Source organism: Roseobacter sp. OBYS 0001, assembly GCF_019654895.1.
GTDB lineage: Bacteria > Pseudomonadota > Alphaproteobacteria > Rhodobacterales > Rhodobacteraceae > Roseobacter > Roseobacter litoralis.
This window is the reverse complement of the sequence record NZ_BPES01000006.1, coordinates 1-207,432: the sequence shown is the minus strand read 5'-3', so window position 1 is coordinate 207,432 and position 207,432 is coordinate 1. Positions and strand designations below refer to the sequence as shown.

Genomic DNA, 207,432 nt, shown 5'->3' with positions numbered 1-207,432 from the left:
CTGCCCAGCCGCAACCGCAACCGCCGCACGCGTTCTCATCATAGTCAAACTCTCCTTCTAATTCGCAGGAACAGAAAGCGCAAAGCCTTGGATGTCAAGGCAGGCGCGGTGGTTTCAGTGACTCGCGTTGAATGAATTCAGTCGCGAAGGTCGTGGAAGACAGATCAGTCTCCCCGGCAATCTTGGCCAATAGGAATTGCGCTGCCGCGCGACCCATTTCGATCTGGGGCACACGCACCGTTGTCAGCGCCGGTGTGACCACACGCGCCAGCCCCACATCGTCAAAGCCAACGAAAGACATCTCATCCGGTAGCGACATGCCAATCTCACGTGCGCGCATCATCGCACCGGCGGCCAGCGCATCATTCGCACATAAAACCACGGTCGGCTTTTCCGCCTGCGCCATGATCTGATCAAACGCTGCAGCAGCATCGTCGATCAAATAGGGTGCTTCGACCTCATGGGTGATACGCGCGCCATCGCCAAATCGCGCCACAGCGGCATAGACACCATCGCGTCGCGCCTTGGCACGATCGTTGCTGGCCGTCTGGCCACTGATGACAGCGATACGCCGATGCCCAAGGCGCATTGCACGTTCTGCTGCGTCACCCGCCGCTGTCGCGTTATCAAACCCCGCGAAAAACTGCCCCTCACGGCTGACGTTACACCACGAGACCACATGCGCCACTCTTCGTTTGTCGATAAAATCCCACGTCTTGTCGGGCCGGTCATTCCCGATCAGCATCAGCCCATCGGCCCCCTGCCCGACCAGTGATTTAATCTGGCGGAATTCCTGTTCAGAGTCGAACCCCGTCGTTGCAACCAGCAGAGTGACACCATCAACCGCCAGAGCCTCCTGAAAAGCCTGAAGGCCGCTTGCAAACATCGCGTTGGCCATCGAAGGGATTACGGCACCAACAGTGTTCGTTCGGCTTGACGCGAGCGCACGACCGCCAAAGTTTGGCGTATATCCAAGAGTTTCAATCGCCTTTTCAATCTTCTCCCGTGTACTTGCTGCAACTTTGTCAGGATCGTTCAACGCCCGCGAAATGCTCGCAGTCGAGACCCCGGCCATTTTGGCCACATCTTCCAGAGTGGGTGCTGTAGATTTGACCATCTCACCATCGCCTGACGCTTAGGGTCCAGAGTACGGACCTGGTTGATGTAAGCGCTTGCATTGGGCCATGCAAGCGCTTACACATCTGCATACCAAGGGATTCTATTGGTGGGCAACCCCAACATTGATCCACCAAACATATGTGACACGCTGGAGGCGCGAAATGGCTCGTGAATATCTGAAAAAAGCTGAAAAGACCGCGATGACAGATGCGGGGGACGTGCGCGAGACCGTTCAGAATATTCTGAGCGACATAGAGGCCGGCGGAGATGCCGCGGCGATGCGCTATGCTGAAAAGTTCGATAAATACACCGGCAATGTCATCCTGACCGCAGAAGAGATCGACGCCGCCAGCGCCAAGGTCAGCCAGAAACTGAAAGACGATATCGCGTTTGCACATGACAACGTGCGCCGCTTCGCTGAGGTGCAAAAATCCACGATGAAGGATGTGGAACTTGAAATCGTTCCCGGGTTAATCGCTGGCCAAAAGGCCATCCCCGTGCGGGCTGCCGGATGCTATGTTCCCGGCGGGCGTTACAGCCACATTGCAAGTGCGATCATGACCGTCACCACCGCAAAGGTCGCAGGCTGCCAGCATATCACCGCATGTTCGCCGCCGCGACCCGATGTCGGGATCAATCCCGCGATCGTCTATGCCGCCAACCTCTGCGGTGCCGACAAAATCCTGTCCATGGGTGGGGTTCAGGGGGTCGCCGCCATGACCTTTGGCCTCTTTGATTTGCCAAAAGCGGATATTCTGGTCGGTCCGGGCAACCAGTTTGTCGCCGAAGCCAAGCGCATTTTGTTTGGCCGTGTCGGCATTGATATGATTGCAGGGCCAACCGACAGTCTTGTGCTGGCAGATGCCTCTGCCGACCCCTTCATGGTCGCGACAGATCTCGTCAGCCAGGCAGAGCACGGATATAACTCTCCGGTTTGGCTCGTAACAGATACCCGTGCGTTGGCTGAAAAGGTCATGGAATTGGTACCGGGTCTTATCGACGACCTGCCAGAACTGAACCGGGATAACGCGTTTGCCGCATGGCGTGACTATGCCGAGGTGATCGTCTGTGCCAACCGCGAGGAAATGGCCGACTGCTCAGACGATTACGCCCCCGAACACCTGACTGTACAGGCCGAAGACCTGCCGTGGTGGCTGGACCGGCTGCAGTGCTACGGCTCGCTCTTTCTGGGCGAAGAGACAACCGTTTCATTTGGTGACAAGGCATCCGGGACCAACCACGTGCTGCCCACATCGCGATCCGCAAAATACACTGGCGGTTTGTCAGTGCATAAGTACATGAAAATCGTAACTTGGCAGCGCTCCACCCGGGATGGCGCGCGCCCGGTGGCCGAAGCCACGGCGCGGATTTCTCGTCTGGAGGGGATGGAAGGGCACGCGCGCGCCGCGGATGCGCGTCTGCACAAGTACTTTCCGAACGAGAACTTTGACCTCTCAGCAGTGGATTAATTCAGGTGAGCGCGCTCTTTGATGTCAGCGGCAAGGTGGTCTGCGTGACAGGTGCCAGCAGTGGTTTGGGCCGACAAGCCGCCACGATGCTGGCACAGGCAGGCGCCAAAGTCGTCGGCGTCGCGCGTCGCGCAAAGGAATTGGACGCCTGGCATCGTGAGACAGAGGGGCAGACCGCCTGCGTCATAGCCGATCTGGCAGACAGGGATGCCTTGAAAGATGTGGCCACAAAGGTCGGTGTACCATTTGGCGCGGTGGATATCCTGATCAATGCCGCTGGAATCAATACACGTCAGCATGCAGATGAGGTGACCGATGCAGGGTGGGATGTGACCCTGAACCTCAATCTTGCGGCACCCTTTTTTCTCGCCCAAGCGCTTGTCCCAGCGATGAGACAAAACGGGTGGGGCCGGATCATCAATTTCGCCTCTCTGCAATCGCAGCGTGCCTTTCCCAATGGTATCAGCTATGGCGCGTCCAAAGGCGGGGTGGAACAGATGACCCGCGCCATGGCCGAGGCATGGTCAGGCCACGGCATCACCGCGAACGCCGTGGCACCCGGTTTTTTCCGCACGGAACTGACGGGGCCGGTATTTGCCAATCCCGAACTGGCGCAGCGCAACGCGGATCAGACCTGCATCGGACGCAACGGCGAACCTGTCGACCTTGATGGTCCGCTGATGTTTTTCTGCGCGCCCGCGTCTGACTATGTAACCGGCCAGACCCTTTTCGTTGACGGAGGTTTTACAGCAAAATGAAGGCATTAGTCTATACTGACATTGCGCAATTGACCTATCAGGACCGCCCTTTGCCAACCCCCAACGCGGACGAACATCTGGTGCGCATCGAGGCATCGGGGATTTGCGGGTCGGACATGCATGCCTTTCTCGGTCATGATGAACGCCGCCCTGCCCCACTGACACTTGGACACGAAGCAGCCGGTGTCGTGGTTGGCGGACCGATGGACGGGCGACGCGTCACCCTCAATCCGTTGGTCACCTGCCTGTCCTGCGACGATTGCAACGCAGGCCGCGAGAACCTTTGCACCAACCGGCAGATCATATCCATGCTGCCACGCGAGGGCGCTTTCGCAGAATACGTCTGCGTGCCCGAGCGTAATCTTGTGACGGTGCCAGATCACGTCGACCTTGAAAAAGCAGCATTGGCCGAACCTATCGCCTGTGGTTGGCACGCCGCCCGGCTCACGCGTGCTGTCGTGGGCAGCGACCTTACGGATACGCGGTGCGCAGTGATCGGCGGGGGCGCAATCGGCGTTGGCGCTGCCTTGGCGCTTGCAGCACAGGGCGCGCGGGATATCACGGTGATTGAGCCGAATGAGCTGCGCCGCGCGCGTCTTGCTGATGTTGCAGGTTTTGAGGTTTGCGCGCCGGATGAACCTGCCGCGCCCGAAGCGGGCAGCGTTGACCTTGTGATTGACGGTGTGGGCTATGCGGCCACCCGTGCTGCTGCCTGTATGATGGCCCGTCCGGGCGGGGTGATCGGGCATATCGGCCTCGGGAGCGGTGAAGGCGGTCTTGATGTGCGCCGGATGACTTTGCAGGAAATCACCTTTATTGGTACATACACCTATACGGCGCAGGATTTCCGCGACACGGCTGAGGCCATTTTCGACGGGCGGCTCGGGCCTCTTGACTGGATCGAGACACGCCCCTTGGCGCGGGGTCAAAGCGCGTTTAACGATATACGCAACGGTAAGGTCGCATCGCCCAAAATCGTCCTGATCCCCGAACACGCCGACTAACCCGCCGCCTGCAACCGAAAAAGGACACACCATGTACAAGAAGATCATCGTCTGCCTCGCTCTTGACCACGGAATAAGCGAAACCGCGCTGGCCAAGGCGAAACTGCTGCTGGATGACGGCGGCGAAATCATTGCACTGCATGTCCACGAGTTGCCATCGGGCACCACGAACGCCTATGTCACCGACGATATCGTGGAACGTGAACGGGCGAATGCTGAAAAACGGCTGTTGGAACGCGTGCAGGGTATTCCCAGCGCCAAGGCTGTCTTGATCAACGGCCATACCGGCCGGTCGATCGCGCAATATGCAAAGGAACAAAACGCCGATTGCATCATTCTGGGGTCTCATAAACCGGGGTTGAGCGATTTCTTTCTCGGCTCTACTGCGGCGAGGATTGTACAGCAGGCGCATTGCTCTGTCGTTGTGCTGCGCTGAACTGGCTCCTGCCTTTCTAAAAAATACGACTTTCACTTCAATCTGAATTCGAGGAGGCCACATACGTGTCCATCAGTTCCAAAATTGTGGACGATTTCATCGCAGAAGGCGTTGAATTCATTACCACAGTTCCGTGCAAACAGCTTGCCGGCGTCATCGACGAAGTCGAGGCACGACCCGAAATCCACCACGTCCCGTCCAATAAGGAAGACGAAGGCATGGGGTTGTGCGCGGGGGCTTTCATGGGGGGCAAGAAACCTGCCATCATCATGCAGAACACCGCGATTGGGGTCACGATCAACACGCTGGCCACGCTGACGCAATACTACCGGATGCCGCTGCCCATGTTGATCTCCTATCGGGGCGAGTTGCGCGAACCCGTGGCCTGTCAGGTCGAGATGGCGGTGCACACCAAGGCGCTGTTGAACCAGATGCTGATCCCCACGTTCCACTTCCATAAGGAATCCGATGCAGCCGAACTGCCTGAGATTCTGAAATACACATTCATGTGCAACAAACCTGTGGCGATCCTGACGGATGCGTCCTTCTGGGGAGGCTATGGCGACCAATGATCCGTTCTGAAATCCTGCGCGAAATCGCGCCCATCCTTCGGGATCACCTCGTTGTCTGCAACATCGGTCTGCCCAGCCAGGAACTGCATATGATCGACGACCAGCCGACCAATTTCTACATGCTCGGCACCATGGGTTTGTCGTCTTCCATCGGGCTTGGCCTTGCCATGGCACAGGACAAAACCGTGATCTCCATTGACGGGGACGGCTCTGTTCTGACCAATATGGGCACTCTGCCTACTATCGCCAACAACGTCGCGGACAACTATATCCTGATGATCATCGACAATGGATCTTACGGTTCCACCGGGGATCAACCGACTTACGCGGGCAAGAAAACGTCGCTGGCGGCAGTGGCATCGGCCTGTGGCTGTGAAAACGTGATCGAGTGTCAGGACAAAGACACCGGCGAGGTTCTGCAAAAAGCCATCGACAGCAAGCAGATGACGATCATCGTCGTGAAATGCGACAGCGGCAACATCAAACTGCCTGTGATCACCATGGACCCGGTCGTTATTCGCGACCGCTTCATGAAGGCGGTTCAGGCCTGATCTGATGGGAGCGACCATCCACAGCTATGACGACGCCCGCCGCATCGCGCGGCGGCGTCTGCCTTGGATGGTCTTTGACTACATTGACGGGGCGGCGGGCAATGGCGTGGCCGAAGCGCGCAACCTCGCCGCCCTGCGAGACGTCGAATTGCAGCCGCGCGTGCTGCGCAACGTTGCGCGTCGCGACATCGGTGTGCAGGTGTTTGAGCACGCGGGCCAAGCTCCCTTTGGCATCAGCCCGATGGGCATGTGCAATCTGTCAGGTCCCGGCGCAGATGTGATGCTGGCGCGCATTGCTGCGAAACATCAGGTGCCTGTCGGTGTCTCGACCGTTGCGTCCACCTCACTGGAAACGATGATCGAAGAGGCGCAGGGACACGCCTGGTTTCAGCTCTACTTTTCCGGGGATGGCAGCGGCACGGCCAAACTGGTGGAGCGTGCCAAAACCGCCGGATACAAAACGCTGATCATGACGCTGGATGTGCCCGAAGTGGGGCGACGTCCGCGCGAATTGCGGCGTGGGTTCAAGATGCCGTTCAGGATCGGTCCGATGCAATTCATCGACTTTGCCCTGCATCCACGCTGGTCCCTCTCCAGCCTCATGGCAGGCGCGCCCGATCTGGCAAACTTCCAGACACCGGAGTTTACCTTTGATCGCACCGAAAGCCGCGCAGCCGCAGATTGGGATTTCCTCAAGCGCCTGCGCGACAGTTGGGATGGCCATCTGGTGGCCAAGGGTGTGACGGATGTTGACGATGCCTTGCAGCTGAAAGCGCAGGGCGTTGATGCCATTCAGGTCTCAACCCATGGCGGGCGCCAGCTTGACAGCGCGCCGCCCCCCATTCTTGCGCTCAAACGAATACGCGACGCGATCGGCCCGCAGTACCCCCTGTTTTATGACACCGGGATGCGGTCGGGTGAGGACGTCGTCAAAGCCTATCAAATGGGCGCCGATTTTGTCTTCTTTGGGCGCGGGATGCAATTTGCGATTGCGGCGGGCGGGCGCGATGGGCTTGAACAATATTGGAACCTGCTGGCGGATGAGACCAGCCTCACCCTAGCCCAGATGGGCTTGACCACCCTGCCCAATCGGAGCGACGTCACCCGTTAGCCAAATGTGGATGACTGCTAAAACTTGTCACTCTGCACGCCTATTTTGGTCCGGCCTGACCACCATGCGTTCAAACAGCTACTTGCGGATCGTAAGGGCGCTCCAAGGACAGCGTCTGCTTGAGCCGTTTCCATGTCGCCTCTTCAAACCGGTCGGGCCACACGACACCCAGTTCTGCGGCTTGTCGCCGGGCGCGCGGCAGAAAAGCACCAGCATAGGCAAGATGCGCCGCGATCATGCCCTCACGGGTGGGCAAAGGCGGCGGCAGCGAGATCAGAAGCTCTTGCTGAGCATCCGTCAACAGCCGATTGAGATGCAGGATGCCGCCACGGTGGGGCGCGTTGGTTTCTTCCACTAGCAAATCAACCAGTAACTGCCTGAGGTGATAGACGCCCAAGACACCGTTGATATATTCCTTGCGACCCTCAGCCAAAGGCAAAAGCCCGAGTATTCTAATAAAATCCTCCACCTGACGCAGGAATTTATCCGGGTCTCGCACCCTCGAAGGCGCTTGCGGCGTCAATTGATCGTATAGTCGCTCGGGATCGAAAACGACCTTCAGTGTGTTCTGATAATGCGAAGCCAGCTGCTCAGGCTTGAGAATGATCAGGTCAATGCGCATCCAGTCTTCGGTGATCGCATTGATGAGAACGGGTATGTTCTTGCGATCCCACCACAAAACAATCGTTCCGGTCTGCGACACCGCTTCGCGCCATGCGGCGGCAATCGCATCTGTTGCGCCATTCTCGCACACCAAAACGAAGTCCAGATCGCTATAGGCATCGGCCATGCCGTTCCCGTGACTGCCACTTAGAAACAGGGCTTGAACCTCCGGCACGTCCTGCAGGGCTGCTGCGATGGTGTTGATCTTCGAATTGTCTGACATTGGGGTGCACCTTTTCTGGGACCCAACGGTTTTACCACTGGAAACAATCATTGCCAAATCGCCCCTGCCCTGTCAGATGCAGCCCGCTAGCGAATAATCCACTGCGTCGCGGTATCCTCCTGCCATCCTGTCTGATGCAAAAGGGGCGTGTCTGACTCCGTTTCTGCATACCCCAGGCACAGGTATCCGGTCAGCGACCACTCTGGCGGGACGCCCAATGTGGCGCACACATCATCCGGATCAAGGATCGACACCCAACCGACGCCAATATTCTCGGCCCGTGCCGCCAGCCACAATGTGTGGATCGCCATCGCGGTTGAATAGGACAACATCTCCGGCATGCTTTGCCGCCCCAAGCCTTTGCCCTCTTCCGGTGCGGTATCGGTAAACACAGCCAGATGAACGGGTGCATCGCGCAGCCCTGCCAGTTTCAGCGCCAGATAGGCCTGCTGATCGCTGCCGGAGTAAAGCTGCGCGGCCTCGGCATTGCTCGCTTCGAAATTCGCGATGATCCGGGCGCGCAAGGCAATGTCTTCGATCTGAAGAATACGCCAGGGGCGCGAATTTCCGACCGATGGCGCGCTGTCCATGCTGGCGCGCAGGCGTCCCAGCACCTCCGGCGCGACGGGATCGTTGCGAAAATGCCGGACATCACGACGCCACGTCAGGATATCCTGCAACGCTTGTCGATGTGTCTGTGTCAGTTTCACCGCTTGCCCTTTTCTGGCATCCTATCAAATCAACCTGTCCGCAAAAGGCATTTCACAGCCTCATCCGTCGCCTTTGCGCAGCAAATACGTATCCATGATCCAGCCATGATCCGCGCGGGCCTTGGCGCGTTTTTCCACGATCTGCGTGCCGACAGCGCGCAGACGCCCCTTGATGGTTATCTGTTCGGGCATGCCCAGAAAAGCCCCCCACCAGATCATGAGGTCCGGATCATCCAGCGCCATGAAACTGCATTTACCATCCAGCATCACAACGGCAGTCTCTGCATTGCCCGGCAGGCCATGGGTGCGCAGTTGCTGGCCCGTGGTGACGCAGACCGATCCATCGATGGTGTTGAAGGGGATGGCGTGTGCGGCCGTCAAAGCCTGCAAAGCCGTGACCCCCGGCACAACCCGGATCGTCGGGCGCGGCGACAGGCGCTCGGCAATGCGCAGGGTGCTGTCGTATAATCCGGGATCGCCCCAGACCAACAGGGCAACCGGACCTGTGATTTCTGTTTCTGCCAAAGCGCCCTGCCACGCCAGCGCGATCTGATCATGCCACAGCGCCACACGTTCCTGATAGGGCAGTGTTTCATCGCGCACCGGCATCTCGAACGGCACGACCTTTGCCTGCGCGCCTGCTGCTTCGATGATTTTCAGACGCACCGTGGCGAGGTCATCCTTGCCCGCCCCTTTGCGCGGCAAGAGGATCACGGCTGCGTCGCGGATCGCCTGCCGGCCTTCCAGCGTGATATGCGACATCGCGCCGGTGCCAATCCCGATAAGCCACAGATCAGAGATCATAGCGCGCGCTACCCTTCTGCCAGAGGTCCATAGAAAATCAGCGCCGGTTTTGATCCGACCTCTGACGTCAATGCGGCAACCAGTGCCGCAACGGTGGTTCGGGTGATTGTCTGCTCCTGCGTGCCTACCGCCTCGGCGAGGATCGCAGGCGTTTCGGGGGGCAGACCCCGCGCCATCAGGGCCTGCGCCAGTCTTGGAAAGGTCCGTTTGCCCATAAAGACGACCGTGCAGGCGGTTTTATCGGCAAGTGCTGTGAGGTCCAGATCATCCGGCAAATCCCCCGATGCGTCATGCCCTGTCACAAACTGGACACGACGCGCGGTGAACCGGCGTGTCAGCGGGATGCCGCAGGCAGCAGCAGCGGCAATGGCGGATGGCACGCCGGGAATGATCTCGTATTCAATGCCGGCGGCGCGCAGCGCCACGAGTTCTTCTTCGAGGCGGCCAAACAGACCGCTGTCGCCCGATTTCAGCCGCACGATACGCCCGCCTGCCTCGGCGTATTCGACCAGCAAACGGCTGACGTGCTGTTGACGGGGTGACGGGCGGCCCGCCCGTTTACCCACACCCACCAGATCGGCGCCCTGCCTGGCATGGGTCAAAATCGGGCCAGAGGATAAATCATCAAACAGAACGGCATCCGCGCGCTTGAGCCGGTCCACCGCCTTGAGGGTCAGCAACTCCGGATCGCCCGGCCCGGAGCCGACGAAAGAGACAAAACCGCTCATGCTGCCTCTGGCGTAATGAGGTGAAAAAATGTCCCCGTCACATTGCCGCGCAACGACCCGGTTTCAGGCACCGGGTTGCCATCGGCATCGAACACATCCGCCAGCGCCGCATCCGGTTGCTCCAGAATGGTCGAATAATGAAACTCATGCCCGCGCAGCGCCTGACCGGTGGCAAAACCGGGCATCGCCGCCCCCAGAACGGCACGACGATAGCCAAGGTGGAATTTCCTTTTCTCATAAGAGGTCACAAGGCCAAGCAACCCGGCCATCGCATGGGTGTTGCCCTCCTTGTCGATCAATGCGGTGCCAAGCGCCATGTATCCACCGCATTCCCCATGTACCGGGCGCGTCTCTGCATGGGCGCGCAAACCAGCGAGAAATTGCGACGCCGCAGCCAATTGCCCTGCGTGCAATTCCGGATACCCGCCGGGCAACCATACCAGATCAGCGCTCGTATCAGGTGCCTCATCGGCCAGCGGCGAAAACGGTAGGATCTCGGCCCCCGCAGCGCGCCAGCCCTTCAGCAGATGCGGGTAGGTGAACGAAAAGGCGGCATCTTGCGCAAGCGCAATGCGCTGTGCGGGCGGGCGCGGCAGCCCGCCGCCTGATTTCTGCACAGCACCCGCCGCCGCCGCACGGATCGCCGACAGATCGACATGCGCACGCAGGAATTCGGCATATCCCGCAATCGCGGTTTCCAGATCGGGATGTTCAACCGCCTGAATAAGGCCAAGGTGACGTTCCGGCAGGCTCAGATCTCCCCGGCGGGGCAAAACGCCCAAAACCGGGATGCCAGCCTTGTCCATGCCAAGGCGCGCAAGCCGTTCGTGACGCGGGCTGGCCACGCGGTTCAGGATCACGCCCGCAAAGGGCAAATCCGGCGCATAGGCTTTGAACCCCAGTGCCGTGGCCGCCGCCGATTGCGCCTGACCGCCCACATCGACGACCAAAATCACCGGCCAGCCCATCCGCATCGCCGTCTCCGCGCTGGAGCCAAAGCCGGTCTGGCCTTTTGTGGCGACCCCATCATACAGCCCCATGGACCCCTCCGCGATACAGATATCCGCGTCCATCATCTCAGCCGCGATCCCATTCAGCAGCGCGGGGTCCATCGCCCAGGTATCAAGGTTGAACGAGGGCCGCCCGCTGGCTGCACGGTGAAACGCCGGATCAATGTAATCAGGCCCGGATTTATAGGGCTGCACCGTCAATCCGTCATCACGCAAGGCGCGCAACAGGCCCAGCATCACGGTTGTTTTCCCCGTCCCCGAGGAGGGCGCGGAAATCAGCAGGCCGGGGGGTACGTCAGTCATCGCCATGTCTCCATCCCGACCACGGGCTTTGTGCCGATTGTGGTCTGTAACGTCTGTCATAATCAGCGGCGTATAACCGGCTTTCCGCGAAATCCTCACCGCCGATGGCCGGGCCGACCAAAATCAAGGCGGTGCGTGAAATGTCCGGATCAAGCTGGGCCTGCACCGTGGCGAGCGTGGCGCGCAACACACGTTCATCGGGCCAACTCGCGCGAAAAACCACAGCGACCGGGCACGCCGCACCATAATGCGGGGTCAGTTCCTCAACCACTTTGGCAAGGTTCCCGATCGACAGATGCAGCGCCAGCGTGGCCCCTGTCGCACCAAAATTCGCCAGCGTCTCACGTTCTGGCATGGACGACGCCCGGCCCTGCGTTCGGGTCAGAACCAGTGATTGGGACAGCCCCGGCAGCGTCAACTCCTGCCCCAGACTTGCGGCGGCGGCGGCAAAAGACGGCACGCCCGGCGTCACGCTAAAGGGGATATCCAGCGCCTTGAGACGTCGCAATTGTTCGCCCATGGCAGACCAAAGCGACAAATCCCCCGAATGCAACCGCGCCACATCCTGCCCGGCGGCATGGGCATCAGCAATCTCAGCGATGATCGCATCAAGGTCCAAGGGTGCCGTGTTAATGATCCGCGTCCCCGGCGGGCAATGGTCCAACACAGCCTCAGGCACGAGCGACCCCGCATATAGGCACACCGGGCAGGCGGCGATCAGATCCCGCCCGCGCAGCGTCAGCAAATCCGCGGCACCCGGGCCTGCACCGATGAAATGAACCGTCATGCGCCCTCTCCTATCGCCAGTGCACAAGTTGCCTTGCCATCGGATGATTTGACGCGCGGTGCAAGCAGTTTCGCGCCCGGCCCGGCTGCGGCAAGGGCTGCGGCCTCGGCTACCGATCCGGTGCCCCGCGCCGCCTGTGACACCGCCGATTGCGTTTGCGTCACCTGTTTGCGCAAGGCCGGTGCGGACACAGCGATGATGGGCAAAGACATGTCAGCGGCGAGGGTCCGAAACCCCTTGGCACACGTTTTGTCGTCTATGGTTGCGATTGCATCAACGGTGGTTTGTGACCCTGTTTCAGACAGCGCATCCCTGAGGCTGGCCGCTGTTGCTGCGGATTGGAACCCAAAACCTGCCACGATCATAGCACGCCGCTCCACTGCACGAGGGGATAGGATGGCTTCCACGCGGTTTTGGCACCCAACGGTTGCGCGGTCGACACATCAATACGCAACAACTCACCCCCCTTGCGCGCATGCGTTTCCGCCAGCAGGCGTTCAGCCTCGAGCGTGACGGCGTTGGCGACAATGCGCGTTCCGGCGGGCAATAGTCCCACCAGCGCATCCATCATTTCCGCACTTATTCCGCCCCCGATGAACACCGCATCAGGGCTTGGCAACCCGGTCAGCACATCGGGCGCCTCTCCGTGGACAACCCGCAAACGATCCACCCCAAGCGCCGCTGCGTTGTGTTCAATCAGCCGCACGCGATCTGCGCGCGGCTCAACCGAAATGGCGCGGCACGCCCGGTGCGCCAGCAGCCATTCGATGCCGATGGACCCAGACCCGCCACCGATGTCCCACAGCAACTCCCCCGGTTTCGGTGCGAGGGACGACAGGGTTACGGCCCGCACCGGGCGTTTGGTCATCACGCCGTCGGTTTCGAAGATTGCATCCGGCAGACCAGCAGCGACGGGCAGCACTGCCCCGGCGCCCTTGGGCTTGAGCGCCACGCAGACCGGATGCTGAAATGCGCGGGGCTGCACGTCGTCGGCACGCAGTGACGTGCATTTTTCACGCGGCCCGCCAAGCGCCTCCATCACGGTCAGCTCGCTTTCGCCAAACCCTTCGCCTTGCAGGTATTGCGCAAGCGCGTGCACGGCATCCCCATCGCGCAACAAGACCACAAGCTGAAGATGTGGTGCAAGAAAGGGACGAAGCCGCGTCAATGGAGCCGCATGCAAGCCAAGACAGATCGTCTGATCAATCGCCCAGCCCATATGGCTCGCCGCCCGCGAAAAAGTGGATGGCGCGGGCAGGCATCGCCACTCGCCCGCCTCAAATTCACGCGCAATCACGGAGCCTGCGCCGAACCAGAACGGATCACCCGACGCCAGAACCACGACCTTTTGCCCCCGCAGGGATGCCAAAAGCCCTATCCCGTCAGAAAACGGCACAGGCCATTCGATCAGCCTGGCAGTGGTCTCGGCGAGCAATGACAAATGCCGCCGCGGCGCCATGATCACCTCGGCAGCGGCAAGGGCCTTATGGCTTGCAGGGGGCAGGCCATCCGGTCCATCTTCGCCCAGACCGATGATGGTGATCCAAGGGGCTTTAGTCATGACGCCAAACCTGCTGATACTCGGCGGCACGACCGAGGCCACGGCGCTGGCCAATGCGCTGGCTAAAGCTGGGGTCAAAGGCACCGTGTCTTTTGCGGGGCGCGTGGAACGACCGATCCGCCAACCCTTGCCGCAGCGTGTCGGCGGTTTTGGTGGCGCAGAAGGTCTTGCGCGTTACATGCGGGCGGAAAAGATCACCCATCTGGTCGATGCAACCCATCCGTTCGCCGCGCAGATGAGCCGCAATGCGGTCGCGGCCTCTGCGCAGGCCGAGGTGCCGATGATCGCCCTGACCCGTCCCAAATGGGACCCCGAACCGCAGGACAAATGGCAGCATGTTGCGGATATCGCGGGGGCCGTTGCGGCGCTTGAGCGCGCGCCGCTGCGGGTGATGCTGGCGGTGGGGCGCATGCATCTGGCCGATTTCGCGCCCAACCCGCAGCATTTTTATCTGTTGCGGCTGGTGGATCCGCCCAAGGCGGCGCTGCCCCTGCCCGACGCACAGGTGATTGTCGCGCGTGGCCCATTTACCGAACCCGACGACCGGGCTTTGATGCAGGAGCACAGGGTCGACATCGTCGTGTCGAAAAATGCCGGCGGCAGCGGCGCCTATGCCAAGATCGCCGCCGCGCGCGCGCTTGGGCTGCCGGTCATCATGATCGACCGCCCGTCTGTGCCGGAGCGGCACGAGGTCGCGACCCCCGCTGACGTGCTGGCCTGGCTCAGCCATCAGGAGACCGACCGCGGGGTATAAACGATGGGATCGCCCGCCCGTTCAATCAGCCGCGTCTGGGATGAACCGACCAACACCACGGTGCGCATATCCGCCATTTCAGGCGTCGCCTCGGCAAGCCGCACCACATCGATCTTCTGCTCGGGCGTGGAAACCGCGCGGGCAAAAATCAGCAACCGCTCAGGTGCGCACCCCTCGCGCAGAACATCGAGGACACGGGCAAAACCATCGGGGCGCGCTTTGGAGCGTGGATTGTAAAAACCCATTGCAAAATCAGCCTCCACCGCCAGTCGCAGCCGCTTTTCGATCAGATCCCATGGTTTCAGGTTATCGCTCAGGTTGATCGCGCAAAAGTCATGACCAAGCGGCGCACCCGCCGCCGCCGATGCGGCGAGCATGGCGGTGATGCCAGGCAAAACCCGCACATCCAACGCGCGCCACGTCGCATCGCCCGCTTCAAGGGCTTCGAAAACAGCCGAGGCCATCGCAAAGACACCTGGATCACCAGAGCTGACCACCACCACACGGCGGCCATCGGCAGCCATCTGCAAAGCGTGGCGCGCGCGATCCAGTTCCACCCGGTTGTCGCTTTCGTGCAAGGTCAAACCGGCGCGCGGCGCAATGCGGCGCACATAGGGAATGTAGCCGACGATATCTGTGGCCTGCGCGATTGCCGCCATCACTTCAGGGGTAATGCAGCTCTCCCGACCCGGTCCAAGACCCGCGATGATGACCCAGCCGCTCACGGCCTGCGGCCCTGTCCATGCACGATGATGATTGAAAAATAGGGCAGCGTTTCCGCGTCGAACTCGGCCAGAGGGCAGATTTCCTGCCCCTCCATGCTGGCGTATTTCACAAGGATCGCGCGCTCCGCCTTGCCCGCCGCCGCCAGTGCCCGGCGCACCTTGGGCAGGTTGCGCCCGATTTTCATAACGACCAATGCATCGGCCTGTGTCATCGCATTGGTTAACGTCTCTTCGTCCAGCGTCCCCATGACGGTCGACAGGATGTCATCGCCCCATGTGATCGGCGCGCCACTCGCTGTCCAGGCGGCAGACATGCCAGTGATGGCCGGAATGACTTCGATCGGCAGACTGTCTTTCAAACGCGTGTAAACATGCATGAAAGAGCCATAAAAGAACGGGTCCCCCTCGCACAGCACCACAACGTCTTCGCCCGCTTGCACAAGCGTTTGCAGATGCGCGGTGCAGTCGGTGTAAAAGGCCGAAAGTGCCGCATTGTAGCGCGGATCAGACAGCGGGATCTCGGTCGTGACGGGGTATTCCATCGCAAAGGGCACCACATCATCGCGCAACATCCCATCTACAATGGTGCGCGCGCGACCGGCCCGGCCTTTCTTACGGAAGTAGGCAATGTTGCGGGTCTCGCGCACGAGACGATCTGATTTGACGCTCATCAGCTCCCGATCACCGGGACCCAAACCGACGCCATATAAAACGCCGGTCATTCCGCGCGGCTCGCGATGGCATTGATGGCGGCGACGGTGATGGCGCTGCCGCCCAGACGACCCTCGACAATGATCGATGGCACCGGGTTCGCCGCCCATAACGCGTCTTTGCTCTCTCTTGCGCCGACAAACCCGACGGGGCAGCCGATGATCGCCGCAGGCCGTGGGCAGTCCGGATCTTCGAGCATCTCCAGCAGGTGAAACAGCGCGGTTGGCGCATTGCCGATCGCCACAACCGCGCCCTCCAGACGGTCCCGCCAAAGCTCAAGCGCTGCAGCCGAACGCGTTGTGCCAAGTCTTGCGGCCATGTCCGGCACCCGGGCATCCCGCAGGGTGCAGATCACATCGTTATCGGCGGGCAGGCGTTTGCGTGTCACCCCTTCGCTCACCATATAGGCATCGCAAAAAATCGGCGCACCCCGCATCAACGCATCCCGCGCCGCTGCGACCATGCCGGGGGCAACTTTCACATGCTCTTCCAAGCCCACCAAACCTGCAGCGTGGATCATGCGCACGACGACTTGCTCTTCGTCGGGTGCAAAACGCTCCAACGCCGCTTCGGCACGAATGGTTGCGAAGCTTTCCAGATAGATGGCCGCCCCATCTTTTTCATATTGGTAAGGCATGGCTACTGTGTCAGTTCCTTGAAAACGTCATCTATGGACAATCCGCGCGCAAACGGCTCATCCCATGCAGCGCCATGCCTGACAAGATCGAATTTACCGTCCGCACCGACCAGAGTGACATCCGCAGGCCCGGCATGCGCGCAGCCCTTCGCGCAGCCCGACACATGCAGGCTTTGTCCCTTGGGCATGCGGGTGGCAAGTGCCTCAGCCAAGGCACGGGTTTCGGTTTCGCCCTGTTCACAAAGCGGCGCACCGGGGCAGGCATGGACATTCAGGATATGCGCACCGGGTTTCGTAACGAAACTGTCGGTGACGACCTTTGAGGCCCCTTCGAGCAGGAACAGCCGCCACGGCGTGCAGCGCAGCCCTGCGACTGCGTCATCCGCGAACAAACCGATCAACCCGCGTGCATCCACCGCCCCGAAACCCGCACCCAAAAGGTATCCCTCAGGGCAAGGACCCGGTTGCGGTGTCGTGCCAGTGCGACGCGGCGCATGGCCCTGAAAACCGTCCGGCAGCGCGTTTCTTTCCAAGTGGCGGCGCATGCGGCCTGTCTGATCACCGCCGCTGTCGACAAACCACTGCGCAAGATCAGCAAGCGCGGACAGTGCCGTGTCCGGGCTGATTTCCATACCCGTCACGGCACCATCCGCGCGCAGAATCAAAGCTGTTTGTGCGCCACGTTCGAACCTGAAATCACCCGAGGCCAAAGACAAAAGCGGCTGCGCACCTGTATCAAAGACAATCCCCATTTTGGCGGGCAAGTCCGGCAAAGCCCGCAAGCCTGCCACGATCCTTGGATACAGGTTTTCGGTGAGGCCATCCTGCCCCCAGAAAGGCGTCGTAAGGATGTTCCTGCGCGCCTCATCCTCTGCTGTGGCATCCAAAAGGCCCGCATCCATAAGCGCTTCCAGTAGTGCACCGTGCCGGTCCTCATCCACGCCCCTGATCTGGAGGTTGCCCCGCGAGGTCAGATCAATCACGCCATTGCCATAGCCGATCGCGAGTTCGGCCAGCCTGCAGGCTTGGGTGCGATCCAGACGGCTCATCTGAGGACGCACGCGCACAACCAGCCCGTCGCCCGAGGCCATCGGGCGATGCGCGCCCGGGCACCATCCCTTGACGCGGGGGGCCTTGGCAGACGCAGCGCGGTTCATTCCGCCGCCTCCAGCGACGCAAGGATCGAATTACGCCGCGATTTCCACAGACCCGCCGCGTGCAGCGCTGCAAACCGGTCCCGCATGGCGGCCAACGCCGCAGGGTTCGCATCTGCAAGAAAGGCCGTGACATCCGCATCGCCCAAAGTGGCATCAAAATAGAGATCGAACAGATGCCCCGGCACCACATCGGCAAGCTGGGCAAAGGCAGCCATGTTTTCCAGTGTCGTAGCGATTTCCGCCGCCCCGCGAAAGCCATGCCGCTGCATGCCCGCAATCCAATCCGGTTGCGTGGCGCGCGCATGAACCACGCGGGCGATCTCTTCGGTCAGGGTGCGGGTGCGCGGGTTTTCGAAATCGGTCGCATCCATATGGTAAAGTGCTGCGCTCCCACCGGTGACTGATTTGGCGGCGGCGAACCCTGCCTCATGGGTGGCGTAGTCTTCGGCCAGCAGCACATCGGTTTCCGGCAAGTCCTGAAAGTGCAGGAACGCAGTCGCCTTGCTGACCCGCGCCTTGATACCAGCGGCGTCTTGCTGCACTTTATCCCCGTCGAGCGCCCAGCTTGAGGCGGCCAGCCAGGCTTCCCCTGCCGCCAGTTTGGCTGCCTCGGAATAATCACCGATATGGGCCCCCATGGCGACGCCGAAACTGCCCGGTGCCGGGCCGAAAACGCGCGTGGTGTCAGCCCCTGCGTAGGGGTTCCAGTCGGGCGCTTCATCGCGGGCGGCCAAGGCGCGCACCGCTTGCGAAAACAGCGCTGTAAGTGTTGGGAACACGTCGCGAAACAGCCCCGACACGCGTAAGGTCACATCCACGCGCGGGCGGTCCAATTTAGTGATCGGCAGCACCTCGATACCTGACACACGCTCGGACCCTTCATCCCAGACCGGGCGCACACCCAGCAGGCAAAGCGCCATCGCGAACTCCTCGCCCGCCGTGCGCATGGTGGCCGACCCCCAGAGATCCACGATCAGACTGCGCGGCCAGTCGCCTTCGTCCTGCAGATGTCGGCGCACGAACTCATCCGCCAGCCTGCGCCCCTGTTCGTAAGCCGCCCGCGTCGGAACGGAGCGTTGGTCTATGGTATAAAGGTTGCGCCCGGTGGGCAGCACATCAAGCCGCCCCCGGTAGGGCGATCCGGACGGGCCGCCCGCGATGCGTTTGCCATCCAGCGCCGCCAAGAGGGCTGCACTCTCGCATCGCGCGGAAAGGCTCGCATCAAAAGTGGTATCCACCTGCGGCGCGCGGCCCCAGATATGCAAACCATCCCCGAACTGGCTGTCCTTGATGTCACAGACAAAGCGGTCGATGCGCGTGATGGCCTCCGCCGCGCAGGACACGCCGTCCAACCCCAATTCATGTTCCACACCCAGCGCCTGCGCCTCATCACGGATATTCTCCTGCAACAGATCGCGGCGGCGCGGATCAAGCCCGTCCGCATTGGAAAATTCATCCAGCAAAGCTTCAAGCCGTACCAGCCGCAGCGGCGTCGCAGTGGGGCGCAGGGGCGGCGGAATATGCCCCAGCGTCACAGCCCCGATGCGGCGCTTGGCTTGTGCCGCCTCGCCGGGATCATTCACGATAAAGGGGTAAATCACCGGCGTCGCCCCGGTCAGCGCATCCGGCCAGCATGCGTTGGACAGGGCGACCGACTTGCCCGGCAACCATTCCAGCGTGCCATGCGCCCCGATGTGAACGATGGCATCCACCTGCGTGCGCAGCCACAGATAGAACGCCACATATTCATGGCGCGGGACACGCGACAGGTCGTGGTATTCTTCATCGCGTTTCTGCGGTGTGCCACGCTCTGGTTGTAGCGCGATCCAGACATTGCCACGCCGCACGGCCGGCATCGCAATCGCGACACCTTCAGGCGGATCGTCCCATGCTACCGTGAGATCGTCGCGCAGGCTCTGTGGCAGATTGGCCAGCAGCGCCTGATAGTCACGCGCATCGAGCAGTTGGTCGGCGCTCTCAAAATCCTGCGCGGTAACGTGTCCGTCGGTCGCGTAGCCCGCACCTGCCAAATCCTCAAGGATCGCGGAGGCAGAGCCAAGCGCGTCCATCCCCACAGCATGCGCGAGGTTCCACTCGCGCCCCGGGTAGGTGGACATCACCAATGCTATGCGGCGTTCACTGGCGGGTTTGGACGCCAAATGGACCCAAGCCGCCACCCGATCCGCGATTGCCATGATCCGCTCAGCGTGGGGGCGGTGCACAAAGCGCGAATATTGCAAATCCGCGTCCCTCTTTTGCGGCTCCTTGAAAGAGGCGACACCGGCGAACAGCCGTCCATCAACTTCTGGCAGCACCACATGCATGGCCAGATCAGCAGGGGACAACCCGCGTTCTGCTTCGGCCCATGCCGCCTGCCGCGAGGTGGCCAGCGCCATCTGGAAAACCGGCACGTCACCTGCGTCCAGCGGCGAGGCGCCGCGCGTGCCCTGTCCGGAAAATGACGTCGCATTGACGATTGCAACGGGGCTGAGATGGGCCACCTGACGGGTTAACCATTCCGCGGCACCCGAAGCCTTGAGTGACGGTGCAAACAGCCCCATCACGGCAAACCCATTGGCGCGCAGCGCGGCAAAGACCTGTTCAATCGGTGCCAGATCGGCGGCCACCAGAAACGAGCGGTAAAAGACGACCAGCACCAGCGGGTCCGTGGCCTCCTTGGCCAGAACCGGACAGGTCACACCATGTTCCGGTGTCCAGCCCCCGACCGAGGGCAACGTCTTGGCCCCGCGCACAGGCCCTGCATAAAGCCCCGAGGCCAGCGCCATCTGCGCCAGTGCCGCCTGCCATGCAACCACACCACCGGTATCACAAAGCTTTTGCAACTGACGCAATGTGGACACCGGCAAGGTCGAGACCGCATCAAGGCGCGTATCCGTGCGCCCGTCCGCAGGCAGCACGGCCAGCGCAATGCCCTTGGCCCGCGCCAGAGCCTCGATCTGCTGCAGGCCATAGGGCCAGTAGGGCACACCGCCAATCAGCCGAATAAGAATACCCTTTGCGCTGCACAGCGTTTGTTCGACATAGGTATCGACCGACAGCGGGTGTTTCAGCGCCGTGATATTGGCCAGTCGCAAGCCGGGCAGCCGGCCCTCGGGCCCGCCCCCCTTGCGCCACGCCTCCGCCAAAGCACCGAGGTCTGAATCAGACAGGCTGAGCACAACCAGATCGGCGGGCGTCTGCCCCAGATCGGTTGGCGTTTCCGTCTCTTCCAGACCATGGCTTTCGCGAAAGACGACATGCATGGCAGGTTACTCGGCAGCCGCAGGGACAGGGACCAACACGGATTGCACCGCCTCATAGCTCACGTCATCATGTTCAGCGATCACGACCAACCGGCCCCGGCGCGGTTCATTCTCCGCCCAAGGGCGGTCAAACTGATGGCGCACGCGCGCGCCCACCGCCTGCACCAAGAGCCGCATAGGTTTACCGACAACGGAGGCATAGCCTTTGACGCGCAGGATATTCTGCTCCTTGGCCAGGACCTCGATGCGGGCAACCAGTTCGGCCGGATCGGACACTTCGGGAATCTCCACCACGATGGATTCAAAATCGTCATGTTCGTGATCATCATGCCCATCATGATGCGAGGGGCGCGCGTCCATATCGTCTTCGGCGGCGGCCTCCAGCCCCAGAATGACGCGCGGATCAATCAGCCCTTCAGCAACCTCAATCACCGGGATCGGGCGCGGGCTGCGCGCGGCGATTTCCTCTTTGGCTTTGGCCACGCCTTCGGCACCGGCCAGATCGGGCTTGGTCAGCAGGATAATATCCGCGCAGGAAATCTGGTCTTCAAAGACCTCGGACAAGGGCGTGTCATGATCAAGGCTTTCATCCGCAAGGCGCTGCGCGTCCACCGCCGCCACATTCGACGCAAAGCGGCCCGCGGCCACAGCCTCGGCATCGGCCAGCGCAATGACGCCATCCACCGTGATTTTCGAACGGATATCCGGCCAGTCAAACGCCTTGAGCAGCGGTTTCGGCAGGGCAAGGCCAGAGGTTTCAATCACGATGTGCTCCGGACGCGGCTCCAACGCCATGAGCGCTTCGATGGTCGGGATGAAATCATCCGCGACTGTGCAGCAGATGCAGCCGTTCGCAAGTTCCATGATGTTTTCTGCCGGGCAATCCGGGATCGCACAGCCTTTGAGGATTTCACCATCCACGCCCACATCGCCAAATTCATTCACCACAACCGCCAGACGTTTGCCGCCGGGGTTCTGAATGAGGTGCGAAATCAGCGTGGTTTTCCCGGAGCCGAGAAACCCGGTGATCACCGTGACGGGAAGTTTTGCAAGATCAGCCATTGTTGTCCTCCAGCGGCGGTATGCGCGCGATACAGTTACGTTTGAAATGTTCCGGGCGGGTGCGCCACGGGATCAGACCATCACTGGTCTCATGATAAAGGGCGGCCCCCTCTATCAGCGTGTCCAGATGCGACGCCTCATGCAGGTTTCCGTACAGATAGGTCCATTTGGCCCCGCCCCCCCGCAGCGCGACGGAACACCCGGAATCGCAGTTTTGCAAACATTCCACCGCCCGCAGTTCCAGCCCCTCGGGCAGACCGCGCGATTGCAATTCATCAAACAAGCGCTGGCCCGGACGTTCGCCGTCGTCGGTGACGTCGGTGCCGCGTTTGCATTTGATGCACACCAGTATCTCTGTGCGCTCACCCATGGGGGCGGCCAGTGCAGGTTACATCATTGTCCGTTAAAACAGCATGTGCCGTCATCATATCATTCCTTTCCGGAGCACCCCGCCCGGTCTTATGTTGCGTTTGTGATGGCAGGTCTCCTGGCTCGCGGGTCACCGCGCCTCTTTTGCCTTCCCAACCCGTCTTTCGGTCAGTGGCGTGCGACAGAGGCACTCTTCGCTTACAGTTGCGGGGGCAGCCACGGCATTTCACCGCGTTCCCTTTTATGTCCCGGCCTGAACCGGAACAACCATCGTGCCCTGCATTTTCCAGCGATGGCGTGGGAAGTCAATGGCGCACCGCCTTGTCCGGCGATTATCGCTTTCTGATTGGCCAACTGGCGGTAGAGTACGCGTGTTTCACCACGCCACAGGGTGCCGCCAGATACCCGCGTGACAGCGGATAACGAGGCTGCAACTATAACCATCAGAAAACACGCCGGTGTTCAGACCGCCGGCCCCACATTCGGAGGCCATGTGCCAAACACACTGACAAGCCGCGCGGATCGGATGCACATGCGCGTTTCGTATCGCGCAATCGTCGCTTTGTTCCGCCGGGTCGCCGCCACATGAGCGGTATCCTCACATTAAACACCGGCTCGTCATCGCTGAAATTCGGGCTTTACCGGGATGCGCCGGAACCCCAGATGCTGCTCTACGGTCAAGTCGATGAAATTGGCGACAACGCACGATTGATCCTGAACACCAGCGGGGAAAAAACCAAACAGAAGGTATCGGCCCCCACGCCCGCTGCCGCGCTGGATCATGTTATCAAGGCGCTGGCACCGCATATAACCGGGTTGCCCATCCACGGGGTGGGCCACAGGATTGTGCATGGCGGCACGGATTTTACGAAACCCACGCTGCTGACCGGCGATGTAATGGCGGCGCTTGCCCGGTTCAACCCGCTCGCACCGCTCCATCAGCCCCATAACCTGGCCGGGGTTGAAGCGGCGCGCGCGGCCTTTCCGGATTCTGTTCAGATCGGGTGTTTTGACACGGCGTTTCACCGGGGCCATCCGTGGGTCAATGACACCTTTGCCCTGCCGCGCGCCTTTTATGACGAAGGTGTGCGGCGCTACGGGTTTCACGGGGTCAGCTATGAATACATCACTGGGGTCATCAAAACCACCTACCCCGACCTGCACAAAGGGCGGCTGGTGATTGCGCATCTGGGCAACGGGGCGTCTATGTGTGCGATTACCAACGGAAAAAGCGTCGGGTCCACCATGGGATTTTCGGCATTGGATGGTTTGCCCATGGGCACCCGCTGCGGCCAGATCGACCCCGGTGTGGTGCTGTATCTGCTCACGCAAAAGGGCATGGCCCCCCTTGAAGTGATGGAAATGCTCTATTCCAAAAGCGGGCTGTTGGGCCTGTCGGGGATCACCAGCGATATGCGCGAACTTCTGGCCTCGGATGATCCGCAGGCGCGCGAAGCAATCGACTACTACGTATTCCGCGCCCGGCGCGAAATCGGGGCGCTGACGGCGGTGCTGGGGGGGATTGATGCGCTGATCTTCTGCGGGGGCATCGGTGAAAACGCAGCCCCTATCCGCAGCCGCATCGTTGAGGGGCTGGAGTACCTGAACATTACGGTTGACCCGAAGCAAAACCAGCGCAATGCGCGCGATATCGGCACGGGATCAACACGCGTGATGGTCATCCCGACGGATGAGGAACGCATCATCGCGCGCGCGGTTCATGCGGCAATATCATAGGGCATGACGCCTTGGGCCGGATCAATCACAACACGGGGCCGATGGTGGCGATGACATTGTGCCAGATGCGTTCGTGTCGGGGCCATCCGCGCACCGCTTCAAGCAGCACAGGATCGGATTGCGCGATATACCCGGCCTGCCTGTCACAGACCGCTTGCGTGATGCGGGCGTCCTGCAAAAGCACGTTGTTTTCATAGTTCAGATCGAAACTGCGCAAATCCAGATTGGAGGAGCCGATCAGCGTCACTTTATCGTCTATTGTCAGCGTCTTGGCATGGAGCAGCCCCGCTTTGAACTCGTGGATATGACACCCGGATGACAGCAGCCTGCGATAATAGCTGCGGCTGGCGGCGGCGACAATCCAGCTGTCATTCTTTTGCGGAAAGATCAGCGTTACACGCACGCCGCGATGGGCCGCCGCACAGAGCGCATCCAAAACCGTCGCATCCGGCACGAAATAAGGTGTGGTCAGCGTTATCGTGCTCTGCGCGCAGTTGAAAAGGCTGGAAAACAACTGCGGTGTTGCGCCGTTGCGTTCTGTCGGGCCATCCCCGATTGCATGGGCCGGGAAGCCGGGGGAACGACACTCGACCTTCAAGGCACCGGGATCGAATGCTTCGCCGGTGGCCTGCATCCAATCGCTGATGAACAGCAATTGGTTCTGCGCAACCACGGGCCCCTGAAAGCGCAGCATGATGTCCACCCATGGCCCAAACCGGGCCTTTGGCAGAAACTCCGGATCGGCACAGTTGCGGCTGCCACAATAGGTGATGTCGCCGTCAATGACGGTGATCTTGCGGTGGTTGCGCAAATCTATCCGGCTGGTCAGCAGCGTGAGGATGGGGCGGTTGAGCGGCAGTGTCACGGCGACCTGAACGCCTGCCTCTTTCATCTGCGTCCACAGCGGCGATCTGATCAGCGCGCGCGATCCCAGCCCGTCGGCCATGGCACGACATGTCACCCCGCGTGAGGCCGCGCGCATTAAGGCTTGCGCCACCTCAGTGCCGGTGCCGTCCGTCAGCCAGATGTAATACAGCACATGTACGTGGCTTTGGGCGCGATCAATATCGGCGATCATGGCGGCATTGGTGGCGCGTTCATCCGCCATCAGTTCCGCCTGATTACCTGCCATGGGAAAGAACCCGTTGATGGAACTCGCGTAGCGGAATGCGGATTGGTAATAGGGGTCGATCAGGGCCTCGCAGCCCCCCGCGTCGCCAAAGATCACACCCGCCTGTGGTCGTATTTCATCAAAAACCTGTTTGTGCCGCTTTTCCGCGTGATGGCCGAGGTCAACCTCACCAAACAGAAAGTAAAGCCCGCTGCCAACATAAGGGACAACGGCGAGAATGATAAACCACGCCAGCCGCGCAGGCGGCGACAGGTCATCGCGCAACAGAATGCGCACCGTGAAAGCAGTAACGACCATAAAGTGCGCCAGCAAAAGCAAGGTCATGGCTCGGCCTTTGTGAAATCCACGGTGATCACAATTGGTAGGTGATCTGACGCGCGTACCGCAAGTGTAGACTTGTGCACATTCGAAGACACAACGCGCAGACCGGGGCCAAGCACAAACAGATCAAGCGCCGCTCTGGGTCGGGCCGCGTGAAAGCTCAGACCCGGTGAGACGATCTGCGCATCTGAGCCAAAATCAAGCCGCTTGAGGTTCCATTCGTTGAAATCCCCGGCAAGTATCACAGGATGGGTTTGACCCTGCAAAACCTGCCTGAGCACATCAACCTGTTTGCGCCGCGTCCCCGGTGTCAGGCCAAGGTGCACGCCGATAATCTCAACGCACGGGTCAGCGATCTGCACAGAGACAGCCCCGCGCGGATCAATCGACGGCAGATCAATGCGGCGCGCGGCGTGGCTGTCATAGCGGGATCGCAACAGTATCGCGTTGCCGTGCCACCCGTGGCTGAGCGCGCGGATGGAAAAGTCAGGCAACAGATAACCCAGTTCACTTTCCAACCGTTCGATCGGCAGCACCCCTGCCCGCGTGCCGGTTCTGCGGTCAGCCTCTTGTAAAACAACAACATCTGCGTCGATCTCAAGCAGAACTTCCGCGACCCGCTCCGGGTCACGCCGCCAGTCGAGACCAACAGCCTTTCGAATGTTGTAGCTTGCAATTTTCACAGTTTGGACTTCGGTTTCACTGTAAACTCGGTTCCTTCGCCGCCAGTCACTAAAAAACGTTGCCCGTATGAGCCCGCAGATACCGTCCGCAGCATCAGGCTAACCCGGGAAGCACGGCCTTGACCCCCGCAACAATCATTTCGACCGCAATGGCCAGCAAGATCATTCCCATGAGCCGTGTCATAATCACACGCATCGTTTCGCTGAGAACCTTACCGAAAAAGGATGCAAAAAAGAGCACAACGAACAATAAGGTCAGGATAACGCCGACGATCCCACCAAGGGCGAGCATGGTATTAAGGCCCGTCGTGTGTCCGGCATAAATGATCAGTGTGGCGATGGTGCCCGGCCCGACAATCACCGGAAATGTGATCGGGTAAAACGCAAGCCCGGTTAAGTCTTGCATATGGTCTTGTTCTTGTTCCGTGCCCTGATGGGATGTCACGCTGTTGCCGTTCAACATCGACCAGGCGATATGTGACAGCACGATGCCCCCGGCGATGCGAAACTCATCAATGGTAATGCCAAAAAATCCGATGATCTGTTGGCCCGCAATCAGGATGACAGTGCACATAACGGCTGAAAAAACCGTGACTTTCACAGCAAGTGTGCGCTGCTGTGCGACGGTAAAGCCCGCCGTAAGCGCAAGAAATATCGGCAGGTTCACAAAGGGGTTCATGATGGCAAACAGCGCACCGAAAACTTTGATCAGTTCGGGATAGTCCATAAATCACCCTTGGCTTTCGGTCCCCGCGCAGCAGGTCTCTCGTCTGGAAACAACAGTGACCGTGCCCCGCTCACATGCAAAACGCACACCTTGCACATGTTTTGCAAAACACCGTCGAGGCGCAGTCCGTTATGTCCAGTATCTGGCAAAAGCACCTTTTGAGGCACCATAGTTTTTGCCGAATGCTTCGGGCGCGTCGCAAAAGGCAACGACATGGCGTTCTACTTTTGCGGATTCAAGCGCTGCAACAGTCTCGCGCACAGCGGCGCGGGGGCTGCGATCATAGGCCGTCACCAAAACATGTGCATTCAAATGCGCCGCAATTCTGGAAGCATCCGGCACGCTGAGAACGGGCGGGGTGTCAAAGATGATGATTTCATACCTCTGGCGCAGCGCTTCGATCAATTGCGAGAACCGCTCCACCTCCAGAAGGTCGGCCGGATTGACCTGTGACTGACCGCTTGGCAGCAAGTCAAATCCGGAGGATTGCGTTATAATCGCATCCGAAGGATCGACCTCTCCGGCGATGACCTCATGCAGGCCGGGTTGATCGGGGGTAATTCCAAGACTTTTGGACAAAGTGCCCGAGCGCATGTCCCCGTCAACAACGATCACGCTGCGGTCAATCTTTGAAAAGCTATGCGCCAGCGCTTGCGTGACCAACGATTTACCTTCACTCGGCAGCGACGAGAAAACACCGGCAACAAGCGGCCCGGTTGCGTCCGCGCTTGACACAAGCCGGTGGCGCAAGGCGCGTATACCATCAAGGAAGGGCGACGCCTCTTTAGAGGACAAATCCAGCGTTCCAGGTAGGTTTTTACCCCCTTTGCCACCGTGCGCCGAGGGCAGCTGAACGACACAATCGCTGCCCGTGATTTCCGCCAGCTCGGAGACGCGGCGCACGCGGTCGTTGGCGGCTTCGCGCACCAACACATGCGCGATGCCGATAAAGAGACCCAGAACAGCCGCGATGGCCACCATGCGACGACGCCCCTGGGCATCCGTACGCAAGGGCGCTTCGGCCGTGGCGAGAACCTGCGCACCGGCGTCCCGCAATCCGGTTTGGATCGACAACTCCTTGAGACGGGCCAGTGAGCTTTCATAGACCTGCGACGTGGTTTCAACCTCTACCTCCAACTGCCGCAGACCGACCATGAAGGCGTTGGCTTCGGCAATCCGTTCCTCAATGGCATCAAGTCCATTGCGCAGCGCCGTGTTCAACTGTTCGAACCTTGAGCGCTCTGTCTGCAACGCGCCGAGCAGCGTCTCAACGTCCTGCGCAAGGGTGTCCGCACCAATGGCCCGACCCAAATTGGTCCGCTCCATGCGCAAGAGTGTTTCGTTTTGATCAAGCGCATCCCGCACCGCTTGGAAATCGCTCGCAGATGTGGCGTTCAGCACTGCAAGTGCGGTGTCCAGTTCATCCAGCGACGCCTGTGTGCTCTCCAGCCTTGACCGGACGTTCACGGTTTCGCCCGCCAGATCGTTGGCGGATTCCATCGCGGAACTGGTGGCACCCGCACTATAATCCTGCAAAAGCGCCTGATCAGCCTCCAGACGCAAGCGCAGTTCGTTGACCCGCGTTCTGAGGGCACCGGCAGCGCGTTCCGTTTCGCTTTGCCCACGTTCCAGTTGGTAATCGAGATAGGCATCGAGATAGGCATTTGCGATGGCTGCAGATTTTTCCGGTACGGTCGTCGTTGCACGCAGCACGATCACATTTGTTCCCGGCAAAATGCTGACTTGCGTGATCGAGGCCAGCCAGTCCAAAGCGAACTGACGCACGATGCTGTCGGGGTAAATCTCTGCCTCAGGATCGTCTTCGAGGATCGCGATATTCGGGTTCACCTCGGGGTCATTGGTCAAATCCAACCGCTCGATCACCTGAAGCGCTAGGCTGCGCGACCCCAGAATGGTCAATGCGTTTACGATCGCCCCCTGCGTCACCTCGATGTCGCCGGCACTGTCAAATTCGACGATCTCCAGATTCCCGCGCGCCAGAAGCATCTGCGCCTCGGCGGTATAGGTATCGGGCGATCGCAACACCAAAATCGCAGTCAGCAACGTCAGGATGAAAGCCGGTAGCAAAATACGCAGCTTGTTACACCACAAAAGTCGCCACAACGCCACGATCCCAACCGGAGAATCATCTTGGTCGGGCTGTTCAGGGAAGGTGTTTCTGGGCGTATAATGCATCTGGATTACTCAATCATCACTTTGTATTGCCATGCCGACAATTTCATACCGGCGTCCGCTGGCCCCGTATGAAGCCAAAAATTATCTGCCGCGTTAATAAGGCTGTTTGTTAGGGCATGAAAGAGCAAATGGCTTTTCCGTCCAATTGGGCGTCAAATGCACGTGAGAAGAGAGAAAGACGCTCAGGTTATCGGCATTATTAACCTATTGGGCGCGAATCTGCTTGCCATTGCTTGCGCCGTGCAGGCGTTAAGATGTAAGCCCTGTGGGACACCACGCAAAGACTGACGGATAGGCATTGTGCGATGACGCTACCCAATTATTTTTACGGCGGCCCACCAAAAGCAGGCTCTTCCTGGATTTACAGTCTCTTGGCCGCGCACCCCGAGGTTTTTGTTCCAGACGGGAAATACGTGCAGTTTTTTACGGATTTCTATGATCGCGGGATCGACTGGTACGAACAGCTTTATGATCAGGCAACGCCCGAGCAGACGGCACGATGTGATCTGACCACGGACTACCTTTTTGTTCCCGAAGCAGCAGAGCGGCTTGCAAAACACATTCCAGATGCGCGGGTTTTCTTTTCGTTGCGCAACCCGGCAGAGCGCGACTGGTCTGCGTATCAGCATCTGTTGCGCACAGGACAGGCCCGCGGTTCGCTTGAGCAGGAGGCCGATACCGCGCACCGCCTTTTGTCGACCTGCAGTGCGTATTCCGACGCGATTGAACGATCCTGGCGGCTGTTTGGCAAAGAAAACACGCATATCCTGTGGTTTGACGACATCAAATCGAACCCTCAGGCGGCGGCAGATTCGTTGCATGATTTCATGGGCGTGTCCCGCCGGTTGATTGACGCGGATGACGAGGGGGCCAAGAATGTGGCCCGCGCGGCGCGTAACCCCTATGTGAACGGTATGCTGAAGCAAGGTGCCGTCGCATTACGTGCGGCTGGCCTGAGCAAAGTGCTTGGCAAACTCAAGGACAGCGCGCTGGTCGACAAGGTCCTCTTTAGCAAAGACCGGGTTCCAAAGCTGCGCGATACCCCTGATGCGCTTGCTTTTCTGACCGAGAGGCATGCCGCTGAAATCGACCGGCTCGAGACACTGTTGTCGCGCGATCTGTCCACATGGCGAGGGCGTCCGTGACAACGCGCGCGCGGACGAACAGCGTATCTGACGCTTTGGGCGCACTGAGTTGGCGCGTTTATATCTTTGCTGTTCTTCTGAGCTTTTTCGTCGTTGTCGAACCTGCACCAACGGATTTGGTGTTCATGATTGCGGTGGCAATCTTTTGCTTTTCGCGACCTGTCACCACAAATTTTCTGAGCGGGTCCGCGTTGCTTGGCGTGTATTTATACCTCGCGTTTTCCGTTCTATCGCTCATCTTTGTGGAATTCGTTTTTGTGTTTGCCGTGCGGGCCGTCGCAATTGAATTCTACATGATTGGGCTTTTCGTCATGACCGCCTATTTCGTGAAAACAAGAGGCGATCAGGCTTTTGCAACCATTCTGGGCGCGATGGCGATCGGCGGTATTCTTGCGTCATTCGTGACGCTTGTGGCGTTGTTAGACCTCATTCCCAACAGCGAAATTCTGTTTCGCGGTGAAGGCGCAAGGAACCGGGTCAAAGCGACCTTCAAAGATCCGAACGTGTTTGGGCCCTTCTTGGTGCCGGGCTTCTTGTTTTTGGCTTGGGTCGTGGTGGAATCAGCCCGTTTTCGCCTGTTGGCGCTCGGGGCGATGGGTCTGGTGACCATTTCGCTGATCGCGACTTTCTCGCGGGGTGCATGGGTTCATGCGTTTATCTCGCTGTCGGTCTTCAGCCTTGCTCTGCTGATCTACCGCCCCACTGCGCGCGCGATGTTCACGGCCATCGTCTGGTTTGCCATTATCGCCTGCTGCATCGGTTTGCTGTTTCTTGATCAGATCACAACACGCCTCGCGGATTCCTTTTTCGCGCAGCGCCTGTCCCTGCAAAGCTATGACACATCGCGCTTTGGCTATGTCGCAGATGCGGCCCGACAAATCTGGGAGCATCCGCTGGGCATCGGGCCGTTTCAGGCGCGTTATGTTTATGGGTATCTGCCGCATAACACTTTTGTTGCCTTTGCCATGCACAATGGCCTCTTGGCCTGTCTGGGCCTGATCCTGATTTATGGCTCGGCAATGGCCCGGTGCATCATCAAAGTCGTCAATCAGCAGCCCGGCTGGACAAAATATGCACTGGTCTTTTCGGTTCTGCTGGGGCTTGTGGTGCTGATGCAGGTTGTGGGCGCTATCCACTGGCGGCACATGTATCTGGTCTGCGGGCTGGCCTTCGGGACTTATACAACAGACACACTACTGGTGGCCTCAAACAAGCTGAGCAGGCGTAAAGGCGTTGCGCGTCGCCGAAACTGGCAGCCTGCTGAATGACCACGATCAAGACCGGGGCCCTAAAAAGATGAAAAAACTCATGCTCGGCAGCGTTTTGTCCGCCGGTCTGAAAGTCGCAAGCGCCGGACTGACATTCCTGATGTTCATGCTGCTTGCCCGCGTTTTGGGCGCGGAAGAATATGGGTTGTTTGCCTCAATGTTCGCGCTTGGAACGATTGGCGCGATCACGGCACTCTTTGGACAACACACGCTCAGCATCAAAACGCTGTCTGCACTTGGCGACGGTCCTGAACGCGCAGCGGACCGGCGCTTTGCCCTTCGACGCAGTTTTCAGATCACGCTGGTTGGCGCCGTACTCGTGATCGGCGCGATCCTGGGGGCAGGCATGGCTGCCCCGGTGTTGGGTTTTGACGTTAATCCCGTCTACCTGATCGGAGCCTGCGCGCTGGTCATCCCTTTTGCGCTGGCCGAACTGGTGTCGCATCAATACCGCGGCTTTGGCAGTATTCTCTGGGCGCTGGCGCCGCGCGACGTGTTGTGGCGCGCAATCGTCCTTTTGGCCTGTCTGGGTGCGGCCAGTCTGCCGTTTGTGTTCCGGGATGCGTTTACAGCGATGATTGGCATTTCGCTGGTGTTGATGGCCCTCGTCGTCGTGCAGCTTATCGCGATGCTGATCCGCTATCGCGACCAGTTTGCGGCCCAACCGGGTGCTCAGGTCACCGCCACCATGCCGTGGGGCGTGTCGGCGTGGATGTGGGTCGCATCGCTCGGCACAATGGGCGCGAGCCTCAATCTGTCCGCCGCCGCGCTGTTTTTGCCCCCCGATCAGATCGGGGCCTATTTCGCGGCCCAGAAAACATCGCAGCTTTTGCAATTGCCCATCATCGCGATCAACATTGCGGCGACACCTGTTTTCGCCCGGCTTCACAGCCAAAACGATATCAGCGGTCTGTGCGACGTGGGCCGAAAACTTGCGATGCTGATCGCGGGGCCACTGGCCATCGGGGCCGCCATTCTGATCTTTTTCGCGCCTGATCTATTGTCCCTCTTTGATCCAAGCTTTGCCGCTGCGGCGCTCGCGTTGAGTATTCTGGCGGGCAGCTACCTCTTGATCGGGCTGGGTGGGCCGACCCGACCCCTGATGTTGATGAGCAATGGGGAACGTCCCGTGGTGCGCATGACCCTGATATCCGAGGCGGTGGGCCTGATGCTTATTCCTATACTGGTGCCTGCGTTCGGGATTGTTGGTGCCGCGCTGGCCGCACTGGTTGTGCGTGTGCTGTTCACCCTTCAAACCGTTGCATGGTGTCGCACCAAGCTCGGCGTTGATACATCCATCCTATCTTTGTTGCCCGGCGGCAGGCAGACGGGTTAAAAAGCGCCTAGTCCATCGCATAGCCGTAGCGGCGCGCCGCTGGCCCACAAATCAGCTGTGCCAATCTTTGGTCGGTCTGCGAGATGTCATCGCGCCACGAAGTGTTGGGATCAAGCGTGATCTCCCCCACAACAAACCGCGACGGGTTGCCGCTGATGGAATGCTGGGCATGCACAAGTGCTGCACGACCATTCCCAACCCCGGTTTTGTCCGACACCGCCTCAAACAACGGTGCTGCACCGGACAACAGCGACTCTTGCCAGTTTTCGGTAAAATCCTCGAAGCGTATCCGGAAATACATGTCGGGTGCCAATTGCGCAAACCGCTCGCATTCGGCATTCACCACCGCCCATTGCAAGAGTGAGCGTGTGGAAGAATATCGCGGAAACAACTGCCCCTCCGGCGCGTCCTGGCGCTGTTTCGTTTTTTTCCACGAATGCAAAACAGCACGCGGGTCGCGAACCAAATGCAGGAAGGCGACATCAAAGGAACGTTTCGGGTAAAGCAGGTTTAGCGCGTAAAACGGGCTTTTGGACGCATCAATCAGTACCCGACTTTGGCTTTTTTCAAAAGCCGCAGAATAAAGCGCCATCAAAAGGTCAAGGTCGGTTGCACTGCGCTCATAATACGTCTGACGAGACCGGTCATTGTGCAGCCCGGGAAACTGACGGCGTCGCGCCCCACTGCCGACAGAGCGCACCAAGGCCCGCGCCCGGTCCGGGCCGATGGCGTTCAGCGTTTCTGTGCCAAACGGAAGTCTCGCCCAGAAGGCACATTCTGAAAACGCGCGTTCGCAGCCACAGATGCCATTATCGATGACACCACGGTCCCAAAGATAGCGCACCTCGCCCATGGATGCGGATGCGGGCATGGACCCGAGAATATTCGCCATGACGGAGCTGCCACTGCGGCCCCACCCCAATATATAAACCGCCAGGGGGCGCGGCTGTTGTGTGAACCCAATCGGTGAAGCGCTAGACATCGGCAGCCCGTATTCCAGCCGCTGCATTTGCGACATGCCGCGCAAGCGGAAATTGGCAAAAAGTAATGGTCATAAAAAGAGCAACCAGAAAATTCTTGCACCTAGCAGTGGTGGAGGGAGCCCATTGGGTCAAGCCCTCGAGGCAAAATCGTCCGAATGTCGCCAATACTCTGCCGTCAAATCATACTATTTTGAAGACAATGCGGTTCTGGGTATATTTCACGCGCCGCACACTCTGGACAAAACTCGTGAAACCGGGGCAGTGTCTGCTCGTCAAGTGAAAGGGTAAAACGATGTGCTTAAATCGGGTCGGTGTTTGTTATGGGTAAGTCTTTGACGCATATTCTGGGACGTGCGGCGGGCACCTTCGCACTTGGGCTGGTCTGCGCATTTGCAACGGGTGCGGTGGCTGAACCTTATCGGCTCGCGCCCGGTGATCGTATTTTGGTCCAGATCATCGAGTTGGATAACCATTCCTACATCGGAACAGTCGACACAGCGGGCGAAATTCGCCTGCCCTATTTGGGCACACATCTCGCTGCGAACAAAACGCTTGATGAGTTGTCGCAGGATATTTCGCTGGCTGTGGCAGGCCGGCAAATCCGTTCTGTCCAGAACGGCATATCCTCGGTGATCGTACTGGATGAACAGGACATTTTCCTTGATATCGACACCTACCGTCCCGTGACGGTGGTCGGGGCCGTTGCTGCACCGGGCCGCGTTCCTTTTGAACCGGGCCTGAACGTGCGTGCCGCCATCGGTTCGGCCGGGGGTAACGCCCTGGCGGGACAGACAGAACGCGTTGACCAACTGGCGAACTTCCGCACCCGGCAGGCCGAGTTGCGCGAGACCGAAGCCTGGCTTGCGGCCGAACTCTGGCGCATCGACGTCATGCTGTCCGGTGCGGACAGTGACGCCCCGATTGATGAAGAATTCCAGATTATCGTTGACCGTCTCGACAGCCGCGATGTTGAGAACTTTCGGCGGATGATTGATGGCGCACGCGCGCAGCTGGACCGGGAACGCGAAGACAACGCAGCACGCATCGTTCTGACCAAGAAACGCACGGAGTTTCTTGAAACCGCGCTGTCGCAGTTTCAAACAGCATCAGAGATCGAAGAAGAAAGGCTTCAGGATGTTCTGCAGCTTTCGAACCGTGGGCTGACCACCGTCAACTCTCTCGATAATGCACGCGAGGGGGCGCTTAACGCCTCGTCACGCTTGCTGACAACACAAGCCGACCTCGCCGCCGCAGAGAGCGAACTACAGTCCCTGATGATTGAAAAACAGGGGCTGGACGCCGATTTCGTTCAAGCATTGATGGATGAGAAAGCCAAGTTTGAGCGCGACTACGACGAAGCGCGCGCGCGCCTGACCAGTCTCAATCGTGAATTGGCGCTCGGCACCTTCACCGTTGAACAGGACGACTCCACAGAGCTTACGTTCATCCTGCACCGTCAAAACGGGGCGAGCGAGACAAGCACAGAAGTCACGCCGGACACGCTCTTGCGCCCCGGCGACGTTGTTGAAGTGATCTTTACCTACAACTGAAAATAACGCGTCAGGATGGGCAGTTCAGCGCGGGTTGCAGGTCGCCATTGTCTTGCACCTCGGCACCGATTTTGTTCCAGACATCCCCACCGGATGACAGGATGATGTTACGCTCGACTTTGACGTCTTGTGCGAAATCTCCGATACCGCCCAGCCGCACCGCGTCCCGTTTGACGCCGCAAATGCAGTTCTCGGCTATGGTGATATTGCTGAACTTACCGATCCCGGCGTCGTCCTTGTGGCGATAGACCATGATGCCGAAACCATTGCTGTCAAAGACAAGGTTATCGACCACCTGAATGCGATCAAGGTTCGGATGGAGCGGATCACGCCCCGATTCTCTCGCCAGAACGATCCCGTTCTGGACGCCAAATACGGCGTTGCGCCGCACGTCAATATTCGCGACTGTCCGGCTGCCTGAGTCAATATAAATGCCGTGCCGATCGATCCCATGCATAACATTGTCCGTGATCGACCCGTTGATCGCCCCTGCCTTGGCGTCAATCCCATACTGGCGTGTATCGAATATGTAATTGTTTCGGATCACAAACCCATCCACGCCGCCGCCTAGGGAAATAGCTTCATTCACGCCTTTGGGGAAATTCGTGTTGGTCATCCTGTTGCCCTGAACCAGCACATCGAACAAACGGTATTCATCGACCTTGGTGACATAGCGCATGACGATTCCGCCGACATAGATCGCAGAGTTACCGGTCGTATCAATGTCGTTGTTGAGAATACGGATGTCGCGCTCTCCTTCATCGGTGCCTTCGACAAAAATCCCATCGCGGGCGGCATTCTGCAGACGGAAACCTGAGACGGTAATATGGCTTGCACCGCGGATTTCGATTAACCCCCGTGTTTCTCTGCCCGTCCCATCGATCACGGCGCGCTCTGCGCCATCCGTTTGCGCCGCAATGATAATCGGGGCCGACGGCGTACCCGACGTACGCATCACGACAGGTCGGTAGTTTCCCGGCTGCACAACGATTTTGTCCCCGGGGCGCGCATTGTTCAATGCAACCTGCAACTGTTGCAACGGACGTGCTTGGGACCCGTCCCCTCCGCGCGCAGCACGATCGGACACAAAGACCAGCCGGTCAGGGTTTTCTTCGATGACCGGAACACTCTGCAGAGCCAATAGATGCTGCGCCATGGCAGGCGTGCTCAGGCCCTTGTTTGCCAGCATTTCCAGTGCACCAACACACCAGCCCCCAGCCTGATTTGACGCCTGAACAGGCGACGCAAAGCTGGCTGCTAACGCCAACAGCGCAAAAATCAGATGACGACTGCCCTTGAAAATGGCGCTCATTTTGACACGCTTCATAGTTTATTCATTCCATTTTGACCCAGATCATCTCAATCACCCCGCTTTTGTCCATATTGCTACGAACTTATAGATATAAAACCGCATCTGGGCACTGGAAGCCATCGCGTCACAGACTTATCAATAGAAATGAGCCGTTTTTTCTGGCAAACGTAGCCGAACCCTAGGAATTGTAAGCACCCAATGAATTCCAGCCTCAATACAGCGGAAATGCGCCTGCATGTCGCCTTTGCTAAAATCGGCTTTACGCAAGATGAACAGCGGGCGGCCGAATCGCTCGCACGGCAAGTCACCGACTGGGACAGCTTTGTGGCGACAGCCATGCGCAACTTCAGCCTGCCCAACATGCGGATGCACCTTGGCCGCATGAACCCTGATTGCGTACCGCAAAAGGTGCATGACGAACTAAAAACTGCTGCCAATGCATCTGCTATCCGGAACATGTTGCTCGTTTCTGCCCAGCATCAATTCAAGGAAAAATGCCTTGATCCGCTTGGTGCGGAGGCGTTGTTTTTCAAAGGCATCAGTCTTGTAAGTCAGTATTACCCGGATCTTGGATTGCGACCTTGCCGAGATATAGACGTTCTGGTGCGCCCCGAAACGCTGCGCCCTATCGTGCTTACCGCGATTGAAGCCGGATATCAGTTTGTCGTGCCGGGCCAAGCGGAGCATCCGTTGACTGAACCTTCCGAGATTGACGCGGCCCTTCATTACCGCAACGATGCCAGCCTTTTGACGCCTGAAGGCATGGCGATTGATCTGCAGGTCAAGCTGGATAAATACTCCGGAATCTTCGCGCGCGAGGATGTCTTTGCGCAGGCTATACCCGCCGTGCTGGGTGGCAAAGAGTTCATGACAATGCCGCCTGCATTTCTGTTCAATTACCTGTGCCACCACCATGCCCGGCATGTCTGGTCCCGGCTGCACTGGCTGAGCGATATTGATGCGCTGGTCAATTCACCTGATTTTGACGTTGATGAGGCCGTGGCACTGGCAGACAAGCTAAATCAGCGCGGCACGGTTGAGGCCAGCCTTGAAATGCAGCGGCTCATGTCACCCGAGCAATCATGGGATGACGCGCCGGAATTGTGGCGGGGTTTCAAATTTCTGGAACTCAGCCTGCGTAATTTGTCTGGTGATCTCGACCTCGAAAAACGTATCGGTTTCAACATGAAGGGCGGGGAGTTCATGTTCGACTGGCAGGCGGATGCCAGCCTCATTCGCAGAGCGCGCCTACGTCACTCGCTCCAAGTCTGGCAGCCGACGATCCGCCAATACACACGGTTTCCACTGCCACGCGGTTTACGCTGGCTCTATGTTTTCCCTCGTTTTATTCACCTGATGGAACGAACCCGTGACCGCGGCGGCAAAAAAGCGGACTGATCAAAGCGCGCATCACGGGCAGCATATTTACACTGGGCTCGCGCATCGCGCAGCGCCGTCACGACCAAACAGAAACTTTTCAAGGACATCAGATACCATGACGCAGCCGCTTAGAATTGCGCTTGTTCTGGAAACCTCTGGCGGCGGGTCCGGGCGCCACGCGCTTGATCTTGCCGAGGGGCTCGCCCAGTCTGGCCATGATGTCACGGTGATCTGGTCAGCCGTACGGGCGCAGGACGACTTTCGCTCAAGGCTGTTGGCCATGGAGGGGGTAAGCAACCTGCCACTGGCCATGCACCGCGCGGTTGGATTGGCAGATGCAAGCAGTCTGCGCGCACTCAAATCACTGCTGCGGATACAAGGGCCATTTGATATTATACATGGCCACAGCTCCAAGGCCGGCGCATTGATACGCTTGCTGCCACGCAGTATCCCCGGGGCGAAGATTTACACGCCACATGCGTTTCGCACGATGGACCCGGACATGGGCGGGCGGGCCAGACGCATCTATGGCACCATCGAACGGGTGCTGGCCCCGCGTGGTGATCAAATCATCACCGTGAGCACGGCGGAATATGAACACGCCATCGGACTTGGCATCAAAGCGCAGAAACTGACCACCGTGGTGAATGGTGCAGCCCTGCCCGATGATGCCGACCGCGCAGCAGCACGCGCCTTTATGGGGCTTGCGCCGGATGACGTGGCGGTCGGATTCATCGGCCGGCTGGATGCGCAAAAAGCACCGCTGCGTTTCGTCGAGGCGGTCACACTGGCAGCACAGCACGCCCCGAAACTGCGGGGGCTTGTGATTGGGGATGGATCATTGCGCCAGGCCGCTGAAGAGATGAATACCGCCAACGCCATTCGGTTTTTGGGATGGCAAAATGGACCTGCCCTGTTTCCCGGCCTGGATGTGTTCTGCATGACCAGCCATTACGAAGCGATGCCCTACACCCTGCTTGAGGCCCTGCATGCCGGGGTGCCGATAGTGACCACTGCCGTTGGCGGCGTCGAAGAAACCGTCGTTGAGGGCGCAAACGGTTTTGTGCTGCCAACTGATAGCGGTGCATCCGAAATTGCCGAGCGGTTGGTCACACTCGCGACAGATACCGAATTACGCCACGCCTTTGGCGCCGAGGCGCAACAGATGGCTTTGTACCGCACGGTGCAGGCCATGGTCCAAGATACCATACGCGTATATCAGGCGGCCAGCACGCAAGGCTGACAACGACATGCGGTGGCGCACTTGTCATTGAGTGGCTGCGCGCAGGCTGAAAGACGCCCCCTGCGCTAGTAAAGCCCCACAATGCCCGACGCTGTCGTGCCTGTTTGATGCACAACCGTGCAGCGGATCGGGTAGATCATGCCGGGCTGAACTGATGTGAGGTTAACCGTTTGACCATGCGCCATTGTAACCGTCAGGTTGCCTTCTGTTCCCACGTAAACCGCGCGCGTCACGTGTGACAGGGGTGTGCCATCATCTGGCGCAATCTCAAAAGCCCCAAAAGCAGGTGCATTCAGGCCGGGGCTATGGTGTTTGAAAGGATCAGACATTTTCACTCACTTTGTTTGGGAAGATTGACGGTTTGAGCGTGACCTTATGCCCCCAGATGTCCTTGCAAATTGAAAACCCACCGAACGCCTGATTAGGAAATCCGTGCAGGGCGCGTTGTTTTCGCGCGCGCCAATTTTCCGAGCGCTTGGTTTCTTTGCCGCACGACGCCATGATTCTCAGGAAAGTCGCCTTTGTGAATGCAGTCTACTTCCGACAGAGGGATCGGCGGTCAAAAGGTGGGATCGACGAACTGCTCAATGGTCTGGGTCAGATCGTCCAACCGGGACAAGTCCGCGGGCACCAACAGTTCAAATACGGGCGCTTGAGACACAACCGCACCACAGCGTTTAAGGTGACTGATCAGGTGGTTCTGCCCCAATCGGGTTTCACCGTAGCGGGCCATGAAGGTATACCGCAACACCGTTTCAAGCGCCTTATGCGGTGGCAACCGAACGGCCTGCGGCGCGCTCACGTCGTCACTTCTGCGCAACATGAACAGGCTGCCCAATGGGACTGCCGCCTCGGCAATCGGCGTTGCCATGCGCTTTTGTACTTTGGGCAATGACGGATGGATAAGCCTGTCACTCGCCTCATCGCCCAAACCGAGCGCTTCGATCGAGTCTGGCCAGAGTTTCATGCTGGAAAACCCGGGCTGGACCGTCAGCGTCTCATCTTCGGACAGGGTCCGGCCCACGGCCACCAGATCATCCGTGATCGGCACATGCCCGCGCGCTACCAATGCGGCGCTGGTCGTCGATTTCCCGGCCCCCTTATCCCCCAAAAAGAGCGCTGCATGACCTTGCACCGACACAGCACTCGCGTGCAGGCACAAAACGCCACGCCGCTCCAGCACCAGAGACATGACGAGGCCCAGAAGAGCCTGCGACACCAAATGATCTGACACACCGTCCTGAGGGTCAATTCGGACCGTCGACGGGTCGTCGATGCAAAACGCACCAACCGCGTTCCAATTCATATACTGCTTGTCGGGCTGAATATCGAAATAGGGGTCGATTTCCGGTGGGCGCGACGGGCGCAGACCCGTTGTGCGGAGCACGCGCACCACATCACTGCCCGCAACAGGGTCAACCGGTTCCAGCACATCACACAGAAAATCCGACGCAAGCGTGAGTCCAAACACAGCGTAATAGTGAGGTTCCATCAAATCAATATCCCTTTAGCCTGTGCGTCACACCACCCCTTAAGCCCTTTAATCCAATAGCTTAGAACAGCCAGTCGCCACAACGCTCGAATTGCAGCCACGTCTGTGACTTCACGCACAATTACTTGTTTGCGCAATTGCTCAGCGGCATCAACACTGACGAAATCGCTCATTGGCTCGAAAAAGCTGACTTCTTTGTCACTGTAAAAATTGCGCACCACATCAAAAATTTCGTCTCCAAATTCCGCTTTATCTGCCCGTGTTCGGATACTCTCGGGCAGAATATCACGCATCGCTTCACGCAGAATCCACCTGCTGCGGCCATCGCGCAGTTTCATTTCAGCGGGAAAGGCAAGGCACAGCGAAATAACACGACGGTCGAAAAACGGGTATCTGGGCAACACCTCGGCAGCAGTGGCGGAGCGGTGAAAAACTTCAAACGCCTGCGCCATCAAAGGGGCATTCAGTGCCCTTAAATGCGTCAGGCTTTCGGCTCGATTGAAATCCGCCTTGGTTTTCAAAAGCGGGTCGGGTGCATATCTCTCAGTTGCGGCAATTCTTTCCTGCAGATCCGACGTGATCAGCGAGATTGGCGTTCCTGACCATCCGGATATCGACGAACGCTTTGTCTGATAGCGCGCCAGCTTGAGGAACAGCCTGCGCAGCGGGTTTCTTGGTCCCATTCCGCTATAGTGGGCAATATGGCTGGAAAAAAGGGCGAGAAACGGGAGACTATGGACCTTCGCCGCACCGCGTGCTTCGCGATAAAGCAGCGAGAATTTTCGATGTGTCGCCAGCTCGACCAAACGACCGTAGCCATGCGAAATGACCTCATCCCCGCCGTGCCCATCGATCACGGCGCTTAATCCCAAGGCACGTGCATGGGGATAGATTTGCCGTGCTTTGGGCAGGCCCGGTGCCAGAAACAAATCCATCTGTTCATCAAGGACCGTGGCAAGGTCATCCAGCGGCGGCGCACCCGCAATCGCTATTTTGTGCGGGATGCTCCCGAATGTCTCATTCGCCGCATCGATATAGCGCGTTTCGTCATACGCCTTGTCTGCGCCATAAACAAAGGACACCGTTTGCACAGGAGCGCCCGACTGTTTTGCGGCAAGCCCGGCAAGTGCCGAGGAATCCAATCCCCCGCTCAGCATCGCGCCAACGCTCCCTTCGGGGCGCATACATGCAAGGGTCGCCGCTTGCAGCGCGTCACGCAATTGCTCGGCGCAATCTGTGCTCACGGTTTCTTGCGGTATCTCCAGTTTCCAATACCGCCGGGGCGACACGGTTTGGTTTGCAGGATCAAGCTTATGTGCCGGCGGTAGCCGCAGCACAGCATCAAAGGCTGTCCTGTCAAAATCAACTTCATCGCCCTTGATGAAATCCGCAATCCGAACAGCATCGGCGCTTAATGCGACACCAGACAAATGCAGACATGCGCGCAGATCCGACGCACATGTCACCGCGCCATCCGAGACCGTATAATAAAGCGGGTAAACGCCCAAGTGGTCTCGGTATGCCTCAAAACGACCTGTTTCCTTGTGGATGAAAACAAGTGAAAACGAACCGTAAACGGTGTGTATGAAATCCTGACCCTTGGCCAAGCGCAAATCGAGCAGCAGTTCCAGATCAGACTTTTCAGCAGCCTGCTGTGGGGACATATCAAGCTGATGAGTGACGCCATCACGGTCCTGCAGAAACGCGAGGCCACATGCACCCCAGTCCGCAGCCTCACAGTACCCTGCATCCCCTGTCGTGGCACCATCGACACCAGCCATGGGCTGCGTCAGACGCCATCCCTGATCCTGCAGGCGCGCCAGACGCGCAGGCTCAACCGGAGGAGCGGACGCGGATCCAGCAAGGGGTATCCGCAAGACAAACGAATGCATCATAAAGAGACGGGGGGACGCACGGGCGTCGGCAAATCAAGGATCTTGTTAAAATCCAGCACTGTGCCTTCATTTCCTTCGAGAACAACCTGCGCATTCCAACTCAGCCATGCATGCGCTTTCAGAGTCGTTTCATCCTCTTTCTTGAGACCCATTGTGATTGTCGACGGTATGCCCTTCCATGACAGGATCGCCTGACAGGAAATCGTCTGCGTCAGGCAGCTGGCATCCGGGATAAATCGAGAAATCTGAGACACGGCATGCGTCACACGCGCCACCGTCGCCCGCCGCGCCATCTGCGGATCATCCGGACACGGGCGCACGAGGGCCGTCCGGATACGTTGATACCGCGTGACCCAAAGACCGACGCGTACCACCAGAACAATCAGCAGACTTAAACTATAAATCCCTGCCCAACGAATAGCGCGCATGTATCACTCGGCCTCATTCGGCACGACCTTGACCACATTCGCCTCAACCATCTGGCCCACAAGGGATTCGATGTCTGCTCTGCATTGATCATCCGTCACATCGAATTTTTCTGTCACAATCTGAACCATCTCATTCAAAGATTTAGGTTCGGACAGGCCCAGCCACAAGGCCGACGCAGTGGCATTCATCGTAAAATACGTATTGGTTTGAAGATGCAGCAACGCTCTGTCCCCACCAATATCGCAATCAACAACGTCAGATTGCGCGACATAACACTTTTCAGATACCATAAGGTCGATCCACTTTAATTCTATTTGGTGTACGACACCGGAAACGCAGTATGCGTAAAGATTGCTTGAAACGGTGATCACGTAAACCACAAAAAGTTATGGGAAAACGTCGCTTTGGCAATAGTACAAAAAAATGCCGGAGACCGGTTTACCCGGACTCCGGCGGAGTTAACTTAGACTGACGCCAAAATAGCGTCGAACCTGCCGATTAGGACAGTGTCAAGTCTGCGAATGGCGTGCCAGCTGGGAACGCTGCGTCAAGGGAGGAACCTGTGGAACCACCTTTTGTTACAGCTTCAACTTTGCCATGCGAGCGCAGTACAGGCGCTTCGTATACAGCTTTAGTCATGACTTCTCCTTCAAATATTAACCAGAAATAGTTAACGCGTATTAACTATATCGGTCTTCTAGGGGAATTCTCAAGTTTTATTATAAGGCTTTAACGCTTTTTCGCCTATAAACTGCGCCATGCTTAATATTTAGGACATGGATTCTAGCTCCGGTAGCCACGTCCCTGCCTTTCAAACATTTCAGCATACCGCCCGTTTTGGCCAATAAGTTGCGCATGCGTGCCTTCTTCGACAATTTTTCCGTTGTCTAACACGTATGTATAGTCTGCTTGCCGGATCGTGGACAGCCTGTGGCTGATCACCAAAGCACCGCGCCCCTCGAGCTTATCGCGGAAGCCGTCAAACAGTTCTGCCTCCGCATTTGGATCAATTGCACTGGTCGGTTCGTCCAGAATGATGAATTTCGATTCGGGAAACATCGCCCGCGAGAGCGCAATTTTCTGCCACTGCCCGCCAGACAGCTCAACACCGCCATCAAACATGCGCGACAGCACCGTATCATACCCATGCGGCAAATCCTCGAGAACCTCATGCGCACCCGTCAATCGCGCCACATCAAGCAGACGCGCGTCGTTGCCGTCCCGGCCCAAATCGGCCAGTCGAATGTTGTCCCGTCCCGTGTAGGCAAATTGAACGAAATCCTGGAAAATGACACTGAATTGCTTGCGATATGCGACCGGGTCAAAGTCCTGAACATCCAACCCGTCATAGGTCACATTGCCTTCCTGAGGGTCGTAAAGACGGCACAAGAGTTTGATCAGCGTTGTTTTACCGGACCCATTACCACCCACAAGCGCAGTAAACTGCCCCGGCCGGATGCGCAGCGATACATCTTCCAAAGCCGGTTTCTCTGACGTCGGATAAGAGAAAGTCACATGCTCAAGGGCAACGCCTTGTTTCACTTCCGCAGGCAGTGGTTTGGGAACCTCACCGGTCGCCATCACAGGCTTAAGATCGAGGAATACGAACAGTTGATTCAGAAACAGCTGATCATCATAGAGCCGGGACAGGCTCATCACAAAATCCCGACCCGCGGTTTCTGCGCGCACCAGCAACAGGACCACCATGATCAGGTCCGAAAGCTCCGCCTGACCTGTGGAAAAACGGTAGAGGATGAAAGCGGCAGAGGCAAAGACGACGAGCGTTCCCACGACTGAGACGAGGCTTTCCGCGATGGATTTGCGGCGCTCAATCGCAAGGTAGTCTTTGCGCACCACCTTGCGGATTTTCATGTATTGGGCGCGCAGATACGCGCCAATATCCCACAACCGGATTTCTTTGGCGAAGGGTTGTGACGTCATCAGCCAGTCTGCATAGGATGCGTGGCGCTCTTTTTGCACAAGTCGGCGCTGGAGTAAAAACCGCTGCCGCGTGAAACGCACCTGCACCACCAACATTAACCCGACAGCAATCAGGCTGATGGGCAACAACCGCCATTCCACAATGAACAACACGACAGCAATGCCCGCGAGCATCATGCCACCCCGAAACACATTCAGCGCATTTGCGATGACCTGTGCGGGGCGTTGTGCACCTGCCTGTCGCGCCCGCTCAAGACTGTCATAATAAAGCGCACTGTCGTAAAAGCTGAGATCAGCGGCCACAGCGCGTTCCTGAATGGCCCGGTTCACATAGTCGCTGACAACAAATCCTTGTGCCGCGCGAAAGTAATTTGCCACCGAATGCATGATACGGCCCGCCAGAAACAGGCCCAAGACGATTGAAATCGCCGCAAGCACGCGCCCCATATCGACACCATCACTCGCGCTTGCAGACTGGGTAATATCGTCAACGGCGAGTTTGACAGCCAATAGCGCGCCGAGCGCCAGCATGATTTCGAGCAGGGCAGCAATAAAAACGAAGATACCAAGCCGCTTGCTGCTGTATTTCAATAGCGCAATGACTTTGCGCCACAAGGAAAAGTAGCGTTCGATCTTTCCGGTAATAGAGGGGGTTTTGGCCGACATCTTGTTGTACCTTTCGACGGTCTGTTTAAGACCGTCGATCACGCAATACCACAGTCAAATTCTTGGGTGTCGCGTTAAGAACTACAATGTCATGATCGATTGTTGATGCACGGACGCATATGCGTTCGCCCGTTAGCCTATCGTCCAGTCGCGCCCACAACGGACAGGCCAGTCTTTGCAATAAGGCGCAGGTCCGTAAGCAACGAAATGTCTTTCGCATATTCGACGTCGAAGTTCACACGCTCATCATAGGTGACGTCGTTGCGTCCGGAAACCTGCCATAGTCCTGTAATGCCAGGTGTCATCGACAGATAGACCGGACGGTGCGTTCCATATTTGTGCAACTCAACACGGACGATGGGCCGGGGTCCGACGAAACTCATCTCTCCGCGGATGACGTTCCATATCTGAGGCAGTTCGTCCAAGCTCGTCTTGCGCAAGAAGCGGCCAAGACGGGTAATGCGGGGATCGTCATCCAGCTTGTGATCTCTGGACCATTCCTCGGCTGCGGCAGGGTTTGCCTTCAGATGCTCACGCAGCTTTTCTTCTGCATCCACAACCATGGTGCGCAGTTTCCAGCACCTGAATACTTTACCATTGCGTCCCACACGTCTGTGTCCAAAAAACCCGCTGCCACCATCGCGCTTCGTCATCAGCCATAAAACAGCGATCAAAGGAAACAACACCGGAATGATAGCCAGAGCCAAGACCAAATCGAAAACGCGCTTGCCAGCGATTTTATACGGAGCAAAACCGTCAGAGGTTTCTTCACAGTGCTCAAGCTTTTCTACTTCAGCGGGGTGGAACATCGCCATAATCACTCTCTCCTTAAACATCTATTTAAAGAACTTAACTAATCCTTAACCTTTTCTCGGCCAATTTTAAGTTAAACGGAAGCAAAAAATTGCCTAATCTCAAAAAAGGTCGACTTCCCGCATAGGTAGTGGTTAATTTGTTGGCGTTCTGGTCAATTGCTTTCACCCGAATGGTCCCCGCGACCCATGAACCCTTTGGTTTCAACAATTTCAGGATGGTTTTAGCCGGTGCGATTCGGTAAAAATAATGCGGCCGAACTCTGTGTCAGACAGTGCTATCAGCGCTTCAAAGCCAGAGACATGCGCAGTCGGCTTGTCAGAGTTAACAAAGGTAACTTGCTTGATCACGACAGTCGTTCGACGACGATCTTGCGCATTTTCGCAAACAGTAAAGCGCTTAGCCAGTTCAAAGGGGGCGCAAAACGCTGACTCGCAAACTGCCAGCTCCAAAGGAATTTCCACACCCGCAAACTTGTTCACCCTAGTTAGTAGTTTTTGCAATCACAGGAAAATTGTGGCTATTCTGGTAAGAGGCATACCAATTTGAAAGTGCCGCTCCCACCGGCACAGAAATAGAAAGCGCCTCGACCGTGAATATAGAAAAAGTTAATCACGATATGGTTGTTAAACTCTCCCAAGACCCGCATGGCACCCGCGATGGTGAACGTGAAAAAGTTCTCGAAGTGGCCATTGGCCGTGAGGTGCGCGGCTATCGCAAGCAGCAAGGTATCACCGTTGCCGAGTTATCCGCCCTGACCGGGATCTCCATCGGGATGCTCTCCAAGATTGAAAACGGCAATACGTCACCCTCGCTGACAACGCTCCAGACGCTTGCCAATGCCCTGTCGGTTCCGCTGACCAGCTTTTTCCGCCGGTTCGAGGAAAGCCGTCTCGCCGTGCACACCCGCGCAGGCGAAGGCGTTGAGATTGACCGCGAGGGCACCCGCGCCAATCACCAGTATAAATTGCTTGGTCACATCGGCTCCAATGCGTCCGGCGTCATGGTAGAACCCTACCTGATCACGCTCACGGCTGAATCTGACGTTTTCCCAACGTTCATGCACGGCGGCATCGAAACCATCTATATGCTTGAGGGCGAGGTCGATTATCGTCACGGCGACGACGTGCACCCTCTTAAACCCGGCGATACGCTATTTTTCGACGCGGACGCCCCGCATGGCCCGGATAAGCTGGTCAAATTACCGGCCCGTTATCTGGCCGTCATCAGCTACCCCCAAAACACGTAAACCGTAAGACCAAGCGCCGCCGTTACTTTTGCAACGGTGGCTCTGTGTCCAGTTCCGGCCAGATGCCCAAGGACGTGGGCAGGCCATCGTCAAACTCTGACAGGTAATCGAGCATCAGGGGCCGGTTGTCGATAAAGCCTTTGTAGGTCGCAAGTTCGTCGGGCAGATCACGGATCACGCGGTGCAAACGCCGGCCCCATTTGGGAACGGTCATCAGGTCCTGAAAACTGCACAGATAGCACCGGATCGGAAACACCAGCGCGTTGGAGCGCGGCAGCCTGAAGAACGTTTGCAATTCAACGCGTAAATGCTGCTTTGCGCCTATATTTTCCGGCGTCAGCGTCGTTTTCTGAATGCCCCATTTGTGGTAGTTTTCCGGCGATGTATCCAGCAGCGGGTTGACCGTCATCGTCCAGTTCAGGCGACGCGCAGGCGCGCCTTGCTGAATGTTCAGAAGGAATTTCAGCGCCCTGACGAAAATCCCTTTTTCATGGGCCAGCGGCACCGGTGCGTGCCACTCGAAAAAGTTCATGCCGATGTCGAAGTCAAGGCTCCAATCCGCTTGCGTCGTCACCATCCCCGCATCCATCCAGAGATTGTCATCGCGTTGATCCAAAACGCAATAATCGCCCTGCGCCTGCCGGGTGATGTATTCCATGGGACCGTAGGGCAGCGTTGTTTCATCCATGAATGTAAAGCTGTCATCGATGCCCAAGGGCTTGTTAACCCACCGCCACTTGTCACCATCGCGGTGCAGTTCGAACAACTCCGGATAGTCTTCCGATTTCGACACCATAATCAGTTCAAGCAAGTCCCAGCCCGCCAAAGTCATATGAGGCAGCGACTGACAGCGCAGCGGGTCATCGGCCAGCACTTTTGCACGGTCGCGCATCTCTGAGACGTAATGTTCATCCACATCGAAGCGTTTTTCATAAACACTGTCTGCAGGTCCGCCGCGATGCTGTTCCATGTTCACCGCATACATGTAGCTGTCTTTGTCAAATGGGAACGGAAAACGCTTTATGGCCCGTTCCGAATTGTGGAACGAGTAGTCATCGCGAAAAGTTTCGTCGTTGAATTGAATGGTCATTCCGGGCCTCCTCAGCGGTCCAGCACGAGGGTCTTGCCCTCAAATCGCGATACACAGGGCATGATCTTTTCACCGCTGCTATGTTCATCGTCATCCAGCCAGTGATCGCGGTGGATAAAGTTCCCAGCATAATCAATCACGCGGGTCTCGCACATGCCGCAGGCACCGCCGCGACACAGGTAAGGTGCATCCACGCCTGCCCGTTCGATGGCTTCAAGCAGGCTTTCCTGCTCACCGACCTGAATAACCTTGTTCGATATCGCCAGTTTGACCTCAAACGGTTTTCCGGGCTGTGGGGCCAGAAACTCTTCGTAGTGGACCGCCTCACGGGGCCACCCCAGAGCTTCGGCCTGTCCGCGCACCCATTCGATCATCCCCTTGGGGCCACAGACGTAGATATGCGTGCCCAGCGGTTGGCCATCCAGCAGGTTTTCCAGATCAATGACCTGATCCTGATCGTCGTAATAGACATGCACGTCATTGGGGTGCGTTGATGTGAGTTCGTCCACATAGGACCCCAGCGCCTTGGAACGGCAGGCGTAATGCAACTCCCAAGCCCCATGCGCCCGGTCCAGTTGTTTAATCTGTGCAAGAAACGGCGTGATCCCGATGCCACCTGCGATCATCAGATGCTTTTTGGCCCTCAGATCAAGGCTGAACAGGTTCACCGGGTTTGAGATCACCATCTCATCCCCCACTTCGACCTTTTGATGCATGAACAGCGATCCGCCCCGCCCCTCGTCATCTCGTCTGACGGAAATGGTATAGGCCGTCTGATCAAACGGATCAGACATCAGCGAATAAGGGTTCAGCCGCGTGATGTCGCCATCCTGCATCTCAACCACCGTATGCGCACCACCGGAAAAGGTCGGCAGCAATCCACCCGCGACCGGCTCAAAGCGGAACCTTGTCACGAGGGCGTTCAGCGGGGTTTTTTCGGTTACGCGAACGACAATCTTCTCTGCGCCACTCATTGGTAGATCGCCTTTGGCTCAGGGACGTTGCCCGGGTCTTCCGCGTCGATACACACGCCCTGATAGGCGGCCAGCCTGCGCGAATAGTGGTCGCGCACAAACAGGTTCAGCCCACAATGAGAACAGACAAAGGGATCGGTCTCAACGTCCTCGGTTATACCTTTACAATGCACGCACTGCATGCGCCGGGCAACAGACCCACGATGTTCGGTCTGGATGGCCGTATGCGGAATACCAGCCTGCATGGCCTCGTTCTGGGCCTGCCCCATCAATCCTTCAGTGCCCGCGAGATAAAGTTGCAGGCCCATATGGGCATCCTGCAACACGCGGCGGATGCGCGACACGGAGGCTTCGTAAGACGGCCCCTCGTAGAACTGCGCAGGCTCAAGCGCGCGCAGTTTTTCTGCATACGCCGTGCCTCGCGCGATAAAAATGATATGAGTTTTTGCCATCAATTCGGGTGTGGCGACGTCGATAATGGCTTGTGCCCCTTCCGCATCAGCGATCATCAGGTGCTGCTTGCCAGGGCGCGCCTGCAATGTGCCATAGATCGGGCGGCTGCGAATGGATGGTGGAAATTCAAACTTCGACATGATGTCCTCTCGGCAGAAACGGGCGCGCGATAACGCGCACCCGACAACGCTTAGCCTTTGGCTGAGCGGATTTTCTTTTCTTTGTCGTAGAACGGCATTTCTTCTGTCACGCAGGCGATTTCCGTTCCATCCCCATTGCGCACGGTCAGGCTGACACCCGGCGTCGCGCAGTCTTTGGGCATGCGTGCAATCCCGACGTTATGACTGTTCAAATCAGAATACATGCCAAAGGTGACCACGCCAACTTTCTCACCATCTTTGAGCAGGTCCGCCCCCTCATCCGCGGGCGTTGTCCCCTCCAGACGCACGCCGTAGATCTTGAAGCGTTCCTTGCCTTCAAGCGCATAGTGGTTTTCAGCGCCGATGAACCCGGTCTTGCCGGGCGATACTGTGAACTCAAGCCCCAGCTCCCAGATCGTATCGCCACAAGGCTCATCATCAAAGGGATAGGTCTCAGAATTGTCGCCGGGATAGAACAGGAGGTAGGATTCGGTCCGCAACAGATCAAGCGTGGAGAACTGCACAGGCTGGATGCCCATGCTGGCACCCTCGGACAAAATATTGTCCCAGACATGCACCACATCCTTGGCCCGCACGAAAATCTCATATCCGCGTTCACCGGTATAGCCCGTGCGCGAAATCATCACGTCGCGGCCAAAGAGCCGCGTGTGTGTGATCCCAAAATAGGCAAGGTCGCGGATTCCGTCGATATGTTGCGCCAGAAAGTCGACGGCCACAGGCCCCTGCAACGAGATGTCATGCAAATCATCGTCGAAAAGCACTGCAACATTCTTGCCCGCCGCGACGCTGGTCAATTGTTCCATTCCCGTGCCGGTTCCATGCACAACAAGCCATTGATTGACGTTGAGGTGATAGATGACACAGTCGTCGATGAATTTGCCTTCGCTGTTGAGAATGGCAGCATAAGTTGACCGGCCCGGCGCGATTTTCTCGACGTTCCGGGTCGTGACACGGTCAATGACATAGGCCGCATCAGGCCCGACAAGATGCACCTTCTTGAGGCCCGACACATCCATAAGCCCGGCTTTGGTCCGGATCGCTTCGTAATCCGCTTTGGCACGCTCGGGGCTGTGGTCATAGAACCACGCCGTGCCCATCCCGTTCCAGTCTTCCAATTCTCCGCCAATCGCCGCGTGACGATGTGCGAGCGCGGATTGCCTCCATAGAATGGCCATGGTTTTCTCCCTGTTCATGCGAGTCTTTTCTTGGCCGCATTCAGCCTCAGCTTGTTTTAAAAAGCAACAACCGTGTGCAAATTATTTTCCTGTCAGGCAAGAAAATGCAGGAAGCCGCTTGATACAGCGGCTTCCTGACGTGGCATTCAGTTTACTTGTCGAACTTTTTCGTTTTCTGCGTTTCGGTCCGCTGGCCAATCACCAGCACACCAACGCAAATCACGATTGCAACAAAGGTGGACAACCCCGGCAACGACGTGCCCCATCCCATAAACATCGCGCCATCAACGACACTCCAAGAGGCTTCTTCGTATGGAAACATTTCTTTTCCTTTCAGTTGGGTGTTGAGCTTATTCGGCAGGTGTCACGGGGGCGTCCACGCCCCATTCAGGATACCCGGCAGCGGGCACTTTGACGAGGTCCATGCCTGCTCGCTCGGCCCCTTCGCGGATACGCAGCATTCCGAACATCTTGAGGATGAAGGAAATGACGTACCCAGGGACAAATCCAAGCAGGAAGAATACCACGGCGCCCACGATCTGCCCCATCAGGCTGATTGTCGGCACCTCACCGGCAGCCCCTTGCAGCGAAGGATATCCTGCCCCGAATATACCCAACAAAATCAGGCCATAGAGGCCGATTGTTCCATGCACCGTGACTGCCCCGACGGCATCGTCGATGCCGCGCCGTTCCAACCAATCCGCACAGGGCTTAAGAATCACCCCAGCAGAGAATGCGATTATGAAGGCAATCGCCGGGAAATAAATATCCAGCCCCGATGCGGTCGAGATAATACCCGCCAGCGCACCCGACATCATCCAGAACGGATCGCGGGTGAACAACCATGCGCCAATGATACCACCAGATATCGCCATCAATATATTGAAGGACAAAGCCGACAAGGTCACCGGCGTGCCGTAGATCGTCGCGGGTTTATCTCCAAACCAGCTCCAGGCTTCGCCGGGCACGATCACGCAGGCCATCAAAAAGCCCCAGAACCCCACAATGATCAGCATCAGACCCGTCACTGTCAGCGGCATGTTATGCCCCGGAATATGATTGGCCGAACCGTCTTTGTTGAACTTGCCGATGCGCGGACCAAGATTGATCAGAACACCAAGTGCAAAGAACCCAGCCACCGCATGGACCAACCCAGCAGCACCAAAATCATGTACGCCAAACTGCGTGACCAACCAGCCATCCGCGTGCCAGCCCCAGGCTGCCGCAACGACCCAAGCAAAACTACCCAGCACAACGGCTAAGATGATGAATCCAACGGTCTGGATGCGTTCGATGACAGCGCCCGACATGATGGACGCCGTGGTTGCCGCGAAAAGTGCAAAAGCGCCAAAAAATACGCCCGACGCCTGATCAGCGACATTCGGACCCATATATTGCGCACTCTCACCCCAGCCCCATGCAATAGAATTTGCGTATTCAACGCCTGAAATACCTGCAGGCCCCGGCGCACCCGGCAATCCGGTTGGAAATCCCCAATATACCCACCAGCCGAAAAAGTAGAATGTCGGGATCATGAACGCAAAGGCGAGCAGGTTTTTAACACCCGAACTCAACACGTTCTTCAGGCGCGACGCGCCCATTTCATATGCCAGAAAGCCAACATGGATGATGATCATCAAGGGGATTGTCAGGTAGTAGAAGGTTTCCGCAAACATGCGATTGGTCGTTTGCCCACTCCCCTGAAGGGCCGCAATCTGGGCCGTTAATTCTGCAATTTGTTCTTCCACGATTTGCTCCCGTGTAGCTGTTGGTTCTCATACGCTGTCATGTGCAAGCTGCAGCGCTGATCAAAATGAAACATGAGAAGCGCGCTAAGGCGACTCTTTTTTCACACGTGTGAAAAAAAGTTTCCTGCCTGTTGAGTGGTCAAAGTTTTGATGCTAGCGTTTGAGTCGGACATTAAAATCACCTCAAGGGAGGCCCCGGCCATGTGCGGGATCGTAGGACTTTTTCTGAAAGACAAAGCGCTTGAACCTCAGCTGGGCGATATGCTGACGGATATGCTCATCACCATGACGGACCGCGGTCCAGACAGTGCCGGCATCGCAATTTACGGTGATGAAACAAAAGGAAAGGCCAAACTGACCGTACAGTCCAGCACGCCGGATCTGGACTTTGCCAAGCTGGATGAGGACCTGCAAAAGCACCTCGGCAGCATGGTGGAAATGAGCATCAAAGACACCCATGCAGTTCTGCGCCTTGATACGGTGGCCGCCGCCAAAGCACGTGTGGTGCTGCGCGACATTCGGCCAAGTGTAAAAGTCATGGGACATGGCGAAACGCTCGAAATATACAAGGAAGTCGGTCTGCCTAAAAATGTGGCAGAACGGTTCGAACTGCGCAAAATGAGCGGCTCGCACGGTATTGGCCATACCCGCATGGCGACAGAATCAGCCGTCACAACGATGGGTGCGCATCCGTTCAACACCGGTGTTGATCAATGCCTTGTGCACAACGGGTCCTTGTCCAACCACAATTCGCTGCGGCGCAAACTGCGTCGGCTTGGGGTGCACATCGAGACGGAGAACGACACCGAAGTTGGTGCGGCCTATCTGACTTGGAAAATGCAAACCGGTTCAACACTTGGCGAAGCATTGCAAAGCTCGCTGGATGATCTGGACGGCTTTTTCACCTTCGTTGTGGGCACAAAGGACGGGTTCGGCGTTGTACGCGACCCGATCGCCTGCAAACCCGCCGTGATGGCCGAAACGGATCAATACGTCGCGTTCGGCTCTGAATACCGCGCACTTGTGAACCTTCCCGGTATTGAAAACGCCCGCGTCTGGGAACCAGAACCCGCCACTGTGTATTTCTGGAGCCATGGCGCAGCCCCCACCGCAACTGAAAAGGCGGCTTGATCATGCAAACATTTGACTTGGAGGCGCAGGGTCTGCGCGAACTCAACTCAACACTACATGCGCAGTCCAAGGACACCAACCAAACCGTCTGGGAGATCGTGAACCCCAAGGGCAGCCATGCAATAGCCGTGGGTCTTGACGCGCCCATCGAGGTCAACATCAAAGGATCGACCGGCTATTACTGTGCCGGCATGAACAAGCAGGCGACTGTAAACGTCCATGGATCCGCCGGTCCGGGTGTCGCTGAAAACATGATGTCCGGCACAGTCTTTATTGACGGGGACGCGTCGCAATACGCGGGCGCAACCGGCAATGGCGGCACGTTGGTCATCAAAGGCAATGCCTCCTCCCGCTGCGGGATATCCATGAAGGGCATTGATATCATCGTACATGGCAACATTGGACATATGTCTGCATTCATGGCGCAATCGGGCAATCTGGTCGTTTGCGGCGACGCTGGCGAAGCGCTTGGCGACTCGCTTTATGAGGCAAGGCTGTTCGTGCGCGGATCGGTAAAATCCCTTGGTGCCGATTGCATCGAGAAAGAGATGCGACCCGAACATCTGGAGCTGCTTACCGAACTGCTGGAACGGGGCCAATGCGATGCCAAGGCGTCAGAGTTCAAGCGCTACGGGTCCGCCCGCCAACTGTATAATTTCAACATCGACAATGCGTACTAGGGGACTGAGATGAAAGATGATGCCAATGGTGCACCGCGCACGACCCCAATCCAATCCGCTACGTTTTCAAACCCTATAAACGCTGAGATCAGACGCGCGGCGGCCACGGGAATTTATGACATTCGGGGCGGCGGTGCCAAGCGGAAGGTGCCACATTTCGATGATTTGCTCTTTCTGGGGGCTTCGATCTCGCGCTATCCGCTCGAAGGATATCGCGAGAAATGCGAGACCTCGGTCACTTTGGGCACCCGGTTTGCAAAGAACCCGATCCAGTTGGACATCCCCGTCACCATTGCGGGCATGTCTTTTGGCGCTTTGTCCGGCCCCGCCAAAGAAGCACTGGGCCGCGGCGCAACGCTTGCGGGCACCTCGACCACAACCGGCGATGGTGGCATGACCGAAGAAGAGCGCGGACATTCCAAAAAACTGGTCTATCAGTATTTGCCATCCCGCTACGGCATGAACCCAGACGATCTGCGCCGCTGTGATGCGATCGAAATCGTCGTAGGGCAAGGGGCCAAGCCCGGCGGTGGCGGCATGCTTCTGGGTCAGAAAATCTCGGACCGGGTTGCTGAAATGCGCAATCTGCCCAAGGGCATCGATCAACGCTCTGCCTGCCGCCATCCGGACTGGACAGGGCCGGATGATCTTGAGATCAAGATCCTCGAGTTGCGTGAAATTACGAACTGGGAAAAACCCATCTATATCAAGATCGGTGGCGCGCGCCCCTATTTCGATACGACACTGGCGATCAAAGCCGGGGCGGATGTGGTCGTTTTGGACGGGATGCAGGGCGGCACAGCGGCGACGCAGGACGTGTTCATTGAACATGTCGGGCAACCAATCCTTGCCTGTATCCGCGAGGCCGTGCGCGCGCTGCAGGATCTTGACATGCACCGCGAAGTTCAACTGATTGTATCGGGCGGCATTCGGACCGGCGCAGACGTGGCCAAGGCGATGGCGCTGGGTGCGGATGCCGTGGCCATCGGGACAGCGGCACTAATTGCGCTGGGAGACAACGACCCCAAGTGGGAGGCGGAGTACAATGCCCTTGGCACCACGGCAGGTGCCTATGACGACTGGCATGAGGGCCAGGACCCTGCGGGGATCACCACGCAAGACCCCGAGTTGATGAAGCGCTTTGATCCGCTGGAAGGCGGGCGAAGACTGAACAACTACCTCAAGGTAATGACACTGGAAGCACAGACCATTGCACGTGCATGTGGCAAAAACCATTTGCACAACCTTGAACCCGAAGATCTTTGTGCATTGACGATGGAAGCTGCCGCCATGGCGAAAATTCCATTGGCAGGCACGGACTGGTACCCGGGGAAACCCGGCACGAGCTATTAAAAAATAAGGGCGCGGCCATTGGCACGCGCCCGTTTTACGACTGATAGGGACAAACACATGACAACTGATCTGGCGGCCTTTGCAAAAGAAAAAGGCGTTAAGTACTTTATGATCTCTTTCACCGACCTGTTTGGTGGGCAGAGGGCCAAGCTGGTCCCCGCGCAAGCCATCGCGGATATGCAGGAAGACGGTGCCGGGTTTGCCGGGTTTGCGACATGGTTGGACATGACGCCGGCCCATCCGGACATGTTGGCCGTGCCTGACCCGTCCTCCGTGATCCAGCTGCCTTGGAAACCGGAAGTCGCATGGGTTGCTGCAAACTGCGTGATGGAAGGGCAGGAAGTCGCCCAAGCGCCGCGCAACGTGCTGCGCCGCTTGGTGGACGAAGCTGCAGATGAAGGTCTTCATGTCAAGACCGGCATCGAAGCGGAGTTTTTCCTGCTAACCCCTGATGGCAGTCAGATCAGTGATGAATTCGATACCGCCGCAAAACCCTGTTACGATCAACAGGCCGTCATGCGTCGCTATGATGTGGTGCGTGAAATCTGTGATTACATGCTGGATATGGGCTGGGGCCCGTATCAGAACGACCACGAAGACGCCAACGGCCAGTTTGAGATGAACTGGGACTTTGACGATGCATTGCAGACCGCCGACAAGCATTCATTCTTCAAGTTCATGACGAAATCCGTGGCTGAAAAGCACGGCCTGCGCGCCACCTTCATGCCAAAGCCGATCGAAGGTCTGACCGGCAACGGGTGTCACGCGCATATTTCAGTCTGGGATGCCCCCGGAGCCGCATCGAAAGTGAATGTTTTCGCTGGCGAAGGCGAAGGACAGACCGGCGAGGTTGGCCTGTCCGAGCGCGGCAAGCACTTCCTTGGCGGGATCATGAAACACGCCTCAGCACTTGCAGCCATCACCAACCCGACGGTGAACAGCTACAAACGCATAAACGCCCCCCGCACGACTTCCGGGGCCACATGGGCGCCCAATACTGTGACGTGGACGGGCAACAACCGCACACATATGGTCCGCGTGCCCGGGCCGGGCCGCTTTGAATTGCGCCTGCCGGACGGGGCGGCAAACCCTTATCTGTTGCAAGCGATTATCATTGCCGCAGGCCTGTCAGGCATCCGCTCCAAGGCGGACCCCGGCAAGCGCCATGACATTGATATGTATGCCGAGGGTCACAAGGTGCGCGGTGCGCCCAAATTACCTCTGAACATGCTGGATGCGCTACGCGCTTATGACAAGGATAAGGGCCTCAAAGCAGCAATGGGAGCCGAATTCTCGGCAGCGTACCTGAAATTGAAAACGCAAGAGTGGCATGATTTCACGTCGTATTTCAGCGGATGGGAAAAAGAAAACACGTTGGATATCTGAGCTAAGAAAGAGGCCTGCGCGCCTTAAGCCCTCACATCTACTCAGTACTGCAGGAGACACTAAATGACAAAACGAGTTGCAATCATAGGTGCCGGCCCATCCGGTTTGGCACAACTGCGCGCCTTTCAGTCGGCCAAGGAAAAAGGCGCGGACATCCCCGAAGTTGTCTGTTTCGAAAAGCAGTCCAACTGGGGGGGATTGTGGAACTACACCTGGCGCACAGGTCTGGATCAATACGGCGAACCCGTACATGGATCGATGTATCGGTATCTGTGGTCCAATGGCCCCAAAGAAGGTCTGGAATTTGCGGATTACTCGTTCGAAGAACACTTCGGCAAACAGATCGCAAGCTATCCGCCCCGCGCCGTGCTCTTTGACTACATCGAAGGCCGCGTGAAAAAGGCCGGTGTGCGTGACTTGATCCGGTTTGAAACGGCGGTCCGCAGTGTTGAAGAAACGGACGACGGCAAGTTCACGGTCAAGGTAAAAGACCTGCCCGGTGACAATGAATACGAAGAGGTATTTGATTACGTCGTCTGCGCATCGGGGCATTTCTCGACACCCAATGTGCCGGAGTTCGAGGGCTTTGATTCGTTTAAGGGCCGCGTGTTGCATGCACATGATTTCCGTGATGCGCTGGAATTCAAAGACATGGACCTTCTGCTGATCGGCACCTCCTATTCCGCCGAAGACATCGGGTCCCAATGCTGGAAATACGGCGCAAAATCCATCACGGTCAGTCATCGTACCGCCGCCATGGGATATGACTGGCCCGATAACTGGGCAGAAGTGCCTTTGCTTCTCAAGGTTGACGGCAACACTGCGCATTTTAAGGATGGCACATCCCGCAAGGTTGACGCCATCATCCTGTGTACCGGCTACCAGCACCACTTCCCTTTCATGGCCGACAACCTCTGCCTGCGCACGGCGAACCGGCTGGCGACGGCGAACCTGTACAAGGGTGTCGCATGGATTGATAATCCGAACCTCTTTTACCTCGGGATGCAGGACCAGTGGTTCACCTTCAACATGTTCGACGCGCAGGCGTGGTGGGCGCGTGATGTGCTGCTCGGCCGGATCGCCCTGCCCGACCGCGCCACGATGCTTGCCGATGTCGAAGAACGCGTGGCCCGTGAGGATGCCGGAGAAGATGACTATGATGCCATCTGGTATCAGGGTGATTACGTCAAGGAACTGATCGCGGAAACGGATTATCCAAGTTTTGATCTGGAAGGGGCCTGTCAGGCCTTCAAGGAATGGAAGGGTCACAAAAAGAAGAACATCATGACGTTCCGTGACAACGGGTATAAATCTGTGATCACAGGGACCATGGCCCCCAAGCATCACACGCCGTGGAAAGACGCGCTGGACGACAGTCTTGAGGTCTATCTACAGAACTGATGCACGTTCTTGTCTTGCAGCAAACCGCCGCCGGTCATTCGGCGGCGGTCGCGTTTCATCTGACCTGACACGCATAAAACAGCGCAGCTAAGGCGCGCCAGAGATACGCAAGAACACGATGGTTTGCTGCAAAGCGGCTTTGTCCTTGAGCGATACATCGACGATCTTGCCCGCAACCGTGAAACGGCGCAAATCGTAGGTATCGGGGTGGTTGACCGTATTTTCCTTGGAGTACACTTGCGCATTGGCACAATCAGCGACCCGCTGAACCACAGCGTCAAAGCTCTGCGTGCTTGCGGCGGATCGGTAAGGAAACGACCAATAGCAGTGGCTTGACACAGCCCCGGAAAGCGCACGCGACGTGGCACAAACAGCGCCGGATGCCATACCTGACGCCTCAAACAGGGACATGTCACCCTGTTGCGACGGGTCGTATTTCTCCAGTTCGGTGCAGAAATCGCCCGCCAAGGACGCGCTACCAGCTGACGTCAGCGCAAACAGCCAGAGCACAACGTAGAGTCGACGGTTTCGCCTGAGGCACATTCGATTGATCAGAGGGTACATGCTATTCGCGTACCATCTGGTTTCCTTCTTCGACACGAAAAAGCGTTGGCGGCGTTGATTTGCTGACCCAGTAAAAATCGCCGTCCCACTCCATCACGAACCAGCCTTCCCAGTCCGCATCGTCTGGCCAGATGCTTTGAAATTCGTCACGCTCTGCGTCGACGCGCCATTTTCCATAGAGGGACGCCGTATCTGGCTGTGCATAAACGGTTTTTCCCTCTTTGCCGAAAAACTGAACGTAATCAGCGCCATCCCATTGGCCAAAGACCGTGTTCCCTGACAACAGCGCCTCGATTTCGTAGGCTTTCAGCTTGACCGCTTGGGCCAGCGCCGGAAGCGCACACAGCAGCATGACCGCCACGCAGGACACGGTTTTGACGGCCCTCATGCCCCCGGCACCTTTCCATCGTTCACCAACAGCAAAGCGACCTTTCGCAAAGTGGTGCGCAGCCGCTCCGTTTTGGGACCCAAATGGCCCAGATCGCTCAAGGTTCGGTCCATCACAGTGAGCCACAATTCCGCATCCTCCAGCAGAATGGGCACATGCGCGTGGATCTCGCGCACGTTCATATGGCGGTGTTTCTCAAGGTAATATTGCCGCCCGCCCATGAAGCCGGACAGGAAATTGAACTGCTCTTCGCGGGTATGTTCCAGACCGTGTCCGTCCATATGCAACGCCAGCAGACGCGCCGCCTCAGGTTCGGTTTCGACGAGATCATAAAAATGGGTCACCAGCTCACTCAACCCGGGCTCTCCACCGATTTGATCGAGCATGGTTTGTGTCATGAGCGGGGGCGTTCCTTGGCAGGGTCATAAGCGGCGACGGTCGGTGCGATAACAGCGGGCAGACGTTTTTGGTGACCATCAAGTTTGCCCACTTCCAATACCGTGCCCACATCGGCGTGTGCCACGTCAACACGCGCCAACGCGATGTTTTTGCCCAACAGCGGGGACCGCATGGACGACGTCACCTCGCCCACCTGCGCGCGGCCAACATGCAGGCAGTCGCCATGTCCCACATCCACGTTGCTGTCTATTTCAAGGCCCACCAGCTTGCGCATCGGGTTTTCCTTGCGCCGCAGCAGCGCGTCGCGGCCAATGAAATCGTCCGTCTTTGACTTCAACGGCACCGTAAACCCGACGCCCGCTTCAAAAGGATCGGTCTGGTCGGAAAAGTCATAACCCGCAAAGATCAGACCCGCTTCGATGCGCACCATATCCAAGGCTTCCAGCCCCATGGGTTTGATCCCATGCGCCTGCCCGGCCTCCCAAATGGCGTCGAAAATCTCTGCGCAATCCTTGGGGTGGCACATGACCTCATACCCTAATTCGCCCGTATAGCCGGTCCGCGAGATAACGAAAGGCGTGCCCGATTCATCATTAAGCCGCGCCGGTGAAAACCGGAACCATCCAAGCTGGTCGAACTCCGGGTTATGCGGTGCGGTCCAGACAAGCTTGCGCAGCAGGTCGCGACTTTCAGGACCCTGAACCGCCACATTGTGAAGCTGATCTGTGGATGAGCGAATTAGAACTTTCAGGCCCAGTTTTTCCGCCTGTTCCCTGATCCATTCCCCGCCATAATCGTTTCCGCCGATCCAGCGGAAATTGTCTTTGCCCAACCGGAACACCGTTCCGTCGTCGATCATGCCACCGTGTTCATAGCACATCGCGGTGTAAACGACGCCGCCCACGGCCAATGTCTTCATGTTTCGGGTGAAAATATACTGGCATAGCGCTTCGGCGTCAGGCCCTGTGATTTCGAATTTTCGCAACGGGCTGAGGTCCATGATCACGCATTTTTCGCGGCAGGCGTGGTATTCCTCGATCGGCCCGGTCTCGGCGTAACAACTGGCCAGCCAATAGCCGTTGTATTCAATAAAGTTGCGCGTGTGCTTGGCAAAGCTCTCGTGAAATCCGGTTTGTTTTGTCATTTTGGGCTCTGCTTCAGGGGTGGGACGGTACGCAACAGCGCGTTGAAAGGTCTCTTTTCCAGAGTAGGTGCGCACGTGAATATCAGTTGGGTTCCACCCGTTTGCAGCGGATGTGTCATCCGGACAGGCAGATGAAACGCAGACGATATCGGTCAGAGCGCGCAGCAGGACATAGTCACCCGGACGCGACCACGGTTCGTCCGAGTACATCACCCCATGCTCATCCAGAAAGGTGTTGAAAAAGAAGTTGATCGCCATCCACCCGGGACGGCCCGTCACATTGAACTTTTCCAACGCACCATTGAAATTGTCAGAGCAGTTTACGTGGCCGGGATAGCCGATGTCATCGTAGTATTTCGCCGAACAGGCCAATGCAAAGGCATCATGGCGACCGCAGGTGTCCTGCACGACCTCGACCAGCGGCAGCATCTCCTGATCGTAGTATTTTGCGTGCAGACCGGGCATCGGATAGGCATGCCCCATCAGCGTGCGCGTGGTCGTCACATCCAATGCGTGCTCGATCCCCTTGTCGAGTTTACGGGCCGAAAAACACTCGAAATCAGTGCATTGCCGGCCATCCACATCAATGATCTGGATGTAGTCGCCCGCTTTGACAAAATACGCCTCTGCGGTCTGGGTATGGACACGAATATCGTCAATCGGATCGGCAAGCGGGTCCGGCGCCTCAAAACTGGCGTGTCGTTTGATCACCGCGCGTTTGACCATGACCGTGATCGGCGTGGTTGTATTCTGACGCTCTGCGTCCATGGGCAACCCCGGTGCAGCAACAATCAGGCTGCCATCCCGTTCCACGCGCAGGCTTTCTTGTGATCCGGCGGGCGTGTCGCTCGCAAATATCTGCACCGCAGGCGCATCGGACAAGTCAATACCGCGCGCATCAAGCCCCATCCGCAATCCGCGCAAGGATTGATCACTGCTGAGCAACAATCGGCGCAGCCCTTCGGCCTGTGCATTGCCCGGAGCGTTCAGGATCGTCGGGTCGATCTTGCCACCTTTTCCAGCCGCAACAACTTCGCAGATCTGCGCACCTTCGTCATTGATCAGTGTAATCGCATCGCCTGCGAATACCGGGATCAAAACGGCACCCATACCCTCCACCACGTATCTTTCGGTGCCGGGCGGCAAGGTAAACTGCGACGGCAGGTAGATTTTGCTGGGTGAAGGCGGCCCGGGACGCACGTTGGCATATATTTCGTCAAGCATATCGCATCATGTCCCAGCTATTAATTTGCACGACCGGAATAAAAATTTATTTTTAAGAATAAGCATGCGTCGGTTTTCACTGCAAGTATTTTAACGCACCTGCCTCTCTTTTAGCGGGATCAGGGGTATAGTCTGACGACGATTGTCAGCGTGGCATGGGCTTCCGCCCCCGTACCATCGCCACAGGTTTGGCATTATGATTGCAACAGTCGCGTGGTTCTGCGGTCAAATCCGCACTGCTTGCGGCATAACACAACCATCAACAATAGTCAGATCACGCCAATTCGCTCAGCTGATATTGCGCCTTGGCCAACCATTCCGGGGAAATCTCCACACCCCATCCGGGTCTGTCCGTGATACGCGCATGCCCGTCTTCGATGCCATAGGGCGTTTCAACGAACAGCCCCTCTTGCCAAGGGTAATAATCAGGCCCTTCGATTGAAAACTCCAGATACTTCCCGGCATTCGGAATGGCGCGCAGCAGATGCATCGTGAACAAGGTCACCATCGACCAATTCGCGCAATGCGGCGTTACGGGCAGGCCGGCAGCTTTTGCCATCTGAACGACCCTCAGCGTGCGGCAGATGCCCCCGAGATACAGGATGTCGGGCTGAACGATATCCACGGCCCGCATGTCGATCATGCGCTGCCAAGTCGGTAGATCACAGTCCTGTTCCCCCCCGGTCACGTCAATGTCCAAAGCTTCAGTGACCTGTTTTGTCTGCGCGAGTTCCCAATAGGGGCAGGGTTCCTCAAAGTGGCAAAAGCCATGGTCCTGCAACATATGGCCAACCTCAATGGCGCGGTCCGGCGTGTAGCAGCTATTGGCGTCGATCAATAAATCCACGTCATCGCCCAGTTCGCGGCGCATGGTCGGAATGATCTCTTCGGTGCGACCGGGCCATTCATCGCGGTTGCGCCCGACCTCTGCACCGGCACGCATTTTAAAGGCGGTGAACCCTTGCGTATCCCGCAACATTTTCAAGCGGTCCGCTTCCTCGCTGGGCGTGATATCGCGCTTCATCGAGGACGCATAGGCGCGGATCAACCCCGGCGTGCCACCCAGCAATTCAGCAACGGGTTTACCCTCTTGTTTGCCGCGCAAGTCCCAGATTGCGGTGTCTACACCTGCCATGGCACGGCGCAGGTAAGAGCCGGGAAACTTGTGCTCGCGCTCTGTCACGATGTCGAGCAGATCATCCAGATCCGTGATGTCCTGACCCAGCATCCAGGGCGCGACCTGCCGGTGCAAAACCGTACAGGTGATGTCAGAGTGATAGGTCGATACCTGCCCCCATCCTTGCGCCCCGTCCTGCGTCGTGACGCGCACAAAGCCCACGGCCTCAGTGGTAAAGGTCTCAATCGATTTCAGCTTCATGTGAAGTCCTTTCAGGGCTTGGCATCGGCAAGAATAAGGTCGGATGCTCTCTCACCGACCATGATCGCGGGGGCATTTGTGTTTCCGGTCGGGATGGTTGGAAAGATGGAGGCATCTGCCACCCTGAGGCCTTCTATTCCGTGCACCTTCAGCCTCGCGTCAACCACGGAAACGGCGGGGTCCATCCCCATCCGACAGGTCGCGCAGGGATGAAAAACTGTCCACGATTTTTCCCGGATATAGGCAGCGATGTCTTCGTCGCGCGTGCACCTGACGCCGGGGAGAAGTTCACTTTCGATTACCGCCTGCATCGCCGGGGTCGCAGCGATCTCGCGGATCAATTTGATCCCTGCCAGCATCAGCGCGCGATCCTCCGCTGTGTCCAGATAGTTAGGGTATATCAACGGAGCCGCCATCGGGTCAGGCGATTGAATCTGCAAATGCCCGACACTTGTCGGCTTGCACGGGTTGAACCCCATCAAAAAGCCGGGAAACGGGTCCGGGCTCATCAGAGGGCGCACGCCAACGGGAGCGCGCGCGTAGCTGAGCGGCGAGAAATAGAGCTGCAGATCAGGCCCCGGTGATGTGTCGAACAGGCGCATGAACCCACCCCCCTGATTGAGGCTGAGCGAGAGCGGCCCTTTGCGTTTCAGCGCGTATTGCAAAGCCGCCCTGATCTTGCCCGGCAGGGGGCGCAGCTGCTGATTAAGGCTCGGCACACGGGCGCGGTAAAGATGATCAATACCCAGATGATCCTGAAGGTTCTGCCCCACTGCCGGCGCGTCCTGCACGATTTCTACCCCTTGCGCCTGCAACACGGCACCCGGACCAATCCCCGACAGTTGCAGAACCTGCGGTGAGCCGATGGCACCCCCTGACAGAATAACTTCGGCGCGCGCCTTGACGGATCTGACCTGACCCTTGTGCCGGTATTCGACCCCGACCGCCCGCTTGCCTTCAAACAAAACGCGCGTGACATGGGCACGGGTGCGAATTTCCAAATTCGCGCGCTTTCTCGCAGGCATCAGATAACTGCGCGCGGCGGAGGCGCGCAGTCCCCCTTTGGTATTGATCTGATAGCAACTCGCACCCTCCATCTCGCCCGCGTTATAGTCGCGGTTTGGGGGGATACCCGCCTGCTCAGCGCCGCGCAGATAGGCATGGGTCAGCGGGTGCACTTCGCCCCAAACGTCATGCACCGCCAGAGGTCCAGCCGTACCGCGCGCCGGATGTGCCGGGCCGTCCCAGTCTTCCATACGCTGAAACAAAGGGGCCACATCATCCCACCCCCAGCCCGGCGCGACCGCCTCCCATTCGGCATAATCGCGCGGGTGTCCGCGCACATAGACCATCGCGTTGATGGAACTGGACCCGCCCAGCACCTTGCCACGCGGCCAATAGGATCGCTGATCTTTAAGCCCGGCATTTGGTTCGGTGGTGTATTTCCAATTGACCCGCGCATCATGGTAAATCTTGCCATAGCCGATGGGCATTTGAATCCAGAGGTTTCTGTCGGTTCCCCCCGCCTCCAGCAGCAGCACGGTATATCTGCCGCTTTGCGTCAGGCGGTTGGCAAGGACCGAACCTGCTGACCCCGCACCGACGATGACATAGTCCACCGCTTCCAAACTACTTATCCGACGGGTTGCGCCCAAAGACCTGCGCAAGGATCATCATCAGCGAGGTAATGATGATCATGATCGTTGAGATCGCGGCAATCGTCGGGTCGATCTGATCACGCAGCGCGTTGAACATATTGCGCGTCAGGGTCGGGTTATCCCCGCCCGAAATGAACATTGCCACCACCACCTCATCAAAGGATGTCAGGAACGCCAAAAGCGCTGCCGTCACAATGGCAAAGCGGATTTGCGGGACGGTGATGGTCAAAAACGCCTTCCACCGTGGCGCCCCAAGGCTGCGCGCGGCAAGCTCCTGATTCATGTCATAGCTCTTGAGCGCGGAGCCCGTGACAATCACAACAAGTGGCAGGGCCAGCACGCTATGCGCCAGAACAAGACCGGTAAGGGAATAGAGCAGATTGACCTGAACAAAGACATAAAACGCGCCAATTGCCACCAGAACAACCGGCACCATCATGGGGGTGATCAGCATCAGATAGGCCAGCCGCACAAAACGCACGTGCGAATTGTGCAACCCATAGGCCGCAACCACCCCGACCGGCGTCGCCACCAGCATGGTCAGAACCGCGGCCTTGAGCGATGTGGCCGTGGCCTGCATCCATTCAGGTGAGCCGAAATAGTTGCGATACCAGCGCAAGGACCATGTTTCAGGCGGGAATTCAAGATATTGGGATTCCGAGAACGACATCGGGATGACGATCAGCGTCGGTGCCACCAAAAGCAGCATCACGACGGCGGCAAACACATAAAGCCACAGGCGCTGGCCGTGGGTGACCTGAGTCTCAGACGCGGGGCTATTCAACCACTTCAGCATCAGTGCCCGCCCCCTGTCATCTTGCCCAGATTGACAAAGCGCGAGGCCAGCCAAAGGATGCCAACCGTCAGCACCAGCAGCACCACACCCAGCGCGCTTGCTGCGCCCCAATTCACGAACAGCTCAATATTGGACACGATCTTCATCGACACCATGATCACCTTGCCACCGCCAAGAACGGCTGGGGTCACAAAAAACCCAAGGCACAGGACAAAGACCATCAACGATCCGGCCAAAAGCCCCGGGATCGACAGCGGAAAAAACACCGTCCAGAACGCGCGGCGTGGGCTGGCACCAAGGTTGGACGCGGCCTTGAGGTAGTCGTGATCGATCGCCTTCATCGCGTTGTAGACGGGCAGGATCAGGAAAGGCAGCATGATATGCACCATTCCGATCAGGGTGCCCGTCATATTGTGCACCATCTTGATCGGCTCGTCCCAGAGCCCCAGCGAAATGGCCCATTGGTTGACCAGCCCCTGCTTTTGCAAAAGCACCAGCCATGCGTATGTCCGCACCAATAGGGATGTCCAGAAGGGCACCAGCACCGTGATCAGGGCAAGGTTTGCCCAGCGGTTTGGCAGTTGTGACATGAAATAGGCCAGAGGATAGCCGATCAGAATGCACAACCCCGTGGTCAGCAGACTAACCTGAAAGGTCGTCACGAAAATCCTCGAATAGGATTTTCGTTTGATCATGCGTTCGTAGTTTTCCAGCGAGAACTGCCCGTCCGCCCCGATGAAGGAGACATAGAACAGCCACCCCACCGGAATGACCAGAACAACCAGCACCATCAACAGCGCAGGCGAACTGAGGCCAAAGAGTTTCAGCCGCTCCAGCGCGCCATCGCGCCGCAAGCCTTCGCTTTGGTGAGGATCAAGGGACGCGTCAGTCATCGGCGCTGATCAACACAGTATCGGCCGCCTCAAGCGACAGAGCGACCGGATCACCAACGCTGGGTAGATGCGCAACGATATCCCCGCGAATGCCGCCCCGCAGGCTTATCTCGGTGCCGTCAGAAAGCCTTGCATACATCAGATAGCTGTCGCCTTGGTAGACGACATTGGACACAGTGGCCTGAAAGACATTCGCGGTCCCGGACGCCGCACCAAGGCGCAGCCGTTCCGGGCGGATCATCAACAGCAGCGGCCCGGCTGGTGGCACATCGCCCGCGTATTTCAGCGCCATACCGGCACAAGTGATCTGATCGCCCCGCCGGTCCACCGGCAAAAAGGTGGAATCGCCAATGAAATCGGCGACAAACCGGTTCGCCGGAAAATCATAGAGCTGTCTTGGCGTGGCCAGTTGCATGATCTTGCCATGGTTGACGACTGCGATACGGTCCGACATCGTCAGCGCTTCCCGCTGATCATGGGTCACATAGACCGTCGTCATGCCCAGCTTTTCGTGCAGGCTGCGCAATTCGATCTGCATCTGATCGCGCAGTTTTTTATCCAGCGCAGACAGGGGTTCGTCCATCAACAGGATGCGCGGCTCAAACACGATTGAACGCGCCAGTGCGACGCGCTGTTTTTGCCCGCCCGACAATTGGTCGATCCGACGCTCACCGAAGCCGCCCAATTGCACCGTCTCCAAGGCCTCTTCGACGCGCCGCACGATTTCAGTCGCCGGTGTTTTGCGCAACTTGAGCGGATAGCCCACATTCCCGGCCACGGTCATATGCGGAAACAGCGCGTAGTTCTGAAATACCATTCCCACACCACGCAGATGCGGGGCGGTGCGGATGACCTCTTCGTCCCCGAATTTCAGACTGCCGCTGTCAGGACGTGTAAACCCAGCCAGAACCATCAACAGCGTGGTTTTCCCGGAACCAGATGGTCCCAGCAGGGTCAGGAATTCGCCGCTTTTGACATCGAGCGATACGTCGTCCAACGCATACACCGATCCGTAACTTTTGGTCACATTCCGGACCGTGATGGGCAGTGCGTTGGTCAAAATCTATTCCTTAATTCAAGCTGCGGGCCGCCAAACGGCCCGCAGGTCATAGTCTGCGCTGCTCTGATCACTCAGTCAGCATTTCCTGATACATCTCATCCGCGATGGTTTCCCACTTTGCGTACCATTCCAACGAAACCGGCAGCTGCATCGCGGCGTTTTCAGGCGACGATGGCAGGCCTGCCGCCATTTCCGCCGTGATCACACCGGTGTCATAGGCGGCTTTGTTGGTTGGGCCGTAGGTGATGTAAGTGGGCAGGTCGTCCTGATACTCAGGCTTTGATATCTCGGCGAGGAATTCCATCGCCACATCCTTGTTGGGCGCACCAAGCGGGATCGCAAAACAATCGTAATCCAACAGCGCCTGATTGAAGCTGTACTTGACCTGCGCGCCGTCTTTTGCCGCATTGTCAAAACGCCCGTTCCAGCCGGTGCTCATGTCGACCTCACCGTCTTTCATAAGCTGCGCCTGTTGTGCGCCGGACGACCAGAACACGTCAATTTCGGGTTTCAGCTCGCGGATCTTGTCCAATGCGCGTTCGATCCCTTCTTCGGAATCGAGCTCGGCATAAACATCCTCAGGTGCCACGCCCAGCGCCATCATGGCAGGCTCAAGCGCCCCTGCCACCCGGTTGCGATAGGCGCGCTTTCCGGGGAATTTATCAACATCCCAGAAATCAGCCCAGCTTTGCGGGCCGTCATCGCCATAGGTTGCCGTGTTCCAAGCGTAGACGGTAGAAAACACGTCACCGCCAACGCAGTAATCCGTGTAAAGGCCCTCGTAGAAAGTTGAGACATCAATGACGCTGTAATCCAGCTTTTCCAAAAGCCCCTCCGCAGCAGCGCGCGCCGCAGACCCGGACCCGCTGGCCACAATATCTAGGGACACGGCACCAGACGAGACCTGCAGGCGGACGTCAGACATCCCTCCATAGGTTTCCTGTTTCACGACGATGCCCGTGTTGGCTGCCGCCGGTTCAAAGAGCGCTTTGCTTTGCGCCTCCTGATATGATCCGCCCCATGACGCGACTGTGACGGTCTTTTCTTGTGCATAGGCCGTCGAACTCAGCAGCGCCGCTGCCAGTGTTAAACCAAGTGTTCTTTTCATGATTTTCCTCCTTGTTGTTTTCACGCGCCCGTTTGGGGGCACCTTGTTGGTTTTGTTTTTTCAGGCGGTTCAGCATCATAGCCGCCCAGATGTCTCAGTCACGATGATGCGGCAGCACGTTCGCTCTCAATCCGGTCCTGTCTGCGGTACCATGCAACGGTCGCGGGCAAAAACCATGGGTTTCCGGTGTAAAACGGGCGCGTCGGGTGGGTCAGCCCGTCAAAGGCAGTGGTGCCTTCCGGTCTGCCCAAGACCTTTTGGCCCATTCGCTTGCCCAGATAGCTGGCCATTGAAACGCCAGCTCCGCAGTAGCCCATCGCATAATGCACGCCCTCGTGAACGCCGGTATGGGCAAGTTCGTCAAAAGTATATGCAACCTGCCCGCTCCACGAATGGGTGATGGCATAGGGCGCAAGCTGCGGAAAAATTTGACACATATCCGCAAACAGCTTTGGACCGCTGATCGCTGTATCAGCCTCATTGGCCGATACACGTCCCCCAAATAGCACGCGCGTTCCATCTGGTGACGGACGATAGTAATAGACGACTTTGCGCGTGTCGCTGGCAATCCGGGACGTTGGGAAAAGCTCACACACAAGGGCCTTGGGTAAAGGTTCTGTTGCGATCACATAGCTGCCTATTGGAATGACGCGGCGCTGCAACCATGGCGTCACACCGCCCGTATAGCCATTGGTCGCAACGATCACGTCGCGCGCGCGCACCTGCCCCTTGGCGGTCGAGAGCAGAAAACCAACAGCGTCTCGCTTGATGACCGTCACCGCACAGTGGCCAACGACATGCACCCCAGCCAATTGCGCCAATGTCAGCAAACCGCGATGGTATTTCGCCGGGTTGATCGACGCATGACGCGGAAAGACCACGCCGCCATGATAGGTGTCTGATCCAAGCTCGCTGCGTTGTTCGTGACGGGGCACGGCAAAGGCTTCGATCCCTTCTGCCCGGCTCAGGGTTTCTGCACCGCGCGCGATCTCTTCATAATGCGCAGGCGTATGTGCGGCGTGATACCTGCCGCTGCGCAGAAAATCACATTCGAGCCCTTCGGAGGGAACAAAGTCACCGATCCATTCAAGCGCGGCTTCCCCCTCCTTGCGGATCGCGCGCGCGCGGGTTGCCCCATATTTGGCCGTCAGCTTTTCGAGGGACGGTTTGATACTGGTGCTGATCTGGCCCCCGTTTCGGGTGCTACACCCCCAGCCGGGTTCTTGCGCATCCAACACCATTGTCTTGCGCCCGGCCCGTGCGGTTTCGATCGCAGCATGCATGCCTGTATACCCGGAACCGACAATGGCAACATCGACATCCTCCAGCGGAACACTCGGTAATTCAGGCAGCGCAGGCACGTCGTCCAGCCAGAATGAACTGTCCTTGCACTCCTTTCCAAACACCTCGATCACCGCCATCCTACGTTCCCCCAAACGCCTGATTACCCTCGCCAATCGTGTTCCAGAGTATATCCGAGCGCTTTGGAAAGGGGCCTGTCTGTTGACGTTAGAAACAAGAAGGGATTAAATCAATTTAAATTCAGTTATCACAGTATTCGATTCACTTATGCAAAAAGCGACCGAATGGGCACGATGAAACTTCGGCACATGGAAGTGTTTAGCGCTCTGATTGACGCCGGCTCCGTGTCCCGCGCGGCAGAAAAGCTCAATCTAACGCAGCCCGCGGTCAGCATCGCGCTCAGCAATTTCGAGGCAGAACTGGGGTTTCGCCTGTTTCACCGCGAACGTGGTTTTTTCACACCGACGACAGAAGCCATGCTGCTGCACGAAGAAGTCACGAAAGGTCTGCAAGCGATTTCGCTCGTGAAGCAACGCGCAGCGGGCATTCTTTCAGGTCAAACCGGGCACATCAGTATCGCCACGAACGGTGTGCTTGCTTTCAACTTTCTGCCCCGGGTGTTGGCATCCTTCCAACGCGACCATCCCAATATAAAGACGGATATAAAGGTTCATTCCTCACGCCAGATCGCCTCTTGGGTTGCGGGTCATCAAATCGACATCGGGCTGATCGACCTGCCCGTGCCGGTGGCCGGCCTGCATGCCGAGATCTTCAATTTCGAATGCGTCTGCGCGGTTCACAAAGACGACCCGCTGGCCGCACTTGAGACGATACACCCGACGTCTCTTGCCGGGCGGTCCGTGGTCAGCATTACCGGCGATCATCAGATTGACCGCCAACTTGAGACGCTTCTGGCTGATACCAACACCCTTATCTCAAGCAACGCGACGGCCTATTATTTCGCGATCGCACGTAAACTTGTGGCAGCCGGTGACTACGTCGCCATTCTGGACCCGATAAACGGCAAGGCGGATTTGCAGGACGACGTCGTCTGGCGTCCTTTTGTGCCCCGTATTGATAATGACCTCGCCGTGATCACCGCAAAGGGGCTGCCGCTTGGCCGCACGGTTCTTGAAATGCATACACGTATCCGCACAGCCCTCAAGCAGCTGGCCCTATGACGCGTGCCGGCGCATCCAAAAGGGTCATTTCTGACCACTTGACCAACTTCATGCAGGCGGCATCTGCCGAGGTGAAGCAACATGACACGGAGATTGCACGGCGCATGAGTGCCGCACTGTCCGCTGATCAATCGCAACCACCCGTATTAGCCCCCGCAAGAGTACCGGCCTGTCACATATTGCCAAAACTTATGTCAGCCCCCGAAACCGACCTGATGTCACTGTTGGCTGAATGCAGTGACACCTTGCACTGGCGCGAGGCGGGGTTTGGAAAACTACCCGCCCAAGCGGTGCAGAAACTGGCAGTCACCGAATTGATTGGGCCGGACGCATTGTTCCCGAACCCCGACATACGTATCGGCCTTTTGATACAGGGGGACGGCTTTCATTATCCCAAACACCATCACGCCGCAGAGGAGCTGTACCTGATCCTGAAAGGCACCGCCTTCTGGAGCGTCGAGAATAAAGCGCACACCCCCCGGGCACCCGGTGGCTTTGTGCATCACAAATCGCACCAGCCACATTCCATCGTGACGGTTGATGAACCCATGCTGGCCCTTTGGGGGTGGGTTGGTGATGTCGACGGGTCTTCGTACTCCGTCTGAAAGATCACTGCCGAGGGCCGTCCGGGGACAAGCTGCACCCTGTCACATAGATTTCCGCGATCCAGCTATCTCTGCCACGTTGGACGCCCTGTCCGCGCCGCGCCGCCACGCAGATGGGGCCACCCCGGTTACACGGCGAAACTCTCGATTAAAGTTGGACTTGGTGTTGAACCCGCTCTCCAGCATCGCGTCGGTGACGGATGATCCGGCTTCGATCAGATGACAAGCGTGCCGGATGCGCCAGGCGTTCACATAGCGGGAAACATTGGACCCTGTCGCGCGATTGACCGCCGCAGACAGGCGTTTTTCCGGCAGATGCAGCCGCCGCGCGAGGCGTGTCAGGTTGAGGTTAGGATCCAGATGCAAAGGCTCACGCGACAAAAAGCTTTCGAGGCGCGCGAGGATTTCGTCATCCTCAGCGATAGATTCGTGCGAGGGCGCAGCGCGGGCCTCATGTTCATCGTTCTCCGCACCAGATGCCGCCGGGCTGCAGCTGAGCAATCCCAGCAACAGCAGCGCAAGCGATGACGAGGCGGTGATCATCCAGCCCGTCCAGCTGTCGTTACCGGTCATGAAAGCCAGCGCGATCAGAACATCGCTGAGGGCCGAGCCAATCAGTGCCCAGCCCAGCACTTTCCAGATCATGCCGGGCGTCTCTCCGGCTTCAAGGCGTGCCAGCGGCATGTCGGAAAACATGCTAATGCGCCACAGGATTGCTGCCCCATAAGCCACGAAGATCACGGGAACGACAGCGTCCAACGTCTCGGGCGCAAATACGCGACAGAACAGCGCAAAGGCCGGGGCCACCGCATGCAGGGACAGTTTGCGCAATGACAGGCGGCGGACCAGAGCATCCTGAAACGTAATCCAAGCCAGTGGCGGGATCGCCGCAGCAGTTACCGGCAGGACCGGGCGCAGCCATTCCACGTTATACCCGCCGACCAGCGCCACGAGAAAGGATTGCACGGCACAGGCGGCCATAAAGAAAACCAGCACCTTCCTGCCCCCGGATAGGAACGTACGCCCGGCGAGATAAGCGAGCACAAGGGCCACGAAGGCAGGTATCGGCAACATCGGCATACCCCCCCTTCTATCCGAAATCCGGATCGTGGCGACCTCTATCCCGGATATAGGACGCGGCTTGGGCGCTATCTGGCGCATCAGGGCAACAACGTTCATCAACGGAGGTTCCCATGAAACGTATTGCTCTCTTGTCGCTTCTATCCTTGTCACACGCATGTGCCGCCGCGGCAGATATGCTGCCCGGATATGACCGGTTCGATCTGTCCACAGCCCATCGCGCCACCGCAGTCGCGGCGTCAATCTGGTATCCGGCGGCCAATCCGACCTACCGGGCCCCCGTCGGCGACGGCCCGATTTTCGAGCCGAGCTTTGCCTTTGTCGGCGCTGCGGTTGCGGATAGCCAACACCCGCTTGTCCTGCTGTCCCACGGGTCGGGCGGCAATGCGCAAACATTGGGCTGGCTGGCAAGCGGTCTGGTGGATCGCAGCGCGATGGTGCTTGCGGTCAATCATCCCGGCTCCACCAGTGGCGACAGTTCACCGCGCCGCTCGGTCGATCTTGAAGCGCGGGCGTCCGATCTGTCGGCGGCACTGGACATGATCCTTGCGGACCCTGCCTTCGCGCGCCATGTCGACCGGGACAGGATCAGCACCGTTGGGTTCTCGCTTGGGGGTGCGACATCGCTTGGGCTGGCCGGGGTGCGATTCATCGGCGCACAACAGGATGAAAACTGCGCAACAGGTCCTGATGCCGCCGATTGCACATTTTTCCAGCTTGGGGGTGTGCGGTTTGCCGACTATCCCGGCTTTGACGCGGACACCCGCGATGAGCGCATCAGCCGCGCCGTGATCATCGACCCGGGGTTTGGTGGTTCCGCGGATCCCGCAAGTCTGAACACCGCCCTGCCCGGTATCACGCTGATCAATCTTGGCGATGCAGATCGTCTGGGCGCTGCCGATGTGGGACCAGAGGGAAATAACCTCGCCAATCGGTTGCCAGATGCCCGCTATGTCGAGATTGCCCCGGCCAATCATTTCACCTTTCTGAGCACCTGCAAACCCGGGGCGACAGGCATGCTGGAAGAAGAGGGAGAAGACCCGATCTGCTCTGACCCGGCAGGGACTGATCGTAAAGCAACCCATGCGCGTTTGATTGACGCTGTTGCGACCGGGCTTGGACTATAGTCAAGCGACTTCAGGTGTATTCCGCGCCCGTCGGCGCGTGACGCCGGAGGGTCTTTTGAAGAGGGCGGGCGGGGTCCAGCCCTGTTGCGCTTTTTCGTCGAACGGCAGGCGACTGCACCGAACGGTGCCGGGCGCGAACACTCGCAACCGGTCCGCTGCTGCCGGAACGAGGCCGAAAACCCCTACCAAAGATGCATCAACGCGGCACTGAAATGATTTTGACCATTTCAACTATGCCGTTAACATTCACCTACGCCGCCCATCTTTCACCGGGGGGCGATCAAGGGAGGACCATGAATGAACGACCGTATGCGTTTTGGAATTTTTCTGGCACCGTTTCACAAGCCGGGTATCAATCCGACATTGGCACTGGAGCAAGACCTCGAACTGGTGCAATGGCTGGATCGATGCGACTATGACGAAGTCTGGTTTGGCGAACACCATTCCGCCGGATCCGAGATTTCCGCCAGCCCTGAAATAATGATCGCCAGTGCTGCGCCACGTACGCGCCGGATCAAACTGGGCACCGGCGTTGTCTCCGTCAGCTATCACAACCCGCTATGGGTCGCAGAAAAGATCGTGCAACTGGATCACCTGACCCGCGGCCGTGTCATGCTGGGCCTTGGGCCCGGCTCCTTGCCGACCGACGCCGCCATGATCGGCCTGAGCCAGAAGGACACCCGTGGTTTGCTGGCAGATGGGCTGGACATCATCACGCGTCTGTTGCGCTCTGACGAACCGGTGAATTTTGAGAACGATCGCTGGACGTTGAAAGATGCGCGTCTGCACCTGCGTCCCTATTCCAACTTTGATCTGGCCACTGCCGCCGTTGCCTCACCGACTGGGCCAAAACTGGCCGGAAAGTATGGGACCGGTTTGATTTCCATCGGCGCGACAACGGCCGCCGGATTTGATGCCCTCGCCCTGCATTGGGACGTGATCGAGGAAGAGGCGCGACACCATAAGCAACAGGTAGACCGCTCAAAATGGCGGCTTGTCGGCCTGTGTCATATCGCGGAAACTGCCGAACAGGCGCGCCGCGATGTGGAATACGGGATTGAACACTGGTTCAATTACTTTCAGGAAATCGCCGCCTTCCCGCAGATGTCCATGCCGGGCCAGAACGCCAAGGAGATGATTGATTTCATCAATGACAGCGGGTTCGGCGCAATCGGCACGCCAGAGATGTGCAAGGCGCAAATCGACCGGTTGTGGAAGCAATCTAATGGCGGGTTTGGCGCTTATCTGATGCTCGCGCACAATTGGGCGAATTTTGATGCCACGCGCAAAAGCTACGAGTTGATCGCCCGTGAAGTCTTCCCGCACTTTCAGGGCCAGCATCTGTCCACAATGAATGCCGCCGTGCGGGCCCAAAAGATGCGCCCCGAACTGGCAGCGGTTCATGCCAAAGCTGTCGAAACCGCGCAGGAGATTTATTCGGCGGAGAAAGACAGCCGCGGCGCAAAAGCAGCCGAACCGGCGGAATAAAATCCAAGGCTGCCGCATGTCAGCATGCGGCAGCCCAAGGCCCGCCTAGAGCGTCCGACGAAATACCTGAAACATCAAGTATCACGTAACGCGTTGAAATCCTTGATTTCAGGCAGCGTTACGTGGTTCAGGTTTTTCGCATGACGCTTTAATAGGTCGCGCGCCCGCCGGACAGATCGAATACGCCGGCAGTCGTGAAACTGTTTTCCCGCGACGCAAGCCAAGCGATCATTTCGGCGGCCTCAGTGACTTCAAGAAACCGTGCGCGCGGGATTTTCGACAGCATGTAGTCAATATGCTCTTGGCTCATCTGGTCAAATATACGGGTGCGCGCAGCCGCAGGTGTGACGCAGTTCACTGCGATATCAAGGTCTGCCAGCTCTTTACCGAGCGATTTGGTAAAACCGATCACACCAGCTTTTGACGCTGAATAGGCGGAGGCATTGGGGTTCCCCTCCTTGCCTGCGACCGACGCAATATTGACAATCCGCCCGTATTTCGCGTCCCGCATGGAGGGTACAACCGCTTTGTTGACGTGGAATGTACCCAGCAGGTTGATCGCCACGATCTTGGCGAATTCTTCCACCGGATAATCTTCGACCGTTGCATTCATCCCCGCGACGCCAGCGGAATTAACCACGATATCAATGCGCCCTGCAGTGGCCAGTGTTGCATCGCGCGCCGCGCACACACTATCCCAACTGGAGATATCGACGCCGATGGCAGCGCTGTCGCCACCCAACTCAGAGGCCGCCTGACTGGCCAGCGCTTGATCCGCATCCCAAATGATGATCCGCGCGCCTCTCTTCAGCAATACCTCACAGACTGCGCGGCCAATTCCCTGCGCGCCACCGGTGATAACAGCAACCTGTCCTGAAAAATCCATCATGCCGCGTCCCATCCTTCTCTGATACAGCGATAGCCATCGCGATAATATGCCTCGGGGCTTTCCGCAAAATCACGCCATACACGCGTTGCCGCCGCGAGTTCGGGCAAGCCGCGCCCAAAGGCTTCGATCGTCAGCCAACGATCATAGCCCGACGCCTTGATCGCCGCGAACGTCTCGGCAAAGGGGATATGCCCACGCCCCGGCACGCCGCGATCGTTCTCGGAAATATGCACATGTACGATATTGTCGGCATTGCGCGTAAACGCATCAATCGGGTCACGCTCTTCCAGATTGGCGTGGAAGGTGTCGTACATCGTCTTGATCGCGGGGTGATCTACCGATGTGGTATAGGCGCACAGATCGTCCATCGTATTGGCAAAATAGGTCTCAAACCGGTTCACCGCTTCCAGTGCGATTGTGACGCCATTGGCGCTGGCATGATCACCGACCTGTCGGTGGACCTCGCGCGCCCGGTCAAATTCTGCCTCTGTCGGTCCCGCGCCAGTGAAATGCCCCAGCGTCTGGTGCAAAGGCCCCCCAATCGCATCCGCCCCCAGCGCCGCCGTGCAATCAACGCACCACTTGAGGTAGTCCACAGCCGCCTTGCGCGCCTGAGCATCGTCGCTGAGCGGGTTCATCTCCAGCGTTGGCACAACCGAAATTCCGGTGCGTCCCAGCCCCAGATCATCCAGCATCTTACCGGTTTCGGCGTAGTCGTCAGGCGTTCCTGAAAAGATGGGGATTTCCACCCCGTCATAGCCGGTTTTCTTGATATCAGCGAGAAGCGCCCTGTGCTCCTGCCCCACCGAGGTTGTCCAAAGCAACATGCAGAATCCAATTTTCACAACGCGTCTCCCCCCTAAGGATGCCCAGTCCTGAGGGTTATACTGCGTAAATGAGGAATATCCAAAGCTATTTATGATGAGCGCACGTCAGAAAATTGAATACTTTTACTCAGAGTTATGCCAGCATGGCAATCGAACAACAAAACCGGGGAGGGTACCATGGGAACTCAAGCATATCCCAAGCTGCACAATGCGATGTGGCCGGGACTGGTGGGCAAAGGCGACGAAGAGCCGCCGATCAGTCTGGACAGAATGCTAGACTTGACGCAAGCCGCCGAGGTCGATGGCGTAAAGTTTGACGGGGTCGACCTGTTTCTTGCCGATCCGCATACGCCGATTGATGCCGATGAGGATACCATCAAGGCGCTTGCGGATAATGTCGGCGGTCGGGGGCTGAAAATCGGCTCTGCCGTGGCGCCCGTCTGGCCGCCCGTCGGGGGCGGATCGGCCATGGATGAGGGCGAGGGCCGTCAGGCGTTTCTGAACGCTGTGCGCCAGTCTTGCCGGATCATGGGTCGGTTGCGTGACCTTGGCGTGCGAGACAGTGGCGTCATTCGCGTGGATACCGCAACGGATGTGGCAAGCTGGGCCGAGGACCCGGCGGGCAACACAGCGAAAATGGCCGAGACGATGCGTCAGGCTTGTGACATTGCCGCCGACCACGGCGAAAAGCTCGCCGCTGAAGGGGAAATCTGCTGGGGTGGCATGCACAGTTGGAAACACATGCTGGACCTTCTGGAAGCGGTGGATCGCCCCGGGACATTCGGGTTTCAGGCAGATCTTGCGCACACGATGCTTTATGCTCTGGGCTACAATGCTCCGGAACACCGGCTGCTGCCGGAAGGGTATGATTGGAAGGACCCTGCCGAACTGGACGTCGCGCTGAAAACAATCACGGACGCGCTCAGACCCTGGACGATTGACTTTCACGTCGCCCAGAACGACGGCACCGTGCATGGCAGCGGCAGCCACGACAAAACGGGCCGGCACTGTCTGGCAACGGACCCGAATGGCAGGCTCGATATCGTCAAACACGCGGGGTTCTGGCTGAACAACGCGGATGGAACACCAACCAAGGCGATGCAGCACATCTGCTGGGACGGGTGTATGTTCCCCAATGCGGTTCTGAACGATCAACAGACATGGAACGATATACTGGCCGCCATGATCAAGGTGCGCGACGCCCATGGCTGGCAGGCATAAGGAGGCAGATATGACAAAACCCAAACTCAGAATTGGCATGGTCGGCTATGGATTTATGGGCCGCACACATTCCAACGCTTTCCTGACCGCCCCGCGTTTCTTTGATCTGCCGCGTCAGCCAGAACTGACAGCTATTTGCGCACGCGACCGTGACCGCGCCGAAGCCTTCGCTCAGAACTGGGGCTACGGCTCGGTTGAGACGGACTGGAAGGACCTCGTCGCGCGCGATGACATTGACCTGATTGACATCGCGGCACCCAACAACATGCATCAGGAGATCGCAATCGCCGCCGCTGAGGCTGGTAAAATGGTGATGTGTGAAAAGCCACTGGGCCGGACCGCCGCTGAAAGCCAAAAGATGGTGGATGCGGTCGAAAAGGCAGGTGTCGCCAATATGGTCTGGTATAACTACCGCCGTATTCCTGCCGTGACGCTGGCCAAGCAAATGATCGACAACGGTGATCTGGGCCGGATTTTCCATTATCGCGCCAAGTTCCTGCAGGACTGGACGATTTCCGAAGACCTGCCGCAGGGGGGTGAAGGGCTCTGGCGGCTCGATAAATCCGTGGCGGGCAGCGGTGTGACGGGGGATCTGCTGGCGCATTGCATTGATACGGCGATGTGGCTGAACGGGGGGATCGACAGCGTGACTGCCATGACGGAAACCTTCGTCAAAGAGCGCGAACACACCCTGACGGGCAAGGTCGAACCGGTTGGCATTGATGACGCCTGCGCCTTTATGGGGCGGTTCGCCAATGGATCGCTGGCGACCTTTGAATCGACACGCTACGCGCGTGGTCACAAAGCGCTCTATACGCTTGAGATCAACGGCGAACACGGCTCTTTGTTCTGGGATCTGCATGATCTGCACCGGCTTGAGTATTTTGACCACCGCGACGACGGGCGGACGAGGGGATGGCGTTCGGTACATGTGACCGATGGTGATCACCCTTACATGGACAAATGGTGGGTGCCCGGCCTGTCCATCGGCTATGATGAAAGTTTCACGCATCAGGCGGCGGATTTCATCATGGGTCTTGATGGGACGCCCGCCGCACCAACCTTTGCCGACGCGCTGAAGACCGACAAGGTGACAGATGCCGTTCTCAAATCTGCCGACAGCGGACGGTGGGAAGCGGCAAGCTGATCTGAGGCCTGAGCCGACCCGCGCCTTTGAGCCGATCGCGCGGGTCGACCGCGCCCATTGGCGCGCTATTTCTTTCGAAAGGACGACTTCGAAAGGGGATGAAATGCGCGGAATACGAGGATTGGCATGGGCGGTATTGCTTGCCGTGGGACTAGGCGCGACGGCCGCTGCAGATGACATGGTTCTCGAAGACTTCGGCGACGGCGCGTCGAAACGCTGGCAATATGCGGCGGATACAGTCATGGGCGGTGTCTCTGACGGTGCTGCCGTCGTGGCCGTGATCGATGGGCAGCCCGGCATCCGGTTGACCGGCACGGTCAGCACGGAGTTCAACGGTGGCTTTATTCAGGTACGCCGCCTGCTGCGCGATGGCCTGCCCGCAGAAACCGCCGGGATTGAGCTGGATGTGCGCGGGAACGACCAGCGCTATTATATCTTCATCAGAACGTCCGAGATGAGCAGGCCATGGTACTATTACGGCGAAAGCTTCGAAGCCGGCACCGCATGGCAAAAGGTTCAACTATCGCTGGACAGTTTTGAGCGCTCTCACGCACATCTGAGCGAGAGAATTGACCCCGAAGAAATCATCAGCATCGCCGTTGTCGCCTTTGGCCGCGATCATGAAGCGGATATTTCGGTGCGGCGCATCACGCTCTTTTGAGGCGTGCGCAACAATAGATGCTCAGGCCGCGCGCCATGCGGCCATCGCGGCCTCGGTCTGCGCGCGATCAATGATCCCGGCGTCCGACCCAAGGCCCGATGCGACAAGCGACGCAGCCGCCGTGCCCAGATGCCCGCACTCTAGCAGCGAGCGATCATCCGCCAGCCCGGCAATGAAGCCCGCCGTATAGGCATCGCCACATCCGGTCGTATCGATCACGTCGATATCATAGACCGGCACATGCACGCGATCGTTTCCCAGCGCGATCATCGACCCATCGCCCCCCATGGTCAGCACGCAGCACTTGACCCCCCGGCTTTGGAAAAAGGCGATGTTTTCCTCAACGCCACTGACACCAGAGAGGATTTCCGCCTCTTCGATGGAGGGGATGAAATAGTCGATATGCGGCAGCAACGGCTCGACAAATTGCCATGTATCAGGCCCGGCACCGACCAGATCCCATGTGGTGACGCAGCCTGCCTTCTGGGCGGCCTGCAACAAGCGGCGCGACGGCTCCCCATCCATCTTGGCCAGAAGCCCGGTACCGCCAAGATGCAGAAACCGGCAATTCAACACCTCTGACAGTTGATCCGGTGATACATCAAAATGATCGGACGCGCCCCGGCAATGCAGGGCCGGTCGTTCGCCATTGGCACGCACATTCAGAATCGTGGCTGAGGTTTCAACCCCCTCAAGCTGCTGCATCAGACGGCAATCAATCCCTGCCCGCGCCATATGGCTCATTACGAAATCGGCCTTTTCGTCATCACCGACGGCTCCGACCGCCTGACAGTTCAGACCCAGCTTGGCCAGATCGACCACAGTCCCGCCAGCGGTCCCGGCGACGGTCAGGCGTATCTCGTCAATAAACTCGACGTTGCCCCCTTCGGGGATGCTTTCGACCGGACGCCCGAGAATATCGAGGATATAGAGCCCGACCACAGAGACATCAAAGCGGCCGCTCATCTCAGCGATCCCAGATATTCAACGTAAAGGAAAGCCGTGCCAATCCCCAGCGCCGCCGCGACGCCCAGCACGATCATCACGATTATAAACACATTCAGGAGTTTGCGCGCCGGGACCCCTTCCCGGCAAAATGGTACAAGATTGAACACGAGCGCACCAATCACCACGGTCACGCAGCCGATGGAAAACAGTGTCAGTGAAAACGGTTGAAAGATCGCCAGAATGGACAGAACGCACAAACCGATGATGAGACGTTCAGCAAGTTTTGCCTGTGATGCGGTCATTTTGTCCTCAATAGTTGTTCGTCTTCGGTGAAGATATGCGTCATTTTGGGCGGGAACTTTGTATGCACATGGTCCCCTTCCGCGAGTGGCACGCGCCAATCCGTTACAAGCCGCAGATCATGGTGCCCGTCCTTGAGGTGCACCAGCGTTTCTGCCCCCATCGGTTCGACCATATCAATCTTTGTCGACAGGCCATCCGCTGAGGATTCGCGGCTGATTTCAAGGTTGCGGGGGCGGATGCCGAGGGTCACCTTGGCCCCGCGCGCAAGCTCCTCAACACGGCGATCCACCTCAATGATCATGCTTTGATTTCCCTCAACCGCGAATTCTGCAACCCCGTCTCCTTTGAGGTCGGTCAGCGTCGCAGGCAGCAGGTTCATTTGCGGTGTGCCGATAAACCCGGCGACAAACAGATTGCTTGGCCGCTGAAACACATTGTGCGGTGTGTCCACCTGTTCGATCCTGCCATCGCGCATTACCGCAATCCGGTCGGCCATGGTCAGCGCTTCGAGCTGGTCATGGGTCACGATGACGGTTGGGCGGCTGAGGTCCTGCAACACCTCCTTTATCTCGCCGCGCATTTCCTCGCGCAGTTGCACATCGAGCCGGGACAGCGGCTCATCAAACAAAAAACACGTGGGATCACGTATGATGGAGCGCCCCACCGCGACCCGTTGCTTTTCCCCTTCGGCAAGCTGCCCCGGTCTGCGGCCCAGAATACTGCCCAGTTGCAGGGTATCGGAGATCTTTTGCACGCGCTTGTCGATTTCGGATTTCGACATCTTTTCCGCATGCAAAGGAAACGCGAGGTTTTCCGCAACCGTCAGGCTGGGATAGAGCGCGTAGAACTGGAACGACATCGCGACGTTGCGGTCCCGCGGCGCGAGTTCATTGACCCGTTTGCCCTGCAGGACAACGTCGCCTTCGGTCGCGTATTCCAACCCTGCAATCATGCGCAGGGTTGTTGTTTTCCCGCAGCCAGATGGACCAAGCAGGCACAAGACCTCACCATCGCCCACATCGAAATCAACCGAATCCACGGCCGTTAAAGCACCAAACCGTTTGGTGAGACTTTTCAGTTCAATCGTCATTTTTTCACCGTTCCGAAAGTCACACCGCGCAAAAGCTGGTTTTGAAGCAGGAAAGTGACGAAAAAGATGGGGAGCAGGAACAAGGTCACAATGGCTGCGAGCAAGCCGTAATCAACGCCGACCTCACCGCCCAGTGTCCGCGCCATTGCGACCGGCACGGTTCGGGTCTCAACCCCTGTCAACAGCAGCGCAAAGAGGAATTCATTCCACGTCAGGATCAGGCCAAAGACGAATGTCGCCGCCAGCCCGGCCAGAATCTGCGGGATGCAAAAGCGGAAGAAAACCCGGCTTTCGCTCGCACCGTCCATACGGGCGGCATCCTCGATTTCCGGGTTCAACTCATCAAAGAAGCTTTTCACCAGCCAGACCGAGAACGGGATGTTAAAGGCGGTATAGAGCAGGATGATCCCCCAATAGCTGCCCGCGAGACCAGAGAGGCGGAACATCAGGAAGATCGGAATGATGACCACGATGGGCGGCATCATCCGTGTCGTCAGGATGATAAATAGATAGGTGTCATTGCCTTTCAGCGGATAACGGCTGAAGGCATAGGCCGCCAATGTCCCCACGATCAGCGCGAGCCCCACGGAAGTCCCCGCGATAAAGATCGAATTGAAGAAATAGAGCGCCATATCAGTGGCCTGACTGGACCCGGTCGTGATCGACGACCGGTAAAACACCGACACGAAATTATCCATCGTCGGCGTAAAGAACAGTTTGGGCGGCACCGCCAGCGCATCTGTCCGCGTTTTGAAGGCGGTCAGGATAATCCAGAGGACCGGCGAAAAATAGACCAGCCCGACAAGGGTGGTGATCAAGGTGTACCCCCAGCCCGCCTTGCCAATCTCACGATATCTACGGGCCATTAGCCGACCTCCTCTGCGCGTCGATTGACGGTATAAAGATAAAGGTTTGTCATCACGACAACGATGAACAGCACGATATAGGCCAGCGCAGACGACTGGCTGGTCTGAAAGAACTGAAAGGCCGTGCGATAGAGGTACACCGCGATGGTCTCGGTCGAACTCCCCGGCCCGCCTTCGGTGATGATGTAGACGATATCAAACAGCTTGAACGTCTCAATCGTGCGAAACAGAACCGCCAGCAACAGCAGGCTTTTGATATAGGGAAAGGTGATGGTCCAGAACCTGCGCCACGCACTGGCGCGGTCAATCTCGGCCGCCTCATAAAGGTATTTCGGCACGCTGACGAGACCGGCAAGAACCAGGAGCATCACAAAGGGCGACCACATCCAGGCATCCGCGATGACGATCCCGGCGATGGCCCCCGCAGGGCTGCCCATGACCACGAACCTGTCTTCGGAAAAATTACTGAGCAGGTAGCTCACGATGCCGAATGTCGGTTCGTAAAACAGTTTGAAAAACACACCAACGGACACGAAAGACAGCATCATCGGCGTCAGGACGAGCATCAGCACGATCCGCCGCATGGGGAACGCCTTGGCGAACATCAGCGCCAGAAGAAACCCGACGATGAGTTGCAGCAGGACAGACGACCCGACGATAATGGCCGTGGTCTGAAACCTTTCCCAGACTTTTTCGTCTGTCAGCACGCGTTCATAGTTTGACAGACCGCGAAACGTCGGCACCCTGAGCGAGCTTGCTTTATAGTTGAAAAAGCTCAGCCCGAACGACCAGAGCAACGGGAAAATATTCATCACGAACAGGATCGTGATTGCAGGCGTGACCAAAAGCGCACCACGTCTTTTTGGATCTAACAGCCAGGCGCCGAAACCGCCCTTACCGTTTGCTGCATCTGCCATGTACTACTGCCTCACAAGGATTGCGTAAAAAACCAGAGCCCGGGATCAATCCCGGGCTCCGAGAGTATCAGGTCATTCGATCATGCCGATGTCTTCCAGCAATTCCTGCTGGAATTCAGCCACCGAATCGAGCGCTTCCTTGGCCGAAATCTGCCCGGTGATCGCCTTGTCGAATTCTTCCTGCTGCTGTGTCAGCATTTCGAAGAACTCAGGGATGTGCCAGACGTCTTTCTGCCAATCGATCATCTCGACATGCGCACGGTTCCATGGGCGTAGTTCGTTGTACTGTGGATCCGCCATGACGCTCATGCGCCCGGACTGACCACCGTTTTTGACCGCTTCCAATTGGGTTTCGGGGCTCAGCCACCACTTCACAACGTTCAGCGACTCTTCGACGATCTGATCGCTATTCCACGTTGTCAGGACAAACGGCTGACCACCGATGTTACCCGTCCGGTCGATTGATCCATCGTCCTTACGTGTGCCCGGCGCAGGTGCAAAGGCAGATTTGTCATGTACCTTGGATGCATTGGGGTCGAGAATAGGCTCACCGAGACCAACCCAGTCGATAATCGCACCGACCTTGCCCTGCATGTACAGATCCTGGATCACAAAGATATCCATCTGCCCGGTCTGCGCAACCGGCGGCATGTACTGCAAATAGGACAGGTATTCGTCAAACGCGGAAACCGCGACATCCGAATTCACGACACCTTCGGCTTGCGCCTCGGGGGCTTTTGTTTCGTCCCAGATATCGCCACCCTGCTGCCAGATAAACGCGTTGATCTGCATGGTGGAGAAGTCGTAGCCTTTGCCAGCCTGATAGGCGATGCCATAGAAATCATCGTCCAGCGTTTCACCGGCGAGCATTTCGCCTTTCTTACGCTGGAAGAACTCACCGACCTGACCCCATTTCGTCCAGTCCGTATCCTGCCAGTCCTCATAGGTGCAGGGCAGGTTTGTGCCATACTTGGCCTCAAAATCCGCCATTTCCCCTTCGTGACAGAAGATATCTTCGCGATAGTAGGTCACATAGGTATCGGGGAACTGCGGGAAACCGTAGTAATTGACGCCCGGTGCCGGTACTTCGCCCGCCTCTTCCAGTTGCGCACGGGTTCTGTGCGGATAGGTCGAATAAGCCGACACAAGCGCCGGGTGAAGATCCTGCATGATGGCCGTCAGTTCCGGGTCCGCTTTGATCCGGTCCGTCAGGTTCAGATAGTACCCGCCCTCGACGAAAGCACCAAGCCACTGGCTGTCCGTCACGATCATCTGGTACTTCTGTTCACCCGACGTCAGCGACGCTGCAACCCGTTCGTAAAAGCTGGGCCATGGGATGAAATCAATCTCCAGTTTTACATTGGCACCCGACGGCGACGTATAGGTCTGATCCGCATATTCCTGCATGAACCTCGTCGGTGGCCAGTCAGGTGCTGCCATCGTGATCGTGATGTCTTCCGCAAGAGCCGGGGCTCCGCTCAATCCTGCGGCCAGGGTTGTCGCCCCCAGTAATCCGCCCATTAAAGTACGCATTCTTCTTCCTCCACTAGTTGTCAAATTTTGAGTTTTTATTGCTCTGCTCACCTTTTCTTTTGCTTTTTATCCACTGCCCAAACGCCGCCCGCTGCCCCGATCAAAGAAGTGCAGATCAGAGGGGTCAAAGGCAACTTCGATCTCGTCACCCACCGAATACTGCGCCGCAACCTCTTCGCGCAGAACCATTTTCAGGCCCACGTCCTGCACCGCCACGTCAAAGATTGTTACATCCCCCAGTGGTTCAGTCAGATGAATTTTGGCCGGGAACCGCGCCCGTGCCGCCGTGCCCCCTTCGGCCAGAACAATGTCCTGCGGACGCAGCCCAACGGCAATATCCTGACCCGACAGAACACTGCGCGCATGCACGGGTGCTTTCAGAAACGACAGTTGGACCTGCCCGTCATCCGGGGTCGCCGCGGACAGGATATTGATCGGCGGGGACCCAACCATCCGCGCCACATAGAGGTCATTCGGCATGCTATAGAGATCACGCGGTGTGCCAATCGCCACCACGCGGCCGTTCTCGATCACACCAACCCGTTCGCCCATAGTCAGCGCTTCAAGCTGGTCCGGTGTCGCATAAACCATCGTCATGCCCAATTCGCGGTGCAGGCGTTTGAACTCCGCGCGCATCTCATGGCGCAGCTTTGCATCCAGATTGGTCAGCGGCTCATCCAGCAGCAAAAGCCTTGGGCGACGCACGATGGCACGTCCAATGGCAACACGCTGCTGCTCCCCACCGGAAAGGGTCGTGGTCTTGCGCTTGAGCGTATGCGACACCCGCAACAATTCAGCAATTTCGCCGACACGCTTTTTGATATCGTCACTGGCAACCCCGTCGCGGCGCAAAGGATGGGCCAGATTTGCCTCAACGGTCATATGCGGGTAGAGCGCAAACGTCTGGAAAATCATGGACATCCCACGGTTTTGCACCGGCGAACGGGTGACATCCTGACCGTCAAAGCGGACTTCGCCCTCTTTCAGCTCTTCGAGCCCGGATATTGCGCGCAGCGTTGTCGTCTTACCCGATGACGATGGCCCCAGCAGGCAGAAAAACTCACCATCGGCGACGTCGAACGTCATGTCTTCAAGGGCGACAACGCTGCCAAACTCGCGCCGCAGGTTTTTTACTTTTAGCTCAGACAAGGTGGCATGCCCCCCCGTGTTCCCTGCACTGCTTGGCTGCCTACCCCGGACGCCTTGCGGCCCATGGCCTTGGTTTGCACCATATGTCTCATCACGAAATCCCCAACATGCGCTTGTTCGCATCCTCATCCGTACCGCCATCCGCAAAGTCATCAAACGCACGCTCAGTCACGCGGATGATGTGATCAGAAACGAATTGAGCGCCTTCGCGCGCGCCATCTTCCGGATGCTTCAGGCAACATTCCCATTCGACCACGGCCCAGCCATCAAACCCGTTTGCCGCCATTTTCGAAAAGACCGCGTTGAAATCCACCTGTCCGTCGCCAAGACTGCGGAAACGCCCCGCACGGTTGACCCAGCTTTGGAATCCGGAATAGACACCCTGCCGACCGGTCGGGTTGAATTCCGCATCCTTGACGTGAAACATGCGTATACGGTCTTTGTAGATGTCGATATTATCAAGGTAATCAAGGCACTGCAGCACGTAGTGCGACGGATCATACAGCATGCAGGCGCGGTCATGATTGCCCGTCCTCTCCAGAAACATCTCGTAGGTGACGCCGTCCATCAGGTCTTCGCCCGGATGGATTTCATAACACACATCGACACCGCAATCTTCTGCATGATCCAGCAACGGCATCCAGCGTTTGGCCAACTCATCAAAGGCGGTTTCGACCAAACCCGCAGGACGCTGCGGCCAAGGGTACATGTAGGGCCAGGCCAATGCGCCGGAAAAGGTCGCATGCGCGCCTATGCCGAGGTTTTTCGATGCGCTCAGCGCTTTTTTAACCTGATCGACGGCCCATGCCTGACGTTTTGCGGGGTTGCCACGCACATGGGGCGCCGCGAATCCGTCAAAGGCGTCATCATAGGCCGGATGCACGGCCACCAACTGCCCCTGCAGGTGCGTCGACAACTCGGTGATCTCAATGCCATTGTCCGCAGCAACACCCTTGATCTCATCGCAATAGGTCTCGGACTCCGCCGCCTTATCAAGGTCAAACAATCGACCATCCCAGCTTGGGATCTGCACGCCTTTGTACCCGCAATCCGCAGCCCATTTCGTGATCGCATCCCAGCTGTCAAACGGTGCCTCATCGCCCGCAAACTGCGCCAGAAACAACGCTGGCCCTTTGATCGTTTTCATTCCCCTGTACCCCTTCACCAATTCCAGACTTACGGAAGATTATCCCGCATGAAGATTTCAATTCTGATCCGTTCCTGATTTTCATTGATTGGCCCGTTGTCCGTGAGGGCTTTGAGCACGCGCACTGCGCTGCGAACCTCATGACCCGGATCCTGCACCAAGACGGCGTCGACTGTACCAGATAGCAACGCATCCCGTGTATGCTCGGAAAGCTCGGTCGTGACGGCCCGGATATCGGTCTTTGCGCTCTCGATTGCTTCGATCACGCCACGGGTGCCGCCGCCCAGACTGTACAATCCGACAATATTCGAATTTGCAGCCAGCAGCTTTGAAAGCTTTTCCTCGACCAAACCCGCAAGCTCTTCGCCTTCGATCCAAGGCAGCACATTCAGGTGTGGACATTCAGCGCGCATGACCTGTTCGAATCCCATGCGTCTCTCAACGTGATCGCGCAATATCCCGGAACCCGCAATGACAGCCACATCGCCCGACGGCGCGCAGATGAACCTGTTCAGCAGGCTTGCGGCGACTCGTCCTGCGGCCACATTGTCTATGCCGATAAACCGATCGCGGCGCGAATTCGGGATGTCAGAAATAAACGTGACAACGCGAACACCCCGATTTCGAAGCTTGTTTATCGCATCACGCACGATCTGGCTTTCGACAGCCACAAGCGCCAGACCATCGCCGACATCATCCCCCAGCGCGTCAATGGCACGCACGACGGCCTCCGGGTTCAACGGGGGAACAGTGACCGCGCGGATATCAATCCGGCTCTTGGATGCGTCACTTCTGGCCGCCTCCACTTCGTTCAGCAGGTCATTGAAAAACGTGGTCTCACCCGCCGGGAGAATGAAGGTGAACCGATAGTCTTTGCCCCGCGCAAGATCGGCGGCGGCCTGATTGCGCACAAAACGCAACTGATCCATCGCAGAGTGCACTTTTTCAATCGTGCTCTCGCTGACGCCTTTGCGCTCGTTGAGCACACGATCAACGGTGGCGACGCTTACGCCAGCCGCTTTCGCAACGTCTTGTGCCGTCACCCGGTTCATGTTGACTCCCTCTGGTCAAAAGGTTGATGTAGTTCATGATGTACGTCAACCAAAAATGAGATAAATCACATCATCCATGAAAGGCTCGTGCTTATGCTTATCGGAATTGACCCTGTTTTGACCCCGGACCTTTTGCGCCATCTCGGGGCAATGGGCCACGGAGATCAACTCGTGATTGCAGATGCGAATTTCCCGGCCGAGGCCTGTGCAAATCGTATTGAACGTCTGGCCGGGGCCAGCGCGACCGAGGCGCTGCGCGCGATCCTGTCCATCATGCCGCTCGACACATATGTGGACGCCCCGGCCCGGTCGATGCAGGTGGTGGGTGACCCGGCGGCTGTCCCGGATATCGTGGCAGAGTTTCAGCGCATCATTGATGACGTGGCCGATCACCCCGCACAGATACAATCCGTGGAACGGCATGAATTCTACCGGGAGGCCAAAAAGACCTACTGCGTTGTTCAAACGTCAGAAAACCGCTTTTACGGCAATATCATCCTGTCCAAAGGCGCCATTGCACCAAGCTGAAGGCCCGGCGACATACTGCTAGGATTTTTTCAGATCGGCCAGCACCTGTGCCCAGGCCTGCAGCATGACCGCAGCGGATTCAGCGCCGGGATCAATGTGCCCACGCGACCTTTCCCCCAGCTTTTTGGACCGCCCCCTGTTACTGAGCATCTGTTTTGTCTCAACGGCGCCGGCTGACGCCGCTTGTGCTGCCGCGACAGCACAGTCCGCCACGGCGGAACTTTCGCGCAGCTTCGCTTTGGCTGCCGCTGCGGCGGGACCCCATGCATCGACCATCGTTTTGTCGCCGGGCTGCGCGCCACCACGTGCAACGATTCCATCAGACAGGCCCTGTACCCAAGCCACATAGCTGGCCGCATCCAGATTGAGCCGGTCAGCGACCGCTGCCCCCGCCGTTTGAAAGGCACTCCCGTATAGGGGGCCCGCCGAGGCGCCAACCGCTTCAAGGAAGGCATCCGCCATGTCCTCACACATTGCGGATATCGTCGCAGGCCGGTCTGGCGCGTTCAGCTGGGCCATGACAGCCTTCCAGCCGATTTCCATCGTCAGCCCATGATCACCATCCCCGATTGCCCCATCAAGTGCGCTGAGCCGGTCCCGTTCCCGGTAAATAGCCTGCGCCGATGCTTCCATCATGGTGTGAAAAACACCCGGTGTAATCGGCCCGTCGGATTTCAGATCATCAAGCGCAACAGTCATGCGCCCGCGCTGCTTTGATCTGCTTTGCATCTCACGCGCAGGGTGCGCCGCGGGCGCAGCAGCCGCGCCAACGCGCAAGGCGGGCGTATCACAGGGATGATCCAGCCAGCTTTGCAGATCGCCGTCCAGCTTCATGATGGTGATCGACGCCCCTTCCATGTCGAGCGAGGTGCAGTATTCGCCAACCCAGCTTGCGTGAATATCGACCGAACGCTCTGCCATGATCTGCGCAACCCGGTTGTGCAGAATATAAAGCTCCAGCAGACTGGTGGACCCGAGACCATTCACCAGAACTGCAACCCGGTCCTGCGCGCGCAGGTCCAGTTCCTGCAGGATCGGGGCCAGCAACCGGTCCGTAACCGCATCTGCCGTTTCCGCCGGGGCACGCTCGATGCCCGGCTCGCCGTGAATGCCCATGCCGATTTCCATCTCACCCGGCGGCAGTTCGAAATTGGCCTGCCCGGTCTGCGGCATCGTGCAGGGACCAAGTGCCACGCCCATGGTTCGCGTCGCATCATTGGCCCGCTTGGCCGCCGCTTCGACCGCCTCCATGTCCAAGCCGAGGTCTGCGGCGGCCCCCGCAACCTTAAAGACGAAAAAATCGCCCGCGATGCCGCGTCTTTCCTCGATATTATCAAGCGGCGCAGACGCGATGTCATCTGTCACCACGAACGAGCGCGCAGTGATCCCTTCCTTGGCCATGCCCTCTGCGGCCATGCCAAAATTCATCACATCACCGGTGTAATTCCCGTAGAGGAACAACACGCCCGCACCGCCGTCCGCCGCAAACCCGGCATCCATGATCTGTGACGGCGATGGTGAGGCAAAGATATTTCCCAAGGGTGCCGCATCGGCCAGCCCATGCCCCACATAGCCTGCAAACGCCGGTTCGTGCCCTGATCCACCGCCCACTACAATCCCGACCTTACCATGGCGCGGCCCGTTCTTTGCAACGATGGCGCGCCCTGTGTCCCCGCTTACGAACAGGTGGTCTGGGTGCGCGGAAACCATACCCGCGATCAACTCTTCGATCAGGTTGTCGGGATGGTTGATCAGTTTTCTACGTTGGACCGACACGTCAGCTGCTCCTCATGTTCTTGAAACGCAAAGCTGCTACATATGGCGACGCAAAGTCAAACATCATTCCCGTTGCACGTCGACGCTGAACGGCAGGGCCGACCGAAGGCATCACCATTTCGCGTGTGCCTTCCCGTCGCGCCGCGCGCGCGCAAAATTGACAGGCCATAGCCGGTCGTTTTGCCAAACCGGGCACAGGTCACTTCGCCCGTGACCGCCGCCCGCTAGTCCCCAAGACCCAGCATTTTTTTCTGATCCGACGCCCATTTCATGATGGTAAGGTCGAATGTCAGCGCCATGAGCGACACACAAATCCCAAGCACAAAGTTCTTGCCCATATCAGTGCCTGCAAGCGTCCGCTGCAATTCCTGCCCCAGATCCTGCGTGCCGATAAAGGCCGCGATGATCACCATAAAGAAAGCGAACATGATGGCTTGATTGAACCCGACGGCCATGGTCGGCAAGGCAAGCGGAAGCTGCACTTTCCACAGTTTTTGCCTGCGTGTAGCGCCCGCCATATCAGCGGCTTCAATCATCTCTTCGGGAACAGATCGAAGCCCTTCGATTGTGTAACGCGTCAATGGCACCATCGCAAAAATCAGGATGGAGAACACGATCGCGACGTCAGTGATCCCAAACAGCATGATAGCCGGGATCAGGTAGACAAAGCTCGGGAAGGTTTGCGCCGTGTCGCATACCAGCAAAATGCGATTTGACCACTTCTCCGTGCGTGCGGCCCATATTCCCAAAGGCAAACCGAACATCATCGCCAAGGTGACCGCCGAAATAACCGAGTAAAGCGTAATGACCGAACGGTCCCACCACCCCGACAAGGCAACCAGTGAAAAGAAAATTCCCGCTAGAACTGCTTGCTTTTTGCCGCCGAGCCACAGCGCAAAGGCAACAATGATTAATATGAAAGCAGGTGTCGGGATCGACAAAAGGAAATTCCGGAACGGTATCAGCACCTGAACATTCAAAAATGAACGTAAGAACCCTGTAGTGGTCTTTACGATATTGATGTCGAGGAAGCCTTTGATCAGAACATCGATCTCCCTGCCCTGACTGAAGTTCTGTCTGCGCCCGATGGTTGATGCCACTTCCACAAACTGTGAAACGATGATGAAAAAGACGAACAGTCCGACTCCAATCAATGCGATCAAGTGGCGTTTCCACCAAGCTGTGCCTTTTTCGAAATGGACGGGCTGTTTGGCGACCCAGGCTTTGGACATACGGTCCAGCATGACAGCAAGCAGCACGATCGTAACACCGATTTCAAACGAGCGGCCCAGCTTGAAACTGCCCATCATCGCCAGCAGCTTGGCCCCCAATCCTGGCATGCCGATAAACGCGGTCAGCACCACCATCGCCAGACACAGCATGATAACCTGATTGACACCCACCAGAATTTCCCGGCGCGCGGAGGGCAGATAGACGTGGCGCAAAAGCTGCCATCGGCTGCATCCGCTCATCTCCCCAGCCTCAACGACCTCTGCCGGAACTTTTTGCAGGCCCAAGGTCGTCATCAAGATCATCGGTGGGATCGCATAGATTGTGGTCGCAACGGCGCCCGCTGTCGGGCCAACTTTGAAAAAGATCACGGCGGGCAGCAGATACGTAAAGAACGGCAACGTCTGCAACACCGACAAAACGGGTTTGAGTGCGCGATTGAACCATGGTTTACGCCAGGCAAGGATGCCCAGCGAAAGGCCAATGACAAAGGCCAGCGGGGCGGCAACAACCAGCACGGACATGGTTTCCATGGCGATGGTCCACTGACCGATCAACGCCGTCCAGATGAACGTACCCGCCCCCAGCAGTGCCATCCGCCAGCCGCCCAGGTAATAGCCAACGACCGCCGCAACTGCTGCCACGGATGTCCATGGAATGGGCCCGATGTTGGGCCACCTTCGTTTTCCAAACAGCAGGTTGGCGGTGGCATCGAGTATCCACTCCAACCCCTCGGTCAGTGTCCGCGTCAGAACAAGCAGCCCAAGGTCATCTTTGACAAAATTGAAAATAGCATCAAGCCAGACCGCAAAGGGAGGCACCAATACTTCGGGCAGGCGAAACAGCACTGACGGCAACAGCCCAGCGTATTGGGCCAGCGTCAAAACCGCCGCGACCGCGACGAAAACAACGGCCAGTCGGCTGGTCGACATCCCATCACGCGCCTGAATGCCCTGAACTTCACCGCTCTGTGCGATATCGGCCATCAGGTGGCCTCCAGCAGGATATCCAGCCCGTCCTGACGGCGAAGGCCGCCAATGGCCACGCCATCGCGCTGGACGGGGATAATGGCGCGTGTGTCCTGCACCAGCAGTTTCGCAAGATCCTTGACAGACGCGGTTGCATCGACCGGTTCACCGTCGCCCATGGCATCGGTTTGCGCCAGTGCGCCCGCCTGAACCACCCGCGCGCGATCAATATCTTCGGTGAATTTGCGCACATATTCGGTCGCCGGGTGCAGCACGATCTGATCAGGCGTGTCGCATTGTTCGACCGCACCGTCCTTCATGATCGCAATACGGTCGGCCAGCCGAAGTGCTTCGTCAAAATCGTGGGTGATGAACACGATTGTCTTGCCCAGCATCGCCTGCAGGCGCAGGAATTCGTCCTGCATCTCGCGCCGTATCAGAGGGTCAAGGGCCGAAAACGGCTCGTCCAGAAACCAGATGTCAGGCTCAATCGCCAAAGATCGTGCAATGCCAACACGCTGCTGTTGTCCGCCCGATAGTTCGCGCGGGAAATATTCTTCTCGCCCCTCAAGCCCGACCAGTTTCACAACTTCCAAGGCGCGTTTACGGCGTTCGTGTTTATCCTGCCCGCGCATCTCAAGTGGGAAAGCGACATTTTCCAGAACAGTACGATGCGGCAACAACCCAAAGCTCTGAAAAACCATGCCCATCTTGTTGCGGCGCAGATCGATCAGCTCCTTCTCCGAGAGCTTCATGATGTCCTGACCCTCAACCTCGATGACGCCGCCCGTAATGTCGTGCAGGCGTGAGAAACACCGCACGAGCGTCGATTTTCCGGACCCCGACAGCCCCATGATGACCAGCATTTCACCGCGGGCCACGTCTATGGAAACGTCCTTTACCCCTGCAATGTAGCCATCCGCCCTTATATCATCAAAGCTATGGGATTCAGGCAGTTGAGCGAGATACTTTTTCGGGTCTGCGCCAAAAATCTTCCAAACGTTTTTGCAGGAAATAACGGGGGCATCAGTCATGTTTTGGGTCTTCCTTTGTACAGGATACCTATTCGGGTCGCGAACACCCGACCAAAGGTTCATTTGGCCGGGTGTCAGTTTTGTCTGTGTCAGTTTGGGTTAGGAATTGCCCAACCACGGCTGCCAGACATCCGGGTTTTCTTCCAACCAGATTTCTGCGGCCTCTTCGGGCTCATAATCGTCAACATCGACCAGCTTGGCCATTTGAGCGATCTGCGCGTTGGTGAATGAAATTTTGGTCAACGTGCTATAGGCTGCTGGCCATTTTTCCTGCATGCCATCCCATGCCGCTTTCTTCATATATCCCTTGGCAGGATTGCCGCAGTCATAAAGCGCATTGGGATTGGGGCCAACGCTTGGGTCTTTGTCACATCCATCGACCCATTCCGGGAATTCCACGAACTCACCGGGCCAGACCGCTTCGGCAAAGTTCGGCGTCCAGTTGAAGACGACGATTGGGCGCTTGTCAGCCTCAGCGGCCCCGATTTCAGCCCAGAGCGCGGCAGCCGACCCTGCGTTGACCACGACAAAATCCATTTCCAGCGCTTCAACCCGTTCCTGACCGTGCTTGAGCCAGTCCACGGGACCATCCAGGTAGCGGCCCTTGTCACCCGTCTCAGGCGTGGCGAATATCTCTGCGCACTCGTTCAGCGCTTCCCAGCTGGGCAGACCGGGGCATGCGTCTTTGGTCCACATCGGATACCACCAGTCTTCGCGCGTCACCGCATTATGATCGCCCGCATCATGCAATCCGCCTTTTTCCAGTGCGGCACGGAAGGACGCGCCAAAGGCCCCTTCCCAGACTTCCATTTCCAGCGTGACGTCACCAAGTCGCACCGACTCGTAAACCGCTTGGCTGTCAGTGGTCACAAACTCGACATTGTTGCCCATTTCTTCAAAAATCTGGCCCACGACATGTGACATGACGATCTGTGATGACCAGTTGTGGATAGGGATCACAATTGGATCGCTGCTGTCTTCGGCAAAGGCTGCGAGTGGCATACAGGCCAGAATACCTGTTGCCAGAGCAGTTGTAAGTCTTTTCATGTTAGTCTCCCGGTTGGTAAAGCTATGTTAAGCATTATTTTCAGAACGCGCCGCATGTGCAGCCCCGCAGAGCATCGGCGAATCTTTACCCGCGGCTCGTCAGCATTCCATTGGCGTCAGTGTTGCAGGATTTTCCTATCAATCAAGTTTTTTTCTCAACAGGCGTGATGAATTGCAACTTAAGATTGCAAAATGGACGGTAACATTGAGTTTTTTTCCGGATACACCTGATTCATGGAGCCGTACCTAACAGAAAAGCGACCCTCGCGGGCGCAATGCACAATTCTTGAACACTGCCCGGCTGTCGACGACATGCCACGTGCCGAAAAATTGCGCGGGCTTTCAGGGCCGACGGCCCGCACCAGTGCCGGAACGTCAAGGTCATGACCTAACTGCCTGTGGGTCCGTATTGGCGGCAAAGTGGGATTATGCGGCGTGCTATGGTGCGTCGTGATCAAAGACTGAGCCGGGGTCACGCCGCTCTGGTAGTGTGCTGTTCATAATGCGAATACACTCAAACACGGTTGGCGACGGCCCCCACACCACCCGCACGCCGATGTAATGCCTGAACTGCCAGAGGATATGATGCTGTCCAACCTGCCCTTTACACTGCCTGCTCTCAGAAAGAGCTTACGCTCAGGGCGTCACACCGCAACAGGTCATTGACGAGGTTTTCAGACGGCTGACTGCGGTTGCAGATCCGGGTATCTTCCGTCTCTCGCCGGGAGAAGAACACGCTATATGCTAAGGCGCGGGCACTGGGTTCTTTTGCCCCCAACCTTCCCCTTTGGGGCATCCCTTTTGCGGCAAAGGACAACAGTGACGTCGCGGGCCTTAAGACAACAGCGGGCTGTCCAGTCTACGCCTACACCCCGGAAAAAGACGCATTCGTCGTCGCAAAAATGCGCCATGCCAGCGCGTTGGTGATCGGGAAAACCAACCTTGACCAATTCGCAACCGGTCTGGTGGGCATGCGCACTTCACACGGCGCGCAACGCCATTGATCCTGCACTTGTTCCGGGCGGGTCATCCGCTGGTTCAGCCGCTGTTACAAGTCACGGCATCGTGACGTTTGCGCTTGGAACAGATACCGCCGGATCAGGGCCGTGCACCTGCCGCACTGAACAACATCGTCGGTTTGAAACCAACGCTGGGCGCGCTTTCCGCGACGGGCGTCGTGCCGGCCTGCCGATACGGTGTCTATTTTCGCCCTGACAACGGATGACGCCAATGATGTTTTGTCGGTCGCGCGCGGCCATGATCCGCAAGATGCATATTCCAAACACGTGCCCCCTGCATCCTTGCATTCTGCCCCCAATGGTCTGCGCATCGGCGTGCCGAGCATTCCCACTTTTTACACAACAGACCACCTGCTGGTTGCTTCGATAACGCCAAATTCTAAGCTCTGAACCTACACCAACTTTGTGAACCTTCTGGACATTTGTGGTATTGCCGTCCCCACCTCACCGCGCAGCGATGGCCGAGACGGCACCGTGATGATCTTGGCCCACGCAGGCCGGGGCGTGCTTGCTGCCGCTGTGGCACGTGAATTTGAAAAAGGGTGCCAGCGCTGCATCGGCGCCACCAAACACCTGCTTCAAGCCCCAGCACCCCTGCCCGGTGAGGACCTCCGGCAAACCTGAGATGCAAGGCCGCATTAATCGACCGGAAGCTTGTCGCGCTGCGTGCTACACGCAGTGTCCGGGCAAATCGTTTTTGATGGCCTCAATCAAGGCAACATAGGGTTCAGGTGGTGCAATCTGACCGGTAACCCACTGGTACAAGTCATGGTCGTTTTCATTGAGCATGGCATCATAATGGGTCAAGCCCGCGTCATCCATACCCTCCAACTGTCGCTCGGCAAAATGCTGCAGGATCAGGTCCATCTCTTTGATCCCGCGCCGCATGGATCGCATTTTCAGCCGTTTGATACGATGTTCATGCAGTTCGATCATCGACACCGTCCCGCAACGCAAGGCGCAGTTTCTTTTCCAGACGCCCCATCTGTTCCACCCGTGCCATCATATCGGTCCGCAATTCGCGCATCTCGTTCAGAACTTCGCTCGCTGAGGCCGGCAAAGTCCGTTCCTCCATCGGCGCGTCGAGCCCTTCGCCCTGCCCGTTGATCAGCCACATCATGGACACATTCAACAAGCCCGCCATCATCGACAAGCGGTTCGCGCGCGGCTCGCTCAGGTCATTTTCCCACGACCGCAAAGTTGCGACACGCACGCCCAGACGCCGCGCGAGTTCCGCCTGCGTCATTTCAGATGTTTCGCGGGCTGCCGCCAATCTGTCCCCGAAAGTCGCTGTTTCCGGCCCGTACCAGTCTTTAAAATCGTCCATTTTGTATTCTCCTGCGCGCTATCGCGCTTGATCGGAAGCCTGCCGCCCCCTAAGAACGCCTGAGTTGTATCAAACCGAGGCCCCCATGGAATTCCTGTCTACGACGCTCGCACGCGTCAAACCGTCTCCGACGATTGCTGTTACCACCAAAGCGGCCGAACTGAAGGCCGCGGGCCGCGATATCATCGGCCTTGGCGCGGGCGAGCCTGATTTTGACACACCGCAGAACATCAAAGACGCCGCGGTGGCAGCCATAACAGCCGGGAAAACAAAATACACGGCTGTTGACGGCATTCCTGAGCTGAAACAGGCCATCTGCGACAAATTGCAACGTGATAATGGCCTCAGCTACACCCCTTCACAGGTCAGTGTCGGCACCGGGGGCAAACAAATCCTTTATAATGCGCTGATGGCCACGCTGAACGAAGGCGACGAGGTCGTGATCCCTGCACCCTATTGGGTCAGCTATCCCGATATGGTGCTGCTGGCGGGCGGTGAACCCGTCATCGCTGAAGCCTCGCTGCAAACCGGGTTCAAGCTGACAGCGGATCAGCTTGAGGCGGTGATAACGGATAAAACCAAATGGCTGATCTTTAACTCGCCCTCAAACCCGACTGGCGCGGGCTACACTTGGGAGGAACTCAAGGCGCTGACGGATGTGTTGATGCGTCACCCGCATGTCTGGGTGTTGACCGACGATATGTATGAGCACCTCGTCTATGACGATTTCAAATTCTGCACCCCGGCGCAGGTCGAACCGCGCCTTTATGACCGCACGCTGACGGTGAACGGGGTCTCCAAGGCCTATGCCATGACGGGCTGGCGGATCGGCTACGCCGCAGGGCCGGAGCAGTTGATCAGCGCCATGCGCAAGGTACAGTCGCAATCCACCTCCAACCCCTGCTCGGTCAGCCAGTGGGCTGCGGTGGAGGCGCTGAACGGTACGCAGGATTTCATCGCGCCCAACAATGAGATGTTCGCGCGCCGCCGCGATCTGGTGGTGAAAATGCTGAACGAGGCCGAAGGAATCCGCTGCCCGGTGCCCGATGGCGCGTTTTATGTCTACCCGTCGATTGCAGGTCTGATCGGCAAAACCTCGGCCGCGGGCACATTGATCGACACGGATGAAGCCTTTGCTACGGCGCTCCTCGAAGAAACCGGCGTGGCGGTGGTCTTTGGCGCGGCCTTTGGCCTCTCGCCGAACTTCCGGGTCAGCTATGCGACCTCGGATGCGGCCCTGACCGAAGCCTGCAGTCGCATTCAGACATTCTGCGCAAAGCTCAAGTGAACACGATCAGGCGGCGGCGCGAAAGTGCCCCGCCACGGCAACCGCTGGGGGCAGCGCACGCATCGTGGTGTTGATCCGTGAATGATGTGCCAGCGCGGTGCTACGCGCGCCCATGATCTGTCAGGTGTTGAACAGGAAATGAAGTACGTCGCCATCCTTGACGACATAGGCCTTGCCCTCGGCGCGCATTTTGCCCGCCTCTTTCGCCGCAGACTCGCCACCAAGTGAGACGAAATCATCATAGGCGATGGTTTCGGCGCGGATGAAGCCCTTTTCGAAATCTCCGTGAATGACACCCGCCGCTTTCGGGGCCGTCGTGCCTTGCGGAATGGTCCAGGCGCGCGCCTCTTTGGGACCCACGGTGAAATAGGTTTCAAGGTGCAAAAGCTCATATCCGGCTTGGATCAAACGGTCCAACCCCGCCTCTGACAGACCCATTTCATCAAGGAACATCTCTGCCTCATCAGGTTCCAACTGGCTGATTTCTTCCTCGATCTGGGCCGAAATCACCACATGGGAATTGCCCTGCGCCGCCGCCATCTCAGCCACCTTGGCTGAGTGCGCATTGCCCGTCGCGGCCTCGGCCTCGCCCACGTTGCACACAAAAAGAACGGGTTTGCTGGTTAGCAGTTGCAGCATGTTCCACGCTTTGCGGTCCTCGGCATCCACGTCAATGACACGGGCCGGGCGGCCATCCTCCAAAGCGCTCTTCGCAGCCTCCATCAGGCGTTGCTGCTGCACGGCTTCCTTGTCGCCACCACGCACTTTGCGAATGATATTCTGCAAGCGTTTTTCGATGCTCTCAAGATCTGCCAGCATCAACTCGGTCTCAATGGTTTCCGCATCCGCAACCGGATCGACGCGCCCTTCGACGTGGGTGACATCGCCATCCTCAAAGCACCGCAGTACGTGCGCAATCGAGTCCACTTCGCGAATGTTGGCCAGAAACTGGTTGCCAAGGCCCTCGCCTTTGGACGCGCCTTTGACCAGACCCGCAATGTCCACAAAGGTCATCCGCGTCGGAATGATCTGTTTCGATTTGGCAATATCGGCCAATTTGTCGAGCCGCGCATCCGGCACGGCAACCTCACCCACATTGGGTTCAATCGTGCAAAACGGAAAATTCGCAGCCTGCGCCGCCGCCGTACGTGTCAGCGCGTTGAAAAGTGTGGATTTGCCGACATTCGGCAGACCCACAATGCCCATTTTGAAACCCATGTTCGCGTCCTCTGATCAATCGCGCTTCACCTAGAGCGATTGTGCGTCCGACACAAGGTCTTGCGGTCAGAACCGCTGCCTGCGGTCTTCGCGCGCATGAAAGATCAACGCCCAAGCCAGAATGATGAACATCGGATGGGTCAGCCCGCCTGAAAAGATCAACGCGGGTATCCAGATCACGAAAACGATGATCGCCAGTATCGGGCGACCCGTCAGCAAAATGGAAAGCGGAGGTAAAAGAATGGCAAGGATATAGTTCATGACGTCAAGGTAATGGCATCTGTTTCGGTTTTCGAGGGGAAATATCTTCCAAACCTCTCCCTCCGGCCAAGACCGTGCATGTGCGGCCTTTGATGCATTGATTTCCCCGGCAGTTTTAGGCATGTGAAGCGGAACTGCTGAAAGGTGCCGCCATGACCCGTATTGACGAAAAATTCGCCCAACTTGCCAAAGACGGCAAAAAAGCCTTTGTGGCTTACGTAATGGCTGGCGATCCGAACTATGAGACGTCGTTGGAAATCGTCAAAGGGTTGCCTGCGGCGGGTGTGGATGTGATCGAACTGGGCCTGCCCTTTACCGATCCGATGGCGGACGGGCCGACGATCCAACTGGCCGGTCAGCGCGCGCTTGAAGCTGGAATGACGCTGCAAAAGACGCTGAATCTCGCCCGCGCTTTTCGCGAAGACGACCAGACAACCCCCATCGTCATGATGGGCTACTACAACCCGATCTACAGCCGCGGCGTTGACAGTTTTCTGGCCGAGGCCAAGGACGCAGGCATTGATGGTCTGATCGTGGTGGACCTTCCCCCTGAGGAAGACAGCGAATTGTGTCTGCCCGCGCAAGCCGCTGGTCTGAATTTCATCCGCCTCGCAACGCCCACCACCGATGAAAAACGGCTGCCGCGTGTTCTGCAAAACACCTCCGGTTTTGTCTACTACGTGTCGATCACAGGCATCACCGGCGCTGCCGAAGCGCAAGCGGTCGATGTCGGCCCGGAAGTAGCGCGGATCAAATCCGCCGCCGCCCTGCCCGTTATCGTCGGTTTCGGCGTGAACACCCCTGAAAAATCCAAAGCCATCGCAGAGGTGGCCGACGGCGTGGTCGTGGGATCAGCCATTGTCGGAAAAATCGGCGCAGGCGACAGCGTTTCGGATGTTCTGACCTTCGTCAAAACTCTGTCCGACGGCGCCCACAGCGTGTGATTAAAACCTACCGGATCGCGACCAAGGCCTTTGCCGGGACCTTCCCGGTCGCGATCACAATTAGCGTCATACTGGCACTCGCGAAACAGTTCCTGCCCGACACATCTCTGGCAGGATCTCTGATCGCTTTCGCTCTCGTCGCTTTTTACGCGCACCGCGCCATCCTGCTGGGTGAAACGCATAGCTGGCGGGGTTCATTCAGGAAGCCACCACAGAGCACGCCAGCTGTGAAACTGGGGCCGTTCTTATGGCGTATGTTTATCTGGTGGGGATTATGCGCAGGGATCTGGATTGGTCTCTATTTTGCTCAAAAATCTCTCGTCTTTGCGTCGAGTGACGCAATCACATCGGATCAAGCAACGGGCCTTGTCATTGTCTCCCTTGCTTTGACCGTTGTGTTCGCCCTACCGTTTCTGGCCGCCTTTGGGAGCATGCTTCCGGCGGCGGCAATCGGGGGAACCGCGGACGTGAGCGCTGCATGGCGTCGCGGTCGTCGGCGCTTCTGGCCGACGCTGGGGCGTTTGTGGGGCGGGAATGTGCTGTTTTACGCACTAGGCAGCGGCTTACTGCTTTGGCTGGTACCGGAAACGGGGAACCCGGGCATCGACGCGGCCTTGCAAATCCCATTCGAACTTGTCGGCATTTTCGCGATTTACCTGACCGCCGCCGCCCTCAGTCTTGCCTATACGGAAACTGAGGGCGAAGACCCGCGCGCGCCGGGTCAGACGGGAACCGCACCTGATCTCTCCTGATCGCGGCAGGCCCGGCGAAGACCCAAAGCGTTAAGCGATTGATCTTTGCAAGCCCGATTGGTAACGAAATGTGACCAATACGAGGGGACACCATGCCGACGATCACCACCATACAAGACCTGAAAGACCTGCACGAACGGCGTGTGCCCCGGATGTTCTACGACTACGCGGAAAGCGGCAGTTGGACGGAACAGACGTTCCATGAAAACACCACTGATTTTGAGAAAATCCGCCTCAGGCAGCGGGTTGCCGTGGATATGACCGGGCGCAGCACCGCGGGCCAGATGATTGGCGAGGATGTCTCCATGCCGGTGGCTCTGGCGCCGGTCGGCTCAACCGGTATGCAGCATGCGGATGGCGAAATCCTCGCAGCACAAGCCGCTGAAGCCTTTGACGTGCCCTTCACGCTGTCAACGATGTCGATCTGTTCCATTGAGGATGTCGCCGCCAACACCAGCAAACCGTTTTGGTTCCAGCTTTATGCAATGAAGGACAAACGCTTTGTGGAGCGGGTCATCCAGCGTGCCAAGGACGCGAAATGCTCGGCGCTGGTTCTGACGCTTGATCTGCAAATCCTCGGGCAGCGCCACAAGGACATCAAGAACGGGCTGAGCATTCCGATCAGACCGACCGTGCCGAACCTGATCGACCTGGCAACGAAATGGCGCTGGATCGCGGCCATGGCGAAAACCAAGCGCCGCCAGTTCGGCAACATCGTGGGCCATATTGATGGCATCAGCGACATGTCGTCTCTGTCGATCTGGGCTGCCGAAAGCTTTGATCCCAAACTGAACTGGGACGAGGTCAAGGAGATCAAGAAAATGTGGGGCGGGCCGCTGATCCTCAAGGGTATTCTGGACGCTGAGGACGCCAAGATGGCGCTCAATGTCGGTGCGGATGCAATCATCGTGTCAAACCACGGCGGGCGACAACTGGATGGGGCGCTGTCGTCGATCCGGGCGCTTCCGGCGATTCTGGACGCGGTTGGCGACAAGGTCGAGGTGCATATGGATGGCGGCATCCGCTCTGGTCAGGACGTGTTGAAAGCCTTGGCGCTGGGGGCAAAGGGCACCTACATCGGCCGCGCCTTTGTGCACGGGCTGGGGGCGATGGGTGGTCCCGGCGTCACCAAGGCGTTGGAGATTATCCACAAGGAACTGGACACCACCATGGCGCTGTGTGGGGAGACCAATGTCGCTGACCTTGGGCGGCATAACCTTTTGGTCCCAAAGGATTTCGAGGGGCAGTGGCAGTCGCCTTAAAACGCCGATGACCTGCAGGGGGCCTCAGGCATCCCTGACCGGGTGTGCGGCGGCACTGCGCCCCAGGGCGGGCAAGAGCACGAGTGCCGTGACCACCATGATGCAGGCCACGAGGATGAACCCCGCCCGCAGCCCGAAGGCCTCCGAGGTGAACCCCATCAAGGGCGGTCCAAAGAAATAGGCCCCGTACCCCATGACGGACACGCGGCTGATCGCGTCGAGCCGCGCCTCGGGGGCCACCGTTCTGCCGATCAGCGCGAGGGCAAGGGGGGCGATGACCGACACCCCCAGCCCCGCCAGACCAAAGCCCAGATAGGCAATCATCAGGGACGGCGCGACACCGGCAACGCACAGCCCAAAAGCCGAAACCAGCGCCGCGATGCCCATCAGTTTGAGTTCAGGCATATGATGCGACATGAAATGCCCCGCTAGGCGACCAACCCCCATGGTCAGCCCAAGAATGGCAGGGCCCAACGCCCCCTCTGACGGATCGCCCCCCAGCGTGCGTTCAAGATGCAGCGCGGACCACCCTTCGGCGCTGGCTTCGACCAGAAAGGCCACCAGCACCACAAAACCGCCCAAAACGGTCAACAGACGCGCCACGGATACCGACGCCCGTGCAGCAGCGGCGGGAACCGGTCGGGGCTTTGACGCCGGTTCGACCATGATCCATGCCAGAGCGATCGTCACACCGCACAGCAGCGCGAATATCTCAAACGGCGTCCAGTGCAATTCGCGAAACGCCCCGGTCGCCATCGCCGCAGCCCCATAAGCAAAGGAATAGATCGCATGATTGAGGTTCATCAGGGGTCGGCCTGACACCTCTTCGGCTTCGGCAATGCGTACGTTTGCAAGGACATCGACAACACCAGCGGCGATGGAGGCGACGACCATCATGAGGGTAAACAGTATCCATTCGGTTGCCACCCCCGCGCCCAGCATCCCGACGGCAACCAGCACTGACGCACAGGACAAAGCCCATCGCCCCGCAACGCGATCCGCAAATGGGGCCAGCCACATCGCGGTCACGGCGGCCAAAGACGCCACCAAAAGCAAAGCACCATAGGCCCCGTCAGAGGCATCAATGGCCGCCTTGATTACAGGCATCTGCGCAAAAAACGCTGCCCAGGCCGCGGCCATCAGAGCGAACCCCGTCAGCGGTCTGCGCGATAACCAGAGGTCATGCAAAAATCCCATGCTTTTCCCTGACACGCCGCTGCAATTGCAACAAGCCGCCTTTGCGCAAAAACCGCTTTCCATGACAGATAATCCGGTCTATACGCGCGACTTCACGTGGGGCTACAGCCTTGGAGGAGCCCCACCCTTATATATTGGAGAGTATCAATGGCTGGAGAAATTCCGGATCTTGTCGCTCAGGAACGGACGGGGACAGGCAAGGGCGCCGCTCGTCAGGCACGCCGCGACGGCATGGTTCCTGGTATCGTTTTTGGTGGTGATGTCGACCCTTTACCGATCAACATTCCGTTTAACGTGCTGATCAAAAAGCTGCGTGAAGGGCGTTTCAAATCGACCCTTTTCAACATGAAAGTCGAAGGTCACGACGACGTGCGTGTGATCTGCCGCGACGTGCAACGTCATGTGGTCAAAGACTTGCCAACGCACATCGATTTCATGCGTCTTAAGCGTACAACTCAGATCAACCTGTTTATTGCAGTCGAAGTAGACGGCGAAGAAGAGGCACCGGGTCTGAAAAAAGGCGGCGTGTTGACGTTGATCCGACCAGAGGTCGAATTGATCGTGACCGCAGGCGACATTCCTGATCACATCACGATCGACATCTCCGAGATGGAGATTGGCGACAACATCACGATTTCTTCGGTGAACCTCCCCGAAGGTGCCAAGCCGACGATTGACCGTGATTTTGTGATTGCTCAGCTTTCCGCACCTGCGGGTCTTGTGTCATCTGATGACGAAGACGAAGAGGACGGCGCAGAAGAAGCTGTCGAGACAACAGAAGAGTAAGTCGCCTTTCAATGCGACAACCGATGCGGGGCCCTTTGCGGCCCCGTATTTCGTTTCGGGACATGCTCGGCTATGCTGCATCGTAATATGGAGGAAACCGTCGCGTGAAACTGATCGTTGGGTTGGGCAATCCGGGCCCCAAATACGCCGGACACAGGCATAACATCGGATTTATGGCGTTGGACCGCATCGCAGCGGACCACGGGTTTACTGCGTGGAAGGACAAACATCAGGGCAGTATCAGCGAGGGGCGCTTTGGCAGTGACCGCGCGATCCTGCTGAAACCGCTGACGTTTATGAACAACTCTGGCCAGTCCGTTCAGGCGGCGATGCGCTTTTACAAACTTGAACCGGAGGATGTGATTGTTCTGCATGATGAGATCGATCTTGCGCCGGGCAAAGTGAAACACAAGGTTGGTGGCGGGCATGCAGGTCACAACGGGCTGCGTTCGATCCATGCGCATATCGGGCCTGAATACGCGCGCGTCCGGCTGGGCGTTGGACATCCGGGACACAAAGACCGCGTACCCGGCTATGTATTGCATGATTTTGCCAAAGCGGATCAGGATTGGCTGGATGATGTCCTGCGCGGTGTCAGCGATGGTGCGCCCTTTCTTGCCGCCACAGAGGCTGCAAAATTCAGTAACGCGGTTGCGCTGCGCGTGTCGCCGCCCCGCTCCGGCACCGGACAAAAGGGCAAGGACAAACCACCCGCGCCCACAAAACAGCAGGCGACAAAAACCAAGGCAGAGCCCGAACCCGATACGCGTTCTGCACTGCAAAAGCTGATGGAACGCTTCAGGTGATGCTGCAGGAGGCGTTCCGCGATCAGGCAATCAGTTGCACGCGTCTTGGCTCTCCTTTTATGGGGCAACTGTTGGGCATTCTGGCGGATTACTGGCCCGCCAACAGCCGATTGGGTCAGTATTTTGCGACCTTCAGCGGGGATATTGGCCCATCGGGTGCCTCCCTGCCGCTGCGCATTGCGGGCGGCTTGCATGCGCTGGTGCTGAGTGACCTCGCACCTGCGCTGACGCGGGTCTATCCCCCGAACCAGAGCGAAGATGCGCTGTTGCGTGACACGGTTCTGGAAGCGCTGCATACCCACGAGGTCTTTCTGCTCGATTGGGTGCAAAGCCCGCCGCAAACCAATGAGGTGCGTCGCTCCGCTGCGCTGATGCCCGGCGCGGCGGTAGCTGCGACGTATTTTGATCTGCCGGTCTACCTGTCCGAGCTCGGCGCGAGTGCGGGGCTGAACCTCATGTGGGACCACTTTGATGTGGCGCTGCCGGAGGGGAGTTTCGGCGTGCAAGCGCCCGCACTTACCCTAAGTCCGGATTGGAACGGGCCGATGCCCCCGCAACGCTTGCCGAGGATTGCGCAACGGGCAGGCGTTGACCTCAACCCGCTCGACCCCAGCGACCCTGCGGACCTGCTACGTCTGACCGCATTTCTATGGCCCGACCAACCTGAGCGGCTGGCCTTGACCAAAGCAGCCGCCTCTGTTGCCTGCACAGAGATTGAGCGCAGTGATGCCATCGACTGGCTGGAACACCGTCTGACGAACGCGCCAGACCAGCACATGCACCTGATCCAGCACACCGTCGCTTGGCAATACTTCCCCAGCGACGCGCAGACCCGCGGCCGCGCCCTGATCGAAGCGGCAGGTGCACGGGCCACACAAACGCGGCCCCTTGCCTGGCTTTCACTGGAAACCGATGGCGACACGAAAGGTGCATTGGGGGCTGCGCTAACACTCAGGCTATGGCCGGGCGACAAAACGCTGCACCTTGGGCGCGCAGATTTTCATGGCCGATGGGTCAAATGGGCTGGCATGACCTGATGCGCCGCTTTGGAAAATGGCTGGGGCGCATCTTGCTGGCCGCCTTCTGCGCGGCACTCGTCATAGGCCTTTGGAAAGGCGAGGAAATCAAACGCCTCATGGCGGTCAACAGCCTGTTTGAGCCAGACCGCATCGTCCGGAATTTCAGCACGATGGATGCAGCATTTCTGCATGTACCTGTGGGGAACACGCAGACGCCGCCCTCTGCCCTGCCCGCTGGCCCGAAAATGACCCTGCCCGATGGCACAGCGGCATGGCTCGCCGCGCGCAAGGTCACATCACTGGTGGTGCTGAGCAACGGGCAGTTGGTCCATGAAAGCTATCACCTCGGCACCAAACCAGAAGACAGGCGCATCAGCTGGTCGCTGGCCAAAAGTTATATCTCGGCCCTGACCGGCATCGTTTTGGCGCAAGGATCCATCGCGTCGCTCGATGATCCGGTGACGCGCTATGCGCCGCGCCTGAAAGGCGGCGCCTACGACGGTGCCACGGTGCGCAACGTGCTTAACATGGCAACCGGCATCAGTTTTGACGAAGACTACACCGACTACGATGCTGACATTAATCGCATGGGGCGTGTGTTGGCCTTGGGCGGGTTGATGGATGATTTTGCCGCAGGCCTCACCGAAACCTTCACGACCCCCGGCAGTGACTGGCAATATGTGTCGATTGACACGCATGTGCTGGGCATGGTCATCCGCGGTGCAACGGGGCGATCCTTGGTCGACTTGATGGGCGCGCATATCATCACGCCGCTGGGTCTGGAAAGCACGCCCTTTTATCTGACGGATGGCGCGGGCGTGGCATTTGCTTTGGGCGGGTTGAACATGATGACCCGCGACTATGCGCGCTTTGGTCAGATGATGGCACAGCATGGACGCTGGAACGAACAGCAAATCGTCCCGAAAGACTGGGTGATCGCGTCAACCACCGCCTCTGCGCCAACCGGTCCAGATGAATACGGCTATGGCTATCAATGGTGGATGCCGCACGACGCAAGGCCCCGTGAATACATGGGACGTGGCATTTATGGCCAATACCTCTACATCAATGAGGAACGCGGCGTGGTGATCGCGCTGACGGCGGCGGATGGCGAGTTTCGCAACGCAGATGTGCAGCGGCAGAACATCGCGCTGTTTCGTGAGATAGCCGATCGTGTGCAAGGAGATGCAAATGGAAAAAGATGATAGCATCAACGTATTGGGCGAGCCGCTCGTGATCTGTGGCACCGACCCGGTCACGGGTTTCTTTCGCGACGGGTATTGCAATACCTGTGCTGCCGATCAGGGCAGCCACACCGTCTGCGCCGTGATGACGGCGGAGTTTCTGGCGTTCTCCAAATACCTCGGCAACGATCTGAGCACACCGCGCCCCGAGTACGGATTTGTCGGTCTCAACCCCGGTGATACATGGTGCCTCTGTGCGAGCCGGTTTTTACAAGCCCACGCTGAGGGCTGCGCACCACAGGTCAGTCTGGAGGCGACGCACAAAAGGGCGCTGGAAATCGTACCGCTGGACGTGCTGGAGAAATATGCGTCGGCATAGTCTCTTGCTTACGTCCCAAATCCGAGCTTTGGACATCGGCTTTTTTGCGTTCGTGTTTCGCTATCAATTGGACAGTTGGCAATGTGGTGTTAGCCTGACCATACCACGACGCTCCAAGTAGGACTTAAGATGAAAAACAAATTTATTGCAGCAGCTGCACTGGCTTTTTTAACGTCAAATCCCGTTGCTGCTGAACCGACGAACTATGGGAAACAAACCGCGTTTGGTACTGTCAGCGGGGTCGAAATGAGCAAAAAAGCGAAAACTGCCTACCGACAATTTCGGGGCGAAGCTAATTATTTCGGTGCGATGTACACAAACATGACCACAGATTTGTCATATTGGGTCTGGGGGCTGCACAACCTGTCGGACGCGCGTCAAGCCGCTAGAGCCGATTGTGAACTAGGCTCTGGTGGAAAAGGCAATTGCACACTTGCAGCCTTGTCTTATCCAAGGGGCACATCTCCAAACGACGATTTTTCCAATGGGTTAAGCCAAGAGGGGAGCAAGGATTTCGAGACGGAATACAAAGGTCAACAAAAAGCTGGCAAGTACGGCGCATTCGCCATATCCCGCGTCGGGAGCTGGGGCTACAGTTGGAGCTTCGATGAACGTTCTGAGGCGCTCGCAACCGCTTTGCTCCAATGCGAGGCCTCAACTAAGGGTGTTCTTGCAGACCTGAACGCCAAACAGCGCGACTGGGCAAGACGTAACGGCTATGTTGAATGCAAGGTTGTCGACATATTTGAAGGACGTTAAGCAAATTCGCCCATCTCGAACCCCAGCGCTTTGGCGACGGTAAAGATATCCTTGTCGCCACGCCCGCACATGTTCATGCAGATGATGTGATCCGACGGCAATTCAGGTGCGATTTTCATCACATGGGCCAGTGCATGACTGGGTTCCAGCGCGGGAATAATACCTTCCAGTTCGCAGCATAATTGGAACGCCTCAAGCGCTTCGACATCTGTGATCGACACATATTGCGCGCGCCCGATGTCATGCAGCCATGCATGTTCCGGCCCGATCCCCGGATAATCGAGGCCCGCTGAAATTGAGAACCCTTCGAGGATCTGACCGTCGTCATCCTGCAACAGATACGTCCGGTTGCCATGCAGCACGCCGGGTCGCCCGCCTGTCAGCGATGCGCAATGCTCCATCTTGGCATTTACACCTTTGCCGCCTGCTTCGACGCCAATGATGCCAACCTCCTTGTCGTCCAGAAACGGATAGAACAGACCCATGGCGTTCGACCCACCGCCAATCGCCGCGATCAATGTATCCGGGAACCGGCCTTCGGCGGCAGTCATTTGCTCACGCACTTCCTTGCCGATGATCGCTTGGAAATCCCGCACCATGGCGGGGTAAGGGTGCGGGCCGGCAACAGTGCCAATGCAATAGAACGTGTCGCGGACATTGGTCACCCAGTCGCGCAAGGCGTCGTTCATCGCATCCTTCAATGTGCCCCGACCCGAGGTCACGGGGACAACCTCGGCCCCCAGAAGTCGCATGCGGAACACATTCGGGGCCTGACGCTCAACGTCATGTGCGCCCATATACACGATGCATTTGAGACCGAATTTTGCGCAAACTGTCGCTGTCGCCACACCGTGCTGACCCGCGCCCGTTTCCGCAATGATCCGCGTTTTGCCCATGCGGCGCGCCAGAATGATCTGGCCCAGCACGTTGTTGATCTTATGGGCGCCTGTGTGATTCAACTCATCACGTTTCATATAGACTTTGGCACCACCCAGATGCTCCGTCAGGCGTTCAGCATAATAAAGCGGGCTGGGACGGCCGACATAATGCGTCCAGAGGTCATGCATTTCAGCCCAGAAGCTGTCATCCGTCTTGGCGTTTTCGTATTGCTCTTCCAACTCGAGAATCAGCGGCATCAGCGTTTCTGAGACAAAACGCCCCCCGAAATCACCGAAACGCCCGTTTTCATCCGGACCCGTCATGAAAGAATTGAAAAGATCATTGGCCATGATACGCACCTTTGTTCGCAGAACTGGCCTTCTGACTATCGTGCGCGACGCCGGTAAACAAGGCGTTTTGCCCGGTGTTTACAAGCGACCCGTTACTTAGGGCGTGCCCGTATAAAAGGGCGTGGTCGGCGTGGTGCTATCGGCGATACTGCCGGTTCGGGAGGAGGTTTCAGACAGATGGAGCGTACTGCCGGCCCCGGCACGACCCACATCTGTCTTTGTCCCGGCAATAACGCCAATAGCGGTCACAGCAACAGAGGCAAAAGCGACGATAAGGACAAATTTCACTTTTCTATTCCACAAATCTGCAATTCAGATCTACGGATGATCTGCTGCTAACACTTTCTTAACAAAGTGCCAGCGGCAGGTCTGTGAAGTGGGTCACAGAAGGGAGGGAATGCTCTGTTTGTTGGCCGCCTTGACGAAAGCGTCGAAAAGCCGCGCGTCTTTTGTCCCCGGCTGGCTTTCCACGCCCGAAGACACATCAACCTGCCGCGCGCGGGTTAGCCGAACCGCATCCGCGACGTTTTCAGCCGTCAACCCCCCGGCCAGCATCCAGGGCCGGGTCCAGTATTTCCGGTCCGCCAACAACTGCCAGTCAAAGGCCAGACCGTTGCCGCCCGGCAGATCGGCGCCTTTCGGGGGTTTGGCGTCGATCAACAGTTGATCCGCCACCGCACTGTATTGATCAATTGCGGGCAGATCGCTGGCATCAGAAACGCCCAAAGCTTTCATCACCGGCAGACCATAACGCGTCTTGACCTGCGACACCCGCTCAGGCGTTTCGCTCCCATGAAGCTGAAGCATATCTAGAGGAACCTGCGCCGTCAGCGCATCCAGAAACGCATCATCCGCATTTACTGTCAGGGCGACCTTCGCCACACCGGTGGGTGTGTCAACGGCCAAGGCACGCGCCTGCTCAAAACTCACATTGCGTGGTGATTTCGCGAAAAACACAAAGCCAACATAAGCGACGCCTGATTTCGCCGCCGCCGCAACATCAGCGGCGGAGGATAAGCCGCAAATCTTGACTGAGACGCTGTTTTTCATACGCTCGTTTGATCACGCCAAAGGGGGCACTGCAAGGGCTTCAGCTGGCCTCTTCCAGCAGGGCGATCACTTCGTCCTTGCCTTCGTGTTTCTCGCCCTTGAGCCGTTTTACTTCACGTTGCAGCCTGCGCATTTCGCGGGCTTGTCGCGCTGCTTCTGCGCGTTGCGCATATTCACGCATCCACTCCCAAACAAACCCAACAAACAGGCCCACGATGATCCCACCAAAGATGATGATGAACAACGGCAGTTCAATCTGCGGATTCACCGCAAACCATCCCGCCACTTCATTCGGGATCAATTGGATAGAAACATAGCCACGGTTCGCCACAGCAATAGCGATCAAGGCGATGCCGAAAACGGCGATCAGAGCATATTTGATATAACGCATCACGATTTCCCGTTAAGCCGGTCTCGAAGAAGTTTGCCGGTCTTGAAAAACGGTACATGTTTTTCTTCTACATGCACCGTCTCGCCGGTACGTGGATTACGTCCAACGCGCGCATCCCGTTTCTTAACTGAAAAAGCACCGAACCCGCGCAACTCGACCCGGTCGCCGCGGGCCATGGCATCGGTCACTTCCTCGAATATCGTATTTACAATCCGCTCCACATCTCTTTGGTACAAATGCGGATTTTCGTCAGCTATCTTTTGGATCAGCTCAGAACGGATCATAGCAACACCCCCCGGGATTATGTGTAGCGCTTTCGTGCGCATTGGCTAAACTATAGAAAGTTTCTGAGGCCACGGAAAGTCAGCCTGTGCGACGGTGGGCGGTTTTTTGTCACTGAAGGCCCTGTATTCGCGTCGTTTTTCGCCGCAATCACTATTGGTCATGCGATAATGGGTCCGGGCGGGTGCATTGCTGCAGCGCAGCTAATGGAATGATTCGATCTGAGGAGCCAAGGCAAACACTCTGTTTTCAGGCGATCCGCACTGTATTGGACGTCGCGGGTAAGATCATCACATCCGACCAAAAGACGCCCCTGTTTTCCGGGACCTTCGCCATTGGCAAACCCCCACTGGATCGTAAAAGCCCGTTTTGAGTAGCAGCACGCGTGGCTGTTTATGAAAAAGGCCCCGGCGGTGTTTCCCCCGGGGCCCTTTTATCATCAACCCTGAAACGTATTATTTCAGGATCTTAAGTCATGATGTGGAAACGACTATTTGTCGTCGTCGCCTTTCAATGCTGCACCAAGGATATCACCCAAGGACGCGCCGGAGTCGGACGAACCATACTGCTGCACGGCCTCTTTCTCTTCCGCGATTTCGCGCGCTTTGATGGAGACACCCAAGCGACGCGATTTTGCGTCGACATTGGTGATCCGCACGTCGACCTTGTCACCGACCGAGAAACGCTCTGGGCGCTGCTCTGCACGGTCACGGCTGAGATCGGAGCGGCGGATGAAGGATTTCATTCCCTCGTATTCCACTTCGACACCACCGTCTTCGATGGCCGTTACGGTCACGGTCACGATGGAACCACGCTTCACGCCGCCCACGGCTTCGGCGAATTTATCACCACCGACGCCTTTGATCGACAGAGAGATACGCTCTTTCTCGACATCCACTTCGGAGACAACGGCATGCACCATGTCGCCTTTGCGGTAGTTCTGGATCGCGTCTTCGCCACGTTCGTCCCAGGACAGATCCGACAGGTGAACCATGCCGTCGATGTCGCCGTCGAGACCAACAAACAGACCGAATTCGGTAATGTTTTTGACTTCGCCTTCGACTTCTGTGCCCTCGGGATGTGTTTCTGCGAACACTTCCCATGGGTTGCGCATGGTCTGCTTGAGGCCAAGGGAAACACGGCGCTTCGCACCGTCGATTTCCAGAACCATGACTTCGACCTCTTGGGACGTTGACACGATTTTGCCCGGATGCACGTTCTTCTTGGTCCAGGACATCTCGGAGACGTGCACCAGACCTTCAACACCGGCTTCAAGCTCAACAAAGGCACCGTAATCGGTGATGTTGGTCACGCGACCTGTGTGTGTGGATTCCAGCGGGTATTTCGCGGCCACCAGATCCCATGGATCTTCCTGCAACTGCTTCATGCCGAGGCTGATGCGGTGTGTCTCTTTGTTGATCTTGATGACCTGCACCTTGATCGTCTCACCGATGGTGAGGATCTCGGAGGGGTGGTTCACACGGCGCCATGCCATGTCGGTCACGTGCAACAAGCCGTCTACGCCACCAAGGTCCACAAAGGCACCGTATTCGGTGATGTTCTTGACCACACCATCAACTGTCTGACCTTCGGTAAGGTTACCGATGACTTCGGCGCGCTGTTCGGCACGGGATTCTTCGAGTATCGCGCGACGCGATACAACGATGTTGCCCCGGCGACGGTCCATTTTCAGAACCTGGAACGGCTGCTTGAGACCCATCAACGGTCCTGCATCACGCACGGGACGCACGTCAACCTGAGAGCCGGGCAGGAACGCCACAGCACCACCAAGATCGACCGTAAAGCCACCTTTGACGCGGCCAAAGATTGCGCCTTCGACGCGCTCTTCGCTGGCGTAGGCTTTTTCCAGACGGTCCCATGCTTCTTCGCGACGGGCCATTTCGCGGGAAATAACCGCTTCGCCTTTGGAGCTTTCGACCTGACGGAGGAAGACTTCCACTTCATCGCCAACAGCGATTTTGGGGGCTTCACCGGGGTCTGCGAATTCTTTGAGTTCGACGCGGCCTTCCATCTTGTAGCCTACGTCGATAATGGCTTGGCCCGCTTCAATCGCGATAACCTTACCTTTGACAACCGATCCCTCTTCGGGGGTGTCCATTTCGAAGCTTTCTTCTAAGAGTGCTTCAAACTCATCCATCAGATTTGCCATGTGGCGTCGTTTTCCTAACTTGGTTTGTTTCTGGCCGTGCGGTTGTCTCCGCCGGTCTTTGACGATTTTGCACTGACGGATCGGGCCTTGCACTGAAACAAACGAAGGGCCGGTGATCACCGACCCTGCCTATTTTCCTCAGATGCGTGGCTTTAACGCCCCGTCAATGCGCCGCTCTTAGCGTGGTTTGGTCGCGGTATCAAGACATGTGATGACGCGTGCCGCAAATCGGCAGAACACCGTCAGGCCGCATGATGCGTCCCGTTTATCGCGGACGACGTGAGCGGGCGCGTGATCAAAGCTCTTGACCGCGTTTTTTCAGCTCATCCAACAACTCTTGATAAATGCCACTGGAATCACCGCCGCCAAAGACAGACGCGCCGCCGGAATAACTCTGTCCATAAGTCAGGGCGACACTGACCGTCTGCGCCAATCCGGAAATGAGCTGATCCCGCTCCAGAGGTGACAGGGGATGGATGAAAACGCCCCATAACCGGCCCTGTGCCACAGCATATCGCGCATCAAGTGCTGAATCGAAATTGGCCTGCATCAGGCGTAAAAGCTCTGCCTGCTCCAACGCATCGGCAGAGCGGATCGGCACCATGGCCCGCATACGATCCGCACGCGGGTCCGCGATCACAATGACCGGGATGTCCTGAATGGTGAATTCAAACGTCGGACCACGCTGCGATACCTCAGGGTCAAGGGCCGCGATGATGCCCGCCATCCGTTCCATCGTCATCGGCCCTTCGGGCGTGGGTAAGTCTTGCCCGCGCGCCATTGTCGACATCACAAGCAGGACGGTGAGTAGAGCAATCCGTATCATTCCAAACCCTCACAAATCTATGTGGTGAAATGATAGCGCCCCAAAGCCATGTTGACCAAGCACCCTTTAGTGAACGGCTTGTAACTCATGGCCATTGCCGGGTTCATGGATGCAGATCAAGGGGGGCTTGCCACGTGAGGCGTCAGGCGCGTCGGTCTTTAATTGCGCGGATTGCTGCAGCGACCGCCGCTTCAATATCCAAGGTAGAGGTGTCAATCGTCACCGCGTCGGCGGCGGGTTTCAAAGGGGCCTCGGCGCGGTCCCGGTCACGGGCGTCGCGTTCCAGCACATCCGCCAGAACCTGTTCAAAACTGATCGCCGCGCCTGCCCCGACAAGTTCATCAAAGCGGCGGCGCGCGCGCACATCAGCACTGGCCGTCACGAAAATCTTGGCCTCTGCGTCCGGGCAGATCACCGTGCCAATATCACGCCCATCCAGAACCGCGCCCCCTGCCCGTCTGGCAAAGCTGCGCTGGAAATCAAGCAGAGCCGCGCGCACCTCGGGGATGACAGCAACGCGGCTGGCGGATTGCGCGACTTCCGGGCTGCGCAGGTTCGAGCCCTCCAGCATGTCAGCGGAAAGTCGTTGCGCTGCCTGCAGCGGCTCCATCCCCAAAAGCACCTGCGCCCCGACCGCCCGGTAGAGCAATCCCGTATCCAGATGGCGAAACCCGAAATGCGCAGCGACCGCCTTTGAAATCGTGCCCTTGCCCGCAGCGGCGGGTCCGTCGATGGCAATGGTAAAGGCCGCGTCCGACATCGCGCCCCTAGCCGTCTTCGCGCTGAATGCGGGCACCCAATTGCGCCATCAAGGGTTCAAAAATCGGAAAGGACGTCGCGATAGGCCCGGCATCATCGACCTTGACCCGCTTTTGCGTGGCCATGCCCAAAACGAGGAATGACATAGCGATCCGGTGATCAAGGAAGCTTGCGCAGGTCGCCCCACCAGCAACATTCCCATGGCCCTGTCCCGTGACAATCCACCAATCGGGGCCATCCTCAACAGCCACGCCGTTGGCACGCAGACCACTGGCCATGGCATCAATACGGTCACTTTCCTTGACACGCAGTTCCTTGACGCCGCGCATGACCGTATCGCCGCGCGCAAAACTCGCCACAACAGACAGCACGGGATATTCATCAATCATGCTGGCCGCGCGCGCCGGTGGCACCTCGATGCCCGTCAGGTCCGGTGAAAACCGCGCGCGCAGATCGGCCACCGGTTCGCCGCCTTCAACGCGTTCATTTTCATACGTGAGATCCGCCCCCATTTCACGCAGCGTTGTGAACAGCCCGGCGCGCGTCGGGTTCAACCCGATCCCCGGCACCAGAACATCCGACCCGGGCACAATCAACGCTGCACAGACCGGAAACGCCGCAGAGGAGGGATCGCGCGGCACGTCAATCTTTTGGGGTTTCAATTCGGGTTGGCCTGTCAGGGTAATCACCCGGCCTTCGTCCGTGTCCTCAACCGAAATCTCGGCCCCGAAACCCGCCAGCATGCGTTCCGTGTGATCGCGCGTCGCCTCGGCCTCGATGACAACTGTCTGTCCCGGCGCATTGAGACCAGCGAGCAAGACCGCCGATTTCACCTGCGCAGACGGCACCGGCACGGTGTAAGTCACCGGCACGGGGTCAGCAGCGCCAACCAAGGTCATCGGCAAACGCCCGCCCTGTCTGCCGTGGGACTGCGCCCCGAACAGCGCCAGCGGGTCCGTAACCCGCGCCATCGGTCGCCCGTTCAGCGAGGCATCGCCGGTAAATGTCGCGCTGATCGGGGATGTGGCCATGGCCCCCATGATCAATCGCACACCGGTGCCTGAATTGCCGCAGTCAATCACGCCATCGGGTTCGGCAAACCCGCCCACACCGACCCCATACACGGACCATTCACCACCGCCATGATCGGTGACCGTGGCCCCAAAGGCCCGCATGGCCTTGGCGGTATCGAGCACATCCTGCCCCTCAAGAAGGCCGGAAATCCGTGTCTCACCCACGCTCAGCGCACCCAGGATCAACGATCGGTGCGAAATGGATTTATCACCGGGGACACGGGCCTCACCCGTCAGAGGCCCGCAGGCGCTGGATGTCATTGGAATGGGAGCGCCGTGGCTGGACATGATGCATCTCGGTATTGAACAGAACTGCCGCTGGATTAGCGGCAAGGCGCTGCTGCGTCCAGCCCATTCGGGTCTCGGGCGGCCTACTCCCTGATAAAGGTCAGGTAGTGCGGCGTGCGCCCTTCGCGCAGCGCTTTTTGTTCATAACGCGTGGAAATCCAGTCGGGCCAAGGCCTGCGCCAATCATCTGGAGAGTTAGCCAGCCACTTGAACCCATGCTGCGGCACTTCCTGCAGGGTTTGCCGGACGTAGTCTTCGATGTCCGTGGCCACGCGAAAGACCGAGCCGGGCTTGAGCGCCCGCGCGAGGGGTTCGAGGTGTTCTGCCGTGACAAACCGACGCCGATGGTGGCGCGCTTTTGGCCATGGATCGGGATAAAGCAGAAAGGCCCGGTCGATGGACGCTGCAGGCAATACATCCATCAGATCACGGGCATCGCCCGCGTGGACCGCGAGGTTTTCAACACCTGCGCGACGGATCTTACCCAGCAACATCGCAACACCGTTGATGTAGGGCTCCGCGCCGATGATGCCGACGTCAGGGTTTTGGGCGGCTTGGTGCACGAGATGCTCGCCCCCGCCAAAGCCGACTTCCAGCCAGACAGGCTTGCCCTCAAACAGGGCGGGCAAATCTAGGGGCCTGCGATCCGGGTTTTCCTCCCAGCCCACAGGTCCGGGCGAGAGAGCCGCGAGGTCCTCATCAAGGTATCGCTTCTGCGCCGCCTTGAGCGACTTGCCCTTGAGGCGGCCATAGAAATTTCGATGTGGGCGTTTTTCTGTGCTCATAGCTGCCCCTTACAGCGTCCGACGAAATATCAGACACATCGCATATCGCTTACCGCGTTGAAATCTCTGATTTCAGGCAGCAGTGGGTTTTTCCGGCTTTTTGCATGACGCTTTAACGAGCCATCAAAACCGCTGCAACACGCGAGCGGGCAGAAGTTGGTCGATACTCTACAGCCGGACGACTTGCTAAGATGGAGCGTTCGACGTTTCACGGATCTCCGGCAGAGACTTATTCCCTGCCTCGGGCAGTGTGATTTATCGTCAAACCGGCGGGCCATATGCGCATGTTTTCGGCATACGGCCCGGCAAAGTTACTCTGTTACAGCGCCGATTTCAGCACTTCTGTCAGGTCAGTTTTTTCCCAGCTGAAACCGCCGTCTGCATCAGGTGCGCGGCCAAAATGACCATATGCCGCCGTCCGCTCATAGATCGGTTTGTTCAGATGCAAATGTTCACGAATGCCGCGCGGGGTCAGGTCCATGACCTGCCCGATCGCGCGTTCGATCTCTTCTTCGTCCACTTCGCCGGTGCCGAAGGTGTCGCAGTAGATCGACAGCGGCTTGGAGACGCCAATCGCATAACTGAGCTGGATCGTACATTTGTCGGCAAGCCCTGCCGCAACCACGTTCTTGGCCAGATAGCGCGCCACATAGGCGGCCGAGCGGTCCACTTTTGTCGGATCCTTCCCTGAGAAGGCACCCCCACCGTGCGGGGCGGCCCCGCCATAGGTGTCCACGATGATCTTGCGCCCTGTCAGTCCGGCATCGCCATCCGGCCCGCCAATCACAAAAGTGCCGGTCGGGTTCACCCACCATTCCGTATCGCCTGTGATCCAACCATCGGGGAGGACTTCGCGAATATAGGGTTCAACGATTGCGCGGATATCGTCGGACGTCTGGCTTTCATCGGCATGCTGCGTCGACAAGACGATAGAGGTCACTCCAACCGGCTTGCCGTCTTCATAGCGCACCGAAAGCTGGCTCTTGGCGTCGGGGCGCAGGGTTGGTTCGGTCCCGTCCTTGCGCACCTCAGCAAGGCGGCGCAACACCGCATGTGCGTAGTGGATCGGCGCTGGCATAAGTTCCGGCGTTTCGTTGGAGGCATAGCCGAACATGATACCCTGATCGCCGGCACCTTCGTCTTTGCCTTTCGCGGCATCGACCCCCTGCGCGATATGCGCGGATTGTTCATGCAGCAGGTTTGTCACCTGACATGTGGCATGGTGAAACTTGTCCTGCTCATAGCCGATATCCTTGATACAGGCGCGCGCGATTTCCTCGATACGGTCCATGTATTCGTGCAGCTTGTCTTTATCCGACAATCCCACCTCACCCCCAATGACCACGCGGTTCGTGGTGGCAAAGGTTTCGGCCGCCACACGCGCTTCGGGTTCTTCAGCAATGAAAGCGTCGAGAACTGCATCCGAAATCCGGTCGCAGAGTTTGTCCGGATGTCCTTCTGAAACGGACTCCGAGGTGAAAACATAATTTTTGCGGGACATTTATCGCTCCAATCGCCAATGAAGAACCACGTCAGGAAGCCGTTGTGGTTCGCTGCAACTGCTTACGGTCGCGCTATGCCAAGGTCAATCGCTATATGACCACCGTACGGTGGTCTGTCGCAGGCAGAGCAACACGAGGCTGACAAGCAAAAATACAGACATCGGAACGTCGCCAAAGCGGCTGTAAAGCGTCGCAGGATCAGGGCGTGGCAACGGCGCGTCTATAAAACCGGCCTGCCCCAGCGGCAGACTGGAAATGATCCGCCCGGCCGGGTCAATCATGGCGGAAATCCCTGTATTGGCCGCGCGCATCAGCGGCAAACCCTGCTCAATCGCGCGCATGCGGGCCTGTGCCAAGTGTTGTTGGGGCCCCGCGTATTGTCCGAACCACGCGTCATTTGTGATCTGTAACAGGAAATCAGGGCGCGCGGGCGCCGCGTTCACACCATGGGCAAAAACAGCCTCGTAACAGATGAGAGGCAGCGCAGTACCCAAGGGACCAAAATCCAACAGTTCAGGACCGGGGCCGCTGCTGAAAATGCCAGCCTGTGCCACAAGGGCGGATAACCCAAGACGGTTCGCAAGGCCCGCAAAGGGCATATATTCGCCAAAGGGCACGAGGTGGTGTTTGTCATAAATCGCTTGCGGCGCGCCCTCAGGACCTATCACGGCAAGCGCGTTTCGCAGGGTGCCCCCTTCCGCCCGCAAAGTCCCCAAAACGACCGGAACACCGTTACCCGCCCGCCCGATTTCGACAAGCGCCGGACCCGCCGTTTCCAAACGCCACGGAATTGCCGTTTCCGGCCAAACGATCAGATCAGGCACTTGGTCCGCCGTCTGCGCTGGGGCAGCGGTCAACGCGAGCTGTCGTTGAAAGAAGACCTCGGCCAAGTCGGGCTGCCATTTGAGATGCTGCTCCGCATTGGGCTGGATAAGACGCACCCAATTGCCGCTCAGCTCCGCCATCGGGCGCATCAGAGGCGCATAGAGTGACGACAAAACAGCGACAAAAACGAGGCCTTGCCCCACTTTCAAGATGCGACCACCCGCCAAGGAAAGCACCCATGCAGAAAGCAGAAGCGCAAAGGTCGCTGCATGTGGCCCACCCCACGCAAGAAGCTGCGACAGCGGGCCGTTGATGGCGACCTGCGCCGGGCTGGCCCACGGAAACCCCGTAAAGACATATGCCCGTGCGATTTCAGCGGCGGTCCAAGTCAGCACCAAGCCGAACGTCGCGTGCGACACAAATCGGGCAGCCCAGAACGCCAGCGCCCAGAATAGTGCCAGCCCGAGGCTGAGCAAACCGACCGCAAACGGCGCCATCCACCCGTGGCGCGCAGCATCGACCTGAAAGGGTTCGACAATCCAGATGAGAGCGAGTGCAAAATAGCCGCAGCCAAAAGCCAAGCCAACGACTGCCGCCGCGCGCCGGTCAGCCTGGGCGCGCCACAGACAAAACGCGCCGGCCAAAGCGATCACAAGGGCAGCGGGCTGATCATAAGGGGCTTGCCCGAAAGCGCCAATGACACCCAGAAAACCCGAAAGTAGAATTTGCGCAGACCACGGCAGCTTTGCCAGCCCGGCGAATTCCGAACGCCCCGACGTGGCTGTCACGTTGTTTGAGCCGCCGTGCGCACGCGCAGCCTTTTGATGCGGCGCGGGTCTGCGTCGATCACCTCGAATTCCGGGCCATCGGGGTGCACCACGACTTCACCCCGCGCAGGCACGCGCCCCGACAGCATGAAGACCAAGCCGCCCAGCGTATCAATTTCTTCTTCATCGACCTCTTCATGCGCGGTCAGGGAGGTGCCGATTTCGGCCTCGAAATCCTCTAGTGGGGTCTTTGCCAAAGCCAGATAACAACCCGGCTTTTCTTCGGTGAAATACACGTCCTCATCCACGTCGTGTTCATCTTCGATTTCGCCGATCACCTGCTCGATCAAATCCTCGATGGTGACAAGCCCGTCCACACCGCCATATTCATCAATCACCAGCGCCATATGCCGACGTTCCGCCTGCATTTTGGTCAATAAAACACCAATCGTCATAGACGGCGGCACGTAAAGCAGCGGACGCAGCATCGCACGCAGATCAAAGCTCTTTGAGCCGCCGTTGAACCCATGGTTCAGCGCAACATCTTTCAGGTGCAAAAAACCGATGGGCGTGTCCAGCGTGCCATCATAGACTGGCAAACGCGTCGAACCGCTCTCTTTAAAAACAGCGATGGCTTCGTCCAGAGTAGATGTCGCCGGTATGGCCGTAATATCAGCCTTGGGGATTGCCACATCCTCCACCCGCATGCGCCGCAGGTTCATCATGCCATGCGTTTGCAGGCTTTCTGAATGATTTTCAGCCGGAGCCTCGACCAAATCGCCCTCTGAGGGGCTTAATGCGCCAATAACGCGGCTGAAGAATCCTGCTTGTTTTGCAGGTTCATCGTCTGGTGGAGGGGTGTTTTGTTCACGCGCGCTCAGCGCTGCGTCAGATGATCCGTCGTTGTCGCCCATTGGGTCCTGTTCTGAATTAAAGGCGGATAGTGCCGCCCGTTAAACCATATATGGGTCATCCAAACCCATTTTGCCAAGTATTTTAGCCTCGACACCCTGCATTAGCTTGGCATCAGGGTCACGAATATGGTCGTACCCCAATAAGTGTAATGTTCCATGAACGATCAAATGCGTCACATGGTCTGCCAACGGCTTGCGCAGATCAGTCGCTTCGCGCAGGCATGTCTCATAGGCGATGGCCACATCCCCCAATGCCAACACGCCGGTTAAATCCGCAGTCGGCGGTGCGGGCACGGCACCAGCAATCACCGGCGCCAGATCAACGGCAGGCCAGCTCAGCACATTGGTCGCAGTTGTTTTTTCACGAAAATCAGCGTTCAGAAGTGTGATGCGCGCATCGTCACAGGCGAGATACGAAACCTCCGCAGCTTCCAGATCAAGGTTCAGGGTGACGGATGTCGCGCGCAGCGCCTCAAGTACCAGCACATCAAGGTCCAAGGCGCTCCAGCGGTCATCTTCGATCAATACGTCAATATCCATGCGCCATTCCCTGACCCCATTGGCAAAACGCGTGTTTCACGCCTTGGGGGTTGGATCAGCCTCATAGGCTTCGATGATCGCAGCCACCAGCGGATGGCGCACAACGTCTTTTGAGGTGAAATAGTTGAAACTGATCTTGGGGATCGCCTTCAGCAGGCGTTCCGCATCCGCCAACCCCGAGGCCGTCCCGCGCGGCAAGTCAATCTGCGTGCGGTCCCCGGTAATCACCATACGCGACCCCTCACCAAGACGCGTCAGGAACATCTTCATCTGCATGGTGGTCGCATTTTGCGCCTCATCCAGCACCACAAAGGCATTCGACAGCGTCCGCCCGCGCATGAAGGCAAGCGGCGCAATCTCGATCTGCTTTTCCTCGATCAGCCGCGCCAGCTGCTTACCCGGCAGAAAATCGCCCAACGCATCGTAAAGCGGCTGCATATAGGGGTCGACCTTGTCTTTCATGTCACCGGGCAGAAAGCCCAACCGTTCCCCCGCCTCAACAGCAGGACGTGACAGGATGATTTTATCCACCTGCCCCGATAAAAACATCGACACCCCAACGGCCACGGCAAGATATGTCTTGCCCGTACCCGCCGGGCCAATGCCAAAGGCCAGTTCGTTCTCGAAAAGCGATTGAACATATGCTTTTTGCGCGTCCGTACGCGGCTCAACACGTTTCTTGCGGGTCTGGATCTCAATGCGGTTGCCGATGGGCATTTCCAGCTGATCCCCATCTTCAGGCACCGCAACCTCTTCAAAGGGGCCCATGCGCAACTCACGATCGACATCACCCGCTTCGACCGCGCGACCGCTTTCCAGCCGCGTGTAAAGCGCGTGCAGAACGCGAATCGCATCGGTAGAGGCATCATGGCTGCCGACGACAGCCAGTTGATTGCCACGCCGCACGATCTGAACGCCCAACGCCTTTTCCACCTGCGCGAGGTTTGCGTCATACGGCCCGCACAGGTCGATCAGCAGGCGATTATCGGGGAATTCAACTGTGCCACCGGGTGCGGCGGTCAAAACATCAGTCGCGCTTGGGTCACTGGGCGGCAATAGCTGCTCCTAACGGGGTACGAGTCGGCACGACGGTGCCAATTCCTTGAGACCAACGCAAGCGCTGCCTGTACGATTATCCGGCAAAGCCACACAAAAATGTTGATTGAGGTCAGCTAAGCGCCACCGCAGCTAGCGAGTTGCGTTTCGCCTCGACAATGCGAACCGGTAAAATGTCACCGATGCGCGCATTGCATTGATCCACGTGCACCGCATGCAGGTATTCGGATTTGCCCACCATCTGCCCGTCAAAGCGGCCGGGCTTTTCAATCAAAACGCTGACATCACGCCCCACCATCGACTGCTGGATGTCCTGCTGCTGGCGCGTAATCAGCGCCTGAATGCGCTGCAACCGCTCATCCGCCTCATCAGGGTCGACCTGCGCGCGCTCTGCGGCGGGCGTGCCGGGCCGTGTGGAGTATTTGAATGAATAGGCATAGCCATAATTTACCGCCTCGATCAGATCGAGCGTGGCTTGAAAATCCGCTTCTGTTTCCTCAGGGAAACCAACAATAAAATCCCCGGACAGCAGGATATCGGGCCGTCCGGCGCGAATACTTTCGATGAGGCGCAGATAGCTGTCGGCGGTGTGACTGCGGTTCATGCGTTTGAGGATTCGATCAGACCCCGATTGCACCGGCAGGTGCAGATAGGGCATCAGCTTCGGGCAATCGCGGTGTGCTTCGATCAGATCATCCCGCATGTCGTTGGGGTGCGAGGTGGTAAAACGGATGCGCTCCAACCCGTCGATATCATTGAGCGCCCAGATCAATTGCGCCAGCGTTTGTTCGTTCCCGTCTGCACCCGCGCCATGATAGGCATTCACATTCTGCCCCAGCAGGGTGATTTCGCGCACGCCACGCTCTACCAGATCGCGCGCCTCGTCCAAAACGCGCGTGACGGGTCGACTGACCTCCGCACCCCGCGTGTAGGGCACAACGCAAAAGGCGCAGAATTTGTCGCAGCCTTCCTGAACGGTCAAAAATGCCGAGGGCGCGCGCCGCGCTTTGGGGCGCGCCTTGAGCTCTTCGAATTTGTCCTCGGGTGGAAAGTCGGTGTCGAGCGCCTTGTGACCTTCGCGCAGGCGCGCTTCCATCTGTGGCAAGCGATGATAGGACTGCGGCCCCACAACCAGATCAACCGCCGGCTGGCGGCGCATGATCTCTTCCCCTTCGGCCTGTGCCACACATCCGGCCACACCGATCTTCAGGTCAGGATTATCTGCTTTGAGCGATTTGAGGCGCCCCAGTTCCGAATACACCTTTTCTGCGGCCTTTTCACGGATGTGGCAGGTGTTGAGCAGAATCATATCCGCATCTTCCGCGGTCTTTGTCTCAACATACCCTTCAGCGACCAGCGCCTCGGACATGCGCTCGCTGTCATAGACATTCATCTGACAGCCGTATGTCTTTATGAAAAGCTTCTTGGGCGCAGTCATGGCAGGGATCCGATCAGTGGGGTGTTGCGCGGCTGGATACCAGTCTCTGCGAAAGCTTGCAATGCAACTCGCTTGTCTCAACGTCACGCGATTTGATGGCACACCTTTGGTCCGCTCGACCTGCGCGCCGCATTAGTCTTGTCTGCGCGGCAAAAGCCCGGAACTGCGGCAGGATGGGGCGTCAGGGTTTGCGACGCAGACGGATAACCACATCGACAGAGGCGATCTCCGCCCCCTCAGGGGCATCGGGCAGTTGCGCGATCACGAGGTCTTCTGACGGGGCATCTGTCAGGGTTGCATCATCTTCCCAATAAAAATGCGGATGATCATGCGTGTTGGTGTCAAAATAGCTTTTTGACCCATCCACGGTGACTTCCTGCACCAGACCCACATCACAAAAGGCCCGCAGGGTGTTATAGACTGTTGCCAAAGAAACTGCCTCGCCCTGCGACTTGGCCGCGTCAAACAGGCTTTCAGCCGTCACGTGACGGTCCTGACCATCGCCGATCAGCAATGCCGCCAGCGTCACGCGCTGGCGCGTCGGGCGCAGACCAGCGGTTGCCAGCCATTGTGCTCCGGTATCATGTTGCGCGTCGTTCATGAGTGCCTCTTTGTACGAACCTCTTCTATATAAAGGGCTTTGCGAATGATTTTCAATTGGAAAGACACCCCCGCCGTTCAGGAAAACCACGGGTGTCGCATATAAACATGCCGCATCCGCACTCTTGCAGGACCCGCAAACACGATGCTAGAGGGGGTCGACCCTTAGAGACGCCGAGCAGGAGACGCGCCAGTATGGCCCAATACCCGACCAGTTTCGACAAAGAAGCCCTGTTAAAATGCGCCCGCGGCGAGCTTTTTGGCCCCGGCAACGCACAATTGCCCGAACCACCCATGCTGATGATGGACCGCATCACGGACATCTCTGAAGATGCGGGTGCGAACGGAAAAGGACATGTTGTCGCAGAATTCGATATCACTCCTGATTTATGGTTTTTCGACTGCCATTTCCCCGGCAACCCGATCATGCCCGGGTGCCTTGGCCTTGACGGGCTGTGGCAACTGACCGGTTTCAATCTGGGCTGGCGCGGTTGGCAGGGGCGCGGTTATGCCCTTGGTGTCGGCGAGGTAAAGCTCACCGGAATGGTGCGCCCGGATCGCAAGATGCTGACCTATTACGTGGATTTCACCAAGGCGATCCAGTCCCGGCGCTTGACAATGGGCGTGGCCAATGGCCGTGTGGAAGCAGATGGGGAAACCATCTACCAGGTTACAGATATGAAGGTTGCGCTCTCCGAGAGTTGAGGCAGAGCCGCTATTAATAAAGGAGTGCGCCATGCGCCGTGTCGTCGTGACAGGTCTGGGCATCGTCTCATCCATCGGAAACAACGCAGAAGAAGTTCTGACCTCTCTCAAGGCGGGCACCAGTGGCATTACCGCAAGCCCTGAGATGAGCGAGCATGGCTTTCGCAGCCAGATCGCCGGGACGCTCAAGATTGATGTGACCGAACACATCGACAAACGCACGCTGCGTTTCATGGGACCCGGTGCTGCCTATGCCTATATCGCCATGGCGCAGGCCATCGCGGATGCCGGGCTGGACGAAGACACCGTGTCCAACCCGCGCACGGGGCTGGTGGCCGGATCAGGTGGCCCCTCCACCAGCGCGATGCTGACGGCGCATAATGTCGTCGCCAAAACCGGCGCTACAAAACGCATCGGTCCCTTTGCCGTCCCAAAGTGCATGTCCTCGACCGTAAGCGCAAACCTCAGCACCGCGTTCAAGATCAAGGGCGTAAACTATTCGATTACGTCAGCCTGTTCGACCTCGCTGCATTGTATCGGCAACGCGGCTGAGCAGATCATGCTCGGCAAGCAGGACGTGATGTTCGCAGGCGGCGGCGAGGAACTCGACTGGACCCTGTCCTGCCTCTTTGACGCGATGGGCGCGATGAGCAGCAAATATAACGACACGCCTGAACAGGCCAGCCGTGCCTTTGACGCCAACCGCGACGGGTTTGTGATTTCGGGCGGTGGCGGCATTGTGGTGCTTGAAGAACTCGACCACGCCTTGGCACGCGGTGCTACGATCTACGCCGAAGTCACGGGCTATGCGGCAACCTCCGACGGGCACGACATGGTCGCTCCTTCCGGGGAGGGCGGCGAGCGCGCGATGCGTTTGGCACTAAGCACACTGCCCGAGGGGCGCAAGGTCGGCTATATCAACGCGCATGGAACCTCTACGCCAGTGGGTGACGTCGGCGAGATTGAAGCGGTCCGCCGTGTCTTCGGCACAGGCACCACCCCGCCGGTCAGTTCAACCAAATCCATGACGGGTCACGCACAGGGTGCCGCCGGCGCGTTGGAGGCCATCTTCAGCCTGCTGATGCTCAAACATGACTTCATGACCAGATCGATCAACGTAGAGACACTGGATCCCGCGCTGACGCCCGAGGAAATCGTACTGGAACGTGTCGACAACGCCGGGCTTGATTCCGTCATGACCAATTCGTTCGGGTTTGGCGGCACCAACGGGTCGATGATCCTGTCGAAATATCTGGGATAGGAGAAAATCATGTCAGGTCTTTTGGCAGGAAAACGCGGGCTGGTCATGGGCGTCGCGAACGAGCGTTCGATCGCATGGGGCATCGCAAGATCGATGGCGGCTGCCGGTGCGGATATGGCCTTCACCTATCAGGGCGACGCCTTTGGATCGCGCCTTGCCCCGCTCGCGGCCTCTGTCGGGTCGGACTTCATGGTCGATGTGGACGTCACAGACGACGCATCCTTGGACAACGCCTTCGAACAACTGTCGGCGCGCTGGCCGACAATGGACTTTCTGGTGCACGCCATCGCATTTTCGGACAAATCCGAACTGACGGGCCGTTTTCTCAACACCAGTCGTGAGAATTTCAAACAGACGATGGACATCAGCGCCTATTCGTTTCTGGAGGTGGCACGTCGCGCGCACCCCCTTATGGTCGAAAATGGCGGTACGTTGATGACGCTGACCTATCAGGGCAGCAATACCGTTGTGCCCAACTATAACGTCATGGGTGTGGCAAAGGCCGCGTTGGAAAGTGCCACACGGTATCTGGCGAACGACCTTGGCCCCGAAGGCATCCGCGTGAATGCGATCTCTCCCGGCCCAATGAAAACCCTTGCCGGGGCGGCCATTGGCGGTGCGCGAAAGACCTATAAACACACCGACCAAAACGCCCCTCTGCGCTCAAACGCGACGTTGGACGCGGTGGGCGGCACGGCTGTCTATCTCGCGTCAGATGCTGGTGCCTGCACCACCGGCGAAATCATACACGTTGATGGTGGGTATCATATCCTCGGGATGCCACAGGGCGAGAACCTGTAAACGCTCATGCCGCGGCACAGCCGTACCTGACGTACACGCGCGATGTTTTGCCTGTCCCTATTGGCCCAAAAATGCGCCTGAAAACGCATGAACAAGAGTTTATTGCATGCCGCAGTTACCCGACCTCGCGCTAAGTCCCGTTTGCGCGCTTATCGTGGGCGTGATCCGGCACGTCTGATGCCTCCGCGCCTGTGGTTGGCGTTACACCCGTGCGGTGGTGTCCGGCATGCGTTGCCTGCGCAGATCCGGCCTGCGCTGTCAGATCCAGCTCCATCAGACGGTCTGTTTCCCAGACCTGTATGGCATCGGCGACCTTAGCGGGCATCACAGCCGACCGGGTATCCGCCGCGGCATCAACTTTCTGCTCAGACATCAGCGCAACCTTGTAAATCACAAAGACTGCAGCAATCGTGAGCAAACATCCCCCGACCCAGGCACAAACGAAGGCCATCAACCACCCAGTACCACTGACCTTGAGGGCAGCCAGCAGGCCGACAGTGAGGGCAATGTCCAAAAAGATAACCTGTAGCGCGTTCATAACAGGAGCATCGCTCGTTCGGGAGGTTTCGTAATCCATAAGAATTTCTCCTTCAGGAACGCAAAAAAGGCCCTAGTTAAACGCTACACTCCGTCTCATTATGGTTAGATGCACCCCGCATTTCGTTCAAGTGACTACAGAATTCATAATTAACACTTTGTCAGCGGTATGCGGGATATCAATTCATGCCGCATCTATGCGCATCAACTCGATATCAAACGTCAGGTCTTCGCCCGCGAGCGGATGATTGGCATCCAATGTCACCGTCGCGTCATCGACCTCAACCACGCGCACCGGCATTGACTGGCCATCCGGCGTCTGCATTTCCAGTGTCGTCCCTATGTCCAGTGGCAAATCCGGCGGAATGCCTTCGCGCGGAACAGCCTGCCGCATTTCAGCTTTCAAGGGACCGTAAGCCTGATCGCAGGCAATTTCGACTTTCTTCTTGTCGCCCACGCTCATGCCCGGCAAGGCCACATCAAGGCCGGGTATGATCTGGCCTGACCCGACAATGAATTCCAATGGGTCGCGGCCATCTGAACTGTCAAACGTGCTGCCATCCAACAGCGTGCCAGTATAATGAATAGCGACTGTATCGCCCGTCTTGACGTGGGTCATTTCGTCTCCAGTGTTCTGTGTGGGGGTGTGTGGCGAAGGCCGCGTATCTGCGCAGGTTCTTCTGTGTCGCCCCCACATTGAACATCTCTTTGAGATCAGTAAACCCGAAAACCAGTCCTTTTCGCCCTTTTACAAAGCGGCGGCCCGTGACACTCTGCACCGGGATAGCGGTAAAGGAATGTGCAGATGGCCATTAAGACATGTGTTTTTGATGCCTACGGCACACTTTTCGATGTCGCTGCAGCCGCGCGACAGGCGGCCTCTGAACCTGATTTCAATCATATCGCCGACAGTTGGCCGGTTCTGGCTGAAAACTGGCGGCAGAAACAATTGCAGTACACATGGCTGCGCGCTGTTGTCGGGGCACATGATGACTTTTGGACCATCACCCAAGAAGGACTGGACTGGGCCTTGGAAAAATCCGGGCATGCGCAGGATACAGCATTGCGCGAACGCCTGTTGGCGCTCTACTGGGAACTACAGAGCTATCCCGAAGTACCGCTGATGTTGGCCACGCTGAAAGAGGCGGGGCTGAACACAGCAATCCTGTCCAACGGCTCGCCCGACATGCTTGCCGGTGCGGTTCAGTCAGCAGGTATCGAAACCTTTCTTGACGACACTTTGTCGGTTGAATCAGTAGGCGTGTTCAAACCGGATGCGCGGGTCTACGATCTGGTGCTCAAGCGGTTTGGCGGCGATCTTGATGAGGTTCTTTTTGTCTCGTCCAATGGCTGGGACGCCGCATGTGCCTCAGGCTACGGGTTTCAAACCGCATGGGTCAACCGCGCGAACGACCCTGTAGACAGGTTGCCGTGGCGCCCGGAACATGTGTTGGATGATTTGCAGAAAATCCCCAAAATTGCAGGTATATGATGCCGAAGTTCACAACCTCAGACGGGCTTTCCCTCTATTACACGGACGACGGAGACGGCTTGCCGATCCTTTGTTTGTCGGGGCTGACACGCACGTCAAAGGATTTTTCCTACGTGACACCGCACCTCGGTGGGACGCGGTTGATCAAACTTGATTACCGGGGACGGGGCAATTCGGATTGGGACACAAACTGGGCGAATTACAACCTCTTGATTGAAGCCCGCGACGTGATTGAATTGCTCGACCATCTGGCGTTGGATCGCGTGGCGATCCTGGGGACGTCGCGCGGCGGACTATTGGCAATGGGTCTGGCCTTCGGCGCAAAGGAACGGCTCTTGGGCGCGGCGCTGAATGACATCGGCCCGGTGATTGAGCCAAAAGGACTTGATAACATCATGGGCTATATCGGACGGGCCCCCAAAGCGGTCAGCCACCTGACCGCTGCGCGTCTGCTTGAGCAGAACATGACCGGGTTTTCGGACGTTCCTTTGACCCGGTGGATGGAAGAGGCGATCAAACACTATACCCGCAGCGGCAGCGGTTTGGACATTACCTATGATCCAAAGCTGCGCGACGCGGTGGAATTGCAGGGGGCACAGGCGACACCCGACCTTTGGCCTTATTTCGATGCATTGTCTGGCCTGCCGCTGGCATGTATTCGCGGCGAAAATTCCGATCTGTTTTCGCATGAAACCCTGAAAGAGATGAAAAACCGTCGCCCGGACATGATTTCAGCCACAGTGATCGGACGGGGACATGTGCCGTTTCTTGATGAGCCGGAATCGGTTGCGGCACTGCAAACATGGGTTGAGGCGCTCAAGTGAACATCGACGCAATTCGGGCCGCAAATCAAAGACTAGAAGGACATGTGCGGCGCACGCCGTTGCTGTCCTCACCCAATATCGACGCAATCGCAGGACGTCGTGTTTTGGTCAAGGCCGAGTGCTTGCAACAAACCGGCAGCTTCAAATACCGTGGCGCGCTGTCCGCGATTTCGGCCCTTGATGCGCATGCGCGCAAACGGGGCATTATCGCCTATTCGAGCGGCAATCACGCGCAGGGCATCGCCTTGGCAGCCCGGCAATTTGGCGCCCCTGCGGTCATTATTATGCCACAGGACGCACCGCGCACGAAGATTGAGAACACGAAACTGCTCGGTGCGGAGATCGTTCTGTATGACCGCGTTGCAGGCGAAGACCGGGACGCCATCGGTGCTGCGTTGTCAGAGGAGCGTGATCTCACCCTGATCAAGCCTTTTGACAACCCGCAAGTGATCGCAGGTCAGGGCACCGCCGGGCTGGAGATCGCAGCACAGGCGACAGCGCTGGGGGTGGACACAGCCGAAGTGATCGTCTGCTGCGGTGGTGGAGGATTTGCCTCCGGCATTGCGCTGGCGCTGGAGGCGGACGCCCCGGGCTACCGCGTGCGCCCGGCAGAACCTGCCGATTTCGATGATATGGCGCGGTCTCTCGTTGCGGGTGAGCGTTTAAGCAACGCGAAAACTTCCGGCAGTATTTGCGACGCCATCATCTCTCCCACACCGGGCGTTCTGACCTTTCCCATCCTGCAAAAACTGGCAGGCCCCGGGATTGTCGTGACAGATGACGAAGCACTGCACGCCATGGCCTTGGCGTTTGCGCACCTCAAGGTCGTGGCCGAACCCGGTGGTGCCGTTGCACTGGCATCGGCCTTGTTTCACGCCTCAGAAATTGACGGCGACACAGTGATCGTCACGATCTCAGGCGGCAATGTCGATGCTGATGTTTTTCAAATGGCCTTAAGCCAATATGGTGACCTCTCGTGACCGACCTGCGCATTTTGACCCGCCTGACGGGGTGCTGCGTATGAAAATGGCGCGGCTTGGTGATATTTCAGTGCATTACCGGGTGGATGGGCCCGACGATGGGCCACCGGTTGTCTTTGCCAATTCGCTGGGCACAGATATGCGGCTTTGGGATCCCATTCTGCCGCTTTTACCAAACGGCTTGCGCATCATCCGCTACGACAAACGGGGCCATGGGCTGACGAGTTGCCCGCCGGGTCGGTATGCGATGGGTGCGCTTGTCAAAGACGCTGAAAACCTGCTGGATCATTTGCAAGTTACGAACTGCGTTTTCGTAGGGCTGTCGATTGGCGGGATGATCGCGCAGGGCCTTGCGGTCAAACGGCTCGACCTGATGCGTGCCATGGTCCTGTCTAACACCGCTGCGAAAATCGGCACGCCAGAGTTGTGGGATGCACGGATCGCAGATGTTGAAAGCGGGGGCATCGAAAAACTTGCGGATGCCGTGATGGAGCGGTGGTTTTCAGCCCCCTTCCGCGCGCAGCCCGAACTTGCGCTTTGGCGCAACATGCTGACACGGCAGGAAGCCGAAGGGTATATCGGATGTTCAGCCGCCATTTCAGGGACCGATTTTTACACGCCCACCAGCGGGCTGCGTCTGCCGACGCTGGGCATCGCCGGGTCCGAGGATGGCTCAACGCCCCCTGACCTCGTGCGCGAGACGACAGACCTGATCCCGGGCAGTCAGTTTCACCTGATCAGAAAGGCCGGACACCTGCCTTGCGTTGAACAACCCGAGGAATTCGCGCGCGTCCTGACGGGTTTTTTGCAGCAGGTCGGTCATACTGCGGGGCCGGATGGCTGATATCTTGCTGATCCACGGGTCTTGTCACGGGGCGTGGTGCTGGGACAAATTAATCCCCCACCTCAGCGCCAAGGGTCACACTGCACGCGCCATCGACCTGCCAAGCCACGGCGATGATAAAACAGCTGTGGAAGCGGTCACCCTTGATCATTATGCCCGTGCCATTGCCGAGAACTGCGCGGATCACACGACGCTTGTTGGCCACTCGATGGGGGGCTATGCAATCGCAGCAGCGGCAGAGCGCATTCCGGAACAGATCGCGCAGCTGATCTATCTATGTGCCTATGTCCCGCAAAACGGCATGACCCTTGCCCAGATGCGCAAGAAAGCGCCCCGCCAGCCTCTCCTGCCCGCTGTTCGCATGGCACCAGATGGGTTGAGCTTTACAATCGACCCTGAGATGGCCCCCGACATCTTTTATCACGACTGCACGCAGGGTGACGTCGAATTTGCCCTGTCTCGGCTCTGTCCTCAGGCGGTTGCACCGACGAATGTGTCTTTGGCTGACATGTCGGCCGTTGAAAAACTACCCCGCTGCTACATTCGCTGTATGGATGACCGCACCATTCCACCCGAGTTTCAGGTGACCATGACCCAAGACTGGCCCGCTATCTCTGTGCGCCAAATGAACTGCGGACATTCTCCATTTTTTTCAGACCCTGAAACTCTCGCCACCCATATTGATAAGGCGATCCGAGGATAACCGATGGCCGCAAGCGTTTTTGACAGCCCCCTTTACAGTAAACTCTTTCCCGTCGGTGAGACGGGCCGCCTGTTTTCAGACACCGCCGCGATCCGCGCGATGCTGCTGGTTGAAGGCGCATTGGCCAAAGCACAGGGCACATTAGGCATCATCCCCGAAACAAGCGCGGCCGCCATTCATCGCGCCTCGCTTGAAATTCAGATTGACCCCGGCGCGCTGGCCACATCCACAGGGCAGAACGGCGTGTGCGTCCCCGGTCTGGTGGATGCTTTTCGCGCTGAGATGAACGCACCCGAACATGCGCAATTCGTCCATTGGGGGGCCACATCGCAGGACATCATCGACACAGCACTGATGTTGCGCTTGCGTCAGGCCTTGGCGCTTGCGGAAAGTGACCTGCAGGCGTTGTTGTCCCGGCTGGCGGGCGCCGCAGAAAAACATGGCATGACACCCATGGCCGCCCGGACATATGGGCAGATCGCCACCCCCACAACCTGGGGGGCTGTCGTCTCGCAATGGGGCATGCCACTGGCCGACGCGCTCAGCGCCTTGCCCCGGCTGCGCCAATCGAGCCTTTTCGTATCGCTCTCTGGCGCGGCTGGCACATCCGCCGCACTGGGCACGCAGGCCCCTGAACTACGCCGTGCGCTGGCAGAGGGGCTGGGGCTGCAGGATTCTGAAAGATCGTGGCATACTGATCGCACGCCCCTGTTGCGGATCAGCGACTGGCTGGGGCACGTATCTGCCATACTAGGCAGTATGGGAAGCTGTCTGAACGGGCTGGCCGCCAGTGGGATTGACGAGGTTCGTTTTGACAACCCCGGTACGTCCTCCACCATGCCGCAAAAGCAAAACCCGATTGACGCCACATCGCTTGTGGCCCTTGCCAACCAGTCATCGGCCTTGCGCGCGGGCATGACCTCCGCCGCGCAGCATCAACACCAACGCGACGGCACCGCATGGTTTACCGAGTGGATGCTGTTGCCACAGATCGTCCTGACGACCGCATCAGCCTTGCAGATCGCCACAAGGCTGGCGGGCGAAATGCAGCCAAACGTAGCGCAGATGCAGGCGGGTTTGGAAACCGGCAACGGGCTGATCCACGCCGAAGCGCTGAGTTTTGCCTTAAGCAAAGACATGCCTCGACCTGCGGCGCAGGCGGCCACCAAAGCGCTTTGTGCCCAAGCAGTGGCCGAGGGCACGTCCCTGCCCGCCTTGGCACTTGCGGCTTACCCGGACTTGCCGCCAAGCCTCTTTCAAAGTCAGCTTCAGCTTGGTCAGGCCGCTACTGAGGCGCGGGCTTTCGTCACGCGCGTCAGAGGCATTGGTAAGTGAAACCCGCCGTCGTTTTCATTCTCATCACAATGATGATTGATGCGATGGGCATCGGGCTGATCATCCCCGTTATGCCCGATCTGTTCCAAGAGGTTGGCGCGGGTGATCTTGGCACGGCAGCCCTCTGGGGCGGGATATTGGCCACTGCATTTGCGGTCATGCAGTTCTTCTTTGGGCCTGTGATCGGCGGGCTGTCTGATCGCTTTGGACGCAGGCCTGTACTGCTGTTGTCACTGGTTGTGATGATGCTGGATTACCTTGTAATGGCGCTGGCCGGCAGCATCTGGCTGTTGCTGATCGGGCGCATGATCGGCGGGGTGACGGCTGCAACGCAGGCAACGGCGAACGCCTATATGGCGGACATTTCTGCCCCCGAAGACCGCGCCGCAAATTTCGGCCTGATCGGTGCTGCCTTTGGCGTCGGCTTTGTGCTTGGCCCGTTGATTGGCGGCCTGCTGGCAGAATTCGGGACCCGCGCGCCGTTTTATGCCGCCGCCGCCTGCGCCGGGCTGAATGCGATTTTCGGCTATTTCGTGCTCAAGGAGACACTGCCCGCCAGCAAACGGCGCCCTTTCGAGTGGCGACGCGCCAACCCTTTCGGCAGTTTTCGCCACCTCAGCAAGCTGCACGCGCTGGGGCCTTTCCTGATCGTATTTTTCCTCTATCAGGTGGCATTCGCCGTTTACCCCGCGATTTGGTCTTTTTTCGGGAAGGAGCGTTTTGGCTGGGAACCTGCGACCATCGGGCTGAGCCTTGCGCTGTTCGGCATCATGATGGCCATCGTGCAGGGCGGTCTGATCCGGCCCGTCATGCGTCTGCTGGGCGCGCGTGGCACGGTCGTGTACGGCCATATCTTTGATATCTGTGCGTTTTTGGCCCTCGCCTTTGTCACCAGCGGCACCGTCGCCCTCATCCTGACGCCGCTTGCCGCCCTCGCCGCGGTGATCACACCCGCCCTGCAAGGTATCATGTCCAAATCTGTCGGACCCGACGCGCAAGGCGAATTACAAGGCGCACTTACTTCGCTCAGCGCGCTGGCAATGATCCTGTCGCCACTGGTCATGACCGGCACTTTTGCAGCCTTCACCGGTCCGGATGCACCAATATACGCACCCGGCGCACCCTTCATTCTATCGGCTGGACTGATCGCAATCGGTTTGGCCATTTTTGTGATGCGCGGACGAAGCGCGTCGTTTTCATGACGACAACTGTTGGATTTCGTCGTGTTCGGGCTTGCACACGACCCGCCATTTAGTAACGCTGGCCAGACAGTCATGAAAAGCGCCGGGGACATCACCAGATCATGCAAAAAGTAAAAGCTGCCGTGTGCCACGAATTCTCAGCGCCTTTGGTGATTGAGGACATCTTGCTGCGCGCGCCTGAACGGGGCGAAATCGAAGTCACCCTTGACGCCGTCGCGATTTGTCACTCCGATATTTCATTTGCACAAGGCGCGTGGGGGGGATCGCTGCCAGCCGTCTATGGACATGAAGCAGCCGGGCGCGTCAGTGCCCTGGGCTCCGGCGTTACAGGCCTGAACCTCGGCGACAGCGTTGTCGTGACCTTGATCCGTGCCTGTGGCACCTGCTGTAGCTGTGCAGGCGGCAAACCGACGCTCTGCGACACACCCTATGACGGGGATGCGGGGCCGATCACAACCGCTGACGGGGGTAGGCTGCATCAGGCGATGGCCACCGGAGGTTTTGCTGAAAAAGTCGTTGTTGATCAAAATCAGGTCGTGAGAATTGACCCCGATGTGCCCAAGGACGCGGCCAGTCTAATCGCTTGTGGCGTCATTACAGGTGTGGGGGCCGTGGTGAACGCTGCGGGCCTGCGCGCCGGGCAGGACGTCGTTGTCATTGGTGCCGGAGGTGTCGGATTGAACGCGATACAAGGGGCGCGGATCGCCGGGGCGCGCCGCATCGTGGCTGTCGACATGAGCGAAGACAAGCTGGAAACAGCCAAGGATTTCGGCGCGACACACGGCGTTCTGGGCACAACAGACAAACCGTGGCGCGCGGCATTTGAGGCCTTGGGCGGGCGCGGTGCGGACGCCGTCATCGTCACTGTCGGTGCGATCCCCGCCTACGATCAAGCCCCCCGTTATCTTGCATCCGGGGGCAAGGTTGTGATGGTCGGTATGCCGCATTCCGGCGCCAAATCCAGCTATGAACCGGTTGTCTTGGCCGCGGTGGGTCAGGGGATGATCGGTTCAAAAATGGGTGATGTGGTGATCCAACGGGATATCCCCTGGATGGTCGACCTTTATCTGCAGGGGCGTTTGAAACTGGATGAGCTGATCTCGGGACGCTGGTCTTTGGATCAGATCAACGAGGCGATTGCAGATACCAAGGCGGGTGCCGCGCGACGCAATGTGATCGTATTCGACACCTAGCGGGTCAGCCAAGAGGGAACAGAAATGAAGCTGAAAGACCTCGACGTTATCGTCACGGCCCCACCGGCACCCGGCTGGGGTGGGCGATACTGGATTTTGGTGAAGGTGACCACAGACAACGGCATCACAGGCTGGGGCGAATGCTATGCCTCAAGCGTCGGACCAGTTGCGATGCGCGCCGTGATCGAGGATGTCTTTGCCCGCCACATGGCAGGCGAGAACCCCGAAAACATAGAGCTCATGTTCCGCCGCGCCTATTCTTCCGGTTTCACGCAGCGCCCCGATCTGACGGTCATCGGCGCATTTTCCGGGTTGGAAATCGCCTGTTGGGACATTCTGGGCAAGGCGCGTGAACGCCCTGTTTATGCCCTTCTGGGCGGTCGCATGAACGATCGTATCCGCGCCTACACCTATCTTTATCCGCTGGCGCATCATGATCCGTCAGCTTTCTGGAGCTCTCCGGAAATGGCCGCTGAAACCGCCGTCGCGATGGTTGAGAAAGGTTACACCGCGCTCAAATTCGACCCTGCAGGCCCCTATACGATGCGCGGCGGGCACATGCCTTCGATGCGCGATATCGCGCTGTCCGTGGCCTTTTGCAAAGCCATCCGCGACGCTGTGGGCGACCGGGCGGACCTGCTATTTGGCACCCATGGTCAGTTCAGCACCGCCGGGGCGATCCGTCTGGGTCAGGCGCTGGAACCCTATAGCCCGCTGTGGTTTGAAGAGCCGATACCGCCTGACGCTGTTGAGGAGATGGCGAAAGTTGCGCGCGCTGTCCGAATTCCCGTGGCGACCGGCGAAAGGCTGACGACCAAGGCCGAGTTCGCCCCTGTGCTGCGCGCGGGTGCGGCGACGATCCTGCAACCCGCATTGGGGCGTGCGGGCGGCATCTGGGAGATGAAAAAGGTCGCCGCCATGGCGGAGGTCTATAATGCACAAATGGCACCGCACCTTTATGCAGGGCCGGTTGAATGGGCCGCCAACATCCATCTGGCGGCGTCCATTCCAAATGTGCTGATGGCGGAGTGTATCGAAACGCCCTTCCATGACGCGCTGATCAAAGGCGCAATCCGGGTCGAAGGCGGCTTTGTCACGCCGCCGGAGACGCCCGGTCTGGGCATCGACGTTGACGAAGAGTTGGCCCGCACGCATCCATATAATCAGGACGCTCTGCACCTTGAGATGCGTGAAGCGCCTTGTGATTACGTGAATGGCAATAATTTTCAGGGGGGCGCGCCCACGCCGGATGGCAAAATGGATTAGGACCAGATTAGGTTCGTGCGGCCTCGAACGCGGCCCAGACATCTTCGAAGTCCTCAAAACTCAAGCGTCTGCCTTTCACCGCGTCGAATATGATCCGCTCGGAGCGCATGAGCGTGGCAATCGCCCCTGCCAGATCAGGGATCACATCCGGCGGGATGACAAGCGCGCCATGACGATCCGCATGCACCAGATCGCCGTCCGCAACGCTCAGGCCAAAGATCTCCACTGGCTCTGCGATATCGACCACATGCACGAACCCATGGCTCGGCCCGATGGAGCCTGCCACCACCGGATATCCGTCCGGCATATCGCCAAGATCCCGCATCACACCGTCGGTCAGCGTGCCCGCAAGACCAAAGCTTTTGTGGATATTCGTGTTGATCTCACCCCAATAGGCCCCGATGGCATTTGGCACATCCAGATCCTGCACAACGGCCACCGCAGGCCGCGGCCCCGTCGCCATATGTTTGTAATAGGCCATGCGCCGCGCTTTGATCACCTCGGACGCTTCGCTTGGCGGTTCCACCGCTTTGATGCGGGCCGTGCGCGCAAAACCGACCATTGCCGGGACATCCGGATGCGAGGCGATCATGGTTTGCCGGGTGAACGCGTTGAAACCACGCTTGCCTTGCGCCACTTCGATGGCGTTGCAGACCGTGGGGGTGTCCACCTCTGTCAGCAGCTTGTGCAGCGCCGCATCCATCAGCGCGCGGCCGCAATCGCGGCCCCCTCTGACAAGGCTGCCAACTTCGCAAAAGCGATGTCCGGATCCACCGCCCCAAACCCCGCAAAGGTGCCAAACCCGCAATCGGACCCCGCAATGACCCGATCCGCGCCCACAATGGGCGTAAACCGCTCAATCCGCTGCGCGACAACCTCCGGATGTTCGACAAAATTGGTTGTGGTATCGACAACCCCCGGCACCAGCACCTTGTCGTCCGGTATGTCTGACTTGCGGTCGCGAAACACTGTCCATTCATGCGCATGACGCGGGTTTGACGTCTCAAACAGCAGGTATTTCGCCTTGGCGGACATCAAGGTATCAAACACCTTGTCCATGCCGATGTCGCAGACATGCGGACCCTCGTAATTACCCCAACAGATATGGATGCGCACCCTGTCCTGCGGCACATTCGCCAGCGCATGGTTCAGCGCCTCGACGTGGCTTGCGGCGATCTTGACGAACTCCGCGTCTGACAGGTCATTGAACAGCATATGGCGCGACAGCGCGAGGTCCGGGCAATCCAGCTGCAGATCAAGACCGGATGCAACAATCGTTTCGTATTCATCGCGCATCGCATCGGCAAGTGCCGCGAGATAAGCGTCACGTGTCGCATAATGCGCATTCTGCAAGAACAGCGAAATCACACCGGGCGAGGCCGCATTCATGAACCCGCGCGTTACCCCCTGCTGCGCCATGGCAGATTTCAGGTTTGCGATGTCCTTTTGCAGCTCGCCCTGCCCTTTGGATTTCACCTCACCGGTGCACATGGGACGGGCGTATTTCGGCGTGCCGCCATCATCCGCGAGCCGCTTAAGAAAGGTCGGGAACTGCTTGAGATCAGCGGGCGCATTGCGCGGACTGTCCCCGGAAAACCCGGTGTAGCGGTCCTTGACGTAAGTCGCATAGGAAATCTTCGACGTTTCGCCATCACTGACGATGTTCACGCCCGCCTTGACCTGTTTTGCCACGGTTTCGGAGACCGCGCGCGTCATCGCAGCATCAAAAGCGCTGGCATCATAGGTTTCGCCGCGTTCACGGGCGAAGATGAAATCCACCACTTCCTGACTGCGCGGCAGGCTGCCCACATGTGTTGTCTTGGTCACTGTACTCTCCCTTTTTGCGCCACAGCGGGCACCTGCGCTGTGCGATTACCCGGCCTGTGCCACCCACGTCGGCCCCGCCTGATCCTCGGTCGCGATGACGTGAAACAGGCTGGCATCCCCCGTCATGGACGGTTGTGCGCGGTGCATCAGGTTTTCGGGCACAGACATCGTGTCGCCCGGTGCGAGCGTCGCACCGCCGCCGTCCCATTCGACGCGCCAGTGCCCCCGCACCGGCATCAAGACCGATGGTTTATTGTGCTGATGCATCGCACCGCTCGCCGAGGCGCGGGTGACGAAATCAACCTCAAAGCCCGGCTTGTCCCGCAACATGCCTTTCTCACCAATGACTTTCGCAGGGGCACGATCCGCGAGGGCCACCATATCCCAGTACCGCGCAACATGGTTTGGCACGACATCTGCGCTTTCCGGTTCGGGAAAGGCGGCAAGTTCCTGCGCCGTCAGCACCGGCATGGGGTCTATTCCATCGGGCAGTGCCTGGCCTTTTTTGGTGTCATAAAGCTTGCCCTCTTGCGACAGGACCAACCCGTGATTGGCTGCATCCTCAATGACCTGCGGGGCCCAGATGACCCCCCCGCCTGCATCATCCCCCCCGAGGATCGCCATGATCATCCCGTAATCATTGCCGATGTTCTCAAACCCGCGAAAGATACCCGTGGGGATATTGAAGATATCGCCCGGTTCCAGCGTCACCTCGCCCGCATCGCCCCAGCGTCCCCAGAAAAATCGCCAACGCCCCGACAGCACAAAAAACACTTCGGCTGTGCGGTGGCTGTGCAGGCTGTTGCGGCATTTGGGCGGCTGCCCTGCGGCGCCGATGTTGAACCCATGCGGGATGGAGATATGCACATGCTGATCCGGCGATTCTGACACGCCCCCCCCGATGATGGTGAAGTTCTCTTTCTGATCAGAGCCGGGCGTATGGGCGTCGATAAAGGCCGTCTTGCAGGGTTTCAGATTACCATAGCGGACGATGCGGCGTTCCATTTCAGCAGGGGTCATAGCGTTTTCTCTTTCATCCTGAACATTGCGATCGACCTATCCGGTATGCAGCAATATTTGCTTCCAGACGGTCGTCTCGTCATAGATCACGTATTCCCGGCGCAGGCCCCACGGGCCGAATTCGGCGTGGCATATCCCCAGCAGATAAACATCCGCACCTGTCGGCGCGCCAAACGCGCCCCAGCCCGAATGCTTGCCCGTCAGGGACCAGCGCAGGGCCGCGCGGGGCGGCATCTGCGGGTCTTCGCGCCCGATCTGATGGTCGATCTGAAACACCGCATCAGGGAAAGACGCGCGCAGCCCCATCCAGAACTGATCCACATCACCGTGGCTGTGGCCGGTATATCCGCCGGGGTATTCGACCTGCACCGCACGGTCATAGACCTGCGGGATCACCGCCATATCCGCCCCCATGATGCGGGTCAGGATATCGCCGTATTTTGCGCCCCATTCGTTGTCATTGCCGCGCCCTTTATAGGGGCCGGGCTGGTCCGTCGCAGGTGACAGGGGTTGCACGCAGGCCTGCGGCCCGCCTTCCCTTTCGATCAGGTCGGTGGCATAGGCTTTGGCGTCCCAGCCCAACTGGCGCACGATCGCACCCTGATCCCGAATGAGCCATTCATCATTGATCTGGTTGTTGATCGCATGACAATCCGCCAGTATCCGGTAGGTCAGTTTTTTGCCTGTCGCTTTGCCATAGACACCGTCATGCGCATGCGTCGCCGTGCTGAGCAGGCGGTGGGAGGACAACATGCCCTCCTCCGGTGTGCCGGACCAGATCACATCTTCGCCCAGCAGCGTGCGGTCCGGGAATTCGGCCAGCGTCGCCATGGTCGCGCCAATGACGTTTTGATTGCCAATCACAACAGAGGCGGGCGAGCGGACGACGATATCATCCGAATAGTACTGGTGCAGCGTCGCGATCCCGCGATCTTCCCAGATTTCCTTAGTGATCCCGATGATGTAACCGGGAAAGTCTTTGAACTTCGGATCGAAGCCTTTCATTGCGCATTTTCCTTGGGTTTGCGGGCGGAGCCGCGGATCATTAAAGGGCCATCCAGCACGATACGGCGCGGGACATCATCGGCACCGGACAGACGGTCCAGCAGGGCCTGCGTTGTCTCGGCCACCATACGGTTTGCGGGTTGGCGGACCGTTGTAAGGCTGTAACTTGGCCAATGCGCAAGGGTCACATCGTCATAGCCCACAACGGACACGTCGTCGGGGATACGCAAGCCAAGTTCAAAACGCAGCACATCCATCACCGCAAAGGCCATGTGATCATTGGCCACAAAGACCGCATCAGGACGCTCGGCCGTGTCAAACATCGCCCGTGCGGCATCTTTGGCCTGCTCAAAATTGAAATTGCCGATGCCGCGCGCAAAAAGGGTCTGCCCGGCCTCCTTCAGCCCTTCGACAAAACCCGCCTCGCGGTCAATCTGGGTTGAGGCCCCTTCCCAGCCGGCAATATAACCGATGCGCGTGTGGCCCCCGGCGACGAGAAACGCGGCCAGTTTGCGCCCCCCCGCCATGTTATCAGACGTCACCGACGTCAGCCGCGCGTCATACTGGTGGCGGTTGAACAGGACGATGGGGATGCCCAAGCCCTCACAGCGCTGCGTCAGATCGTTGGACAGGCCGACCGAGGCGGCAATGATCCCATCGACCTGATAATCCAGCAATTCGTCGATCACGGCCTGGGTTGCGGCGCTGTCATTGGACGCCATGAAAACGAGCACATGGTAGCCTTCGCCCTGCAATGATTTTGACAGCCGTTCAATGGCTTCGGGGTAGAACTGGTTTTCGAGGTAAGCCACCACCAGCCCGATAATACGGCTGCGTCCTGTGTTCATCGCCCGCGCCAGCACATTGGGCCGGTATCCCAGATCAGAGGCGGCTTTGCGCACCTTGTCGCGGGTTGCCGCACTGACCGATGCGCCCGGCGTATAGACGCGGCTTACGGCGGAACGGCTGACACCGGCCTTTTCCGCCACATCCAGAGCCGTCACCTTGCCCATTATGCGCGCGCCCCCCTCACCCTGCAGTCCAGCCCCCGTCGATCAGCATCGACGTGCCCGTTACCATTGCAGAGGCATCAGACGCCAGAAAGACCGCAGCCCCCATGATGTCTTCGACCTCGCCCACGCGGGGCAGTTTGATCTTGTCCATGATCCACGCGAGGCGTTCGGGATCATCGAATGTCACCTTTGTCAGCGGCGTGCGGATGAAGGTCGGGCAGATCGTATTGATGCGGATGCCGGATTTGCCCCATTCGATCGCCATGGATTTCACCATCCCCTCCAGCGCGTGTTTGGAGGCACAATAGACCGCACGCTCAATGCCCCCCACATGACCCATCTGGCTGGAGATATGGATGATCGACCCGGCCCTGCCCGCATCCTGCAAGGCCCGCGCCGCATAGGCTGACAAAAAGTAAGCACTGCGCAGGTTGATGTTCATCACCGCGTCGTAGTCTTCGGGCGTGGTCTCAACCGCCGGTGCGTGTCGCGCAAGCCCGGCTGAATTGATCACGACATCAAAAGGATCACTGAACACGCCCGCCAGCGCCTCCAGATCGGTTTGATCAAGTGGGCTGGCCTGTGCCGACAGACCCGCCGCCTTGATCGCTGTCACCGCATTTTGCAAAGGTTCAACCCGCCGGGCGGCGCAAACCACATGCGCCCCCGCCTCTGCCAGAGCAACGGCACAGCCCAGACCGATCCCGGAGGATGCGCCCGTCACCAAAGCACGTTTGCCTGCGAGGTCAAAGGCAGGGGTTGTCGGTAGTTTCGTCACAGCGCCACTCCTGTCTGCGGATCAAAGCCTGCGCGCGCCTTGTTGAATTCCCGCATGCGCGCAAAGACATCGACGCCGATCTGATCGTACACGTGCAACAGGTCAACCAAAACCCAATTCTCCCGGATCAGCCCCTTTTCCACACGCCAGAAATCAAGGCTGCGCATGGCGATCTTCTTGCCCGACGGGGCGATACCGAGCCACCCTGCGTTGGTGATCGACTGATACATGTCCGGCCAGCCCGTCACAGCCGCATAGTTCCGATCCCCAAAGAAGTGACATTCAATTTCATCAACGTGCCGTCCGCGATCCGGCATGGCGTTCAGGAACGGGATTTGATGCCAATGCCTGAACCCGCGCTGACCGCGTGCCGTCCCGATACCAGCAGGGCCGTACCATGACATTTTCGGGTGCCAGAAACGGTCCATCTCCATCACTTCGGGACCGCCCTGACCGGGGTGGCGCGTCAAGTGTTCCAGCATGTCGATGATATGTTTGCAGGTCGCAGCCCCCGCTGATGCGTCGTAAGGCCCCGGCACGATCCCGTCACAGGTCGCAGGCCCCGGCACATGCCATTCCCGACCAAGCGACGGCGACAAGGGCCAGGCCCCCGCCTGTATCATCAGTTCCGGGATATCCCAAAGCGCCTGAAGCTCGATGACGTGGCCGTTTTCTATCCGGTAGAATTCGTGAAACCGCATGTGCATCATATGCCCTGTCGCCGGGATATCCATCCACGGCGCGCTGAAGGTGCCGGTGTAATAGCCACCGCATCCGACCCAATTTGCCCCTTCCGGTGTTGGCCCCGCCATCACGATGGTGTCACGCCGCTCCAGATCGGGCACCGCGCGCAGCAACGGCAGATAGGCTTTGTCGATGAAGGCGTCGACACCAAGCGTCGTTTCAAACGGAAAGGCCAGCCGGAACACGGCGTCGGTTGCGCATATCGCGTGCAGCGCCGCGCGCAGGCCTTCAACATCAAAATCATACATCGCAGCCCGAACCGGCGCGAGGCGTGCTTTGTTATCGCTGTGCGTGTCGCTCACCGGGCTTGGGTCCTCATCCGTTTGAATTGGGTATCACCCGTTTGAGCGCACAAACGGATTTCGCGCGGCAGGGTCGCAACAGGCAGACACCTGATGACACGCAGCAGATGAGATGCAGCGCCTTTGCAATGGTTGCCTGAGTGCGGTTCATTCGGTTTTATTCCGCCGCTTCCTTTGCAGGCGCGCCCGTCCCGTAGGGCACATTCTGGCCACCATAGCGCCGGACACGCAGGTTGCACTGCTCTGCGTGACCCACGAACCCTTCGAGCATGCACAGGCGTGACCCATAAGCCCCGATTTCTGCTGCCGCCTCATCGGTCAGGATCTTTTGATAGCTATGCGTCTTGAGGAATTTGCCGACCCAAAGGCCGCCTGTGTAGCGCCCCGCCTTTTTCGTCGGCAGGGTGTGATTGGTGCCGATGACCTTGTCGCCATTTGCCACATTCGTGCGCGGCCCCAGAAACAGCGCGCCATAGCAGGTCATCTTGTCCAGAAACCAGTCATCGCGGTCGGTCATGACCTGCACATGTTCCGATGCGATATCATCGGCCACCGTCAGCATTTCGTCGTAAGTGTCGCACAGGATGACCTCGCCGTAATCGTTCCAACTGACCCGCGCAGTGTCCGCTGTGGGCAGGATGGTCAGAATACGCTCAATCTCGGCCAATGTCGCATCGGCCAGCTTGCGCGAATTCGTCAGCAAAACCGCAGGTGAATTATAGCCATGTTCCGCCTGCCCCAAAAGGTCCGTCGCGCACATCTCGGCATCCACCGTGTCATCGGCAATCACCATCGTTTCGGTTGGCCCGGCAAACAGATCGATGCCCACGCGGCCAAAAAGCTGGCGTTTCGCTTCGGCGACAAAGGCGTTGCCGGGGCCGACAATCATATGCACAGGCTCAATCGTGTCGGTCCCGATGGCCATGGCCCCCACCGCCTGAATGCCACCCATGACGTAAATCTCATGCGCACCGCCCAGATGCATGGCCGCAATCACCGCCGGATTCGGTTTGCCCTTGAAGGGCGGCGTGCAGGCGATGATGCGCGGCACTTTTGCCACGCTCGCCGTGGCGACCGACATATGCGCGGATGCCACCATGGGGAACTTACCGCCCGGCACATAGCAGCCGACCGATTGAACCGGGATGTTCTTGTGACCCAGAATGACGCCCGGCATCGTTTCGATTTCGATGTCGCGCATGCTGTCGCGTTGGGCCTGCGCAAAGTTGCGCACCTGTTCCTGCGCAAAGCGTATGTCTTCCATCTCGCGCGGGCTGAGCTGCGCGATCAGATCGTCAATTTCCACAGCACTCAGACGAAACGCAGCCGGTGAATAGCCGTCGAACTTCTCGCTCAACTCCCGCACGGCCGCATCGCCACGCGCTTCGATATCCGCCAGTATCGCTTCAACAGCCGCACGGGTTCTGGCATCATCGTCAGCACGCTCCGCATCCGGCTTGCCGCGTTTCAGATACTCAATCGCCATATTTCTCTCTCCTCACTGTTCGGGTCGCGGCGGTGTTTTTTCACCGCGATCGAACGCCTCCCAACCCTCACCGTCAAAGACGTCCTTGCCCAATTGGGCCAGCACATGAGGAAAATCGACCATTACCCAATTGTCGGTGATCTTGCCCTCTTCGACCTTCCAGAAGTCCATATACCGGATTTCCACGCGCTTGCCTGTGGCCGCAATCCCCATGAAGGGACCTGAATGTGTCGCTTCCTGGCGGCCAAAGGCAGCAGCCCATTCGCCCATGTAAAGCCGCGCCTCATCCACGCAGATCTTATCGGAAAAGGCCGCCTGAAACGGTCGTTGCCAGTTGTCCTGAAACGCGCGCAAACCGTCCTTTGTGCCGCAGCCCTGATTGCCCATCCATCGAAAGCTCTCGGCAAAAAAGGCTCCGATATCGTCAATGCGGTGGTCGTTCAAACCATCCACCATGCCTTCGATTGCAGCGCGCGTCGCGTCCGTTTTGGACATATCCGTGTCGCGGCTCAGAACCGCTTGTTCGGGGCGTAAACCCTTCATTTGTCACCTCTTTGAAATGAGCACAGGGTCATCCTTTGACCGCGCCGGCGGTCAGGCCCGAAACAATCTGGCGCTGGAACACCATGACCAGCAAAAACAACGGCGCTGTGATCGAGACCGCAGCGGCGACTGCCTCGACCTGATCGGTGGTTGTCGTTTCGCGGTTGAAATAGCCTGCAATGGCCGGAACCATCGTCTGGTTCTGGGCATCCAGCAGCAGCGATGTCACCAGAAAGTCATTGTACCCCAGCAGGAATGAAAACAGACCCGTTGTGATAACGCCGGGCCACATCACCGGCATGATCACACGGCGAAATGCCTGAAAATGCGAACATCCATCGACGCGCGCCGCCTCGTCCAGTTCCGCCGGAATGTTCTGAAAGAAGGACCGCAGCATCCAGATGGTGAACGGCTGGTTGATCGCGACAAGGACCGCAATCACCGCCCAGGGCTGGCCATAAAGCGTCGGGGCGCCTTCACCGAAAATCGGGCGCAGGATTTCGGAAGAATTGATGAACACCGGCAAATACCCCGCCACCAGCACCGAGTGCGGCAACGCACGAAAGACCAGCGCAAGGATCAGCAGCCAGAAGGCCAGATCAGAGCCGGAGCGCGCCAGACCATAGCCCGCCAGCGTGCCGACCGTCAGCGAAACAGTGACCACCCCCGCCGTGACCAGCATCGAGTTCAGGAAATTGCGGTAGAATTCGTTCTCGGCCCAGACGGCCACATAGTGTTCGGTCGTCAGCCCCAGAACGGGTGTGCCCAGCGGCCCCAGCAGCCCGTTCACCGCCCCGAGGATCAGCGGCAGGAGCCCAAAGAAAATCAGCACAAAGGCAACCGCATAGATCACCGCGCCGAAAATCCAGCCCAAGGCAATCATGCCCGGTGGACAATATTGCTGCACCAGCCCCGGCAAGCGGGTAAAGGCCCATCGGATGGCGAAATACAAAACCGCCAGCCCGACCACGATGTCCAGCACCGACAGGCCGTCGCCGTTCGCGCGCGTGGCCGGTCCCGTGATGACATCCCAAGGGCTTGCCGCAAAGGCATCCACGGGGGATTTGAAGCTCATGATCGCGATCCAGAAGATCGGAAACGCCGCGAGCAGACACCAGAACGCCAGAAAGGCACCGGACGAAAAGCGCAGCGCAAACGACTGCTGCATGGCCTTGGAGGTAGACATCAGTGCGCACTCCCTTTGTGGTCGCGCCATGTGCGGCGCAGCGGCAGGATCAACAAGAATACGATCCCGATCATCGTCAGCATGGCCGAAGCAGAGGCGCGAGAGATCGCACGGTTGCCCGCATCGTCCGGCGTCATGAAGTCATAGGTCAGCCATTGCAGTGAAATCACATGCGCCTGCGACCGGAAGCCGACGATCTCTTCGAACACGCGGTAGCAGTCCATCAAGTGGATCAGCGCGATGAAAACGATCAGCGGCATCAGGTGTGGAATGATGACATGGCGCAACCGTTCCCACCGGCTGGCACCGTCAATCACGGCACTTTCCAGCGTATCCATATTCACCGTTTGCAGCCCGGCATAGAAAATCACAAAGGCAAAGGGCGCAACATGCCAGACCCTGTAGAAATACATCAGCACCTCGATCGTCCACGCCTGCGCGAACATCGAGATGTTGGTTCCCGTCCAACGCTCCATCATGGAAGTGAGGATACCATCTCCCACGAACAGCCAGTAGATCGACAGCGACCCGATCACGGGCGTGATGATGAACGGCAACAGCGATACAAAGATCACCGGCCCCCGTATCGAGCGCGCGGCGTTGTTCACCGTCAGCGCGATCAGCAGTCCCACGCCGATGACCAGAGGCAAGGTCAGCAATGTGAAGGACAGCGTAAAGCGCAGGGCCTTCCAGAAATCGATCTGCATGATGTCGTTCCAGCTGCCGTTGCCGACAGCTTCCCAGAACTTATCCATCTGCAGCACGTTCTGATAACTCTGCAAACCAACCCAGCGGGTCTCGGTGATCGTCTTCCCGTTGTCATCCAGAACCGGAACGGTCTTGATCTCGGTTGTGCAGGTTTGGGTCACAAAACCGGGCGTGCAGGTTTCCACCTCGATCTGCTCTTGTATTGTGATGGTTTCCTGAAAGCTCTGAATAAAAACGGACAGCAGAGGTGCCGCGATGAACAGCAGCATCATAAAGATGGATGGGCCAACAAAGGCTGCAAGTGTTTTGAACTTCATAGCATTTTCCTCGCTGCGGGTCCCAGGCTTTCAGCTCGTTCGGCTTCGTCAAGCAGAGTTTTTCCTCTTGATGAAACTGAAGACGTGACGGCTGGCCGGGACGCCCCCGGCCAGCCCTTGGATTACTCCAGTACGTTCGCTTCTCTGGCTGAGATCGTGTAGGCTTCCTCGATCGCTTCAAGCGTCGCCTGTGCATCACGTTCGCCGGTCAGAAACGCGGGCAACTCATTGCCCAGAGCCGTGTGCATCAGGCCCATCTGTGTTGTGGATGGATATGCAGGGGGTGCCGGATTTGCACTCGCTGTGGCAATTGCACCTGCAGCAATTTCTGTCGGTTCATACCCTTGAACCAGCCAGATTGCAGCTTCATTTGCACCCTGCACCGTTTCTGCATCGAGGCCCTCCATCGCAACGCGGAACGCCGCATCCGCCTCTTCGTCAGAGATGTTTTTGGCAATGACGATGCCATCCCACCATAGTGTCGTGGCGGGTGCCCCACCTTCCATTGCGACGGGCGCTGCGGCCATGGCCACTTTGCCCACCACCTGGCTTTCGGCTGCGTCATTCATCGCCCCGGCGCGACTTGACCACAGGTTGGCCATGGCGATCTTGCCTTGCTGGAATTGCTGCTGCACGTAGGTGCTGTCACTGACCAGAACTTCGGGATCTGTATATTCCAGCGCTTTTTTCATGGTCGCCAGAGCCTTGAGTCCGGCTTCTGAGTTTACCGCGGCCGTGTTGTCATCATTAAAGAAATCACCGCCAAAGCCGGGATACATGTTCACGAATTCCTGCGCGATGTTCCAGCCCGATTTCATTGTCGCACCCAAAGGGTAGTCGACAACACCGGCAGCCTTGATCTTTTCGGCCGCAGCATAGATCTCATCCCAAGACGTGGGCGTTTCGATGCCAAGGTCTGCCAGAATATCCGAGCGATACATCAGGTGCTGCGTGTTCACCATCATGGCGACCGCCATGATCTGCCCGTTCACGCGGATGAGTTGGTTCGGGCTGAGGTTCTGGCCATATTTGGCCACCAGATCGTCCAGCGGACGGATTGTGCCTGAATTCAAAAGTGGCGTGATCGTCCCGTTTGACACGCCCCCGATCTGATAAAGCGCTGGATTTGCCTCAAAGGCCGCGGGCTGCTTGGTACGAAATTCCTGATCCAGTTCAGCCTGAAAATTGCCGCATTCCGCCATCGCGTCCGTAACGGCTTTCCATGCTTCAAAACCAGCGCTCAACGACTTGATCGGCACCTCATTCTCGAACGAGCAGGCGGCAAATGCTGCGCTTCCCAAAAGCGAGATGGCACCCGCCAAAGCAATTCTCTTCAAAAACATATGCAAACTCCCTGTTGCGGTTGCGTTGGGTGCATCTTGCAAGGCTGCACCCTATATTTGGTCCTTGATCGGACGTTTTCGTCAGGATGCGGCGCGCCGCGTCCCGGTGTCTTTGTCAAACAAATGACAAATGGTCGGGGGCACGACAAAGGAGATCATATCACCAATCTGCGCCCGAAACTCTTTGTGCGCCTTGACGGAAACAAGCTGACCGCCTGCCCGAACGGTGAGCATCGTCGCATCCCCCAGCAGTTCAATCGTGTAAATCGGCGCTGTGATCTGACCTGACCCATCCTCGGACAAAGTCGCATCTTCTGCGCGGAACCCCAGTGTCGCAGGGCCATCTGGACCGGGCAGACCGCTGATCTCCACATGCGCGCCCACAAAGGTGCCGCCGGTCATCTCGCCATCCATCAGGTTCATGGCGGGGCTGCCGATGAAACTGGCCACAAAGGTATTGGCCGGATTGTCATAGATTTCCGTCGGCGTGCCGACCTGCTGCACCTTGCCCTGCTTCATCACGACGACACGGTCCGCCAGCGTCATCGCCTCGATCTGATCATGGGTGACGTAGACGGTCGTCACCTTCAACTCGTGGCTGAGGTTCTTGATCTGCGCCCGCGTCGACACCCTGAGTTTCGCATCCAGATTGGACAGCGGCTCATCCATCAGGAACACATTCGGTTCCCGGACAATCGCCCGTGCAAGGGCCACACGCTGCCGCTGACCCCCCGACAGTTCAGCGGGCTTGCGGTGCAGGAAATCGTCCAGTTCCACCATGGCAGAGGCGCGGCGCACGCGTTCATCATGCTCCCCCTCGGGGACCTTGCGCACCTTCAGCGGGAAGCGGATGTTCTCATAAACGTTCATGTTCGGGTAAAGCCCGTAGGACTGGAACACCATGGCGACATCACGGTCTTTCGGGTCAAGGTCATTCACCACCTGCCCGTCAATCACGATGTCGCCCTCCGTCGCGTCTTCGAGCCCGGCAATCATGCGCATGGTTGTGGTCTTTCCACACCCCGAGGGGCCCAAAAGCACCAGAAACTCCTGATCGGCGATGGTCAGGTTGAAATTATCAACGCCAACAAAGCTTCCCCACCGCTTGTTTACGTTGCGCAGTTGTATCTCAGCCATCTTGTCCCCCTGATGACGCCGCGAACCGAAACCGGCTGCTCTGTGACGCTAGTCACCTGACCCCATCTTTGGCAAGACTTTTTTGCACACGTGTGCAAATGCAAGCTAGAAATGAATTTCCTGCTTGTTTTATAGACTGTTACCCATGAAACTTCCGCTTGCGCGTGGCGACCGTTTGTAAAAGCAGGTCACAGAAAAGCTGATGCCGCTCACCCCGGTGAACGGCATCCAAGCACTCGCAATAGGCGAATCAATGCGCCTTGGCTGCCGTCAAATCAGACGAACCAAGCGCCGTTATGTCTAGAAGAACGCCTGCACACCCGTTTGGGCACGCCCAAGGATCAGCGCATGAATGTCATGTGTGCCCTCATAGGTATTGACGGTCTCAAGGTTCATCATGTGGCGGATGACCTGAAACTCTCCGCTGATGCCATTTCCGCCATGCATGTCACGGGACATGCGCGCGACATCCAGCGCCTTACCACAATTGTTGCGCTTCATGATGCTGATCATTTCAGGGGCCGCCTGCGCGCTGTCCATCAAACGCCCCACTTGCAAAGAGCCCTGCAAGCCAAGTGCGATTTCGGTCTGCATATCCGCCAGCTTTTTCTGGAACAACTGCGTGCCCGCGAGCGGCTTGCCGAACTGGTGACGGTCCAGGCCGTATTGCCGCGCCGCATGCCAGCAGAATTCCGCAGCACCCATGACACCCCAGCTGATGCCGTACCGTGCGCGGTTCAGGCACCCGAACGGACCCTTCAGACCCTGCACATTCGGCAACAGTGCGTCTTCGCCAACTTCAACACCATCCATCACGATTTCGCCGGTGACCGAGGCACGCAGGCTCAGTTTGTTACCCACCTTGGGTGCGGACAGCCCGGTCATGCCCTTTTCAAGAACGAAGCCGCGAATTTTGCCGCCATGCGCTTCAGACTTCGCCCAGATCACGAAAACGTCGGCGATCGGTGAATTCGAAATCCACATTTTCGACCCGGTCAACTTGTACCCGGTTGGTGTCTTTTCGGCGCGCGTCTTCATCCCGGCGGGGTCAGACCCAGCGTCCGGCTCTGTCAGGCCAAAACAGCCAATCGATTCCCCCGAACACAGCTTGGGAAGGTATTTCTGACGCTGTGCTTCAGTGCCATATGCGTAAATCGGATAGATCACCAAAGAGGATTGCACGGACATCATCGACCGATACCCCGAATCGACCCGCTCAATCTCGCGCGCGACAAGACCGTAGGCCACGTAGGAGCCACCCAAACCCCCGTACTCTTCGGGGAGCGTGATCCCAAGGAGCCCCATATCGCCCATTTCCTTGAAAATCTCAGGCGCAACTGTTTCGTTCTCATAGGCGTCGATCACACGCGGCTGCAGCTTTTCCTGCGCATAGGCCGCAGCGCTTTCCTGAATCATCCGCTCATCTTCGTGCAGCTGATCGGTCATGCGGAAAGGATCAGACCAGTCAAATCCGGCCAGATCAGGGGCATCTTTGGCTTTCAGTATCGGGGTTTCAACGTTCATCGGTTTTCCTTTCGGCGTCATATCGGCGTTTGCTTGGGTGCATTATTGCAAGTTACGGACCAAAAGGCTAACGAGGCTTTATTCTGTTATCCATGAGAATAACTCATATGCAACCTGCGCGCCGATTTCTCCCCTCTACCAATGCGCTGACCTGTTTCGAAGCTGTAGCGCGTTTGGGCAGCGCAACCGACGCGGCGGCAGAATTGTCGCTGACCCAAAGCGCTGTGAGCCGGCAACTCAAAGCCCTTGAAGGGCAATTGGGTATCGAACTCTTTGAACGGCGCGGACGGCAATTGGTGCTGACCGCCCGCGGTGCGGCTTATGTGAAAGAGGTCCGCATAATCCTGCAACATCTGACCCGCGCTTCTGTTGCCGTGCGGACGGATGCGCGCGGTGGGGCGCTCAACCTGTCGATCCTACCCGCTTTCGGCATGCATTGGCTGGCACCCCGGCTGCAGGACTTCGCCCAGACCCACCCGGAGGTCACCGTCAATCTGTCCACCCGGCTGGCCCCGTTTGACTTTCGGGATACGCATTTTGATGCCGCTATCCATTTCGGGCGCGAAGACTGGCCAGCAGCGGACTACCTGCCGCTCATGCCAGAGACCGTGGTGGCGGTATGCGCGCCCTCCCTGATTGCAACGCCGCTGAGCGATCCGCGCGGTATTCTGTCCCATGACCTGATGCATCTGGAGACCCGGCCACGGGGTTGGGTGCGGTGGTTGCGCTCACTCGATATTGACGCCTCACTGCCTCCAGGCATGGTTTTTGATCAATTTTCCACCATGGCGCAGGCGGCCGTGCATGGATTAGGGGTCGCGCTGCTGCCGACCTTTGTCGCGGACCCCTTCCTGAACAGCGGCCAGTTGGTTCTGGCCTCGCCACATACCAATCAGAGCATCGGCAGTTATTTCCTCGTGTGGCCAAAAGACCGCGAAGAAAGCCATAGTTTGACGTCTTTCCGCACCTGGCTGCGCAAGCAAGCCCGTTCATAGGTCATATCCGACCACTTTGGACACCTGCATGAAGATGAATTTTACGCGTGGAAACGGGAGCGGTTTGACAATGACGCCAGCACGCCACGGTCGCGGCGCGTTTCTGTCGCAATTCGCCTTTATGCACTGGATGTCCACTCCTTGGGTGGGACGGATCGAGGGTGTTTGATTGTTTAACCAGTTCACGCGTTTTTAGTGACCCCTTGCGACGTCCCACTCAGCGGTGTGCAAAAGGATACAGCCGGAACCGATGGTTCAAAGGCGGATGAGCATCAGCTAGATCGGCGCGATCAGTTGAGGGCCGGAAGCACGGTTGGAATTGACCGCGCGATCGACACGAAAAACCTCTAGCGCATTATCAGGTGCCGCCCGCATCAGGGTTGCGGCCCCGTGACCCGCTTCACCGAGCCATAGAGGCCAATCCTCGGGCTCAAGGATCACCGGCATCCGATGATGAATACGCGCCATCGTTTGATTGGCCGCAGTCGTTACCAACGCCACACTGCGCAGTGCCTCTCCGTCCGGGCCGGTCCAGTTTTGCCAGACCGCCGCCATGACACAGGCGCCACCCCCCGATGGGGTCATGAACCAAGGGTCGCGGGCACCGTCCTCTGTCTTGGTCCACTCATAAAAACCGGTCGTGACAACCAATGCGCGCCGCTGGCGCACAGCCTCACGAAAAGCAGGTTTCTCTGCAATCGTCTCGGCACGCGCGTTGATCAGCAGCGGGCCATCGTTGGTTTGCTTGTACCAATGGGGCAAAAACCCCCAGCGCATGGACGACAGCCGCCTTTGCCCTGAAGCATCGCCCGTAATGACGTGGATGTTGTTGGTCGGACACACGTTGTAGTTGGGCACATCCGGAAGGTCATTGTCCGGCTGGGCCGCGAACAATTGCGCCATCGCGTCAGTGGGCAGGGTAATGGAAAAACGTCCACACATGCGTGCTACCTGTTACGCGGTTTGGGTCAAAATGGGCTGAATTGCAAAGGCATACGCCCGAGAAATACCCGGGCGCATGGATCTATTCAGGCAACGGCGTGCATTACTTGGCCGTAATGCGACCGTCCAGATAGGGCGTGTAGGGGGCATTCGCCGCCATATATTCCGCCGTGACATCTGCAAGATCGGGGCCGAAGTCATAGGCATCCTGCGCGGTCTTGAACATATCAAACCCGTCGCCGCCGTTGCGGACATAATCGTTTGAAACCACGCCATAGAGTTTTTCCAGATCAATCGGCGCACCGCCCACCATCACGTCGCTGATCCGGCTGCCTGCGGGCTGTGACACGTCAAAGGCATAGCTGATCCCCGCCACCTGCAGGAAACGACCCGCGCCCTCCTCATGCTGGCTGACCGCGTTTTCCAGCGCCGCGACGATGGTGGCACCGGTGACCTTGAAGGTACTCAGCGTGTTCTGAAACGGCAGCACCGTCAGCACTTCGCCCTTGGTCACTTCACCGGCGTCAATGCTGGCGCGAATACCGCCGCCGTTCTGCAAGGCAATCTCAACGCCCTGATCCTGCACCCGGGCCAGCATCGCATCCGCAATCAGGTTGCCCATTTCGCATTCGCGGGCGCGACAGGCATCCCGTTCACCGACAATCGCCTCCGCCGCATCGGCGACAACGGTGTTTCTGATTTCATCCAGCGGCAGTGCCGCCTCGACGATACGCGCAACGGTCGCTTCATCCGCTGTCACGGTCGCATCCATGATCAGCGGTTCGCCCACGGCACGGACAAGGGTGCCTTCATCATCAAAGGTCACATTCAATTCGCCCAGAAACTTGCCAAAGGCATAGGCCTGCACAATCGCCGTATCTCCCACCATCGTTGGGTAGGGACCAACGGCGTCTTCATTCGTGTTGGACAAAAGGCTGTTGGAATGCCCCCCGACGATCACATCAACACCGGTTGTTTCAGCGGCCACGCGCTGATCCACGCCGTAGCCCGAATGGCTCAGCACGATGATCTTGTTCACACCGTCTGCGGTCAGCAGGTCAACCTGTTCCTGAACGGCGGCCACCGGATCGGAGAAGGTGATGTTATCCCCCGGCGAGGCCAGCTCGTCCGTGTCCTGTGGGGTCAGTCCGATCAGGCCCAGACGCTCACCCCCGCGTTCGATCACCACAGACTTGGGCAGGGTTTCCGCCAGCAGCGGTTCACGCGTGACATCCGCATTCGACATCAGCACAGGAAAGTCCACAGCATCGATAAAGCCGCGCAAAACCTCGGGCCCGTCATCGAATTCGTGGTTGCCCACGGTCATCGCGTCATAGCCCATCTTGTTCATCATCTCGGCCGCAAGCGCGCCCTTGTAATAGGTGTAGAACAGCGTGCCCTGAAACTGGTCGCCCCCATCCACGAGGATCGCGTTGTCACTGCGCGCTTTGGCATCCGCAATGGCCGTCACAAGGCGGGCAGAACCACCAAAGCACTTGCCTTCGGCGTCATCCTCACCAGAGCAGCCGCTGTCAAATCGACTGATCGGCTCGAACCGCGCGTGGAAATCGTTGGTGTGCAGAATGGTCAGGTTGTATTCCGCCGCCGCCATACCGGTGGTCACGGCAAGTGCAGCGGTCGCACTCAGGAATCGTTTCATCATTTTCCCCCTAGATGGACATTTGCCACATCGTGACCTGCAGGCCGCGACGTGTCAAAGGGTCAATCGGCGCGGGTGTGCGCATGGTCTTGACCGCGCGCCAGTGCCGGGGCATCAGGCTCATATGATCATTTTGAAAATATTCCGCGCCTCTGAATGGGAAGCGCTGCAAAACGCGGGCGAAACGGCCGGTGCGCCCATCGATATCGCGGATGGATATGTGCATTTCTCGACCGCGCAACAGGCCGGGGAAACAGCCGCGAAACACTTTGCCGATGCGTCGGATTTGTACCTATTGGCGGTGGATGCTGAAAAATTAGGCGCCGACCTGAAATGGGAGGTGTCGCGGGGCGATCAGCGGTTCCCGCATCTATACCGCAAGCTGCGCCTTGATGATGTCCTCTGGGCGGTGCCGTTGCCCCTCGTGGATGGCGTGCACCAGTTTCCAGCCGGGCTGGACGAGGCCACCGCATGAAACGGCTCGCCGAAAAGGCAGGCCTTGCGGTTTTGCAGAACATGGACCCGGAAAAGGCGCACGGCCTTGCCCTTGCAGCGCTCAATGCGGGGCTTGCCAGTCAGCCGGGGCCGATCACATCGGACCGTCTGCGCGTGCGCTTGGCAGGCATGGATCTGGCAAATCCGGTCGGGCTGGCGGCGGGCTTTGACAAGAATGCCCAAGCCGTTGGCCCGCTTGGCAAGGCTGGTTTCGGGTTCATTGAGGTGGGCGCGGCCACGCCCCTGCCCCAACCCGGCAATCCAAAGCCACGCCTGTTCCGCCTCAAGCAAGACGCCGCCGCCATCAACCGCTTTGGGTTCAACAACGATGGGATGGACGCCATCGCCGGGCGACTGACAAACGCAGAATGCGCTGTGCCCGTCGGCATCAATCTCGGCGCGAACAAGACCAGCGAGGACCGCGCCGCCGATTTCGCCGTTGTGATGCAGCGCTTCAAAGCGCATGTGTCTTTCGCGACGGTCAATGTCTCCTCGCCCAACACCGAGAAACTGCGCGACCTGCAAGGGCCCGCCGCCCTTGCCGCGCTGCTTGAAGGCGTGATGGACGTGCGGGGCGACATTCCGGTGTTTCTGAAAATCGCGCCGGACCTGACCCTGCCCGAGATCCGCGATATTGCCACCGTTGCGCAGAACGCGGGCGTGGATGCGATCATCGCAACAAACACCACGTTGGATCGCGATGGTTTGCATGGGCCCCATAAAACGCAGGCGGGCGGGTTGTCTGGCCAGCCCCTTTTTGAGACATCAACGCGCGTGCTCGCACAGCTTTCCGCAGCAACAGACTTGCCCCTGATCGGGGTAGGCGGTGTCGCCAGCGGCGCGCAGGCCTACGCCAAAATCCGCGCCGGTGCCACTGCGGTGCAGCTGTACACAGGGTTGGTCTATGGCGGGCTGTCGCTGGTTGGCGACATCGTCCGCGACCTTGATGATCTGCTTGCACGCGACGGGTTTGCATCCGTGGCAGAGGCCTGTGGCACGGATCGCGACCGCTGGCTGAACGCGGCCTAACCTGCCTTGCTCGCGTGGCGTTCAAGGGCTGGGTACCGTGCGCCCAATGTAAGGCCACGCACCGCAAAAGAGATCAGCAAGGCCACCCAAAGCCCGTGATTGCCCCAGATCGGCAAAAGCACGAGGATTGCAAGCCAATATGACGCAAAACTAAGCGCCATCATGTTGCGCATGTCACGACCCCGCGTCGCCCCAATAAAAATGCCATCAAGCATCCATGCCGCGCAGCCTACAATGGGCGCGGCGATCATATAGGGCAGGAATTCGCGCGCGACACGCTGCACATCGGCATCCTTGGCCATCACGTCAATGATCCAGCCCCCGGCCAGCGCAAAGCCCAAAGCAGTGGTGACACAGACAACCATCCCCCAGAACGAGGTCACGATGACGCTGCGCCGCACATGGCTGCGTTTACCCAGACCATAGGCCCGCGCGATCAGCGTTTCCGCTGTAAAGGCGAAACCATCCATCGCATAGGCCGTGATATACATGAACTGGATGAGCATTTCATTGGCGGCCAGCGTCACATCTCCAAAACGCGCGCCAATAAAGACAAAGGACGAAAAGATGATCATCAGCATCAGCGAGCGCAGAAAAATATCCGTGTTCAAAAACGCCATGCGGATCAGCTTGGTGCGGTCGAAAATACGAGGCCAGTCGCGCCAATCCGGGCGTTTAAAGGCCGCACGGCAAAACCAAAGACCCAAGGCGCAGCCAGTAATCTCAGCAATGACGGTTGCCGCTGCGACACCCGGAACACCCCAGTCGAGCACCAGCACAAAAACCAGATCCAGCACCACATTGACGCCATTCATCGTGAGTTGAACCCAAAAGACGCCCGCCGTCTTTTCCATCGCGACCAGCCAGCCGGTGAGGGCAAAAACCGCAATCGCGGCAGGCGCTGTCCAGATGCGGATTGCCAGATACTGGCGCGCGAGGCTTTCCACCTCGTCACTGGCAGGCGCCAGCCGCAGCGCGGACCAGAAGATCAGCGGCTGCAAGATAATCAGCAGCACACCGCCCGCAAGGGCCACGACCAATGCGCGTGTCAGCCATGCGGACACTTCGGCCTTGTCGCCTGCCCCTTCGGCCTGCCCCACCAGCCCAACAGTCCCCATGCGCAAAAAACCGAAAATCCAGTAGATCGTGGACAGGATGATCGCACCCAACGCCACGGCACCTATCGGTGCCGCTTCGCCCATTTGCCCAACGACACCGACGTCAACAGCGCCCAAAATCGGAACCGTTGCATTTGATAACACAATGGGCAGGGCAATTTTCAGAACGCGTCTGTGGCTGATTTCATCGCGTGCAGAGGATACAGGATCAGGCGTCACGACGGTCCGGCATCAGAAAATGACCTGTGGCTTGCGCGAAAAGACGGTCGCGGTTGTCTTGCCAAGCCTCAACATGCACAGAGGCATAACGCCGACCTGACCGAACGATACGCGCCCGTGCATAGGCGTCGCGCGGCAGTCCCGACCTTAAATAATCCGTGGATATATCGATGGTTTTTGGCAAGCGGGGCATGCCACCACTGGCCAATCCCTTGGCGTCTATTGCACCTGATTCCACGTCTTCCCACAGGAAGGTCCAACTCAGCGTGATGATGGCGCTCACTTCGAGAAAAGCGGCAGTGACCCCACCGTGGATTGCAGGCAGTAGCGGATTTCCGATCAGTTTTTGGTCAAAGGGTAAGATGCCCGTTAATTCATCTCCGCGCCGCTCGAACTCAATGCCGAGAAATTGGATATAGGGCACGCCATCTACCAGAGCACGCAGCGTCGCATCCCGTCTTTGCTTGATGACCTGAACCGGTTCGGGGGCACGCCGCGGGGCTCTCATCGTCTGTTCTCCACCATAAACGCGCCGGTGGCAGCGGCCACGGGGTTTTCTGTATCTTCGTCTGTGGCGGTCGCCCTGACAAAGGCCACAGTCCTTGTCATGTGATAGCATACCGCCTGCGCTGTGATTTTCTGACCCGGCGTCGCGGCACGCATGTAGTCGATCCGCAAATCAATCGTTGCGGTGCCGCCCCCGTTATCGGGATGGCACATCACTGCCGCCCCGCAGCACGTATCCATGAGCGCAGAAACCGCGCCTCCGTGGATCACGCCGGTTTCAGGATCGCCGACCAGTTTAGGATCATATGGCATCTCAATCGCTGCCATCCCGTCGCCCATGTCCGTCAGCCGCATGCCCAGAGCTTTACTATGCGGAATCGCCTCCACGAATTGCCTTGCGATTGCATCTTTCTCCGCCATCTCCGGCTCCGCCTCGTTGGTCCTGTGTGTCTGGGCTCCTTTATCACAGCAGTGTGTCACCAAGAGCAAGGGGGAGTGTTGCGCTCGCGTCTTTTGCGCCCTAGCCTGAACCCAAGGGAGAGAGCCGCAATGACATCGGACCGCTTGACGTTCAAAGAGATGTGCGCCGAATTCGACGTCACACCGCGCACGCTGCGCTATTATGAGTATATTGAACTGCTGCAGCCAGATCGTGAAGGACGCTCACGTTTTTACGGACCGCGCGAACGCGCACGGATGAAGCTGATCCTGCGCGGTCGGAAATTCGGCTTTCAGCTCGAAGATATCCGGCAGTGGCTTTTGATCTATGAGAATGAGGGCACCGACGCGCAGATGCGCAAATGGATCGCGCTTGCCGACGGTCAGTTGGCGCAGTTGGCAGAAGAGCGCGCCCAGCTCGATGACGCCATCGCGGAATTAAAGCGGCTGCGCGATACCACGGCAGCCGCTTTAAAACGCTAAGGGCATTCGCCATTGCGCTCCAAAGCCTGCGCCAGCCTTTCCAGATTGGCAGCAGCCATGATCAACTGGGACACCACCGACGTCGGATGATCCCCCGCCGAATCGTACGCCGTTGATTCGACCAGCTTGGCAGCTTGGCGCAGCCTTATCGAACCCTCACGCGGGGCATCAGGAATATTGGCTCCCGTTACTGTATCCGCAGCGCAGAATACAATTTGGGCTATTTTTTTCTCGGTTTTCATAATTAATCCACTCACCGTATACTAGAAACGCCTCTCTATACCGGTGGCAATGGCGCGTCTGTCACGCGACTACGTTACACTACGGCACCCCGCCTGTGTCGAACCAGCCCGGACCCCAAACCGCGAATGGCCGCTGTCGTTCTGTCGTTCACATCCAGTTTTTCAAAAATACGTCGGGTGATCGTGTCCACCGTGTGCCGCGATATACCGAGGATTTCGGCGATAACAGAATTGCTCTTACCGCGTGCAATCCACTGCAGTATTTCGACTTCACGTGGCGACAAGGTATCAGCCGTGCGCTGGCGGTATTCAGTCAATTCGCAATATCGAATATGCGCGATCTGTGCAGCACATTGCAGTTCAAATATTTCGTCCGATGTCAGGTTTGGATCATGCTCGCCAAAGCCAAGTCCGACATAGGCATTGCGCATATTGGGGCCATAGACCTGCATTGCCACCCCGTCACCAAGCCCGGAGTCGGCAAGAGTTTGCATATACCGTTCGCCTTCTTGGGAAAGCCGCATCAACTTGGGCGCTTCTGACCAGCGAAACGGTCGAGACAAAATCGACGCCAGTTGTGGTATAGGATCAACCCGAAAAAGCTCCGACTCCAGGTATTCGCAAACCCATCCCTCGGGAAAGCCATCCGAAACAATACCCAGAGGTTTGGACCCCGGCAGTTGCGCATCATCACTATGATAGCTGACCATTTTTATTTTTCGCGCATAGAAGAAATCCAACGCATTGCGCCAAAGATCGGTCACACTTTTTGTGTCGCGACAGCAGGATACAAAATCATTCAACGTCCGAAATTCAGCCATTGACGCTTTTTCCTTCACAAACCAGAGGTCGTTGAATTGCAGTTTCCAATAACGCATTTCAACACATAATAGAAAAAACTGCAAAGAAATGCCGCTTAACGGGAAATCAAAGCGCTCCTAAAGTGACGCAACGTCTCGGTTACGTAAACCTGTGCTCCTATTGTAGCACCAGCACACGTTCTTAGGTTTGGATCATTCTGACGAAAAATGATGGTAAAGATGACACAAGAAAATATGACAATCCGCCAAATGTGCGACGTCTTTGATGTCACACCCCGCACCCTGCGGTTTTATGAAGCCAAAGAGCTTTTGTTCCCGATCAGAGAGGGACAAAAACGCCTGTTCACGCGACGTGATCGGGCGCGTCTCAAACTTATCCTGCGCGGAAAGCGGTTTGGATTCAGCCTTGAAGAGATCCGCCAGTTGCTCGATCTCTATGACATGGGCGACCAGCAGCAGACGCAGTTGAGCCGCGCAATCGAAGTGGCGCGCGACCGCCTCGACGATCTGATCCTGCGCCGGGACGAGTTGAATGACGCGATCGCTGATCTGACCGAGCAATTGAAATGGGGCGAAGACATGGTTGAATCCATGCTCGAGCATAAAGACGCCGCCCAGTAAACGACCCGATACCCGCAGTTTTCAGGGAGAGAAAAAATGCCAAGCTACACCGCGCCAACCAAAGATATGCAGTTCGTACTGCACAATGTGCTGAATGTCGTCGGACAACCTATTCCGGGGTATGAAGACCTCGAGGCGGATTTTACCTCTGCCATTCTGGAGGAGGCGGGCAAGCTCGCGACCGGCGTGCTCGCGCCGCTTAACACGGTAGGCGACACGGAAGGCTGCACCCTGGAAAACGGTGTGGTGCGCACGCCCACCGGCTTCAAGGCTGCGTTTGATCAGGTCCGCGAAGGCGGCTGGCCGGGCCTTGATATGCCCGAGGAATACGGCGGGCAGAATATGCCCTGTGTCATCGGCACCGCCGTGGGAGAGATGTTTTCCTCCTCCAACATGGCGTTCACGATGTATCAGGGGCTGACGCATGGTGCAGCCTCGGCCATTCTGGCGCATGGGTCGCAGGCACAAAAAGAGACCTATCTGCCGAACATGGTATCCTGTGAATGGACCGGGACGATGAATCTGACCGAACCGCATTGCGGTACGGATCTGGGCCTGATGCGCACCAAGGCGGAACCACAAGCCGACGGTAGCTACACCCTGACCGGGCAAAAGATCTTCATCTCGGCGGGCGAACACGACATGTCCAGCAACATCATTCACCTTGTGCTGGCCAAAATACCCGGCGGCCCCGAGGGCATCAAAGGTGTGTCGCTGTTCATCGTGCCCAAATTCATCGTTAAAGATGACGGCTCCCTCGGAGAGCGCAACGCTGTTGCCGTGGGTAAGATCGAAGAAAAGATGGGCATCCATGGCAACTCTACCTGCGTCATGAACTACGATGGCGCGACGGGCTACCTGTTGGGCGAAGAGCACAAGGGCATGCGCGCCATGTTCACCATGATGAACGAAGCGCGTCTGGGCGTGGGCATGCAAGGCATGAGTCAGGCCGAAGCCGCGTATCAAAACGCGCTGGAATACGCCAAGGACCGGCTGCAGGGGCGCGATGTGACCGGTGAAAAGAACCCGGACGGTCCCGCCGACCCGCTGATCGTACATCCTGACATCCGTCGCTCCCTCATGGATCAAAAGAGCTTTGTCGAAGGGGCGCGCGCTTTCATGCTCTGGGGGGCCACAATGATCGACGCGGCACATCGCTCGCAGGACAAGGACGCTGACGGTCTCGTTTCGCTGCTGACGCCGGTGATCAAGGGGTTCCTAACCGATCAGGGCTATGACATGACCATCAAGGCACAGCAGGTCTATGGCGGGCACGGCTACATCGAGGAATGGGGCATGTCCCAGTTCACCCGTGATGCGCGGATCGCCATGATCTATGAAGGGGCCAACGGCGTTCAGGCACTCGATCTCGTCGGGCGCAAGCTCGCGCAGGACGGTGGCAAGCATGTGATGGCGTTCTTTGATCTGGTTAAAACCTATATCAAGGACAACGCAGGACAAGACGCGGAGTATGACCGCGCGTTTCTGGAGCCACTGAAAGCTGCCTCAAAAGATTTGCAGGCAGCGGGCATGTATTTCATGCAGAACGGGATGAAAAACCCCAACAATGCGCTCTCGGGATCGTATGATTTCATGCATATGTTTGGCCACGTTTGTCTCGCACTGATGTGGGCAAAAATGGGCAAAGCCGCGCAGGATGCACTGGCCGCAGGCGCATCGGACACCGCGTTTTATGAAACGAAACTGGCGACCGGTCGCTATTACATGGCGCGCCAATTGCCAGCCACAGCCCTGCATCTAAGTCGCATCCAATCCGGGGCATATACGGTCATGGCGCTGGATGCGGCGAATTTCTGAAGCGTACAGCCGGGGGGCAAAAGGGCCCTCCGGCGGCGCTGGCGCACTAGGATTTGATCCGGCCAAGGCGCACCTTTGCAATACGTCGTTTTGACGTCACCATAACACAAGAGGGTATCTTGAGATGAACCAACACACCTCCACATGGATGACCGACGAGCATCAGATGATTGCGGATATGACCGCACAGTTCATCACCAACGAATGGTCGCCAAAATTCGAGAAATGGCGCAAGCAGCGCCAGATGGACCGCGAAACATGGGCGCAGGCGGGCGAATTGGGTCTGCTGTGCCCCTCCATTCCTGAGGAATACGGCGGCGCCGGGGGTAATTTTGGCCACGAGGCCGCGATCCTGATCGAAGCGGCACGCGCAAATCTCGCCAGTTGGGGGCATGGCATCCACTCAGGCATCGTGGCGCATTACGTGCTGGCCTACGGCACCGAGGATCAGAAAAACCGCTGGCTGCCGCAGATGGTCTCGGGCGAGATGGTGGGCGCGCTTGCCATGACCGAACCTTCCACCGGGTCGGACGTGCAAAGCATCAAGACCAAGGCGATCAAGGACGGCAACGCCTACAAGTTGTCGGGCCAGAAAACCTTTATCACCAACGGCCAGCACGCCAACCTGATCATCGTTGCTGCAAAAACCGACCCTGCCGAAGGGTCCAAAGGCGTGTCACTCGTCGTCGTTGAAACAGACAGTGCTGACGGGTTCAAACGCGGTCGTAACCTTGAAAAGGTCGGACTGCATGCCTCTGACACATCAGAGCTGTTTTTCGATGAGGTAGAAATCCCGCCCGAGAACATTCTTGGCGGTGCCGAAGGGCAGGGATTTTATCAGATGATGCAGCAGTTGCCGCAGGAACGGCTGATCATTGCCTGCGGGGCGGTGGGCGCCATCGAGGGCGCTGTCGAGCGCACCATCACGTATTGCAAGGAACGTGAAGCGTTCGGCGGGCCGCTCACGCAGTTTCAGAACACAAGGTTCAAACTGGCCGAATGCAAGACCAAGGCTGCTGTCGCGCGCGCCTTTCTGGACGACTGCATGGCTGAGCATCTGCGCGGGGAGTTGAGCGTCGAAAAGGCCGCGATGGCCAAATACTGGATCACGGACACGCAAGGCGAGGTTCTGGACGAATGTGTGCAACTGCATGGCGGATATGGTTTCATGCAGGAATATGCAATCGCCGAAATGTGGGCGGATGCCCGCGTCCAACGCATCTACGGCGGTACAAACGAAATCATGAAAGAGTTGATTGCGCGCTCCTTATGAGCAGCATGCAGCTTAAAGCGCCTTGGGAGGGGCGATGAGATATGACAATCAAACTCTATTGTTTTGGGGAAAGCGGAAACGCCTATAAGGCCGCCCTCGCATTGCAGCTGTCTGGTCTGGACTGGGAAGCCGTGAAGGTCGATTTCTTTGGCGGCGAGACACGAACGCCAGAGTTTCGCGCCTCCATCAATGAAATGGGCGAGGCTCCGGTGCTGGTGGACGGTGACATCAAGCTCACGCAATCCGGCGTCATACAGGACTACGTGAGCGAGAAATCCGGAAAGTTCGGCGGCGCAGATGCCTCCGAGCGGCGCGAGATCCTGCGCTGGGTGCTCTGGGACAATCACAAGCTCAGCTCTGGGGCTGGCATGACGCGTTTCCTGATGAATTTCCTGCCCGAAGACAAACGCCCCGCCGAGGTGATCGCCTTTCATCAAGGACGGCTCAAGGCGGCCTATACGGTGCTGAACGATCACCTTGAGGGGCGCGACTGGATCGTGGGGGGCGGCATTACAAATGCCGATCTGTCCTGCTGCGGATATCTCTACTATCCCGAACCCTTTGGATTTGACCGCGCCGAGTGGCCCCATATCGACGCGTGGCTGACCCGGCTGTCACAGGTGCCGGGGTGGAAAGCCCCCTATGACCTGATGCCCGGCTCCCCCGCTGATCGCACATAACACAATCGGGGCCAACGGCTGGCCTCAAAGGAGACGACGATGACCGAAGCCTATATCTATGACGCGCTACGCACCCCGCGTGGCAAGGGCCGCAAAGACGGCAGCCTGCATGAGGTGACATCCCTGCGCCTGTCCGCACAGACGCTGAACGCGCTGAAGGACCGTAACAACCTTGAGGGTCACGCCGTTGAGGATGTGATCTGGGGAAATGTGACACAGGTGATGGAACAGGGCGGCTGCCTTGCGCGCTCTGCTGTGTTGGCCTCCGATCTGGATGAGCGCATCCCAGGTCTGGCCATCAACCGGTTTTGCGCCTCCGGCATGGAGGCCGTGAACCTCGCCGCCAATCAGGTGCGCGGCGGTGCCGGTCAGGCCTATATCGCAGGCGGGGTCGAGATGATGGGCCGTGTGGCCATGGGCAGTGACGGGGCGGCCATCGCAGTTGATCCGACGCTCGCGATGGAGAAATACTTCGTCCCCCAAGGCATCAGCGCGGATATCATCGCGACCGAATATGGCTTCAGCCGCGATGATGCGGACACGTTGGCGGTCGAATCCCAGCGTCGTGCAAAACAGGCATGGGATGAGGGGCGTTTTGACAAATCCGTCATCGAGGTACGCGACCAGAACGGGCTGAAGATTCTGGATCACGACGAATACATGCGCCCGCAAACCGACATGCAAAGCCTTGGCGCGCTGAACCCCGCCTTTCAGGCGATGGGAGAGGTCATGCCCGGCTTCGACAAGGTCGCGCTGATGAAATATCCGCATCTTGAGCGGATCAACCACATCCATCACGCGGGCAACTCATCGGGTATCGTCGATGGGGCTGCGGCCGTTCTGATCGGCAACAAGGAGTTCGGCGAAGAGCACGGGCTGAAGCCGCGCGCCCGCATCCGCGCCACGGCGAAAATCGGGACCGACCCCACGATCATGCTGACGGGCCCTGTGCCGGTGACCGAAAAAATCCTTGTCGACAGTGGCATGGACATCAAGGACATTGATCTTTTTGAGGTGAACGAGGCCTTTGCTGCCGTCGTGCTGCGCTTCATGCAGGCGTTTGATGTCGATGATGCGAAAGTAAACGTCAACGGCGGCTCGATCGCAATGGGCCATCCGCTGGGAGCAACCGGGGCCATCATCATCGGCACGCTGCTGGATGAGCTGGAGCGCGCCGACAAAGAGGTCGGCCTTGCCACGCTCTGCATCGCCTCCGGCATGGGTGCCGCGACCATTATTGAGCGGATGTAAGCATGATCCTGCCCAATGAAAGCGTACCGGCGCAGACCGGCAAATCGAGCTACCCTGATCCTTTTAACCTCGGTGAGGGGCATTTTATCTATCGCGCGTTCGGAGATGTCGGCGGGCTGACCCAATTCGGTGTCTCATTGCAAACCCTGCAGCCTGGTCGCCAGTCGTCCCAGATGCACTGGCACACGGAGGAAGACGAGTTCATGCTGATGATCAATGGCACCCTCACTGTCGTTGAGAATGGCGTCGAAACCGTGGTCGGGGCCGGCGACGCCTGCTGCTGGAAAGCGGGCGATACCACCGCGCATACGCTCAGGAACAACAGCGATGCGCCGGCAACTTATCTGGTTGTGGGCACACGCGCTGCGGATGATGTGTGCCATTACCCCGGGCTTGATATGCTGGCGACGCCGCAAGGCTTCACGCACCTCAACGGCACTCCATACCCCAAAAAAGGAGACGACACATGACTGATTTTACAATGGACACGGATGCCGCAGGCATTGCGACCATCACATGGGACGTCAAAGATAAATCCATGAACGTCATGACGCTTGAGGCATGGGATGTGCTTGAGGGCCTGATCGACGACGCACTGGGCGATGAGGCCGTGAAAGGCGTGATCATCACCTCGGGCAAAGACAGCTTTGCCGGTGGGATGGACCTCAACGTGATTGCCCGCATGAAAGAGATGGCAGGCGATGACCCGGCAAAAGGTTTGTTTGACGGGATCATGAACGCCCATCGCATCATGCGAAAAATCGAACGCGCTGGCATGGACGCCAAGACCCTGAAAGGTGGCAAGCCCATTGCCACTGTGCTGCCCGGTACAGCCCTTGGCATCGGGCTTGAAATTCCGCTGTGCACGCATCGTATCTTTGCCGCACCCAACCCCAAGGCCAAGATCGGCCTGCCCGAGATCATGGTTGGTATCTTTCCCGGTGCCGGTGGCACGACCCGCCTGACGCGCAAGATGGGGGCGATGGCCGCATCGCCGTTCCTGCTGGAAGGGAAACTGGTTGACCCTGCGCGCGCCAAAGCCGCCGGGTTGATCGACGAAGTGGCGGATGATCCGATGGCCGCTGCCCGCGACTGGGTGTTGAATGCCAAGGACGCGGACCTCGTCAAACCATGGGATGCCAAGGGATACAAGATGCCCGGCGGCGCGCCCTATCATCCGGCGGGTTTCATGACCTTTGTCGGGGCCTCTGCGATGGTGAACGGCAAGACGCAAGGGGTGTATCCGGCGGCCAAGGCGTTGTTGTCAGCCGTCTATGAAGGCGCGCTCGTGCCCTTTGACACCGCCCTCAAAGTAGAAGCCCGTTGGTTCACGAATGTGCTCATGAACCCATCGTCATCCGCAATGATCCGTTCGCTTTTCGTCAACAAGGAAGCGCTTGAGAAAGGGGCGGTACGTCCGGATGATGTCGCAGATCAACGGGTTAAAAAGCTCGGCGTGCTGGGCGCGGGCATGATGGGGGCTGGTATCTCGCTGGTCTCCGCGCAGGCCGGGATTGAGGTCGTGCTGATTGACCAGACGCAAGAGGCCGCAGATCGTGGCAAGGCCTATACCGCCAGCTTTGCCGACAAAGGCATTGCGCGCAAAAAGACAACGCCTGAAAAGAAAGAACAACTGCTCAACCTGATCACGGCGACCACTGACCTTGATGATCTCAAGGACTGTGATCTGATCATCGAAGCCGTGTTCGAAGATCCGAAAGTCAAAGCCGAAATGACCCGGAAGGTCGAAGCCGTGATCCCGCAGGACTGTGTTTTCGCCTCGAACACCTCGACCCTGCCGATCACCGAACTGGCCAAAGCCTCATCGCGCCCGGATCAGTTCATTGGCATCCACTTCTTCTCGCCCGTCGAGAAAATGCTGCTGGTTGAGATCATCAAGGGCAAGGGTACGGGCGACCGGGCCGTGGCCAAGGCGTTGGATTACGTACGCCAGATTCGCAAAACGCCCATCGTTGTGAATGACGCGCGGTTCTTTTATGCCAACCGCTGCATCATTCCCTACATCAACGAAGGCATCCGCATGGTCGCCGAGGGGGTTGAACCTGCGCTGATCGAAAACGCGGCCAAACTGGTCGGCATGCCGCTTGGTCCGCTGCAACTGGTTGATGAAACCTCGATTGATCTGGGCGCTAAAATCGCGCGTGCCACCAAGGCTGCCATGGGTGATGCCTATCCCGATGCGGCGGTGGACGAGGTGATCTTCTGGATGGAGGGCGAAAACCGTCTGGGCCGAAAGACCAGTACCGGGTTTTACGCCTATGACGAAAAAGGGAAACGCCAGGGCCTGTGGGACGGTCTTGCCGCGCAATATCCTGTATCTGATACACAGCCCGATCTGATTGACGTGCAGCATCGCCTGTTGTTTTCGCAAACGCTCGAAGCGGTGCGCGCGCTCGAAGAGGGCGTGTTGATGGACATCCGCGAAGGGGACGTGGGCGCGATCCTCGGCTGGGGCTTTGCGCCTTGGTCCGGCGGCCCGCTCAGCTGGCTCGACATGCTGGGCGCGGCCTATGCCGCTGAGCGGTGCGATCAATTGACACAAAGCTTCGGGGATCGTTTCACCTGCCCCGATCTTTTGCGCGACATGGCCGCGAAAAACCAAAGCTTCTATGGCCGGTTCGCTCAGAAACCCAAAGCTGCCTGATATAAGGCAGCCGACCAAAGGGGGCATTTTGCCCCCTTTTTTTGTGCGGGGCGTGCCGTCCATTTCTTACGGTGGCGCTTGTGGAGGGTGTGAACAATACTGTCGCTACATTCGAAGGTGCCCCGCACAACCAACACGGATGTCTGCATTGACCGAATGTGATTAACGGCGCCTTCTGATAGTGACCAACATCGCAAAAGAGGACAAGCAGATGATAAATCGCGCGTTAATCGCTCTGGCTTTCATCGGATGGACCGCAGGTGGCGTTCATGCACAAGCCCCATCAATCAGTATTGTAGACAGCGCAACCCCATCCGAAGAACTACCCGTCAAACCCGGCGTCTACATCGGTCAAAAGATCACTTTTGAAGATACGCATTCGGGCAACCTCGTTGCGCGCGTCGGCGTTTGGGAAGCTGGGGTCAGCAAAACCTACCTCGAGGATTATCCTTTCACCGAATACGTCCTGATGATCAGCGGTCACGTCGTCATCACAAACGACGACGGCACGGAAAATTCGTTCAAGGCTGGAGATACGTTTGTCATACCAAAGGGTTTCAGCGGGATTTGGGATGTGCGCGAACACATGAAAAAGCAGATGGTACAGGTTGGCGACCCCACCGCGCGACCAACATCACGTCCCGTTTCCGACTAGACAGGCAGGATCAGGGCGTCGTCAAAACGAATGCGTCTCTCTGCGCAGCCAGAGAAAAGTAATCTAATTCAGCTGATGGCGTTAAATGTCTTACAATTCCCTTTTCAAAAATTGCAAATGCGATATCTTCACCGCTGCACAGCACGGCTGATGCACATTAATGGCTGGGGAGGCGCGATATGGGATGGATGGCAAACGAGACGGGGTTGGACAAATGTGCCGCAAACCATGTGCCACTTACACCTTTGTCTCATCTGAAACGTGCCTCGGTGGTATTTGCTGAGCACACGGCGGTTGTCTACGGTGATGTTCGACGCAGCTACGGCGAACATGCCGCACGCGCGACGCGGCTGGCCTCGGCACTGGCGGCCAAAGGTGTCGCCCCCGGCGACGTCGTGGCAACGCTCCTGCCCAATGTGCCGGCACAGGTCGAAGCGCATTTTGGCGTACCCGCTTGCGGGGCCGTGCTCAATACCATCAACACGCGGCTGGACGTGGATACCGTCACCTACATCTTTGAACATGGTGAAGCGAAAATGGTACTGGTCGATTCCCAGTTTCTGGACCTCGCCGAAGCCGCCTGCGCCAATCTTGCGTCCCCTCCGACCCTCATCGAGGTTCCCGATGCAGTGGCGGGTATTGAGGCGTCAGGTCGGCACCAAACCTACGAAGATTTGGTAACAGGCGGCACGACGGATTTCGAGTGGATCATGCCACAGGATGAATGGGAAAGCCTCGCGCTGAACTATACCTCCGGCACGACGGGCAGGCCAAAAGGCGTGGTCTATCACCATCGCGGGGCCTATCTGATGACCATGGGCACGGTGATCAGCTGGCGCATGACCCTGCACCCGACGTTTATGCAAATCGTTCCGCTGTTTCACTGCAACGGGTGGAACCACGCGTGGATGATGCCCCTCATTGGCGGCACGCTGGTCTGTTGTCGCGATATCACCGCACCGGCGATCTTCGACGCCATTGCGGACGAAAAGGTGACGCATTTCGGTGGCGCGCCCATCGTGCTGAATATGCTGGTGAATGCCCCGATGGAGGAGCGCCGCGCGATTGACCACCCTGTTGAAATCTTCACCGCAGGCGCGCCCCCTGCCCCGGCAACCTTGTCCAAAATCGAAGCCTTGGGTTTTAATGTGACGCAGGTTTACGGACTGACGGAAACCTATGGTCATGTCACCGAGTGCCTGTGGCGCAGCGAATGGGACGGGCATGAAGCGGATGCCAAAGCGGCGATCAAGTCCCGTCAGGGCGTCCCCTTTCCGATGATGGAAGACATCGTGGTGATGGATGCCGATATGACACCAGTCCCGACCGATGCCAGCACGCAGGGCGAGATCATGATCCGCGGCAATTCGGTTATGAAAGGGTATTACAAAAACCCGCAAGCCACATCAGAGGCATTTGCAGGCGGGTATTTTCATTCCGGTGACATCGCCGTGCAGCATGGCGACAGCTATATCCAGATCGCGGATCGCGCCAAGGATATCATCATTTCCGGCGGTGAGAATATCTCTTCCGTCGAAGTGGAGGGCGTTTTGATGGCCCATGACGACGTGATGCTGGCAGCTGTGGTTGCCAAACCTGATGACAAATGGGGTGAAGTGCCCTGTGCCTTTGTGGAGCTTAAATCCGGAGCCACGGTGGATGAAGCCGGGTTGATCGCTTTTTCGCGCCAAACGCTTGCAGGTTTCAAAGCGCCTAAAAAGGTGGTGTTTCAGGAACTACCCAAGACGTCGACGGGCAAGATTCAGAAATTCGAACTGCGCAAACTGGCCGAAAAAATCTAAGCCCCGCCATGCATCGTCCAGCGTCTGCGCGTCCTCAGCCATTGCCCGCCTGCGCGCGGCAGTGCTAGACTGCGCAAAGGCAAACCCGAGCAGAAAAACACAGCCATGACGGCCCTGAAAAAATACGCGCGACTGGAGGCGACCGCTTTGTGGCGCGCATCGCCTGATGATCAGCGGCGCGAGGTCGTGCTGTCCGTTGGCGATGCAACGCTGGTCATCTCAGATCTGCGCGATCAGGCGATCACACATTGGTCACTGGCGGCGGTGCAGCGGGCAAACCCGGGTGTCAGACCGGCTATTTTTCATCCCGAAGGCGACACCGGTGAAACCATCGAGCTTGCCGCAGATGAAGCCCAGATGATTGACGCCATCGAAAAGCTGCGCCGTGCGGTAGAACGCAATCGCCCGCGTCCGGGACGATTGCGCTGGCTGGGCATGGCGGTGTCTTTTGCTCTTGTCATTGCGGCTGCGGTTTTCTGGCTGCCCGGCGCTTTGATCACGCATACGGTCTCTGTCGTGCCCGACGTCAAACGCGCCGAGATCGGTGCCGCACTGCTGACACGGATCGAACGCATGACCGGTCCCGCCTGTGCGGAACCTGCCGGGCTGCGCACCGCGCAAGTGCTGCGCGCCAAATTGGGCAGCGGCCCGCTGAGCATCATGCCGAGCGCTGTGACCGGCAGTTTGCACCTGCCCGGCGGGCGCATCCTGATCGACCGTGCCTTGGTCGAGGATTACGAAGAACCTGATGTCGCCGCGGGCTTTATCCTTGCTGAAAAGACCCTGATGGCCGGGTCGGACCCACTGCGCGCCTTGCTCGAAACGATGGGCACCGCCGTGAGCTTCCAGCTTTTAACGACGGGCAGCCTTGATGGGGATACTTTAGACAGCTACGCCGAATATCTCCTCACACAACCGCGCAGCTTTCCGCCCGACGCGCCCCTGTTACAGGCCTTTTCCGAACGGAACCTGCGCAGCACACCCTATGCCTATGCACGGGATATCACGGGGGAAAGCGTGCTCACTTTAATCGAGGCTGACCCGATGGCAGGCCGCACCGCCCCTCCACTGCTGAGCGATGCGGATTGGTTGAGATTGCAGAATATCTGTGGCGGGTAAGTAAACGCCCTATTTCGTGCCAAACATCCGGTCACCGGCATCGCCCAGACCGGGCACAATATACCCGACGTCATTTAGCTGCGCATCCACTGCCGCTGTCACAATCGGGACATCCGGATGCGCCTCCTGCATGCGCTTGATGCCTTCGGGGGCGGCCAACAGGCATAAAAACCGTATGTTTGTTGCCCCGGCCTGTTTCAAAAGGTCAATCGCCGCCACCGAGGAATTGCCTGTCGCCAGCATCGGATCAACCGCAATCACGAGACGGTCCTCCAGCGCTTCGGGCACCTTAAAGTAGTATTGAACGGGCTGCAGTGTTTCCTCGTCGCGATAAAGCCCGACAAACCCCACACGGGCCGAAGGGATCAGTTCCAACACGCCATCCAACAGGCCATTGCCAGCCCGCAGGATCGAAATCAACGCAAGCTTTTTGCCCGCAAGCGTTGGCGCCTGCATCTCCTGCATCGGCGTTTCAATCGTCTTTGTGGTCATGGGCAGACCCCGCGTCACCTCATAGGCCAGCAACTGACTGATTTCGCGTAACAACTGGCGAAAGACGGCGGTCGGCGTTTTCTTATCCCGCATGATGGTCAGCTTATGCTGCACCAAAGGGTGGTCAACGATTGTCACATGATCAGACATAGATTCTTTCTTTGGCGTTTTGCATTATTAATTCGCGTCAGCATTTGTATAAAGCATTTAGGGCACCGGCACATCAAGGTGCTGCGCGACCAAAGCGGCCACATCCCTAAACCCGATATGGCCTAGCTGCCCTGCCCCTTTACCAGCGATCAGCACCGGCACACGTTCGCGGGTATGATCCGTGCCGCGCCATGTGGGATCATTCCCGTGATCGGCTGTGATAAGCAGCATATCACCCGCCTGCAGCCGGGCCAGCATACGCCCCAGACAGACATCAAACCATTCCAGCGCGCAAGCATAGCCCGACACATCCCGGCGGTGCCCGTACAGGCTGTCGAATTCAACGAAATTGGCAAATGTCAGGCTGCCTTCTTCGGCTGTGTCGAGAAGGGATTGCAGGTGGACCATCAACTCCGCGTCACTGCCTTTAAAGACCTGATCAATGCCTTGCATCGAAAAGATATCGCCGATCTTGCCCACCGCATAGACACGACGACCCGCATCCTGCACCCAGTTGGTCAGCACAGGGCCCGGCGGCGCAATCGCAAAGTCGCGGCGGTTTCCTGTGCGTTTAAAGCCCGCACTTTCCGTCCCCCTAAAGGGTCGCGCGATCACACGCCCCACTTTCATGCGGTGCACGAACGGCGCGAGATCCGCACACAGATCCATCAGGCGTTGCAGTCCAAAACTGTCTTCATGCGCCGCGATCTGAAAAACCGAGTCCGCAGAGGTATAGCAAATGGGCTTGCCCGTGCGCATGTGTTCTTCGCCGAACTCGACCACGATCTCGGTGCCGGAGGCGTGGCAGTTGCCCAAGATACCATCCACTTTGGCAAGATCACACACCCGCTGGATCAGCTCGGGTGGAAAAGATTTCGTGGTTTGCGTGAAATGGTGCCACGTCCAGGGGACAGGCAGGCCCGCCAGTTCCCAATGCCCTGACGGCGTATCCTTGCCGGTGGATGTTTCGGTTGCCGCCCCCCAAACCCCTTTGGGTTCGCGCCCCAGCCCCGGAGCAACAGCACCGCTTGCCAGTTGAACCGCCCGGCCCAAGCCCAGCCCGTCCAGATGCGGTACTTTCAACGGCCCCTCACGTTCAACTGACGCTAATCCCCGCGCGCATTGCTGGGCGATATGGCCGACGGTATTCGCGCCGGTATCAGGTATATCACCGTTGAAATACGCCGCCGCATCGGGTGCACCCCCGATACCGACGGAATCCATGACGACCAGAAAGGCGCGCGCCATCATCCAACCCTTTCATGTATCAGGTCAGGCACAGCGATTGTGTCACTCTCCGAGAGGGAGATCGCAGCGCGCACTGCAGCAACCGCGCGATCCGCATCGTCGGGTCGGCTGGCATGCACAACCGCCAAAGGCTGACCCTTGCGAACCTTGGCCCCAAGCCGCACCACCTGTGTCAGACCTACGCGGGGGTCGATCTTGTCCGTCTCAATGCGCCGACCACCGCCAAGGCTGACAACCGCTAGCCCAAGGGCTTCGCCGTCAATCGCAGCGATATGGCCCGATTGCAGGGCCGAAACCTCGCGGATCACGGTCGCTTCGGGCAGGAAACGTTGCCAGTTCTCCACGAAATGCACCGGCCCTCCCATGGCGGCAACCATCCGCCCGAACTGGGTCGCGGCGCGCCCCTCTTTGATCGCGGCACAGATGGCATCGGCCCCGGCCTGTACGTCATTGGCGGACCCCGCATTGGCCAACAGCACCCCGCCCAGCGCGACCGATAGCTCAACCAGCGGCCCATCAGCAGCACCTGTCAGAACGCGCATAACTTCGGCCACTTCAAGCGCATTGCCAAGGCTCGGCGCGAGTGGTTGGCTCATGTCGCTGATCAGCGCAGTGGTTTTGCACTCCGCAGCATTCGCCGTTGTGACCAATGCTTGCGCTAGTGCCTGTGCCGCCTTTTTATCCTTCATGAATGCGCCACTGCCGATCTTGACATCAAGCACCAGCCCCTCAAGGCCTGCGGCGAGTTTCTTGGACAGGATGGATGCGGTGATCAGATCAAGACTATCAACCGTCGAGGTCACATCCCGCACCGCATAAAGCCTGCGATCCGCCGGGGCGATATCAGCGTTGGCCCCCACGATCGCGCAGCCTGCCTCGGCCACGACGGCGCGAAACCGGTCCTCGTCCAGTTGCGTGACAAGACCCGGTATCGCCTCCAGCTTATCTAGTGTTCCGCCGGTATGGCCAAGGCCGCGACCCGAAATCATCGGCACATAGGCCCCGCAGGCCGCCAGAGCGGGCGCAAGCACCAAGGAGATGCAATCGCCCACGCCACCCGTTGAGTGTTTGTCGAGTATCGGCCCCGGCAGATCCCACCGCAACACCTTGCCACTGTCACGCATCGCCAGCGTCAGCGCGACCCGCTCAGGATCACGCAAACCACGCGCACAAACGCCCATGGCAAAAGCACCGGCCTGCGCATCACTCATCCCGTGATCCGCAAGCGCTTGCGCAACCCATTTCATATCTGTCGTGGTGAGGGCCGAACCATGACGCAGGCGCGCAAGGACAGAACGTGCGTCTGCCATGCTACACGCTCATATGATCGGTGTTGAACACCCCGGGCAAGAGCGCACCCACGGTCGTTTTCTGTTCAATACCGGTTGTCGTGGCCATGGTCACAGGCACATCGGCCCCGGCAAATTCCGCAAGTTTTTGCCGACAGCCGCCACAGGGGCTGACCGGCATGGGCGATCCGGCGATCACATAAGCCTCTATGATCACTTTTTCCCCCGCTGCCACCATGGCCGCGATTGCACCCGCTTCGGCGCAGGTGCCTTCCGGGTAGGCCACGTTTTCCACGTTGCAGCCCACGTAAACCGCGCCGGATGCGCCACGCACAGCCGCCCCGACCTTGAAATTGGAATAGGGAACATGGGCATTTTCCCGCACGGCTGTTGCTGCATCTTTCAGGGACATTCGCGCCTCATCAATTCATACCACTCAATCATAGCGTGTCTGCCCGCGCCTCATATTGCAAGAGGCGGCGGGGATTTTTCAGCGCGCCACGACTTTCGTGTCAAACACACCGGGCAATGAGACTTCCAAAAGCTCCAGATCAGACGACGGATCGCTCAGGCGATATGCCATCCGAGGCGGGATCACAAAGGCATCCCCCGCCGTCAGGAAAGACGCATCGCGCCCTTCCCCTTCCAATGTCACCTGCCCCTCCATCACAAAGGTGAAGAGAATGTCGCAGTTGTGTACTGTCCAGATCGTGTTGCCCTCATCGGGGCGCACGACATGCACACCAGCCACATCATTCGTGTGTTCGGCAATAGTGGTGTCCCGGCTTTGAAACCCCGAAATCCGAAAGGGCGCCCATGTTGCCTGCTCTGCGCGGTGGTGCACAAAGCGCTGCCCGTCAAACACACGGTCCGGGTTGGCCGGGCCGTTGGGCAGCGTCATGTCATGATCTATCGTCGTGACATGTTCCGCCGGTACGCCAATTTCGATCACCTCGATATTATCGGAAGCATAAAGCACCCTATGGCGGATTTGCGGCGGCTGGATCACGCAGTTGCCCGCATGCAGACGGAAGGGTTCGCCCTGATCCTCGTAGACCAGATCAACCCACCCCCGATAACAAAAGATCAGCTGAAACCCGACCGTGTGATAATGCACCATATCCGGCACCGGACCGCCGTCCGGGATGCGGATATGACTGGCGATGATTGACCCACCGAGGCGGTCCGGGATCAGATCACGATACTGCATGCCAGCACGACCGATGATCCACGGGGCCTGATCGGCAAGCCTGCGCACCACGAAACGATGTACCGTTTCCGGCAGGATCAGAGGTTCGTTCAGCGCAGCAATCTCGACCCTTGTGCCGTTAGGGGCTGTGAGCACGGTCTGTCCATCGGCGAAACCACCCGGATCATCCGTCAGGATGCGCAACGTCCCCGCAGGTTCGGATGCGCCCTTTTCGATCCGGACGCGCAATCCGTGGCCGGAAAACACCGCCACTGAGGGATCATCAGCTGGATAGATCATATCCATCCGCATCTTCAGCACCTTGGTGAAAAATGGGATGTCTTGACGCAGCTCTTGCGTCGGCAGGCGCACCTCTGCCTGTATGTCACTCACGTTTTGCGACCTCTCCACCGGGCCGCAATAGCCAGAATGGCGCAGACGGGGATGAAGGTCTCGCCAATCTCTTCCACCAACGAGGCTGTCGCATCCAAATCTGCCGAAATCACAATCCCGAAATCCAGCAGCTTGCGCCCCAGACCATCAACGGTTTTCGTGCCGACAACCAAAACGCCGGCCAGTATTGCAAACCAAGGCCAAAGCGCGCCGTCGCGCAACGCACGCAAGACCGCTGGACCGCCGCGCCACGCCGTGCGCAGAATGACATAGATTGAAAACAGCGCGACCGCCCCCGCGATCAGCTTTGTGCCAAGCGCAGTATCACCACTGTAAAGGCGCAGAGACAGAATACCTGCATCGGTGAAAGCTTTGTCAAAGTCCAATTCCCTGCAGGCAAAAAGCGCCATCAACGCGGGCACGTGAAACAGACGCAGCCATTCAGACATGGGCGTCTTGATAAAGAAAACTACGACGGCAAGGATGTAAAGCACAGCCGAGGCCGTCTCCAGACCGCCGCCCTCGCGCTTGAACGACTGGCCCTGAGCAAAGAACAAAAGATCGACGATCACGAAGACCGCAATCAGGCCAAAACTGAGCACAGCTGCGCTGGCCAGTCCCGGCCACTTTTCTGATGTCGCTGTCGGGCTTTGCTGATCTATCATCCGGTACCGCATCGCTTTTGGGGTCGATTTTGCTGCGACGATCATTAAGCTGGCTACAGGTCAGTTGTAAACATCTGCTGTACTCCTGCCCTTGGGTCCAGTAATGAACCGTCGGCAGTCATTTTGCAGATAGTTTAGCATTAAACTACCACGCCCACGGGAGGGGACTTCATATGTCAGACACACCAAACCTGCGCCAGGCAGCACTGGATTACCACGAATACCCCAAACCCGGAAAACTGGAAATACGCGCAACCAAGCCGCTGGCCAATGGTCGTGATCTGGCGCGAGCCTATTCTCCCGGTGTGGCAGAAGCCTGCATTGAAATAAAAAATGATCCCGCCGCAGCCGCCCGCTATACCTCCCGAGCCAACCTCGTGGCTGTTGTTACCAATGGCACCGCCGTGCTGGGCCTGGGTAATATTGGCGCATTGGCCTCCAAACCGGTGATGGAAGGCAAAGCGGTTCTGTTCAAGAAATTTGCCAGCATCGATTGTTTTGACATTGAGGTAGACCAGTCCGACCCTGAAAAGCTGGCGGACATCGTCTGCGCGCTGGAACCGACATTCGGCGCGATCAACCTCGAAGATATCAAGGCGCCGGATTGTTTTACCGTTGAACGGATTTGCCGCGAGCGCATGAACATCCCCGTGTTTCACGACGATCAGCACGGCACAGCTATCGTTGTCGGGGCGGCTGCAAAGAATGCTCTTTTTGTGGCGGGAAAGCGCTTTGAAGACATCAAGATCGTCTCAACCGGTGGCGGTGCTGCGGGGATCGCCTGCCTGAACATGTTGCTAAAACTTGGCGTCAAACGCGAGAACATCTGGCTCTGCGATATTCATGGTCTCGTTTATGAGGGACGCGACGTGGACATGAACCCAATCAAATCAGAATTCGCACAGCGTACCGATTTGCGCACGCTTGATGATGTTATTCACGATGCTGACCTCTTTCTCGGGCTTTCGGGGCCGGGTGTGCTGAAACCGGAAATGGTCCAGCGCATGGCGAAAAAGCCCATCATCTTCGCGCTCGCAAACCCGACGCCGGAAATCCTGCCCGATGCGGTGCGTGCCGTGGCCCCTGATGCAATCATCGCAACGGGTCGGTCCGATTTCCCCAATCAGGTCAACAATGTCTTGTGCTTTCCCTTTATCTTCCGGGGTGCCTTGGATGTCGGGGCGACCACCATCAATGATGAAATGCAGCTGGCATGCATCGACGGGATTGCAGAACTTGCCCGTGCAAGCACCTCGGCTGAGGCGGCGGCGGCCTATAAGGGCGAAGAGATGACATTCGGGGGAGAATATCTGATCCCGAAACCCTTTGATCCACGTCTTGTGGCGGTCGTGTCTTCGGCAGTTGCCAAAGCGGCGATGGACACCGGCGTTGCCGCGCGTCCGATTGACGATCTTGGCGCATATCGGGAGAAACTGAACGGGTCGGTGTTCAAATCAGCCTTGCTGATGCGTCCTGTGTTTCAGGCGGCGCGGCAGTCCCCGCGCCGCATCGTTTTTGCAGAAGGCGAAGACGAAAGGGTCCTGCGCGCCAGTCAGGCCATGCTGGAGGAAACCAACGAGCGTCCCATCCTGATTGGCCGCCCCGAGGTCATCGAAATGCGCATAGAAAAGGCGGGGCTGAACATCAAACTTGGCAGTGACGTCGATTTGGTGAACCCCGAGAATGATCCGCGCTACCGCGACTATTGGGAAAGCTATCACGAGTTGCGCGCGCGCAGCGGTGTAACGCCAGATCTTGCGCGGGCGATCATGCGCACAAATACCACGGCAATCGGAGCCGTGATGGTGCACCGCGAAGAGGCCGACAGCCTGATCTGTGGCACCTTTGGGGAGTTCAGCTGGCACCTCAATTACATCACGCAAATTCTGGGCGGTAAAAACCTTCATCCGGTCGGGGCACTATCCATGATGATCCTCGAAGATGGGCCTCTGTTCATCGCGGATACGCAGGTGCATCTGCATCCCACACCAGAGGAAATCGCAGAGATCGCAATCGGGGCCGCGCGTCATGTGCGCCGTTTCGGGGTTGAGCCCAAGATCGCGTTCTGCTCGCAGTCGCAATTCGGCAACAAAGGCGACGGAACGGGCGGGCGTCTGCGCGGCGCAATCGAGCTGCTAGATCATGGTAATCATGATTTCTGTTATGAGGGCGAGATGAACATTGATACAGCCCTTGATGCAGAGCTGCGCGCGCGCATCCTACCCGGCAATCGCATGGAAGGGGCCGCGAACGTTTTGGTCTTTGCGCATGCGGACGCGGCCTCCGGGGTGCGCAACATCCTGAAAATGAAAGGCGGCGGGCTTGAGGTTGGGCCCATCTTGATGGGTATGGGCAACAGGGCGCATATCGTGTCGCCTTCGATTACGGCACGCGGGTTGCTGAATGTCTCCGCAATCGCAGGAACGCCGGTCGCTCAATATGGATGACCTGTGATCAATTTCCCGTAACCACAAACAATTCAGCCTTTCCAAGTGTAACGTATGTCCCAAGTGTTACCCAGCGACGAAAGGAAGATGTGTGAGAACGAAAACTCTTATAACAGCAGTCGGCGTGGCGCTGGCCGCATGTACGACGGTGATCGAAGAACGCATAACCACCGGTGTCTACCAGGGCGAGGAATATGAAATCCGTACGCGCACCCTACAAGGGCGCAATGGCCCGTTTGAGCATTCGAGCGCCGTGTTCAAAGGGGCGACTCTGGTTTGCCGTATTGACAGTCCTGGTGACTGTGAAAAAGCTGCACAACACCTCATAAATGGTTATGATGACCGCGGTTTTAACGGCTGATAGCGGCTTTTGGCGATAAATAAAACGGTACGTGTGCCACGTCACAGCGACCAGCATTACAAGGAGAGATGTATCATGCAAGCATGGAAGTGGGTGTTGGTTGCTGCTGTGGTTCTGGGAGGCTGCGCCGAGGTTATCGAGGAAAAATACGGGAGCATTGTGGTGGACGGGCAGACCTATGAACTGCGCAGTCGTGTCATGGATGGCCGCAACGGGACCTATACGCACACCAGTGTCATTGTTCGAAATGTGCCGCAAACCTGCCTGCCAGAAAGTCCGGGCGATTGTCGCGCCGCAGTAAAAAATGCACTGAACAACAACGGCCGTCGCTGATCCTCAATAGCAAAACGGATACATAATTCGCAAAGGCTTGCCCTCGCTTTAACGTGGGCGTAACCATAAGCGATTGCTAAGCGTAGGGGTGCCAGACATGAGATATCAAGACATTTACCGGGCCAGTCTGGAAGACCCCGAAGCCTTTTGGATGCAGGCAGCCGACGCCATCGACTGGGAGCGCAAACCGTCCAGGGCGTTGTTTGATCGCGAAGAGCATATTTACGAATGGTATGCGGACGGGCTGGTCAACGGCTGTTACAACGCAGTTGACCGTCACGTGGCCGCCGGGCGCGGTGCGCAGGCGGCGATTATATACGACAGCCCCATCACCGGCACGAAATCCACACTCAGCTATGCCGATCTGCAAACCAAGGTGGCCTCCTTGGCCGGTGCGATGGTTGCCCAAGGTGTTGGCAAGGGCGACCGCGTCATCATCTACATGCCGATGATCCCCGAAGCGCTGGAGGCGATGCTGGCCTGCGCGCGCATCGGTGCGGTGCATTCTGTCGTCTTTGGCGGGTTTGCTGCGAACGAACTGGCCGTGCGCATTGATGATTGTCAGCCCAAAGCAATACTGGCCGCTTCTTGCGGGTTGGAACCGGGGCGCGTGGTCCATTACAAACCGCTGCTGGATGGGGCCATCGAACTGGCCGACCATAAACCTGACTTTTGCCTGATCCTGCAACGGGAACAGGAAATGGCCGAGTTGACCCCCGGCCGTGATCTTGACTGGCACGACGCCCAAAACGGTGTACCGCCCGCCGACTGTGTCCCGGTCGAGGGCAACCACCCGGCCTACATCCTCTATACGTCTGGCACGACGGGCGCGCCAAAAGGTGTGGTCAGACCGACCGGCGGTCATTTGGTCGCGCTGAACTGGACGATGAAAAATATCTATGACGTAGACCCCGGGGACGTCTTTTGGGCCGCCTCGGATGTGGGTTGGGTCGTTGGCCACAGCTATATCTGCTATGGGCCCTTGGTCCACGGGAATACGACCGTCGTGTTTGAAGGGAAACCCGTGGGCACGCCTGACGCAGGCACCTTCTGGCGTGTGATCTCTGAACATAACGTGCGCAGCTTTTTCACCGCCCCGACAGCGATCCGCGCGGTAAAACGCGAAGACCCCAAGGGGCTGGAGCGGGAAAAATATGATCTGTCTTGCCTGCGGTCCCTCTATCTGGCGGGCGAGCGCGCTGACCCCGATACCATTGAATGGGCGCAGGATATCCTGAACGTTCCTGTCTATGATCATTGGTGGCAGACCGAAACGGGTTGGACCATCGCGGGCAACCCGGCGGGTCTTGAGGCGCTGCCGGTCAAGATCGGCTCCCCCACGGTCGCGATGCCGGGGTATGACGTGCAAATCCTTGACGAAGCAGGGCATCCGCAAAAGCCCGGTGAATTGGGTGCCATCGCGATCAAACTGCCGCTGCCACCCGGCACATTGCCAACCCTTTGGAACGCTGCGGATCGCTACAAGAAAAGCTACCTCAACGCCTTTCCCGGATATTACGAAACCGGCGATGCGGGCATGATCGACGAGGACGGATATCTCTATATCATGGCGCGCACCGATGATGTGATTAACGTCGCAGGCCACCGCCTGTCCACGGGTGCCATGGAAGAGGTGCTCGCCAGCCACCCTGATGTGGCGGAATGCGCGGTCGTCGGTGTGAGTGATCAATTGAAAGGGCAATCCCCCCTTGGTCTTGTCTGCCTGACCAAAGGCGTCAACCGACCCCATGGCGAAATCACCACCGAATGCGTCAAGTTGATCCGGGACAAAATTGGCCCCGTAGCGGCGTTCAAAAATGCGCTGGTTGTGGATCGCCTGCCCAAGACCCGCTCTGGCAAGATCCTGCGCGCAACCGTCGTCAAAATCGCGGATAGTCAGGAGTTCAAACTGCCCGCGACCATAGATGACCCGGCCATTCTGGATGAAATCAAGGATGCGCTGCAAACGATCGGATATGCCAAGGGCTGATAGCTTCCGCTGGTTTGGACGAAAAAAAGCAGCCCCCTATGGGACTGCTGCTAGTCAGATATGCGCCAGCGATCAGGCGGCGTCTTTTAGATTGGCAAGAAACTTGTCGACTTGCACTTCCGCATCGGATTTCGCCAAACCGTAACGCTCCTGAATAAGGCCCACAAAGCGTTCCCGTTCACCGGCGGCTTTCTGGATTTCGTCATCCGTTAAATCACCCCATTGCGATTTGATCTCGCCTGTCATTTGTGACCAGTTGCCTTTGATTACGTCCCAATTCATGGTGTCTCTCCTTCATCTGAAACAGTCTCAGTTGAGTGAAACGCGTGCTCTCTACGCGCTGTTCACATGATCAACGCGCCATCAGACCATGGGTTCCATACAAAAGGCTATTTTTCTGGAACGTCGGCTTGCGTGGCACGCTCGCCGTCCTGAGGCTTCAGATCGTAGGGTTCTGCCACCTTCCAGACGTGATCCGGCACCATATTTTTCATCTTTGCCGGTTCTTCGCGGCGCAGATGCAGGATCGTCTCAGCGGCTTTCATCTCGACCCGCGTGCGCGCGAACTCAAGACCGCGCGGACCGATACGGGGTTGCAGCCAACTGACGATCGGTCGCAGCCAGTCAGGCATGCGGCGCAAGGGCAACCCGCCCGCCGCCCGCGCCGTATTGGCGATAAAACCTTTGACGGCGTTGGCTCGTTTACCCGCTGATCCCGGCGCTTGCAGGTGTATGCGCGCGCCCAGCCCTTCCAGCATTTCAGCCCCGCGCGCATTGCGTACCAATAGCCATTGATCCCCCTCACCGCCCATATAGCCCACGGTGATGTCCGCCAGACTGTTGGTGTAATCAACGCAGGTGCGACAGGTCAGCGGAAAGAAATCGCGCGGCAAGTCAGAAATCGGCAGCGACAAAAAGGGGATGAGCCGCTGGCGCCCATCCGTAAAACGCAACTCAACCTTAAAATCTGCGCGAAATTCCAGATAGGTGATCGTTTCGGGGGCTTCATCCAGCAACTTCAGAAATGTGTGGAAATTCTCGGTCGTTGTATTGTCAGAACAGGGCGTGCCGATGACGTAGAGACGCTCCAGCCCCAGATCGGCCTCAAGCGCGCGCAGGGCATAAATCTGGCAGGGAATCCCGATCACAGCGAGCCGTTTGAACCCCTGTGCCTGCGCCTCTTCCAGCAAGGCCAGCAGCGGCGCATATCCCATACGCATGCCGCGCGCGCGTGCCATATCACTGGCCTCAGTAATCAACGCAGGCTTGGGCCGCCAGCTGTCGGCATCATCCGGCACCATCGTCAGCACCGCATCCACACGAGCGCGCGTCAGCAAGTCTGCGGCCAGCGCGGTCGTGATACCCGTCCACTGCGCACCCTCCGCAGGGGCCACCATACGCGCGCGGTGCATGGCCTTGAACGGGCCGAAAAAGCTCTCATCGCCTGCCCCACGTGTACGCCCATGCACAGCCTTTTCCAATGCGGGGTAATCCGGCGCAATGAACTGACATGCTTTGCCACAGGCGCGCGGGTCCTTGAAACGCGATACCCCGCAATCCGTGCACAGCCCACGCGGGGCAGGGTCGCGAAAATCAGGCGTCAGCATCAGGTGAATTGCTCATTGATGAGACGTTCCTCAAGACCATGGCCCGGATCAAACAGAATGCGATGTGCCACCGATGGCTCAGAGCGGATTTCGACCGAGGTCACGTCCATAACCGACTGTGCGTCGGCTTCGGCCATAACCGGGCGTTTGTCATGCTCCAGCACATCAAAGCGCACCGTTGCATCCTGCGGCAAGAGGGCCCCCCGCCAGCGTCTTGGGCGAAAAGCGCTCATCGCAGTCAGCGCCAGCACCGCCGACCCGATGGGCAAAATTGGCCCGTGTGCCGAATAATTATAGGCGGTGGACCCTGCGGGCGTGCTCAACAAGGCGCCATCACAGACCAGTTCAGCCATGCGCAACCGGCCATCAATCGTCACCCGCAGCTTGGCCGCCTGCGGACCGGTGCGCAGCAGGGAAACCTCGTTGATCGCCAGCGCCTTGGTGGTTGATCCATCCGCGCAGGTCGCGATCATGGCCAGCGGGTTGATAACCTCTTCCTCGGCATCCGCGAGACGGGCGGGCAAGTCGCTTTCTGCATAGGCATTCATCAAAAAACCAATGGTCCCGCGGTTCATCCCGTAGACAGGTGCCGGGTGATCCTGCGTTGCATGAAGTGTTTGCAGCATGAAACCATCGCCCCCCAATGCGACAATGACATCCGCCTCTTGAACATCGACATTACCATAGCGGGTGACAAGCGCTGCTCGGGCCGTCTGCGCGACATCCGCCCGACTGGCAGTAAAGGCGATCTTGCTGGTCATGACAGGTTTCCGATCGGGGTCTTTGGACCTCAAAACAACCACATCTCTGTTCGGTTGACCAGCGTTGGCCGACTGAATTTATCCGCTGCATGATTGCAAGGCGCGCGCAGGATCACTAGACACGACGCATATTTCTAGTCGAGCGTCGCTTTACCAGCTTTGCCCGCGTCCTAGTTTCCGATACGAAACCGACTGCAACCTATTCACACAAGGGAGATGCCTCCATGAACGCCCCCCACCGCGCCCCCGGCTTTTTCACTCAGTCACTTGCTGACAGTGACCCGGAACTTTTTGGCTCCATCACGGCTGAACTGGGCCGTCAGCGCGACGAGATCGAGCTGATCGCCTCCGAAAACATCGTCTCTGCCGCCGTACTTGAGGCGCAGGGGTCGATCATGACCAACAAATACGCCGAAGGATATCCGGGGCGGCGGTATTATGGCGGCTGCCAATTCGTGGATGTGGCTGAAAACCTCGCCATCGAGCGGGCGTGCAAACTTTTTGACTGCGGCTTTGCCAATGTGCAGCCGAATTCCGGGTCTCAGGCCAATCAGGGCGTGTTCACTGCCCTTTTGCAGCCGGGCGACACCATTCTGGGCATGAGCCTTGATGCAGGCGGTCACCTGACGCATGGGGCAAAACCGAACCAGTCTGGCAAGTGGTTCAATGCCATCCAATACGGCGTGCGCCGCGAAGACAACCTGCTGGACTATGAACAGGTCGAAGCCCTCGCCAAAGAGCACCAGCCCAAGCTGATCATCGCCGGGGGCTCTGCTATCCCGCGCCAGATCGACTTTGCCCGGATGCGCGAAATCGCGGATATGGTGGGCGCGTATCTTCATGTGGATATGGCGCATTTTGCCGGTCTCGTGGCCGCGGGCGAGCATCCCTCGCCCTTCCCGCATGCGCATGTGGCCACCACGACGACGCATAAGACCCTGCGCGGCCCGCGCGGCGGCATGATCCTGACGAACGACGAGGCACTGGCGAAAAAGTTCAATTCCGCCATCTTCCCCGGCATTCAGGGCGGTCCGCTGATGCATGTGATCGCCGCCAAGGCCGTCGCCTTTGGCGAAGCGCTGCGGCCAGATTTCAAGTCCTACACAAAGCAGGTCATAAGCAACGCGCAGGCGCTGTCGGATCAGCTGATCAAGGGCGGGTTGGACACGATCACGCATGGCACGGACACGCATGTGGTGCTGGTCGATCTGCGCCCCAAAGGCGTGAAGGGCAACGCGACCGAAAAGGCACTGGGGCGCGCACATATCACCTGCAACAAAAACGGCGTGCCGTTTGATCCGGAAAAACCGATGGTGACTTCTGGCATCCGTCTGGGCAGCCCTGCCGGGACGACGCGCGGTTTCGGTGAGCCGGAGTTCCGCCAGATCGCGGATTGGATCATCGAAGTTGTCGACGGCCTCGCCGCCAATGGCGAGGAAAACAACGGCGCGGTGGAGGCCAAGGTCAAAGCCGAGGTCGCAGAGATGTGCGCCCGCTTCCCAATGTATCCAAACCTCTAAGCACCAGACGGCCCTGCACGATCACGTGCGGGGCCGAACGATTTCAGCCCGCAACCCAGTTGGGCAGCGTCAGCGAGATCGCAGGCACAAAGGTAATCAGCAACAGCGCGATGAGAATCGCGATGTAAAATGGCCAGATGGTGCGAACCGCCTTCTCCATCGGCAGTTTCCCAACAGCGCAGCCGACGAAAAGGCACGATCCGACGGGCGGCGTGCACAAGCCAAGCCCCAGATTGACCAGCAGGATCATCCCGAATTGAAGCGGGTCAATCCCCAGACTGTGGGCGACCGGCAGGAAGATCGGCGTGCAGATCAGGATGAGGGCTGCCATGTCCATGATCATGCCCAGCACCAGCAGGATGAGGTTGATCATCAGCAATATCAGGATCGGATTTTCCGTCATACCGGTCAAAAGGTCCACCGTCTTGAGCGGCACCTGATAAAACGTCAGCATATAGGCAAAGGCCCCGGCGCAAGCGATCAGGATCATGACCATGGCCGTCGTCTTGACCGCCTGCGTGACCGCCGTGCGGAATTTGAGCCACGTGATCGAACGATAGACCAACAAGGTGACGAAAAACGCGTAAAGAGCCCCAAATGCCCCCGACTCGGTCACAGTGAAAACACCGGACAAGACGCCGCCGACGATGATCACAGCCGTCAACAGACCCGGGATCGCCCCAAAGAATGCCATCACAAGTGCTGTCCAGCCGGGAAACTGTTCGGCCTGATAGCCACGTTTCACCGCCACCAGATAGGCCGCCAATGCGAGGCAAAAGCACATCAGAATACCGGGTACGACACCGGCCAGAAAGAGTTTTGAGATTGAAATGCCGCCCCCTGCCGCAATGGCAAAGATGATCATGTTGTGACTGGGCGGAATGATGATGCCAGCGATGGAAGACGTCACCGTGACGTTAACGGCATAATCCGCATCATAGCCTTTTTCTTTCATCACCGGGACCAGAATGGATCCAAGCGCGGAAATATCAGCAATCGCCGAACCAGAAATGCCCCCAAACAGCATCGACGAGAAAACATTGACGATGCCCAGCCCGCCGCGCACGGCACCAACGGCAGCAGATGCGAATTTGACCAGACGCATGGCAATGCCGCCATGGAACATCAATTCGCCCGCGAAGATGAAAAATGGGATCGCCATCAGCGCAAAGACATTGATCCCGCTCACGATCCTTTGGAAACCGATCATCAGGGGCAAGCCTTCGTACCAGAAGGCAACAATGGCAGAGATACCGAGCGCGAAAGCAACAGGCGTGCCGATCACGACACAGAGCGCGAATGCCCCCAAAAGAACCAAAATGCCCACGGTAAATCCCTATTCTATACTGTCACTGCGGTCATCCACGCCCAAAAACAGGCGGATAAGATGACCAACCGAGAAAATGAGTATCAGCCCGCCGCCGATGGTCAGCGGGAGCGATCGCAACCCTTCGGGCAGTTGGATCAGAGGGATCAGCGACCCCCATTTGAAAATCGTGAGCTGTGCGCCGTACCACAGCATGAGCCCGCCAAAACCGGCCATGAGCACATCCGACAGCACAACAAAAAAGCTGCGCACCCGTGGCGGAACAGCGCTGCGCAACAGCGAGACGGACAGATGGGTGTTTTCATGCACACCGACGGCTGCGCCCAGAAAAGCGATCAGCATCACGAGCAGCAGCGCCATCTGTTCCACCCATGTGGGTGTGGCGTTCAACACGTAGCGTCCAAAAACCAACCAGCCGAATATGACCGTCAGGAAAACCAATGCCACTCCGGTCAGAATGCGGCAAACAAACGCCAGCGTATCAAGCACCGCCGCCATGCGTTTTACGAAAAAAGGAAGGGGCCGCGCGTCGCTCATCCACATTCTCCGCCGTGGAGGTGTCTGGCCCCCGATGTTGGGAGCCAGACCATTTCACCTTGGATCAACACACAGATTATTCTGTGGCCTGAATAAGCTCGACGAGCGCGCGCAGATCCGGGTTGGTTTCAAAGTAAGCTTCATAGACCGGCGCCATCGCAGCCTGGAACGGTGCCTTGTCAGCAATTTCGTTCACAACCACGCCGGCAGCTTCCACCGCGGCACGGCTTGCCGCTTCGCGCTTGTTCCAGAGGTCACGCTGATAAAGCGCGGATTCCTGCGCCGCTTCGAGGACGGCGGTTTTCATCTCTGGCGACAGGCTGTTGAACGTACCGATGTTCATGCAGATGCATTCGGGGATAATCAGGTGTTGTGACAGTGAATAATACCCTGCAACTTCAAAGTGCCCCGTGGATTCGTAAGACGGCCAGTTGTTTTCGGCTCCATCCACAACACCGGTTTTCAGCGCTTGATATACCTCAGCAAATGCCATCGGGGATGGGTTGCCGCCAAGCTCGGCGATCATGCCTGTGAACAGTTCGTTGTTCATCACGCGTACCTTCATGCCTTCGACATCGGCTGGCGTGTTGATCGGTTTATCACCGTTATAAAAGGACCGTGCGCCCGCATCATACCATGCCAGCGGCTGAAGACCTTTTTCGGCCATACCCGCTGCAATTGTCGCACCGGCTTCGCCGTTGAGCACACGGAACATGTGCGGGACGTCTTTGAAAATAAAGGGCAGTGAGACAACATTCGCCGCCGGGACAATCGGCCCGATGGGGCCCAGATTGAAGTTGCCGATTTCCAGCGCGCCTGCGCGCACCTGCTCGACGGCGTCGGGCTGGCTGCCCAATGTGCCGCCGTGGAACATCTGCAACGTGTATTCGCCGTCTGTTTTCACAGCAAGCAGCTCTGCAAATTTGTCCATGGCTACGGTGTTTGGATAACCGTCGACGTGGATATTCCAGCCGCGCCAGTTGTCCGCGCTTGCGACGCTTGCCACGACAGCGAGCGCCACAGCGCCCGCAAATGATTTGGTTAGTGCATTGAACATGATGTCCTCCCTTGGTTTTATCTCAGTGACACCCGCCGGTACGCCTTGTGAGCTGCCAGATCATTGGCAGCGCACGGCCCCCTCCCTGACAAGGTGTCGTGTATCGATGCGTAAAGGAAGACTAGTATACCAGAATTGTCAACTCTAATACGCTCTGTGCGCACGACATGCATCTGACAGAACAGTCATGACCAACGGGACACGGCACGCTGCAAGCGAAACAGGCTGCGGGTCAACAGGCTTTGGTGCGGTGCCAATGGGTATATGATTGACCGGGCGTGACGGAACGAAAGCGATCAGGCGTTACAGAAAATCGTCTCGTCTGGGCGTAAAACCGTCGACGAGCATGCCCGGTTCCAGGCATACACACCCATGTTCCTGATTGGCGGGCACAACGAAGCTGTCACCCGGTCCGACGTCGCGCGTTGTGTCGCCGAGGGTGAAGCGGAAACGCCCGCTTTCGACATAGGTCGACTGAACATGCGGGTGATGGTGCAGTGCGCCCGTGGCCCCTTCCTTATCAAAGCGAAAGGCCACCACCATCAGGTCAGGATGATCCGACAGCACCTGACGTGTCACATTTTCGCCGGTGGATACAATTGGATAATCAGACATATCACGCCCTTTCAGTACAATCAGGAAAACACCATGCCACCGTTGATGTCGATATTCGCACCGGTAATGAATGCGGAATCCGAGCAGGCGAGAAACAGGATCAGATTGGCCGTGTCCTCGGTCGTGCCCTGCCTTTTGACAGGCGCCGTGGCCTCAAAACCGCGCCGCCCCGCATCAGGGGTGTGCACATTGTGGAAATCAGTATCAATCATACCGGGGCACAGGGCGTTCACGCGGATGTCCGGCCCAAGCTCTTTTGCGAGCCCGCGCGTCATGGTCATCACCGCACCCTTTGACGTGGCATAAGCCACAGCACCGGCACCGCCGCCGTCCCGCCCTGCCTGACTGGCGAGGTTCACGATTGCGCCGGATTTCATATGCGCAAGACAGGCCTTCGTCATCATGAACGTACTGGTCAGGTTCAGATCCATAACGGCATTCCAATGATCCAGCGGCATCTCGGCGATGGTTTTGCGCGCGATCAGGCCGCCCGCGTTATTGACCAGAATATCTATGCCGCCAAAGTCAGCGACGGTTTTTGACACCAGCGCTTCGACGTCTTCGGGTTTGGTCAAATCACCCTTCAGGGCAAAGGCCTGTCCGCCCTGTGCTTTGATCTGCGCCACAGCCGCATCTGCACCGGTACTGCTGGAAAAGTAGTTGATCGCCACATTAGCACCTTCCGCCGCCAGCTTGATCGCTGCGGCCTGACCGATGTCACGCCCCCCACCTGTAATGATTGCCGTTTGCCCTGCTAGTTTCATGGCCTGCCCTTTCCGCTGCTTCTCGCACTGGTATACTAGTCATTTAACTGGTATACCAGTGCGAGTTTACGGCGCACCTGAGGATCACAACGGAACCAGACGCCTGGCCCGCACGGTTCTGTCGCAAGCTCACTTCAGGCAAGACGTCCTGAAGCACACAAAGACCATGGAGGTGATGCAATGGCTCAGGCCACACAACTTGGCGAGCGGCGTACCAGCGTTGACGACATATTTGACCACCTTCACGACGAAATCCTGTCGTTGCGCCTGCGTCCGGGCGACAAGATTTCCGAAGCCGATATCGCCGCCCGGTTCGGTGTGTCCAGACAGCCCGTGCGGGACGCGTTCAGTCGGCTGGCCACGCTTGATCTTTTGCTGATCCGCCCACAACGCGCCACCGAAGTGAAACGATTTTCGCTGCGCGAGATTGCCAAGTCACGTTTTGTGCGCGCTGCCGTGGAACAGGAAGTCTTGCAACGCGCGTCGCAATATTGCGACGCAACCGGCGCGGCGGAACTCGACGCAGCACTTGCGGCACAGGAACAGGCGATAGAACAGAATGACCTAGAGACCTTTGGAGAACTGGATTACAAATTCCATCAGATCCTGTGTCATATCGCCAAGGTGGATTTTGCTTTCGACGTCATCCGCACGGAGAAATCAAACGTCGACCGCCTGTGCATTCTGAGCCTCTCCAAAGGGGATCGGATGCCTGATCTTGTGGCCGATCACCGGCGTATCGCAGAAGCGGTCAGAAAACATGATGCGCAGAGCGCGGTCGAGAACGGCATGCGTCACCTCTCCCGACTGGATGCGACGATCGAACAGATTTCGATTACAAATGCGAATTACTTTGAACGCGAGTAAATCCAAAGCCTGATCAAGTGGCGCCTGCCACACCGTTTTCATACCGTCAAAGACATCAGAGGACGCATGACGACGCAGCCTCAGGCGGGCACGATTCAGGCTTTTTCATTTTTTGTTTCTTTTTTTGAACCCAACGCGGCATCGGCGCGACCAATGGGTATCTCGCCAGTTGCGGGGCACTGACACAAGGCCACAACACCTTGGGCAGGCTTCGGACAGGCGGCGGTGAAATTGAAAACGATGATGATATTAGCATGGAGAATCCAATGTCCCTTTTTAACCTTTTCAATCTTTTTTCCAACGGCCTCGACATTAAAGGATCTGACAAGAGCGATCTGATCATCGGCTCCTTTGGCAATGATACGATTGCCGGGAACGGTGGCGACGATCTGATGTTTGGTCTGTTCGGCAATGATAAAATGTCCGGTGGTCTGGGCGATGACACGATTTTCGCGGGTGGCGGCCATGACATCGTCGAAGGTGGCGAGGGCGAAGATGCCCTTTATGGCAACAACGGCAATGACGTGATCGTCGGCAACAGAGGCGACGACAAGATGTTTGGCGGATCAGGCAACGACAAGCTGGTCTGGAACAACGGCGACGGTTCTGACCTGATGAATGGTGGCAGCGGGTATGATAAGGTACAGGTGAATTTCAACACCGACCTTGTGGATAATGACCTGCAAAACAAGGACGTCGCAGAATTTGAGACAACCGACACAGGCGTCCAGTTCGCCCGCACCGAAGTCAATGATCAGTCCGAACGCGGCCTGTTCCAACTCGACATCCGCGAAACCGAAGTGCTGGAGACGAATTTCGGCGGCGGTGATGATACTGCAGTAATCAAAGGCGATGTGCTTGAACAGATCGCTCTGAACCTTGATGGCGGGGACGGCGTCGACACGCTGGATCTGTCACAGGTTGATGCGGGCATCAAGGTGGACCTTGCCGCTGGCAAACTGGCGCATTCCAAAGCCGAAAACTTCGAGAACGTCATTGGCACCGAGTATAAGGATCTGCTCAGGGGCGATGCCCAGGACAACGTCATTTCGGGTCTTGGCGGCGATGACCAGCTTGGCGGTCGGGGCGGGGATGACACGCTGATCGGCAACAAGGGCAACGACAAGGTCTTTGGCGGCGACGGCGATGATCTGCTGATCTGGAACAATGGCGACGGGTCGGACCTGATGCACGGCGGCAACGGATATGACCGCTTGCAGGTCAACTTTGACACGGACCTTGTGAATGACGATCTGCAAAACAAGGACGTGGCCGAGTTTTCCGTGGCGGACATCGGGCTGCAATTTGCACGTACCGAGGTGAATGATCAGTCAGAGGCTGGCCTGTTCCAACTGGACGTGCGTAACATCGAAGTGTTGGAAACAAACTTTGGCGGCGGCGACGACACGGCCGTGATCAAGGACAACATCCTCAAGCGGATCGAACTTGAACTGGATGGCGGCGATGGCGTGGACCTTCTCGACCTCAGCGATGCAGCATCGGCGGTCACTGTTGATCTCGCGGCAGGCACCATCACCGACGGGGCGAACACATCCACAGCGATCAACTTCGAGAACGTCACCGGCACGGATTTCAACGACACGATCACCGGCAACGATCAGGACAACGTGATCCGCGGTGGTGCCGGAAACGATGTGATGTCAGGCGGTGCGGGCGCAGATACTTTCGTGTTCTTCGAAGAGGACGCGGGCGTCGACATCATTCTCGATTTTAACTTCAACGAAGACAGCCTCCTGTTCCTCACCAAAGATCCGGAGGTCACAACCGACAGCCTGCTGTCAAACCTGACGCAGACCGGGGACGACGTGGAACTGGCCTTCAACAACAAGGTGATCACATTCGAAGACACTGTGGTTTCCGACTTTAACGCCGACGATTTTATGATTGCATAAGTAACGAGTACATCTGAGGCGAGTGGCCCCGTCAGCTTTCGGCTGGCGGGGTTACGTAATTTCGCCCGCCACGGTTTGAATCTGACGCAAAACCTGCCTCATACCTTGGTATTCCTCTCGCCCTGCACGGTTGCTGACAAGCAAAATGGGCGGAAAAACGCACAGCGCGTGGCTTTACCCACTCTGTTGTCTCGCTTGTGAGTTGTGTCTGACTGTGCACAATGGCACTTCTTGTTTGCGCAATCTTCTGGACCGGTAAGCAAAAATTCGATGGATGACAAAGATCTCATTGCACGCATTGCTGCAGGCGACAAAAGCGCAATGCGGGACCTCTACACCCGGTATGATCAGGCCATCTATGCGTTTGCCATGGGGCGTTGCGGAAATTCCGAACTCGCCTCGGATTGCGTGCATGACACAATGCTTGATGTGTGGCGCACAGCGTCGCGCTTTGGCGGGCAATCAAGCGTCAAGACCTGGCTGTTTTCGATTGCGCGCAACAAGTTGGTCGATGCTTTGCGCAAACGCGGCAAGCTCTCGTTTGTGGATGAGGTGCCGGAAAGCGCGGATACCGCACCGGACCCAGAGGCCGCAGCAATCGCGGCATCGGAAAAGCAACGGCTTCATACCTGCCTGAAAGGGTTGAAAGATGTGCAGCACTCCGCCATCCGCCTCGCCTTTCTCGAAGACCTGACCTACCCCGAGATCGCTGAAATCGAAGCCGTGCCAGTCGGGACCATCAAAACCCGCATTTTCCACGCCAAACAGGCACTGATGCGGTGTCTCGCCGCCGGGTTGCATCGCTGACGCTGTTTTAATTCTGTTGGGTCACATGGGGCGCATCGGATCACTCCGGCCCCCCCTTTCCGAATGCTTCAGATTATTGTTCGACAACCAATTCGACGATATCGCTGCGTGTGTTCAACGCAACGAGCGCTTCTTGCAAGGATGTTTGGCTGATAAAGGACACGCGCACCAACCCCAGAGCCGTTGGCCCGTCAGATATTGTGCCACCCAAAGGACCCAGCAACGCGCCAATCTCACCAAAACGCGCCGCATCGCTGAATTTGACTTGCAAAACGAAAGCCCCCGCACCCTCGGTTGCAGGGGCAAAGCCGTCAGGTACACCGCTGATGCGCGGCACGACCGCGACCTGCCAGGCCATAACCGCTATTGTGGCCACCGCCGCATATCGCAAAATCTGCGCCAAAGGGCTGCGGTTGTCATTTGCTGGCTTTGGCATGGGTGTGATGCTGGCGGACAACCTGTCCCAGACCGCATCGCTGTTGTCGTGTTTCGGCTCTGCCCGCAGCGCGCCACGCACGGACTGCATTACGGCCACCTCGGAGGAAAGTGCTGCATCGGCCGACATGTCTGCTTCAAACGCTTGCCGGTCCTGCGGTGGCAGCCGGTCTTGCACGTAGTTCAGTATCTTGTCGTCGCGATCCATTTCGTCACAGCCATACAGTTGCAGTGTTCACCTCTTTGTCGCACAGTCTTGGGGAAAGGTTCAAAAAAACTTTGCGCCGCTGAATTTTTTTGAACCCTCGCTCGGTGCGGTGCGACAAATCTAGCGAGGTGGGGCGTAACTCTGCGCCTCCCCATCCCGACAGGAGATACCACGTGATTAACGCACTGCAGTTCCTTCGCCAAGTTCTGATCATCAGCCTTCTGTTCGTTCTGGTAGGGTGCGCGCCTTTGACGACTTCCCCCGACAAAAACGACACGAATGTGGTCGGGCAGCGCAAAGTCATCGCGCTTGTCCCGGATGCGCAAGCGACCGAAGGCATGCGCGCAGCAGGGCTTTCAGGCGGCTATCAACTTCTGGATGTAACGGATCTGGCGGGGCTTGATCTTACGATGCTGACCTTTCGGATGCCTGACGGCATCACCGGACCACAAGCAATTGCCGCGCTTGAAGCGGCAGTGCCCACCTCAACCGTTGGCATCAATCACGCCTACCGCCTCCAGCAATCCAGCAGTGCCGCGCAAGAGCTGGATTATGCCAACGCAATGATGCGATGGCGCACAGATGGGTGTCGTGCGCAGGTGCCGGTGGGTGTGATCGACACAGGGATCGATACCACCAGCCCCGCTTTGGACGGCGCGCGCATCGTGACGCGCGCGTTCTTTGAAGGTCGCGCCGCACCGGCTGCGCATGGCACGGATGTCGCCTCTGTTCTGGCCAATCCCAGCCGCCTGAAAGACGTCACGATCTACGGCGCAAACGTGTTCGGGCAGCAAGACGCGCTGGGGCTGAAGGCGGGTGCGGATGCACTGGTGCGCGCACTCGACTGGCTGGCGGAGGAAGACGTCCGCTTCGTCAATCTCGCCCTCGCCGGTCCTTACAACAAACTGCTCGACCTTGCCGTGGAACGTTCGGTGGACCGTGGGTTGATCCTTGTGGCAGCGGTGGGCAACGACGGGCCGAACGTTGATCCTTTGTATCCCGCAGGTTTTGACGGGGTGATCGCCGTGACTGCAGTGGACGCCGACGGACGAATCTACCGCAACGCGGTGCGTGGCCCGCATGTGGATATCGCCGCCCCCGGTGTGGACATTCTTGTGCCATCCGGGGGCAGCGTTCGGTTCGTGACGGGTACGTCGATCGCGACCCCCTTGATCACGGCCCGGCTGGCGGCTGATCCGACCCTTGTAAATGCGCGCAGTGTTTCGGATGTGCGCAAGCGTCTGGCCGCAACCAGCGCGGAACTGGGCCGTTCAGGGCGCGACCCGGTATACGGATACGGCCTCGCCCTCGCCGAAGACATCTGTGGCGATTGATATTTATCCGCCGTCATCGCGACCGGAGGGTTACATGCACTCCGCCAGCGCCGTTGCGAGATTTCCGATCAGCGCGGGATAAAGCGCCGGTCCGGGTTCGAGGTCTGACCCAAGCGGATCAATTATGCCCGTTTTCGCCTGCGTGCCATCGAGAACGGTCGCAACAAGACCTGAGTTGAATTGCGGCTCGGTCAGAACACAATCGACGGCTTGTTCTGCGATCCGGCCTTGAATCTCGGCAATCCGTGCCGGGCTGGGGTCTGAGGCATCACTCAGTGAAATCGCGCCTGCTGCCGGGAAGTCGAAATCCGCTTCGAAATACTGATAGGCGTCATGAAAAACGATGAACTCACCACCGCGCACTGGTGCAAGCGTGGCATTCACCTCATCAATGAGCGTTTCCATTTCCGCGCGTCCCGCAGCCGCGTTCGCAAAGTAGATGCTGGCATTATCAGGGTCAGCCGCGGACAGCTGCCCTGCTATTACGTTCAGCCAGTTTCGTGCGTTTTGAGGCGACAGCCATGCGTGCGGATCATGCTCCCCGTGCGCGTGATCCTCATGCCCTGCGTCCTTGTGGCCATGATCATCATGCGCGTCCTCGGCGTGATCATGGTCTTTGTACGCGTGTTCTGCGTGATCTTCGTCACCGTGATCGTCGTGGTCATCGTGATCTGCGTGGTCATCGTGATCATGCGCCTCAAACAACGCGCTCTCGCGGAATTCCAATGCAATTGTACCCGGCGCATCAAGCAATTCGCTCACCAACGCATCAGACGCAAGTGTCTCAAGGGTGTCGGTGAGCCATGGCGTAAGACCGGGGCCAATCCAGAACACGAGGTCGGCATCCTGCAGCGCTGCCGCTTCGGAGGGGCGCAGGCTATACTCATGCGGGCTGGCACCGGACTGAACGATAAGGTCGGGCGCGCCGACACCCTCCATCACCCGCGCGACAAGAGAGTGAACCGGCGCAATATCAACGGCGACCCGGGGTGCCTGTGCAGAAGCGGCCCCCCCAATCAGCGCGGCTGTGAGGGAGAGAGCAAGACGCATTCTGGACATCGGTAATTCCATGTGATTATATAACATTACAGCTGAGATAAATAAAATGTAATAACATGACAAGTGATTCGACGCATAACGGTACTGGCGGCCCGCTGGGGTTTGCGCTTCATGATCACGATGTCTGTGTGAGTGACACGCTGGCAGCGGCAGAAGCGCGCTGCGCCGCGGACGGGCTTCGGTTTACGCCTGTGCGCCGCAAGGTTCTGGAGATTTTGCTGCAGGAGCACCGCGCTCTTGGTGCCTATGCAATCCTTGACCGCTTGCGCGAAGACGGGTTTGGCTCGCAGCCACCTGTCGCTTACCGGGCGTTGGATTTTCTGGTCCTGAACGGTCTGGCCCACAAGATTGAGCAGTTGAACGCCTTTATCGCATGCGTCCACCCCAGCGAAGCGCACACACCCGCCTTCATGATCTGCCGTCTGTGCGACGCGGTGGCCGAAACACACTCATCCCCTGCAAAAGGCGCGTTGGGGGACGCCGCACGCGCCACGGGCTTTCGGATAGAACGGACCATCGTCGAAGCAGAAGGCGTTTGCCCGACCTGCGCCGAAAAGGCAGATGCATGAGCCTGGTTGATGTTGAAGGGCTCAGCGTCCGCTACGGTGCCAGAACAGTTTTGTCGCGCGTCTCCCTGAACATCGCACCGGGGGAGATCGTGACCATCGTGGGTCCAAACGGTTCAGGTAAAACCAGCCTGTTGCGGGCAATTATCGGCGCGGTGAAGCCGTTTCAGGGTCGCGTCACTCGGGGTCCCGGCGTCACATTGGGATATGTCCCGCAAAAGCTGCATATCGACGAAACGCTCCCAATCACGGTCTCTAGGTTTCTGAAGCTTCCCGGTGGCGTGGAGTCTGCAGACATAGATCAGGCGCTGGCGCAGGCTGGGGTGCGGGATTTGTCCAAATCGCAGTTGTCTCAACTCTCGGGCGGGCAGTTTCAGCGGGTGATGCTGGCACGCGCACTGATTGGAAAACCTGATCTGCTGCTTCTGGATGAGGCCACGCAAGGGCTGGATCAACGCGGCTCGGCCTCCTTTTACCAACAGATCGAAAGCGTGCGTCAGGAAACGGGATGTGCCGTTTTGATGATCAGCCATGAATTGCATGTCGTGATGAGCGCCTCTGACCGCGTGATTTGCCTGAATGGGCACGTCTGCTGCGAAGGCACACCGGCAGTGGTGGCATCCGCGCCGGAATACCGCGCCCTTTTTGGTTCAGGAACCGGCGGCGCATTGGCGCTTTACCGGCATGAACATGATCACGAACATGACCACAAGGACGGGTGCGATCACGAACAGGCAAAACACGACCGAACAGAGGCCGCTGAGTAATGCTGGATGATTTCATGGTACGCGCTGCCTTAGCCGGGATCGGCGTGGCCGTTGCCGCAGCCCCCTTGGGATGTTTCGTTGTCTGGCGGCGGATGGCGTATTTTGGCGATGCCACGGCACATGCAGCAATTCTGGGCGTGGCCTTGTCGCTCGCCTTCTCGATGTCGATCTTCATTGGCACCATGGTCGTGGCCTTGCTGATGGCCCTGACGGTCAGCGTATTGTCTGGCCGGGGCTATGCGATGGACACGTTGCTCGGTGTTCTGGCGCATTCAGCCCTTGCCTTTGGGCTGGTTGCCGTGTCGTTTTTGTCCGGCGTACGGATCGACCTGATGGCCTATCTCTTTGGCGATATCCTCGCGGTATCGCGCGGTGACCTCGCGGTGATCTGGGGCGGTGCGGCACTGGTTGTCCTGCTGATCGGTTGGCGTTGGTCGGCATTGCTCACATCAACGCTGAACGAAGACCTGGCCCATGCAAGCGGGATTGACCCCAAACAAGAACAACTCGTGTTGACGCTTGCATTGGCCATCACCGTCGCCGTTGCGATCAAAGTCGTGGGGGTGCTTCTGATCGCCGCTATGCTGATCATTCCCGCCGCTGCCGCACGTCCCCTGTCACGAACCCCGGAAGGCATGGCCCTTGCCGCTGGTGCAATCGGGACCCTGTCAGCCATCGTGGGGCTGCGTGCCGCCTATGTCTTTGACACGCCGGCAGGCCCGTCAATTGTCTGCGTTGCTGCACTGAGCTTCCTCGCCACGAGCTTGATCAGGAATTTCAGACCCGCAGCGTAAAGCTGATAATCCAATCAAAGCCGGGACTGCGTCACGAAGGATATACCTCCGTAGTCTGCCTTCAACCCGTGATCTTCAAGACTGGTTTGCTGCCGTGGACCTCACATCTCATTGTCCGTCATCGCACCCCGTCGATTGGTGCGATTTCGATCCCGCTGTCATTGTGGTCGACAAGGGCCGGGTGGCTGGGATAGAGAACGCACTGCGCTGAATCAACACATGGGCTGTTTGTGGACCTTTTTATCAAGACCCATCTCAAATATACGGCTCAGCAACCCAGCGATTTGCTTTTGCAGATCGAGGCGCTGTCAGACGTGAATCAGATCTGCAGTCGGACGCGCCTGATCCTGAACAACGACGCGACGCAACAGGAATTGTCCGGCAATGACACCAATGGAACACGCCGCTGGGTGCATTGTGAGGCGCTGTTTGACTGTCGCTACGAAACACAGGTGCGCATTGCGCGACACGAAGCCAACATAGAAGGACTACCCGAAACCCCGCGCATGCAGATCCCCGGCGACGTCATCCAATACATGACGCCATCGCGCTATTGTCAGTCTGACCTGTTTTTGGATTTCGTCGCCACGCAGTTCGATGGTTTGACCGGGGGCGCATTGGTCAGCGCCCTCAGCACTTGGGTGAATACGAACTTCACCTACGACAATGGCGTCAGCCACTCGGGAACAACCGCGACGGACAGTTTTGCCAGCCTCTCCGGCGTCTGCCGTGACTATGCTCATGTACTGATTTCTCTGGCGCGCGCGGGTGGCATTCCGGCCCGCTTTGTCAGCGCATATGCCCCTGACGTGGTGCCACAGGATTTTCATGCCGTCGTTGAGGTATATTTGGACGGCGCATGGCATATCATTGATCCGACGGGAATGGCACAGGCACCGGAGGTTGCGAAAATCTGCGTGGGGCGCGATGCAGCGGACGCGTCGTTCCTGACCTCCTACGGTGCGATAGACCTCAAGGAACAATCGGTAGACGTCATTCGGATGCCTAAATAGGACGCGGTTCCGCAGTGGGTTTACGGAATACCAAGGAATTGATGATTGTGTCCGCGAGGTTTCAGCACTAGATAAACAAGCCGGATGACCGGGTATCTTACCCCTGTTTTGGATCACAAATGACCTACTGTGTCGGCCTGCGTTTACGCCGTGGCCTCGTTTTCATGTCGGATACCCGCACCAACGCCGGTGTGGATAACTTTTCGACCACCAAAAAGATGTTCACCTGGGAAGTGCCGGGGGAACGTGTGATCACTCTCATGACCGCTGGCAATCTGGCGACGACGCAGGCGCTGATCAGTTTGCTGGAAGAGCGATCCAAGACTCCATCTGAACGCAGCCCATCGATCCTTGAGCGGCCCACCATGTTCGAGGTTGCGCGTCTGGTCGGTGCGACCCTGAAAGAAGTGATCGCAGACACCACGGGCGCCGGTCCGGCGGCCTCCTCCCGCTTTAAAGCGTCAGTGATTGTGGGCGGGCAGGTCAGAGGCGGCCTGCCAACGCTATTCTTGATCTATCCCGAAGGTAATTTCATCGAGGTGACGGAAGACGCACCGTTTTTCCAGATCGGTGAAGCAAAATACGGCAAACCAATCCTCGTGCGCGCCTATGATCCCGATCTGAGTTTCGAGGACACGATCCGGCTTTTGATGGTCTCATTCGATTCGACCATCAAGGCGAACCTGTCGGTGGGCTTGCCGCTTGATCTGCAAATCTACGCAAACGACAGCTTCACGATCGAAGAACAGTCCCGGGTTGAAGCGGATGACGCCTATTATCAGTCGATTTCCGAGAGCTGGGGCGACGCGTTGCGCAACGCATTGATGGATTTACCACCCTATAAACGCGCCTGAAAAACTCTGTTCGGAATTTCTACGCCAGCGGCCTTTGGGCGGAAGCCTGACAAACACAGTGTTCAGGGCAGCAAAATCTGTACATGGATGGTGATGCTGCTCACCTAAAACTCGAGTGAGGCGGCCCGAGAACTATTGGAATTGGTATCAAAGCGTCTAATGGGACGCGCATGCTGGTGAACAACCAACCCCACCTGCAGGAAAACGCGCGCATAATATAAATGATTTGGCAGGGGCTGAGGGACTCGAACCCACGACCCTCGGTTTTGGAGACCGATGCTCTACCAACTGAGCTAAACCCCTATGCCGATACTCGGCGTAGTCGGATTTGCGTCCGGGTTCAAGAGGCATCGCAGGTTGGGGCTCGAAAAATACAGAGGTCAATGCATACTTAATTGAACTGTTTACGCCGCAAAGGGTAAACGTGGGCGTTGAGCACGCTGCGACGACCCCTGTGTTGTTGCTCTTCACTCTCAAAACGGGGATTGGCCACGTAAATGAATCAATCACTTTCAATCGTTGCGGTCGTCGTCAGGGACTATGATGCAGCAATAGACTTTTATACTCAAAAACTCGGCTTTGAGTTGGTCGAGGACACATATCAACCTGAACAGGATAAACGTTGGGTTTTGGTGAAACCGAAAGGCAATGGACAAACCTCTGTGCTGCTTGCAAGAGCCTCAACTGCAGATCAGGAGAAATACATCGGCAATCAGACCGGTGGCCGGGTTTTTCTATTTCTTGAAACCGATGACTTTGCCCGGGATTTCGAGAATTACAAAAACAAAGGTGTAAAATTCGTCAGATCGCCAAAAGAAGCCCCCTACGGCACGGTTGCGGTCTTTGAGGACTTGTACGGCAATTTGTGGGATCTTGTTCAATTCAGGTAATCCGAACAGGCACAAACCGTTGAGGCTGAATGCCAATAGATGTCGGATGCAGAAGCGCCTAGGTGGTGAACGGCTATACGCTATCCGTCACATGAACACTGCTTCTTGCACCTATGAGCAGTGCGCTTTTACCCACAGTCCTTGGGTCGCTTAATCAAAGCCAAAAGGCCGCAGTGTTCTCCGCGGCCTTTTGTTTACCTGCTGAGTGTAGCGCGCGCCCTTGCGGGCGCGAACCGTTACTCCGTAATCTTTGATACGCCTTTTTGTGCGCGTATCGGGATTACTCGGTGATTTTGGACACGACGCCGGC

Annotated in this window: 207 protein-coding genes, 1 tRNA gene, 1 pseudogene and 2 riboswitches; of the genes and pseudogenes, 83 read left to right on the top strand and 126 right to left on the bottom strand. The window is 58.0% G+C overall.

Annotated elements, in window-relative coordinates:
- Nucleotides 1-94: 94 nt before the first annotated feature.
- Nucleotides 95-1,117 carry a LacI family DNA-binding transcriptional regulator gene (locus K5Q35_RS14215; RefSeq protein ID WP_220800025.1) on the bottom strand — a complete coding sequence of 341 codons (1,023 nt, stop codon included), beginning with the start codon at nucleotides 1,115-1,117 and terminating at the stop codon, nucleotides 95-97.
- A gap of 163 nt (nucleotides 1,118-1,280) precedes the next feature.
- Here K5Q35_RS14215 and hisD (K5Q35_RS14210) point away from each other — a divergent pair, with 163 nt between their 5' ends.
- From hisD (K5Q35_RS14210) to K5Q35_RS14180, 7 genes are all read left to right on the top strand, one after another.
- The gene (gene hisD / locus K5Q35_RS14210; protein ID WP_013960606.1) at nucleotides 1,281-2,588 is read left to right on the top strand and encodes a histidinol dehydrogenase; all 1,308 of its coding nucleotides are present in this window, start codon (nucleotides 1,281-1,283) and stop codon (nucleotides 2,586-2,588) included.
- Nucleotides 2,589-2,593: 5 nt separating this feature from the next.
- The gene (locus tag K5Q35_RS14205; RefSeq protein WP_220800024.1) at nucleotides 2,594-3,346 is read left to right on the top strand and encodes an SDR family NAD(P)-dependent oxidoreductase; all 753 of its coding nucleotides are present in this window, start codon (nucleotides 2,594-2,596) and stop codon (nucleotides 3,344-3,346) included.
- Nucleotides 3,343-4,350, top strand: a complete 1,008-nt coding sequence (locus K5Q35_RS14200) for an alcohol dehydrogenase catalytic domain-containing protein (protein ID WP_220800023.1) — start codon at nucleotides 3,343-3,345, stop codon at nucleotides 4,348-4,350. The genes K5Q35_RS14205 and K5Q35_RS14200 overlap by 4 nt, the downstream gene beginning before the upstream one ends.
- A 31-nt stretch (nucleotides 4,351-4,381) precedes the next feature.
- The gene (locus tag K5Q35_RS14195) at nucleotides 4,382-4,786 is read left to right on the top strand and encodes a universal stress protein (RefSeq protein WP_013960603.1); all 405 of its coding nucleotides are present in this window, start codon (nucleotides 4,382-4,384) and stop codon (nucleotides 4,784-4,786) included.
- A gap of 65 nt (nucleotides 4,787-4,851) precedes the next feature.
- The gene (gene comD / locus K5Q35_RS14190) at nucleotides 4,852-5,358 is read left to right on the top strand and encodes a sulfopyruvate decarboxylase subunit alpha (protein ID WP_013960602.1); all 507 of its coding nucleotides are present in this window, start codon (nucleotides 4,852-4,854) and stop codon (nucleotides 5,356-5,358) included.
- A complete protein-coding gene (comE, locus tag K5Q35_RS14185; protein ID WP_013960601.1) occupies nucleotides 5,355-5,909 on the top strand; it encodes a sulfopyruvate decarboxylase subunit beta in 555 nt (184 codons plus the stop codon). Before comD ends, comE begins: the two co-directional genes overlap by 4 nt.
- A gap of 4 nt (nucleotides 5,910-5,913) precedes the next feature.
- Nucleotides 5,914-7,020, top strand: a complete 1,107-nt coding sequence (locus K5Q35_RS14180) for an alpha-hydroxy acid oxidase (RefSeq protein WP_220800022.1) — start codon at nucleotides 5,914-5,916, stop codon at nucleotides 7,018-7,020.
- Nucleotides 7,021-7,090: 70 nt separating this feature from the next.
- Here the strand turns inward: K5Q35_RS14180 and K5Q35_RS14175 are convergent, their stop codons facing one another.
- The 8 genes from K5Q35_RS14175 to cbiE form a co-directional block, all read right to left on the bottom strand.
- Nucleotides 7,091-7,906, bottom strand: coding sequence for an aminoglycoside 6-adenylyltransferase (locus tag K5Q35_RS14175; protein ID WP_220800021.1), 816 nt, complete (start codon nucleotides 7,904-7,906; stop codon nucleotides 7,091-7,093).
- 86 nt (nucleotides 7,907-7,992) lie between these two features.
- Nucleotides 7,993-8,616 (bottom strand): 5,6-dimethylbenzimidazole synthase, encoded by a 624-nt coding sequence (gene bluB / locus K5Q35_RS14170; RefSeq protein ID WP_220800020.1) that lies wholly within the window; start codon nucleotides 8,614-8,616, stop codon nucleotides 7,993-7,995.
- Between the two features lie 60 nt (nucleotides 8,617-8,676).
- Complete coding sequence (cobF, locus tag K5Q35_RS14165; protein WP_220800019.1) at nucleotides 8,677-9,420, bottom strand: precorrin-6A synthase (deacetylating); 744 nt, start codon at nucleotides 9,418-9,420, stop codon at nucleotides 8,677-8,679.
- A gap of 8 nt (nucleotides 9,421-9,428) precedes the next feature.
- Nucleotides 9,429-10,148 (bottom strand): uroporphyrinogen-III C-methyltransferase, encoded by a 720-nt coding sequence (cobA, locus tag K5Q35_RS14160; RefSeq protein ID WP_220800018.1) that lies wholly within the window; start codon nucleotides 10,146-10,148, stop codon nucleotides 9,429-9,431.
- Complete coding sequence (locus tag K5Q35_RS14155) at nucleotides 10,145-11,461, bottom strand: cobyrinate a,c-diamide synthase (protein ID WP_220800017.1); 1,317 nt, start codon at nucleotides 11,459-11,461, stop codon at nucleotides 10,145-10,147. Before K5Q35_RS14155 ends, cobA begins: the two co-directional genes overlap by 4 nt.
- The gene (gene cobM / locus K5Q35_RS14150; RefSeq protein WP_220800016.1) at nucleotides 11,454-12,248 is read right to left on the bottom strand and encodes a precorrin-4 C(11)-methyltransferase; all 795 of its coding nucleotides are present in this window, start codon (nucleotides 12,246-12,248) and stop codon (nucleotides 11,454-11,456) included. The genes K5Q35_RS14155 and cobM overlap by 8 nt, the downstream gene beginning before the upstream one ends.
- Nucleotides 12,245-12,613 carry a cobalamin biosynthesis protein gene (locus K5Q35_RS14145; protein WP_220800015.1) on the bottom strand — a complete coding sequence of 123 codons (369 nt, stop codon included), beginning with the start codon at nucleotides 12,611-12,613 and terminating at the stop codon, nucleotides 12,245-12,247. The genes cobM and K5Q35_RS14145 overlap by 4 nt, the downstream gene beginning before the upstream one ends.
- Nucleotides 12,610-13,809, bottom strand: a complete 1,200-nt coding sequence (cbiE, locus tag K5Q35_RS14140; protein ID WP_220800014.1) for a precorrin-6y C5,15-methyltransferase (decarboxylating) subunit CbiE — start codon at nucleotides 13,807-13,809, stop codon at nucleotides 12,610-12,612. The genes K5Q35_RS14145 and cbiE overlap by 4 nt, the downstream gene beginning before the upstream one ends.
- On the opposite strand from cbiE, the gene K5Q35_RS14135 reads away from it, so the two are divergent.
- Nucleotides 13,808-14,563 (top strand): cobalt-precorrin-6A reductase, encoded by a 756-nt coding sequence (locus tag K5Q35_RS14135; RefSeq protein WP_220800013.1) that lies wholly within the window; start codon nucleotides 13,808-13,810, stop codon nucleotides 14,561-14,563. The two genes, cbiE and K5Q35_RS14135, sit on opposite strands and share 2 nt — an antisense overlap.
- Here the strand turns inward: K5Q35_RS14135 and cobJ are convergent.
- The 7 genes from cobJ to K5Q35_RS14100 are packed head-to-tail and all read right to left on the bottom strand — an operon-like array spanning nucleotide 14,539 to nucleotide 22,488.
- Nucleotides 14,539-15,288: a precorrin-3B C(17)-methyltransferase gene (gene cobJ / locus K5Q35_RS14130; protein WP_220800012.1), complete on the bottom strand. Its 750-nt coding sequence runs from the start codon at nucleotides 15,286-15,288 to the stop codon at nucleotides 14,539-14,541. The two genes, K5Q35_RS14135 and cobJ, sit on opposite strands and share 25 nt — an antisense overlap.
- Nucleotides 15,285-16,010, bottom strand: a complete 726-nt coding sequence (locus tag K5Q35_RS14125; RefSeq protein WP_220800011.1) for a precorrin-2 C(20)-methyltransferase — start codon at nucleotides 16,008-16,010, stop codon at nucleotides 15,285-15,287. The genes cobJ and K5Q35_RS14125 overlap by 4 nt, the downstream gene beginning before the upstream one ends.
- On the bottom strand, nucleotides 16,007-16,636 hold the full coding sequence (locus K5Q35_RS14120) for a precorrin-8X methylmutase (RefSeq protein ID WP_013960588.1): 630 nt from the start codon (nucleotides 16,634-16,636) through the stop codon (nucleotides 16,007-16,009). The genes K5Q35_RS14125 and K5Q35_RS14120 overlap by 4 nt, the downstream gene beginning before the upstream one ends.
- 2 nt (nucleotides 16,637-16,638) lie before the next feature.
- Nucleotides 16,639-17,793: a precorrin-3B synthase gene (locus K5Q35_RS14115; RefSeq protein ID WP_220800010.1), complete on the bottom strand. Its 1,155-nt coding sequence runs from the start codon at nucleotides 17,791-17,793 to the stop codon at nucleotides 16,639-16,641.
- The gene (gene cobN, locus K5Q35_RS14110) at nucleotides 17,790-21,056 is read right to left on the bottom strand and encodes a cobaltochelatase subunit CobN (RefSeq protein ID WP_220800009.1); all 3,267 of its coding nucleotides are present in this window, start codon (nucleotides 21,054-21,056) and stop codon (nucleotides 17,790-17,792) included. The genes K5Q35_RS14115 and cobN overlap by 4 nt, the downstream gene beginning before the upstream one ends.
- Before the next feature lie 6 nt (nucleotides 21,057-21,062).
- The gene (gene cobW, locus K5Q35_RS14105) at nucleotides 21,063-22,118 is read right to left on the bottom strand and encodes a cobalamin biosynthesis protein CobW (protein WP_013960585.1); all 1,056 of its coding nucleotides are present in this window, start codon (nucleotides 22,116-22,118) and stop codon (nucleotides 21,063-21,065) included.
- The gene (locus K5Q35_RS14100) at nucleotides 22,111-22,488 is read right to left on the bottom strand and encodes a DUF1636 domain-containing protein (RefSeq protein WP_013960584.1); all 378 of its coding nucleotides are present in this window, start codon (nucleotides 22,486-22,488) and stop codon (nucleotides 22,111-22,113) included. The genes cobW and K5Q35_RS14100 overlap by 8 nt, the downstream gene beginning before the upstream one ends.
- Before the next feature lie 89 nt (nucleotides 22,489-22,577).
- Nucleotides 22,578-22,774: riboswitch (cobalamin riboswitch) on the bottom strand.
- Nucleotides 22,775-23,072: 298 nt separating this feature from the next.
- On the opposite strand from K5Q35_RS14100, the gene K5Q35_RS14095 reads away from it, so the two are divergent.
- On the top strand, nucleotides 23,073-24,224 hold the full coding sequence (locus K5Q35_RS14095; RefSeq protein WP_220800008.1) for an acetate/propionate family kinase: 1,152 nt from the start codon (nucleotides 23,073-23,075) through the stop codon (nucleotides 24,222-24,224).
- Nucleotides 24,225-24,249: 25 nt separating this feature from the next.
- Here K5Q35_RS14095 and cls read toward each other — a convergent pair whose 3' ends face one another.
- From cls to K5Q35_RS14075, 4 genes are all read right to left on the bottom strand, one after another.
- Nucleotides 24,250-25,680 (bottom strand): cardiolipin synthase, encoded by a 1,431-nt coding sequence (gene cls, locus K5Q35_RS14090; RefSeq protein ID WP_220800007.1) that lies wholly within the window; start codon nucleotides 25,678-25,680, stop codon nucleotides 24,250-24,252.
- The gene (locus tag K5Q35_RS14085; protein ID WP_220800006.1) at nucleotides 25,677-26,360 is read right to left on the bottom strand and encodes an endonuclease/exonuclease/phosphatase family protein; all 684 of its coding nucleotides are present in this window, start codon (nucleotides 26,358-26,360) and stop codon (nucleotides 25,677-25,679) included. The genes cls and K5Q35_RS14085 overlap by 4 nt, the downstream gene beginning before the upstream one ends.
- Before the next feature lie 94 nt (nucleotides 26,361-26,454).
- Nucleotides 26,455-27,087, bottom strand: coding sequence for a MarC family protein (locus K5Q35_RS14080; protein WP_220800005.1), 633 nt, complete (start codon nucleotides 27,085-27,087; stop codon nucleotides 26,455-26,457).
- Between the two features lie 129 nt (nucleotides 27,088-27,216).
- Nucleotides 27,217-29,283 (bottom strand): polysaccharide biosynthesis tyrosine autokinase, encoded by a 2,067-nt coding sequence (locus tag K5Q35_RS14075; RefSeq protein ID WP_220800004.1) that lies wholly within the window; start codon nucleotides 29,281-29,283, stop codon nucleotides 27,217-27,219.
- 305 nt (nucleotides 29,284-29,588) lie between these two features.
- Between K5Q35_RS14075 and K5Q35_RS14070 the strand changes: the two genes are divergently transcribed.
- The 3 genes from K5Q35_RS14070 to K5Q35_RS14060 are packed head-to-tail and all read left to right on the top strand — an operon-like array spanning nucleotide 29,589 to nucleotide 33,032.
- Nucleotides 29,589-30,428: a sulfotransferase gene (locus tag K5Q35_RS14070; RefSeq protein ID WP_220800003.1), complete on the top strand. Its 840-nt coding sequence runs from the start codon at nucleotides 29,589-29,591 to the stop codon at nucleotides 30,426-30,428.
- Complete coding sequence (locus K5Q35_RS14065; RefSeq protein WP_220800002.1) at nucleotides 30,425-31,696, top strand: O-antigen ligase; 1,272 nt, start codon at nucleotides 30,425-30,427, stop codon at nucleotides 31,694-31,696. Before K5Q35_RS14070 ends, K5Q35_RS14065 begins: the two co-directional genes overlap by 4 nt.
- A gap of 28 nt (nucleotides 31,697-31,724) precedes the next feature.
- Nucleotides 31,725-33,032: a lipopolysaccharide biosynthesis protein gene (locus K5Q35_RS14060; protein ID WP_013960576.1), complete on the top strand. Its 1,308-nt coding sequence runs from the start codon at nucleotides 31,725-31,727 to the stop codon at nucleotides 33,030-33,032.
- A gap of 7 nt (nucleotides 33,033-33,039) precedes the next feature.
- Here K5Q35_RS14060 and K5Q35_RS14055 read toward each other — a convergent pair whose 3' ends face one another.
- Nucleotides 33,040-34,014: a sulfotransferase gene (locus tag K5Q35_RS14055; RefSeq protein WP_220800001.1), complete on the bottom strand. Its 975-nt coding sequence runs from the start codon at nucleotides 34,012-34,014 to the stop codon at nucleotides 33,040-33,042.
- Nucleotides 34,015-34,335: 321 nt separating this feature from the next.
- On the opposite strand from K5Q35_RS14055, the gene K5Q35_RS14050 reads away from it, so the two are divergent.
- Entirely contained in the window at nucleotides 34,336-35,565 is a 1,230-nt protein-coding gene (locus K5Q35_RS14050; RefSeq protein ID WP_013960573.1) for a polysaccharide biosynthesis/export family protein, read from the top strand.
- Between the two features lie 10 nt (nucleotides 35,566-35,575).
- Here the strand turns inward: K5Q35_RS14050 and K5Q35_RS14045 are convergent, their stop codons facing one another.
- Complete coding sequence (locus K5Q35_RS14045) at nucleotides 35,576-36,892, bottom strand: nitrous oxide reductase family maturation protein NosD (protein ID WP_220800000.1); 1,317 nt, start codon at nucleotides 36,890-36,892, stop codon at nucleotides 35,576-35,578.
- Between the two features lie 183 nt (nucleotides 36,893-37,075).
- Between K5Q35_RS14045 and K5Q35_RS14040 the strand changes: the two genes are divergently transcribed.
- Both K5Q35_RS14040 and K5Q35_RS14035 read left to right on the top strand, forming a co-directional pair.
- Complete coding sequence (locus K5Q35_RS14040; protein ID WP_013960571.1) at nucleotides 37,076-38,275, top strand: nucleotidyltransferase family protein; 1,200 nt, start codon at nucleotides 37,076-37,078, stop codon at nucleotides 38,273-38,275.
- Nucleotides 38,276-38,372: 97 nt separating this feature from the next.
- Nucleotides 38,373-39,500 (top strand): glycosyltransferase family 4 protein, encoded by a 1,128-nt coding sequence (locus K5Q35_RS14035; RefSeq protein ID WP_220799999.1) that lies wholly within the window; start codon nucleotides 38,373-38,375, stop codon nucleotides 39,498-39,500.
- Between the two features lie 65 nt (nucleotides 39,501-39,565).
- Here the strand turns inward: K5Q35_RS14035 and K5Q35_RS14030 are convergent, their stop codons facing one another.
- From K5Q35_RS14030 to K5Q35_RS13990, 9 genes are all read right to left on the bottom strand, one after another.
- Complete coding sequence (locus K5Q35_RS14030) at nucleotides 39,566-39,829, bottom strand: hypothetical protein (RefSeq protein WP_013960569.1); 264 nt, start codon at nucleotides 39,827-39,829, stop codon at nucleotides 39,566-39,568.
- A gap of 230 nt (nucleotides 39,830-40,059) precedes the next feature.
- On the bottom strand, nucleotides 40,060-40,992 hold the full coding sequence (locus K5Q35_RS14025) for a hypothetical protein (protein WP_220799998.1): 933 nt from the start codon (nucleotides 40,990-40,992) through the stop codon (nucleotides 40,060-40,062).
- A complete protein-coding gene (locus tag K5Q35_RS14020; RefSeq protein WP_259650543.1) occupies nucleotides 40,992-42,869 on the bottom strand; it encodes an asparagine synthetase B in 1,878 nt (625 codons plus the stop codon). Before K5Q35_RS14020 ends, K5Q35_RS14025 begins: the two co-directional genes overlap by 1 nt.
- A 14-nt stretch (nucleotides 42,870-42,883) precedes the next feature.
- The gene (locus K5Q35_RS14015) at nucleotides 42,884-43,315 is read right to left on the bottom strand and encodes a lasso peptide biosynthesis B2 protein (protein WP_220799997.1); all 432 of its coding nucleotides are present in this window, start codon (nucleotides 43,313-43,315) and stop codon (nucleotides 42,884-42,886) included.
- Nucleotides 43,316-43,318: 3 nt separating this feature from the next.
- A complete protein-coding gene (locus tag K5Q35_RS14010; RefSeq protein ID WP_220799996.1) occupies nucleotides 43,319-43,606 on the bottom strand; it encodes a PqqD family protein in 288 nt (95 codons plus the stop codon).
- 208 nt (nucleotides 43,607-43,814) lie between these two features.
- The gene (locus K5Q35_RS14005; RefSeq protein WP_085977357.1) at nucleotides 43,815-43,955 is read right to left on the bottom strand and encodes a lasso RiPP family leader peptide-containing protein; all 141 of its coding nucleotides are present in this window, start codon (nucleotides 43,953-43,955) and stop codon (nucleotides 43,815-43,817) included.
- A 144-nt stretch (nucleotides 43,956-44,099) separates the two neighbouring features.
- Nucleotides 44,100-45,923 carry an ABC transporter ATP-binding protein gene (locus K5Q35_RS14000; protein ID WP_220799995.1) on the bottom strand — a complete coding sequence of 608 codons (1,824 nt, stop codon included), beginning with the start codon at nucleotides 45,921-45,923 and terminating at the stop codon, nucleotides 44,100-44,102.
- 137 nt (nucleotides 45,924-46,060) lie between these two features.
- Nucleotides 46,061-46,738: a sugar transferase gene (locus tag K5Q35_RS13995; RefSeq protein ID WP_220799994.1), complete on the bottom strand. Its 678-nt coding sequence runs from the start codon at nucleotides 46,736-46,738 to the stop codon at nucleotides 46,061-46,063.
- A 210-nt stretch (nucleotides 46,739-46,948) separates the two neighbouring features.
- On the bottom strand, nucleotides 46,949-47,200 hold the full coding sequence (locus tag K5Q35_RS13990; protein WP_220799993.1) for a hypothetical protein: 252 nt from the start codon (nucleotides 47,198-47,200) through the stop codon (nucleotides 46,949-46,951).
- A gap of 155 nt (nucleotides 47,201-47,355) precedes the next feature.
- Between K5Q35_RS13990 and K5Q35_RS13985 the strand changes: the two genes are divergently transcribed.
- A complete protein-coding gene (locus K5Q35_RS13985; protein WP_220799992.1) occupies nucleotides 47,356-47,985 on the top strand; it encodes an XRE family transcriptional regulator in 630 nt (209 codons plus the stop codon).
- Between the two features lie 22 nt (nucleotides 47,986-48,007).
- Here K5Q35_RS13985 and K5Q35_RS13980 read toward each other — a convergent pair whose 3' ends face one another.
- From K5Q35_RS13980 to K5Q35_RS13955, 6 genes are all read right to left on the bottom strand, one after another.
- Nucleotides 48,008-49,075 carry a DUF3445 domain-containing protein gene (locus tag K5Q35_RS13980; RefSeq protein WP_220799991.1) on the bottom strand — a complete coding sequence of 356 codons (1,068 nt, stop codon included), beginning with the start codon at nucleotides 49,073-49,075 and terminating at the stop codon, nucleotides 48,008-48,010.
- Nucleotides 49,076-49,086: 11 nt separating this feature from the next.
- A complete protein-coding gene (locus tag K5Q35_RS13975; protein ID WP_013960559.1) occupies nucleotides 49,087-50,049 on the bottom strand; it encodes a PDR/VanB family oxidoreductase in 963 nt (320 codons plus the stop codon).
- Nucleotides 50,046-50,642, bottom strand: a complete 597-nt coding sequence (dmmA, locus tag K5Q35_RS13970; protein ID WP_220799990.1) for a dimethylamine monooxygenase subunit DmmA — start codon at nucleotides 50,640-50,642, stop codon at nucleotides 50,046-50,048. Before dmmA ends, K5Q35_RS13975 begins: the two co-directional genes overlap by 4 nt.
- Nucleotides 50,643-50,692: 50 nt before the next feature.
- Nucleotides 50,693-51,838, bottom strand: a complete 1,146-nt coding sequence (locus K5Q35_RS13965; protein WP_220799989.1) for an aminomethyltransferase family protein — start codon at nucleotides 51,836-51,838, stop codon at nucleotides 50,693-50,695.
- Between the two features lie 151 nt (nucleotides 51,839-51,989).
- Nucleotides 51,990-52,160 (bottom strand): hypothetical protein, encoded by a 171-nt coding sequence (locus K5Q35_RS13960; RefSeq protein WP_013960556.1) that lies wholly within the window; start codon nucleotides 52,158-52,160, stop codon nucleotides 51,990-51,992.
- A gap of 28 nt (nucleotides 52,161-52,188) precedes the next feature.
- Complete coding sequence (locus tag K5Q35_RS13955; RefSeq protein ID WP_220799988.1) at nucleotides 52,189-53,586, bottom strand: ammonium transporter; 1,398 nt, start codon at nucleotides 53,584-53,586, stop codon at nucleotides 52,189-52,191.
- A 201-nt stretch (nucleotides 53,587-53,787) separates the two neighbouring features.
- Between K5Q35_RS13955 and K5Q35_RS13950 the strand changes: the two genes are divergently transcribed.
- The 5 genes from K5Q35_RS13950 (at nucleotide 53,788) to K5Q35_RS13930 (ending at nucleotide 59,537) form a co-directional block, all read left to right on the top strand.
- Nucleotides 53,788-54,717, top strand: a complete 930-nt coding sequence (locus K5Q35_RS13950) for a glutamine amidotransferase family protein (RefSeq protein ID WP_220799987.1) — start codon at nucleotides 53,788-53,790, stop codon at nucleotides 54,715-54,717.
- 2 nt (nucleotides 54,718-54,719) lie between these two features.
- Nucleotides 54,720-55,397 carry a GXGXG domain-containing protein gene (locus K5Q35_RS13945; protein ID WP_013960553.1) on the top strand — a complete coding sequence of 226 codons (678 nt, stop codon included), beginning with the start codon at nucleotides 54,720-54,722 and terminating at the stop codon, nucleotides 55,395-55,397.
- Between the two features lie 9 nt (nucleotides 55,398-55,406).
- Nucleotides 55,407-56,750 carry an FMN-binding glutamate synthase family protein gene (locus tag K5Q35_RS13940; protein ID WP_220799986.1) on the top strand — a complete coding sequence of 448 codons (1,344 nt, stop codon included), beginning with the start codon at nucleotides 55,407-55,409 and terminating at the stop codon, nucleotides 56,748-56,750.
- Between the two features lie 57 nt (nucleotides 56,751-56,807).
- Complete coding sequence (gene glnT, locus K5Q35_RS13935) at nucleotides 56,808-58,136, top strand: type III glutamate--ammonia ligase (RefSeq protein WP_013960551.1); 1,329 nt, start codon at nucleotides 56,808-56,810, stop codon at nucleotides 58,134-58,136.
- A gap of 63 nt (nucleotides 58,137-58,199) precedes the next feature.
- Entirely contained in the window at nucleotides 58,200-59,537 is a 1,338-nt protein-coding gene (locus K5Q35_RS13930; protein WP_220799985.1) for an NAD(P)-binding domain-containing protein, read from the top strand.
- Between the two features lie 87 nt (nucleotides 59,538-59,624).
- Here the strand turns inward: K5Q35_RS13930 and K5Q35_RS13925 are convergent, their stop codons facing one another.
- The 11 genes from K5Q35_RS13925 to K5Q35_RS13875 form a co-directional block, all read right to left on the bottom strand.
- Nucleotides 59,625-60,005 carry a hypothetical protein gene (locus K5Q35_RS13925; protein ID WP_259650542.1) on the bottom strand — a complete coding sequence of 127 codons (381 nt, stop codon included), beginning with the start codon at nucleotides 60,003-60,005 and terminating at the stop codon, nucleotides 59,625-59,627.
- A 97-nt stretch (nucleotides 60,006-60,102) separates the two neighbouring features.
- A complete protein-coding gene (locus tag K5Q35_RS13920; RefSeq protein WP_220799983.1) occupies nucleotides 60,103-60,489 on the bottom strand; it encodes a hypothetical protein in 387 nt (128 codons plus the stop codon).
- Nucleotides 60,486-60,887, bottom strand: coding sequence for a group II truncated hemoglobin (locus K5Q35_RS13915; RefSeq protein WP_013960546.1), 402 nt, complete (start codon nucleotides 60,885-60,887; stop codon nucleotides 60,486-60,488). Before K5Q35_RS13915 ends, K5Q35_RS13920 begins: the two co-directional genes overlap by 4 nt.
- Nucleotides 60,884-63,256 (bottom strand): DUF1989 domain-containing protein, encoded by a 2,373-nt coding sequence (locus K5Q35_RS13910; protein ID WP_220799982.1) that lies wholly within the window; start codon nucleotides 63,254-63,256, stop codon nucleotides 60,884-60,886. The genes K5Q35_RS13915 and K5Q35_RS13910 overlap by 4 nt, the downstream gene beginning before the upstream one ends.
- Before the next feature lie 274 nt (nucleotides 63,257-63,530).
- On the bottom strand, nucleotides 63,531-64,634 hold the full coding sequence (locus tag K5Q35_RS13905; protein WP_220799981.1) for a mandelate racemase/muconate lactonizing enzyme family protein: 1,104 nt from the start codon (nucleotides 64,632-64,634) through the stop codon (nucleotides 63,531-63,533).
- A gap of 11 nt (nucleotides 64,635-64,645) precedes the next feature.
- Nucleotides 64,646-66,262, bottom strand: a complete 1,617-nt coding sequence (locus K5Q35_RS13900) for a GMC family oxidoreductase (RefSeq protein WP_220799980.1) — start codon at nucleotides 66,260-66,262, stop codon at nucleotides 64,646-64,648.
- A gap of 1 nt (nucleotide 66,263) precedes the next feature.
- Complete coding sequence (locus tag K5Q35_RS13895; protein ID WP_220799979.1) at nucleotides 66,264-67,088, bottom strand: ABC transporter permease; 825 nt, start codon at nucleotides 67,086-67,088, stop codon at nucleotides 66,264-66,266.
- A complete protein-coding gene (locus K5Q35_RS13890) occupies nucleotides 67,088-67,981 on the bottom strand; it encodes an ABC transporter permease (protein WP_013960541.1) in 894 nt (297 codons plus the stop codon). The genes K5Q35_RS13895 and K5Q35_RS13890 overlap by 1 nt, the downstream gene beginning before the upstream one ends.
- Nucleotides 67,974-69,041: an ABC transporter ATP-binding protein gene (locus K5Q35_RS13885; protein ID WP_013960540.1), complete on the bottom strand. Its 1,068-nt coding sequence runs from the start codon at nucleotides 69,039-69,041 to the stop codon at nucleotides 67,974-67,976. Before K5Q35_RS13885 ends, K5Q35_RS13890 begins: the two co-directional genes overlap by 8 nt.
- Before the next feature lie 67 nt (nucleotides 69,042-69,108).
- Nucleotides 69,109-70,149 carry a polyamine ABC transporter substrate-binding protein gene (locus K5Q35_RS13880; protein WP_013960539.1) on the bottom strand — a complete coding sequence of 347 codons (1,041 nt, stop codon included), beginning with the start codon at nucleotides 70,147-70,149 and terminating at the stop codon, nucleotides 69,109-69,111.
- Between the two features lie 98 nt (nucleotides 70,150-70,247).
- On the bottom strand, nucleotides 70,248-71,570 hold the full coding sequence (locus K5Q35_RS13875; protein WP_220799978.1) for an FAD-binding oxidoreductase: 1,323 nt from the start codon (nucleotides 71,568-71,570) through the stop codon (nucleotides 70,248-70,250).
- Nucleotides 71,571-71,735: 165 nt separating this feature from the next.
- On the opposite strand from K5Q35_RS13875, the gene K5Q35_RS13870 reads away from it, so the two are divergent.
- Both K5Q35_RS13870 and K5Q35_RS13865 read left to right on the top strand, forming a co-directional pair.
- Nucleotides 71,736-72,632, top strand: a complete 897-nt coding sequence (locus K5Q35_RS13870; RefSeq protein ID WP_220799977.1) for a LysR family transcriptional regulator — start codon at nucleotides 71,736-71,738, stop codon at nucleotides 72,630-72,632.
- A complete protein-coding gene (locus K5Q35_RS13865; RefSeq protein WP_220799976.1) occupies nucleotides 72,629-73,237 on the top strand; it encodes a dimethylsulfonioproprionate lyase family protein in 609 nt (202 codons plus the stop codon). The genes K5Q35_RS13870 and K5Q35_RS13865 overlap by 4 nt, the downstream gene beginning before the upstream one ends.
- A gap of 42 nt (nucleotides 73,238-73,279) precedes the next feature.
- Here the strand turns inward: K5Q35_RS13865 and K5Q35_RS13860 are convergent, their stop codons facing one another.
- Entirely contained in the window at nucleotides 73,280-74,416 is a 1,137-nt protein-coding gene (locus K5Q35_RS13860; protein WP_259650541.1) for an AraC family transcriptional regulator, read from the bottom strand.
- Nucleotides 74,417-74,430: 14 nt separating this feature from the next.
- Between K5Q35_RS13860 and K5Q35_RS13855 the strand changes: the two genes are divergently transcribed.
- Entirely contained in the window at nucleotides 74,431-75,444 is a 1,014-nt protein-coding gene (locus tag K5Q35_RS13855; RefSeq protein WP_220799975.1) for a hypothetical protein, read from the top strand.
- Between the two features lie 297 nt (nucleotides 75,445-75,741).
- Nucleotides 75,742-76,932: an LLM class flavin-dependent oxidoreductase gene (locus K5Q35_RS13850; protein WP_013960533.1), complete on the top strand. Its 1,191-nt coding sequence runs from the start codon at nucleotides 75,742-75,744 to the stop codon at nucleotides 76,930-76,932.
- Nucleotides 76,933-77,080: 148 nt separating this feature from the next.
- Here the strand turns inward: K5Q35_RS13850 and K5Q35_RS13845 are convergent, their stop codons facing one another.
- Nucleotides 77,081-77,821 carry an SDR family NAD(P)-dependent oxidoreductase gene (locus tag K5Q35_RS13845; RefSeq protein ID WP_220799974.1) on the bottom strand — a complete coding sequence of 247 codons (741 nt, stop codon included), beginning with the start codon at nucleotides 77,819-77,821 and terminating at the stop codon, nucleotides 77,081-77,083.
- Nucleotides 77,818-78,648: a sugar phosphate isomerase/epimerase gene (locus K5Q35_RS13840; RefSeq protein ID WP_259650540.1), complete on the bottom strand. Its 831-nt coding sequence runs from the start codon at nucleotides 78,646-78,648 to the stop codon at nucleotides 77,818-77,820. Before K5Q35_RS13840 ends, K5Q35_RS13845 begins: the two co-directional genes overlap by 4 nt.
- Before the next feature lie 177 nt (nucleotides 78,649-78,825).
- On the opposite strand from K5Q35_RS13840, the gene K5Q35_RS13835 reads away from it, so the two are divergent.
- From K5Q35_RS13835 to K5Q35_RS13825, 3 genes are read left to right on the top strand one after another with little or no spacing between them, the layout of a single operon-like run.
- Entirely contained in the window at nucleotides 78,826-79,869 is a 1,044-nt protein-coding gene (locus K5Q35_RS13835; RefSeq protein ID WP_220799972.1) for a sugar phosphate isomerase/epimerase, read from the top strand.
- Between the two features lie 10 nt (nucleotides 79,870-79,879).
- Entirely contained in the window at nucleotides 79,880-81,016 is a 1,137-nt protein-coding gene (locus K5Q35_RS13830) for a Gfo/Idh/MocA family protein (RefSeq protein WP_220799971.1), read from the top strand.
- On the top strand, nucleotides 80,967-81,677 hold the full coding sequence (locus K5Q35_RS13825; RefSeq protein WP_220799970.1) for a CIA30 family protein: 711 nt from the start codon (nucleotides 80,967-80,969) through the stop codon (nucleotides 81,675-81,677). Before K5Q35_RS13830 ends, K5Q35_RS13825 begins: the two co-directional genes overlap by 50 nt.
- 21 nt (nucleotides 81,678-81,698) lie before the next feature.
- On the opposite strand, the gene K5Q35_RS13820 is transcribed toward K5Q35_RS13825, so the two are convergent.
- The 9 genes from K5Q35_RS13820 to K5Q35_RS13780 all read right to left on the bottom strand — a co-directional run bounded on the left by K5Q35_RS13820 (nucleotide 81,699) and on the right by K5Q35_RS13780 (nucleotide 90,682).
- The gene (locus tag K5Q35_RS13820) at nucleotides 81,699-82,643 is read right to left on the bottom strand and encodes a carbohydrate kinase family protein (protein ID WP_220799969.1); all 945 of its coding nucleotides are present in this window, start codon (nucleotides 82,641-82,643) and stop codon (nucleotides 81,699-81,701) included.
- Nucleotides 82,640-82,927, bottom strand: coding sequence for a hypothetical protein (locus tag K5Q35_RS13815; RefSeq protein WP_013960526.1), 288 nt, complete (start codon nucleotides 82,925-82,927; stop codon nucleotides 82,640-82,642). Before K5Q35_RS13815 ends, K5Q35_RS13820 begins: the two co-directional genes overlap by 4 nt.
- Nucleotides 82,924-84,018, bottom strand: coding sequence for an ABC transporter ATP-binding protein (locus K5Q35_RS13810; RefSeq protein ID WP_220799968.1), 1,095 nt, complete (start codon nucleotides 84,016-84,018; stop codon nucleotides 82,924-82,926). The genes K5Q35_RS13815 and K5Q35_RS13810 overlap by 4 nt, the downstream gene beginning before the upstream one ends.
- Nucleotides 84,015-84,884: a carbohydrate ABC transporter permease gene (locus tag K5Q35_RS13805; RefSeq protein WP_013960524.1), complete on the bottom strand. Its 870-nt coding sequence runs from the start codon at nucleotides 84,882-84,884 to the stop codon at nucleotides 84,015-84,017. Before K5Q35_RS13805 ends, K5Q35_RS13810 begins: the two co-directional genes overlap by 4 nt.
- Nucleotides 84,884-85,801: a carbohydrate ABC transporter permease gene (locus tag K5Q35_RS13800; protein ID WP_013960523.1), complete on the bottom strand. Its 918-nt coding sequence runs from the start codon at nucleotides 85,799-85,801 to the stop codon at nucleotides 84,884-84,886. Before K5Q35_RS13800 ends, K5Q35_RS13805 begins: the two co-directional genes overlap by 1 nt.
- 72 nt (nucleotides 85,802-85,873) lie before the next feature.
- Nucleotides 85,874-87,334 carry an ABC transporter substrate-binding protein gene (locus K5Q35_RS13795; protein WP_220799967.1) on the bottom strand — a complete coding sequence of 487 codons (1,461 nt, stop codon included), beginning with the start codon at nucleotides 87,332-87,334 and terminating at the stop codon, nucleotides 85,874-85,876.
- Nucleotides 87,335-87,400: 66 nt separating this feature from the next.
- Nucleotides 87,401-88,483 carry an ABC transporter ATP-binding protein gene (locus K5Q35_RS13790; RefSeq protein WP_013960521.1) on the bottom strand — a complete coding sequence of 361 codons (1,083 nt, stop codon included), beginning with the start codon at nucleotides 88,481-88,483 and terminating at the stop codon, nucleotides 87,401-87,403.
- A gap of 91 nt (nucleotides 88,484-88,574) precedes the next feature.
- Entirely contained in the window at nucleotides 88,575-89,630 is a 1,056-nt protein-coding gene (locus K5Q35_RS13785; RefSeq protein ID WP_220799966.1) for a sugar phosphate isomerase/epimerase, read from the bottom strand.
- Between the two features lie 29 nt (nucleotides 89,631-89,659).
- Nucleotides 89,660-90,682 carry a LacI family DNA-binding transcriptional regulator gene (locus K5Q35_RS13780; protein WP_013960519.1) on the bottom strand — a complete coding sequence of 341 codons (1,023 nt, stop codon included), beginning with the start codon at nucleotides 90,680-90,682 and terminating at the stop codon, nucleotides 89,660-89,662.
- 93 nt (nucleotides 90,683-90,775) lie between these two features.
- Between K5Q35_RS13780 and K5Q35_RS13775 the strand changes: the two genes are divergently transcribed.
- Nucleotides 90,776-91,210, top strand: a complete 435-nt coding sequence (locus K5Q35_RS13775; RefSeq protein ID WP_013960518.1) for an RbsD/FucU family protein — start codon at nucleotides 90,776-90,778, stop codon at nucleotides 91,208-91,210.
- An 18-nt stretch (nucleotides 91,211-91,228) separates the two neighbouring features.
- Here K5Q35_RS13775 and dhaL read toward each other — a convergent pair whose 3' ends face one another.
- From dhaL to K5Q35_RS13755, 4 genes are all read right to left on the bottom strand, one after another.
- Nucleotides 91,229-92,986 carry a dihydroxyacetone kinase subunit DhaL gene (dhaL, locus tag K5Q35_RS13770; RefSeq protein WP_220799965.1) on the bottom strand — a complete coding sequence of 586 codons (1,758 nt, stop codon included), beginning with the start codon at nucleotides 92,984-92,986 and terminating at the stop codon, nucleotides 91,229-91,231.
- 224 nt (nucleotides 92,987-93,210) lie between these two features.
- Complete coding sequence (locus tag K5Q35_RS13765) at nucleotides 93,211-95,202, bottom strand: proline/glycine betaine ABC transporter permease (protein WP_220799964.1); 1,992 nt, start codon at nucleotides 95,200-95,202, stop codon at nucleotides 93,211-93,213.
- The gene (locus tag K5Q35_RS13760) at nucleotides 95,202-96,218 is read right to left on the bottom strand and encodes a glycine betaine/L-proline ABC transporter ATP-binding protein (protein WP_220799963.1); all 1,017 of its coding nucleotides are present in this window, start codon (nucleotides 96,216-96,218) and stop codon (nucleotides 95,202-95,204) included. Before K5Q35_RS13760 ends, K5Q35_RS13765 begins: the two co-directional genes overlap by 1 nt.
- Before the next feature lie 99 nt (nucleotides 96,219-96,317).
- Nucleotides 96,318-97,265, bottom strand: coding sequence for an ABC transporter substrate-binding protein (locus K5Q35_RS13755; protein WP_013960514.1), 948 nt, complete (start codon nucleotides 97,263-97,265; stop codon nucleotides 96,318-96,320).
- 692 nt (nucleotides 97,266-97,957) lie between these two features.
- Between K5Q35_RS13755 and K5Q35_RS22685 the strand changes: the two are divergent.
- Nucleotides 97,958-98,306 (top strand): annotated as a pseudogene (locus K5Q35_RS22685) (amidase family protein); the annotation flags it as partial.
- Nucleotides 98,307-98,343: 37 nt separating this feature from the next.
- Complete coding sequence (locus K5Q35_RS22680; RefSeq protein WP_259650539.1) at nucleotides 98,344-98,490, top strand: amidase family protein; 147 nt, start codon at nucleotides 98,344-98,346, stop codon at nucleotides 98,488-98,490.
- 463 nt (nucleotides 98,491-98,953) lie between these two features.
- Here K5Q35_RS22680 and K5Q35_RS13745 read toward each other — a convergent pair whose 3' ends face one another.
- Nucleotides 98,954-99,220 (bottom strand): succinate dehydrogenase assembly factor 2, encoded by a 267-nt coding sequence (locus K5Q35_RS13745; protein ID WP_220799962.1) that lies wholly within the window; start codon nucleotides 99,218-99,220, stop codon nucleotides 98,954-98,956.
- Complete coding sequence (locus tag K5Q35_RS13740) at nucleotides 99,204-99,611, bottom strand: helix-turn-helix transcriptional regulator (protein ID WP_013960509.1); 408 nt, start codon at nucleotides 99,609-99,611, stop codon at nucleotides 99,204-99,206. Before K5Q35_RS13740 ends, K5Q35_RS13745 begins: the two co-directional genes overlap by 17 nt.
- 85 nt (nucleotides 99,612-99,696) lie before the next feature.
- Here K5Q35_RS13740 and K5Q35_RS13735 point away from each other — a divergent pair, with 85 nt between their 5' ends.
- Nucleotides 99,697-100,899, top strand: a complete 1,203-nt coding sequence (locus K5Q35_RS13735; RefSeq protein WP_220799961.1) for a pyridoxal phosphate-dependent aminotransferase — start codon at nucleotides 99,697-99,699, stop codon at nucleotides 100,897-100,899.
- A gap of 120 nt (nucleotides 100,900-101,019) precedes the next feature.
- On the opposite strand, the gene ychF is transcribed toward K5Q35_RS13735, so the two are convergent.
- Nucleotides 101,020-102,117 (bottom strand): redox-regulated ATPase YchF, encoded by a 1,098-nt coding sequence (gene ychF, locus K5Q35_RS13730; protein ID WP_220799960.1) that lies wholly within the window; start codon nucleotides 102,115-102,117, stop codon nucleotides 101,020-101,022.
- A gap of 66 nt (nucleotides 102,118-102,183) precedes the next feature.
- Nucleotides 102,184-102,378, bottom strand: coding sequence for a hypothetical protein (locus K5Q35_RS13725; RefSeq protein WP_013960506.1), 195 nt, complete (start codon nucleotides 102,376-102,378; stop codon nucleotides 102,184-102,186).
- Between the two features lie 152 nt (nucleotides 102,379-102,530).
- Here K5Q35_RS13725 and trpA point away from each other — a divergent pair, with 152 nt between their 5' ends.
- The 3 genes from trpA to K5Q35_RS13710 all read left to right on the top strand — a co-directional run bounded on the left by trpA (nucleotide 102,531) and on the right by K5Q35_RS13710 (nucleotide 105,336).
- Nucleotides 102,531-103,322, top strand: a complete 792-nt coding sequence (gene trpA, locus K5Q35_RS13720; RefSeq protein ID WP_220799959.1) for a tryptophan synthase subunit alpha — start codon at nucleotides 102,531-102,533, stop codon at nucleotides 103,320-103,322.
- A complete protein-coding gene (locus K5Q35_RS13715) occupies nucleotides 103,319-104,074 on the top strand; it encodes a hypothetical protein (RefSeq protein ID WP_220799958.1) in 756 nt (251 codons plus the stop codon). The genes trpA and K5Q35_RS13715 overlap by 4 nt, the downstream gene beginning before the upstream one ends.
- A 92-nt stretch (nucleotides 104,075-104,166) precedes the next feature.
- Nucleotides 104,167-105,336 (top strand): alpha-hydroxy acid oxidase, encoded by a 1,170-nt coding sequence (locus tag K5Q35_RS13710; protein WP_220799957.1) that lies wholly within the window; start codon nucleotides 104,167-104,169, stop codon nucleotides 105,334-105,336.
- A 24-nt stretch (nucleotides 105,337-105,360) separates the two neighbouring features.
- Here K5Q35_RS13710 and K5Q35_RS13705 read toward each other — a convergent pair whose 3' ends face one another.
- The gene (locus K5Q35_RS13705) at nucleotides 105,361-106,533 is read right to left on the bottom strand and encodes an MFS transporter (protein ID WP_013960502.1); all 1,173 of its coding nucleotides are present in this window, start codon (nucleotides 106,531-106,533) and stop codon (nucleotides 105,361-105,363) included.
- Nucleotides 106,534-106,680: 147 nt separating this feature from the next.
- Here K5Q35_RS13705 and K5Q35_RS13700 point away from each other — a divergent pair, with 147 nt between their 5' ends.
- The 6 genes from K5Q35_RS13700 to K5Q35_RS13675 all read left to right on the top strand — a co-directional run bounded on the left by K5Q35_RS13700 (nucleotide 106,681) and on the right by K5Q35_RS13675 (nucleotide 111,466).
- Nucleotides 106,681-107,319 carry a 50S ribosomal protein L25/general stress protein Ctc gene (locus tag K5Q35_RS13700; protein WP_013960501.1) on the top strand — a complete coding sequence of 213 codons (639 nt, stop codon included), beginning with the start codon at nucleotides 106,681-106,683 and terminating at the stop codon, nucleotides 107,317-107,319.
- 104 nt (nucleotides 107,320-107,423) lie between these two features.
- Nucleotides 107,424-108,125 (top strand): aminoacyl-tRNA hydrolase, encoded by a 702-nt coding sequence (gene pth / locus K5Q35_RS13695; protein WP_220799956.1) that lies wholly within the window; start codon nucleotides 107,424-107,426, stop codon nucleotides 108,123-108,125.
- Nucleotides 108,125-109,162 (top strand): DUF2332 domain-containing protein, encoded by a 1,038-nt coding sequence (locus tag K5Q35_RS13690; protein ID WP_013960499.1) that lies wholly within the window; start codon nucleotides 108,125-108,127, stop codon nucleotides 109,160-109,162. The genes pth and K5Q35_RS13690 overlap by 1 nt, the downstream gene beginning before the upstream one ends.
- Nucleotides 109,162-110,349: a serine hydrolase gene (locus K5Q35_RS13685; RefSeq protein WP_220800027.1), complete on the top strand. Its 1,188-nt coding sequence runs from the start codon at nucleotides 109,162-109,164 to the stop codon at nucleotides 110,347-110,349. Before K5Q35_RS13690 ends, K5Q35_RS13685 begins: the two co-directional genes overlap by 1 nt.
- Nucleotides 110,336-110,707 carry a DUF2237 family protein gene (locus K5Q35_RS13680; RefSeq protein ID WP_013960497.1) on the top strand — a complete coding sequence of 124 codons (372 nt, stop codon included), beginning with the start codon at nucleotides 110,336-110,338 and terminating at the stop codon, nucleotides 110,705-110,707. The genes K5Q35_RS13685 and K5Q35_RS13680 overlap by 14 nt, the downstream gene beginning before the upstream one ends.
- Before the next feature lie 129 nt (nucleotides 110,708-110,836).
- Nucleotides 110,837-111,466 carry a hypothetical protein gene (locus tag K5Q35_RS13675; protein WP_220799955.1) on the top strand — a complete coding sequence of 210 codons (630 nt, stop codon included), beginning with the start codon at nucleotides 110,837-110,839 and terminating at the stop codon, nucleotides 111,464-111,466.
- On the opposite strand, the gene trpB is transcribed toward K5Q35_RS13675, so the two are convergent.
- From trpB to ihfB, 5 genes are all read right to left on the bottom strand, one after another.
- Nucleotides 111,463-112,695: a tryptophan synthase subunit beta gene (gene trpB, locus K5Q35_RS13670; protein WP_013960495.1), complete on the bottom strand. Its 1,233-nt coding sequence runs from the start codon at nucleotides 112,693-112,695 to the stop codon at nucleotides 111,463-111,465. The genes K5Q35_RS13675 and trpB overlap by 4 nt on opposite strands.
- 96 nt (nucleotides 112,696-112,791) lie before the next feature.
- Nucleotides 112,792-112,983, bottom strand: coding sequence for a hypothetical protein (locus K5Q35_RS13665; protein ID WP_220799954.1), 192 nt, complete (start codon nucleotides 112,981-112,983; stop codon nucleotides 112,792-112,794).
- 93 nt (nucleotides 112,984-113,076) lie between these two features.
- Complete coding sequence (locus K5Q35_RS13660) at nucleotides 113,077-113,745, bottom strand: phosphoribosylanthranilate isomerase (protein WP_013960493.1); 669 nt, start codon at nucleotides 113,743-113,745, stop codon at nucleotides 113,077-113,079.
- Nucleotides 113,746-113,785: 40 nt separating this feature from the next.
- The gene (locus K5Q35_RS13655; RefSeq protein ID WP_220799953.1) at nucleotides 113,786-114,136 is read right to left on the bottom strand and encodes a lipopolysaccharide assembly protein LapA domain-containing protein; all 351 of its coding nucleotides are present in this window, start codon (nucleotides 114,134-114,136) and stop codon (nucleotides 113,786-113,788) included.
- Entirely contained in the window at nucleotides 114,136-114,420 is a 285-nt protein-coding gene (ihfB, locus tag K5Q35_RS13650) for an integration host factor subunit beta (RefSeq protein ID WP_013960491.1), read from the bottom strand. Before ihfB ends, K5Q35_RS13655 begins: the two co-directional genes overlap by 1 nt.
- 209 nt (nucleotides 114,421-114,629) lie before the next feature.
- Here ihfB and K5Q35_RS13645 point away from each other — a divergent pair, with 209 nt between their 5' ends.
- Nucleotides 114,630-114,791, top strand: coding sequence for a hypothetical protein (locus tag K5Q35_RS13645; protein WP_220799952.1), 162 nt, complete (start codon nucleotides 114,630-114,632; stop codon nucleotides 114,789-114,791).
- A gap of 117 nt (nucleotides 114,792-114,908) precedes the next feature.
- On the opposite strand, the gene rpsA is transcribed toward K5Q35_RS13645, so the two are convergent.
- From rpsA to irr, 12 genes are all read right to left on the bottom strand, one after another.
- A complete protein-coding gene (gene rpsA / locus K5Q35_RS13640; RefSeq protein ID WP_013960490.1) occupies nucleotides 114,909-116,588 on the bottom strand; it encodes a 30S ribosomal protein S1 in 1,680 nt (559 codons plus the stop codon).
- A gap of 295 nt (nucleotides 116,589-116,883) precedes the next feature.
- Nucleotides 116,884-117,414, bottom strand: a complete 531-nt coding sequence (locus K5Q35_RS13635; RefSeq protein WP_013960489.1) for a hypothetical protein — start codon at nucleotides 117,412-117,414, stop codon at nucleotides 116,884-116,886.
- 142 nt (nucleotides 117,415-117,556) lie between these two features.
- Nucleotides 117,557-118,174, bottom strand: a complete 618-nt coding sequence (locus K5Q35_RS13630) for a d(CMP) kinase (RefSeq protein WP_013960488.1) — start codon at nucleotides 118,172-118,174, stop codon at nucleotides 117,557-117,559.
- 7 nt (nucleotides 118,175-118,181) lie between these two features.
- The gene (gene aroA / locus K5Q35_RS13625) at nucleotides 118,182-119,534 is read right to left on the bottom strand and encodes a 3-phosphoshikimate 1-carboxyvinyltransferase (RefSeq protein WP_220799951.1); all 1,353 of its coding nucleotides are present in this window, start codon (nucleotides 119,532-119,534) and stop codon (nucleotides 118,182-118,184) included.
- Nucleotides 119,535-119,617: 83 nt separating this feature from the next.
- A complete protein-coding gene (gene trmB, locus K5Q35_RS13620) occupies nucleotides 119,618-120,319 on the bottom strand; it encodes a tRNA (guanosine(46)-N7)-methyltransferase TrmB (protein WP_220799950.1) in 702 nt (233 codons plus the stop codon).
- A gap of 319 nt (nucleotides 120,320-120,638) precedes the next feature.
- A complete protein-coding gene (gene metK, locus K5Q35_RS13615) occupies nucleotides 120,639-121,820 on the bottom strand; it encodes a methionine adenosyltransferase (protein WP_013960485.1) in 1,182 nt (393 codons plus the stop codon).
- Nucleotides 121,821-121,824: 4 nt separating this feature from the next.
- Nucleotides 121,825-121,874: riboswitch (SAM-SAH riboswitch) on the bottom strand.
- 30 nt (nucleotides 121,875-121,904) lie between these two features.
- Complete coding sequence (gene lnt, locus K5Q35_RS13610; protein ID WP_220799949.1) at nucleotides 121,905-123,434, bottom strand: apolipoprotein N-acyltransferase; 1,530 nt, start codon at nucleotides 123,432-123,434, stop codon at nucleotides 121,905-121,907.
- A complete protein-coding gene (locus K5Q35_RS13605; RefSeq protein ID WP_013960483.1) occupies nucleotides 123,431-124,327 on the bottom strand; it encodes a hemolysin family protein in 897 nt (298 codons plus the stop codon). The genes lnt and K5Q35_RS13605 overlap by 4 nt, the downstream gene beginning before the upstream one ends.
- A 39-nt stretch (nucleotides 124,328-124,366) precedes the next feature.
- Nucleotides 124,367-124,867, bottom strand: a complete 501-nt coding sequence (ybeY, locus tag K5Q35_RS13600; RefSeq protein WP_220799948.1) for an rRNA maturation RNase YbeY — start codon at nucleotides 124,865-124,867, stop codon at nucleotides 124,367-124,369.
- Between the two features lie 36 nt (nucleotides 124,868-124,903).
- Nucleotides 124,904-125,923, bottom strand: a complete 1,020-nt coding sequence (locus K5Q35_RS13595) for a PhoH family protein (RefSeq protein WP_013960481.1) — start codon at nucleotides 125,921-125,923, stop codon at nucleotides 124,904-124,906.
- A 112-nt stretch (nucleotides 125,924-126,035) separates the two neighbouring features.
- Entirely contained in the window at nucleotides 126,036-127,361 is a 1,326-nt protein-coding gene (gene miaB / locus K5Q35_RS13590) for a tRNA (N6-isopentenyl adenosine(37)-C2)-methylthiotransferase MiaB (protein ID WP_220799947.1), read from the bottom strand.
- A gap of 181 nt (nucleotides 127,362-127,542) precedes the next feature.
- Nucleotides 127,543-127,962: a Fur family transcriptional regulator Irr gene (gene irr, locus K5Q35_RS13585; protein WP_220799946.1), complete on the bottom strand. Its 420-nt coding sequence runs from the start codon at nucleotides 127,960-127,962 to the stop codon at nucleotides 127,543-127,545.
- A gap of 194 nt (nucleotides 127,963-128,156) precedes the next feature.
- On the opposite strand from irr, the gene fabA reads away from it, so the two are divergent.
- The 3 genes from fabA to K5Q35_RS13570 are packed head-to-tail and all read left to right on the top strand — an operon-like array spanning nucleotide 128,157 to nucleotide 130,728.
- On the top strand, nucleotides 128,157-128,666 hold the full coding sequence (gene fabA / locus K5Q35_RS13580) for a bifunctional 3-hydroxydecanoyl-ACP dehydratase/trans-2-decenoyl-ACP isomerase (RefSeq protein WP_013960478.1): 510 nt from the start codon (nucleotides 128,157-128,159) through the stop codon (nucleotides 128,664-128,666).
- A 31-nt stretch (nucleotides 128,667-128,697) separates the two neighbouring features.
- The gene (gene fabB, locus K5Q35_RS13575; protein WP_220799945.1) at nucleotides 128,698-129,927 is read left to right on the top strand and encodes a beta-ketoacyl-ACP synthase I; all 1,230 of its coding nucleotides are present in this window, start codon (nucleotides 128,698-128,700) and stop codon (nucleotides 129,925-129,927) included.
- 9 nt (nucleotides 129,928-129,936) lie between these two features.
- Nucleotides 129,937-130,728, top strand: a complete 792-nt coding sequence (locus K5Q35_RS13570; RefSeq protein ID WP_220799944.1) for an enoyl-ACP reductase — start codon at nucleotides 129,937-129,939, stop codon at nucleotides 130,726-130,728.
- Nucleotides 130,729-130,858: 130 nt separating this feature from the next.
- Here the strand turns inward: K5Q35_RS13570 and K5Q35_RS13565 are convergent, their stop codons facing one another.
- Nucleotides 130,859-131,305 carry a hypothetical protein gene (locus K5Q35_RS13565; RefSeq protein WP_220799943.1) on the bottom strand — a complete coding sequence of 149 codons (447 nt, stop codon included), beginning with the start codon at nucleotides 131,303-131,305 and terminating at the stop codon, nucleotides 130,859-130,861.
- Between the two features lie 144 nt (nucleotides 131,306-131,449).
- Entirely contained in the window at nucleotides 131,450-131,884 is a 435-nt protein-coding gene (locus K5Q35_RS13560; protein WP_013960474.1) for a peptidylprolyl isomerase, read from the bottom strand.
- Between the two features lie 186 nt (nucleotides 131,885-132,070).
- On the opposite strand from K5Q35_RS13560, the gene K5Q35_RS13555 reads away from it, so the two are divergent.
- From K5Q35_RS13555 to K5Q35_RS13515, 9 genes are all read left to right on the top strand, one after another.
- Entirely contained in the window at nucleotides 132,071-132,757 is a 687-nt protein-coding gene (locus K5Q35_RS13555; RefSeq protein WP_013960473.1) for a haloacid dehalogenase type II, read from the top strand.
- Nucleotides 132,757-133,581, top strand: a complete 825-nt coding sequence (locus K5Q35_RS13550; RefSeq protein ID WP_220799942.1) for an alpha/beta fold hydrolase — start codon at nucleotides 132,757-132,759, stop codon at nucleotides 133,579-133,581. Before K5Q35_RS13555 ends, K5Q35_RS13550 begins: the two co-directional genes overlap by 1 nt.
- Nucleotides 133,578-134,561 carry a threonine/serine dehydratase gene (locus K5Q35_RS13545; protein ID WP_220799941.1) on the top strand — a complete coding sequence of 328 codons (984 nt, stop codon included), beginning with the start codon at nucleotides 133,578-133,580 and terminating at the stop codon, nucleotides 134,559-134,561. Before K5Q35_RS13550 ends, K5Q35_RS13545 begins: the two co-directional genes overlap by 4 nt.
- A 40-nt stretch (nucleotides 134,562-134,601) precedes the next feature.
- A complete protein-coding gene (pcaD, locus tag K5Q35_RS13540) occupies nucleotides 134,602-135,405 on the top strand; it encodes a 3-oxoadipate enol-lactonase (RefSeq protein ID WP_220800026.1) in 804 nt (267 codons plus the stop codon).
- Nucleotides 135,398-136,108 carry an alpha/beta fold hydrolase gene (locus K5Q35_RS13535; protein WP_220799940.1) on the top strand — a complete coding sequence of 237 codons (711 nt, stop codon included), beginning with the start codon at nucleotides 135,398-135,400 and terminating at the stop codon, nucleotides 136,106-136,108. The genes pcaD and K5Q35_RS13535 overlap by 8 nt, the downstream gene beginning before the upstream one ends.
- A 3-nt stretch (nucleotides 136,109-136,111) precedes the next feature.
- Nucleotides 136,112-137,443 (top strand): lyase family protein, encoded by a 1,332-nt coding sequence (locus K5Q35_RS13530; RefSeq protein WP_220799939.1) that lies wholly within the window; start codon nucleotides 136,112-136,114, stop codon nucleotides 137,441-137,443.
- Nucleotides 137,440-138,645: a TCR/Tet family MFS transporter gene (locus K5Q35_RS13525; protein WP_220799938.1), complete on the top strand. Its 1,206-nt coding sequence runs from the start codon at nucleotides 137,440-137,442 to the stop codon at nucleotides 138,643-138,645. Before K5Q35_RS13530 ends, K5Q35_RS13525 begins: the two co-directional genes overlap by 4 nt.
- Nucleotides 138,646-138,746: 101 nt before the next feature.
- Complete coding sequence (locus K5Q35_RS13520) at nucleotides 138,747-139,838, top strand: Zn-dependent alcohol dehydrogenase (RefSeq protein ID WP_220799937.1); 1,092 nt, start codon at nucleotides 138,747-138,749, stop codon at nucleotides 139,836-139,838.
- A gap of 24 nt (nucleotides 139,839-139,862) precedes the next feature.
- Entirely contained in the window at nucleotides 139,863-141,104 is a 1,242-nt protein-coding gene (locus tag K5Q35_RS13515; RefSeq protein ID WP_220799936.1) for a mandelate racemase/muconate lactonizing enzyme family protein, read from the top strand.
- Between the two features lie 7 nt (nucleotides 141,105-141,111).
- Here the strand turns inward: K5Q35_RS13515 and K5Q35_RS13510 are convergent, their stop codons facing one another.
- From K5Q35_RS13510 to K5Q35_RS13445, 14 genes are all read right to left on the bottom strand, one after another.
- Nucleotides 141,112-141,807 (bottom strand): RraA family protein, encoded by a 696-nt coding sequence (locus K5Q35_RS13510; protein ID WP_220799935.1) that lies wholly within the window; start codon nucleotides 141,805-141,807, stop codon nucleotides 141,112-141,114.
- Nucleotides 141,807-142,931, bottom strand: coding sequence for a cobalamin-independent methionine synthase II family protein (locus tag K5Q35_RS13505; RefSeq protein ID WP_220799934.1), 1,125 nt, complete (start codon nucleotides 142,929-142,931; stop codon nucleotides 141,807-141,809). The genes K5Q35_RS13510 and K5Q35_RS13505 overlap by 1 nt, the downstream gene beginning before the upstream one ends.
- Before the next feature lie 45 nt (nucleotides 142,932-142,976).
- Nucleotides 142,977-143,951 carry a cupin domain-containing protein gene (locus K5Q35_RS13500; RefSeq protein WP_220799933.1) on the bottom strand — a complete coding sequence of 325 codons (975 nt, stop codon included), beginning with the start codon at nucleotides 143,949-143,951 and terminating at the stop codon, nucleotides 142,977-142,979.
- A gap of 36 nt (nucleotides 143,952-143,987) precedes the next feature.
- Entirely contained in the window at nucleotides 143,988-144,956 is a 969-nt protein-coding gene (locus K5Q35_RS13495; RefSeq protein ID WP_220799932.1) for an ester cyclase, read from the bottom strand.
- Nucleotides 144,953-145,969 carry a LacI family DNA-binding transcriptional regulator gene (locus tag K5Q35_RS13490; RefSeq protein ID WP_220799931.1) on the bottom strand — a complete coding sequence of 339 codons (1,017 nt, stop codon included), beginning with the start codon at nucleotides 145,967-145,969 and terminating at the stop codon, nucleotides 144,953-144,955. The genes K5Q35_RS13495 and K5Q35_RS13490 overlap by 4 nt, the downstream gene beginning before the upstream one ends.
- A 16-nt stretch (nucleotides 145,970-145,985) precedes the next feature.
- Nucleotides 145,986-146,747, bottom strand: coding sequence for an SDR family NAD(P)-dependent oxidoreductase (locus K5Q35_RS13485; RefSeq protein WP_220799930.1), 762 nt, complete (start codon nucleotides 146,745-146,747; stop codon nucleotides 145,986-145,988).
- On the bottom strand, nucleotides 146,744-147,793 hold the full coding sequence (locus K5Q35_RS13480; protein WP_220799929.1) for an ester cyclase: 1,050 nt from the start codon (nucleotides 147,791-147,793) through the stop codon (nucleotides 146,744-146,746). The genes K5Q35_RS13485 and K5Q35_RS13480 overlap by 4 nt, the downstream gene beginning before the upstream one ends.
- Nucleotides 147,794-147,950: 157 nt before the next feature.
- Nucleotides 147,951-149,279, bottom strand: a complete 1,329-nt coding sequence (gene hisD / locus K5Q35_RS13475; RefSeq protein ID WP_220799928.1) for a histidinol dehydrogenase — start codon at nucleotides 149,277-149,279, stop codon at nucleotides 147,951-147,953.
- A gap of 12 nt (nucleotides 149,280-149,291) precedes the next feature.
- Entirely contained in the window at nucleotides 149,292-149,822 is a 531-nt protein-coding gene (locus K5Q35_RS13470) for an ester cyclase (RefSeq protein WP_220799927.1), read from the bottom strand.
- A 28-nt stretch (nucleotides 149,823-149,850) separates the two neighbouring features.
- Nucleotides 149,851-151,008 carry a carbohydrate ABC transporter permease gene (locus tag K5Q35_RS13465; protein WP_013960455.1) on the bottom strand — a complete coding sequence of 386 codons (1,158 nt, stop codon included), beginning with the start codon at nucleotides 151,006-151,008 and terminating at the stop codon, nucleotides 149,851-149,853.
- The gene (locus K5Q35_RS13460; protein ID WP_220799926.1) at nucleotides 151,008-152,033 is read right to left on the bottom strand and encodes a carbohydrate ABC transporter permease; all 1,026 of its coding nucleotides are present in this window, start codon (nucleotides 152,031-152,033) and stop codon (nucleotides 151,008-151,010) included. Before K5Q35_RS13460 ends, K5Q35_RS13465 begins: the two co-directional genes overlap by 1 nt.
- A 122-nt stretch (nucleotides 152,034-152,155) precedes the next feature.
- On the bottom strand, nucleotides 152,156-153,376 hold the full coding sequence (locus K5Q35_RS13455; protein WP_220799925.1) for an ABC transporter substrate-binding protein: 1,221 nt from the start codon (nucleotides 153,374-153,376) through the stop codon (nucleotides 152,156-152,158).
- Nucleotides 153,377-153,457: 81 nt separating this feature from the next.
- Nucleotides 153,458-154,513 carry an ABC transporter ATP-binding protein gene (locus K5Q35_RS13450; RefSeq protein WP_220799924.1) on the bottom strand — a complete coding sequence of 352 codons (1,056 nt, stop codon included), beginning with the start codon at nucleotides 154,511-154,513 and terminating at the stop codon, nucleotides 153,458-153,460.
- 300 nt (nucleotides 154,514-154,813) lie between these two features.
- The gene (locus tag K5Q35_RS13445; RefSeq protein WP_220799923.1) at nucleotides 154,814-156,037 is read right to left on the bottom strand and encodes an acyl-CoA dehydrogenase; all 1,224 of its coding nucleotides are present in this window, start codon (nucleotides 156,035-156,037) and stop codon (nucleotides 154,814-154,816) included.
- Between the two features lie 107 nt (nucleotides 156,038-156,144).
- On the opposite strand from K5Q35_RS13445, the gene K5Q35_RS13440 reads away from it, so the two are divergent.
- A complete protein-coding gene (locus K5Q35_RS13440) occupies nucleotides 156,145-157,032 on the top strand; it encodes a LysR substrate-binding domain-containing protein (RefSeq protein WP_220799922.1) in 888 nt (295 codons plus the stop codon).
- Between the two features lie 276 nt (nucleotides 157,033-157,308).
- Here the strand turns inward: K5Q35_RS13440 and K5Q35_RS13435 are convergent, their stop codons facing one another.
- Both K5Q35_RS13435 and K5Q35_RS13430 read right to left on the bottom strand, forming a co-directional pair.
- Nucleotides 157,309-157,974: an SOS response-associated peptidase gene (locus K5Q35_RS13435; RefSeq protein WP_220799921.1), complete on the bottom strand. Its 666-nt coding sequence runs from the start codon at nucleotides 157,972-157,974 to the stop codon at nucleotides 157,309-157,311.
- A gap of 103 nt (nucleotides 157,975-158,077) precedes the next feature.
- Entirely contained in the window at nucleotides 158,078-159,634 is a 1,557-nt protein-coding gene (locus K5Q35_RS13430) for a bifunctional UDP-sugar hydrolase/5'-nucleotidase (RefSeq protein WP_220799920.1), read from the bottom strand.
- A gap of 124 nt (nucleotides 159,635-159,758) precedes the next feature.
- Between K5Q35_RS13430 and K5Q35_RS13425 the strand changes: the two genes are divergently transcribed.
- Together K5Q35_RS13425 and K5Q35_RS13420 are read left to right on the top strand one after the other, a co-directional pair.
- On the top strand, nucleotides 159,759-160,109 hold the full coding sequence (locus K5Q35_RS13425; RefSeq protein ID WP_220799919.1) for a DUF952 domain-containing protein: 351 nt from the start codon (nucleotides 159,759-159,761) through the stop codon (nucleotides 160,107-160,109).
- Nucleotides 160,106-161,158 (top strand): quinone-dependent dihydroorotate dehydrogenase, encoded by a 1,053-nt coding sequence (locus K5Q35_RS13420; protein WP_220799918.1) that lies wholly within the window; start codon nucleotides 160,106-160,108, stop codon nucleotides 161,156-161,158. Before K5Q35_RS13425 ends, K5Q35_RS13420 begins: the two co-directional genes overlap by 4 nt.
- On the opposite strand, the gene K5Q35_RS13415 is transcribed toward K5Q35_RS13420, so the two are convergent.
- The 3 genes from K5Q35_RS13415 to K5Q35_RS13405 are packed head-to-tail and all read right to left on the bottom strand — an operon-like array spanning nucleotide 161,155 to nucleotide 163,422.
- On the bottom strand, nucleotides 161,155-162,495 hold the full coding sequence (locus K5Q35_RS13415) for an MATE family efflux transporter (protein WP_220799917.1): 1,341 nt from the start codon (nucleotides 162,493-162,495) through the stop codon (nucleotides 161,155-161,157). The genes K5Q35_RS13420 and K5Q35_RS13415 overlap by 4 nt on opposite strands.
- Complete coding sequence (locus tag K5Q35_RS13410; protein WP_220799916.1) at nucleotides 162,485-163,003, bottom strand: PaaI family thioesterase; 519 nt, start codon at nucleotides 163,001-163,003, stop codon at nucleotides 162,485-162,487. Before K5Q35_RS13410 ends, K5Q35_RS13415 begins: the two co-directional genes overlap by 11 nt.
- Nucleotides 163,000-163,422, bottom strand: a complete 423-nt coding sequence (locus K5Q35_RS13405) for a PaaI family thioesterase (protein ID WP_013960443.1) — start codon at nucleotides 163,420-163,422, stop codon at nucleotides 163,000-163,002. The genes K5Q35_RS13410 and K5Q35_RS13405 overlap by 4 nt, the downstream gene beginning before the upstream one ends.
- 129 nt (nucleotides 163,423-163,551) lie before the next feature.
- Between K5Q35_RS13405 and K5Q35_RS13400 the strand changes: the two genes are divergently transcribed.
- Entirely contained in the window at nucleotides 163,552-163,923 is a 372-nt protein-coding gene (locus K5Q35_RS13400; RefSeq protein ID WP_013960442.1) for a MerR family DNA-binding transcriptional regulator, read from the top strand.
- Here the strand turns inward: K5Q35_RS13400 and K5Q35_RS13395 are convergent.
- A complete protein-coding gene (locus K5Q35_RS13395; protein ID WP_220799915.1) occupies nucleotides 163,920-164,165 on the bottom strand; it encodes a hypothetical protein in 246 nt (81 codons plus the stop codon). The genes K5Q35_RS13400 and K5Q35_RS13395 overlap by 4 nt on opposite strands.
- 74 nt (nucleotides 164,166-164,239) lie before the next feature.
- A complete protein-coding gene (locus K5Q35_RS13390; RefSeq protein ID WP_013960440.1) occupies nucleotides 164,240-164,986 on the bottom strand; it encodes a LuxR family transcriptional regulator in 747 nt (248 codons plus the stop codon).
- 219 nt (nucleotides 164,987-165,205) lie between these two features.
- Between K5Q35_RS13390 and K5Q35_RS13385 the strand changes: the two genes are divergently transcribed.
- The 10 genes from K5Q35_RS13385 (at nucleotide 165,206) to K5Q35_RS13340 (ending at nucleotide 176,870) form a co-directional block, all read left to right on the top strand.
- Nucleotides 165,206-165,607 carry a MerR family DNA-binding transcriptional regulator gene (locus tag K5Q35_RS13385; RefSeq protein WP_174270212.1) on the top strand — a complete coding sequence of 134 codons (402 nt, stop codon included), beginning with the start codon at nucleotides 165,206-165,208 and terminating at the stop codon, nucleotides 165,605-165,607.
- Nucleotides 165,608-165,643: 36 nt separating this feature from the next.
- Nucleotides 165,644-167,425, top strand: a complete 1,782-nt coding sequence (locus K5Q35_RS13380; RefSeq protein WP_220799914.1) for an acyl-CoA dehydrogenase C-terminal domain-containing protein — start codon at nucleotides 165,644-165,646, stop codon at nucleotides 167,423-167,425.
- 124 nt (nucleotides 167,426-167,549) lie between these two features.
- The gene (locus tag K5Q35_RS13375) at nucleotides 167,550-168,698 is read left to right on the top strand and encodes an acyl-CoA dehydrogenase family protein (protein ID WP_220799913.1); all 1,149 of its coding nucleotides are present in this window, start codon (nucleotides 167,550-167,552) and stop codon (nucleotides 168,696-168,698) included.
- Nucleotides 168,699-168,739: 41 nt separating this feature from the next.
- Nucleotides 168,740-169,378, top strand: coding sequence for a glutathione S-transferase family protein (locus K5Q35_RS13370; protein ID WP_220799912.1), 639 nt, complete (start codon nucleotides 168,740-168,742; stop codon nucleotides 169,376-169,378).
- A gap of 39 nt (nucleotides 169,379-169,417) precedes the next feature.
- Nucleotides 169,418-170,629: an acetyl-CoA C-acetyltransferase gene (locus K5Q35_RS13365; protein ID WP_220799911.1), complete on the top strand. Its 1,212-nt coding sequence runs from the start codon at nucleotides 169,418-169,420 to the stop codon at nucleotides 170,627-170,629.
- A 2-nt stretch (nucleotides 170,630-170,631) separates the two neighbouring features.
- A complete protein-coding gene (locus K5Q35_RS13360) occupies nucleotides 170,632-171,099 on the top strand; it encodes a cupin domain-containing protein (RefSeq protein ID WP_220799910.1) in 468 nt (155 codons plus the stop codon).
- Nucleotides 171,096-173,294, top strand: a complete 2,199-nt coding sequence (locus K5Q35_RS13355) for a 3-hydroxyacyl-CoA dehydrogenase NAD-binding domain-containing protein (RefSeq protein ID WP_220799909.1) — start codon at nucleotides 171,096-171,098, stop codon at nucleotides 173,292-173,294. The genes K5Q35_RS13360 and K5Q35_RS13355 overlap by 4 nt, the downstream gene beginning before the upstream one ends.
- Nucleotides 173,295-173,505: 211 nt before the next feature.
- On the top strand, nucleotides 173,506-173,949 hold the full coding sequence (locus K5Q35_RS13350) for a cupin domain-containing protein (RefSeq protein WP_220799908.1): 444 nt from the start codon (nucleotides 173,506-173,508) through the stop codon (nucleotides 173,947-173,949).
- 179 nt (nucleotides 173,950-174,128) lie between these two features.
- Nucleotides 174,129-175,751 carry an AMP-binding protein gene (locus K5Q35_RS13345; RefSeq protein WP_220799907.1) on the top strand — a complete coding sequence of 541 codons (1,623 nt, stop codon included), beginning with the start codon at nucleotides 174,129-174,131 and terminating at the stop codon, nucleotides 175,749-175,751.
- Between the two features lie 105 nt (nucleotides 175,752-175,856).
- Complete coding sequence (locus K5Q35_RS13340; RefSeq protein WP_220799906.1) at nucleotides 175,857-176,870, top strand: hypothetical protein; 1,014 nt, start codon at nucleotides 175,857-175,859, stop codon at nucleotides 176,868-176,870.
- A gap of 9 nt (nucleotides 176,871-176,879) precedes the next feature.
- Here the strand turns inward: K5Q35_RS13340 and upp are convergent, their stop codons facing one another.
- The 6 genes from upp to K5Q35_RS13310 all read right to left on the bottom strand — a co-directional run bounded on the left by upp (nucleotide 176,880) and on the right by K5Q35_RS13310 (nucleotide 182,341).
- A complete protein-coding gene (upp, locus tag K5Q35_RS13335; protein ID WP_013960429.1) occupies nucleotides 176,880-177,512 on the bottom strand; it encodes a uracil phosphoribosyltransferase in 633 nt (210 codons plus the stop codon).
- 57 nt (nucleotides 177,513-177,569) lie between these two features.
- A complete protein-coding gene (locus K5Q35_RS13330; protein ID WP_220799905.1) occupies nucleotides 177,570-178,760 on the bottom strand; it encodes a phosphopentomutase in 1,191 nt (396 codons plus the stop codon).
- Nucleotides 178,760-180,070, bottom strand: coding sequence for a thymidine phosphorylase (locus K5Q35_RS13325; RefSeq protein WP_220799904.1), 1,311 nt, complete (start codon nucleotides 180,068-180,070; stop codon nucleotides 178,760-178,762). The genes K5Q35_RS13330 and K5Q35_RS13325 overlap by 1 nt, the downstream gene beginning before the upstream one ends.
- Before the next feature lies 1 nt (nucleotide 180,071).
- The gene (locus K5Q35_RS13320) at nucleotides 180,072-180,461 is read right to left on the bottom strand and encodes a cytidine deaminase (RefSeq protein WP_013960426.1); all 390 of its coding nucleotides are present in this window, start codon (nucleotides 180,459-180,461) and stop codon (nucleotides 180,072-180,074) included.
- Nucleotides 180,462-180,539: 78 nt separating this feature from the next.
- On the bottom strand, nucleotides 180,540-181,631 hold the full coding sequence (locus K5Q35_RS13315) for a cupin domain-containing protein (RefSeq protein ID WP_220799903.1): 1,092 nt from the start codon (nucleotides 181,629-181,631) through the stop codon (nucleotides 180,540-180,542).
- Entirely contained in the window at nucleotides 181,628-182,341 is a 714-nt protein-coding gene (locus K5Q35_RS13310) for a hypothetical protein (protein WP_220799902.1), read from the bottom strand. Before K5Q35_RS13310 ends, K5Q35_RS13315 begins: the two co-directional genes overlap by 4 nt.
- Before the next feature lie 128 nt (nucleotides 182,342-182,469).
- Here K5Q35_RS13310 and K5Q35_RS13305 point away from each other — a divergent pair, with 128 nt between their 5' ends.
- The 4 genes from K5Q35_RS13305 (at nucleotide 182,470) to K5Q35_RS13290 (ending at nucleotide 187,427) form a co-directional block, all read left to right on the top strand.
- Nucleotides 182,470-184,743 (top strand): NADP-dependent malic enzyme, encoded by a 2,274-nt coding sequence (locus tag K5Q35_RS13305; RefSeq protein WP_220799901.1) that lies wholly within the window; start codon nucleotides 182,470-182,472, stop codon nucleotides 184,741-184,743.
- Between the two features lie 91 nt (nucleotides 184,744-184,834).
- Nucleotides 184,835-185,104, top strand: a complete 270-nt coding sequence (locus K5Q35_RS13300) for a hypothetical protein (protein ID WP_013960422.1) — start codon at nucleotides 184,835-184,837, stop codon at nucleotides 185,102-185,104.
- Between the two features lie 75 nt (nucleotides 185,105-185,179).
- Nucleotides 185,180-185,437: a hypothetical protein gene (locus K5Q35_RS13295; RefSeq protein WP_220799900.1), complete on the top strand. Its 258-nt coding sequence runs from the start codon at nucleotides 185,180-185,182 to the stop codon at nucleotides 185,435-185,437.
- Nucleotides 185,438-185,534: 97 nt separating this feature from the next.
- Nucleotides 185,535-187,427, top strand: a complete 1,893-nt coding sequence (locus K5Q35_RS13290) for a propionyl-CoA synthetase (protein ID WP_220799899.1) — start codon at nucleotides 185,535-185,537, stop codon at nucleotides 187,425-187,427.
- A 72-nt stretch (nucleotides 187,428-187,499) separates the two neighbouring features.
- Here the strand turns inward: K5Q35_RS13290 and K5Q35_RS13285 are convergent, their stop codons facing one another.
- The 3 genes from K5Q35_RS13285 to K5Q35_RS13275 all read right to left on the bottom strand — a co-directional run bounded on the left by K5Q35_RS13285 (nucleotide 187,500) and on the right by K5Q35_RS13275 (nucleotide 189,795).
- Nucleotides 187,500-187,709: a CsbD family protein gene (locus tag K5Q35_RS13285; RefSeq protein ID WP_013960419.1), complete on the bottom strand. Its 210-nt coding sequence runs from the start codon at nucleotides 187,707-187,709 to the stop codon at nucleotides 187,500-187,502.
- A 107-nt stretch (nucleotides 187,710-187,816) separates the two neighbouring features.
- The gene (locus K5Q35_RS13280; protein ID WP_220799898.1) at nucleotides 187,817-189,034 is read right to left on the bottom strand and encodes a Coenzyme F420 hydrogenase/dehydrogenase, beta subunit C-terminal domain; all 1,218 of its coding nucleotides are present in this window, start codon (nucleotides 189,032-189,034) and stop codon (nucleotides 187,817-187,819) included.
- The gene (locus K5Q35_RS13275; protein WP_013960417.1) at nucleotides 189,034-189,795 is read right to left on the bottom strand and encodes an NAD kinase; all 762 of its coding nucleotides are present in this window, start codon (nucleotides 189,793-189,795) and stop codon (nucleotides 189,034-189,036) included. The genes K5Q35_RS13280 and K5Q35_RS13275 overlap by 1 nt, the downstream gene beginning before the upstream one ends.
- Before the next feature lie 224 nt (nucleotides 189,796-190,019).
- On the opposite strand from K5Q35_RS13275, the gene glyA reads away from it, so the two are divergent.
- Entirely contained in the window at nucleotides 190,020-191,315 is a 1,296-nt protein-coding gene (glyA, locus tag K5Q35_RS13270; protein ID WP_220799897.1) for a serine hydroxymethyltransferase, read from the top strand.
- Nucleotides 191,316-191,358: 43 nt separating this feature from the next.
- Here glyA and K5Q35_RS13265 read toward each other — a convergent pair whose 3' ends face one another.
- The 5 genes from K5Q35_RS13265 to K5Q35_RS13245 all read right to left on the bottom strand — a co-directional run bounded on the left by K5Q35_RS13265 (nucleotide 191,359) and on the right by K5Q35_RS13245 (nucleotide 195,615).
- Nucleotides 191,359-192,642, bottom strand: coding sequence for a TRAP transporter large permease (locus K5Q35_RS13265; RefSeq protein WP_013960415.1), 1,284 nt, complete (start codon nucleotides 192,640-192,642; stop codon nucleotides 191,359-191,361).
- Between the two features lie 9 nt (nucleotides 192,643-192,651).
- Nucleotides 192,652-193,179: a TRAP transporter small permease gene (locus K5Q35_RS13260; protein WP_013960414.1), complete on the bottom strand. Its 528-nt coding sequence runs from the start codon at nucleotides 193,177-193,179 to the stop codon at nucleotides 192,652-192,654.
- Nucleotides 193,180-193,255: 76 nt separating this feature from the next.
- Nucleotides 193,256-194,236: a TRAP transporter substrate-binding protein gene (locus K5Q35_RS13255; protein WP_220799896.1), complete on the bottom strand. Its 981-nt coding sequence runs from the start codon at nucleotides 194,234-194,236 to the stop codon at nucleotides 193,256-193,258.
- Nucleotides 194,237-194,539: 303 nt separating this feature from the next.
- Nucleotides 194,540-194,851 (bottom strand): cupin domain-containing protein, encoded by a 312-nt coding sequence (locus K5Q35_RS13250; RefSeq protein ID WP_013960412.1) that lies wholly within the window; start codon nucleotides 194,849-194,851, stop codon nucleotides 194,540-194,542.
- Between the two features lie 20 nt (nucleotides 194,852-194,871).
- Nucleotides 194,872-195,615 carry an SDR family NAD(P)-dependent oxidoreductase gene (locus K5Q35_RS13245; RefSeq protein ID WP_013960411.1) on the bottom strand — a complete coding sequence of 248 codons (744 nt, stop codon included), beginning with the start codon at nucleotides 195,613-195,615 and terminating at the stop codon, nucleotides 194,872-194,874.
- A 180-nt stretch (nucleotides 195,616-195,795) separates the two neighbouring features.
- Here K5Q35_RS13245 and K5Q35_RS13240 point away from each other — a divergent pair, with 180 nt between their 5' ends.
- The 3 genes from K5Q35_RS13240 (at nucleotide 195,796) to K5Q35_RS13230 (ending at nucleotide 199,202) form a co-directional block, all read left to right on the top strand.
- Nucleotides 195,796-196,482, top strand: coding sequence for a GntR family transcriptional regulator (locus K5Q35_RS13240; RefSeq protein ID WP_013960410.1), 687 nt, complete (start codon nucleotides 195,796-195,798; stop codon nucleotides 196,480-196,482).
- Between the two features lie 266 nt (nucleotides 196,483-196,748).
- Nucleotides 196,749-198,395 (top strand): calcium-binding protein, encoded by a 1,647-nt coding sequence (locus tag K5Q35_RS13235; protein ID WP_220799895.1) that lies wholly within the window; start codon nucleotides 196,749-196,751, stop codon nucleotides 198,393-198,395.
- A gap of 270 nt (nucleotides 198,396-198,665) precedes the next feature.
- Nucleotides 198,666-199,202: an RNA polymerase sigma factor gene (locus K5Q35_RS13230; RefSeq protein WP_013960408.1), complete on the top strand. Its 537-nt coding sequence runs from the start codon at nucleotides 198,666-198,668 to the stop codon at nucleotides 199,200-199,202.
- Between the two features lie 73 nt (nucleotides 199,203-199,275).
- On the opposite strand, the gene K5Q35_RS13225 is transcribed toward K5Q35_RS13230, so the two are convergent.
- The gene (locus K5Q35_RS13225) at nucleotides 199,276-199,845 is read right to left on the bottom strand and encodes a hypothetical protein (protein WP_220799894.1); all 570 of its coding nucleotides are present in this window, start codon (nucleotides 199,843-199,845) and stop codon (nucleotides 199,276-199,278) included.
- A 173-nt stretch (nucleotides 199,846-200,018) separates the two neighbouring features.
- Between K5Q35_RS13225 and K5Q35_RS13220 the strand changes: the two genes are divergently transcribed.
- On the top strand, nucleotides 200,019-201,179 hold the full coding sequence (locus tag K5Q35_RS13220) for a S8 family serine peptidase (protein WP_220799893.1): 1,161 nt from the start codon (nucleotides 200,019-200,021) through the stop codon (nucleotides 201,177-201,179).
- A 30-nt stretch (nucleotides 201,180-201,209) separates the two neighbouring features.
- On the opposite strand, the gene K5Q35_RS13215 is transcribed toward K5Q35_RS13220, so the two are convergent.
- Nucleotides 201,210-202,238 carry a zinc ABC transporter substrate-binding protein gene (locus K5Q35_RS13215; RefSeq protein ID WP_220799892.1) on the bottom strand — a complete coding sequence of 343 codons (1,029 nt, stop codon included), beginning with the start codon at nucleotides 202,236-202,238 and terminating at the stop codon, nucleotides 201,210-201,212.
- A 56-nt stretch (nucleotides 202,239-202,294) separates the two neighbouring features.
- On the opposite strand from K5Q35_RS13215, the gene K5Q35_RS13210 reads away from it, so the two are divergent.
- From K5Q35_RS13210 to K5Q35_RS13190, 5 genes are all read left to right on the top strand, one after another.
- A complete protein-coding gene (locus K5Q35_RS13210) occupies nucleotides 202,295-202,807 on the top strand; it encodes a Fur family transcriptional regulator (protein WP_220799891.1) in 513 nt (170 codons plus the stop codon).
- Entirely contained in the window at nucleotides 202,804-203,571 is a 768-nt protein-coding gene (locus K5Q35_RS13205; RefSeq protein WP_220799890.1) for a metal ABC transporter ATP-binding protein, read from the top strand. The genes K5Q35_RS13210 and K5Q35_RS13205 overlap by 4 nt, the downstream gene beginning before the upstream one ends.
- Nucleotides 203,571-204,365: a metal ABC transporter permease gene (locus K5Q35_RS13200; RefSeq protein ID WP_220799889.1), complete on the top strand. Its 795-nt coding sequence runs from the start codon at nucleotides 203,571-203,573 to the stop codon at nucleotides 204,363-204,365. The genes K5Q35_RS13205 and K5Q35_RS13200 overlap by 1 nt, the downstream gene beginning before the upstream one ends.
- A 230-nt stretch (nucleotides 204,366-204,595) precedes the next feature.
- Entirely contained in the window at nucleotides 204,596-205,378 is a 783-nt protein-coding gene (locus K5Q35_RS13195; RefSeq protein WP_220799888.1) for a transglutaminase family protein, read from the top strand.
- A gap of 119 nt (nucleotides 205,379-205,497) precedes the next feature.
- Nucleotides 205,498-206,232 (top strand): peptidase, encoded by a 735-nt coding sequence (locus tag K5Q35_RS13190; protein ID WP_220799887.1) that lies wholly within the window; start codon nucleotides 205,498-205,500, stop codon nucleotides 206,230-206,232.
- A 227-nt stretch (nucleotides 206,233-206,459) separates the two neighbouring features.
- Here the strand turns inward: K5Q35_RS13190 and K5Q35_RS13185 are convergent.
- Nucleotides 206,460-206,535, bottom strand: a tRNA-Trp gene (locus K5Q35_RS13185).
- Between the two features lie 194 nt (nucleotides 206,536-206,729).
- Between K5Q35_RS13185 and K5Q35_RS13180 the strand changes: the two genes are divergently transcribed.
- Nucleotides 206,730-207,122, top strand: coding sequence for a VOC family protein (locus K5Q35_RS13180; protein WP_220799886.1), 393 nt, complete (start codon nucleotides 206,730-206,732; stop codon nucleotides 207,120-207,122).
- Nucleotides 207,123-207,432 lie beyond the last annotated feature (310 nt).

Excerpts from the sequence above, each read along its gene's own strand:
- K5Q35_RS13230 (WP_013960408.1), top strand. The coding sequence starts at position 198,666 with ATGGATGACAAAGATCTCATTGCACGCATTGCTGCAGGCGACAAAAGC.
- K5Q35_RS13240 (WP_013960410.1), top strand. The coding sequence starts at position 195,796 with ATGGCTCAGGCCACACAACTTGGCGAGCGGCGTACCAGCGTTGACGAC.
- ihfB (WP_013960491.1), bottom strand. The coding sequence starts at position 114,420 with ATGATCCGTTCTGAGCTGATCCAAAAGATAGCTGACGAAAATCCGCAT.
- K5Q35_RS14180 (WP_220800022.1), top strand. The coding sequence starts at position 5,914 with ATGGGAGCGACCATCCACAGCTATGACGACGCCCGCCGCATCGCGCGG.
- K5Q35_RS13440 (WP_220799922.1), top strand. The coding sequence starts at position 156,145 with ATGCAACCTGCGCGCCGATTTCTCCCCTCTACCAATGCGCTGACCTGT.
- K5Q35_RS13460 (WP_220799926.1), bottom strand. The coding sequence starts at position 152,033 with ATGAAGTTCAAAACACTTGCAGCCTTTGTTGGCCCATCCATCTTTATG.
- K5Q35_RS13445 (WP_220799923.1), bottom strand. The coding sequence starts at position 156,037 with ATGAACGTTGAAACCCCGATACTGAAAGCCAAAGATGCCCCTGATCTG.
- rpsA (WP_013960490.1), bottom strand. The coding sequence starts at position 116,588 with ATGGCAAATCTGATGGATGAGTTTGAAGCACTCTTAGAAGAAAGCTTC.
- K5Q35_RS14120 (WP_013960588.1), bottom strand. The coding sequence starts at position 16,636 with ATGCCTTACCAATATGAAAAAGATGGGGCGGCCATCTATCTGGAAAGC.
- K5Q35_RS13845 (WP_220799974.1), bottom strand. The coding sequence starts at position 77,821 with ATGATGGATTTTTCAGGACAGGTTGCTGTTATCACCGGTGGCGCGCAG.
- K5Q35_RS14175 (WP_220800021.1), bottom strand. The coding sequence starts at position 7,906 with ATGTCAGACAATTCGAAGATCAACACCATCGCAGCAGCCCTGCAGGAC.
- K5Q35_RS13960 (WP_013960556.1), bottom strand. The coding sequence starts at position 52,160 with ATGTTTCCATACGAAGAAGCCTCTTGGAGTGTCGTTGATGGCGCGATG.
- K5Q35_RS13245 (WP_013960411.1), bottom strand. The coding sequence starts at position 195,615 with ATGAAACTAGCAGGGCAAACGGCAATCATTACAGGTGGGGGGCGTGAC.
- K5Q35_RS14060 (WP_013960576.1), top strand. The coding sequence starts at position 31,725 with ATGAAAAAACTCATGCTCGGCAGCGTTTTGTCCGCCGGTCTGAAAGTC.
- K5Q35_RS13880 (WP_013960539.1), bottom strand. The coding sequence starts at position 70,149 with ATGAAAAGAACACTTGGTTTAACACTGGCAGCGGCGCTGCTGAGTTCG.
- K5Q35_RS13915 (WP_013960546.1), bottom strand. The coding sequence starts at position 60,887 with ATGACACAAACCATGCTCGATCAAATCGGTGGAGAGCCCGGGTTGAGT.
- K5Q35_RS14195 (WP_013960603.1), top strand. The coding sequence starts at position 4,382 with ATGTACAAGAAGATCATCGTCTGCCTCGCTCTTGACCACGGAATAAGC.
- K5Q35_RS13465 (WP_013960455.1), bottom strand. The coding sequence starts at position 151,008 with ATGTCTACCTCCAAGGCCATGCAGCAGTCGTTTGCGCTGCGCTTTTCG.
- K5Q35_RS14095 (WP_220800008.1), top strand. The coding sequence starts at position 23,073 with ATGAGCGGTATCCTCACATTAAACACCGGCTCGTCATCGCTGAAATTC.
- K5Q35_RS13890 (WP_013960541.1), bottom strand. The coding sequence starts at position 67,981 with ATGACTGACGCGTCCCTTGATCCTCACCAAAGCGAAGGCTTGCGGCGC.
- trpB (WP_013960495.1), bottom strand. The coding sequence starts at position 112,695 with ATGGCCAATGATCTTTTCAATTCTTTCATGACGGGTCCGGATGAAAAC.
- K5Q35_RS13350 (WP_220799908.1), top strand. The coding sequence starts at position 173,506 with ATGATAAATCGCGCGTTAATCGCTCTGGCTTTCATCGGATGGACCGCA.
- K5Q35_RS13490 (WP_220799931.1), bottom strand. The coding sequence starts at position 145,969 with ATGGGCAAGGTGACGGCTCTGGATGTGGCGGAAAAGGCCGGTGTCAGC.
- dmmA (WP_220799990.1), bottom strand. The coding sequence starts at position 50,642 with ATGTCGAAGTTTGAATTTCCACCATCCATTCGCAGCCGCCCGATCTAT.
- aroA (WP_220799951.1), bottom strand. The coding sequence starts at position 119,534 with ATGTCCAGCCACGGCGCTCCCATTCCAATGACATCCAGCGCCTGCGGG.
- K5Q35_RS13450 (WP_220799924.1), bottom strand. The coding sequence starts at position 154,513 with ATGGCTGAGATACAACTGCGCAACGTAAACAAGCGGTGGGGAAGCTTT.
- K5Q35_RS13390 (WP_013960440.1), bottom strand. The coding sequence starts at position 164,986 with ATGGCTGAATTTCGGACGTTGAATGATTTTGTATCCTGCTGTCGCGAC.
- K5Q35_RS13180 (WP_220799886.1), top strand. The coding sequence starts at position 206,730 with ATGAATCAATCACTTTCAATCGTTGCGGTCGTCGTCAGGGACTATGAT.
- K5Q35_RS13895 (WP_220799979.1), bottom strand. The coding sequence starts at position 67,088 with ATGCTGAAGTGGTTGAATAGCCCCGCGTCTGAGACTCAGGTCACCCAC.
- K5Q35_RS13355 (WP_220799909.1), top strand. The coding sequence starts at position 171,096 with ATGACTGATTTTACAATGGACACGGATGCCGCAGGCATTGCGACCATC.
- K5Q35_RS13800 (WP_013960523.1), bottom strand. The coding sequence starts at position 85,801 with ATGGCAGATGCAGCAAACGGTAAGGGCGGTTTCGGCGCCTGGCTGTTA.
- cobF (WP_220800019.1), bottom strand. The coding sequence starts at position 9,420 with ATGATCTCTGATCTGTGGCTTATCGGGATTGGCACCGGCGCGATGTCG.
- K5Q35_RS13785 (WP_220799966.1), bottom strand. The coding sequence starts at position 89,630 with ATGAAAACGATCAAAGGGCCAGCGTTGTTTCTGGCGCAGTTTGCGGGC.
- K5Q35_RS13910 (WP_220799982.1), bottom strand. The coding sequence starts at position 63,256 with ATGCTTGACGAAATATATGCCAACGTGCGTCCCGGGCCGCCTTCACCC.
- K5Q35_RS14125 (WP_220800011.1), bottom strand. The coding sequence starts at position 16,010 with ATGACCGGCGTTTTATATGGCGTCGGTTTGGGTCCCGGTGATCGGGAG.
- K5Q35_RS13905 (WP_220799981.1), bottom strand. The coding sequence starts at position 64,634 with ATGAAGCTGAAATCGATTGAGACCTTTACCACTGAGGCCGTGGGCTTT.
- K5Q35_RS13995 (WP_220799994.1), bottom strand. The coding sequence starts at position 46,738 with ATGGCGATGTTCCACCCCGCTGAAGTAGAAAAGCTTGAGCACTGTGAA.
- K5Q35_RS13515 (WP_220799936.1), top strand. The coding sequence starts at position 139,863 with ATGAAGCTGAAAGACCTCGACGTTATCGTCACGGCCCCACCGGCACCC.
- K5Q35_RS13455 (WP_220799925.1), bottom strand. The coding sequence starts at position 153,376 with ATGTTTTTGAAGAGAATTGCTTTGGCGGGTGCCATCTCGCTTTTGGGA.
- K5Q35_RS13320 (WP_013960426.1), bottom strand. The coding sequence starts at position 180,461 with ATGTCCCTGAAAGATGCAGCAACAGCCGTGCGGGAAAATGCCCATGTT.
- miaB (WP_220799947.1), bottom strand. The coding sequence starts at position 127,361 with ATGACTGCGCCCAAGAAGCTTTTCATAAAGACATACGGCTGTCAGATG.
- K5Q35_RS13755 (WP_013960514.1), bottom strand. The coding sequence starts at position 97,265 with ATGAAAAGACTTACAACTGCTCTGGCAACAGGTATTCTGGCCTGTATG.
- K5Q35_RS14055 (WP_220800001.1), bottom strand. The coding sequence starts at position 34,014 with ATGTCTAGCGCTTCACCGATTGGGTTCACACAACAGCCGCGCCCCCTG.
- K5Q35_RS13795 (WP_220799967.1), bottom strand. The coding sequence starts at position 87,334 with ATGCGTACTTTAATGGGCGGATTACTGGGGGCGACAACCCTGGCCGCA.
- K5Q35_RS13760 (WP_220799963.1), bottom strand. The coding sequence starts at position 96,218 with ATGACTGATGCCCCCGTTATTTCCTGCAAAAACGTTTGGAAGATTTTT.
- comE (WP_013960601.1), top strand. The coding sequence starts at position 5,355 with ATGATCCGTTCTGAAATCCTGCGCGAAATCGCGCCCATCCTTCGGGAT.
- K5Q35_RS13735 (WP_220799961.1), top strand. The coding sequence starts at position 99,697 with ATGGAATTCCTGTCTACGACGCTCGCACGCGTCAAACCGTCTCCGACG.
- glnT (WP_013960551.1), top strand. The coding sequence starts at position 56,808 with ATGACAACTGATCTGGCGGCCTTTGCAAAAGAAAAAGGCGTTAAGTAC.
- K5Q35_RS13825 (WP_220799970.1), top strand. The coding sequence starts at position 80,967 with ATGCCGTTCTCAAATCTGCCGACAGCGGACGGTGGGAAGCGGCAAGCT.
- K5Q35_RS13680 (WP_013960497.1), top strand. The coding sequence starts at position 110,336 with ATGGAAAAAGATGATAGCATCAACGTATTGGGCGAGCCGCTCGTGATC.
- K5Q35_RS13500 (WP_220799933.1), bottom strand. The coding sequence starts at position 143,951 with ATGACCCCTGCTGAAATGGAACGCCGCATCGTCCGCTATGGTAATCTG.
- K5Q35_RS13570 (WP_220799944.1), top strand. The coding sequence starts at position 129,937 with ATGTCAGGTCTTTTGGCAGGAAAACGCGGGCTGGTCATGGGCGTCGCG.
- K5Q35_RS13705 (WP_013960502.1), bottom strand. The coding sequence starts at position 106,533 with ATGGGATTTTTGCATGACCTCTGGTTATCGCGCAGACCGCTGACGGGG.
- K5Q35_RS13275 (WP_013960417.1), bottom strand. The coding sequence starts at position 189,795 with ATGACCAGCAAGATCGCCTTTACTGCCAGTCGGGCGGATGTCGCGCAG.
- K5Q35_RS13740 (WP_013960509.1), bottom strand. The coding sequence starts at position 99,611 with ATGGACGATTTTAAAGACTGGTACGGGCCGGAAACAGCGACTTTCGGG.
- K5Q35_RS13255 (WP_220799896.1), bottom strand. The coding sequence starts at position 194,236 with ATGTTCAATGCACTAACCAAATCATTTGCGGGCGCTGTGGCGCTCGCT.
- K5Q35_RS13215 (WP_220799892.1), bottom strand. The coding sequence starts at position 202,238 with ATGTCCAGAATGCGTCTTGCTCTCTCCCTCACAGCCGCGCTGATTGGG.
- K5Q35_RS13400 (WP_013960442.1), top strand. The coding sequence starts at position 163,552 with ATGACATCGGACCGCTTGACGTTCAAAGAGATGTGCGCCGAATTCGAC.
- K5Q35_RS13765 (WP_220799964.1), bottom strand. The coding sequence starts at position 95,202 with ATGGCCGATATCGCACAGAGCGGTGAAGTTCAGGGCATTCAGGCGCGT.
- K5Q35_RS13235 (WP_220799895.1), top strand. The coding sequence starts at position 196,749 with ATGTCCCTTTTTAACCTTTTCAATCTTTTTTCCAACGGCCTCGACATT.
- K5Q35_RS13280 (WP_220799898.1), bottom strand. The coding sequence starts at position 189,034 with ATGCTGACGCCTGATTTTCGCGACCCTGCCCCGCGTGGGCTGTGCACG.
- K5Q35_RS13535 (WP_220799940.1), top strand. The coding sequence starts at position 135,398 with ATGGCTGATATCTTGCTGATCCACGGGTCTTGTCACGGGGCGTGGTGC.
- K5Q35_RS13865 (WP_220799976.1), top strand. The coding sequence starts at position 72,629 with ATGACGCGTGCCGGCGCATCCAAAAGGGTCATTTCTGACCACTTGACC.
- K5Q35_RS13530 (WP_220799939.1), top strand. The coding sequence starts at position 136,112 with ATGGCCGCAAGCGTTTTTGACAGCCCCCTTTACAGTAAACTCTTTCCC.
- cobA (WP_220800018.1), bottom strand. The coding sequence starts at position 10,148 with ATGAGCGGTTTTGTCTCTTTCGTCGGCTCCGGGCCGGGCGATCCGGAG.
- K5Q35_RS13835 (WP_220799972.1), top strand. The coding sequence starts at position 78,826 with ATGGGAACTCAAGCATATCCCAAGCTGCACAATGCGATGTGGCCGGGA.
- K5Q35_RS13360 (WP_220799910.1), top strand. The coding sequence starts at position 170,632 with ATGATCCTGCCCAATGAAAGCGTACCGGCGCAGACCGGCAAATCGAGC.
- K5Q35_RS13920 (WP_220799983.1), bottom strand. The coding sequence starts at position 60,489 with ATGAGGGCCGTCAAAACCGTGTCCTGCGTGGCGGTCATGCTGCTGTGT.
- K5Q35_RS13690 (WP_013960499.1), top strand. The coding sequence starts at position 108,125 with ATGCTGCAGGAGGCGTTCCGCGATCAGGCAATCAGTTGCACGCGTCTT.
- K5Q35_RS13380 (WP_220799914.1), top strand. The coding sequence starts at position 165,644 with ATGCCAAGCTACACCGCGCCAACCAAAGATATGCAGTTCGTACTGCAC.
- K5Q35_RS13700 (WP_013960501.1), top strand. The coding sequence starts at position 106,681 with ATGGCTGGAGAAATTCCGGATCTTGTCGCTCAGGAACGGACGGGGACA.
- K5Q35_RS13745 (WP_220799962.1), bottom strand. The coding sequence starts at position 99,220 with ATGATCGAACTGCATGAACATCGTATCAAACGGCTGAAAATGCGATCC.
- K5Q35_RS13805 (WP_013960524.1), bottom strand. The coding sequence starts at position 84,884 with ATGGCCCGTAGATATCGTGAGATTGGCAAGGCGGGCTGGGGGTACACC.
- K5Q35_RS13655 (WP_220799953.1), bottom strand. The coding sequence starts at position 114,136 with ATGCGTTATATCAAATATGCTCTGATCGCCGTTTTCGGCATCGCCTTG.
- K5Q35_RS14040 (WP_013960571.1), top strand. The coding sequence starts at position 37,076 with ATGAATTCCAGCCTCAATACAGCGGAAATGCGCCTGCATGTCGCCTTT.
- K5Q35_RS13685 (WP_220800027.1), top strand. The coding sequence starts at position 109,162 with ATGCGCCGCTTTGGAAAATGGCTGGGGCGCATCTTGCTGGCCGCCTTC.
- K5Q35_RS14145 (WP_220800015.1), bottom strand. The coding sequence starts at position 12,613 with ATGATCGTGGCAGGTTTTGGGTTCCAATCCGCAGCAACAGCGGCCAGC.
- K5Q35_RS13420 (WP_220799918.1), top strand. The coding sequence starts at position 160,106 with ATGAAACGGCTCGCCGAAAAGGCAGGCCTTGCGGTTTTGCAGAACATG.
- cobW (WP_013960585.1), bottom strand. The coding sequence starts at position 22,118 with ATGGCTGATCTTGCAAAACTTCCCGTCACGGTGATCACCGGGTTTCTC.
- K5Q35_RS13205 (WP_220799890.1), top strand. The coding sequence starts at position 202,804 with ATGAGCCTGGTTGATGTTGAAGGGCTCAGCGTCCGCTACGGTGCCAGA.
- glyA (WP_220799897.1), top strand. The coding sequence starts at position 190,020 with ATGAACGCCCCCCACCGCGCCCCCGGCTTTTTCACTCAGTCACTTGCT.
- K5Q35_RS13780 (WP_013960519.1), bottom strand. The coding sequence starts at position 90,682 with ATGAACCGGGTGACGGCACAAGACGTTGCGAAAGCGGCTGGCGTAAGC.
- fabA (WP_013960478.1), top strand. The coding sequence starts at position 128,157 with ATGGCCCAATACCCGACCAGTTTCGACAAAGAAGCCCTGTTAAAATGC.
- K5Q35_RS13810 (WP_220799968.1), bottom strand. The coding sequence starts at position 84,018 with ATGACGATTGAACTGAAAAGTCTCACCAAACGGTTTGGTGCTTTAACG.
- K5Q35_RS13965 (WP_220799989.1), bottom strand. The coding sequence starts at position 51,838 with ATGGCCATTCTATGGAGGCAATCCGCGCTCGCACATCGTCACGCGGCG.
- K5Q35_RS13850 (WP_013960533.1), top strand. The coding sequence starts at position 75,742 with ATGAACGACCGTATGCGTTTTGGAATTTTTCTGGCACCGTTTCACAAG.
- K5Q35_RS13940 (WP_220799986.1), top strand. The coding sequence starts at position 55,407 with ATGAAAGATGATGCCAATGGTGCACCGCGCACGACCCCAATCCAATCC.
- K5Q35_RS13345 (WP_220799907.1), top strand. The coding sequence starts at position 174,129 with ATGGGATGGATGGCAAACGAGACGGGGTTGGACAAATGTGCCGCAAAC.
- K5Q35_RS13975 (WP_013960559.1), bottom strand. The coding sequence starts at position 50,049 with ATGAGTGGCGCAGAGAAGATTGTCGTTCGCGTAACCGAAAAAACCCCG.
- K5Q35_RS13435 (WP_220799921.1), bottom strand. The coding sequence starts at position 157,974 with ATGTGTGGACGTTTTTCCATTACCCTGCCCACTGACGCGATGGCGCAA.
- K5Q35_RS14215 (WP_220800025.1), bottom strand. The coding sequence starts at position 1,117 with ATGGTCAAATCTACAGCACCCACTCTGGAAGATGTGGCCAAAATGGCC.
- K5Q35_RS13815 (WP_013960526.1), bottom strand. The coding sequence starts at position 82,927 with ATGACCGCATCACAGGCAAAACTTGCTGAACGTCTCATCATCGGTTTG.
- K5Q35_RS14115 (WP_220800010.1), bottom strand. The coding sequence starts at position 17,793 with ATGAACCGCGCTGCGTCTGCCAAGGCCCCCCGCGTCAAGGGATGGTGC.
- upp (WP_013960429.1), bottom strand. The coding sequence starts at position 177,512 with ATGTCTGATCATGTGACAATCGTTGACCACCCTTTGGTGCAGCATAAG.
- K5Q35_RS13555 (WP_013960473.1), top strand. The coding sequence starts at position 132,071 with ATGGCCATTAAGACATGTGTTTTTGATGCCTACGGCACACTTTTCGAT.
- pcaD (WP_220800026.1), top strand. The coding sequence starts at position 134,602 with ATGAAAATGGCGCGGCTTGGTGATATTTCAGTGCATTACCGGGTGGAT.
- K5Q35_RS13340 (WP_220799906.1), top strand. The coding sequence starts at position 175,857 with ATGACGGCCCTGAAAAAATACGCGCGACTGGAGGCGACCGCTTTGTGG.
- K5Q35_RS14135 (WP_220800013.1), top strand. The coding sequence starts at position 13,808 with ATGACGCCAAACCTGCTGATACTCGGCGGCACGACCGAGGCCACGGCG.
- K5Q35_RS13565 (WP_220799943.1), bottom strand. The coding sequence starts at position 131,305 with ATGGATTACGAAACCTCCCGAACGAGCGATGCTCCTGTTATGAACGCG.
- K5Q35_RS13395 (WP_220799915.1), bottom strand. The coding sequence starts at position 164,165 with ATGAAAACCGAGAAAAAAATAGCCCAAATTGTATTCTGCGCTGCGGAT.
- K5Q35_RS14015 (WP_220799997.1), bottom strand. The coding sequence starts at position 43,315 with ATGCGCGCTATTCGTTGGGCAGGGATTTATAGTTTAAGTCTGCTGATT.
- cobN (WP_220800009.1), bottom strand. The coding sequence starts at position 21,056 with ATGCATGTCGTCTTTCGCGAAAGCCATGGTCTGGAAGAGACGGAAACG.
- K5Q35_RS14155 (WP_220800017.1), bottom strand. The coding sequence starts at position 11,461 with ATGACTGACGTACCCCCCGGCCTGCTGATTTCCGCGCCCTCCTCGGGG.
- K5Q35_RS13870 (WP_220799977.1), top strand. The coding sequence starts at position 71,736 with ATGGGCACGATGAAACTTCGGCACATGGAAGTGTTTAGCGCTCTGATT.
- K5Q35_RS13310 (WP_220799902.1), bottom strand. The coding sequence starts at position 182,341 with ATGATCGTCGCAGCAAAATCGACCCCAAAAGCGATGCGGTACCGGATG.
- K5Q35_RS13305 (WP_220799901.1), top strand. The coding sequence starts at position 182,470 with ATGTCAGACACACCAAACCTGCGCCAGGCAGCACTGGATTACCACGAA.
- K5Q35_RS13370 (WP_220799912.1), top strand. The coding sequence starts at position 168,740 with ATGACAATCAAACTCTATTGTTTTGGGGAAAGCGGAAACGCCTATAAG.
- K5Q35_RS13675 (WP_220799955.1), top strand. The coding sequence starts at position 110,837 with ATGAAAAACAAATTTATTGCAGCAGCTGCACTGGCTTTTTTAACGTCA.
- K5Q35_RS13250 (WP_013960412.1), bottom strand. The coding sequence starts at position 194,851 with ATGTCTGATTATCCAATTGTATCCACCGGCGAAAATGTGACACGTCAG.
- K5Q35_RS13425 (WP_220799919.1), top strand. The coding sequence starts at position 159,759 with ATGATCATTTTGAAAATATTCCGCGCCTCTGAATGGGAAGCGCTGCAA.
- K5Q35_RS13295 (WP_220799900.1), top strand. The coding sequence starts at position 185,180 with ATGCAAGCATGGAAGTGGGTGTTGGTTGCTGCTGTGGTTCTGGGAGGC.
- K5Q35_RS13365 (WP_220799911.1), top strand. The coding sequence starts at position 169,418 with ATGACCGAAGCCTATATCTATGACGCGCTACGCACCCCGCGTGGCAAG.
- K5Q35_RS13510 (WP_220799935.1), bottom strand. The coding sequence starts at position 141,807 with ATGGATGCGGCGCTGCACAAGCTGCTGACAGAGGTGGACACCCCCACG.
- ychF (WP_220799960.1), bottom strand. The coding sequence starts at position 102,117 with ATGGGTTTCAAAATGGGCATTGTGGGTCTGCCGAATGTCGGCAAATCC.
- K5Q35_RS13190 (WP_220799887.1), top strand. The coding sequence starts at position 205,498 with ATGACCTACTGTGTCGGCCTGCGTTTACGCCGTGGCCTCGTTTTCATG.
- K5Q35_RS13725 (WP_013960506.1), bottom strand. The coding sequence starts at position 102,378 with ATGAACTATATCCTTGCCATTCTTTTACCTCCGCTTTCCATTTTGCTG.
- K5Q35_RS13775 (WP_013960518.1), top strand. The coding sequence starts at position 90,776 with ATGCTTATCGGAATTGACCCTGTTTTGACCCCGGACCTTTTGCGCCAT.
- K5Q35_RS13820 (WP_220799969.1), bottom strand. The coding sequence starts at position 82,643 with ATGAGCGGCCGCTTTGATGTCTCTGTGGTCGGGCTCTATATCCTCGAT.
- K5Q35_RS13385 (WP_174270212.1), top strand. The coding sequence starts at position 165,206 with ATGACACAAGAAAATATGACAATCCGCCAAATGTGCGACGTCTTTGAT.
- trpA (WP_220799959.1), top strand. The coding sequence starts at position 102,531 with ATGACCCGTATTGACGAAAAATTCGCCCAACTTGCCAAAGACGGCAAA.
- K5Q35_RS13225 (WP_220799894.1), bottom strand. The coding sequence starts at position 199,845 with ATGGATCGCGACGACAAGATACTGAACTACGTGCAAGACCGGCTGCCA.
- K5Q35_RS14080 (WP_220800005.1), bottom strand. The coding sequence starts at position 27,087 with ATGGACTATCCCGAACTGATCAAAGTTTTCGGTGCGCTGTTTGCCATC.
- K5Q35_RS14000 (WP_220799995.1), bottom strand. The coding sequence starts at position 45,923 with ATGTCGGCCAAAACCCCCTCTATTACCGGAAAGATCGAACGCTACTTT.
- K5Q35_RS13325 (WP_220799904.1), bottom strand. The coding sequence starts at position 180,070 with ATGGCAGACGCACGTTCTGTCCTTGCGCGCCTGCGTCATGGTTCGGCC.
- K5Q35_RS13375 (WP_220799913.1), top strand. The coding sequence starts at position 167,550 with ATGAACCAACACACCTCCACATGGATGACCGACGAGCATCAGATGATT.
- K5Q35_RS13470 (WP_220799927.1), bottom strand. The coding sequence starts at position 149,822 with ATGAAGGGTTTACGCCCCGAACAAGCGGTTCTGAGCCGCGACACGGAT.
- K5Q35_RS14100 (WP_013960584.1), bottom strand. The coding sequence starts at position 22,488 with ATGGGTGAGCGCACAGAGATACTGGTGTGCATCAAATGCAAACGCGGC.
- K5Q35_RS14075 (WP_220800004.1), bottom strand. The coding sequence starts at position 29,283 with ATGCATTATACGCCCAGAAACACCTTCCCTGAACAGCCCGACCAAGAT.
- K5Q35_RS13260 (WP_013960414.1), bottom strand. The coding sequence starts at position 193,179 with ATGAGCGACGCGCGGCCCCTTCCTTTTTTCGTAAAACGCATGGCGGCG.
- K5Q35_RS13430 (WP_220799920.1), bottom strand. The coding sequence starts at position 159,634 with ATGAAACGATTCCTGAGTGCGACCGCTGCACTTGCCGTGACCACCGGT.
- K5Q35_RS13635 (WP_013960489.1), bottom strand. The coding sequence starts at position 117,414 with ATGATACGGATTGCTCTACTCACCGTCCTGCTTGTGATGTCGACAATG.
- K5Q35_RS13860 (WP_259650541.1), bottom strand. The coding sequence starts at position 74,416 with ATGAACGTTGTTGCCCTGATGCGCCAGATAGCGCCCAAGCCGCGTCCT.
- K5Q35_RS13285 (WP_013960419.1), bottom strand. The coding sequence starts at position 187,709 with ATGAATTGGGACGTAATCAAAGGCAACTGGTCACAAATGACAGGCGAG.
- cobM (WP_220800016.1), bottom strand. The coding sequence starts at position 12,248 with ATGACGGTTCATTTCATCGGTGCAGGCCCGGGTGCCGCGGATTTGCTG.
- K5Q35_RS14010 (WP_220799996.1), bottom strand. The coding sequence starts at position 43,606 with ATGGTATCTGAAAAGTGTTATGTCGCGCAATCTGACGTTGTTGATTGC.
- K5Q35_RS13930 (WP_220799985.1), top strand. The coding sequence starts at position 58,200 with ATGACAAAACGAGTTGCAATCATAGGTGCCGGCCCATCCGGTTTGGCA.
- K5Q35_RS13875 (WP_220799978.1), bottom strand. The coding sequence starts at position 71,570 with ATGGCGGTGATCGAGGTGTTTGGAAAGGAGTGCAAGGACAGTTCATTC.
- K5Q35_RS13855 (WP_220799975.1), top strand. The coding sequence starts at position 74,431 with ATGAAACGTATTGCTCTCTTGTCGCTTCTATCCTTGTCACACGCATGT.
- irr (WP_220799946.1), bottom strand. The coding sequence starts at position 127,962 with ATGAACGACGCGCAACATGATACCGGAGCACAATGGCTGGCAACCGCT.
- K5Q35_RS13410 (WP_220799916.1), bottom strand. The coding sequence starts at position 163,003 with ATGAGAGCCCCGCGGCGTGCCCCCGAACCGGTTCAGGTCATCAAGCAA.
- K5Q35_RS13945 (WP_013960553.1), top strand. The coding sequence starts at position 54,720 with ATGCAAACATTTGACTTGGAGGCGCAGGGTCTGCGCGAACTCAACTCA.
- K5Q35_RS13985 (WP_220799992.1), top strand. The coding sequence starts at position 47,356 with ATGGTTGTTAAACTCTCCCAAGACCCGCATGGCACCCGCGATGGTGAA.
- K5Q35_RS13560 (WP_013960474.1), bottom strand. The coding sequence starts at position 131,884 with ATGACCCACGTCAAGACGGGCGATACAGTCGCTATTCATTATACTGGC.
- cbiE (WP_220800014.1), bottom strand. The coding sequence starts at position 13,809 with ATGACTAAAGCCCCTTGGATCACCATCATCGGTCTGGGCGAAGATGGA.
- K5Q35_RS13495 (WP_220799932.1), bottom strand. The coding sequence starts at position 144,956 with ATGAAAGGCTTCGATCCGAAGTTCAAAGACTTTCCCGGTTACATCATC.
- K5Q35_RS13660 (WP_013960493.1), bottom strand. The coding sequence starts at position 113,745 with ATGAAAAACAGCGTCTCAGTCAAGATTTGCGGCTTATCCTCCGCCGCT.
- K5Q35_RS13405 (WP_013960443.1), bottom strand. The coding sequence starts at position 163,422 with ATGGCGGAGAAAGATGCAATCGCAAGGCAATTCGTGGAGGCGATTCCG.
- K5Q35_RS13605 (WP_013960483.1), bottom strand. The coding sequence starts at position 124,327 with ATGGGCGACAACGACGGATCATCTGACGCAGCGCTGAGCGCGCGTGAA.
- K5Q35_RS14025 (WP_220799998.1), bottom strand. The coding sequence starts at position 40,992 with ATGGAACCTCACTATTACGCTGTGTTTGGACTCACGCTTGCGTCGGAT.
- K5Q35_RS13630 (WP_013960488.1), bottom strand. The coding sequence starts at position 118,174 with ATGTCGGACGCGGCCTTTACCATTGCCATCGACGGACCCGCCGCTGCG.
- K5Q35_RS13840 (WP_259650540.1), bottom strand. The coding sequence starts at position 78,648 with ATGTTGCTTTGGACAACCTCGGTGGGGCAGGAGCACAGGGCGCTTCTC.
- fabB (WP_220799945.1), top strand. The coding sequence starts at position 128,698 with ATGCGCCGTGTCGTCGTGACAGGTCTGGGCATCGTCTCATCCATCGGA.
- K5Q35_RS13830 (WP_220799971.1), top strand. The coding sequence starts at position 79,880 with ATGACAAAACCCAAACTCAGAATTGGCATGGTCGGCTATGGATTTATG.
- K5Q35_RS13520 (WP_220799937.1), top strand. The coding sequence starts at position 138,747 with ATGCAAAAAGTAAAAGCTGCCGTGTGCCACGAATTCTCAGCGCCTTTG.
- K5Q35_RS13710 (WP_220799957.1), top strand. The coding sequence starts at position 104,167 with ATGCCGACGATCACCACCATACAAGACCTGAAAGACCTGCACGAACGG.
- cls (WP_220800007.1), bottom strand. The coding sequence starts at position 25,680 with ATGACCTTGCTTTTGCTGGCGCACTTTATGGTCGTTACTGCTTTCACG.
- hisD (WP_220799928.1), bottom strand. The coding sequence starts at position 149,279 with ATGGCGATTGAGTATCTGAAACGCGGCAAGCCGGATGCGGAGCGTGCT.
- K5Q35_RS13950 (WP_220799987.1), top strand. The coding sequence starts at position 53,788 with ATGTGCGGGATCGTAGGACTTTTTCTGAAAGACAAAGCGCTTGAACCT.
- K5Q35_RS13645 (WP_220799952.1), top strand. The coding sequence starts at position 114,630 with ATGATTCGATCTGAGGAGCCAAGGCAAACACTCTGTTTTCAGGCGATC.
- K5Q35_RS13330 (WP_220799905.1), bottom strand. The coding sequence starts at position 178,760 with ATGGCGCGCGCCTTTCTGGTCGTCATGGATTCCGTCGGTATCGGGGGT.
- K5Q35_RS14030 (WP_013960569.1), bottom strand. The coding sequence starts at position 39,829 with ATGTCTGATCCTTTCAAACACCATAGCCCCGGCCTGAATGCACCTGCT.
- K5Q35_RS14200 (WP_220800023.1), top strand. The coding sequence starts at position 3,343 with ATGAAGGCATTAGTCTATACTGACATTGCGCAATTGACCTATCAGGAC.
- K5Q35_RS13980 (WP_220799991.1), bottom strand. The coding sequence starts at position 49,075 with ATGACCATTCAATTCAACGACGAAACTTTTCGCGATGACTACTCGTTC.
- K5Q35_RS13210 (WP_220799891.1), top strand. The coding sequence starts at position 202,295 with ATGACAAGTGATTCGACGCATAACGGTACTGGCGGCCCGCTGGGGTTT.
- K5Q35_RS13550 (WP_220799942.1), top strand. The coding sequence starts at position 132,757 with ATGCCGAAGTTCACAACCTCAGACGGGCTTTCCCTCTATTACACGGAC.
- K5Q35_RS13200 (WP_220799889.1), top strand. The coding sequence starts at position 203,571 with ATGCTGGATGATTTCATGGTACGCGCTGCCTTAGCCGGGATCGGCGTG.
- K5Q35_RS14045 (WP_220800000.1), bottom strand. The coding sequence starts at position 36,892 with ATGAAGCGTGTCAAAATGAGCGCCATTTTCAAGGGCAGTCGTCATCTG.
- K5Q35_RS14005 (WP_085977357.1), bottom strand. The coding sequence starts at position 43,955 with ATGACTAAAGCTGTATACGAAGCGCCTGTACTGCGCTCGCATGGCAAA.
- metK (WP_013960485.1), bottom strand. The coding sequence starts at position 121,820 with ATGTCCCGCAAAAATTATGTTTTCACCTCGGAGTCCGTTTCAGAAGGA.
- hisD (WP_013960606.1), top strand. The coding sequence starts at position 1,281 with ATGGCTCGTGAATATCTGAAAAAAGCTGAAAAGACCGCGATGACAGAT.
- K5Q35_RS13290 (WP_220799899.1), top strand. The coding sequence starts at position 185,535 with ATGAGATATCAAGACATTTACCGGGCCAGTCTGGAAGACCCCGAAGCC.
- K5Q35_RS14050 (WP_013960573.1), top strand. The coding sequence starts at position 34,336 with ATGGGTAAGTCTTTGACGCATATTCTGGGACGTGCGGCGGGCACCTTC.
- ybeY (WP_220799948.1), bottom strand. The coding sequence starts at position 124,867 with ATGGATATTGACGTATTGATCGAAGATGACCGCTGGAGCGCCTTGGAC.
- trmB (WP_220799950.1), bottom strand. The coding sequence starts at position 120,319 with ATGAGCACAGAAAAACGCCCACATCGAAATTTCTATGGCCGCCTCAAG.
- K5Q35_RS14070 (WP_220800003.1), top strand. The coding sequence starts at position 29,589 with ATGACGCTACCCAATTATTTTTACGGCGGCCCACCAAAAGCAGGCTCT.
- K5Q35_RS14035 (WP_220799999.1), top strand. The coding sequence starts at position 38,373 with ATGACGCAGCCGCTTAGAATTGCGCTTGTTCTGGAAACCTCTGGCGGC.